This is a genomic window from uncultured Dubosiella sp. (assembly GCF_964018005.1).
GTDB classification, from domain to species: domain Bacteria; phylum Bacillota_I; class Bacilli_A; order Erysipelotrichales; family Erysipelotrichaceae; genus Dubosiella; species Dubosiella muris.
In genome coordinates this window covers 1-167,168 of the sequence record NZ_CAXHOA010000004.1, presented here as the reverse complement: position 1 = coordinate 167,168, position 167,168 = coordinate 1, and the positions used below count along the sequence as shown (strand labels likewise).

Genomic DNA, 167,168 nt, shown 5'->3' with positions numbered 1-167,168 from the left:
GTCTCAACCCTCTTGGGTTGAGTGGATTGAAATATATTTCCCATTTGTAGGGTTTTTTATTAATGCATTGTCTCAACCCTCTTGGGTTGAGTGGATTGAAATCGGTCGTAGCGCGTCCAAGGATGCGCGCCGTGAGTCTCAACCCTCTTGGGTTGAGTGGATTGAAATCTGTTGGGGTAACGCATCCTCAGCAAAACATGGGGCGTCTCAACCCTCTTGGGTTGAGTGGATTGAAATCTGGGTAGTCATGAGGCTATACGATCCAAGCGAGGTCTCAACCCTCTTGGGTTGAGTGGATTGAAATATATCCTTCGCCGAGTTTTCGTCGCCGGCGTTGGTCTCAACCCTCTTGGGTTGAGTGGATTGAAATCATTTGGCCGCACGTGGATTTCCAAGCATTTCGGTCTCAACCCTCTTGGGTTGAGTGGATTGAAATATTTCACCCCATTCCTTTTTCTTTTTGTCGATATGTCTCAACCCTCTTGGGTTGAGTGGATTGAAATATCGGAGAACGAATAAACTTGTTTGAATCTTCTGTCTCAACCCTCTTGGGTTGAGTGGATTGAAATTTTGGTGTACCTGTACTTTTCCAGATAAATACACCCCGTCTCAACCCTCTTGGGTTGAGTGGATTGAAATAAAACGCAAAAGTATGAGCCTTACACGCTGCCATGTCTCAACCCTCTTGGGTTGAGTGGATTGAAATGGAGCACGACGACGGTCATCCCAAGACGCTGGGCGAGTCTCAACCCTCTTGGGTTGAGTGGATTGAAATAGAGTCGATTTGGATTTGGAGTACGAGTCCGGAGGTCTCAACCCTCTTGGGTTGAGTGGATTAATGATAATGAATCAGATAGTTTTTGAAGAAAGGGTAATTGAATCCATACGGCAGATATTCTTTTTTCTTTTGGGAAGAATAAAATTTTGCAAAGAACTATATAGTTGTTAATTATTCTTTAATGAGCGGAAGGAAATGGTATCTTTCTGCTTTTTGCTTCAAATAAATTTACTACAGCGCTCTTATGGCGTTTTATTCCAAGTCAAAATATAAATTTCCAAAAATGATAGCGCATTCATAACTTTTGGGGCTATAATTATATTATATAGAATTATAATGTTGAAAAAATGCAAACAAAGAAGGTGGGAATATGGATTGGATTGGACATACAAATGAAGATGGAGATCAACAAAAATTGATTGATCATCTAAATAATGTTTCTAAATTGGCGGGAGAGTTTAGCGCAAAATTTGGAATGAGGAATATCGGAGAAATCAATGGAAATTTCCATGATGTGGGGAAATACTCTCCTGAATTTCAGGAACGTGTGCGTGGTGGAACGAATCGTGTGGATCATTCTACAGCAGGAGCTCAGTTGACAAAGGCGTTATATGATTTTGGAAATATAACAGATTTATTGATTTCCTTGCCGATTATGTCTCATCATAGCGGGTTGTGTGATTTAGGGAGTAGCGGCGACACACCAGATTCACCGACATTTAGAGCGAGAATGAAGAGAAAAAATCTTTCGAATTATGGTGCATATCAAAGTGAAGTGAAAAAAATTTCTCTGGATACGAATCAAATTAAAGAAGTTTTAGATAAACTGGATCAATCAAGTTCGGAAACAGAACGATACCTTTATATGGCAACTTTGACAAGATTATTATATTCAAGTCTTGTTGATGCGGATTTCCTTGATACAGAAGCATTTATGAGTAGAGGAAAGATAAAACGAAAGAATGGAGATGCGATAGTTGAAATTTATGAAGCTGTGAAAGAGAAGCTTGATAAAAAAGGATGGTTGAAAGAGGCTTCTTTAGCAACTTTGAATGGGCGGAGGAGCCATATATTAAGAACGGCAATGGAGAAGGGAAAAAATACGGATCCGGGTTATTTTAGGTTGACTGTCCCTACGGGAGGAGGAAAAACAATCTCTTCATTGATGTTTGCGTTGGAACATGCAAAAAGGAATCGTATGGATCATATTATTTATGTTGTTCCATACACAACGATTATTGAACAAAATGCAGACGTATTTCGTGAATTTGCCGGAGAACGAAATGTTTTGGAACATCACTCGAATTATGAATTTCAAGAGGATGAATATGGTTTGATGATGAGGCTCGCCTCTGAAAACTGGGATATACCCATAATAGTGACGACAAGTGTACAATTCTTTGAATCTTTTTATTCAAATCGGTCTTCTTCTTGTAGAAAAAATCATAATTTAGTTAATAGTGTTTTCGTGTTTGATGAAGCACAAAAATTTCCAGTAAATTATTTAAGTCCGTGCTTGAATATGATTCATGAGTTGGTTGATTATTTTGGATGTTCGGCTGTTTTTTGTACAGCGACGCAGCCCGCTTTGGATAATTATTTAAATAATTTTAAAGTTGTAGAGGAGATATGTCCATCTGTTCAAAATCAATTCGATTTTTTCCAGAGGACGACTTATGAAAATCTAGGTATATTTTCAAGCGACGCTCTGGTGGATCGTTTAGAGAAAGAACATTGTGCGATGTGTATTGTGAATACAAGGAAAATTGCACAAGATTTGTATAAATCTTTGAAAGACAAGGTGCCGGAAGAAATATTGTTTCATTTATCGACAACAATGCATAAGGCGGATCGAGAAAAAACGCTGGAAATGATCCGGTCGCGTCTGAAAAATGGACAGAAAGTTATATTGATTGCGACAAGTTTGGTAGAGGCAGGTGTAGATCTAGATTTTGATACAGTTTTTCGACAAATGGCTGGTCTGGATTCAATCATTCAAGCCGGAGGTCGTTCAAATCGAGAAGGAAAACGGAACAAAGAGGATTCTAAGACTTATATATTTGAATTGGAAGGGGCTAAGAGTGCTTCAAGTCAAAAAATGGAAATTGAAATAACAAAATCTTTATTTAAAAAGGGGATAGATTGCAATGATCCAGATGCAGCAACAGTTTATTTCCATGAATTATATGATTTGAAGAGATCGCTGGATTGTAAGGATATTTTGAAAAAAGAGGAAAATTATCAGCTAAAAACGATTGGTAAAGAATTTAAATTGATTGAGGAGGATTCTTCCTTAATTGTGATTCCAAATGAAGAAAATAAGGATGCAATCGCTAGAATGCAATCTAAATATGGAACAAAGGATGATTTAAAAATGATTCAAAGGTATTCGGTTTCTATGCCGCATCAGAGAATCAAACAGTTTTACAATTTAGGGAAAATTAAACCGATGGAGGCCATTACGAATTTATTTATCTTAATGGATCAAGAAGCTTATGACGAAAATATAGGCCTGCTTTTAGAGAATGACGAAGGAGGGAATGCGATATTTTGGTAAAAGGCGCAGCAAACAAAAGTTGCCACGCCTTACCTTTACGCCATAAAATCTTTTATAATTTCAATCCACTTCTTTTCAGAAGACGTCATAACAATAGCATATTTTTTTTTAAAATCAAATAAAGAGAGAAAACAGGTTGATTTTCATATCCATAAAAAATATTATAGAAGTATAGAAAGGAGAGGGAAAGAGTATGGGATATAAAATTCGAGTATTTGGAGATAGAGCGTTATTTTCAAGACCGGAGCTTAAAGTGGAAAGATATTCTTATGACATTCCCACCCCATCCTCGTTAGTGGGGATCGCTGAAAGTATTTACTGGCATCCAGGTTTGAAATATGTGATTGACCGTGTGAAAGTGATCAATCCAATCGAACGGATTTCTGTTAAGCGAAATGAATTGAAAAGTAAAGTTTCAGCGGATAAAGTTCGTAAGGTTTTGGAAGGGAAAAAAGAGCTCCTTTATCTTGATCGCAATCAGGATATCGCCATGAGAAACTCCTCGATTTTAACAAATGTGGAATACATTATTGAATATCATTTTGAACTGATTCCAGAAAAGATGAATGAGACGGATTCAGAAGCTAAATTTGCCTCGATTATTAATCGACGAATTGAAAAAGGTCAATGTTATAAACAACCATATTTTGGATGTCGAGAATTTCCTGCTTATTTTGAGAGAGCGACTGGAAAAGAAGTGTCCTGCTATGAGGGTGAGGGAACGAGAGAGTTTGGATTAATGTTATATGGAATGGATTATTCTGATCCACAGCATTACACGCCAATGTTCTTTAACGCGGTGATGGAGAACGGGGTTGTTGAAATGGGGAATGTCGAGGTGTTTCGATGATTATCAAAAGTTTAGTTGATTTGTATGATGAGATGGCCAAAAAAGGTACGGTTCCGAAAGAAAACTGGGCATATTGGGAGGTTAGTGGAGTTTTGGATCTTGATGAAGAAGGCAATTTGCTTAGTTTGATTCCAGTGGCTGAATCAGATAAAGGAAAACTGATAAAGAAATCCATGTTAGTTCCTCAGGCATTTTTAAAAAGAACAAGCGGCATCTTACCAAATTTTCTTTGTGATAACTTATCTTATTTTTTAGGAATAGAATATAAAAAGGATAGTTTAAAAGCGACTGTTAAGAAATTTGAGGCGGCCAGGAAGCTTCATCATCAAGTTTTAGATGGCGTACCTTCTAAGATAGCTCAGGCTATTTTGAAGTATTTTGATACTTTTCAAACTGATATAGATCATCCGAGTAATTTGATTACGGCGCATTTAAAAATATTAGCAACTGGTAATTTAGTTTTTAGGTTAGATGGAGAATATGCGCAAGATGATGTTTTGGTTCAAAATGCTTGGAAAAGCTATATGAATCAAACGCTGGAGGGCGAAACAAGAAGGTGTATTATTACTGGAAAAGAAGATTATATTCCTGAAATTCATTTAGGTATTAAATTGCCTGGTGCCAAACCAAGAGCAGCATTGATTTCTTTTAATGATGAGTCTTATACTTCATATGGGCTTGACAGGAATGGCAACTCGGCAGTTGGAGAGGAAGCGGCTTTTAAATATGTCACAACTTTAAATTATTTGTTGTCAAACAGAGAATCGCATACAGGGATTGGAGACGTTCAATTCATTTATTGGGCAAAAAGCGCAGATAAGCAATATCAGGATATATTTGGATCGTTTTTAACTAAAAGTGAAAAGAGCGATGAGATCATTCATAATGTTTTTAAAAGGTTGAGCCGCGGTCAGATGATCGACGCCAATATTAACGCGAATGAACCTTTCTTTATTTTGGGATTAACGCCAAATGCCGCGCGTATTTCCGCTCGCTTTTTTCTAGAGAACAGCTTTGGATCTATTTTAAGCAATCTTCAAAAGCATAATGAACGGATGAAAATGGCGAAGCCGGCTTATGTTGATTTTGACTTTATTCATTTTTATCGTTTGGTTCAGGAGACGGTGGATAAGAAATCAAAAGATAAGGCACCTAAATCTGCGTTAGTCGGTGACTTGCTCGTGTCGGTACTAAATAACGCTCCTTATCCGGAAACACTTTTTTCTAGCATTATGCAACGAATTCAAGCAGAAAGAGGAAATGTGAGCTGGGAAAGAGCATCTATAATTAAAGCATTTCTTTTAAAGAACAGGAACTATAAAGTGGAGAATTTAACGGAGACGTTAAATGAAAAATCATCAAGTGTACCATATAATTTAGGTCGGTTATTTGGTGCTTTGGAAAAACTACAACAAGATTCCACAGAAGGAGAATTGAATACGACAATCAAGGAACAATATTTTAATTCTGCCGCCGCATCACCAGCTCAGGTTTTTCCTAATTTAATCGTGTCTTCCAGTAATCATCTGCGCAAGTTACGATCTAAAAATTTTGGTGCCTATGTTAATGCGGATAAGCTTATTGGCAATATTATTAGTTCCTTAAATGATGAATTCTTTCCTAGAACGATGAATCCAGATGAACAAGGGGAATTTGTGATTGGTTATTACCAGCAACGACAAAAATTCTTTGAAAAAAAGAATGGAAATGAAGAAGCCGCTGAGATTCCAGAAGTTTTCTTAAATGAACATTCATTAAACGAGTCATATAATTTGGGGCGGTTATTTAGCGTTTTGGAAAAATTACAGCAGGATTCTGAAGATGATTTTTTAGACTCAACAGTGGTGGAACGATCCTCATCCCCAAAAAAATCAAATCGGCTAGTGGGGACAACAATCAAAGACCAGTTTTTCAAATCAGCATCTGTTTCGCCATCGCGGGTTTTCCCGAATTTGTTGATGTTGTCCAGTAATCATTTGCGTAAATTGCGCATTAAAAATACAGGATTATACATTGTGGATGATAAACGCATTGGAGAAATCATCAATCTATTAAATGGAACTTTTCCACAAATGATGAATTTTGAACAACAAGGAAGCTTTGTGATTGGTTATTATCAGCAGAGGCGCAAACTATTTGCAAAGAAAGCTGAAAATGAAGACAAAGCTTCACTGCTGGCACGATTGAATGAAAGCGCAATAAGCAAACCATATGTTTTAGGACGCCTGTTCAGTATTTTAGAGGTGGTGCAGCAAGACTCTGCGGACGAAGAACTGAATACGACAATTAAAGATCGGTATTTTAGTGCTGCCGCTATGTCTCCTGGAAAAGTTTATTCACAATTACTCATGCTGTCAAAATATCATTTAAGAAAGTTGAATCGTAAGAATTATGGTGCGTCCATTTATTGGTCAGAACTTATTGAACAGTTGACTAAAAGGTTAGCTGGATTTTATCCAAAAATCATGAATACAACAGAGCAAGGTGAGTTCATGATTGGTTATTATCAGCAAAGACAAAAAATCTTTGAAAAGAAAAAAGATTCAGAAATAGAAGGAGGAACTGAAGAATGAGTGAAGTAATCAAGAATCGGTATGATTTTGTGGTTTTGTTTGATTGTGAAAATGGAAATCCAAACGGAGATCCGGATGCGGGAAACCTCCCACGAATTGATCCGGAGACCCAGTTGGGATATGTGACCGATGTATGTTTGAAAAGAAAGATTCGAAACTACGTGGCAATGACTCGTGAGAATGTGGAAGGGTACAAGATTTATATCTCTGAGGGAACTCCATTAAACTTGAAGGATGAAGAAGCAATCAATTATGTTGGACTTGAATTAAGCGATGATCCAAAAAGTAAAAATGAAAAGAAGAGAGTAAAAAAAGATGCGGCTGGTGATTTGATGGCTCGAGACTTTATGTGTAAAAATTATTATGATATTCGAACATTTGGCGCTGTCATGACAACTTTTGTAAAAGGTGGAATGAACTGCGGACAGGTGACTGGACCAGTTCAATTTACGTTTGCACAAAGTATTGATCCAATTTTTCCTCAGGAAATTTCGATTACGCGTATGGCTGTCACAACCGAAAAAGATGCTGAGACCAAGAAAAATACAATAGGTAAAAAAACGTTTATTCCTTACGGATTGTATCGTGCAGAAGGTTTTATTTCCGCTAATCTAGCCCAAAAAGTTACTGGTTTTTCCGAAGATGATTTAAATTTATTGTGGGAAGCTATCACAAATATGTTTGAAAATGACCATTCTGCTTCTCGTGGAAAAATGGCGGTAAGAGAATTGATTGTATTCAAACATTCTTCAGAGTTTGGTGACTGCCCTTCTCATAAGCTGTTTGATCAGGTAGAAGTTGTGAAAAAACCAGATGTTGGTACACCGAGAAAATATGATGATTATGAAGTAATTATTCATGAAAACAAGATTCCGCAATCGGTCGAAATCCAAAGAAAAGATGTATGAATAAGTACAATGAAGTTGAATACCTGATGATTTCGGGTATTCAACATTTTGCATTTTGTAGGCGTCAATGGGGATTGATCCATATTGACAAGAAATGGGCGGAGAATTACCATACCACGCTTGGGGAGCAGATCCATGAAAGAGTTCACGATCCTTTTTTGAATGAAAAGAGGAAAGATGTGATTATTGCAAGAGGAATGAAAGTCGTATCGCATGAACTTGGCATAACAGGAGAGTGTGATGTAGTTGAACTGCGTCAAGATAAAGATGGAGTTCCGGTTTTTGGGCATCGGGGGCTCTTCTCTGTTTATCCAATCGAATATAAAAAGGGAAAACCGAAAGTGAGCGACGAAGATGTTTTGCAGCTTGTGGCACAGACGATTTGCTTAGAGGAAATGTTTTGCTTTCCTATTCATTATGGGGCGATTTACTATGCCACTACTAAGAGAAGAGAGGAAATTAAGATAACGGCAGAACTTAAACAAAAAGTAAAAGACTATTTTATAGAGATGCATAGTTATTTTCAAAACCAGCACATTCCTCAAGTAAAGAAAAGTAAAAAATGTCAACAATGCTCATTAAAAGAACTTTGTATACCCGAGGATAACGGGAAATCTGTCTTGGAATATATTCATTTAGCGATGAAAGAGGAGTGATGAATGAGAAAATTAAAAAATACGTTATACATTTTGACTCCGGATTATTATTTAGGGTGCAAATTAGATACAATCATTATGTATGATAAAGAGAGTAAGGAAGTCGGAAGGATTCCCATTCATAATCTTGAAGGCATCGTATCATTTGGATATCGAGGCGTAAGTCCCTCACTGATGAAATTATGTGCTACGATGAATATTTCGATTGTTTTTCTGGATCCCAATGGATCCTATTTATCGAGAATCCAACCACCAATCACCGGAAATGTATATTTAAGAGAACTTCAATATCAGAAAATGTGTTCTATGGTATCATTTGATATTGCGAAGAACTGTGTTTTAGGTAAAATTTATAATTCGCGATGGCTTATTGAACGATATATTCGTGATCATCCAATGCAAATTGATATGGAAAAGATGAAACGAGTATCAAATGATTTATTAATCTGTATGAAGAAAATTTCATCATGTACCGATAAAGATTTTTTGCGAGCAATCGAAGGAGAGGCAGCTAGAAAATATTTTTCAGTGTTTTCTGAAATGATTCTTCAAAAAAATGGTTTTGAATTTAAAGGTCGATCAAGGAGGCCACCACTAGATCGAGTGAACGCTTTGTTATCGTTAGCGTATACTTTAGAAGTGTCAATGATTACTTCTTCCCTAGAATCTGTAGGGTTGGATCCTTATATTGGAGCATTTCATGTGGAACGTTCTGGAAGACCAGCGTTAAGCTTAGATCTTGTAGAGGAATTTAGGCCGCTTGTTTGTGATCGATTTGTGCTAAGTATGATTAACAAACGTGTAATTAATAAAAATGATTTTAAAATCCTTGAAAACGGCGCAGTGCTGTTAACGGAAAATGGCAAGAAAAAATTTTTTTCAGAATGGCAGAAGAAGAAATTAGAAGTTTTTACTCACCCATATTTAAAAGAAAAGATGGAGTGGGGACTCGCACCGTATGTACAAGCGTCGTTGCTGGCAAAATATTTACGAGATGAACTGGATGCTTATCCTGTAATATTATGGAAGTAAGAAGGATAAAATGATGCTAGTACTAGTAGTGTATGACATCAATACAAAATTTAAACATGGAGAAAAAAGACTTTTAAAGATTGGTCAAAAATGTCATTCTTATGGAAGAAGAGTGCAAAATTCGACGTATGAATGTATTGTTGATCAAAGTGAGTATTTAAAATTAAAAAAAGCAATATTAGATATTATTGAAATGGAAGTAGATAGTGTACGCTTCTATAATTTAGGTAAAAATTATCGTACAAAAATTGAAGTCTATGGATTGGATAATGGTATTGATGTCGATGATAATTTAATTTTCTGAAGGTGCGAATATGAAGTGCTCATGCAAAAGCGGAGGGACTCGCACCTAGAAATGTAATGTTAATTTGCTCAAAAAGAATATACGTGAACTATAAAATATTTTTTGTTTATTCTATTGAGGATAAATGAAGCAATGGTGAATTTGCTTCAAACTTTTATGGTCTCATCCCGTTTGGGATGAGTGGATTGAAATTTTTTAGCAACGGGCGGAAACGCCCACTACTTAAGTCTCATCCCGTTTGGGATGAGTGGATTGAAATAACGCGTACGGAAACATAGACAGTTTTGACGATGTCTCATCCCGTTTGGGATGAGTGGATTGAAATGTTGCGGTATATACAGCACAATCATCTTGCATTTGTCTCATCCCGTTTGGGATGAGTGGATTGAAATCTATGACCGTTGCGGTTTTAGAGATTTTACCTTGACGTCTCATCCCGTTTGGGATGAGTGGATTGAAATATTTTCTGCTTGGTACCAAGGCGGGAAAAACCGAGTCTCATCCCGTTTGGGATGAGTGGATTGAAATCATGCATATATAAAAAAAAGAAGCCTTTTCGGCTTGTCTCATCCCGTTTGGGATGAGTGGATTGAAATAATTTATTCGCATTCAGGTCGTCGACGATCTTCAGTCTCATCCCGTTTGGGATGAGTGGATTGAAATTTCCGATACGCCGCCGACCTTCTTTTTTACTTTGCGTCTCATCCCGTTTGGGATGAGTGGATTGAAATATCGCGTTTTCAAATGAATTTGACGCGATCATGAAAGTCTCATCCCGTTTGGGATGAGTGGATTGAAATTTATTAAATGTAACGAGCTTCCTTGCTGTTACTGTCTCATCCCGTTTGGGATGAGTGGATTGAAATTAGAATTGGAATTTGAAATCAGCGAAAAAAGCATAGTCTCATCCCGTTTGGGATGAGTGGATTGAAATTGGAAGCGCACGGCCTAAGCAGTCCTGCGCCAAAAGGTCTCATCCCGTTTGGGATGAGTGGATTGAAATTGTCACGGTGTCTGCCGTATCATCGGTTGTGATGTCTCATCCCGTTTGGGATGAGTGGATTGAAATCTCCTATACAAATTGCTCCATTGATTTACAAATCGTCTCATCCCGTTTGGGATGAGTGGATTGAAATATCCCATTCGATAGATAACTTTCTTTGACTTTTGCCGTCTCATCCCGTTTGGGATGAGTGGATTGAAATTTCGAATTGGTCGATTTCATGGTCGCAGGCGAAGTCTCATCCCGTTTGGGATGAGTGGATTGAAATCCGTCGAAAGGCGGGGGCTTACTTAAAGTCCCACGGTCTCATCCCGTTTGGGATGAGTGGATTGAAATCAATTATATAAAAAATTTTTATCTTAACCCTTATCGTCTCATCCCGTTTGGGATGAGTGGATTGAAATTCTATCTATTTCATCAACCAACAAATCATACCGCGCGTCTCATCCCGTTTGGGATGAGTGGATTGAAATAAGTGGTTGTAGTTCAACGGCGCAAATATCCGCGGTCTCATCCCGTTTGGGATGAGTGGATTGAAATTCTAAAGCGCCCGCGCTCAAACGCCAAAACTCTAGTCTCATCCCGTTTGGGATGAGTGGATTGAAATATCTTTTTACCTCCACAATGTAATCTTCCTCCTTTGGTCTCATCCCGTTTGGGATGAGTGGATTGAAATACGGCAAAGCCGATTACAACCAATGGAACAATCGGTCTCATCCCGTTTGGGATGAGTGGATTGAAATATCGTTAAGTAGTCTAAAAACTCAGTCGCTTTGGTTGTCTCATCCCGTTTGGGATGAGTGGATTGAAATCAGTGTTGATGGAAAATCCGAGATCATGTTTCAGGTCTCATCCCGTTTGGGATGAGTGGATTGAAATTGTCCCCGCCGTCGTCAATCTCACGGCAAACATCCGTCTCATCCCGTTTGGGATGAGTGGATTGAAATAGCGCGGCGGCCACGATATAGATCGTGGATCCGGGTCTCATCCCGTTTGGGATGAGTGGATTGAAATTCATTCATACCAAAAGCAGTCAGTGAAGGACTACGTCTCATCCCGTTTGGGATGAGTGGATTGAAATTACCGTTACTGTGCTATTAGCTAAAAGGTTGAAAGTCTCATCCCGTTTGGGATGAGTGGATTGAAATACCTAGGCAGTGAACTACATCATCATTCTTTAAAATGGTCTCATCCCGTTTGGGATGAGTGGATTGAAATACCATTGGTCGTACGTTTGGGGATTGTTTGACGCGGTCTCATCCCGTTTGGGATGAGTGGATTGAAATTCGTAAACATTTTACCAGAGGAGGGGGAGAAAAAAGTCTCATCCCGTTTGGGATGAGTGGATTGAAATACAAGGCTGACCGCAATTAATCCGTACCCAATAGGTCTCATCCCGTTTGGGATGAGTGGATTGAAATGATGCTTGCATAAGAAAGGGAAAGTGTCGAATGAGTCTCATCCCGTTTGGGATGAGTGGATTGAAATTTTTGTAAGGGCTACGACACTCAATTTGATCGTGTCGTCTCATCCCGTTTGGGATGAGTGGATTGAAATTGAGTCAAAGTTCGATAGAGAGAAGCTCTTGGAAGTCTCATCCCGTTTGGGATGAGTGGATTGAAATCTCTCATGATGAATCATGTATATCCGCTCCGAAAAGTCTCATCCCGTTTGGGATGAGTGGATTGAAATACAATGAAGATGATGAACGTGTTGCTTATCATGTGTCTCATCCCGTTTGGGATGAGTGGATTGAAATTGATCCCGAATATATTGAGTGCGAACGATGAAACCATCGTCTCATCCCGTTTGGGATGAGTGGATTGAAATGATGTGGAGCTTGCATGTCAATCAGCAAATGAAGTCTCATCCCGTTTGGGATGAGTGGATTGAAATACGTTAAAAGAAGCAACAGAGCTTGTGAAGGTCAGTCTCATCCCGTTTGGGATGAGTGGATTGAAATTTTTAAGGATGATGAATTTGATAAATGCGTTATAGTCTCATCCCGTTTGGGATGAGTGGATTGAAATAATGCGCATATAGTCAACCGCATGGCTTCCCGATCGGTCTCATCCCGTTTGGGATGAGTGGATTGAAATAGCCGGGAAAGGTATACGACTTTTTGTCGGACGGTCTCATCCCGTTTGGGATGAGTGGATTGAAATTTTGTATGTTTTTGCGATATAGTCAGAGTACGCGTCTCATCCCGTTTGGGATGAGTGGATTGAAATCCCGACGGCACAAAGATAGGCATTAAATAGAGCGTCGTCTCATCCCGTTTGGGATGAGTGGATTGAAATCATAGAGTTTTAAGTCTCGTTCTGTCCGCCTCACGTCTCATCCCGTTTGGGATGAGTGGATTGAAATTTCATGCCCATCGTCTCATGCAATGCGTTTACCAGTCTCATCCCGTTTGGGATGAGTGGATTGAAATCATAGTATCACCGCCTATATATAGTAAGGCAAAGGTCTCATCCCGTTTGGGATGAGTGGATTGAAATCTATATACTTATTCTATCAGATACAACGATAAAAGTCTCATCCCGTTTGGGATGAGTGGATTGAAATTCATTTTTTCGCCTCCTGAACGGCGACCACGTGGGGTCTCATCCCGTTTGGGATGAGTGGATTGAAATAAAAAATGGTTCCTTTTCAACCTTTTAGCTAAGTCTCATCCCGTTTGGGATGAGTGGATTGAAATTTCGAAAATGGCAGTCTTAATCGCCGCCACGATGGGTCTCATCCCGTTTGGGATGAGTGGATTGAAATTATAAAGACGCTGGAAGGATTGAATAGGGTTTGCATGTCTCATCCCGTTTGGGATGAGTGGATTGAAATCCTGTCGCCGTTTCCGCTTGTATATGACCCGTCGCGGTCTCATCCCGTTTGGGATGAGTGGATTGAAATATCAAAAGTTCGATCGCTTTTTCGTTCGCCGATTGTCTCATCCCGTTTGGGATGAGTGGATTGAAATCCCTTGGTACACTCTTATAGTACACCTAAAAAGGTCTCATCCCGTTTGGGATGAGTGGATTGAAATACAATATCTCAAGCACAGCAAGTAAACTGGTACGTCTCATCCCGTTTGGGATGAGTGGATTGAAATGCTTAACCGCTTCACGGTTCAAGACCTCATTAAAGTCTCATCCCGTTTGGGATGAGTGGATTGAAATATGGCATTGATCGCCAGCGTCCGGAATTGTACCGTCTCATCCCGTTTGGGATGAGTGGATTGAAATATATGACTACAAAATACAAAATACGATTCCCAATTGTCTCATCCCGTTTGGGATGAGTGGATTGAAATGCCCATGCACAGAAGATATTTGGTCGTTTCCATATGTCTCATCCCGTTTGGGATGAGTGGATTGAAATAAACGGGCTATTGTCAATGATGATTACATCGTAAGTCTCATCCCGTTTGGGATGAGTGGATTGAAATTCATACCGCGCGAACCAAAGGACTCTACAAAGTCGTCTCATCCCGTTTGGGATGAGTGGATTGAAATATAATAGCAGTTGCGAAATATATTGATCTTGAACTGTCTCATCCCGTTTGGGATGAGTGGATTGAAATCAATATTTTGCATCGCCTTCAATTCGATTTGACAGTCTCATCCCGTTTGGGATGAGTGGATTGAAATACAAAGAAAGGATATAAAATTGAAATTCGTGACGTCTCATCCCGTTTGGGATGAGTGGATTGAAATTAACACATCCGTATAACTATTTTTCTTTAAAAAGTCTCATCCCGTTTGGGATGAGTGGATTGAAATATCGTATAAAGTACAATCACACGGAGCATATAATGTCTCATCCCGTTTGGGATGAGTGGATTGAAATGATATGGTACAGATGCAAGGCATCAATACACAACAGGTCTCATCCCGTTTGGGATGAGTGGATTGAAATTTCCATATTTACGATGAAGAAGTCCAAGCGTTAGCAGTCTCATCCCGTTTGGGATGAGTGGATTGAAATATTGGATGTGTTTATCCACGTGGGGAAGAGTCGGTCTCATCCCGTTTGGGATGAGTGGATTGAAATCAATAGAAGATCCAAGCGAGAGTATCGAACAACTGTCTCATCCCGTTTGGGATGAGTGGATTGAAATTGAGTATGGTACGGGAACAGTGCAGGTACTGCGTCAGTCTCATCCCGTTTGGGATGAGTGGATTGAAATAGGTACCGGGCAGACCTCAAATACAAGATAATCGGTCTCATCCCGTTTGGGATGAGTGGATTGAAATATGGAGCAGGCGACATCCTTTTTGGCCGGCTTGAGTCTCATCCCGTTTGGAACTTAAGTGAGTCAGAAATGGAACCATTTAAAAAGGAGAATGAAACATATTTATAAATTTTCAGAAAACCTCTTGACTTTGTTACATTCCTTTTCTATGATAAATATACTTGTTGGATTGAAAGAAATAGGAAAAGTACATCCACACAAACGCGAAGAAAAGGAAAAGAGTCGAGGCCGGTTTCATAGAGAGCTGTTGTTTTGGTGAAAGACAGAAAACCCAAGTCGATTCCACTCACCTTGGAGCGGATGAAGCGAAACCAGTAGTTTCATACGGAGCCCCGCCGTTAAAAGGGAAGCAGTTGTTGGACTGTAAAGAGGTCATGGATATGGCAAAGAGAGTGGTACCGCGGGTAGTAAATCAACTCGTCTCTCAAGGTGAAAACCTTGAAGACGGGCTTTTTTTATATCCCGGTCTTTAAGGGAAAGATTAGGAGGAAAAACGAAATGATGGATGCAAACAAGTACAAGCCAGGTTATTTTCCGCCACAGGAAAATGAATATCGCTGGGTGAAAAAGGACCACATTGAACACGCCCCGATGTGGTGTTCCGTCGATTTGCGCGACGGCAACCAGGCCCTCGTCGTTCCAATGGATCTGGAAGAAAAACTCGAATTTTATCAAATGCTGCTGGAAATCGGCTTCAAGGAAATCGAAGTCGGGTTCCCCGCCGCTTCCGAAACCGAATATGAATTTTTACGCACATTGATCGACCACGACCTCATCCCCGACGACGTGACGATCCAGGTGCTCACCCAGTGCCGCGACCACATCATTCGCAAAACGTTCGAAGCCGTCAAAGGCGCGCCCCGCGCGGTGATCCACTTTTACAATTCCACCTCGCTGGCCCAGCGCGAGCAGGTGTTTAAAAAATCAAAAGAGGAAATCAAGCAAATCGCCATCGAAGGCGCCAGACTCGTTAAAAAATTGTCGCAGGAATACGAAGGCAATTTCCTGTTCGAATACTCGCCCGAAAGCTTCACCGGCACCGAAACCGACTACGCACTGGAAGTGTGCAACGCCGTACTCGACGTCATGCAGCCAACCCCGGACCGGCCGATGATCATCAATCTGCCCGTCACCGTCGAAATGTCGCTGCCACACGTCTACGCCAACCAAATCGAATACTGCTCGGACCGCTTAAAATACCGGGACGCCGTCATCCTCTCCACGCATCCGCATAACGACCGGGGAACCGGCGTCGCCGACACCGAGCTCGCCCTGCTCGCCGGCGCCCAGCGCGTCGAATGCTGCCTGTTTGGCAACGGAGAGCGCACCGGCAACGTCGACGCGATCACGCTGGCGATGAACATGTACACCCACGGCGTCGATCCAAAACTCGACTTCTCGAACATGCCATCCATTGTCGAACGCTACGAGCGCCTGACCCGGATGCACGTCTCGCCAAGACAGCCCTACGCCGGCCAGCTCGTGTTCGCCGCCTTCTCCGGCTCCCATCAGGACGCCATCGCCAAAGGCATGAAATGGCGGGAAGACAAAGAGCTGCTCGAATGGAGCGTGCCATACATCCCGCTCGATCCGCACGACGTGTCCAGAACGTACGACAGCGATGTCATCCGCATTAATTCCCAATCCGGAAAAGGCGGCATCGGTTACATCCTCGAAACGTCTTACGGCTACACGCTGCCGCCAAAAATGCGTGAACATTTCGGCTATACCGTCAAAAGCGTCAGCGACCACGCCCACAAGGAACTCAGTCCCGAGGAAGTGCTCGAAATCTTTGAAAAGACGTACGTCAACAAAGACCATCCGGTATATGTCCGTGAAGCGCACTTCAAACAAGGACGCATGACCGAAGCGACCGTGACCGCGCTCATCGGCGGCCGCAAAATCGAACTCGTCGCCGTCGGAAACGGACGTCTGGACGCCGTGTGCAACGCCCTGAAAGAAGGACTTGGCGTTTCCTTTACGCTTCAAAGCTACAACGAGCACTCGCTCGATCAAGGCTCGCACTCCCGCGCCGCCGGCTACGTCGGCATCGCCTGGGAAGACGGCCACTACACATGGGGCGCCGGAACCGACACCGACATCATCCGCGCCAGCATCAAGGCGCTCGTGAGCGCCATCAACAACGGTTTGAAAGAGGAGGAATAGGATTATGCCAATGACAATGACCCAAAAAATACTGGCCGCGCACGCCGGACTGGACGAAGTCAAAGCCGGCCAGCTCATCGAAGTCAAGCTCGACAGCGTGCTTGGCAACGACATCACGACACCCGTCGCCATCCGCGAATTTGACAAAGCCGGATTCGACAAAGTGTACGACAACGAGAAAATCAACATCGTACTCGACCACTTTGTTCCAAACAAAGACATCAAAGCCGCCCAGCAGTCCGCCGCCTGCCGCCAGTTCGCCAACCGCTTCGACATCAAAAATTTCTTCGATGTCGGAAAAATGGGCATCGAACACGCCCTTCTCCCCGAGCAGGGCCTCGTGACCGCCGGCGACTGTATCATCGGCGCCGACTCCCACACATGCACGTACGGAGCGCTTGGCGCGTTTTCCACCGGCGTCGGCTCCACCGACATGGCCTACGGCATGGCGACCGGCGAGGCGTGGTTCAAAGTGCCCGCCGCGATCCGCGTCGTGCTCACCGGCAAGCTGCCAAAATATGTGAACGGCAAAGACGTGATCCTGCATTTGATTGGTGAAATCGGCGTCGACGGCGCGTTGTATGAATCGCTCGAATTTACCGGCGAAGGCGTCGCGTCGCTCTCCATGGACGACCGTCTTTCCATCTGCAACATGGCGATCGAAGCCGGCGCCAAAAACGGTATTTTCCCCGTCGACGACGTGACCATCGCGTATTTGACCGGCCGCTCGAAACGGCCGTGGACCGTGTACGAAGCCGATCCGGACGCCGAATATGCGCGAACAATCGAAATCGACTTGTCCACGCTCGAGCCAACCGTCGCCTATCCGCACTTGCCGGAAAATACCCATACCGCAAAGGAAGGCAGCGCGATCGCCATCGACCAGGTCGTCATTGGCAGCTGCACGAACGGCCGCCTCGAAGATATGGAAGCCGCGTACCAGATTTTGAACGGAAAACAAGTCGCCGATGGCGTGCGCGTCATCATCATTCCGGCTACGATGCAAATTTACAAAGAATGCATCCGGCGCGGGTACACCGAAGCGTTCATCGACGCCGGCTGCGTCGTGTCGACGCCGACATGCGGGCCGTGCCTTGGTGGCTACATGGGCATTTTGGCCGAAAACGAACGCTGCATCTCCACGACGAACCGCAACTTTGTCGGCCGCATGGGCCACACAAGCTCCGAAGTGTACTTGGCCAGCCCGTACACGGCTGCGGCCAGCGCGCTCACCGGGTACATTACCGATCCAAGAGAGGAATGAGAATTATGGAAAACGTACAAGGAAAAGCATTTCAATTCAAAGACAACGTCGACACCGACGTCATCATTCCGGCCCGCTATTTAAACACGCCGGACGCCAAAGAACTCGCGCTTCACTGCATGGAGGACATCGACCCGGATTTTGTCAAGCAGGTGCGCTCCAACGACGTGATCGTCGCCGGATGGAACTTTGGCTGCGGCTCATCCAGAGAGCACGCGCCCCTCGCCATCAAGACAGCCGGGGTGGGCTGCGTCATCGCCAAAAGCTTCGCCCGCATCTTTTACCGCAACGCCATCAACATCGGCCTGCCGATTCTTGAATGCGAGGAGGCGGCCGACGCGATCGCGCCCGGCGACGAAGTGCACGTCGATTTCAAGACCGGCTTGATTACCGATTTGACCCAAAACAAAACGTGGCAGGCCGAACCGTTTCCGCCATTTATTCAACGCATTATCGACGCGGGCGGCCTCATGATGTCGTTGCGGGAGGAAAACGCATGAAAAAGAAAATTGGTGTGATCTGGGGCGATGGCTCCTCGCCCGAAATCGTCCGGGAGGCAATCGCGGTTCTCGATACGATCGCGAACAAGTACGGACACGAATTCGAATACACAAAGATCCTGATGGGCGGGGAAGCCATCGACGTCATGGGCGAGCCATTGCCGCAAAGCCAGCTCGACTTATGCCGCGCGCAGGATTCCGTGCTGCTTGGCGCCATCGGCGGTCCGAAATGGGAAGGCCTTCCCGGCGAGAAGCGACCGGAAAAAGGGCTGCTTGCCTTACGGGCCGGCATGGGCTTGTATGCCAACAACCGGCCGGCCAAAATCTGGCCTCAGCTCGCCGACGCCTCGCCGTTAAAAAAGGAAATCGTCGATCAGGGTATCGACTTTCTGATCGTGCGCGAGCTTATTGGCGGCGCGTATTTTGGCGAACACAAGCAGTTTGAGCAAAACGGGGAGCTTTGCGCCATCGACACGATGCCGTACTCGGAACATGAAATCGAGCGCATCGGCCGCATCGGATTCGAAACCGCGCGCAAACGCCGGAAAAAACTGTGCATGGTCGACAAACACAACGTGCTCGAAACGTCGCGTCTGTGGGTGAAGGTGTTCGACCGGTTGAAGGAAGACTATCCCGATGTCGAATACTCGACGATGTTTGTCGACAACTGCGCGATGCAAATCTGCAAAAATCCGGCCCAGTTCGACGTCATCGTGACGGAAAACCTGTTTGGCGACATCCTGAGCGACGAAGCGAGCGAAATTACCGGCAGCATTGGCATGATTCCAAGCTCCTCGCTTGGAAAGACGACCAACGGCTTGTACGAGCCGATCCATGGCTCGGCGCCCGATATTGCCGGAAAAAACATCGTCAATCCGATCGCGTGCATTTTGTCCGCCGCGATGATGCTTCGCTATTCGTTTGACATGGCCAGGGAAGCGGACGACATTGAGAAAGCCGTTGGCGCGGTGCTGGATCAGGGCCTGCGCACAGCCGACATGATGAGCGAGGGCATGATTCCGGTTGGAACGAAGGAAATGGGCGCGGCGATTCGCGCGAACATCGAAGTATAGGGAAATTCTCTATACTTTTTTCTTGCAAATAATATTATATGAAATATAATATAGTTAAAGGAGATAATATTATGGGATTTCAATATGGAGGAACCATTCTCGACTTGTGCGTCCTCGCTCTTGTATCCAAGGAAGACACGTACGGCTACAAGCTGACGCACGAAGTGAAAGAAACGTTGAATGTTTCCGAGTCGACGCTCTATCCGGTTTTGCGTCGTCTAACCAAGGAACAGTGCCTGTCCACGTACGACAAACCGTTTGATGGCCGCAATCGCCGGTATTACACGATTACCCCGCAAGGACGGGACCGGCTGAAAGCGTACGAACGCGACTGGAAAGCGTACATTCGGAAAGTGGAGGACATTTTGGAAAGGAGCCATGTATGACAAAACAACAATATATCCAAATCGTGCAGTACCAGCTCAATGGACTGGACGTCAAGGACGTCTCGGACGCGCTCGTGTACTTAAACGAATATTTCGAGGAAGCCGGTCCCGAGCATGAGCAGGACGTCATCGCCGAGCTGGGGGCGCCGGAAAAATACGCCGCCATCATCCGCGCGGATCTGGCCGCCAACGTGCCGCCTCGCATTCCCAACGCCGCAAGACAGCCGCAGCCGCAGTCAGCCCATTCGGCATGGAAGACGATTGGCGTCATCGTGCTGGGCATCTTCGCCCTCCCCATCGCGCTTCCGCTCGCGATCGCCGCGCTAGCACTCGTATTCGCCGCCATCGTCACGGTGCTCGCGCTGTTGTTTTCGCTGGGCATGGTGCTTCTGGCGCTCATCCTCGCGTTTTTCCTGTGCGTCTATCAGTTCGTGATGACGCTAGGAACCGACTTCATGGTTTCCATCTTCCTGCTGGGAATCATTTTGACAAGTGTCGGCGCGGTCATTCTCGTGTTTCTGGCTATCGGCTGGATCGTCAAAGTCGGTTTTCCGGCTTTGTCGCGCGGCATCGCCCGCCTGTATCGCAAATTGAGAAATCGAGGTGAATGAGATGAAACATAAAAAACTATGCATTGCCGGCATCGTCTGCGTGTTGAGCGGACTGCTGTTGTGCGCCATCGCCTACCGCAGCCGCGGGCCGGAACTGTTCGCGTACACGACGATTCGAAGCGACGGCAAACTGGGAAATGAAAACCATGGCGAACACCATACGTACGACATCGAAGGCGACTTTACGACATACAAGCTCGACGCGAACATTGGCGAAGTGGAAATCGTACGCGGCGACCGGTTCTCCATTGAAACGTGGAATTTGCCGGGTCTGGACGAAAAAGGCGGCACGCTGGAGTGGAGCGCCACGACCAAGGGAACGACGTATACGAACACCCTGACATCAAAAAAGGATGTCGTGTTCCATGATCTCGACCCGCGAATCCGGATCACCTTGCCAAAAACGGTGCGGACGGTCGATGTTAAAAACAACCTCGGCTCCGTTCAGCTGGAAAACCTGACGCTGGCGCATTGTGTTGTCGACGCCAACATGGGCAACGTGGAAGTGAAAAACAGCCAGTTCGACGAAGCGACGCTCGATTTGGATATGGGCTCGCTTGATTTCGACGGCATCGTGAAAAAGACGATGACTGTGGACTGCGGCATGGGCGACGTGGATCTCGCTCTGCTCGACAAACCGGAAAACTACACGATCGAGGCGGATTGCGACATGGGCGAAGTCGACATGGACGGCGATGAACACCATCCTCATCACGGGCCGGCGCTTGTGCAAATCGACGTCAACATGGGCAATGTGGACGTGTCGTTTGGAGGCTAGCATGATCCGGATTGCCAATCCAACCGATGTGTGCGCCTTAGCCGCCATCGAAGCCGCGTGCTTTCCGGTGGCGGAAGCCGCGACACCGGAACAAATCGCCCGGCGCGTCGAACAGTTTGGTCCTTACTTTCTCGTCCAGCAAATGGAAGGACAGATCGTCGGCTTCGTGAATGGAATGTGCACCAACGAACCCGACTTGCGCGACGCGATGTACGAGGACGCCGGTCTTCATGATCCGGATGGAAACCATGTGATGATTTTCGGCTTGGACACCCTGCCGGGGTGGCAGCATCAAGGTGTGGCCAAAACGCTGATGCGTTCCTTGATCGAACAGGCAAAACGCGACCGCAAAACATCCATCGTGCTGACGTGTAAAAAGCGGCTCGTTTCCTTTTACGAGCAGTTTGGCTACCGTAACGAAGGCCTGTCGGCGTCCACTCATGGCGATGTTGAATGGTTTCAAATGCGGCTGCCATTGCGGCCGGTTAACAAATAAGAAGAGGCAGACAGACGATTTTCTGTCTGTTTTCTTTTGAAAACGCTTTCGTTTTTTCGTGCAATGCACAAAAAATTGAAGTATCATACAATTAATGAAAACAACAGGAGGAAAAACGATGAACAGATTACAAAACAAAGTCGCGATCATTACCGGAGGAAATTCCGGGGTTGGCGCGGCGACGGCCAAACTTTTCGCGCAAGAAGGCGCCAACGTCGTCATCACCGCCCGCCGGGCCGACAAATTAAAGGAGGTGGCGCAAGCCATCGAGGCGAATGGCGGGAACGTCCTGACGGTCACAACCGATATTTCCAAGCTGGAAGACTGCGAGCGTTTAGTCGATGTCGTCAACGAATCGTTTGGATCGGTCGACATTCTTGTCAACAACGCGGGCGTGCTGGAAGAGGGTTTGAAGCCAATCGACAAATTCGAGGACGAGGATCTCGCCCGGCTGCTGCAAACGAATACAATCGGCACGATGGATTTGATGCGCGCCGTGCTTCGCAACGAAAACGGGGAGCGTCCCATCAGCATCGTGAACGTCGACTCGATTGCCGGCCTTCTTGGCTGCGGCGGCGCGGCGTACGTCGCGTCCAAGGCGGCGGTTTTAGGCATTACCAAACACACGGCGCTTCGTTACGCGGGAACCAACATCCGCTGCAACGCCGTATGCCCGGGAACGATCGTAACGCCGATGGTGGCGGGTATGCGGCCGGACAATATGAACATGGATATGTTTTCCCAGATGGCCAAGCACGCGGATTTGAAGGTGCGGCCGTGCCAGCCGGAAGACGTGGCCAATCTCGTCTTGTTTTTGGCAAGCGACGAATCCAAGGCTCTGACCGGCAACGTGCTGACAAGCGATTTTGGCAGTTCGCTTTAGAAAGGAGTTGGGAATATGGCATTTGTGGAAGTGAATTTTTTCTCGCAGGCGCTGCTGCGCCAGACGACGTTCCGGGCGATCATTCCGTGCGACAAGATGTATTTTGACGGCCGGATCCGGCAGGAGAAACCGTTCAAGACGCTGTACTTGCTGCACGGAGTCTTTGGCGACTGCACCGACTGGATTAACGGCACGCGCATCCAGCGCTGGGCGCAGGACCGCAACCTGGCGGTCATCATGCCGTCGGGTGAAAACAAGTTTTACGTCGACCATGAAAAATCAACCGACAAATTTTCGCAGTACATCAAGGAGCTCGTCCTTGTATCCAGAAACATGTTCCATCTTTCACACAAGCGGGAGGACACGTTTATCGCGGGATTGAGCATGGGCGGCTACGGGGCGGTGACCAACGGGTTGAAGTACAGCGACTTGTTTTCGCACATCGCCGGCCTGAGCGCCGCGCTCCAAATCGAGGACTTCGTGCACGCCACGGAAGACGCGCCGATGCCAATCGCGCGCCGTTCGTATTTGGAAAGCGTGTTTGGCGACCTTGACAAGCTGCCTGGCTCCGACAAGGATTTTCGTACGCTGGCCAAAACGCTGGCGAAAAGCGGCAAGCCGCTGCCGAAAATGTATTTGACGTGCGGAACCGAGGACGCGCTCATGACGTGTAACCGCGCGTTCCGGGACGAGCTGGAAGCACTCGGCTACGACGTGACGTGGAGGGAAGGCCCGGGCGGCCATGACTGGGATTTCTGGGACCGCTGGATCCTCGACGTGTTGTCCTGGCTGCCGCTGGACGCGCCGGAGGAAGCGGTGTCGAGCGGCAACGTGCAGGAGAAAGAACAATGAGCAAGGCGATCCTGCTCGATATCGACGGGACGCTGCTCAATTCGAAAAAGGAGCTGACGCCACGCACGAAGGACGCGCTGCTGAAAGCCCAGGCGCAAGGCTGCCGGCTCGTTCTCGCGTCGGGTAGGCCGGTCAACGGGCTGGCGGGCCTGGCAAAAGATTTGAAAATGGATGAATATGGCGGACTGCTTGTCGCCTTCAATGGCGGCATGGTGCTCGACGCCAAAACCGGCGAAGTGCTTTTTGAGCGGGCGATGCGCGTGGAAGAGAGCCAAGCCGTGCTCGAGCATATGAAAAAGTTCGACGTCGTCGTGCTCGTCGACCATGGCGAATACATGTTTACCAACGATGTGTTCAAAACGATTGAGCGGGATGGAAAACCGTTCAACGTCGTCGAATACGAGGCGCGAAGCAACCGGTACCGGTTATGCGAAATAAAGGATCTCGTCGCGTTTGTCGATTTTCCGACCCACAAGATCCTGGTCGCGGGCACGCCTTCGTATTTGCGCGCGCACGCCCAAGAAATGGCCAAACCGTTTGACGGGGTGCTTAACAGTATGTTCACCGCCGATTTTTACTACGAGTTTACCGCCCAAGGCATCGACAAAGCCGAAGCGCTGCGGCAGTCGCTGGACAAGGCGGGGTTTGCCCCAAAGGAGGCGATCGCGTTTGGCGACGCCCAAAACGACGCCTCCATGCTGGCGTGGGCGGGAACCGGCGTGGCCATGGGCAACGCGGTGCCTTCGCTGAAAGCCGCGGCCGATTTTGTGACGGCAAGCAACGACGAGGATGGAATCGCCCGCTATTTGGAAGCCCGGGTGCTGAAAGCCGGTGGAAGCAAAATCGTTGAAAAGCCGACCAATCCTGCTATGATGGAGGCATAAGGAAGATATCGTCGGATATCTCGGACCCGCTTTCCCTGGAATGATTCAGGTATGTTTTCGCTTTCGACCGATCTGGCCCGCGAATCCTTAGGAACGATCCAATCTTATAGCGGAAGCAAAACAATGGTGATGCGTGGCGTCTCGAAATTCGTTCAGAGCACAAGAGGCAACCCGAACTGGCGGACACCGTTTGGCGCAAAAGTCAAACGACAAGGATCGTCAAAATGGGCGCAAAGGCGCCCGGTTGGATTGGACGTTCGAGAAGCAATCATCGGCTCGAAGACAGCAAAATAGTGAGTTGCTGTCTTTTTTTGTTGCGCATTATATCGCTATGCGATATAATGGAGTCAGATATAACGTTAGGCGATATATTGAGCCGCGATAGAAGGAGGAAAGCCAATGAATCCGGATTTGCCATTGACGGAAACGATTTACTATATCCTGCTCGTCCTGCACCGGCCGCTGCATGGATATGGCATCGCCAAAGAGGTGGAGGAACTAACGGCGGGCCGCGTGACACTTGGTGCAGGCACCTTGTATGGAGCGATCAAAAACCTGTCGAAAAAAGGATGGATCCGCGTATACAAGGATGAGGAGGACGCGCGCCGGAAGAAGGAATACATTTTGACGGACGAAGGACGCCGCGTATTTGACGAAGAGCAAAAGCGATTGAAAAAAATGCTGGAAGACGCGAAGAAAGTGAGGGAATCGTATGAGAAAGTTTAAACTGATGTTCGACAAGGACAAGGAAATCGAATGGCTGAACGCCATGTGTCAAAACGGGTGGGCGCTCAAGCGCTTCAAGTACGGCCTCTACACGTTTGAACCGTGCGTGCCGGGCGAATACGTCTTCGATACCGACTTGAACGACAACGTGCTGACGCTCTCCTCCGGGTATCGGGAGCTGCTCAAGGAAATGGACATCGAGTTTCTTTGCTGCTCGGGCTTTTGGTTTCTGGTGCGCCGCAAGGCGTCGTACGGACCGCTCGAACTGTATACCGATTACGAATCGAAGATCGGCCAGTACCGCAAGATCCGCAACATGTTCAAGGCCGTCGCCATCCTGGAGCTTCTTGTCATGTATATGCAGTTGTACGCGTACTGGATGGATCGGGACTGGATCTTTCTGGCGGCGGCGGTTGTGCTGTTTTTGATGTTCTTCACTTTGCTGCGGGGCGCGATCGCGATGAACGAGCGGGTGGAGCAGCTGAAAGCCGCTTCGCAAGGCGGGACGTGGCGCAAAACAAAAAAAGACCGCTGCCTGCTTGTGATCGTGCTCGGCATGCTCATCACATCGGTCGGCGTTCTGGACATTTTCCCGTATCCATTCAACGAGCTGCTGTCGGGCGCCGGTTTCGGAATCGAGCTGGGCGCGCTGTTCGTGCTGCTTCGAACAAAAAATAAATTTTCCGCTTCCGAGTAGATGGTATAATAAACAAAAAGAAAGAGGAGTACGAGGATGAAAATTACGGTGAATTTGTACTACACAGGCCAAAACGGAAGCGCCAGGGCGTTTGTGAAGGAAATGGTTGAATCCGGTGTCGTGGACGCGATTCGAAACGAGGACGGCAACGAGCGCTACGAGTATTTTTTCAGCGCCGACGATCCGGAAACCGTCATGCTGATCGACCAGTGGCGCGATCAGGCTGCCATCGACGCCCACCACGCGTCGTGGATGATGGAAAAGCTAACCGCGCTGCGCGAAAAATACGACTTGCACATGCGCGTCGAGCGCTTTACGCCCATCGAAAACGAAGCGAAGGACGAGCGCTTTATCCGGTCATGAAGGACACGACGAAAGCGCGTATCCGCCGTTTTAGCGAGGAACGGGACTGGGAACAATACCATTCGCCCGCCAATCTGGCCAAGTCGATCGTGATCGAGGCGGCCGAGCTGCTCGAGTGCTTCCAATGGAGCGACACAGATTTCAACGAGGCGCATGTGAAAGAGGAGCTTGCGGATGTGATGGTGTACTGTCAAAACATGCTGGATGCCTTTGGCTGGGACGAGGATGAGATCGTCAACGCGAAAATGACGCAAAACGAGCGCAAGTATCCGGTTGAGAAGGCGCGGGGAAACGCGAAAAAGTATACGGAATTGTAGATGGAGCGAAACAGCGTTCCATCTTTTTTCTAAGCGTTTTCAGGAAGAAGCGATTTTGTTACAATGAGGGTGAAAGTCAAGGAAAAAGGAGGAGAATATGAGCAAAATCGTTTTTTTGGATGTGGATGGCACGCTAATCGACTACTCGGCGCATTGCCCGGCATCCGCGAAGGAAGCCGTGGACAAGGCGCGGGCCAACGGACACAAGGTGTACATTTGCACCGGCTGCTCGAAGGCGGAAATCGAACAGCGCGAGCTGCCGGAACTCGACGGCATGATTGGTGGCAACGGGGCGTATGTGGAGGACGCCGGCGAAGTCGTCATGCATCAAGGCTTGTCAAGAGAGGACGTCAAGCGCATCGTGGACTGGTGCAACGAGCGTCAGCTTGGTTTTTACTTGGAAGCCAACTCGGGCATGTACGCCAACCACTACATGAAAGAGCAGGGGCCGGCGGTCATGTTCCGGTATGGAACGGGCAAGGGCGCCGACGAAATGACCGCCAAGGAAGCGGCGGCTAATTTTGTGAACAGCTTCATTTACGCCGAGGGCGAGGATTTGTATCGCGACGACGTGAACAAGATTAGCTTTATTTTGTCCGACTATCAGGACCATCTCGATTCGAAGACGGAGTTCCCGGATTTGATCGCGAACACGTGGGGCGGCAAAGGAGAACTGGCGCTCTTTGGCGATCTTGGACCGGCCGGCATCACGAAAAAGAAGGCGATCGAAGTGCTGCTCGATCATTTGAACGCGGACCAGAAAGACACCATTTCGTTTGGCGACGCCAAAATCGACTTGTCGATGTTCGAGCTTTGCGCCTACAACGTCGCGATGGGCAACGGTGGTGTGGAAATCAAGGAGGCAGCCGACTACATCACGGACGACGTGAACGAAAACGGGTTGTACAACGCGTTTGAATACTTGAACTTGTTTTAGAAAGAAGGCTTGAAATGGCAGTGTATGTGATTGGTTCGATGAATATCGACATGTTTTTTGACGTGGACCATTTTGTGCGCCCAAAGGAGACGCTGATGCCAGTCCACAGCGAGGTGCTGCCCGGCGGGAAAGGACTCAACCAGGCGTGCGCCTGCGCCAGGGCGGGCGCGAAAACACGGATGGCGGGAAAAGCCGGAAGCGATGGGCAGCTATTGACGGACACGTTGAAGGCGGCGGGCGTCGACACGTCGTTTGTGGACATCCAAAGCGGGGGATTGAGCGGGCGCGCCATCATCCAAAGAGATCCGGACGCGGAAAACTGCATCCTGCTCGTGCCGGGAACCAACCACGATTTTAAGAAAGCCGATTTTGAGCGAATATTGCGTTTTGTGGACAAAGACGACATCGTCCTGATCCAAAACGAGATTTCCAATTTGAAAGATTTGGCGGCCTGCCTGCAAGAAAAAGACTGTTTCGTGGTGTTCAATCCCGCGCCTGTGACCAAAGATATCCCGGACGATCTTTCCTTTGTGTCGTGTCTTGTAGCCAACGAGGTGGAAATCGAGCAGCTGCTGAAAACCACCGGCGATCCGCAAACGTTGTGCGCGCAATGGCAAAACCGGTACCCCGGCTCGTCCATCGTTTTGACGCTGTCGTCGAAAGGATCCTTGTACATGGACGGAAAACGGACGTTGTTCATGCCCGCCTATCGAGTCGAGGCCAAGGACACGACCGGCGCCGGAGACACATACACCGGCTATTATTGCGCCATGCTTGACCAGGGCCGTTCGATCGAGGACGCGCTCCAATACGCTTCAGCCGCGTCGGCGCTGGCGGTGACGCGATCAGGCGCCGCCTCGTCGATTCCGGATCTTGAAGACGTCAAACATATGATCGGGGAAAACGAAAAAATTTCGCCGGTCGCGCTGTAAAAAAGCAGACACACTCGCAGGTCTGCTTTTTCTTTTACCGTATCGAAAGCTGCTGCAACGTCCACACGATGCCTTTGGCAAGCCGCAAGTCCGCATCCACAAAGTGGTTGCCCGGATTCCATTCTAGCACGCACGGGATATGGAGCGCCTTATAAAATCGGGCGAGCTTTTCCATGATCGTGCCGGTTTGGCGCAAATATGGATTGCTCGTACGCGATTCCTTGTCGCCCAGCGACAAATAAATCGCCTTCGGCTGGCCTTTCATGCTGTGGGTTGTGGCGAACTCGTAAAAGCCGGGATACCATACCGACCCGGACGCGCAGACGACGCCTTCGCACATCGTCGACATGTACGCCGCGTACAAAGCGAACAAGCCGCCCATGGAATACCCGGCCACGATGACCGGCGTGTCTGCCTGCAAGGTGCGCTTCGCCCAGGAAACCGCGTTTTGGACAATTTGCAAAAAACGAGGCGCGTCGCCGGTAAAATGGTCGTCGCGCTGCACGACCGGCTCGTGGGGCCACGGCGAAAGATCTTTGTCCCAGTGCAAATCGTCGAACACGAGCAAGTGAAAGGCGATCGGATCCAGACGGGCGCACACTTTCAAAACGGCGGGCGCGATTTGCGACGACGCGATCAGGACGATAAGAGGAGATGCGGGCTGTTCGCAGTCGTACAAGACGACTTGCCGCCCGTCGATTGTTGTGGGAATAGTTTTCATAAAGACTCCTTTCAAGGAAGGTGGAAAAAGTCGACCATCGGCTCGAATCCCATGCTTTCATACAATGGAATCGCGGGCTTGGACGCTTCGAGATAAATTTTTTGGACATCTCTTTTTTTCGCTTGTTCGACAAGCCACGACACGATTTGGCGGCCGGTTCCTTTTTTGCGTCGCGACGGGAGGACGTAGATGTTCATCAAATACGCGCAGCGGCCGTTCGGGTTGTCGGGACTTGGCATTTCGTCATACAGGCATACCCCGCCGCAGCCAACGATTTCGCCCTCGTCCACCGCGAAACAGGCGATATGGGAGCCATCGGCCAAATGGCGCGCGTAGTAGGCCTCGTTTTGGGCTTTCAAAGCCGTCATCGGGTCGTTCGCGGGTACATCGAACACTTCGCGCAACACGATCATGCGCCAGGTCATGAGCGTGCCCAGCTCGCTGACGTCAACCAGCCGGATTTCCATCATGCCAGACTCCTTTCCAGTGCCTTGTAGTCCACTTTGCCGTTGGCTGTCATCGGCAGCCGGTCGCGAATCTCGAATTGTTCCGGAATCATGAACGGCGTCAGGTAGCGGGCCAGAAACGGTTTCAGCCCCGCAAGTCCGCTTTGTCCGTTTCGAAACACGATAAACGCTTTCATGTGGGAGCGATCCATCTGGTCGCGCCACACGACCACGGCGGCTTGCTTCACGTCCGGGTATTGATGGAGGACGCTTTCCACCTCGTCGGGTTCGACTCGTTTGCCCTCGATCATGATTTGACGATCCTTTCGGTGCAAAAACGCGAGGTTGTGGTCGGGCAGCACGTAGCCCAGATCCCCGCTGCGGTACAGGCGGCTTCCATCGGCCCGCGTGACAAACGCCTCGTTTTCCTTGGCGTGGTCGCCAATGTAGCCAAGGCTCACGCCGCCCCCTTCGATGCAAATCTCACCCACACATCCTTCCGGTACTTCGTTGCCGGCTTTATCCAAAATGCGAATCGTCGTGTCCAGCACCGGATGGCCGATTGGAAACGTGCCATCCGCCAGCGCCTCGCCCTGGCTGGCGTTGTAGTATGAGCAGCAAACGGTTGTCTCGGAAGGACCGTACGTGTCGTAGACAACGACTTTGTCCCGGATGCGGTCGATTTGGCTGGCGCGCAAAACGTCGCCGCCGGAAATGAGAAGCTTCAGCCCGCAAGGAACGACGCCTTCCTCGTTCATGCGTTCCACCATAACCGGAAACACGCTCATGCTTGTGCAGCGATGCCGCGCGCAAAAATCCATCAGCGCGTGAAAGTCGCGGCGTGTGTCGCCCTCGGGCATGACGAGCGTGCCGCCCGACAGCAGTGTGGTAAACACTTCCTCGACGAAAATATCGAATGTGCACACGCTGGATTGCAGCATGCGGGTGCGCGGGTCGGGATAAAACTCGTGTTGGAACGCGCGAACGTAATGGCAGACGTTGCCATGCGTGACGCACACCCCTTTGGGACGACCGGTCGTTCCGGACGTGTACAAAATGTAGGCGGGCGTTTCGCTCGCGATCGGACGTGGCGTAAACGGCTTGGGTAGGCGGGCGAGCAAGACGTCGATAGGGGCAACCGAAGAAAGCCCGGCGAGGTCGTCGGCATGGGACGCGTCGGTGACGATTTGGTCGACGCCCGCCTCGGCCAGCATGATTTCGATGCGCCGGCTCGGAAAGCCGGGTTCGATGGGCACGTAGGCCGCGCCCGCCTTTAAAACGCCAAGCATGGCCGCGATCATTTCGAAGCTATGCTCCATGAGGATGGCGACGTGGCGGCAGTCTTGAAGCCGGACGGCGATTTGGTCGCTCAAGGCGTCCAGCTCGCGATAGGATAAGAAATGGTGGTCGTCCTGGAGCGCCGCATGGTTTGGAAACGTGGCGACGACGTTTTGAAACCAGTCGACAAGGTTGTATTTAGAAGATTTCATATGAAAAGTATAGCGCGGTTTGTTTTTGAAAGGCGAGCGAAGCGCAACGGCGCCCTGTTTTTCGGCATTCGGGCGTGGTAAAATAAGTCCATGAACAACAAGGAAAAATTTATTCAAATTTACAAGGAAAACATTCAGCGTCCGGGCGCGGACAAGTTTTTGGAGTATTTGTGCTCGAAGCATTCGGACTTTTTCGACGCGCCGGCTTCGACGCGCTTTCATGGCAACTACAAAGGCGGGCTGGTCGAACATTCCCTGCACGTCTACGAGTGCCTGAAAGACTATTTGGCGCGGCCGCGCTGCCACGACGAATACAAAATGGAGTATTCGCAAGAAACGATCGCGATTGTCGCGCTGCTGCACGACATCTGCAAAATCAACGTGTACAAGGAGTCGACCCGCAACAAAAAGGTGAACGGTCAGTGGGTGCAGGTGCCGTATTACGAGTTCGATGACAAGATCCCGTTCGGGCATGGCGAAAAGTCGGTTTACATCCTGCAAAGCTATTTTCATTTGACACGAGAGGAGGCGTTCGCCATCCGCTACCATATGGGCTTTTCGAACGAGGATCCGGCGCGCAATGTCGGATACAGCTTCGAGCATTATCCGCTGTCGTTCGCATTGAGCACGGCGGATATGGAGGCGACGTATTTTCTCGACCGGACCGAGGAATCGTAAAAAAAAGCATCCGGCAGGCCGGAGCTGTCTTGTTCTTTTATAATGATGGGGATGAGAAACGGCTCATCCGGAGGTAGGATATGAGTGTAATCAAACTGGCACCGTATGCCAAATGCTATGAATGGGGCGGCCAGGCGCTACGCGCGTTCGGCGTGACGCAAGAAGGCCCGATTGCCCAGCAGTGGGAGCTTCGCGTCAACAGCGAGAATCCGTCCGTTGTCGTGACAGGATGTTGGGCGGGGCAAACGCTTAAGCGCTATATCGAGGAAAATCCGGACAAGGCGGGCACGCTCGCGAAAGCGTATCCGTATTTTCCGATTTCAATCGTGCTGGTCGACAATCAAAAACCGTCGATGATCCAGGTGGATCCGGATCCGGAAAAGATCCAGGCGTTGTATATTTTGAGCGCGAAGAAGGACGGGTGCGTGTATTGCGGCTTCGACGCGGCCATGACGCGCGACGAGCTTGTTTCGCACGTCGAGCAAGGTACGCTGGGCTCTTTGATCCGGCCGGTTCCCGTGCAGGCGGGCGACGCGCTCGTGATCGAGCCGGGAACCGTCTACGCGATTGGCGCGGATGTGCAGTATTTGGCCGTTCAGCAAGACGCGCCGCTTCGTTCCTTTTCTTTCGCGCAAGTGCTTGACGCGGTTCGGCTGCAAGGGGCTGCTCTTCAAAAGGAGGCGGACCGGCAAATCGTCGGGGACGGACAGGCGAATACGACGCTGCTGGCCGACACGGACGTTTTCGCGATGTTTCGCACCGTTTGCGATGGCGAGGTGACGATTCATCAGGACGCGGACTCGTTTGGCTCCATCGTTGTTTTGGAAGGAAGCGCGGTCATCACGCACGAGGATTCGATCGTGCACGCGCAAAAGGGCGACTCGATTTGGATCGACGCCGGCACCCGCGATGTGCGGCTTGTTGGCAACTGCGTGTATGTGTACACGGTTTTGACGCAATAAAGGAAAGAAAGAGCAACGCCCGGGACGGTTTGGTTCCGGGCGTTGTACTGGTTTATAGCTTTCGCTGGAGGGCGATGGCAAGACCTAAAAACTCGACGTCGTCGGCGTGGACGGCAAGTTCCTGCTCGTAGTCGGTTTGGACCCGGAAGACGAGCAAGTCGCCATAGCGATGGTACCGGCGTATGAGAATGTCGCCATGATGGCGAATGGCGACGATGGAGCCGGACGGATACCGGGGACGCGTCACGAAAAACACGAGGTCGTTTTTTTCGATATGGGCCCAGCGCATGGCGTCGTCGGTGGCGTACAAACAAAAGTCTGCGACAATGGCGGTGTCGACGCGCTGGGTCGTGCCCAGCAGCGGGACGTCGTTGGCGCGAACAGGTTGCGCTTGCGCCTCAATGCCCATCAAGTCGGCGAACGACATGTCGAGCGCTTCGGCGAGGCTACGCACGATTTTCTGGCTGACGGGACGCCCTTTTTCGATTTTGTTAATGGAGGAACGCGAAGTGTAGCCCATTTTCTTGGCGAGCTCGTCCTGGGAGAGCCCGAGCTCGATTCGTCTTTTTTTTACTTTTTCGGCAAGGTTCATGCCTTTATTATACACAAAATACGGAATTGAATTTTCACTTTGCGATCATTTACTTTTCTTTTGTTCGGTGAGAAAATGAGAGCGACTAAAGGAGAAAAGGATAGTATGAAACAAAATCTGCATACCCACACTGTTTATTGTGACGGCAAGGATACTGTGGAGGAAATGGTTCTGGAAGCCATCGACCGCGGCTTTGACTCGATTGGATTTTCCGGACACGGATACAACCATCCATACGACGTGATGTCGATGGACGAGGCGCGCGAGGAACAATACATGCGCGACATTTACCACGCCAACGCGCTTTACGACGGACGCATTCGCATTTACTTAGGCATCGAGGAGGACTCGATTGGCAAGCGGTTCAGCCACGACGACTACGAATACATCATTGGCAGCGTCCATTTTGTCGTCAAAGACAACGACGTGGCGCCAGTCGACTACTCCCAGGCCCGCTTCGAGCAGGTTTTGACGGACTGGTACGAGGGCGATATCTTGAAAATGGCCCACGATTACTACGAAGGCGTCAAAGAAGTGGCGCGGCGCGAGGAAGTCGACATCATCGGCCATGTGGATTTGATTGCCAAATACAACGAGGACGGCCGCTATTTCCGGTTTGAGGATCCAGCGTATTTGGCGATGGCGTTTGACGCGATCGACGTCGGCATCGCCAACGGAAAGATTTTTGAAATGAACACGGGCGCGATCGCCAGAGGCTATCGTCGTCTGCCGTATCCGCATTTGACGCTGTTGAAGCACATTCACGATCATGGCGGAATGATTTGCATAAGCAGCGACTGCCACAACCGGGCGAATCTCGATTTGGGATTCGACCAGTGTCTGGCGCTGGCGAAGGCGGCTGGATTCCGGTCGATCATGATTCTTACGGATGAAGGGTTCCGGCCCTTCGCGATCGAGGATATCGAAAGCTAAAGTAAAAAAAGACCTTGGATGCAATGTCATTTAGTTAAGAAATGGCTTAACCATCTGGAGATTAATTTCCAGATGGTTTTTTTTGAAATGTGCACGACAAAAAACTGAAGTGTTGTCACTCCATTTTTTTAAGTTTATAATTTAACTGTTAGTCATAGCGATAGTTGAATCCTATCGCATTTTTGGGTTTTATCTTCCGCTCATTTTGGCGATTGTGGCGGACTGGTAGTATTTCTTTGGCTAACAATTCTTCGATATTGGGCAGATCCGTTCTGCCCTTTTTCTTTAGATAATCTCGAATCATATGATAGGCGCGGACATAATTCAATTGGTATTCATATTCCCGTTTTCTTTCTTTGATTCGCACCTCGTTGGTAATCCTTCTACAGAAGTTATATAGGATCAACCTTGCATAGATCTCCTGTTCGATCAGATTTCGCTTTTTTGAATGCAGGGTATTCAAGTCAAGATCATATTTCAAATCCCGATAGGATGTTTCGATTTCCCAGCGTCTATGATACAGTTCCTTTATTTCCGTTATTGTGAATTCGTCTTTATCCAGATTGGTAACGATACTCTCATATGTACCGTCACTGATTTCAAAACGGACAACTCGGAAACTCATATCATAGAATTCACTTTCGCCAAAATAATCGAATCGTTGATTTTTCGGTACGAATTTATAGATCTCAGGATGTGCCTTTATCTCCTTTGTCTGTCTCCTCGTCAATGTTCGTTTGACTGTCCTATCGAATTCGGTATCCGGAAAAGGACCAAAGCTTCGAAGCACACTCGTTCTTGAACCGATATCTTTGACCCGAATCAAGAATTTGTTTCCGGAATGATTGATTTGGGCGAACGAATTGAGTGATTCATAGCCTCGATCGGCAATGAATATGGCTTTTCTTCCTTGATATCGTTCAACGATCTGACGGAAAGCGCCATTTTCATCCATTACAGCCTGACCTTGGATAATGACATCTTCGTAGGTATGTTCCAACAGATCGTAGCTCGTATTGATATGGAAAGCAGAAAATGGAATGTTTGATTGATTGCCATTCATTATCGTCGTTTTTTCATCTTTGAATTCGTTACGGATAGGAAGAACGGTTCCATCCACAGCGATCAAGCGAAACCCCTTGAGTAGAGGAACGATATGGGTGTTTCGATTGAAAGAATCGAAAAGAGAGCGAAAAGCGTCGGGACGGATCTTGTCTCTAGCCTGTATAAAAGAAGAAGCTGTTGGTGTATCGAGATGATATCCGAAGAGTTTATAAATTTCATCTTTCAAGGAACCAGCTTCAAGAAGAATGACATTGAGTAAAGTATTACCAAAAAGATGTTTCCGTTTCCGGGTAAAATGTTTCATGGGATCAACGACAAAAAGAGAGCGGGAGCGATCCATAGTTTTGATACAGGAATTGAGATGTTTTTTCAAGGATTTAAAATTGTTCATAAGTAACCTCCAGACGAATGCCTATAAACAATTGGCCAAGTATCATGAATGATACTTGGCCACACGTTTTTGGATGGAAGTCAACAAAAATAAGAAAATTATCTAAAAAAAAAGAGGGTACACTTTAAAATGTATCCTCTAAGACTGCCATTTCTTAACTAAATGACATTGACCTTGGATGGTCTTTTTTTACGGTTAGGACAACCAGTACCACGCGACCATCGCGAGCAGGGGGATCCAAATTGCCATATCCAGATACAGCGGCCGGAACAGGAGCACGATAAAAATCCCGTCGAAAAACAAAGCGATCCAAAGCATCGTTTGGGTTGGCAGGAAAAACAAGCCGATGTTCGGGCAAAGACAAAGAGCCATGCACAGCGCCTGCACGTAGGGCAGGACGGTGAAGGTGAGCGGAAGAGGGCGAAGTGATTTGAAAAACCATTTCTGCCATCGAAAAGAGGCGTAGGAAGCCGAAACCGGATCTTTGAATGTGCCCATCCATTCCCGGTTGTCAAAGACGATCAAGTCGCGGGATTTCATGGCGGATCGTGGCGGTTCCTCGTCCCAGAGCGAAACAGGAATGTGTCGTTTTTGCAGCGCGCTGGTCAAAGCGCCAAAATCGGAAAACGTGCTTAAAGAGCGCTGGATAAACCACGTTGGCCGATTTAAAAACATAAAATACTCCTTTTTTTGTATTGTATAGAGAAAAAGGCGCAACCACAAAGCGGTGGAAAATCTGGCTGAAAAACCGGCGCGCTTGACGAAAAGGGGAAAAGGAGTATACTTTAGTTAGATATGACTAACTAAAAGAAAGGAGATCACCATGCGCTCAACGATTCAAAAACGCCAGGAGAGAATTGCCAAAATTATGCGCATTCTCCAAAAAATTGGAACTGTATAAATTAAAAAAGTCCGTCATCGGACTTTTTGTTTACGATTTTTTCTGGATTGGAATCCAAATCTGGCTGTGGTAGTTTGGCGAAGCGGGATCCCCCATGGAGTACCATTCCACGCTCAAATCGCCAATGAGCGACAATTCAGGGTGCCGGGGCAGCCATTCGGTGAAGATTTGCTCGTTCACTGCTTGCAGCGCGCCGGGCAGCGGCCCGTAGCAGTCAAAGATCGCCCAGGTGTAGGCGGGAATCGTCTTGCGCGACAGTTCCTGGGTGTCGCCTCCTTCGCGATATTTGCCGGCAATCATGTATTCGATTGTTTCGCCTTTGTCAAAACAGAGGCCGAATTCGCCGATGTTGTTGGTCCAAACCGCTTTTTCAAAGTCGGTTTGCGGCCCGTTTTCCATCAAACGGGCGCAACGCTGCGAAAAGCGGCTCCACATCGCGGGAATTTCCGTGTACGATTGCTTCGCGTCCGCGACCGGCTCGCAAAGGCCGATGACGGTAAACGATGGAATGGTTTTCGTTGTGTAGTTCATTGTGTCTCCTCCTTGGACGCTGATTCGGATTTGAAGGCGAAGAAACAGACGCGGGCGCGCTTTATGCTGGCGGACTTCCAGCGCGGTGGCGTTGTGAAACCGTTTGAACGCGCGGCTGAAGCTTTCTGCCGAGTCGTAGCCCGCTTCCAGCGCGACATCCAGGATTTTCTGGTCGGGCTCGTTCCACAAGGTTTGCCCGGCGCAAGCCAGACGGCGGCTGCGAAGATATTCGATGGGCGAGTAGCCGGCCACGATGGAAAACCCTTTGCGCAGATGGGCCGCGGAGTAGGGCAGGCCCGCGTAGATTTGGCTTTCCTCCAGCGGCGTTTGCAGATGGTTTTCCATCACGTCGATCATAGACTGTAAACATTCGATCCAATTCATACGATTCAGCTCCTTACGCTTGTATCATACGGGACGGAACATTGTTTTTCTTGATCGTTTTGCGCCGAATCAATCAAGCGGACTTCGTACAAATCGGCGCGGCGCTGCTTCCATAGCGGCATGCGGGCGCGAATGGCGTCGATCCGGCTTTCCTCCAGCTCGGCGCAGACGACTGGCCGGCTTTTTTCGCAGCGCGCCACGACTTGTCCAAACGGGTCGACAATCATGGAATGGCCGTAGCTTTGAAAGCCGCGGTACGCGTAGTCGGGCGCGCAGGCAATAACAAAGATCTCGTTTTCAATAGCGCGCGCTTTGAGAAGGGCGTCCCAGTGCCGGCGCCCCACTTTGTCGTTGAAGGCGGCGGGCACGAAAAGGAAGCGCACCCCTTGCAACGCGAGCAGCCGGGTGAGTTCGGGAAAGCGGATGTCGTAGCAGACGACAAGACCGCAAGGGACGCCGTCGATCTCGAAGCGAACGAGCTTGTTTCCGGGCGCGAAGACGTCTTGCTCGAAATAGTCGTGACGCGCGTGGACTTCCAGCAGATGGATTTTGTCGCCCTGGGCGATTTCGTTTCCGTCGCGGTCGTAGACGAAGCACGTGTTGTAAAAGCGGCCTGCTTGTTCGTGGCAAATCGTGCCGCCTACAACATACGCGTGGTGGGTGCGGGCCAGCGCGCTAAGCGCTTTTCGGGCCTTTTGCTCGTATGGGCGGGCCTCGATGATTTTCTCGTTGTCAAACGGAGTCAGCCACAGCTCGGGTAGGATGAGGACGTCGGCCGGCTCGATGGCGAGCGTTGACAGCCGGTCGATGTTGTCCTGGATCGTGGCGCTTGTTTGAAACTGGATCAAGGAGACTTTCATAGCCAGCCTCGCTCGGATAGAAACGTGTAAATGCCGGCTTCTTTCACGGAAGGGCAGTGGTTTTCGACGCGGGCCAGAACGCGGGGGTCGCCATCGGCCATCGCACCGGCCAAAGCGGCGTGTTCGAGCATTTCCAAGTCGTTGAGGGCGTCGCCAAACGCCATATAGGCGCCGGGTTCGAATCCGAAGTGGCGCATGAGCACTTTGATGCCTTCGTATTTGCTTAGATCGTCCCGCATGATGTCGACGGAGAGCGTGTTGTACAGCACTTGCACGTGGGGCACCGCCTCGTAGGCGGGTCTTCGGGTCTGGGTGTCGGCAATCGCGAGCGAAACGATGCAAAACTCGTCTTCGGGCTGCAAGTCCCGTTTTGGAATGTCGACAAGGGACACGGCGTCAAGAAGCGCGCGGGTGTCGGGGTCGTCGCGGGTCGTGAAGACGCAGTTGCCGGCGACCAGCAAGCCAAAGCCGTCTTGGGCGGCGAGCTGGAAAAGCTGTCTGGCGCTGTCGGCGGGAATGACGTTTTGGTACAAAGGTTGGCGATCCCGGTCGTAGACGTAAGATCCGTTGCCGCAAACGTAGCCGTCCCACGCGATGGCGTCGTCGATGCCCAGATTGCGCAGCAGGGGCATCGCGCGTCCGGAGCAGAGGCAGATTTTGATTCCCTGGCGCTGCAACGCGCGCAGCATTTCCATGTGGAGGGCGGGAATTTGTTTTGTTTCATGGTCGTAGAGCGTTCCGTCAATGTCGAAGAACGCCGCTTGAATGGTTGTTTTTTTCATACTTCTATCATACGCGATGCGGTGGAAATTGCGAATCTTTTTTTGTAATGGTATAACATCATGTTCTTTAAACGGATTTGTCTAGATACCGTATTGGAACGTCTATATTAATGTCTAGATTTATCTTATAATTGCCTAGACAAATTGGAAATCGTTTTCTATAATAAAGACGATCAACAAAAGACAAACGAGGCAAGTTTGAGAAAAGAGGAGCAGTATGGCAATGATTCAATTACAGCCCGCGTTCAAGGACTACTTGTGGGGTGGGACGAAGCTGAAGGAAAACTACAACAAGCAGACGGATCTGGATATCGTGGCGGAAAGCTGGGAGCTTTCGGTTCACAAGGATGGAGCGAGCGTCGTGGCGGATGGTCCGTACAAAGGATTGACGTTTCCGGAGTACTTGGAGAAAAAAGGAAAAAGCGTGTTGGGAACGGATTGTGAAAAGTTCGACCGGTTTCCGATTTTGATTAAATTTATCGACGCGTTGCAGCCGCTTTCGATCCAGGTGCACCCGGACAACGAGTACGCCTTGCGGGTGGAAGGCGAGTATGGCAAAACGGAAATGTGGTATATTTTGGATTGCGAACCGGATTCGTTTTTGTATTTTGGCGTCAACAAGGCGATTTCGAAAGAAGAGTTCCGCGAGCGTATTGAAAACAACACGCTGCTGGAGGTGTTGAAAGTCGTTCCGGTGCACAAAGGCGACGTGTTCTTTATCAAGGCGGGCACGATTCACGCGATTGGCGCAGGCATTCAAATTTGTGAGATCCAGCAAAACTCGAACACGACGTACCGCGTGTATGACTTTGGCCGGGTAGGAAAAGACGGCAAGCCGCGCGAGCTGCATATCGACAAGGCGATCGACGTTTCCAATTTGACACCGATCGAATCCGATTTCAAACCGTGCGGACCGCGAATCGAAGATGGTGAAGCGGAAACGGTCATGCTAGCGACATGTGAGTATTTCACGACGTTTGAAACGACCGTTCACGGCAAGGTGACGATCGACGTGGATGAAAGTTCCTTTGGCTCGATCATCGTGGTGGAAGGCGAATGCGTCATTCGAAACGAGGGCGACACGATCCACGCGAAAAAAGGCGACTCGATTTTTGTGGACGCCGGAAGCGGCGCTGTCGAAATCGAGGGAAACTGCCAGTATATTTACACGTGCGAATAGAGAAGAGCGATCTTCTCTTTTTTTCTTGGTGAAAAGCCAAAAGTGAGAATAAAATCCAAATAAAGATATTATTTATCGGGTGTGGAAAATCAAAGGAAGTTATGGTATAACATTATTAGATACATAGGAGATCAAGTTTATGAAGACAAAACCTTTGACGAAAAAAGAAGAAGAAATTATGCGTGTGTTCTGGGAGCAGCCTGGGCCGCTAGGTCTAGTCAGCTTGTCGAGGGTCCTTCCAGAATATAATCTGAACACGATGCAGGTCGTATTGCGCAAGCTGAAAAACACAGGCTTTATCAAACCGGTTGGCGTGGAAGACAATGGAAAGACCGGTACGCGCACGTACGCGGTTTGTATGGGAGAAACCGACTACATGGCTTTGCTGGTGGATGACAACCAAATTATTCCGCTGGCCGCGAAACTGATCCAGTCCATTCCTTCCAAAAGGGATCTGGACGAGTTGATGGAGCTGATTTTGGAAAAAGAGCGCGAGCTTGAAAACTAGGGAAAGAGGAAAGAACGATGAAGAAATGGATGACGAGTGTGATGGTGGCGATGGTCCTGGCGGGCGCGCCCATGACGAGCATGCCGGTTTTGGCAAACGACGCGCAGGTCGAGCCGCAAGCCGATGTGATGGAGTGGCGTTATAAATTCGAAAACGGAGTATACTACAAGCGCCTTTACAATTTGTCAAGACAAAGATGGGAAGGGCCTTGGATCCCGATGAACTAAGAAGAGAGCCGGAATGGCTTTCTTTTTTTGCGACGCCGGTTTCATCATTGGCTTTCCTTTCTGTATCTTTATGACCCGTTGTACTTTTCTTTATTGTACAAATTAAAGGTTTGAATGCCAATAATTAAAATATTATAAACAACGGACAAATTATTCGATTGTGTCGAATGATAAAATCAGTTATTCTGATAACAGGTGAAACTATGCTAACAAAGAAAGAGAAAGAAATGATGAAAGTGTTTTGGGCGCACAAAGAGCCATTGAATAAAGATCGTCTGGCCGCCTTGCTTCCGGAGTACAATCGCAACACGATGCAATCCGTCATCCGGCGGTTGTGCGATAAGAAGTATTTGGAAGTAGCCGGATTTGAAATCAATGACAATTTGATCTCGCGCACATTTATCGCTTGCCAGGACGAGTCGGATTGCCTGGCTGACAGCGTTCCGGAAAATAAAAGAGTGTCGCTCGTTAAGAAACTCATCGACACCGGTCTTTCGAAGGAAGAATTGAACGTGTTAAAAGAAGCGATTGAGAAGGCGAAAGCGGCGTTGGGAGAAAACGTATGAGCTTTTCCTTGTCAACGGTTTTATACGCTTCGGTATGGGGAGGCATCTTCTCACTATGTCTTCTGGCTTTGCTCAACCAGAAAAAAGCGTACGCCCTGATGCGGCCGGGTTTGCTCGTCGCGTTTCTGGCGGTCATCGTTTTACGGTTTTTGCTGCCGGTGGAGTTTTTCTTTACCCAAACGATTCCCCTGACTTTTTTCCTGCCGGATTTATACACGTTTTTAAGAGCGGATCTTCTTCTGGAACAAAGCGTGCTGGAATGGCTTGTCGTTTTCTGGATCGCGGGCGTGGCGGTCATCGGCTGGATCAAAATGTGCCGGTACCGAAGAGGGGCGCGCTGTCTGGAACAAATACGAAACCGGAGCGAAGAGGAAACGTTGTCCAAAGACGACAGGCGCAACTTCGCGGGGCAGGATCTTCAAATCGTGCGGTCGCCATGGATCCAGTCGCCATTTACGGCGGGGCTGAAAGAAGCGCGGATTTATTTGCCGGCCCGGACGTACGAGGACGAGGATCTGGACTGGATCCTTCGGCATGAAAGCGCGCATATCCGGCACCGGGATTTGTGGAAAAACATCGGACTGATGGGATTGACGACGCTGTTTTGGTGGTATGTGCCGGTGTATGTGCTGCCCAAAGTGCTGACGCTGCTGGAGGAAATGGGAGCGGACCACGCGGTCCTGGAGCAATGCGGAGCGGTGGAAAAGATTCGATACGCGAAGTTTTTAGTGAAGGAATCGGAAAAGCCGCAGCAGCGGATGATGAAAACGATGCCGGTGTCGTCGTTTTCGACGCAGTCGGGATGGATGATGGGAAAACGGCTGAGCTACATGCTGCATGAAAAGAAGAACATGGGACTGGACATGGTACTGATCGGGTTCTTCTCAATGCTTATTTTCTTCGGCTTTTTCTTCGTGCTGGAGCCGGATTATTCGAATAGCGAGCAAACGCAGGAAATGATGGAAGGAACGTTTGGCGCGGACGATTTGCAGGAAGCGAAAACGATCACGGTACAACCCGACGGGACAGTCGAATTCGTTTTGAAAGATGGAAGCCAGCTCGTGATGCCGTCTTTGGCGTTCGCCCGGCAGATTTGTCCGGATTTGAAAATCGAATAAACGAAAAGAATGCGAATCGGAAGGTTCGTATTTTTTTTTGCGTCGAAAATGTGAAATTATTTATATTATTCATTCGATGAAAATGTTATTATGTAAATAAGCAGGAAATAGGATAGAAGTAAAAATGTATGAAAGGAGGAAGGGATGAAAACGCGAAAGCTCAATGTGGAAAACCTTTGTAAAGAGTTTGGCGGCAAAGCGGTTTTATCCGATTTGGCATTTGATTTATACAGTCATGAAATCGTCGGCCTCGTGGCGCCGAAAGGAGCCGGAAAAACGACTTTGCTGAAGTGCGTCGGTTTAATGATGAAACCCGACGCGGCACTCATCGACATTTGCGGAATCAACGCGTTGCAGGAACCGGATCGGGCGGTTGGTAAAATCGCGCTGCTGGCAGAAGACCCTGAAGTGTTCGAAACGATGACGGGCAAGGAAAATCTGGAAGTGTTTGGCATGCTCATGCAAGCCGACCGCCAGCAAATGAAGGAAGCCAGAGCGTACACCCGGTTAGGCTACCATTTGTGGAAAAAAGTCAAGACATACTCGACAGGAATGAAGCAGCGGCTGGGCCTGGGAATCGCCTTGATGAAAAACCCCGAAGTGATTTTACTGGACGAGCCGACGAACGGGTTGGAACCGGCCGAGGCGGCGGCGCTTTGGCAGGAACTGGAAGCGCTGAGGCAGGAAGGCGTGTCGATTTTGGTCGCCTCGCAAGATGTCGATGAATTACAAGGCTTCGCCAACCGGATCTTCTTCTTAATAGACGGAAAAATCGTGGAAAGTCTGGCGGAAGGCGCGCAAACGGAAAGCAACCCCCGGCTTATAAAAAATCCGACATGAAGTCGGTTTTTTTATAGCCTTCTTAATTTCCAAATCCCCACGCGGTCATCATTTCATCCAGTACGATTTGCTTGTCCCATCCAGTCGAGCGCTCGTTTGAGTTGGGATCCAAAACGCTGTACTGGCCGTCTTGCTCGCCAGTCAACACGATAAAGTGCCCCGTTTGGGTGAAGTGGCCGGGCACCATCGAAGCGATCACGGGTTTTCCGGACTGAAGCGCCTCGTCAATCGACGGTTCGACCGGAAACAAGCCTTCCATCGAAACATGGAAGTGGCTGGCCGCGTCTTCAAAAAGCGAATGCGACGTGCCGACACCATCGACATAGTGTCCGTTCGATTCGGAAAAACGGGCGACGGAAACCGGCGTAATGGCAGGATCCTGTTTTAAAAAGGAAAAAACCATCGCCAGACAAGTCGGGGCGCATCCCGCCGTTTTTATGTCCGAAGTGCCGTAGCGCTCGTGTTTCCAGCGCTCGTCGAACTGGAGCAAATGGGGAATTGTACGCAAGTCCTCTTCCAGCAAAACGGTTTGGGATCCTCGCACCAGCAAGCCGATGCCAAGTCCGGCCAAAAGAAACAACAGGGCAAACGGGGCGAAAGGAAGCGAGCGCTTTTTGACTTTTTTTACCATAGGGAACCTCCTGTGGACAGTGTATCTAAACGAGGTGAACTTTCCGAAAATAAATCCGGAATAAATTCTTAAGATTCAATAAAAAAGATGGATTTCTCCATCTTGACGGGCTATTTCCAATATCCCCACGCCGCGGCCGCCTCGCTGAGCACGATCGACTTATCCCAAAGCTTCGTATTTTTGTTGGAGTTGGGGTCGAGAACGTTATACTGCCCGTTTTCCATCCCTTGAATCACGATGAAATGCCCGACGCGTGTAAAGTGGCCCGGATTGACGGATACGAGCAATATCTTTCCTTCCGCCAGCGCCTGGTCGAAGGCGGCTTCGTCGACCGGCACCCCTTGGACTTGAACGCCATAGTTTTGGGCGGCCGCGTCCATCAGGGAGTGGGCGGTGCCGACGCCATCGACATAGTGTCCGTTGGTTTCGGAAAACTGCGCGATCGCGTAAGGCGTCAAAGACGGGTCCTGATTCAAATACGATAAAATCATCGACAGGCTCGTCGGGGCGCAGCCGGCAATGACTAAATTCGACGTTCCGTAAGGCATGTAGCCCCAGCGTTCGTCCCATTGCAGCAAATGGGGAATTTTATCGAGCGACTCGGTCAAAGCCGCCGGCGGGGTCGTGTGGCCGTTGAGGACATGATACTGGTTCACAAACTGGAACCGGTCGTTGTCCCGGCTTAAAAAGACGAGATAGTCGTCGGGAAGGCCCGGGTCGTTGTACAAGTTTAAATACCGCAAGCCGTCGTTTTCCAGGTCAAGCGCCTCGGCCTCGTCGACGACTTCTTTTGTCAGGCGATCCTTTTGTTTTTCGGAAAGCCGGGTGTAGGCTGCCGCGTTGTCCGCGAGCGCCTCGGCTTTCAGGGCGTCAAACGCCTCCGTGTCCAGAGCGCGCGTGTTTTCCCAGGCGTTGAGTTGCTCAAGCGCCTCTTTGCGGCTTTCGAGAATGGCAGCCACGGTTTCGTGGCGGACTTGCTGGGTGTGCTTGTCCCACCAAAACCAGCCGCCCCATATTCCACCTAAAATGAGCAGGAGGATCACGACGACGATCGTCAAGTTTCTTGGATTGACTTTCCGTTTTCTTTGCATACAATTTCCTCCGATCCAATGCATTTCATGCGCTAATCGCGCATTTTGTTCCGGAATCCATTATAACGGCGAAACAATAAAAAAGAAACATCACCTAAAGAAAAGAATAGTGGCAAAAGAAAAACCACCTTGCGGTGGTTAGTCGGAAACGAGCACTTTTACGATTTCGCCAATGTACATGTCGTGAAAATCGTTGTTTGGGTAGTTGTCCTCGATGAGCCGTTTGTCCTTGAATCCTTCAGCGACGATAGGTGCCTGGTAAAGCGTTTTGCATACGAGCACGAGCTTCGCCTCCTGGAAATACGGGCCTTCTTTGAAAAACAGGGGATGGAGGCTCGTCTTTTTCACTTTGTCCTCGTCTTTGCCGGAATGGGTGCCAAGATAGGCCAAGTCGCGTTTGTGTTCGGGACCAAACGCGCACAAGGTAAAGTACTCGTTGGAGTCCATAAAGAGCTTGGTGTAGCGCTGCGGCCGCACATAGACGATGGCGGTCGGCATCCCGCCGCCATGGCCCCACAGCGAGCCAAGCTGTCCCCAGGAAACGGTCATCGTGTTCCAGCTTGTTTTTTCCGTGCCCGCGCCAAGCAGCATCCAGTCGTCGGCGAACAGCATGGAAGGGGACAAAGTCAGTTGTTTCGGGTCAATTTCATGCATAATCGTTTTCTCTTCCTTTCAAATGTTGTTATTTATATAGTAAAACATGTAAGTGCTTTCTGAAAAACTTTCTTTTTTTTGCTCGTTCGCTATAATAAACATACTGATTTTTGGAGGTAATGACGATGTTGAATATACAATCTGAAGCGAATCGCTGTTTACAATGCAAGATTCCTCGCTGCCGGACGGGATGTCCGATTTCGACGCCGATCCCGCAAGCGATCGCCTTGTTCAAACTAGGAAAGCTGCAAGAAGCGGCGCAAATGCTGTTTGACAACAATCCGCTCTCGCTCGTTTGCGCCATCGTGTGCGATCATGACAAGCAGTGCGAGGGCCACTGCGTCAAGGGCATTAAAGAAAGTCCTGTCGAATGGGGATCCATCGAGCGGTTTATTTCCGACACGTATTTGGAGCGGGTCCAAATCGAAAAGGCGCCATCTACCGGAAAAAGCGTGGCGGTCATTGGATCGGGACCGGCGGGCATGAGCGCCGCCATCGAGCTCATCCGGCGCGGCCATGAGGTGACGGTTTTTGAGGCTCAAAGCGAAATTGGCGGCATGCTGCGCTATGGCATTCCGGAATTCCGCCTGCCTAAAAGCATTTTGGACCGCTACGCGAAAAAAATGAAAGCGGCCGGAATCCGTTTCCGGCTCCATACGGCGGTCGGCAGCTCGATCACGATCGAGGACATGCTGCGCGACGGGTATCAGGCGGTATTGATTTCCAGCGGCTTATGGCGGGCGCAAGCGCTTCGCGTTCCTGGCGAAACGCTGCCAAACGTATGTTATGGAATCCATTATTTGGCTAGTCCCAAATCGTTTGAAATCGGCAACCGGCTGGCGGTTATCGGAACGGGCAACACGGCAATCGACGTGGCGCGCACCGCGCTCCATCAAGGCGTAAGCTATGTAACCTTGTACGCGCGACGGGCCCAAAGCAATGCGGACCCCAAAGAAAGGGAACTGGCTTTGCTGGAAGGCGCCGAGTTTAAAAGTCAAATGCAAATTTCACGCATTACAAAGGACGGCCCGATGTTTAAGGCGGTCCGGCTTGACGAACAAGGACAAATTGTGGAAATCGAGGAAACGGAACAACTGGAACCGGCAGATTTCACGATTATCGCGGCCAGTCAGGGACCAAAATCCAAATTGATCCATACGACGCCTGGTCTGGAAGGCAACGCGCGCGGCTTGTTGAAAGTCGATGAAAACAGCCGCACGACTGTTGAAGGGGTATTTGGCGCCGGCGATGTCGTCTATGGCGGCAAAACGGTCGTGGAAGCGGTCGCGGACGCGAAAAAAGCGGTTCAGGCGATCGACGAGTACTTAAAAACAAAAGAGTAGGCAAAAGGGAAGATCGCGGACGAAAGATCTTCCTTTTTTTATGTAACTTATTCTTTAATTTTTGTAAAAAAAAGCGCATAAAAACCCTATTTTGAAAAACAGTGTTAATTTGTATCTCTTCCATCAAGACATTTGAAGTGCCTGATTCCTATACTCCTCTGGAATCTCTATGCCCAGGTTTTCTAGTTTTGTCAAATAACTTTTGATCTTACTTTCCTTTGTCTTTGTTTGATAATAATTGCTTCCCAATTCCTTGTATGATTCTCCGTTTTTCAGCATATGATATGCAATCTTCAAAATTGAATGTCCCACTGCCACGATCGCTCTCTTTTTTCCGCGATGTGCCGCGATCCGGTTGTATAGAGAGGAAAAATAGCTTTCTTTTTTCATTACGGCAGAATGCGCGCAAACCACCAGAGTACTCCTTAGCAGTTTGTTTCCTTTTGTCGTTCGAGCGCTCAGTTTTTTCTTTGCCGATTCTTTGTTTCCCGGGCTGATTCCCGCCCATGAACAAATGTGGCGATCCGTGGGAAACCGACTCATATCGACACCAATCACAGATATGATGATTTTCGCGCTGTCTTCTCCGATTCCCGGAATCTGCGTTAATCGTTTGGCCGCTTCTTTCTCCGGATCGCTCATGGCGTCGTTGATATCCTGATCCAGTTCTCGAATATGCTTTTCCAATTCATCAATATGCTTGCGCAGTTCCCGGATCATTTTGATTTGAACCGGACTCAGCACGCCATTCATATCCTCGATCAACTTTGTTTTGCTCGCTTTTAATCTTCTTGAAATCTTTCTGTCTTTGATCATCTGGTCATAAACAGCTTCATCGAATTTTTCGCCTTCCAGAATGAGATCCAAAAGATTTCTCGCGCTTTTTCCATTGATATTGGATACTGTACCGGACAACTTGATATTTCCGCCTTCCAGCATTTTTTGGAGCCGGTTCAATTCGGCGGATTGGGTTTTTACCAGACTTTTCCTGTAGCTGACAAGCTCGCGAAGTTCGCGTTGGGAGCGATTGGGAATAAAGCTGGGAATCAATAAGCCATGACAAAGAAGATCGGAAATCCATTCCGCGTCTTTGATATCCGTCTTTCGACCGGGAACATTGCGCATATGCTGAGCATTGACAACAATCGGGTTCAAGTCGAAAGATTCAAGGACATTGTATAAAGGTTTCCAGTAAGAACCGGTGCTTTCCATAGCGACGGCTTGACAATGATTTTCCAAGAGCCAATCCGCCAAAGAGAGAAGTTCACGAGTGGAAGCACCGAATTCCTTGATCTGGGTGTTCTGCTCCTGACGAAGACAGGCGACGATCAATTTCTTGTGAACATCAATACCACAACAAACCGCATAAAGATTTTCCATAAACAAAACTCCTTTTCAAATAAAGCGGTCGGAACGGCTGCGTAGATCATTTTTTTATACGTTTTTTCGACGAAGCGATCAACAGATGGTGGTGCGTTCAACCGTCCCTCAATCAATTTTTTTTACGAGTTCGGAGCTCAAAAAAGAGACGACCTCTTCCGCTAATTCCAGTATAAAGAAAAAAGGAATGAAACAATAGATTTTTGTCTAAAGTTACATTCCGTGTGGTACACCCCGGAGTATGGAGATTTTTTTTCGAAAGCGGCGAAGTGGATTGAGAACGACTCGAAAAAGAAATATAGTGTGGTTAAACACAAAAGCAGAAAGAGGAAAAGGTGAAGAATATGTTTCAACTACAACAACTTGTCACGGAAAGCGCCAATCCGGCTTCTTCCGGGTTGAGCGCGATGTCCATCGCCGAACAAATCGACTTGATGAACGCGGAGAATCAAAAAGCTGTGCTTTGTTTGGAATCCCAGACGCGCCAAATCGAACGCGTGATTGAAAAAACGAGCGAGGCGCTCCAAGGCGGGGGACGCCTTGTGTACATGGGCGCGGGAACAAGCGGAATGATCGGATTGATGGACGCGCTGGAATGTCCGCCCACCTTTGGCGTTCCGGAAGGTGTCGTCATCGGTTTGCTGGCGGGCAAAGACCACGCTTTTTCCAACGCGGACGTGGAAGATTCCCGGGAGCTTGGAAAACAAGATCTCGAAGCCATCGGACTGAATGCCGGCGACATCGTCATTGGACTTGCCGCCAGCGGAAGGACGCCATACGTGCTTGGTGGGCTGGCCTTTGCGCAGGAAATTGGCGCTTCGACAGCGGCGGTCGTCTGCAATCCCGACACGCCCATCGCCTGTTTATGCCCGGATACGATCGAAGCCGTTGCCGGTCCCGAAGTGCTCACCGGCTCCACCCGGCTCAAGGCGGGAACCGCGACCAAGCTTGTTGTCAACATGATTAGCACGTTGAGCATGGTGCGGTTAGGAAAAGTGTATAAAAACTACATGGTGGATGTGCAGCTCGCCAATGAAAAGCTGATCGAGCGAGGCGTCCATATCGTTTGCGAAACGACCGGTTTCTCCAAGGAAAAAGCGAAAGAAACGCTTGTCGCCGCGCACGGGCACGTGAAATCAGCCGTCGTGATGGGAATGGCTTCGTGCACGCTGCCGGAAGCCGAGCGGTATCTCGCGCAGGCTGGCGGGTCGATCGACGCGCTGTTGCGACAAAAGGACATGCGATGAAAAAAGGATTGTACCGCCTGGAGGAATACGAAAACGCTTGTTTGCTAGCCAGCCGATTTTTAGCTGGCTTTTTTTTCTTTGGTATAATAAAACCAAACCAATGCAGGAGAGGAACGATATGACAATGCAAACCAAACTGCTTGCGTGGTACGAGGCCAACGCCCGCAAGCTCGCTTTTCGACAAAACCGGAATCCGTATTTTATTTGGATCAGCGAGATCATGGCCCAGCAGACGCGCATCGAGGCGATGCTGCCCTATTTTGAAAACTTCATCCGGCTCTATCCCGATTTGCCTTCGCTTGCCCAAGCCGACGACGAGTCGCTCCACAAGGCGTGGGAGGGACTTGGCTATTATTCGCGGTGCCGCAATTTGAAAAAGTGCGCCATCGAGTGCGTGGAGCGCTTTGACGGCCGGCTGCCTTCCACGAAAGCCGAGCTCAAAACGCTTCCGGGCATCGGCGACTACACGGCCGGCGCGATCGCCAGCATCGCGTTCGGGGAAAAAGTCAGCGCCATCGACGGCAATGTGGTCCGCGTATTTTCCCGCTTGTACGATGTGCGGGCGGATGTGACGAAAGCGGCGACCAAAAAACAAATCGCCCGGCTTGTGGACGACTCCCTTTGCGAGCCAATCGAGGCGTACAATCAGGCGCTCATGGAGCTGGGCGCGATGGTGTGCACGCCGAAAAATCCCAAATGCGACCAATGTCCGGTCGCGGCGTGGTGCCAGACCGATGAACCCGAAACGTTGCCGGTCAAGCCGGAAAAAAAGGCGCGCCGAGTCGAGCGCAAGCACGTGTACGTGTGGACCGACGGCAAGGGGTTCCACATGAACCGGCGTCCGAAAACTGGCCTGCTGGCCAATTTATACGAGTTTGACGAAACGATGCCTGACGAAGTCGTGCGAACCGAGCCGCTCGCGCCCTACACCCACATCTTTTCGCATGTGGAGTGGCAGATGGACGCCACGCTCGTCTTTGTGAAAGAGGATGCGGGATTTTATTCGGTGGATCAAATCGAGAACGAGCTCGCGCTTCCGTCGGCCTTCGCGCCGTTTTTCGAGGAAGCGCGGGAGAAAATCGACGAAGATGTTGAAAACGAAAAGGAATAGATGTATCATTGTGTTAGGTCAGTGATACAGTGAAAGGAGCTTGAAAGCATGGATCACCCATTTACCAACGACCGTCCGATTTACGTTCAGCTTGTCGAGCGTGTCGAACAGGCGATTTTGACCGGTCAGTACCGGCCTGACGAGAAGCTGCCTTCCGTTCGGGAGTTCGCTTCGATGTATCAAGTCAATCCGAACACGATGCAAAAAGCGCTTCAGGAGCTGGAAAGGAAAAAGCTCATTTACACGGAACGGACGAATGGAAAATTCGTGTCGGACAACTGTTCTCTGATCGAAAAAGCGCGGGATCAACACGCGGCCGAAATCGTGCGGCGCTGCCTAGGCGAACTGGACGCGCTCGGCTATGGCGTGGAAGAGGCAATCGCGCTGCTGAAAAAAGGAGAGTAGAAACAATGACATCCATCGTGGAAGTGCGCCACGTTTCCAAATCGTATGGAAACAAGCAGGCGCTAAAGGACGTGTCGCTGTCGATTCCGGCCGGACGCATTGTCGGATTGATCGGAAAAAACGGTATGGGCAAAACGACGTTGATCAAACTCATCAACGATTTGCTCACGATCGACGAGGGCGAGATTCGAATCGACGGCCAGACGCCGGGAACGGCGACAAAGCAAATCGTGTCGTATTTGCCGGAACGAACGTATTTGGATCGGGGAATGAAGGTGAAAGACGTCGTGCGTTATTTCGCGGATTTTTATTCGGATTTCGACACGGAAAAGGCGAATCGGCTCATCAAGGAGCTTGGGCTGGACGACAAGATGAAAATAGGCACCATGAGCAAGGGCATGCAGGAAAAGCTTCAGCTCATTCTTGTTATGGCGCGCAAGGCGAAGCTGTACATTTTGGACGAGCCGCTTGGCGGCGTCGATCCGGCGACCCGGGACTATATTTTGGATACGATTTTATCGAATTTCGCACAAGGAGCGACCGTGGTGCTGTCCACGCATTTGATTGCCGACATCGAGCGGATCCTGGACGAAGTCATTATTATAGAAGATGGCGAGATCAAGCAGCATGTGGACGCCGACACGCTGCGCGGCGAGCAAAACTGCTCGATTGACGAATACTTCCGGAGGACATACAAATGGTAGGAAAACTGTTGAAATACGATTTGAAAAACCAGGCGCGGCGGCTTGTCCCCTATTGCCTGATCGCTTTGGCGACCGCTTTGATCGTCCGGCTGCTCTCGCTGGGGCACGGCCCGGTTTTCTCGACTTTGCAGACGATCGCGATTTCGGTCGACATCGTGCTTTTGATTGGCTGCGTCCTGATGCCGCTCATTAGCGGCTGGACATACATGATTCGCTCGATGTACAAGGACGAAGGTTATTTGACGAACACGCTGCCGGTTTCGCGCTCGAGTGTTTATATCGCCCAGTGGCTGTCGGGCATGCTCGGCCTGCTTCTTTGTCTGGCGACTGCGGCTCTTGGCTTGTGGATCGCCTTTTATAGCCAAGACTACCAGATGGTTATAAATGGCATCGTCATGACAGGCAAGGAGGCACTCGGGTACTCGTCGACGTCTGCGTTGCTCGCCTTTGTCTTTTTCGTGTATTATTTCGAGATGGGCTTCGCGATGACAGCCGGCTACGCGGGCATCGTGCTCGGGTACCGGTGCTGGAAAGACAAGCCGGCCAAGGCGGTGTTGTTTGGACTTGGTTTGTATTTTCTTGGATCCGTGCTGTCGGTGGCGATCCTGTTCGTGTACGGCTTGTTCGATCCATCCGTTATGGAGCTGTTTAGAGAAAGCGCCGAACCAGGCGTCACGATGATCAAGTCGATTTTCATGCTGGGAACGATGTACTACATTGTCGTTTCGCTGGCGCTGGACGCCATCGCGCTCAAGACGCTGAGCAAAGGTGTCAATCTGGAATAGTTGAAAACAAAGAAAATTTAAAGAGCCGGCCCGTTTGAATGGGTCGGCTTTTATTTTATCACTTGCCACGAGCCGGATTTGTTGGAGCCGGTGCGCTTGATCGTTCCATCTTTTTTCAGCTTGGCAAGCACGCGCTCCACCTGTCTTTGGGAGAGCCCGAGTTGTTCGCCAAGCGACCGCGCGGAATGGGACGGATTGTCTTTGAGCAAAGAGACGACCTGATCTTCCAGAGAATTTATTCCGACATTTGTTCCGACATTTATTCCGACATCGGGGGTGAATTGATTGAGTGCCTGCCGAATCATTCGAAGCATAAATTCAACGAAAATCGTAGATTCGCCCTTGGTGTTCGAAGCGTTTATAGCCCAATAGTATTCCTGCTGGTTTTTATGGATCAACGTCTCGATCGGGATCCAGGCAAAAAACGGTTTCCATGTTTGTAAAATCAGGGAATGCCATAAACGTCCTGTGCGTCCGTTTCCATCCGCAAAAGGATGAATAAATTCAAATTCATAATGAAAAACGCAGGATTTGATCAAAGGATGCGTATTAGAATATCGAAGCCAGTTAAATAATTGTTTCATGACTTCCGGAATATAATGGGCTGGGGTTCCGGCATGGATCAACGTCGTGCCACTATAAACACCAGCATTTTTACTTCGAAATCTTCCCGCATCTTTTATTAAACCATTCATCATGAAAGCATGGGCTTTAAGAAGATCATTTAAAGAATAAGGATCGAGCGTTTGCAGAATCTCATAGGCTTCGTAAGCGTTTTTTGCTTCCCGAATATCGCTTGGAGGAGCCAGTACGCGTTTGCCGTTGATAATGTCCGTGACTTGATCAACGGTCAAAGAATTGTTTTCGATCGCAAGGGAAGACTGGATCGTTTTGATTTGATTTTCCCGGCGTAAAACAAGATTGGCCGCCTGTGCTTCGCTTACTGTGATTTTTCCAACCAGTTCACCAATCTCAATCACAAGACTTGTGATTTTGTCTGTCATGGTGAATGGCGGCGTATAAGAATTGTTTGTTTTCATAATCTAATTTTACCATATCGGGAGGGGACGAGAAGGAAAATAGAAAGGATAAAGTATTTTGGAAAGGAAACGAAGAGAAATCGCATTTTGAAAAATAGATCAAAAGAACGGGTGTCGAATTTTGCGTTTTTGCATAAGGCAGCCGATACCGGAAAATAAAATAAATTCTTTTCTATCGTTCTTAAACTTGTTAAGATATAAAATAATCATTTGTTTTAAACAGCAGTTTTAATTTTATGGAAGGGGAACGTATGAAAAGAACAAAAAAAGGAATTTTGATTGTCGGAATCCTGGCATTGGCTGCCGGGCTCGTCGTCGTTTTGAGTCAAAAGGGGAAAGAAGACGGAACCGACGCCTACGATTTCTGGAAGGAAACGTACGAAGCCGTCGCCCGCAAGACAAAGGGCGCTTCGAGGTACGAGGAAACGCCTTGGAAAGTGGGCGCGCAAGATAGAAAACAGGCGGTGGAGGCGGACTATCCGGACTTTTTCATCGGTTATATGGAGGATGAAAACGGACGCCAAACGGAAACGACTTTGTCAATGCAGCACGACGGTTCTTCGCAAGAAAAAAAGATTGAGCTGATTTATGAAGTAAAGGAGTTTGCTGAAGAAAATCTGAAAGCCGAGAAAGAGTTCAAGATTGAATCCAGCGATTATTTGGCCAAACAATTTGATACATCATATTCCGTGTACGAATATTTAAACGGGGTGTTTGACCGTTCCGAAACGCAGGAAGGCTATTTGCATTTCAACGGAAACGACGTGGACTATATCGAGCTTCCTTTGATGAAAGAAGCGATGGAGCATTTTGACAAGTTGACTGGAAAGATCGAAGAAGAGTTTGGCGTCGCATACGATCAAACCCATTTCATTGATTTACCGGCTCTTTGCGAAGACATCGCGTTTTCGGAAGAGATACCAGAGGAAATTCAAACGCTTGATTATTTTAGCGATGTTCACTACAACGCGAGAGGGTATGGCATTGTCACCTTTTTAAAGGTGGAAGATGACTTCCAAACCGCGACGTACGGGACGTATGATGTGACCCGTCAAGGATACGGTTTCAACTACACGATGAATCTGATCCCCAGAGCGATGGAAAACGGCTTTGATTTGGATACAGTTTCCGATATCGAAAAAGAAATGGTTTATTTTGACGGCGGTACCGCGTATATTTACCCGGCGGATTGGAAAGACGAGGAAATCCTGGCGGATGTAAGGACTGGAGCGGAAAACGCGGTTTCTGTTTTAAGCACGCAAAATAAAAATTACGAGGATTATGAAACGATGGTAAACGGTTGATCTTCTCCGAAGGGAAAGGATTCTGAAAGAAAGAAGAAAATCGCAGTCAAATCAGCAGGAAAGGAAACTTTTGCGATGAAAAGGCAAAAAAGTATTGAAAAAGGTTAGAATCTCCTGTTTAATGGCATTTGTATTAAAGGGTTTTTGACTAATATTTTTTTACCAATGCAATATGATATGGTATGATAAAAAGAACCACAAAGGAGGTACTGAATGGCCGGATTTTTAAATGGCCTTTTTTCGGAAGAAAAAAGGGAACTCAATAAATTAGAAAAAATGGCTGATAAAGTGCTGGCGCTCGAGCCGGCAATATCAAAATTATCCGATGAAGATCTAAAACATAAAACGATCGAATTCCGCGAGCGGCTGGCGAACGGCGAAACGATCGACGATATCTTGTACGAGGCGTTCGCGACCGCCCGGGAAGCGGCGTACCGCGTCATCAACGAGAAACCGTACAAAGTGCAGATCATGGGCTCTTTGGCGATGAACCTGGGCGACATCGCCGAGATGAAAACAGGTGAAGGAAAAACCTTGACGGCGACGATGGCCGTGTACTTGAACGCGCTGGTCGGACAAGGCGTGCACGTCATTACCGTCAACGAATACCTGGCCGGCCGTGACGCGGCGTGGATGGGTGAAATCTACCGTTTTCTTGGATTGACGGTTGGTGTCAACAAGCGCGAGCTTTCGCCACGGGAAAAACGCGAAGCGTACGCGTGCGACATCACGTACACGACGAACTCCGAGCTAGGATTCGACTACTTGCGCGACAACATGGTGACCGACGTGAAGGATCGCGTCATGCGCGGCTTGCACATGGCGATCATCGACGAGGTCGACTCCGTATTGATCGACGAGTCGAGAACGCCGCTCATCATTTCGGGCGGTAAAAAACAAACCGCCAACTTGTATATCGGCGCGGACCGCTTCGTCAAGACGCTGACGGCGCCGGAATACGAAACGGACAAGCACACGCACGAAAAGACGCTGATTTCGGGCGACTATGACATCGACGAGAAGACGCGTCAGGTCATGCTTTCGGAAGAAGGCGTGAAGAAAGCCGAGAAGTTTTTCAATATTGAAAACTTGTACGATATCGAGCACACGCAGCTCGTCCACCACATCAACCAGGCGCTGCGTGCCAACTATATTATGATGAAAGGCGTGGAGTACGTCGTCAACGACGAGCAGGAAATCGTCATCGTCGACCAGTTCACCGGTCGTATGATGCCGGGCCGCGCCTACAGCGACGGACTGCATCAAGCCATCGAAGCCAAGGAAGGCGTGCCAATCAAAGAGGAAACGTCGACGCTGGCCACGATCACGTACCAGAACTTTTTCCGCCTGTACGAGAAGCTGGCCGGCATGACCGGTACGGCGAAAACGGAAGAGGAGGAGTTCCTTTCCACGTACAACATGAAGGTCGTTGTCATCCCGACGAACCGTCCGGTCGTGCGCGACGACATGGCCGACGAGATTTACGCCCGCAAGGAAGACAAGTACCGGGCGCTTGTGAACCGCGTCAAGGAGCTGCACGCCAAAGGCCAGCCGGTTCTGGTCGGCACGATCGCCGTCGAGACGTCCGAGCTCATTTCGAAAATGCTGAAAAAAGAAAAGATCCCGCACGAAGTGCTGAACGCGAAAAACCACGCCCGCGAGGCGGAAATCGTCGCCAAAGCCGGCCAGGTCGGCGCCGTGACGATCGCCACGAACATGGCTGGTCGTGGTACCGATATCAAGCTGTCGCCGCAATCGCGCGAGCTGGGCGGTCTGGCCGTCCTCGGTTCGGAACGCCACGAAAGCCGCCGTATCGACAACCAGCTGCGCGGCCGTTCAGGACGCCAGGGCGATCCGGGCTTCTCCAGATTTTACGTGTCGCTCGAGGATTCGCTCATGGTTCGTTTTGGCGGGGACAAGCTGCAAGGTTTGTTCTCGAAAATGGGCGACGAGCAAATCGAGTCCAAGACGGTGACGAAGTCGATCACGATGGCGCAAAAGCGCGTCGAAGGCTTCAACTTCGATTCGCGGAAGCAGCTGCTCGACTATGACGACGTGTTGCGCCGCCAGCGCGAAATCATTTACGCGCAGCGCAACAAGATTTTGGAAAGCGAAAACGTGCACGACATGGTGAAGGTGATTTTCGAAAAAGTCATCGACCAGACGCTGCAAGCCAATATCGCCGATTCCCGCAAGGGCACGGTGGACATTCCGGGCTTTGTCAAGTCGCTGGAAATGATGGGACTGCAAGACGACCGCGCCATCCATGTCGAGGATTTGGAAGGCAAGAGCTACGAGCAAATCCAGCAGTACGCGATGGACAAGATCTGGGCCGACTACGAAAACGAGATCGCGGACGTGAAAGGCCAGTTCCTTCCGTTTGAGAAAACGGTTGTGCTGCGCAATATGGACCGCAACTGGATCGAGCACATCGACCGGATGGACAAATTGAGAAGCGGCATCTACTTGCGTTCGTACGCGCAAAACAACCCGCTCCAGCAATATGTGCAGGAAGGCTTCGACATGTTCGAGGAAATGAACCAGCGCATCGACCGCGAAATCGCGTTCTTCCTGTTGAAAGTGCGCATTCGCCGCGTCACGACGAAAAAAGAAGACATTGTCCAAAAGGCGAAACAAGCCCAGCAGGCAAAAAGAGGAGCCAGTGTATAATGGAACTATATGAATTGAAACAAGAAGTTTTTACTCACCTAGAAAAGTTGGACCTTCTAGGTGAGTCGCTTTGACCTCGCTCAAAAAGAGGAAGAAGTAAAAGCGCTTGACCAGCAAATGCTGGGCGCCGATTTCTGGAGCGACCAGAGGGCGGCGCAAAGCGTCATTCGCAAACGCAACGGATTGAAAGACATCATCGACTCGTATGCTTCGCTTCACGACGAGCTCGCCTCGCTTAACGAAACGGCCGACGAGCTGAAGGGCGCCTTCGACGAGGAGTTGATGATGCTTGCCGAGGAAGAGTACGCCGACGTGAAAAAGGCGTTCGAGGACTTTGAAATGAAAGTGCTGCTCTCCCACGAGTACGACAACTCCAACGCCATCCTGGAAATCCATCCAGGCGCGGGCGGTACGGAAAGCTGCGACTGGGCGGGCATGCTGTATCGAATGTACACACGCTATGCTGAAAAGCACGGCTACAAAGTGAGCGTGCTCGACTATTTACCGGGCGAGGAAGCCGGTATCAAGAGCGTGACGTTTCTGGTGGAAGGCGAAAAGGCGTACGGCTATTTGAAGTCGGAAAAAGGCGTGCACCGTCTGGTGCGCATCTCGCCATTCGACTCGGGAGCAAGACGCCACACATCGTTCGCTTCGCTCGATGTCATGCCGCAATTCAACGAGGAAATCGAGATCGAAATCAAGCCGGAAGACTTGATTGTCGAGACGAAACGGGCTTCGGGCGCGGGCGGTCAGCACATCAACAAGACCGACTCGGCCATTCGCATGGTGCACAAGCCAACCGGCATCGTCGCCACGTGCCAGTCCGGGCGCAGCCAGATCCAAAACCGCGAGGAGGCGCTGCGCATCTTGAAATCCAGATTGTACCAGCGAGAAATCGAGGAGCAGGAAAAGAAGATCGCCGCGCTCAAAGGCGAGCAGGCGGCCAACGAGTGGGGATCGCAGATCCGCAACTACGTGCTCCATCCGTACAGTCTGATCAAGGACGTGCGTACCGGCTGTGAAACGAGCCAGGTTCAAAACGTGCTGGATGGCGATTTGGATGCGTTTATTTTCGCGTACTTGAAGTCGCAGATCCGCTAAAATGAGTACAAAATGCAAGTCATCGCAGGATGGCTTGTTTTTTTTTGGAAGAAACGCGGGAACGGGGATTCGCGTATTCTCTTTGATTTTGTTCGAAAATGAACGGGTTATTTTCAGGCAGCTTTTTGGCATGCGTGGTATGATACTTTCATGAACAGGAAAATACCATTTCAAAAAATATTCTGGATCGGCCTCATGTTGTTTTCGATGTTTTTCGGGGCCGGGAATTTGATCTTCGCGCCGTTTCTTGGCGTGCAGGCGGCAGGCAATACGCCGCTGGCGCTCTTTGGGTTTTTGTGCACGTCGGTCGTCGTGCCGATTTTGGCCATCGTGATCTTGGCCAAGTTTAAAGACGGCCGTTCGATGCTGGAAACGATTTCGAAGCCGCTGGCCATCGTGTTCATGTCGCTTGTGTACTTGCTGATCGGGCCTTGCATCGCCATTCCGCGAACCGCGACGACAAGCTTCGAAATGTTCGAGTGGCTCATCGCGCCGACCGCGTTGAACCGGATGTTGTTCGCGCTCGTTTTTTTCGCGGCCTCTTTTTTCGTCGCGCTGCATCCCAACAAGCTCAAGGACGTGCTCGGAAAGGTGATGTCGCCGATCTTGCTTGTCCTTGTAGGCGTCGTGTGCGTCGGATCGCTTGTGCAGCCGGATGCGGTCAGCCAGATCGTCGTGCACTACGATCAAAATCCATTTGGCACCGGCTTTGTCGAGGGCTATCAGACGATGGACATTTTGGCGGCGTTTTGTTTTGGAAGCATCATGGTCATGAACATCAAAAACGAAGGCGTCGAGCACAAAAAGGCGATCCACGCGGTGCTGGTGCGCGCGGCAATCATCGCCGGCGTCCTTCTGGCGGGCGTGTACAGCTTGCTGGCGTTTAGCGGCATGCTTCGCTCGGAAACGCTGCTGGCGGCTACAAACGGGGCGCAGGTGCTTTCCATGCTGGCCGAACAGCTGTTTGGCGGCTTCGGGCAAGTCATCAACGCGTTGATTTTCCTGATCGCCTGCTTTAACGTGTGCACGGGTTTGCTTAGCTGTGTGTCGGAATACTTTCACGAGCTGGTGCCGCGCTGGTCGTACCGGACGTGGCTAATCGTTTTCACGGTGGCGGGAATTGTCGTTTCGTGCTTTGGTCTGGACGTGATTTTGAGCTTGTCGGCTCCGATTCTCAATTTTCTTTGTCCGGTCGCGATTTTGTTTCTCGTGTACGGGATTTTCAAAAAGAGCGACTCGCAGGCTTAGCTTTCTTTTTGTGTCGAACGCGGTTCGGCACTTTTTTTCTTTTTCGTTTCAGCGTACAATGAACAGTATGAAAAGAAGAGAATGGATGAGGTGGTGCTTGTTTTTGGGAGCGCTGACGGGCTGCGCGGCCAACGAGGCCGAAGTCGTGCCGGCACCCCAGGAGGAAAGAACGGCGGTTGTCGAGCAGTCGACCCGGCCGGACAACGAAGAAAAGAAGGAAGAAAGAGAAGCGGACGAGCCGGTTGTGGAAACGGATGGCAACGTCACGCGAATCAACGGAATCGTGCTCGTCAACAAAGACTATGGCGTCGCGGCCGACTACGCGCCAGGCGAGGATCCCGAGGCGCTGGCGGCGCTCATGGATATGATTGGCGACATGCAAAGCGCCGGGCTGGACGTGTCCGGGGAGTACAGCGGCTTTCGCTCGTACCAGACGCAGGCGGATTTGTACGCGGGGTACGTGGCGGCGTACGGCCAGCAGGAGGCGGATACGTTTTCGGCGCGTCCGGGTTTTTCGGAACATCAGACCGGGCTGGCGTTTGATTTGAAGCATGGCAGCGGCCAGCTGCTGGAAGGCGAAACGGAAGCCGGATGGCTTCTGGATCATGCTGGCGAGTATGGATTTATCGTTCGATATCAGGAAGGGAAAGAAGAGGTGACCGGCTATATCGCGGAGCCTTGGCATGTGCGCTATATTGGCGAACAGGCGCCGGCCATTCAACAGTCGGGACTGGCCCTGGAGCAGTATTTGGGAATCAAGTAATCATTTGAAGTCAATGGGGGAATGAAAAATGGCTGAAATGGAAAAGACATACGAGAAAGTCGTGGAATCCATCAAAAATCAGGTGATGGATGGAACGCTGGTTCCGGGCAGCAAGCTGCCGACCGAGCGGACGCTGGCCAAAGAGCTGGACGTCAGCCGCAATTCGGTTCGGGAAGGGCTGCGGGTGCTTCAAAATATTGGAATCATTTCGTCGCAGCAAGGATCGGGAAACTATATTTCGCTGAACTTCGACCAGAAGATGACCGAAGTGCTTTCGTTTATGTATTTTTTGAAAGGAATCGACGAGACGCAAGTGACGGAGTTTCGATGGATCATCGAGGAGGCGGCGCTGCGTTACGCGGTGATCCGGGCCACGGCGGAAGAAAAAAAAGGACTTCTCGAAAGTCTGGCGGGGCTGGAGAGCGCGACCAGCGAGGCGGAGCGCATTCAATGGGACCAGCAAATCCACGCCCGCATCGTGCAGGCGAGTCACAACGATTTTTTGATTGCCAACTACAACGCGTTTACGAGTTTTATGGACGAGTATATCAAGTCGATGCGGCAGCGAATCATTCGGGGGCTTGAAAGCAACAACATGCTGGAAGTCGCGCATCACGAAATGGTGTATGGCATTCTTAACGAGGACATTCAGCTGAGCATGCATGGTCTTCGGGACCATTTCGGGTATATCGAGAAATACCGCGCCTGAAGTTAGTAACCGCTTACAAAAAATCGTGAATATCCCTTGCTTCTTTTGGAGGCAAGGGATATTCTATAGCTGTAAATTGGTAGTACCAATTAAACGAAAGCCCGAGCCGCGAGGCTCTTTCTTTAGAACGTCGATGTAAGCGCTAACATCATCTTTTGAACGATCATCACCGGAATAAAAGGAGTAGTATATGAAAATTCTAGTATGTATCAAACAAGTTCCTGAAAGCAACAAGGTCGAAGTCGACCCTGTCACGGGTGTCATCAAGCGGGACGGCGCCGCGTCCAAGATGAACCCTTACGATTTGTACGCGTTGGAAACCGCGTTTCGGCTGCGTGAGCACATAGGCGGCGAAGTTGACGTCATTTCCATGGGGCCTCCGCAAGCGGGCGAAGTCATTCGCGAAGCGTTCGCGATGGGCGCCGACGCGGGAACGCTCATTTCGGATCGCGCGTTTGGCGGAGCGGATGTGCTGGCGACAAGCTACACGCTGGCGCAAGGCATTCGCTCAAGCGGCGAGTACGACTTGATTTTGTGCGGCAAGCAGACGATTGATGGCGACACGGCGCAGGTTGGCGCCGAAATCGCGGAATGGCTTGGCGTTCCAAGCGTGAATAACGTGTGCGAGATTCACGATTTGAGCGAGGATTCGATTACCGTTTCAATGGATTTGCCGGAGGAAGTGGAAATCGCCAAAGTTTCCCTGCCTTGCTTGTTGTCGGTAGACAAAGACATTTTCATGCCGCGTCTGCCTTCGTATGTGCGGAAGATGGCGACAAAAGATCGTCCGATCACGGTTCTTTCGCTCAAAGACATGCGCGATACCGACGCGTCGCATTATGGCTTGAACGGATCGCCGACGCAAGTGCAGCGGATTTTCCCGCCCGATGTCAACCATGAAAAAGAAGTGTGGAACGGAACGAGCGAGGTTTTGGCGGATAAGATGTACGACAAGATCGTCGAGTTGAAATTTATTTGAGGGAGGAAACAGTATGCCGAAATTAGTATTGCATCCAGAGCACATTGAAGATCCTCAGGTGCTTGTCGACATTTGTCCGTTTGGCGCGATGCAGATGACGCCGGACGGCTTGGAAATCAACGCGGCCTGCAAGATGTGCAAGCTTTGCGTGCGCAAAGGTCCAAAGGGCGCGGTCGAGTTTGTCGAAGACACTGTGCAGCCTAGCGTCGACAAAGACGAGTGGAAAGGCATCGCCGTGTATGTCGACCACGTCGATGGAAAGATCCATCCGGTGACGTACGAGCTGCTTGGCAAGGCGCGCGAAATGGCGGACAAGATCCATCAGCCGGTGCAGGCGATCTTTATTGGCAGCCATATCGTCGAGGAGGCGCGCGAGCTGCTTCACTATGGCGCCGACCAGGTGTTCGTGTACGACGAGCCGGAACTGGCGCGTTTTGAAATCGAACCGTACACCAACGTGTTTGAAGATTATATTTTGGCGGAGAAGCCTTCGTCGATTTTGGTTGGCGCGACGACAGTCGGACGCCAGCTCGCTCCGCGGGTGGCGGCGCGCATGCATACCGGGCTGACCGCGGACTGCACGATTTTGGAAATGGACGAGAACACCGACTTGAACCAGATCCGGCCGGCGTTTGGCGGCAACATCATGGCGCATATCAAAACGCCGAACCATCGGCCGCAAATGGCGACGGTTCGCTACAAGATCATGACCGCGCCTTGCCGTCAGGACGAGGAAAGCGGCGAAATCGTCGAGCGCTGCATCGCGAAAGAAAAACTGTCCAGCCATGTCGAGGTGCTGGACATCGTGAAAAAGCCAGCCGAGGAATCCATTGAAAACGCGGATGTCCTTGTCGTGGCGGGTCGTGGCGTGAAGAGCCAGCAGGATTTGGCGATGCTTCAGGAGCTGGCCGGCTTGCTTCATGGCCAGGTGGCTTGTACCAGACCGCTAGTCGAGGCGGGTTTGATGCCGGCCAAAAAACAAATCGGCTTGTCCGGCCGGACGGTTCGACCGAAGCTGATTATCACGTGCGGCGTGTCGGGCGCGGTCCAGTTTACGGCCGGCATGGATCATTCGGATCAGATCATCGCGATCAACACCGATCCGGAAGCGCCGATTTTTAAAACCGCGAACTATTGTCTGGTGGGCGACTTGTATGAAGTCGTACCGGATTTGATTGCGAAGATCGAATCGCAGAAAGGAGCTTGTCATGCCTGAATACGTATACCATTCCATCGAAGAAACCGATGTGGAAAATTTAAGAAAACTCATTGGCGACGACCAGCGGGTGTTGTTTGGCGACGCCATTTCGGAAGACTACAGCCATGACGAGCTGGGCGGCACCGAGTCGTGGCCGGATGTCGTGATCAAGGCGACGAGCACGAACGATGTTTCGAACGTGATGAAATACGCGTGGGAACACGCGATTCCGGTGACGCCGCGCGGCGCGGGAACGGGGCTTGTTGGCTCGTGTGTGCCGATGGAGCATGGCATCGTTTTGGACTTGAGCTTGATGAATCACATTTTGGAGCTTGACGAGGACAATTTGACGCTGACGGTGGAGCCGGGCGTTCTCCTGATGGAGCTGGCGGCGTTCGTGGAAGAGCACGATTTGTTTTATCCTCCAGATCCAGGGGAAAAATCGGCGACGATTGGCGGCAACATTTCCACCAACGCCGGTGGCATGCGAGCGGTCAAATACGGCGTGACGCGCGACTTTGTTCGCGGTCTGGAAGTCGTATTGCCTAATGGCGACGTTGTCGAGTTTGGCGGTAAAGTCGTAAAGAACTCGTCCGGCTATGATTTGAAAGACTTGATCATTGGCTCGGAAGGAACGCTTGGTTTGGTGACGAAAGCCATTTTGAAGCTGCTGCCGCTGCCGAAAAAAGCGATCAGCCTGCTCATTCCGTTCCCGTCGCTGGAAGCGGCGATTGGCACGGTTCCGCTCATTATCAAATCGAAGACGATTCCAACGGCGATCGAGTTCATGCAGCGCGAAGTCATCGAGGACGCCGAGGAATATTTGGGCAAAGCGTTCCCGGACAAACAGTCCGACGCGTACTTGCTGTTGAAATTCGACGGCAACTCGGTAGAGGAAATTGAGGCGGCATACGCCAACGTGGCGAAGCTTTGCCTGGAGCAGGGCGCTTTGGATGTGCTCATTTCCGATACGGAAGAGCGCGAGGAAAGTATCTGGAAGGCGAGAGGCGCGTTCCTGGAAGCGATCAAAGGCTCGACAACGTACATGGACGAGGTCGACATGGTCGTTCCGCGCAACTGCGTCAACGAGATGGTCGAATATTTGCACGACCTCCAAAAAGAGGCCGGCTTGCGGATCAAGAGCTTTGGTCACGCGGGCGACGGCAACCTCCATGCCTACATGCTCAAAGACGATTTGAGCGACGAGGAATGGGAAGCCAGAGTGAAAAACGCGATGGAGCTTGTTTATAAAAAAGCAAGAGAGCTCAAAGGACAAGTGTCGGGCGAGCATGGTATCGGATTCGCGAAGAAGCCGTACTTGCAGGAAAGCCTGGCAACCGACAACATCGAACTGATGAATGGCATCAAGCGCGTGTTCGATTCGAAAAACATTTTAAATCCTCATAAAATCGCGCAGCCTTAAACAAAATCGAATAACGCATAACTCTCCTTTTAAAACCACCGGGGCCGTTGTTTTCAGGCGTTCGTTATCCCCAACGTCCGCCTGGCAAATGCCGGCTTCCACTTGAACGAAAGCGAAAAGACCGGGTGTCCGCCACACAATGAAATACACATCACCACATAGCAGCTTATTCAGTTCCCGAAAACCTGTTATCCCAAACCAGTTTTTGGAAACACTGGGCACCGCGGACAAAACGCAGCCGTTCAAAAAACAAGCAAAAATAATGATAATAATAAAACCGATTTTCGTATGTGAATCGTATAAAACCTGAATCCTTGTAAAAGATCTCCGTCGTCCAGCGGGGATCTTTTTGAGTGGAAAGAAAACAAAAAAACCTCGAATGGAACGAGGCATGGTCAACGCATCAAAAAGTCAATGAGCTTCGCTTGAATGACGCACAGGGAATGCTCGTCCTCCATCCCGGTATAATGGTCAATGAGCATTTGATACACAAAGAGATCCACTTCCAGATCCCTCCATTTTTCCAACTGGAGAAGCAGCTGACTGGCTAGGCGCTCAAACGTTTTCTTTCGTCCAAGCAAAAAGTTTTCAAGCACTTCCAGAAACTTGAGCACCATTTTGGAACGGGGATCTTTTCGGTTTTGACGGCGAAACGCGGCAATGGCGTCCAGCGCGTCTTCGGGCTGTCCGAGCTGGTAGTTGCTGTAGGCCAGGGTGATGTAGAGGTCAGGAAATTTGGAATTGTACGCGAGAGCTTTATTCACGAGGTCGATCGCGAAAGAGTAATTCTTTTGAATGAGCTGATTCCAGGAATAATTTCCATAAATAGATTTTAAAAAGTCCTCCTCCTCTACCTGATTGTAGGTTTGAAGCATAGTCTGAAATAAACTGTCCGCTTCTTCTCTTAGTCCTAGTTTCATATAGCATTGGGCCTGATTTAAATGTAAATCTAAAATACGACGATGAGAACCAGAATTTTGTAAATCTTTTCCACATTCCTCGAAAAATGGAAATGATTTTTCTGGTTGCATAAATCGCAAATAAGTAATAATCAAATGGTAATCAATCAATCCTAACCAACCGGGGATATTTAAAAGCACGCTCAATGATTTGGCGGTTTGAAAGCATTCGATCGCCGTTTCATCGTACGTTCGAAGCTTGCTGAGTCCGTATAGGTCATAAATCATCGACTGCGCCGTCGTATTGAACAAATCCATATGTTCCAAAAGAAACGGCAGTCGTTCTTGAAATGGAAGGTCGGCAAAGTATTCATAAATCATTTCTAAAAGTTTCGTTTCGAAAAAGGCAAGGGAATGCAGGTTGGTGGGATCGGAAAGGTAGTTTTCCAATTCAGGAAGCATTTCTTTTTGGCTGCGATACACAAACGAGACGATACATTGGCGAATGAGCGCATTCGCTTTCTCTTCCTTTTCCTCGTCAAAACAAAACGAGTAACTTTCTTTTCTCCCTTCATAAAAATGAATGATGGCTTCAAAGTCCTCGTCCTGAATCGTTTTTTTCCCTTGTTCCATTTTGGAGTACGCGCTGACGGACATGTAAAGGGTATCGGCAATTTCGGACTGGCCGATATAGAAAAAATCCCGAAGCCATTTTATGTAATGCTGATAAAATGTATTTTTCATACTTGTACAATAAATGAAATATGGGCTTAATACAATTTATTTTTTGAAATCAACCCCTTATATTTTCGAAAATATACTCTATATTGAAAAACGAGGGCGAGGGTTATTATGGAGATAGGAGTTTATTTCTTTTAAGGAGAAAAAAATGTGGAAGAAAATAGTAAAAGATTTTAAGAAACCGTTCTTCGTCGTGTTTCTTGTGATTGCCTTTTCGGCCGGGGTTGAACTGGTCAAAGCGTCTGTCCTGGGAGTTTTGACCGAGAATCTCGCGACGATTTTGGAGTGGAAATGGATCATGGTCTTTATCGGTTTTTTGATTCTTCAATTCGCCTTGTCCGTTTCCAAAGACTTCGCGTTCAATCGACTGAAGCGAGAGATCCAGCGTTTCTTTTTGCGCAAAGGGGTTGGTCAATATATGGTGGAAAACGAGTACGCGTTTTCCAAGCATGACATGAACGAGATCATGAACAAATTGACGAGCGAAGTGGAAGTCATCAACAACCAGTATATTCAATCGTTGCTGACGGTCGTGAGCTGTATCGTCAATTTTGTGTTTGCCACGATTTACATTGGTCTCTTGAATGTGTGGTTTTTGATTTTTTTATATGTCTGCTCGGCTTTGATGATTGTTTGGAACCAGTCGTTTAAAGGAAAACTTTCTCAAAAGCAGGAACAAATCATGGCTTCCAAACGGAACTGGATTTCCGCTCTACAGCAGTTTTACCAAAACTTTCCTGTGATCAAGGAATACAGGCTGGAAAAACTGGAACAAAAACAACTCGATCTTGCGTCAAAAAACTGGGTTGATTGTGATTACCAATCGAATCTGATGGTCGATCTTTTAGGGTCGGTCAATTTGGAAGTCGGGCTCATCATGTTTTTTGGCGTTTATTTTATTTGCGGATTGACCGCCCGGTATACGAATGTCAGCATTGGCATTTTGATGGCCATTTCCCAGGCCAGCAACATGATCACGTCGCCGATTATTGATTTCGCCACCTTGAAAAACCGAATGAACGCGTCCGAGCCAATCGTTCGCTCCTTTTACCGAAATGCGGAAGAACCACATCATGAAAAAACCGTTGTGCCGGCCATTGATCAAATTGAAATCAATCTGGATGAATTGAAAGAAAACGATAAAGTCCTGCTTCAAAATATCCACCTTGTATTTGAACGGGGGAAAAAGTATTTGATTACCGGTTCTTCGGGTTGTGGCAAGACGACCTTGCTCAAAACGCTCAGAGGCGTTTATGAAACCGATGCGGTTCGGGTCAATGGACACAACCATGTGGACTATTTTGACGACGCCAGCTTTGTCGCGCAAAAAGGCGCCCTCTTTCCGTGGACGATTGAAAAGAATATCGCGCTCGATAAAGAGGTGGTGCAGGAAGAGATCCAATCCGCGCTTTCCCAAGTGAATTTAAACCAAATGGATCCCCAACATGTGATGCGACAGGACAACGAGACGCTAAGTGGCGGGGAAACGCAAAGAATCCATTTGGCACGCGTGCTCTACCAGCACAAATCCTGGATTTTTTTGGACGAGGCGTTTTCCGCTCTCGACGCGCAAACGACGAAAAAAATCGAGCGCGTCTTCCTTGAAGATCCCGACATGACTTTGATCCATGTTTGCCACAAACCAGTAAAAGAAAACATCGGCTTGTACGATGAAATCATTCAAATGGAGCGTGGAAAGGTGGTGGAGATCCAAAAGAACACGGAAAAGTCGATGCGTGAGCGAAACACCCGTTTTTGCGCGGCATGAAAATAAGGAATCCATGAAGAACGAAAAGTTTTTGCGTTTTACTGCATAAATTTCTTGTTTTTAAAGGTTTTTGCATTTTACTGCAAAAACTTTTTCTTTTTTGTGGTGTATGCTATGTGGATTCATTGATCTTCGATATAAGCGCTTATCGGAAACAGTTGCTATGAAGTAGCTCTGGCTCTGGAAATAAGGTGTTCGCTCTTCTAAAACGAGGAATCTTACACGCTTCGTATGACGGAATCCAGTCTTTGAATTTGGTCGACTGGCTTCTGATGAAATAAATTAGCCGCAAAAAAAATGGATTTCCGTAAATAAATGTGTTATTGTGTTGAGGAAGAATAAAAAGGAAACAGGAGAAAACTATGGATATTGTATTCAATCGGGTCGGGAAAAAATACGACAAGGACATCGTGCTCGACCATCTGGATTTGCGCTTTCCCGTTCAGGGTGGCATCGTCTCGTTTTTAGGGCCCAACGGCATTGGCAAGACGACGATCATGAAGCTGCTTTCGGGCATTTTGCTGCCGACCAGCGGAACGATCGCAACGACGGAAGGAAACGGAAAGGACTACGACGCGTGGGCGCGCCAAAACGTGGCGTATTGCTCCAGCGACGACCGCTACTTGTCGTACAAGCTCACCGGCATTGAAAATATCGTGCGCTATGGCGTGCTCAAAGGTGTCGACAAGGCGCAAGTGCTTACCCGGCTGGAAAGTTTCGCTTCGTGTCTGGATTCCACGACGTTTTTAAACAAGCGAGTCGAGCAAATGTCAACCGGCCAAAAGAAGATGACGAAAGTGCTGTCCTGTTTTGCCAGCGGCTATCCGGTATTGATTTTGGACGAGCCAACCAACGGACTGGATGAGGAATCGCGCAGCCGCCTCATTGAAACGATAGGGCATATGAAGGAAAAAGCGGCGTGCAGCTTGTTCGTGTCCAGCCATGATCTTGGCTTTATCCATCAAATTACCGACACCCACTTGTTTTTGTTTGGCAACGACAAAGCGGAACTGAAAACGATGCCCAACGCCACGCTCGACGCACTGCAAGCCGCCTACCATACGATCAAAGGAGGAAATTCGTTATGAAGTCTCATGTGTTTGAACTCGTGGCTCAGGAAATCCGGTTCGCGCTCAAAACCCGGTGGGGATACAAGATCGGCATCGTCAGCGATCTTGTCGTCATCACCGCGACGTTCGTGTTGATGTTTTACTTCCAGTCGTCCTATGGATTGCAGGATTTTTACGGCGTTAGCGAGCAAACCGCGAAAGTGCTCTATTTTCTCGGCTTCCTGTTTTGGCAGTTTGGCACGCTCGCGCTCGGCTTTTGTTCCTCGATGATTTCCAACGACGCCCGCTCCGGCATTTTGGAACTCGAAGTCCAAAGCGGCTATCCGGTGCCGCTGCTCGTCCTGGTGCGCATGGCCGCCAATTTGCTGTTGAACCTCGTCATCGTCGTCGCGCTCGTCGTCGTGTTTTACTTCCTCTCCTCGATTTCAATGAAGGAGATCGGCTTCGTACTGCTGGCTTGTTTGTTGAGCGTTCCCGCCATTCTCGGCATGTTTGGCATCGGATTGCTCGTTGGCTGCGTGAGCTTGAAAGAAAAGGGCACCAACTCCATTACCCTCATTTTGCAAGCCGTGCTGCTGTTTTTAGGAAACGTGTCCACACCCATCTACTTTTCCGTCCAGCACGCGATTCCATTTGCCGACGGCATCGAAATTGTCCGGTCTTTGTATGTGGGCATGCCGGTCGCGGCATGGCTCCCTTGGGCTTATGTATTGGTCAACGCGTTGTGGCTTGGCGCCGGTTTGTTCCTGTTTGGACGCGCCTTGCACCATGAGCGTGTATACGGGACGTTCGACACGTATTGAGTAACATTTGAAGGATCCGTTTTTAGAAGTTTTTGCGTTTTGGTGCAAAAACTTCTTTTTTTTACGAGTTTTTGCGATTGAGTGCAAAAACTTTTAGGCAATCATGAAAAAAGCCCGCATTTGCGGACTTATAGGTTTATTTTGTCGAATCTGAGCGAATGTAATGAGAGGAGCGTCCTTTTCCTTTGCGATGAAGCGTGCCATCGTCGACTAATTTCTTTAGCGCGGCTTCGATAGAAGAACGAGCTACACTTGGGCAATTTTCCACCACGTCTTTTTTTGTAAAGGTTCCCAAAGTACTTATAGCATAATTTTTGACAATATCATAGACGGTGCTTCGTTTACCGCTTTTCTCACTGATTGTCAGTCTTTCTTCAAATTCGCGATAGCACTTTAGAAGAATGCCTAACATATATTTAATGAAAGGGGTAGGATCATTCGCCCCTTCGTGCCATCCTGCATCCGCTTGCTCTAAAGCTTGATAATACGCCTCTTTCGTATCCGCGATTTCCTTTTCGATACTAATATACTTCCCGACCATATATCCGTTCCGATAAAGCAATAATAACGTCAACAGATGGCTCATTCGACCGTTTCCATCATGAAATGGATGGACACACAAAAAGTCGAAAATGACACAGGGAATCAAAATGAGAGGATCGACAATTTCAAGATCCAGCGCCTTCTGGTAATTGTCACAAATTTGTTCAATCTCGTTGGGCGCGGTTTTGTATTTTCCCCCATAAGAAAACGGGGTATATTGAAGTAAGTCGCGATGCAGCTGCAAAATATAATTGGAACGAAGCGGGATATATTCATAGCTGGAATGAATGATGTTCAAAACATTTCGATAGCCCAAAATTTCTTTTTCATCGTGATTTCTAGGCGTTGTTTTGTTTTCGACGAGTTGCAGTAAACGGGAACGAGTCGTGACAATGCCTTCGATTCGGTTGGAACTTTCTGTACTTTGAATCATCGCCACTTCAATGAGGCGTTGGAGTTCTACAGGTTCCTGTTGAAGGAATAACGCCTGTCTTCCTTTGTATTCATGGATTTTCGCGACATAAGATAAGATCTCATGATCCCAGGTTTTATTTTTTAAATCGCTATAATCAAAATCTCGCATAGTTTCTCCTTTTTTTCTCCCAAGTCCTTATTGTTTCTCCTAATTATACATTTAATTTAGGAGAAAAAAGAAAAAGCCCGCGATTGCGGACTTTGAGTAACCGGAAATTTTCCATTCACACTGTGATCTCGATTTGATTGTTCTCGAAACCGAGGACGCAGCTCTCATAGTAGCCGTCGCCCGTCGTGCGCGGCCCGCTGATGATCTCGTAGCCGTCGTTTTTTAGCCTGTCCGTCAGCTCGTCCACCGCTTCTTTGGAACCAAGCGCGAACGTCACATGCGCCAGACCCGTGCGGTTGAGCGGCTTAGGCAAATCGTCCAGGACCTCCTTGTTCATGATTTCCAGCCGGGCGCCTTCGTCAAAGCTTAAAAAGTAGGAACGAAAGCCCGTTTTCTCGTTGTGGTAGAGGTCGTTGGCCGTGGCGTTGAAGTACGTTTCAAAAAACTGTTTCGCGCCTTCCAGGTCTTGAAAGTAAATGGCCGTGTGTTCAATTTTCATATTCATTCTCCTTTTTCTTTCTTCTCGTTTACAATTCGTGGGCGATTGGCTTCATCGCCTCGAACGTGTGAAAATGGGTGAAGCCCATCGACTTGAGCTCTTGTTTGACGTCCTCGATCTGGTTGCCCACGTATTGTTTCGTGTGCGCGTCGCTGCCAATCGTGATAATCGTGCCGCCCAGGTCATGGTACAAACGCAAAATATCCCGCGACGGCATCAAGTCGTCCAAACCATACTGGAACGAGGATGTGTTCACCTCGATGCCTTTGCCATCCGCGATCACCTTTTTTAAAATTTTCTCAAGCAGCGGCTTCACTTGCTCGAACGGGTAGCGCCCCTGCTTGTCGTAGCGCACGATCAAATCGAGATGGGACAACACGCTGTAATGGGAAAACCGGGACATCACGTCGTACAAATACGAATAATAATGCTCGTTGTACTCTTTTTGCGAACGCCCTTTTTGAAAGTCCTGCGTCCAAAACTCCAAGTCGTCGATTTGATGGATCGACAATAAGACGAAATCAAGCGGATACGTTTCGAACAAGCGCTCGAACGCGTCCACCGTATGGAGCTGGACGCCAAACTCCAGCCCTTTTTTGATCGTAATCTGGGATCCGTACACTTGTTGCAGTTTCTCCAGCTCGTCAAAATACGCCGGATAGTCGACATTCAAAACGGCATCCTTAGGACGATTTGGATCGTCCCGGTCGTACTTTACGCCATAGTCGACGTGGTCGGTTACGCAAATCTCCTTTAGACCAAGCTGGATGGCGTCTTTCACAAGATCTTCCAGCGGGTAAATCGAATCGTCGCTGTACGCGGTATGCAAATGGTAGTCTGTCTTCATAAGTCTTCCTTTCTTTCCATCGTTCTTTTTTTCAAAGCGTCGATCGCGATCGTGAACAGCCCGTCCCAAACAAACGGTGCCATGTCCGGCACCCAATCCAAACAAGGCCGGTAGGAAAGCGGGACGGTTCGCCAATGGATCGCCGCCCGGACGCCTGTTTCATCGAAAATCGCGATGACGGCCGGCGCGACCACGCAAGCCAGCGTTTCAACGAACCGGTCGATCGAGCGCGGCTCGAAAGGCAAATAGCGCAATTCGCCCGCGAAGTGCCGATGCCCGTTGTAAAGCCGCCCGTTTAAAACAAGACCGCATCCAACCGGCGCGTTTTCCGGCAGGAAAAGAAACGCCACATTGGCACAGCGCCGCGCTCTTGCATACCCGATACAAGCGCAGTTGACATCGTTTTCAATCCGGCATTCGACAGAAAACCGCGCCTCGATCGCAGCCTTCAAGTCGACGCCCAAAAGCTGTTTCAAGTCGCCAACCTCCAAAACGCCATGCGAGCAAACACCCGGAAAACTCAAGACGACCAAATCGACGAGCGGATCGCGCAAACACGCCCGCCCGATGCATTCCAGCAGGAAATCCAGCGTGATTTGCCCGCTTTCGACGCGCTCTTCCTCCACGACGTTTCCATCCAGCGCCAAAATCCGGTAAGAGAGGCATTCCAGTGCCTGCTTTTGGAGCATGACGCAAAGAATGTGGCTTCGATCGGGATTTAAAACGTAACGCTTGGAAGGGCGTCCGCCCGTGGAACCGGCCACGCCCGGACAGATGATATCGCCATGTTCGAGCAGTTTGGCCAAATGCTTGGTCAGTCCCGCCAGCGAAAGGGCGCTTTCACGCGCGAGTTCGGTTTTCGTCCACGTGTTTTTGTCGTAAAACAAATTGCGGGTTTCGATCCATTGATTCATTGTTTCGCCTACTTTCGATACTTTGTGTTAAAAGCTAGTTTCATTATAGCACCTCATGCTTTCATTTCAATATCGAACGCGGCAAGTAAATTTCTTTCCATCCCTGTGTTGATTTTGTATACTGAAACCATGAACAAAGAAGAGAAGAAGAAAAAAATCAAGACGTTGTTCGATCAAGTCAACGATTATTTCATCAAGGAGTACTTTGACGTGGACAGCGACAACGATCTGGACGTCAAAATCGAGGTGCTGGAAGATTTGCTCGCGGGAAAGAAGCCGTATGAAATCGCCAGATACGATGACGTTTTGGAAAAATACCCGGAACACGAACAATTTGTGCACGGGGACATTCAAGACTTGCTGAACAAACTGTAGAAAGAGAGGAAGGAACCGAAATGACGATTCATCAAAACATTTTAGAGCTGGTTGGCGGTACGCCGCTTGTCGAGCTCTCAAAAATCGAAAAAGAGGAAAACCTGGGGGCGCGGGTCGTCGCCAAAGTCGAGGCGTTCAACCCGGCAGGCAGCGCGAAAGACCGCATCGCGCTCAACATGGTGGAAACGGCCGAAAAAGAAGGCTTGCTCAAACCCGGTGCGACCATCATCGAACCAACTTCCGGCAATACCGGGATCGGTTTGGCGCTCGTATGCGCCCAGCGCGGGTACCATCTGATTTTGACGATGCCGGACACCATGAGCGTGGAGCGGCGCAACCTCATTAAAGCGTATGGCGCGCAAGTCGTACTCACGCCAGGGGCCGAAGGCATGAAAGGCGCCATCGCGAAAGCGGAACAGCTCGCCAAGGAAATTCCGGGATCGTTTATTCCAAGCCAGTTCGCCAATATGGCCAACCCGCAAAAGCACTATGAAACGACCGGGCCGGAAATCTGGAACGACACGGATGGACACGTGGACATTTTCGTCGCCGGCGTCGGCACCGGCGGCACGCTGAGCGGCACCGGAAAGTATTTAAAGGAGCAAAATCCAAATGTGAAAATCGTCGCGGTCGAACCGGAAGGCTCCCCGCTGCTGTCCAAAGGCTACGCTGGCCCGCATAAGATCCAGGGCATCGCGGCCGGATTCGTTCCAAAGACGCTCGACACATCCGTGTACGATGAAGTCATCACGGTCAGCGACGAACAGGCGTTCGACACCGGACGCCGGCTCGCCCAAAAGGAAGGGCTGCTTGTCGGCATTTCCTCCGGCGCGGCCGCCCAGGCCGCCATCGAGCTGGCGAAGCGCCCGGAAAACAAAGGCAAGATGATTGTCGTGCTGCTTCCTGACACGGGCGAACGCTATTTGTCGACGCAAATGTTCGCCGAGCAAAAATAAAGAAAGGAAAACCGTCCATTCCGAGAGAATGGACTTTTCTTTGACACGAAACAATAAAAAACAATAAAAACTATCTTGAAATCAATAATAAATAGGATATAATAAAAGTACAAACAAAGGAGGCCGCCTATGCCAGAAAACCATCCACTCGATTCCCGCATCGAAGTCTTGAAAGAAAAAATGCTTTCCGCGCCCCGTTTCGCGTCCATCGAACAGGCGCGCATCATTACGCGAATTTATCAGGAAAACGAGGAACTTTCCGTTCCGAAAAAACGGGCCCTTTCCTTAAAGGCCGCGCTCGAAGAGCTGGAAATCGGCGTCGAACCCGAAGAGCTTATCGTAGGAAACCGGACAAAAGGCGTCCGCTACGGCGTCGTGTTTCCCGAATCGGGCTGCTCCTGGATCGACCGGGAATTTGAAACGCTGCCCACCCGGCCCCAGGACCGCTTTCTTGTGAAAGAAGAGGAAATCAAGGAGTTTCGGGAAACGATTTATCCGTACTGGAAAGGCAAAAGCATGGAGGATGTCATTCGCCAGCGCGATGGACAGCACATTGACGCGATCGCTAAAGTCGTGAAAATCAACCAGAAAGACCACGCCCAGGGCCACATTTGCCCGGATGTGAAACGCTGGCTCGAAAAAGGACCGGCCGGCCTGAAAGCCGAGGCGCTCCAAAAGCTGGAAACGTGCGCCGAAGACGAACGCGAGTTTTACGAATGCGTCGTCCTCGTTATGGAAGGCGCGATCCATTTCATGAACCGCTACCACGATTTGATCTTGTCGATGGACCGGGAACAGGAATTGACCGAAGTCGCGGCGATTTGCAAAAACCTGAGCGAGCGCGGGGCGCGCACGTTCCACGAGGCCGTGCAGTCGATTTGGTTTTTGTTCGTGATTCTTCACATGGAATCCAACGCTTCCTCGTTCTCGCCCGGGCGCATGGATCAGTATTTGTATCCGTTTTACGAACGGGACGTGGCCCAGGGACGAATCGACAAGGATCGGGCGCTCGTCCTGCTGGAGTGCTTGTGGCTGAAATTCAATCAAATCGTCTATTTGCGCAATCAAAATTCGGCAAAGTATTTTGCCGGGTTCCCGATCGGGTTCAATATCGCGCTTGGCGGCGTGGACGCGCAAGGAAAGGACACGTACAACGAGGTGTCCCTGCTTTGCTTGCAGGCGCAATACGATCTTGGACTGCCGCAGCCAAACCTGAGCGTCCGGCTTCATAAACACACTTCCTCCGAGCTGATGCAGGCGGCCATTCAAGTCGTGGCCAAAGGATCGGGCATGCCGCAGTTTTTCAACGACGAGGCCATCATCCAGACGATGCACGACGACTTAGGCATCGCCATCGAGGACGCCCGCGACTACGCGATTGTCGGCTGCGTCGAGCTGACGACGCACGGCAACAATCTCGGATGGTCGGACGCGGCGATGTTCAACTTGAACAAGGCGCTGGAGCTGACGCTCAATCATGGCGTGTGTTTGCTGACGGGTGAGAAAATCGGGCTGGATCTTGGCGGTCTGGACACGTATGGCTCGTTTGCCGAGCTGGAACAGGCGTTTCAGACGCAAGTCGACTATTTTATTGACGAAATGATGAAGGCCGAGGAAGTCGTGGAGCAGGCGCATCAGGATTGTTTGCCGACCGCGTTTTTATCGAGCGTGATCGACGATTGCCTGGAAGTTGGAAAAGACGTGACGCGCGGCGGTGCCAAGTACAACTTGTCCGGCATCCAGATGATTCAAATCGCCAATCTGGCGGATTCGCTTGCCGCGCTCCAAAAGCTCGTATACGACGAGCGTCGCATTGAAGCGGTTGATTTGCTCGAGGCGCTGCGCACCGATTTCAAAAACGACCGCGTCATGCAGACGATGCTCCAAAACAAAGTGCCAAAATACGGCAACGACGTGGACTGGGTCGACGCCCACGGCGCGAAATGGGCGGCCTATTTCCGCGAAAAGATGAAACAATACACAAACTACCGCGGCGGGCCGTACCATACGGGCATGTATACCGTATCCGCCCACGTGCCGATGGGCGAAAACGTGGGAGCCAGCCCCGACGGCCGCAACGCGAAAACGCCACTCGCCGATGGAGGCATGTCGCCGGTATACGGCCGCGACTTGTCCGGGCCGACCGCCGTGCTCAAATCGGTATCGAAAATGCAGGATTCGTGCACGACCAACGGCGGTCTGCTCAATATGAAGTTTTTGCCGTCGTTTTTCCAAACCCAGACAGGAAGAAACAAGTTTGAAAACTTCCTGCGGGCGTTTGTCGATTTGGAAATTCCGCACATTCAATTCAACGTCGTCAACCGGGCCGACTTGCTGGATGCCAAAGCGCACCCCGAACGGCACCAGTCGCTGACGATCCGCGTGGCGGGGTACACGGCGTACTTTGTGGAGCTGGCCGGAAAGCTGCAAGACGAGATCATCGAGAGAACAAGCTATGCCGACATCTAAAGGACTTGTGTTCGACATTAAGCGGTTCGCCGTCCACGATGGCGACGGGCTGCGCACGACGGTTTTTTTGAAAGGGTGCCCGCTGCGTTGCCAATGGTGTCAAAATCCGGAAGGACTCGACGCCTGCCGCCATCCGGTTTTTCTGGCATCCAAATGCATTGGCTGCCAACGGTGCGCCGCGTGTCCGGGCGTCGAACACGATGGAAAGCGGCCGCGGTTTTTGAAGACCGGTGTGGATGAAGCGGTCGACGTTTGCCCGTCGTCAGCCATCGTGTACGATTCGAACTGGTACGATGTCGACGCGTTGATGGCGCAAATCCAAAAGGACGCGGTATTTTTCCGGCATGGCGGCGGGGTGACGTTTTCAGGCGGCGAGCCGTTTTTCCAGGCGCCGTTCGTCCTGGAAATGTTGAAGGCGTGCCGGCAGGCGGGCATCCACACCGCGATCGAGTCGAGCTTTTATACGAGTCCGGAAGTCGTGGAGCGGGCGCTGCCGCTCCTGGACAGGATCTTTTGCGACTTGAAGCTGCTGGATGACGAGGCCCACCAAAAGGCGACGGGCGTCAGCAACGCGGTGATCAAAAAAAATATCGAGACTTTGTTGCGAAGCGAAAAGCGAAGCCAGGTCGTGATTCGGACGCCGCTCATTCCCGGAATCACGGGGACGGTCGAAAACGTGCGGGCCATCGCGCGATTCATTAGCGCCATCGACCCGGAAGTCCGGTACGAGTTGCTCAACTACAATCCGCTGGCGCCAAGCAAGTACGCGTTGTATGAAAATCTGGAGTATTCGCTGACAAATGCCAAGCCGTTTTCCAAAGCGGAAATGGAACGGCTGATGCAGGCCGCCAGGGAAGGCGGCGTCAAACATATCATAATGGAATAGGAGGAGCACAACATGGAATTCATTATTGATACAGTAAATATCGAGGAGATCAAGGACGCGATCGACCATATGCCGATCGTGGGCGTGACAAGCAATCCGAGTATCGTGAAAAAGACGCACCCGGCCGACTTTTACGACCATATGCGTCAAATTCGCTCGATTATCGGGAAGGAGCGCTCGCTTCACATCCAGGTCATTTCAAAAACGGCCGACGAGATGGTGAAGGAGGCGCACCGCATCCACGAGGAAATCGACCCGGACGTGTTCATTAAAGTGCCTGTTTCCTACGAAGGGCTCAAAGCGATCCAAATGTTGAAAAAAGAAGGCGTGAAAGTGACGGCGACGGCCGTGTACGACGAGATGCAGGCTCTTATGGCGTTGGCGGCGGGCGCCGACTACATCGCGCCATACGTCAACCGGATTGGCAATTTGGGCAACGATCCATACGAGCTGATCGCCAACGTGAGCGACCGGATCGACCATGACGGCTACGACTGCAAGATCGTGGCGGCCAGCTTCAAAGGCGTGCGCCAAATTCGCGAGGCGCTCGACGCGGGGGCGCAAGCCATCACGGCGCCGGTCGAGATTTTGAAGCAGGTGTTCAAAAATCCGAGCATCGACAAGGCGGTGGACGACTTCAACGCGGACTGGTATTCGATGTATGGCGAAGGCGTTGGTCTTTGCGATTTGAAATAGAGTGAAAAGCCCCGGGAAAACGCGGGCTTTTTTTGCGCCTCGAAAAAAAAAACCATTTCGCGGCGGCGCTGGAAAATGGCAAGGGAAAATCTAGCGGGTTTGTTTGCTTGGTGTGGTGTGGTCGACCAAATCCTGCAGGGAAATCGACTTGAGGTAGTCTTGCGTGACTTCGCTCAAGCCTTCCCACATCCATTTGATCATGCACTGGTTTTCGCGGTCGCAAAGGTGGTTTCCGGTTTCCAGGCAGGAAACGGGAAGCATGCATTCCTCGGTGGCGGAAAGAATATCGTAGACGGAAATCGTGCGCGGGTTTTCGATTAGACGATACCCGCCCTGGGATCCGCGGTTGGAACTGAGCATATGCGCCTGGTTGAGTGGAATGACGATTTGCTCCAAATATTTTTTTGAAATTCCCTGTCGATTGGCGATTTCTTTTAAGGACACAAACCCCTCGTCCTGATGCTGCGCCAGATCAATGATCAAGAGCAGCGCGTATCTTCCTTTCGTTGAGATTTTCATGGCGGCTCCTTTTATTGTATGTATTTGTTGACTTCGTGTTCGTTAATGAGCATGATGACGCCTTCGATGATGAGGCATACGCCGACGAGCTGAAGAATAAACGCCAGCGTCTGGATCGGCCGCAGCAGGATGATGACGCCGACAACGAGCGTCACGAGGCTGACGATGAACGTCCAGATCCAGTTTTCAAAGCCGTGGTCTTTCAGCAAGAACGCTTTTTGCATTTGCATGACCGAATTCAAAACCAAAATGATGCCGGCCAAAACGGGAAGGATGGCGACAAGCGACTCGGGCGAGAAAATCATGAACCCGCCAATCAGGGCGCAGGGAACGCCGGTAAAGAGCGGCACGGAGCTGACGGTTTGGCGCTTCATGAAATAGACGTAAAGCTCGTACACGCCATACGCGAGCAGAACCCCGCCAATGACGCGCGCCGACATCGTCAGGATGCTTTTGTTAAAAAAACAAAGAATAAGACCAAAAACCATATATATAATGGCGAATAAACGCAGTTGTGAATTTGCCTGCTTAAAAAAATTGTACATGAGAATCCTCCTGACTTGATTATAAAGGCATCTTTGAAAAATCACCTTTGAAATGCTTTAGGGCCTAAACCGATTTCGATTTGGGGTATACTAGGAGCAAGAGGTGAGGAAAAATGAAATGTGCAATTTTAATGGATAATGGATTTGAGGAACTGGAAGCGATGGGGCCGATCGCCTTGCTGCGGCGCGGCGGTGTCGATGTTGACGTGGTTAGCGTCGAGGGCAACGAGGTGACCGGCCGTTTTGGCGTGACGTACTCGCCAGCCGTGCCAATGGACGACTACGATTTCGATTCGATCGACTGCCTGATCGTTCCGGGTGGCCCGCACTATAAAAAGCTGGAAACGAACGACAAAGTGAAAAAAGTGATTCGCAAAGTGTTTGAGGATGATTCCAAGGTGCTGGCGGCGATTTGCGCGGCGCCGACGGTTTTAGGCAAGATGGGCTTGCTGGAAGGAAAAAACTACACGTGCTTCGAAGAGATGAACAAGGATTTTGGCGGACAGTACCACTATGACTACACCGTGACGGATGGTAATTTGGTGACAGGCATCTCGGCGGCCGCGGCGGAGGAGTTCGCTTTCGCGATTATGGAAAAGCTTTGCGGCAAAGAGCATACCGACCACGTCAAAGCCTCGATTTATTATGACGCCGCTCATTGAGTATTTTCAAAAAGGGGCTTCGAAAGACTCGCGGGCGCTCGGTGTCGAGATCGAGCATTTCGTGTTGAATGAGACGACCGGAAAGCCGATGCCGTACGACGAGATCGCGCAGCTGCTCGAGTTTCTTGAGCCAATTTACGACAAGGCGTATTACGAAGAGGGGCGTCTGATCGCGCTGGAATCCAAAACGACGCTCATTACGCTGGAGCCCGGCTGCCAGCTGGAGCTTTCGTTTCGCTACACGCCATCGCTCGATCAAATCCGCGACTGGTACGAGGAGGCGATGGAGCCGATTTTCGCGTTTGTCAACGAGCGAGGCTATCGAATCGCGTATTCGGGTGGTTTGCCGACGATTCCGGTTGCCGACGTGCCGCGCATTTTGAAAAAGCGGTACGAGTTGATGGAAAAATGGTTTGAAACGACGGGCACGCGGGGACGCGAAATGATGAAGGGAACCGCGGCGGTTCACGTTTCCATCGACTATGGCGACGAGGCGGATTTCGTGAAGAAGTATGCGATGGCCAACTATTTGCATTTGATGCTGTCGTTTTTAACGAGCAACACGCCGATGTACGAAGGAAAGCCGAACGCGGATGTGTTTTTGCGGGATTCGATTTGGGAGCATACGGATTCGCGGCGGTCGGGCTATATGCCAAAGGCGCTGGACGCCGATTTTGGCTTCGCGGCGTACGCAAACTGGGTCGAGCAAATGCCGCTTGTCGTGATGAACGACGGGGTGCGCATTACCGACGCCGGGCAGAGGACTTGTATGCAGGTGGCCGAAACGTATGGATGGAATGAAACGGTGATCGCGCATTACTTGTCGATGGTTTTCCCGTTTGTGCGTCTGAAGCGGTTTATCGAGATTCGCTCGGCGGACTGCATGCCGCTGGCGTGGACGCTGTCGTATTGCGCGCTGATCAAAGGGCTGTTTTACGACAAGGACAACGTGGTGTTTTATAGCGGGAAGGCCAGCGCCTGCACGATAGATACGCTGCATGCGTACAAGCGGTGTATCGAGCGCGATCAATGGGACGCGAAAGTGTATGGCGACACGCTGGCTGGCGCGCTTGGCACACTGCTGGAGCGGGCGGCGCGTGGACTGGACGCGAAGGAGCGGGCGTATTTGACGCGCTTTGAGCGACTCGTGGCCGAACGCCGGCATATTTTTGAAGAAAGCGGAGAAAACGATGGATGAATTAAGAAAATTTAAAAAATACATTGACAAGCATTGGATCGAAAGCAAGGAGAGCGCTTTGAAAATCACGATGGCGATTCAAAACAGCGAGTTGAACGCGGGCAATGGCAACTACACGCGCACGCTTCATGTGCCGAAGTTTTTTGACCGGGACGACAAGGCACGGTTCGAGCATATCGTGGAGCAGACGTACGCCATCTTTCGAAAGGTGATTGTCGCGTATCGAAGCGACGCGCGGATCCGGGCGCTTTTTCCGTTTTCCAAAGAGCTAGAGGAGCTGATTTTGCTGGAGCCGCAATATCCGGTCCCGATTCCGATTTGCCGTATCGACATTTTCTTTGACGAGAATATGAAGGATTTTTACTTTTGCGAGTTCAATACGGATGGAACGAGCGCGATGAATGAGAACTGGCGGCTCAACGCGCTGCTGGAACTCAACAACGCGTATACCGCGCTGAAACCGCATGTGGAGGTTTTGGAGCTGATGGAAACGTGGATCGACGCGTTTTTAAAGACGTATCATGAAACGGCAAACGCGAAGGAGAACCCGAACGTCGCGATTGTCGACTTTTTGGAAAAGGCGTACTTGAGCGAGCTTTACCAGTTCGAGGACCGGTTTCGCAAGCGGGGGCTCGTGTGCGAGGTGGTCGATATCCGGGATTTGAAATACGATGGAACGCGTCTTGTCAGCCAAAAGACGGGAACGCCGTTCGATGTCGTATACCGGCGGGCGGTCACGAAGGATGTCATGGAGCACTACGACGAATTGAAAGACGATTTCATTGCGTGCGTCAAGGACGCCAATGTCGTGTTGATTGGGGCGTTCCAAACGCAGCTTGTGCATCACAAATGCATCAACCAGGTGCTGTTTGACGAAACGATGCGCGGCTATTTGACGAAAGAGGAGTGCGCGTTTCTCGACAACCACATGCCAAAGACGCGCGACTTGACGCTGGCGGTCGCCAACGAGATCGTTTTGCAGAAGGACAACTGGATCATCAAGCCGAAGGACTCGTATGCCGCCAAAGGCGTGTGGGCGGGCTGCGACTTGGATCAGCATCGCTGGGCGAAAGTGCTTTTTGACTTTGTCGACAAGGACTATATCGCGCAAGAGTACATTCCGCCGTTCAAATCGGAAAATATCGACCTGGTCAATCACGACCATTGGATGATGTATTCGAACCTGACGGGTTTATACACGTACAATGGCGTGTTCGCGGGTGTGTACTCGCGGATGAGCGATTCGGGGATCATTTCCACGCAGTACAACGAGAAGACGGTGGCGACGCTGTTTTTGCGAGGAAACCAGGATTGAAGCGGGATAGAAAAAAGTTGAAATGAGCCGGAGCGAATGCCTTTCTCCGGCTTTTTTGAGCGCGAAAAAAAAACGCCGTCCGGCGGATGGCGTGATTGTTCAAATGGCGCGCTCGATAGGGCTCGAACCTACGACCCTCAGAATCGGAATCTGATACTCTATCCAACTGAGCTACGAGCGCGTTTACTCATCTATTATAATCCAAAGTTTGAATTTTGCCAAACGTTTTCTTCTTATCTTGTATTTGACATGGAGAAAATGGTATAAAAGAGGATGGAAATAAGAAAGTGAGGTTCTATAATGGCAAAGAAAATCATTCAGGTTGAAGAAAAAGTGCCATTTAAAATGCTGATTCCTCTCAGTATTCAGCATTTGTTCGCCATGTTTGGAGCAACGGTGCTCGTGCCGTTCTTGTTTGGGATCAATCCAGCCATCGTTTTATTGATGAATGGAATCGGAACGTTGTTGTTTATTTTCATCACAAAAGGAAAGGCGCCCGCTTATCTCGGCTCGAGTTTCGCGTTTTTGGCGCCGGCCAATGTGGTTATCGCGCAGTTTGGCTATCCGTACGCGCTCGGTGGATTCATCGCGGTTGGATTTGTTGGCTGTGTTTTGTCTTTTGTTATAAAAAAATTTGGTGTGAAGTGGATCGACATCGTCCTGCCGCCCGCGGCGATGGGACCGGTTGTCGCGTTGATTGGCTTGGAACTGTCCAGCTCGGCGGCCAGCACGGCTGGCTTGCTTGATGAAGTCGTCAACATGAACAACGTCATCGTGTTCCTGGTGACATTGCTTGTGGCGGTCATCGGCAGCGTCTGCTTTAAAAAGTTTTTCTCGGTCATTCCGATTTTGATCGCGGTCGTCGTAGGCTATTTGACGGCGGTATGCGTTGGGATCGTCGACTTTTCGCCGGTTATGGAAGCGCCGTTGTTCGCGATGCCGGACTTCACGATGCCACAGTTCAATTTGGATGCGATTTTGATGATTTTGCCTGTCGTGCTCGTTATTATTTCAGAGCATGTGGGGCATCAAGTCGTGACGAGTCAAATCGTCGGACGGGATTTGATCAAAGATCCGGGGTTGGATAAAACGTTGTTTGGGGATAACTTCTCCACGATGATTTCCGGTTTCCTCGGTTCCGTGCCGACGACGACGTATGGGGAAAACATTGGCGTCATGGCGCTGACGGGTGTCTACAGCGTGCAGGTTATCGCAGGGGCGGCGATCATGTCGATCATTTGCTCCTTTATCGGACCGCTGGCCGCTTTGATTCAAACGATTCCCAATCCGGTTATTGGCGGAATCTCCTTTTTGTTGTATGGAATGATTGGCGTTAGCGGATTGCGGATTCTTGTGGACGAGCATGTGGATTACGCCAACAGCGTCAACATGATGCTGACGTCGGTCGTTTTCGTGGTCGGACTTTCCGGCGTGACGATCCAGTTTGGCAATATCGCGTTGACGGGAATGGTTTTGGCCGCGCTGGTCGCGATGATCATGTCGTTGGCGTTTTACTTGTTCGCCAAGTTCAAGTGGCTGAACGAGGCGAGCGAAGAACCGAAAGATATGCTTTAAAAAATTGGAAAGATAAGAATGTAGCTGGAAAGACCGGCTGCATTTTTTTTGTGCGCGAGAAGCACATCACAAGAAGTTCCGGATGGACTTTCTTATAATCTATGTATGTAAGGAGAGGTCGTATGAATACAGTAACGAAAGAACAAAGCCATAAAATCATGCTCGGCTGCTACTTTGTGATGTTCACAATCGCCGCTTATGGCTTGTCGCTGGCAACCATCCAGCAGCCTATGCTGAACGCGATGGGCGGGGGATCGTATTTTTCCTTGATTACGTTGATTGCCGCGATTTGTATGACAATCATGACACCGATCGGTGGCCGTTTGATCGACGGCTTGGGAAATAGGAAAGTCACGTTGTATGGTGGCGTCATTTCCTTGGTGACCGGATTGATCATGGCGTTTATTCCGAACTTATGGATCTTTTTAATTGCCCGAATCCTTTTTTCCATGGCGCAGGGCGCCATTTCCTCGGTGCCGTACATTTTGGCGCGGGAAGTGAATCCGGTGGAAGACCAAAACAAAATCTTTGGTATGCTGGCGACGATTTTGGCCGTTGGCAGCTTCGTGGGTTCGTGGCTGGCTGGAAATTTGATGCAGTACGGTTTTATGTGGGCGGCGGTCGCCTTCCCGTGTCTGACGTTGATTCCGGGAATCTGGCTTATCGTGAAGAACATGTACAACGACGCGCACGAAGGCGGATTGAAGATGGATTGGCTTGGCGTGGTGCTGCTTGTCGTTTGCTTGAGCACTTTGCTGCTGTCCATGAACTTTGGCACGAAGATGGGCTGGTACAACGGATGGATCCTGGCTGGCTTCCTGGTTGGCTTTAGCAGCTTGCTTGCTTTGATCGCCTGGGAAAACAAAGCGGGAACGCCGCTGATTCCGATGACGTTGTTCCGTTCGAAAGAATATGTCTTGCTGCTTGGAATCACGTTTGCGGGCGTGTTTTACATGATCGCGATCAACAGCTATTTGCCGATGGCTGTGCAGACGATTTTGGAGGCGGGTTCTTCCACGTCGGGCGTGCTTCAGCTTCCAAAAACGATTGTTATGGTTCTCGTGCCAACCGTCCTTGGTGTCTGGGTTGGAAAGAAGAAATCCCATACGTGGATGGCGCTCGCGCTTTCCTGCGTGTTTGTCATCATTCCGTGCGGGCTTCTCGTTTTCATGGGCGTTCGAATGCCGGTATGGTTTATTATGCTGATGGTTGGTCTGACGGGTCTTTCCGACGCGTTGCGCTCGGTTAGCGCCACGCCGGCTGCGCAGGAGATTTTGAATCCGGCGGATCTGGGAATCGGAACGTCCATGATTGGGTTCACGATCACGCTGGCGAACTCCATTGCCGCGACGGTGGATGGAATCGCGTACGATTCCTTGTCGGCTTCCATTCCGGGTATCGTGGGAATGAGTCATGGAATCGACACGACGTTTTTGATTTCGGCGGGAGTCGGCGTCATTGGCTTGCTGCTGACGGTTTTGTTCTTCCGGCCGATGTTGAGAAAACGGGCGCAGAAAACCGGCGATACGACGAAATAGAAAAAGATAGTCTGGAGCGAAAGCTTCAGGCTTTTTTCGTGGCAAAGAAAAAGCCGGATCCAGCCGGCTTAAACCAATTCTTTTTTGAGAGGACTGGAGGAATTGGGTTCCAGTTTTTCGATTTTTTGGTGGAGCCGGGCGAGCGTGCGGACGTTTTCCTCGGCGAGCACGGGATCGGTTTGTGTCTCGGGTTCGTATTCGAGCAAGTCGCCGGGCTGGCAGCGGAGCACTTCGCAAATTTTGTTTAAGGTGGAAAACCGGATGGCGTTCACCTTGTTGTTTTTGATTTTCGACAAGTTGGCCTGGGTGATGCCGACTTGTTCGGCGAGCTCCTGCAGCGATATTTTTCGTTCCACCATGATTCGGTCCAATCGAAGAATGATCATTGTTTTCCTCCTTTAAATGAGTCCATCGACGTCTTGTTGCAGATGGATGCCGGACTGAAAGTAGGTGGACAAGGCGATGAGCAGCAGGCCTAAGACAAGGCTTTCAAAAGACCAGGCAATGTCATAAGACGGTGTGGATAAGTTGGGCAGGTTGAGCAGAAAACTAAAACCAAATTGCAGGAAAGGAATGCTTAGAAGCAAAATGCCGGCTTTTTTGATTCGTTCCGCCTGTCCGGTTTGGAAAGCGGAAGCGAGGTTTGTCGCTTCCAGCTCCTTTTTCGTTTGATGAAGCAGTCGGTACAAAAAGTGGAAGCAAAGCGCGTTCAGGGTGCTGGTGAGCAATCCGCAAAGAAGGACAGTTTGTAGTGTCGGAATAGTAATTTCATGGGAACTGAAAAAGCGAAAGACCGGAATGTTCAGTTTCCAAATCTTGACTATGCCATTATACACGTTGGATTGTGATAGATTCCAATTCGCGAAGTCCAGTGTTTCGGCCGCTAATGGTGAATCGAAAAAGGTAGAGGCTAGAACACATACGAGGACAGCGGTACTAAACCAGTAGACGAGCTCAATCACGAGGCAAAGCCACGAGGTGAAGGTGATAAAACGTTTTCTTTTCATAGCGGTTTCTCCTTTGTTGATTTCATTATAACTGAAATTGATTGAAAATCAATTATTTTTTATCGAAAAACGATAAATATTTGTTGATAAGTATATATTAATCGAGCTTTAATATAGAGATGATAGAAAGGAGGGATGGATAATAAATAGAATAAAGTACGGAAAAAGGTGCAAATCAAATCTTAAAAAGCTAGAAAAAGGTACAAGCTATGCTGAAAAGAAAAATATACGATGAACTGGTGCAATGGAAAGAAGAGGATCGACGGGTCGCTCTTTGCTTGATTGGGGCCAGGCAAATTGGAAAAACGGCAATCGTAAAGGAGTTTGCGAAAAACCACTATGAGGAAGTCATTGAATTGAACTTTCTGGAAAATCCGGACGCGAAGAAATTATTTGACGGGTCTTTGCGGGCGGAAGATATTTTATTCAAGCTATCGACGTTTACCCGTCAGGAATTGATTGAGGGGAAAACGTTGATTCTTTTCGACGAGATCCAGGAATGTTCCAGCGCAAGGACAGCCATTAAATTTTTTGTTGAAGATGGTCGATACGATTATATTGAAACGAGTTCGATGCTTGGAGTAAAAATAAAGGAAATCAAATCGTATCCGGTTGGTTTTGAACGGATCGTCAACATGTATCCGTTGGATTTTGAAGAGTTCTTATGGGCGAATGGAATTGGCGCCAAGGTAATTGACTACTTAAAACAGTGCTTTGAGGAAAAAACCATGGTTTCCGAATCCATTCATGATACTTTGAAGGATTTGTTTCACCGGTATTTGATCGTTGGCGGGATGCCAGAAGCAGTCAATACGTATTTGAAAACCAAAAACATGCAGCAAGTGATCAAGGTGCAAGAAGAGCTGATTGATTTGTATTCGAACGATATTCGAAAATATGCTGAAGAATCGCAACGACATGCGATTTTAGAAATTTTTAAGGCAATTCCGTCGCAGCTCGATAATCAAAATCGGCGTTTTAAATTGTCTCAGGTGATGCCGAAAGAAAAAATCAGCCGGCATGAAAATGATTTTTTATGGTTTACACTGGCCGGTATCGCGCTGCCGTCTTACACGTTGCAGGAGCCGCAATATCCGTTCCAGTTGAATGAAAAGCATAACTTGTTCCGGCTGTTTCTTTTTGACACCGATTTGTTGTGCGCGATGAGTTTAGACGATATTCAGTTTATGATTCTCAATGGCGATTTGAGTATCAACGAGGGAAGCATTCTTGAAAATTATTTTGCGACGTAGTTGACGGCCAACGGTTTTCCTTTGTATTACTATAATTCAAAGAAATTTGGTGAACTGGATTTTCTGATTCAAAATGGAAAAGCGCCAACAATCATTGAAGTCAAGTCAGGAAAAGACTATCGAAAGCACGCGGCGATGAATCGAGTGCTCGCCGTAGAAAACTGGCAGTTTCAGGATAAGATCGTATTTTGCGAAGGCAATGTCGAGCAGGATGGAGACATCTTGTATTTGCCATGGTATATGGCGATATTCATTTTGCCACACAAAACGGAATATATCTTTCCGGAGCTCAATCTGGATTTTGATTTGGAGTAAAGGGAGAATACGGAATATTCCCATTGTCTGGCAAGCGGTTTCTCTAGGACCTTATCTTTTTCGACATTTTCTTGTGACGAATTTCAGATGTTGGTCCAGGCTGTTCTTAAACTCGATTTTGGTAAAACCCTTCTTATAGGATAGTGCAGCGATCTTCTGTTTATATTTATACGCGAACCATATAAACAGGTAACGACAATTCCAATCATCCGACATAAAATGAAAAATGCCAAAAATCACTTCATAAGTGTTTTGGCATTTTTTAATTAAAAGTCAGTCCAAGTTATATCTTTTTCCGATTTCCAAAATGTTTTTCCTTGAAAGAAGGGAAACCCTTCGAGAAAATATTTTGTCTCTTTCTGATTCTTGATATGTATGAGACGTGCAAATGAAATTTAGTATCAAACTTATTAAGTATATCAGTTCGATGTTGTGAGGAATGATGGTTTATGATGTAAATATTCATCATAGTTCCATAATGATTTTGATAGATGGAATACGGGTAATGAAATTAGAGAAAGACAACTTATTGGGGCAAGAAGGCTGGGCCATGCCAGTATGACGACAACACAAAAAACGTATTTACATATAATTCAGGAACTTGAGAATAAAGATATTGATCTCGTGATGAGAGCTTTATCAACTCTGGGCTAAATAGAAAAATTGCGACTTATGCTGATGAAGATATGTAAATCGCAAAAAAAAAACAACCTACGAAAAGTGATTTTTGGCGGATAAACGTTTCGTAGGTTGCCTATGGAATAAGTAAATCCGAGCCGTGCTCTTCTTTACGGTTTCATTATAACTTGTCGTTGTGTTTTCGACAATGGCAGACTATTTAACAAGTGTGTAATAGACATTTCTCGCTTTTCCATGCTGTAAAAGCAGGCCGGACTGAACCATCTTTCGAATCAGCCGGGAGGCAGTGGAGGGGCTCGTTCCAAGCAGTTGTTCCGCTTTGGGTCTTGTAATAGAACCGTGTTTTTTTATATAGTCTAGAACTTGTTCTTCGTCTCGGCCAAGTTCTGAAATGAACGAAACCGTTATATTGTCAGATATTTTGGAAGCAAAGTTGGTTTCATCTTTCGCGTTGATATTGGGAAGCGTAATTTTAAAGCTGTTCTTTGTGGTAGATAGGATAGGCTTTTTTAAAGAGCTGTCATATGCCTCCATGATTTTGGTCAATCCGGTACCGTACGCTTCAATTAAATGGAGTCGATAAAACAGATTGGCAAGATTTTGGTTTCTGCAAATCGAAATGCCAGCCATGATGTCTTCCAGTTCAATTCCGGTCAGCAGACCGCCAATGGACACAAGCTCGATTCGATCGTCGTAAATGCTGATCAACGAGCTCGCGCTGAAGGAATAATCCCGATGAACGAGAAGGTTCAGCAAGGCTTCCCGGATGGCGATGATTGGATAATCGCGAACATCGACACGAGAGAGCTTTTCAATCGTCGCGTGAATTTGGTTCCGGAAGTCAATGTAGTCATAAACTTCGTTCATTTGTTTGAGCAGGGAACCGCGAAACTCGCGCCGGTCTTTGAAAACCATTTGGTTGTTTCCTTGAAACACGGCTATTTTAATGGTGTAGGGATTTTGGTCTGACAGAAGTAAAGCGAGATTGCTATAAAGACCATCTGGATCCATGAGCTTCAACGTGCGCATTTGTTGTGGGCCAAACTCCACGTTATGAAATTGAAATTCTTTTTCAGTGGCATTGAATGTGAGCTCCTGGTCCAAACAGCGCATCGTCTCAAAGTGATCTCCATCGGTTTCCTTGATCATCCGGCGAATCGCGGCATCGCTTGCCGGGACTGAAGAATAGCCTTGCCGAACATATACACCTTCTGGCCGCATTCCTTTTTTGGCAATGTAATAGGGACGATCTGTGCCGCGCTGGACGCTGATTTCAATGATTTGTTTGCCCGCTTCTTCGATTGTCTTGTAATGAAGGAACATCGTCACATCTGGTTTGATCGTATCTTGAACCATATTGCTGATTTGCAAAGCCGTCCCATCCGGCTCATCCAATCCTAATACTTCGCCATCATCCCGAACGCCGATATACATTTTTCCTCCGTTACTGTTCGCAAAGGCGATGATTTCTTTTTTGATATCATCCACAACGATGGATTTCAATTCGACGGTTTCGCTTTCCTGATAAGTCATACATCCAACTCCTTTCTAAATTCATGTCTTGTCACCATTATATAGAATCTTATCAAATCTCGTCAATCTATTTGACGAGATTTGACGATATTGACAAGATTTCTGGATTCCGAACTATTAGGAAATGAATATTCTAAATTCGTGACAAGCAAGAAGAAGCAAGTGTTGGATATTTTAAGAGATATATCGAAAGGAAATCCACCGGCTCATTGAATTTCTCTTCCATCTCGGCTATAATCAATTCAGATTGTCGCCATAGCTCAGCTGGATAGAGCAACCGCCTCCTAAGCGGTAGGTCGGAGGTTCAAATCCTCTTGGCGACGCCAGAAAGTGCCGCCGCAAGCCATGTTTGGTTTGCGGCGTTTTTAGATAGATTTACTTATATAAGTTGTTAAAGTTCGTGCTGTGTATTGGTTTTTTCGTGCAAACTATAATATAGTATAATTACCAATATGAAAGGAGAGGAGAACATGGCACACTCTACTACGAATATCAGTATCCGTATGGATTCGGACCTCAAAGCGCAGGCAGATGCGCTATTTAACGAACTAGGTATGAATATTTCTACAGCATTTAATATCTTTGTCCGTCAGTCACTTCGGGAAGGCGGGATACCTTTTGATATTACTCTCAACCAGCCTAACAAGGAGACGATTGCCGCCATGTTGGAGGCAGAAAGGATTGCGAAAGATCCATCCGTGAAAGGCTATACCAATTTGGATGAACTGTTTGCCGATCTTGAAAAATGACAGAGACAAAGTATGTTGTCAAGATCGCCACGCGATTTAACCTTTGTAGCAAGAAGTCCCACACTTCTAAAGTGGGGATGAATTGCGTCCCATTCTATTTGCCAAGAAATAGAAAATAATAGGTTACAATAAAATCAGTCGAAAACAGGAAAGGCCGATAGACTTATGAAGTTCGATAGTAATGCACATTTCGGTGTTTTTGTTATACGATTATCTTGTGCTTGTTGTGAAATATCGAAGAAAAGTATTTGATGATAAAATTTCCAAGAGGACTAAAGAAATATTTGAGTATATTGCTCCCCATTACAATTTAACCTTACAGGAATGGAATCATGATAAAGACCATGCGCATATTCTGTTCAAGGCTCACCCGAAAAGTGAAATAAGCAAATCCATAAACGCATACAAAAGTGCCAGTAGTCGGCTTTTGAAGAAAGAATTTCCGTAAATAAGACAAAAGTTATGGAAACACAGGGGCAGGAAGACAAGCGAAAAAAGAGGTGAAAAACATGGCAAACAAAGCATATAAATTCAGAATATATCCGAATGCTGAGCAAAAGATCTTGTTTGCCAAGACATTCGGCTGTGTCCGATTTATCTACAATAAAATGCTGTCCGATAAAATCAAGTATTATGAAGAAACCAAACAAAAACTAAAGAATACCCCTGCACAATATAAGGCAGAGTTTGAGTGGCTCAAAGAAGTTGACAGTTTAGCGCTTGCCAACGCACAGATGAATCTGCAGAAAGCGTATAACAACTTTTTCAGAAGCCCGAAAACAGGATTTCCGAAATTCAAATCAAAACACAGAAACAGAAATTCTTACACTACAAATAACCAAAAGGGTTCTGTCTCTATTGAAAATGGCTGTATCAAATTGCCTAAAATAGGCTTTGTCAAATTGAAACAGCATAGAAACATCCCGTCCGATTATAAACTGAAATCCGTAACAGTCAGTCAAACTCCGAGCGGAAAATACTATGCAAGCATTTTGTTCGAGTATGAAAACCAAGTACAGGAAACAAAGCCGCACAAATTTTTGGGAATGGATTTTTCTATGCGCGAGCTGTACAAGGACAGTAACGGCAATGAGCCGCAATATCCGAGGTACTACCGTCAAGCGGAAAGAAAGCTGAAACGTGAACAGCGTAAACTTTCAAAAATGGAAAAAGGCTCAAAAAACCGTGATAAACAGCGTATCCGGGTTGCCAAACTGCATGAAAAAGTCGCAAATCAGCGCAAGGACTTCCTTCACAAACAGTCAAGGCAGATAACCAATGCCTATGATTGTGTTTGTATAGAAGACCTTGATATGAAAGCGATGTCCAGGTGTCTAAACTTCGGCAAATCGGTAAGTGATAACGGCTGGGGAATGTTTGTGACATTCTTACAGTACAAACTGGAAGTATCAGGCAAAAAACTTGTAAAAGTGGATAAGTTTTTCGCAAGCAGTCAGACTTGCAATGTCTGCGGCTACAAAAATACGGCAACAAAAAATCTTAGTACTCGTGCGTGGGATTGTCCTGAGTGCGGTACTCATCACGACAGGGATATAAATGCCGCAATAAATATCAGAAACGAGGGTATGCGTATCATAAACGCATAGCCATATACATAAAAACCGTGGGACACACGGGGTTAGCTCGCTTATGCTTAGTACAGTAGTATTATCGAACGAGAACCGACTGTTCGCTTTATGCGAAAGGAAGCCCCCGCCTCTTCAGGCGGGGGAGGATGTCACAAAGGACTACAAACTCGCAATCAAGCGTGGTTTGAGAATCGGTTTGCTAAAGGATATTGTTGCTGTTCTCGCTATGGGGGAGAAACTACCTGAAAAAAATAAGGATCATGAGTTGACCGGAAGCTGGACAGGGCATCGTGAATGTCATATCCAGCCGGATTGGTTGCTGATTTACCGTATTGAAGAGGATGTATTGGTTCTGACTTTATCGAGGACAGGCAGTCACAGTGATTTATTCAGAAAATGATTTTTCTTTGGCTTCTTTTGTTCCCGGGCGTTTTTTTTGTTTTGAGCATTCCGTTTTGAGAATCCGACAGTTTTGGTATAATGTTGCCAAAAACAAAGAAAGAGGTTAAAGAAACAAAACACATATGGACAGTAGTATATTGTGGATGCTTTTGCTTCAAGTCGTGCTCATCGCCTTGAATGCCGTATTTGCTTGCGCAGAGATCGCCGTGATCTCGGTCAATGAAAACAAAATCGAAAAAATGGCGGACGAAGGAAACCGCAAAGCGAAAAAGCTTTTGAATTTAGTTTGCGATCCTTCCCGGTTTCTCGCGACGATTCAAGTCGCCATCACGCTATCCGGATTTCTAGGAAGCGCCTTCGCCGCCGACAACTTTTCCGAGTACATTGTCGACTGGCTCGTCAACATGGGCGTCGGCATCTCCCCGGCCATTCTCGACACGATCGCCGTCATTGTGATCACGATCATTTTGTCGTATTTCACGCTCGTGTTTGGAGAACTCGTACCAAAACAAGTCGCCATGCGCAAAAAAGACCAGCTGGCTTTATCGGTCGCCGGTTTGATTACCGTCATTTCCAAGATTTTCAAGCCCCTTGTCTCCTTGCTGACAATCTCCACCAACGCGGTGTTGCGGTTGATTGGCATCGACCCCGACGAAGGCAGCGAGGAAGTAAGCGAGGAAGAGATCCGGCTCATGGTGGAAGCGGGAAGCGAGAAAGGAACGATCGACCACGAGGAAAACGAATGGATCCAAAATGTGTTTGAATTTGACGATTTGCCAATCAAAGACGTGATGACGCACCGCAAAGACGTCACAATGCTCAATATGATGGACACCGAGCAAGTATGGGACGAGCAAATCATGCGCAGCTCCCATTCGCTGTTTCCGTTGTACCACGAAACAAAAGACACGATTGTCGGCGTCTTGAACGCGAAAAAGTTTTTCCGCCTCAAAGACCACAGCCGCGAAGCCGTCATGACGCACGCCGTATCCGAGCCGTATTTTGTACCCGAAAACTTAAAAGCTGACGTATTGTTCCGCAATATGAAAAAGGACAAAGAAAAAATGGCGATTGTGCTCGATGAGTACGGCGGCGTTTGCGGCATCATCACCATGAACGATTTGATCGAGGAACTCATCGGCGATCTCAACGACGACGAGCAAACCGAATGGATCGAACCGGCCGGCAAAGACCGCTGGAAGCTGATCGGCAACGTGCCGCTCGATGAAATCATGGAAGCCACAGGCGTCGAAATCGAACCCGAGGATACCGGGACGCTTAACGGGCTCATTTACGAAACGCTCTGTCGCGTACCCGACGATGGCGAACGATTTGGCTTTGAAAAAGACGGGCTGCGCTTCGAAATCGTTCAAATCAAAAACCATCAAGTCCGGTACGCCACCGTCGCGAAAATCCAGACGGACGAAAAAAGTAACAGGCAAGAGTAGAAATCAAGTCGCGAAACGCGGCTTTTTTTGTGCGCGAAAACAAGCGACTTGGCCGACGATTCGAACCACTTGGAAAAACCAGGTATCCCTTTTTTCAAGAGTGTGATATAAAAGGAACATGAAAATACACTTGGATATCGACGAATCGTACGAGGATATCGAGATTACGATTAAATGTCCGCAAATCAACGAGAAAGTTTTAGCGATCGAGAGCCTGCTTCAGCGCAAACAGACGACCTTCCCCATGTTTAAGGAAACCACGGAGTACTATATCGACTTGCACGACGTCTTGTTTTTCGAAACGGACGCCAAAGAAGTCGTGGCGCATACGGCCGGCGACATCTACCACACGGATTATCGGTTGTATGAGCTGGAAACGATTTTGCCGGGCATGTTTTTGCGCATCTCGAAATCGGCCATCGTCAACGTCGAAAAAATTTTCGCCCTGACGCGAAACATGTCAACCTGTCTGATCGAGTTTCAAAACACGTTCAAGCACGTGTACGCGTCCAGACAGTACTACAAACCGCTCAAAGAGAAACTGGAGGAAATGAGAAAGTATTATGAATAACAACGGAAATAAAAACTGGGTATGGGGTGCGTTCTTTATCGTTTGCGCGATTCTCGTGATCTTGAATGGTTTCGGCATTTTCCATCTGGCCGGCTTTTTGTGGAAAGTCGCCGTTTCGATCTTCTTCGTGCTGCTGTTTATGGAAAGCCGCCGGAAAAAGGACCGGAGCGGCATGATCATCGCGGGCGTCGTCTTGTTTTTGATTTGGAAAAACACGCTGGGATTTTGGTTCCTCTCGTTTGGAACGATCGCGTTCGCCACGGTGCTCGTGCTCATCGGCGTCCATTTTTTCAGCAAGCCAGGCGTCCCTTCGGCAAGCGCCGACACGAGCGATGTGTATTTTAACGACGCGGAAAACGAAATCATCGAAGTCAAAAGCGCGTTCAATTCCTCGTCCCATTACTTGCGGGGAAACGCCATTGAAAAAGTGTACCTGACGCCTTCGTTTTGCGCCATGAGCGTCTATTTGGATCAGGTCGGATTCAAAGACGAGAACCTCGAAGTCATCGTCGACGCCGGCTTTTGCGATCTCAAGATCTTTATTCCCAAAAACTGGGTTGTGCACAACGAACTGCACGCGATGTTTGGCAGCATTCAAGAGGAAGGAGTGCCGCTGCCCGAAGGCACGCAGTACGTGTATTTGAAAGGCGACGCCAACTTTTCCACCGTCCATATCATTCGTATTTAGCGAGCGAATCTCCCGAATCGGGAGATTTTTTTTGTTAACGCTTTCAAAGATTTATGATACATTTTTGGTAATGGAGGAACTTGGATTATGAATAAACTAGTGATTGATGTAGGGGGTACGTTTATCAAGTACGCCGTGATGGACAACGAGGCGAATATTTTGTCCAAAGGTTCGGTGCCAACGCCGCTTGACACGAGAGAACATTTCATCGCGGCGCTCGTCGACTTGTTCGAGGCGCACGCTGATCAGGTGGATGGCATCGCGATGTCGGTGCCTGGAAACATTGATTCCGCGACCGGATTTGTATACACGCCTGGCGCGTTGTCCTTCAACTACAACACGCCGCTGGCCGACGACGTGCGAAACGCCGTGTTCGAGCGAACCGGAAAAACGATCCGCGTTTCGATTGAAAACGATGGAAAAGCGGCCGCGCTGGCCGAAGTGTGGAAAGGCAACCTGGCCGACTGCAACGATGGCGTCGTCATCATTTTGGGCACAGGCATCGGTGGCGGCATCATTTTGAACCGCCGCGTCGTCAAAGGAAAAGATTTCTTCGCGGGCGAATTGTCGTTTTTGATGAACGACGTCAACGTGAAAGGATTTGCCAACTGCTTTGCCAACGCGTGCAGCACGGCGTCGCTGACCAAAAAGGTGGCGGACCAGAAAGGCCTGCCAGCCGAAGAGGTGGATGGATTCAAAGTGTTCGAGCTGCTGGACGCCCAGGACGAGCAGACCCACGCCGTGTTCGACGAAGTGGTCAATGGAATCGCCGGCCATATTTACAATTTGACGTGCATTTTGAATCCGGAGCGCATCTTGATTGGCGGCGGGATCTCGAAGCAGCCGCGCGTCGTGGAAGCCATCCGCGAAAAGACGAACGCCTACTATGACGCGGTGCCGGTTCCGATGCCTCGCACCGAAGTGGGTGTATGCAAGCATTTTAACGATTCCAATTTGATTGGTGCTTTATATAACTATCAGATTCTTTTTGAGAACGCGAAATAGAAACAAAAGGATACCATTGTTTTTCACGGTTGGGTGAAAGCGGAGCGTATTTTTTCAACCACATTGCCTTGCCAAGTCAAAATTCCCGACAGGTAAGGCATTTTTCGTGCGTTTTAGTACCGTAAAAAAACATTTTATGTTATATATATTTCTGGCAAACTCTGAAACGTTGTGACTGTTTCATTTTCAGAGGTGAAAACGCTTTACACCAAAGGTTTCCCTGAGTAAAATAAAAGTACAAAGTTTACTTGAGTAAGAGGAAAAGAGGAAAATTATGGACACAAAACTCGATATGATGTCTTTCTCAATTCTGAGAAACGCAAGAAAAGCCAAAAATTTGGCGTACAAAGCTCTGAAGCAAATGAAGGCCGGGAACCTTGATGAAGCACGAGAGCTGATCGCGCAAAGCGATGGAGCGACGACTTTGGCGCAGGAGGCGGAAAGCGATCTGCTTCATTTCGTACAGGGAAGCGAAAAAGAAGTAGAAACTTGGCTGGAGCACTCGCAGGACCACCTGATGAGCAGTCTGCTGGCGACGGAAACGATCAAAGAGATGATCGAGATGTACGCCGGTAATCGAGCGTAACAAAGAAAGCGAAAGGGAGAAAAAATGGGAGAGAAAACTTACGCGTTCCCCGCTGGTTTTTTGTGGGGAGGCGCAACGGCGGCCAATCAGTACGAAGGCGGCTGGCTTGATGGGGGAAAAGGAGCCAGCGTGCCGGACCACATAACGGGAGGTACGGTCAGCACGCCGCGGCGGTGGACACGGGAAATCGAAGAGGGAACGTATTACCCGAGCCACGAAGCGGTGGACTTTTATCATCGTTACAAGGAGGACATCGCGCTGATGGCGGAAATGGGATTCAACGTGTTCCGGCTGTCGATCAACTGGGGGCGGATCTATCCCAACGGGGACGATAAAACGCCAAACGAGGAAGGTCTTGCGTTTTATCATGACGTTTTTAAGGAATGCCGGAAATACGGAATCGAACCGCTCGTCACGCTCTCGCACTATGAAACGCCATGGGCGCTGACCGAGAAGTACAATGGCTGGGCGAGCCGGGAAGTCATCGACCATTTCGTCCGCTACGCCACGACGTGCTTCCAGGAGTACAAGGACGAGGTCAAATACTGGCTGACGTTTAACGAGATCAACTGCGCGATGATGCCGTTTGGAACGATTATGGGACTGGGCATGGTGCCCGAATCGGATGTGATGGACTTTGGCGCGAGCGAAACGCACGAACAAGTCCAAAAGCGGTTCCAGGCGCTGCACCATCAGTTTGTCGCCAGCGCGAAAGCCGTGCAAATCGGTCATGCGATCAATCCGAATTTCATGATTGGCTGCATGATCGCGGGCGGGCTGGCGTATCCGTACACGTGCAATCCAAAAGACGCGCTTGCCGCGCAAAACAAAAACAACATGTCGAATTATTTTTGCGGCGATGTGCAGGTGCGCGGTGTGTATCCGTATTTTGCGAAACGCTTTTTCAAAGAGAACGATATCCATTTGGATATCACGACGGACGATGAAATCGAGCTGCTCAATGGAACGGTCGATTTCTACTCGTTCTCCTACTATATGTCGTCGACGGAAACGGTGGACGAGGAATTGAAGGCGGCTAAAGGCAATGTGTTCGCCGGCGTTCCGAATCCGTATTTGGAAACGAGCGAATGGGGCTGGCAAATCGACCCGGAAGGGCTGCGCTGGTATTTGAATGACGTCTATGGCCGGTACGAGATTCCGCTCATGATCGTGGAAAACGGCTTGGGCGCGGTCGATGTGCGTGGCGAGGACGGCAAGTTCCACGACGTGTATCGAATCGACTATTTGCGCAAGCACATCGAGCAAATGGGCGAGGCGATCGAGGATGGCGTGGATTTGCTTGGCTATACGATGTGGGGCTGCGTCGATCTGGTTTCGGCGTCCACGGGGGAGATGAAGAAGCGGTACGGCTTCATTTACGTGGATAAGGACAACGACGGCAACGGCGACTTGCATCGGGAAAAGAAGGATTCCTTCGACTGGTACAAAAAAGTGATCGCGTCCAACGGAAAAGAGTTGGATTAGAAAAGGTTCTTCGGAACCTTTTTTTTGAAAGGAGAGACTATGAAAATTTTACTGATTTGCGTGGGTGGCATGTCGAGTTCGGTGCTGATGGAAAGAATGCGTCAATACGCCGCGGAACACGACGAGCCGCTTACGATCGAGGCGGTTGGGGAAATGGGCCATGCCTATGAAAAGGTGGCGGGCGAATACGACGTCATCCTGATGGCGCCGCAAGCCGGATACCGCAAGAAAGACGTCATGAAGCGGGTGTCGATTCCGGTGGATGTTATCGACATGGCCGCGTATGGTCGGGCGGATTGCGCGAAAGTGTTCGAGCAAGCGCGGCGCCTGCTGGATAAATAACCTCGAAAAATGACTAGAAATCGTTTTCATTTCATTAAAAATCGGATAAAATGGGTTTGAATAGGCGATACGATTAACAACAGAAAGGGGATTTCAATGAGTCATTTTCCAAATGGATTTTTATGGGGCGGCGCCACAGCCGCCAACCAGTATGAAGGGGGCTGGAACGAAGGCGGCCGCGGACCGGCGCTGACGGATGTGACGACGGGTGGAACCGTCGACTCGCCGCGGATGGTTACGTGGATCGACAAGTGCGGCAGTCCGCACGCGAGTCCAAGCCACGGATTTACGCTACCCGAGGGGGCGTCCTACGCAGTGCTGGAGGATTATTACTATCCAAACCACAAAGGAACGGACTTTTATCATCATTGGAAAGAAGATATCGGTTTGTTTGCCGAAATGGGATTCAAGGTGTTTCGCATGTCGATTTCCTGGAGCCGGTTGTTTCCAAACGGCATCGAGGAAACGCCCAATCCGGAAGGCGTCGAGTTTTACCGCAACGTGTTCAAGGAATTGAAAGCCCATGGTATCGAGCCGCTCGTGACGATTTGGCATTTTGACACGCCGCTGTATTTGGAAGAGAAAATGAAGGGGTGGAACAACCGGGATTTGATCGACTTGTATGTCCGTTTCGCGCAGACGTGCTTCGAGGAGTACAAGGGACTTGTCAAATACTGGCTGACGTTCAATGAAATCAACAACACGATTATGTTCCTCGATATGTGGGGACACGAGGCGGACAACGAGGAGTTCCGGGCCGCGTACCAGCAGCTGCACTACCAGTTTGTCGCCAGCGCCAAGGCCGTGCAGGTCGGGCATGCGATTGACCCGGAAAACCGGATCGGCTGCATGATTTGCGGCATTACGTTTTATCCCGCCACGTGCGATCCAAAGGACATTATGCTGAACCGCCACCAATGGGAGAAAAATATTTTTTATTGCGGCGACGTCCAATGCAAGGGCGAGTATCCGGTTTTTTCCAAGCGGCTGTGGCAGGAACACGATGTCGAGCTGGACATCACGGATGAGGACCGGAAAATTTTAAAAGAGGGAACGGTGGACTACTACACGTTCTCCTACTATATGTCCAATACGATTACGACGCATGACGTGGAGGAGAAAGCGGGCGGCAACAACGTGGAAGGCGCGCGCAATCCATACTTGCGGTATTCGGATTGGGGCTGGGGCTTCGATCCGCTAGGCCTGCGCTATTTTTTGGAAGTGATCAACGACCGCTACCATAAGCCGATCATGATCGTGGAAAACGGGCTGGGCGCCTACGACATCGTCGAGGAGGACGGCTCGATTCACGATCCGTTCCGAATCGACTATTATCGCGAGCACATAAAGGAAATGGATCAGGCGATCGCCGAAGGCGTTGATTTGATTGGGTACACGACGTGGGGCTGCATCGACCTGGTGTCGGCGGGCACAGGCGAGATGCGCAAACGGTACGGCTTTATTTACGTGGATATGGATGATAAAGGCGAAGGCACGATGAAACGGACGCCGAAGGATTCGTTTTACTGGTATAAAAAGGTCATCGCCTCCAATGGAAACGATTTGGATTGACAGCTTTCGGGCTGTTTTTCTTTTTCGGATTGCGGGAACGGGAAAAGTCGTGGTATACTTCCACAAAACATGGAGAGCGAAAGATGAGTGTGAATGAAAATAGATTGATTGAAATCAACGGGGTGTTTCAGTATGTCGCGATTATGGCGCAAAAAAAAGGGCTGCCGCTGCTCGTGTATGTACATGGCGGACCGGGCGAGGCCGCTTTGCCTTTGCTGATGCATTATCAAAAAGAACTGGCCCAGCACTTCACGTTTGTGGTGTGGGAACAGCGTGGAGCCGGGAAATCGTTTTACGAGTTTGGCGTCAACGAGAAAGTCGTCATCGACGACTACGTCGAGGATTTGCGGGCTTTGACGGCGTATTTAACCGGCCGGTTCCATCAGGACAAAGTGTATTTGCTCGCGCACGATTTTGGAACGATCATCGGCTTGCGTTATATTCAAAAGTATCCGGAAACGGTGCGGAAATACATTGGCTGTTCGCAAGTCGTGAACATGGAGAAGGCGATGCGTCTGCGTCTGCGTTACGCGATTGAAAACTCCCCGCGCAACGTCGCGAACCGGCTGTTGAAAATCGACCCGACATTTTCCGGCGAGCGCTGGATGAAGGATCTCGAACGGCTGGATAAGCAAATCACCCGTCTGAAAGGCTGCTTGTACGATCAAAAAAACAAGTTCAGCTTGCAGCATATTTATTTGCGCTGTCCGGCGTACACGATGTTCGACTACCAGCGCTATCGAAAGGGAATCGAGCAAAGCGTCCGCAAGCTGTGGCCGGAAATCATGCAAGTCGACTTTGAGTCGACGACGCGGTTCGACGTGCCGGTCGTATTCGTGGAAGGACGCCACGACAAACGCCTGTCCTCGGCGCTGGCGAAGACATATTATGACAAGATCACGTCGGCGAAACAGTGGTTTTGGTTCGAGGAATCGAGCCACTATCCGCAATGGTGCGAGCCGCAGGCGTTCAACGAATTGATGATTCGATTACTTGAGCAGGAATAAAACCTGCTTTTTTTGTCTTTTAAGGCATTCTGGTTTTTTCGGAAGGAAAAACATGGTTTTATTAAGGTAGGAAATCAGCTCATAGGCAAGGAGGTGCTGATATATGAATCGCATTTCAATCGCGTTAAGGGAATTTTTGAAAGAAGAAACCTTGGAGATCTTTAATAATCAACAGCATCAGTTCGCCAGTTTAAGCGATGACGAGGAAATCATCGTCGTCATTAACGAGTGCGGAGAAGAAAACTTATATTTGCAGACAGGGACGGAACAGGCGATTCTCGCGTTTGGGGAATGGCGAAAAATTTACGATGACACGCTGGAGGAAATCGACGCGTTGAAATACGACATCGAGCAAATCCTCACCAATCAATCGTATGTTTGGACTATTATCGACGCGCCCAACTGCATTGTCGGCTACGTCAGCGACCAGGGCATTCAGTATTTGACCGACACCAACGAGTTTGGATGGAATTACCAATCCTCCAACGAGTTTTTTAAAACTATCGCCAAAGACGAAGGGTCGCAAAATTTCCTGTTCTGGCATCCGGGCCATCAGGTAATCGAGCCTTCCCAGTTTCTCATGTAAGCCGAAGTCATTCGGCTTTTTTTTGTGGCATAGGAAAAACCGGACGATAAATAAGAAAAATAAGCATCGAGATTGAAAAAGGAATAATATTAAAACTATAATAAATTTGAAAATGGTACCATTCTTATAAAAAAACGCACAAAGAAACGACAGTCTTCAGGAGAAAAAAGATGAAACACAAAACAATCAAAATCATAGGAATCGTCGCGGCATGTGTGGTTGCGCTAGGATTGATCTGGGCGCTGACAAAAAACGTGCACGGTCCGCAGGAAACGCGAAGCTGGCAGGAGCAGGATGAAAGCATCCGCGACACCATGACAAAAAGCCTGCCGGATTTAAGCGATCCGGAAGCAATGGGCCAATTCAAGTCCACGGCCAACATGATCGAGGGAACGGTTGGGTATTGAGAGAAGAAAAAGTTGCTAAAAAGGCAACTTTTTTTTAATGAAAAATTACTCTTCAAAGAATTCGGTTCCTAAAGCGTTTGGGTCAGTTTCGGCTTTTTGATGATTGCGCTTAATTTACGATAAATCATTGGATTGGTGGCTTGGGAACTGCATATTAGGAAAATGTGCTGTACGGGTTTTCTTTTCCAAAGAATTGATTTTCATGTCTGGCGATCGCGATAAATCCGGGAAGATCAGCCGTTGACAACGGATGAGCAATGGTAATTTTTCCTTCGAATTCGGTACTTGTTTTTGCTTCGCAATCCATCACTTGTTCGTAAAAGTCGGATGGCAAGGGGAAATATTGTTTTATTTTTGAAATCATTTCTCCAATCGTTTCTTCTTTTGTTTTCGAAGTAAGATTGAAAAACAAATATTCTCTCAGCATGATCGTATCCAGAATCACGAACTGGACCTTTTTGAATAATGCTTTGATAGTTTCGATATCCTTGGCGTTCATAAAACGAGAGATCATGACCACTCTTTCTAAAGGGGATTCAAAGGATTTCCTTTTCTCCATAGCGAGCTGTATGTTTTCCATCATTTGTGTAAGTAGAGACGGGAATACATGTTAAAGATAGGAAGATCTACAAAAAAAGGAAGGATTTAAATTTTCCTTCCATTTAAGGGATTCCAAAACAAACTTCTGCTAGAACCATCGTTCATAAGCAACGTCTTTATTCAAATGCTTCTACATTTTGGAATTCCCAGAATTGTCCGTCTGGTTTGTAGTAATCCAGAACATCCTGACGGGAAGATAAATTTTCTTCTTCCATATCATTTGCTGTAACTGTGATTCGATCAACGCTTTCTGTACCCATATGTCCCATAACTCTTTCAAAAACTCCAGAGTTTTCGGTTGAATAGAAGCCGGCATGAGAAGCAGAAGTTTCACCGATTTTTTTAATTGAGTCATCCTTGTATACGTACAATTTCAGTATATAATCTGCTTCGCATATACCGGTTTTTACTGCCAGCACCGGTACATCGAATCCGCTATCTTGCCACAAGTACCATAACGGGGCATATTCTAAGATATTCGCATACTTTTCTTTATTGGCTTCATTATCCAGGATTTCTTTATAAGCTGTTTTCCAGTCTTTGGCGTTGCTTGACATTGGATCTGCATAATCGTATTGAATATCTTTTAAACATACCCAACCGCCAGTAGTCAAATTTCCCCAGGATTCGCTGTCATCTTCGACGATATCGGATATTTTGATTTTTTCACCCTTTGATAAATTTCCAATTTTTTTAGAATTACGGTCTGGCTCTTCACGAATTGTCATATCATAGTTTAGCAGCCATTCTTTTTTCAAAGAAGGATTGACATATCCATGATTCTCAAAATCAAAATCCGGATATAAATTTCCAGCTATATATTGCTTAAGCGAATCTAAACCTGACGGGTCATAAACATTGGTAAACTGAATCTCTTTTAAATTGTCAAAATCCAGTTTGGCAATTTTGTCCTGAGTTAGCGCTGTTTCTTTCAGCTCGCTATTCTGGGATGAAATTTTTGTTACCGTTTTCTGGCCGTTTACGTTTTGAAACCGTAGCAGTGTATGATCTTTATTTTGATAAAGAATACTGTCTTCCATTGAAAATGATCCGATTGATTGACTAGTTATCACATTAGAAGAATCGCCATAGACTTCTATTTTTAAGTCTTTATTGTATGCACCTGAAACAATAAGCAAAGCAGGACATTCACTGTCTGATAAATTTGCTAAAGCATATCCCCAGCTAAAAGTGCCCTTATAGACATCGAACTGTTTCATCATCACGATTCGATCATATACCTCTTTCATTGTTGTGCTACGGGCAAAATTACCGACCACAATACCATTAATGACCGAAAAAAATGTCGGACCCTTCTCGTCGTATAACGGCATCCATCCTTCGTTTGTTTTGAGCCATGGCATGTTTTGCTCTCCTGAATCAAAATTCTTAAAAATCTGCTGTTCTGAATTCGCAGAAATATTCTTTCCGTCGATCTGATCATATAATTTTATATTCTGCTTTCGCTGGATTAGTGATTTGCCATCCCATTCCGCACCGTTGATCAAGGACGCCTTAAGATTTTGATCATAAATCAGAACATATTTTTGTTTGTCAGGTAAATATCCATAAACTTTTTCACTATCAGCATCTTGAAGTGGAAATGTAGCAGGAAAAAGGATCCTGAACTCTTCTCCTTCGTTGATTTTTTCATTGGCAGAAACTACATCCCGCCCGCCTTCATCCCGAGTAAATAAAGGCAAATCTTTTTCCGCTTTCCATAAGCTCGTACTTTTGATCATTCCTTCAGAATATGCATCTAAATCCAGTTCTGAAGGAAATAGCGTTTCAATTTCTTGGTCTGATTCGGCTTTTTCTGCCGGCTGTGTTGATTCAGGCACACTGCCTGAACATCCGATCAAACCGATACTCCATATCATAATAAAAAGTATTTTCTCTATTTTGTTCATCTTGTTGCTTTCCTTTTCTTATTTACAATATCATAAATTGATTTACGATTATTGCTTATTTTTTGTCTATACAGAAGTATAACATTTTTCAGACAGTCGGGATTGATTGGCTTGCCAAGATAAAAGTTGATGCCCGCGTTTCTGGACTCCTTGATGTCCGAATCGAGCGAATTAGCTGAAAGTGATATGATCGACATAGAAGCAAGTTTGGAATGCAAACGAATCGTCCTATTCAGGATGAAGGAACGATTGTTTGCAGAGTGTTGCCTAGCGATATGGAATTCGAAAGTGAAATGGATTAAAAATGCGAATCGTAACGAGCATAGGAAAAAAGACATGGGAGCACAGATACCGGGTATGTGAATAGAATGGAGGAACAGTCATGAGTATATGAAATCAGATCTTGGCTGATGATAATCTGGAAAAGGCCAAAAACGATTTACAAGAATCTGATAAAACAGAACACAGAGAACCGGAGTAGAATGAGCGGGGAGGAACTCTTCAAGGCACAGACAGGGGCCTACTCTATTAAAAAAATGAGCTTTCGCTCATTGGTTTAGTGAATGTCTTTTTTGATGTCTTCTTCGATTTTCTCGATTTTTTCTTTCACTTTTTCAGCGCTGGCGTCCAGCTCGGCGTGGTCGCGGGCAAGATCCTTTTCGAATTCCTGATCTTTTTCGTTTTTAAATTTTTCAAATTCTTTCCATTTTTTCTCGGCGTCCGCTTTTTCGCGCTCGATTAAATTTTCAGCGTATTGGCCGTCGACACGGTTGTTGTTGTTTTTCATGGCACATGACCTCCTGTATTTCTTATGATAAAAGAGTGGTTTTTGAAATTCAATCGTAAAGCTTGTGTTTCGAAAGCGGATGGGGTTTGCTATAATGAGGAATAGAAAGCGGGACCGGGTAAAAAAAACGTACCCTCATGGGTTCTCATAAATCCGCTTTAAAAAGTGAAAAGACAGAAATGGGTATGTGAAAGCATACCCGTCTGTGTGATTGAGGAAAGCAAGGGATACGAAACCGAAAGGAGAGATTGGAGTTTCCTCCCACGAAACGATCGCGTGTATCCACTCCAAAAATATTTGATGAAACAAAAAAGTAAATCTGTCGATCTGGGAACCGGATCTGTCGTCAAGCTACTGTTTTCGCTTGCGCTGCCAAGCATTATCGCCCAGGTCATCAACGTTTTGTACAACGTCGTGGACCGGATGTACATCGGCCACATTGCCGATCATGGCGCGCTTGCGCTGACAGGGGTCGGCGTCACGATGCCGGTCATCATGGCGATTTCCGCCTTTTCGAGTCTGGTCTGCATGGGCGGGGCTCCGCGCGCTGCGATCGAGCTTGGCAAAAACAAAAAAGAAAACGCGGAGCACATCATGTCGAACTGCTTTGTTCTCCTGATTGTGTTTGGCGTCCTGCTGACGATTCTCGTCGAGATATTCGCTGTTCCAATGCTGAATCTTTTTGGAGCCAGCCCAAGCACGCTGCCATTCGCGCTAGACTACTTGCGCATTTACGCGCTGGGAACGATTTTTGTTCAAACGGCGCTGGGGATGAACGCTTTTATCAACACCCAGGGCTACACGACGTACGGCATGACGAGTGTCCTGATCGGAGCGATTGCCAACATCGTGCTCGACCCGATTTTGATTTTTGGTTTTCATTTAGGCGTGAAAGGGGCGGCCATCGCCACGATTACTTCGCAATGCTTGTCCGCGGTGTTCGTGCTTTGGTTTTTGCGCTCGAACCGCAGCTACCTGAACATCCGCAAGCGGTTTTTCAAACTGTCGATCGCGGTCATCGCGCCATGCCTCATGCTCGGCCTGTCGCCATTCGTCATGCAAATTACGGAAAGTCTGCTTAGCGTTTGCTTCAACTCGTCGCTGCTCAAGTACGGAGGCGACACGGCGGTGGGCGCCATGGCGATTCTTGCCTCCGTCATGCAGTTTTCCATGCTCCCGCTCCAAGGCTTGACCCAAGGCTCGCAGCCGATTATTTCGTTCAACTTTGGCGCCGGCAAGTACGACCGCATCAAATCCACGTTCCGGATCTTGCTGCTCGTATCGCTCATTTACTCGACGACAGTGTGGGCGATCTCGATGTTCGCGCCGCAAGTGCTCGCCGGCTTGTTCACCAACGACGCCAACTTAATGAACTACACGTGCTGGGCGTTGCGCATTTACATGGCGATGTCGCTCATCTTTGGCGCGCAAATCGCCTGCCAGCAAACGTTTATCGCCCTAGGCAACGCGAAGACGTCGTTGTTTTTGGCGTTGCTACGCAAAGTGTTCCTGCTGATTCCGCTCATTTACCTTTTGCCGGCCCTGCTAAGCGACCAGACGTTCGCCGTCTTTTTGGCCGAGCCGGTCGCGGACACCCTGGCCGTCTTGACGACATGCATCTTGTTCGCCCGGTATTATAAAAAAGTGCTGTCCAGTCCAAAGGAGGAAAACGCCCGATGATCCGTCTTTTTGCCAGCGATTTGGATGGAACGCTGCTCAACGCCCATCATCAATTCGACGAGCGAATCGTCGACGGGATCCGCCGCTTGCTGGCCGAAGGCGCCGCCTTCGCCATCGCGACCGGACGCGGAAACAAGCAATGCGCGATCCCGGAAATCGAATCCGACGTGTACAAGATTTGCATGAATGGCGCGCTTATTCTTGACAAAAACGACGCGGTTCTCGCCATGTCCTGCGTGCCGAAACCGGTTCTTGCCCGCCTTCTTGACGAGCTGCCCGAGTACGCGTTCGATTTTGTGACACCGGACAAAACGTACACCCGCTACTCGAAAGAAACGTATTTTACCCGCAAAGTCGATACGAGCGCCGACGCGTTGTGGAAAGAGCGCTTTATGCGCGACTTTTTGCCGCGCATCCAGTTCGCTGCCACAAAACAGCAAATTTTGGACGCCGACGTCTGCAAAATCAATTTGCGGGTCGATCCGGGCATGGACACCAGACATCTGGACGCCTTTCTTGCCGTCCACGAAAAGGAAATCGCCAACGCACCAAGCGGAAGCGGCCTGTACGAGCTGACCGCGCACGGCGTCAACAAAGGACAGGCGGTGTTGCGGCTTGGAAACAGGCTTGGAATCGACCCGGACGAGATTGCCGTGTATGGCGACGGCGGCAACGATTTGGAAATGCTTGGCTTGTTCGAGCACGCCTATGCGCCTGCCAACGCCAGCGAAACGGCGAAGCAAAAAGCCAAAGACGTGATTGGCCCATCCGACCAATACAGCGTTATCACGCATATGCAAAAGACACTAGGCATCGAGTCCTAGTGTCTTTTTTCAATAAATTCGACAAGTTTTCGCGCGGCCAGCGGGTCGATCACGCGCTTGTCTGCCTCGATCATCCGCTGCCGTTCGCGTGGATCGAGTGCCTTCATCAAATCGACGAGCAAGTCGTTTTGCACGTCTTTGACCCAAATCGCCATCCCGTTGTCCTGAAAGAACTGCGCGTTTTTGTCCTCGCATCCCGGAATTGGCGTGATGATCAAAAACGGGATTTGCGACACGGCGGCTTCGGTCGAGGACAAACCGCCCGGCTTGGCGATCAAAACTTCGCAAGCCGACAAGTAGTCGTACACCTTGTCGGTGGGGTCGATCAAATGCAATGGGCGCACGCCCTTGTAGGCGATTTCCAGGTTTTCCTTCAAATGCAAGTTGTTGCCCACCAGCACGAGAATCTCGTAGTCCTTGTGCGAGAGAATGAACGTCAGCAGTTCGTCGATCGTGTCGTTGATATCGCCCACGCCAATGCTGCCGCCCGAAAGAAGAAAGTATTTTTTCTTTGGATCCAAACCAAGTTCCTGCTTGGCTTCTTCCGGCGTCCGGCTCTCGTGAAACGGCTTGGACGTCGGAATGCCGAATGGAAGCAGCTTTTCTTTTGGAATGCCCGCCTTGACGAATACGTCTTCCAGCTTGGGGCTCGGGATGACGAAATAGTCCGCGTCCACTTCCGCGACAAACGGGGAACACGTGTAGTCGGTGGCGACAAAGTAAACCGGCGGCAGCGGAATGTGCCGGTTTTTGAGCTGGGTCAAAATTTCGCCGCCAAACAAATGCGTCGTGATGATCACATCGCACGGATGCTCACGCAAATACGCCTCGAGGAGCCGGGACGTCTTTTTTTGCTTCCAGTACACCGGAGAGTGGATGGGAATCTTTTTTTGCATGCGGGAGTACGCGTCGCCGATTCGATACACCCAGCCAAACAAATCCGGCGTATGCTGCACAAACGTCATGTACGTCGTGCCCACAACGTGGGCGAGATGGTCGCTTTGGAGCGAGTAGGGATCAAAAAAAGTGACGGTATGGCCACTTTCCTTAAGCTGCGAGACGATGGCTTTCGCCGCCGCGTTGTGTCCTCCTCCGGTGGAGCAGGACAACACTAGCGCTTCCATATCGGCTCCATGCTGAATTCTTCTTTATGCTCCTTGCTTGTCAGCAGCCGGACGATGATGGCGGACGCGATCAGCAGGGCGCCGGTTCCAACCGAAACGTTGATATTCAGCGTCAAAATGCAAGGCAGGAACACGATATACGTGACAAGCGTGCGGTAGTAGTTGGGCTTAATGACCAAAATGCACGAAAAGAACAAGAATAAAATTGCCAGAAACGCGATGGGCTGCCAAATCGGCAGGATGGCCGCCAGACTTCCGAAGGAGGATGTGATGCCTTTTCCGCCCTTAAAATCGTGGAAGAGCGGGTAAATGTGGCCGATGACCGGCGCGACCATGACGAGGGCGGCGCCAATCGACGAAAGCGAGTGGCTTGTCAAATGCAAATAGAGGTAGACCGGAAGGAACGCTTTGAAAAAGTCGCCGACCAGCGTGAACGTTCCGCATGCGAATCCGCCGTTTTTAAACGCGTTCGCCACGCCTGGATTGTGGTCGCGGGAGTTGATCCGAATATCGGAAAGTTTGAACATTTTCACATAAAGCAAAGAGTATAGCACACTGCCGGACAAGTAGCCGATCAATGTATAAAGGACGACATCTGTTAACATGGGAAAGCTCCTTTCTATGGATTTTCTACTTAAAATATACTAAATCGTACAAGATCGAACCAAGTAAGATGCCTTATTTGCGAATATTTATTGAAAAAGCGCTTACAAGTGGATACGATAGTACATATCGGAAAGTTTATAAGGAGAATACATTATGAATATTGTGATTATCGGCGACGGGAAGGTGGGTTTCGCCCTGGCGACCCAGCTGGATCACGAAGGCCACAACGTGACGGTGATCGACAACAAGGCGTCCGTTCTGGAAAAGACGATCAACTCGCTGGATGTCGTCGGCGTGCTTGGCAACGGGGCCACGCCGGAAACGCTGAAAGAGGCGGGCGCCCAGCACGCCGATGTCGTGATCGCCGCGACATCCAAAGATGAAATCAATATTATCAGCTGCCTGCTGGCCCGCAAGCTGGGCGCGCGGCACACGATCGCGCGCATCCGCTCCCCCGAGTATGTCGGCTCGCTGAACATGGTCAAGGAAGAGCTGGGGCTTTCGCTGGAAATCAATCCCGAGCTTGTCGCGGCCCGGGAGATCCGCCGGTCGCTGCGGTTCACTTCCTCGATCCGGACGCAGTCGTTCGCCAAGACGAGGCTGGAAATCGCGGAAATCAAGATTTTTGAAAATTTGCCGCTGGCTGGCCGGAAAGTCATAGACATCGCGAACATGTACCGCCAAAGTGTGTTGTTTTGCATCGTCGAGCGGGAAGGGGAGCTGCTCATTCCCAACGGAACGACCGTTATTCGTAAGGGGGACAAGGTGGCGCTGACCGGGCGCACGAAGGAGCTGCAATCCTTCTTTAACGAGTTGCGGATCTTGAAAAACGACAAGATCAAAGACGTGATGATCGTCGGAGGCGGCCGGATCACGTATTATTTGACGTCCATGCTGCTGGATTTAGGCATTGACGTCACAATCATTGAAAAGGACGGGGAGAAGTGTCTGGCGCTTGTGGAGAAATTTCCGCGCGTGACCATCATTCATGGCGATGGAACCGACCACGAGCTGCTTTTGTCGGAAAACCTCGAAAACATGGACGCGTTCATCGCCCTGACCGACAACGACGAGGAAAACGTCATGATTTCCATGTTCGCCAACTCAAAGGGTATCGAGCACGTCATTCCCAAAGTGAACCGCGTCGAGCTGGGATTCATTTTGGAAAAGCTTGGGCTTGAAAACGCGATCACCCCGAAAAACATTACCGCCGACCACATCGTTTCCTACGTGCGGGCGATGCAAAACTCGCTAGGCAGCAACGTGGAGTCGCTCGTCAAGCTCAAAGACGAGCGGATCGAGCTGCTCGAGTTCCGGGTGCGCGACAACTGCCGGTTTCTCAACCGCCCCATCAAAGACGTGGCGTTCAAGCCGGGGATCTTGATCGCGTTCGTGACGCACAAAGGCGAGCCGCGCATCGCGACGGGCGCAACGCGGGTCGTTTGCGGGGACACGGTCGTCGTGATTTCGAAACGGAAAGGGTTGAGTGATATCAATGACGTTTTGGCTCAATCGTAACATCAACAAGCTGAACTGGCGGGTCATTCTGAATATGATTGGCTTCGCCTTGATCGCCTTGTCGGGACTGCTGATGCTGCCCGTCATTGTCGCCTTGCGTTACCGGGAGTTTCATTTGCTTTCGCCGTTTTTGATCACGATTGGCGTGTGCGCGCTGTGCGGGCTCTTTTTGTCGCGGTTGAAAGTGAAGCGAAACGCTTACTTCGCCCGCGACGGGATGATCGCGGTCGGCCTGGTGTGGATTTGCGTCTCGTTTTTTGGCTGCCTGCCGTTTTACTTCTCCGGGCAGATCCCGGCGCTGGTGGATTGCTTTTTTGAAACAGTGTCGGGCTTTACGACGACGGGGGCGACGATTTTGACGGACATCGAGTCGCTGTCCAAATCGCTGCTGTTTTGGCGCAGCTTCACGCACTGGATCGGGGGCATGGGCGTGCTGGTGTTCGTTTTGGCTTTTTTGCCGAAAAACAACGAGCATACGATGCACATCATGCGGGCTGAAGTGCCCGGACCGACGATTTCCAAGCTCGTTTCGCGGCTAAAGACGACGGCGATGATTTTGTACGCGTTGTATATGGCGCTCTCGGTCATCGAGCTTTTGTTTTTGCTGGCAGGCGGCATGCCGCTCTTCGACGCGTTGTGCAATACGTTTGGTACCGCCGGGACGGGTGGTTTCGCTATTTACGGCGCGAGTATCGGCGCGTACGGCAGCGTGTATTTCGAAGTCGTGATCACGGTGTTCATGTTTTTGTTCGGCATAAATTTCAACTTGTATTTTTTTCTCATTCTTCGGGACTTTAAGCCGATTTTGAAAAACGAGGAGCTCCGATGGTATATTGGCATCGTGGCGTTGTCGATCGTGGCGATTACGATCAATATCTTGCCGTTATACCATACGCTGGCCGAATCGCTACGGTACTCGTCGTTTCAAGTCGTGTCGATCATCACGACGACAGGCTACGCGACGGCGGACTTCAATTTGTGGCCGACGCTGTCGAAAATGATTTTGTTTTTTTTGATGGTCGTTGGCGCGTGCGCGGGAAGCACGGGCGGCGGCTTGAAAGTGACGCGGCTGATGATCGTTCTCAAGAAAATCAAGCTGAACGTGCAAAAGCTGTGGCATCCGCACAAAGTGGAGGCGATCATGGTGGATGGAAAGATCGTGGACAAGGAAACGGTCGACCAGGTCATGGCGTTTTTTGGCGCGTGGATGATTTTGATCGCGGCCGCGACGCTCGTGGTCGCGCTTGACGATTTTGATTTTGAAACGACGCTGACGGCGGTGTACACGTGTCTTGGCAATGTCGGACCGGGGTTGGGGCTTTGCGGGCCGACCGGATCGTTCGCGCTGTTTTCGGCGCTGTCGAAAATCGTCTTGTCCCTTTGCATGCTTTTGGGACGGCTGGAAATTTACCCGATTCTCATTTTCCTGTTTCCTTTGCTGGAAATCGACAAAAGAAAACCCGTCTTGCGCAGAAGACGGGAGGATTGAGCTGTTTGCGTTGTCAAACGGCTTTTTTTAACGCCACACGATATAAATGGCGTAGATGATATAGGCGCACAGCATGAGCAGGCCGCGGGCGCGCGACATTTTCTCGCTGCGCATCGTCATGAAATAAAGGAACACGGCGATCACGCACAAGATGACGATGTCGATCAAGTTGAGCGCGGTGACCTGGATCGTCGAAGAGAGCGAGGCGACGCCGAGAATGAACGTGATGTTCATGATGTTGCTGCCGATGGCGTTGCCAAGCGACAAGCCGCTTTCGCCTTTTTTCGCGGCGACCATACTCGTGACCAGCTCAGGCAGCGAAGTGCCGACCGAAACGATCGTCAGCCCGACAAGCGTTTCGGACATGCCCCACGTCTGGGCGATCCATGTCGCGTTGTCGACGACAAGATTGCCACCCAGAATGATGCCGGCCACGCCGACGCAAATCAGGGCGACGCTTTTGGGAACCGGCATGATTTTCGCCTCGTCGTCTTCGTTGTTTTCCTTTGGCTCGTGCGCTTTGGTGTCGCGCACGAGCGAAACGATGTACACCGTCAGCAAGACGAGGAAGCAGACGCCGTTGATCCAGTTGAGCCGGTGGTTGAAGACGGCCAGCAAAAGGACAAACGTAATGAGGATGTTCCAAAGCAAGTCGCGTTTGACGATTTGCCGGTCGATCAGAAACGGGCGCATGAGCGCGGAGCAGCCCACCACGACAAGGGTGTTGAAAATGTTGCTGCCGATGACGTTGGAGAGGGCGAGCTCGTTGCTTCCTGCCAGCGAGGCGGTGACGGAAACGCTCAGTTCGGGCAGCGAAGTGCCCAGCGCCACGATCGTCAAGCCGACGATAAAGGTGGGAATGTGAAATTGATAGGCGATGGACGCGCTGCCATCGACGAAGAGATCGGCTCCTTTGATGAGCAGAGCCATCCCGATGAGTAAAACGATATAAGCCATGTCAAAACCTTTCTTTTAGTATCCCAATGTTTTGAGGGCGTGGACGATTCCATCCTCGTGATTGGAACGGGTGACATGCGCGGCTTTTTCTTTCACAAAGTCTTTGGCGTTTTCCATCGCGAACGAGTCCTTGACGACTTCGAACATGGAAATGTCGTTTTCGCCGTCGCCAAACGCGACGACTTCGTCGGCTTCCCAGCCGTTCAGATTCATTAAATACAGCAAAGTCTTTCCTTTGGAGAAGCCGTAGGGCAGCACTTCGAGCTGTCTGGGCGTCGTTCGAAAAATCTCGAACTTGTTGCCGTATTTTTGCTTCAAATCGTCGTAAATCGCGAGCAGCGGCTCCTCTTCCTGCATGATTTGCAGTTTGTTGATGGGAGCCGTGATCTCCTCGACGGCTTGAATGTATTTGATGTTGGGATAACCGTCGCGCATGTCGGCAAGCCAGCTCCACGGACCGGCGGTCCAGGGATAGTCGATTGGAAGATGCTGGTCTTGCCGAATGGCTTCCTTGACGGTTTTTAAACTTTGCGGGAAGAAGTCGAACAACCCGTCGTCGAAGCAGGCCATCGTTTCGCATTCCATATTCATTAAATACTGGAAGATGGACGCGATTTCTTCGGGCTTCATTTTTTTGAGCACATGGCGCTTTCCGGTCGACAAGTCGTACCACGCGATGCCATCCACTTCAATGAGCAAGCCGTTGTACTTTTCCATTTCCAGCTCTCTGGCGTAAGGAAGAAGCCGCGTATAAGAGCGCCCGCTTGCTAAAATGAGCCGCACGCCTTTTTTTTGCAGTTCGAAAAGCTTTTGCTTTGTGGCGGGCGGAATCGTGTTGGTAGAATCCAGCAGGGTTCCATCCATATCCATAATGATTGCTTTGACCATGGGTATCACCTCGCAAACGATTTTAGCACAAATCCGAAAAAAGAGGGACGATAAGAGCCTGCGCGGCGAAAGAAAATTTATGAAAAAAAGATTTGCGTTTTGAAAAGGGGAATGCTATTATAAATAGGCATTGAGGAGATGCCTGAATAGCTCAGTCGGTAGAGCATCCGGCTGTTAACCGGCAGGTCACAAGTTCGAGTCTTGTTTCAGGCGCCATCATGTAAGAACAGCTGACTTCGGTCGGCTTTTTTTTGCTTGTATCGAAGGAAGCGGTTTGATACAATTTCAAAAACACAAGCATTGCAGCCACCGGGTTGCCGGCATTCGCCTCTGTTCGTTAGGTCTTGGAAGAGCGGGGAAACGAATGCCGTTTTTTGTTGACAGGAGGAAAAACGATGTTTCGAACCATGCGAAGAAAAAGGCAGGCACTAGATGAAAAGACGTGCCGGAAGATTTTGGAAAACGGAAGCGCAGGCGTGCTGGCGCTTTATGGGGACGACGGGTACCCGTACGCGGTGCCGATCAGCTACGCGCTGGAAGGGGACACACTGTTTTTCCATAGCGCGAAAAGCGGACATAAAATCGACGCGATCAAACGCGGCGACAAGGCGTCGTTTTGTGTCATCGACCAGGACGAAATCGTGCCGGCGCGATTGACCACGTATTTTCGAAGCGTCATCGCGTTTGGGCGCGTTCGAATCGTGGAACCGGCATCCGAAAAGCGGCGCGGCATCGAGGCTCTGGCGAAAAAATACGCGCCGGATATCCCGCAAGAGGAAATGGATCGGGAAATCGACCGGACATGGAAGGCGCTGACGGTGCTCGCGCTGGATGTCGAGCATTGCACCGGCAAGGAGGCCATCGAGCTGGTGGAAAAGAAGGAAGGCGTCAAATGATCGTGGATCCATTTGTTCTTGTCTTTGACGCACGCAAAAAGGTATCCTGGAAAAGGAAAAGAAAGAGAGGGAGAAGATGAACTATTTAAAATTGCCGAACACGGATCTGGAAGTTTCGCAAATCGCGCTTGGATGCATGCGGATCGCCGATAAAACCGTCGACGAGGTGGAGCGTCTGGTGCAATGCGCGCTGGATCTTGGCGTCAATTTTTTCGACCATGCCGATATTTATGGCGGCGGGCGCTCGGAGCGGCTGTTTGGAGAAGCGCTGGCGCGCCATCCGGAATGGCGCGAGCGGATGGTGATCCAGACGAAATGCGCGATCGTGCCGGGACAGCGCTATGATTTTTCTTACGACCACATCGTGGACAGCGTGAATCAGTCGCTTGAACGCCTGCACACCGATCACGTGGAGATTTTGCTGCTGCACCGTCCGGACGCCTTGTGCGATCCGCAAGAAGTGGCGCGCGCATTTGACGACTTGTACGAGGCGGGAAAGGTGAAATACTTTGGCGTCAGCAATCATACGCCGCTGCAAATCCTGCTGCTGGAAAAATATTTGAAACACAAAATCGTGATCAATCAGCTTCAGTTGTCCATCGTGCACTCCGTCATCATTGATTCGGGATTGAACATGAACATGACGGACGCTTTCGCGCAGGACAAAGATGGCGGCGTTCTCGACTGGTGCCGCTTAAACGACGTGCAAATCCAGGCGTGGAGCATCGTCCAGGCGTCGTGGGCGGACGGAACGTTTTTGAACAATCCGAAATACGGCCGGCTGAACGAAACGCTGGAACGAATCGCCGCGCGGTACGGCGTCAGCAAAGCGACGATCGCGACCGCTTGGATCTTACGGCATCCGGCGCGTATCCAGGCGATTGCCGGCACGACTTCCTGCGACCATCTCAAGGAAAACATCGACGCGTGCCGTATTGAACTGACTCGTCAGGAATGGTACGACTTGTACATGGCGGCGGAGAAACCGCTGCCTTGACGCGCTAAATTGTAAAATAGGACTTGAATTGAATGACCTTGTGTGCTATTATGGTTAGGCATTGAGGAGATGCCTGAATAGCTCAGTCGGTAGAGCATCCGGCTGTTAACCGGCAGGTCACAAGTTCGAGTCTTGTTTCAGGCGCCATCATGTAAGATCAGCTGACTTCGGTCAGCTTTTTTTTCGTCTTGAAAAACCGGCTCCTGCCGGTTTCTTTTGGTTTAGCGCATTTGCCCGGAACGCAACGCGGCCAGCTCTTTTTGGTATTGCAGCGCCAAGGCGAAGTCCTTTTGGGCCTGCGCCAGTTCGACGAGCCATTCCAGCACGCAAACGCGCAGCGGGTCCATCGAGAACGCCTGCTTCGCCTGCTCCAGCAAGGAAATCGCGGCCGGGAAATTTTCGTCTTTCCACGCGACGATTCCATCCAGCAGCGCGTTCCACGGCATGAAGGTATCGAAAGGATCGCTGTCCTGCGTCAAACAAAGGGCGTCTTTGGCGGTATGGACACGCACCGCAAAACAAGGATCGTCGAGCCGGAAGGCGGCGAAAACGAGGATAAAGTGAAGCACCGGCTTCGTGGCGCCGATTCGGAGGGCGTCTTTCGCGGTTTGTAAGGCGGCATGGATATCGTTTTTCCGAAAATAGGCGAATGCCAGGATCGACAGACAGCCTTGATACAAAACCGGATCGAGCGATTGCCCTTCGTTGATCAAGTTTTTCAAGCATGTGATTGCCGTTTCATAGTCGCCCAGATCCATATGGATTTGCGCTTCCAGCGAAGCCACCTGCACAAAGCGGAAAAGCGAGCCGACTTGAAAGGAAAGCGTCTTGCATACGGCCACGTGGCGATCGGCTTCGAGCAGACGCTGGCGAAAATACGCGTTCATCGCCATGTGCAAGCGGATCAAAAACGATTCCGGGTCGTAGCGCAGCGCTTGTTTAAAATACCGGGTTTCGTCGTGAAGGTCGAGCGCGACCACGCCAAGCAAGTCGTAGTAAACGGCTAGCTCTTTGGAGTCGAAAAACTCGAGCGCCGGTTCGAGTTCGCTTCGCAACGCCTCGATTTCCGCTGCCGGGGCGTCGGCGCATACGCGGTCGTACAACCCCAAAAACAAGAACTGCGGAAACAAAAACGAAGCCATCCACGTCCTGTCCTTCAACAGGGCGCCGGTCAGTTTTTTTCTTTCTTCGCTGCGCAGGGAGGCGCGCGCGTTTTCGAGCTCGTCAAGCCGGGCCAGCCACGCGGTTTTTCCTTTCGAGTCGTTTGAAAAGCGCGCAAAGCCAAACACCCGGGCGAACCGGTTTCGCCCTTCCTCGTCGATGTTGCTCGTTCCTTTTTCAATGGAGCGGATCATGGAGTAGGAATAGTGGGTGGCGTGCGCGAGCGCCTCCAGCGTCCATTCCTGCTGCTTTCGCATCGTGGCGACAAAAAAGCCAAAGATCCGCGCTTCGGTTTGATTCATACGTTTATCCTCTTTTTCCAAAATTATAGCATTTTCATGAAAAATAGCGGCTAAAAAAGGCGAAAGGATCCGTCTTTCCTTGAAAGAATTATTCGTTTATCCAAATAAAAGGATTTTTTTCTATGTTCTTTCTTTTGATTCACAAGATTTCTGGATGGATTGTCTGCCACGAACCTTGTGGCGCTGGCGTGATTTGTCCCGTATCGTAAAAGCAGGGAGGCGGTACGATGAAAATTCTTATGACACAAAACCGCAAAGGGTTTCTTTTGGCGATTCTCGCCATTGTTTTCCATTCCATGCTGATGCTGTTTCAAGCGACGCTGCTCGGCCTCGTATTCGACCATTTAGACAACGTCACGCAGCCTTGGCTGCTCGCGTTGATTGGCGCGTACATCGCGCTGACGCTAGGCTGCTCGCTGTATATCGACTTTGCCAAAGAGTCGCTCAAGCGCGATATTCGCCGTTTTTTGCTTGAAAAAGGCGTTCACGCGTATATGCATATGGACGAGCTCGCATTTGAAAAGCAGGATATGAGCGCGTGCGTCAACACGATGACGACGGAAGTGGATCTTGTGATCGAGCAATACGTGACGCCGCTGCTCAACACGTTTGGTCTGGCCGCGTCGTTTGTGCTCTCGAGCGTGTATTTCCTGTTTCTGGACTGGCGGATGCTCGCGTTTTTATATGCCGGCAGCGCGCTGACGTTTGCCATCAACCGCCTATGCCAGCCCCGGCTGGCGAAAAATCAGAAACAAATCCTGCGCGCGAAAAGCGACTGGATCGCCACGCTGCAAGGATTTTACCGCAATTTTTCCACAATCAAGGATTATGGCTTGGAGGAAAGGGAAAGCGAGGCGCTTGCCCGGTCCAGTGATGGTAGCGTGCAGGCACATTTTCGCGGCGGACTCGAGCTCGCCAACCTCGACTCCGTCGACCTGGATATTGGCATGGCGATGTTTTTTGGCTTGTTGATTTTGTGCGGGACGCTTTTTTCCGGCACGATATCGCCCGGCCTTGCGATCACGGCCATTCAGCTGAGCAACTCCATCGTGGATCCGATCATCAATTTCACGACGATTTGGAACCGGCTCAACGCGTCCAGGCCGGTGCTGGAACGTTTCCTGGCGATGGAAACGACAGCTTCTGCGCCGGAGCCTTTGGCCATCGACGGGCCGGTCGAAACGATTGAAATCGACACGCCCGTCGTCAAAGTCGGGGACAAGGCGCTGCTCCACGACATTCATTTGCGGTTTGAAAAAGGGAAGAAATACATGATCGTCGGGCCGTCGGGGTGCGGGAAAACGACGCTGCTGCGCACTCTCAAAGGCGCGATTCCATCCTCTGACGTACGTCTGAATGGAAAGGCGGGCTTGTCGATGAAGGCGCAGCTTTGCGTTGTCGGCCAGCATATGGCGCTTTTTCCATGGACGCTGGCGCAAAACATCGCGCTCAACGAGCCAGCCGCGCCTTCGACGATCGACGCGCTGCTCGCCCAGGTGCATTTGTCCCATCTCGATCCCGGTCGTCTGATGCGGCTGGACAACGACACGCTCAGCGGCGGGGAGCTACAGCGCGTCCAGCTTGCCCGGGTACTTGCCCAGCATCGGCCTTGGCTCTTTCTGGACGAGGCGTTTTCCGCGCTCGACCACGAAACGACTTGTCGTTTGGAAGCGATGTACGTAGCCGATCCGGACAGATCCGTCATTTCCATTTGCCACAAGCCGGTGATGAAAAACCTCAAGTATTACGACAAAATCATCACGATGGAAAGCGGAACGGTTCAAAGCGTGCTTGATCCAGCCGCGTGGAAACAGAAAAACGGCGCGCTTGCGTCCAGCGCGGCGTAACGTCGTTTCTTTTGGCGGCGGCGGCTTTCTTCTTTGGAAACGGTTTCGTATAATAAACACGAAACAGACGTTAAGAAGGAGGAATGGACGATGTATGATTTTGACAAGGTCATTGACCGGAAGGGAACAGGGTGCGCCAAGTACGACGCGGCGCATACAAACGATCCCGAACTCGTTTCGATGTGGGTGGCCGATATGGATTTTGAAGTGCTTCCCGAAATCCGCGAGGCGATCGTGAAGCGCGCCAGCCACCCGGTGTATGGCTATCCGATTTTGACCGACGGCTATTTGCGGGCGGTCGTGGACTGGATGAAGACCCGGCACGGTTTTCAAGTGGAAAAGGAATGGATCGTGTGCACGGGCGGGGTGGTGCCGGCTTTGAAGCTCGCCGTGCAGGCGTACACGAAGCCAGACGACGCCGTGCTCGTTTTGAAGCCGGTGTACTACCCGTTCGACCGGGCGGTTTTGGAAAACGGCCGGACGCTGGTCGAATGTCCGCTTGATTTGAAAGAAGGCCGATACGCTCTTGATTTCGACTTGTTTGAAAAACAAATCGTGGAAAACGACGTGAGGATGTTTATTTTGTGCAATCCGCACAATCCGCTTGGCATTGTGTGGTCGAAAGACGATTTGCTGAAAATGGGGAAGATCTGCCAAAAGCACGGAGTGCTCGTCGTCAGCGACGAGATCCATATGGATTTTGTATATCCGGGCTATACGCATGTCCCGTTTTTTGAAGTGGATCCGTCGTTCAAGGATTTTTCCATCGTGTGCACGGCGCCGTCCAAAACGTTTAATTTGGCCGGCTTGTGGACGTCGAACATCCTCATCGCCGACCCGGCGCTGCGCAAGGCGTTTGAAGAAGCCAAGTCGCGCTGCGGCGTGACCGATCCGAACATTTTCGGCATGGCAGCTTGCGAGGCGGCGTACACCTATGGCGCAAACTGGGTCGACGAGCTGCTCGTCTACTTGCGTGGCAACATCGAATACATGAAGGCCTTTTTCGCCGAGCACATGCCGATGGTGCGCGTGATCGAGCCCCAGGGGCTGTATTTGGTGTGGGTCGATTTCCGCGGCCTGGGACTGGACGCCAAACAGCTCGAGGAGTTCATGCTGAAGAAGGCGCACGTCTGGCTGGACGAAGGCTATATTTTCGGCCGGGGCGGCGAAGGGTTCGAACGCTTTAACGTGGCATGTCCGCGTTCGGTTTTGAAAAAAGGACTGGAGCAGATCCGGGCGGCGTACAACGAGTTAGTTTAAACTAATTTTAGTTGACTTTCCTAGTCTTTGCCGATATATTTATTAAGGAAAAGCGAAGCGGAAGCGCGCTTTTGAATCGAGAGGGAGGAGTCACATGAAAGAACAATGGCGAGGATTTCGCGGGACAAAATGGCAGGATGAAGTCGATGTCCGCGATTTTATCCAAAACAACTACACTCCATACGATGGAGACGAATCGTTTTTAGCCGACGCGACCGACGCGACGGACCAGCTATGGGGCGAATTGCAGCGGCTGCAAAAAGAGGAGCGGGCCAAAAACGGCGTGCTGGATATGGAGACGGAAGTTGTTTCGAGCCTGACTTCCTATGGACCAGGATACATTAGCGAAGCGTTGAAAGATTTGGAGCAGGTGGTTGGTTTGCAGACGGACAAACCGCTGAAACGCGCGTTTATGCCGTATGGCGGCATTCGTATGAGCGAGGAGGCGTGCACGACGTACGGCTACCAGCCTAGCGAGAAGCTGCATGAGATTTTTACGAAATACCACAAAACGCACAACGACGCGGTGTTTAGCGCGTACACGCCGGAAATGCGTCTGGCGCGCCGCAACAAAATCGTGACCGGACTGCCGGATACGTATGGACGCGGCCGGATCGTCGGCGACTACCGCCGGGTGGCGCTTTATGGAATCGACTTTTTGATTCGGGAAAAAGAGAAGGATCTGGCGTATTGCGGCGATGGCACGATGACCGACGACATCATCCGCCAGCGCGAGGAAATTGCGGATCAAATCAAGGCGCTGAAAGGCATGAAGGAAATGGCCGCTTCGTATGGCTACGACATTTCCGGACCGGCAACCAACGCCAAGGAAGCGGTGCAGTGGCTGTATTTTGGCTATTTGGCCGCGATCAAGACGCAAAACGGCGCCGCCATGTCGGTGGGCCGGATCTCGACGTTCCTGGATATTTATTTTGAGCGCGATTTGCGCGAAGGCGTTTTGACCGAAGCCGAGGCGCAGGAAATCATCGACCATATGACGATGAAGTTCCGCATGGTGAAATTCGCCCGGATTCCAAGCTACAACCAGCTGTTCTCCGGCGACCCGGTTTGGGCGACGCTTGATGTCGGCGGCCTGGGCATGGATGGCCGTTCGATGGTGACGAAAACGTGTTTCCGTTTCCTGCACACGCTGGAAAACATGGGGCCGAGCCCGGAACCGAACTTGACGGTGCTGTACTCGTCCAGACTGCCGGAAACGTTTAAGAAGTACGCCGCGAAAGTGTCGATCGACACGAGCTCTGTGCAGTACGAAAACGACGACGTGATGCGTGTGGAATGGGGTGATGACTACGCGGTGTGCTGCTGTGTGAGCGCGACCCAGACCGGCAAGGAAATGCAGTTCTTTGGCGCCCGCGCCAATTTGGCGAAGTGCCTGCTTTACGCGATCAACGGCGGCGTGGATGAAAAATCCAAAGTGCAGGTGGGCCCGGAATACAAGCCGATTACCAGCGAGATTCTCGACTATGACGAGGTCATGCACAAATACGACATCATGATGGACTGGCTGGCCGGATTGTATGTGAACATTTTGAATCTGATTCAGTATTTCCACGACAAATACTATTACGAGGCGAGCCAGATGGCGCTGATCGACACGGATGTGCGCCGCACGTTCGCGACCGGCATCGCGGGATTCTCGCACGTCGTGGATTCGCTTTGCGCGATCAAATACGCGACGGTCAAGACGATTCGCGACGAGGACGGCATCGTGGTGGATTACGAGGTGGAAGGCGACTTCCCTCGCTATGGCAACGACGACGACCGGGCCGATGAAATCGCGGTGTGGCTGTTGAAGGAGTTCATGAACAAGATCCGCAAGCACCACACGTACCGCGATTCGGAGCCGACGACGTCGATTTTGACGATCACGTCCAATGTCGTGTATGGCAAGGCAACCGGCGCGCTGCCGGATGGACGCAAGGCGGGCGAGCCGTTGGCTCCGGGCGCGAATCCTTCCTATGGCGCGGAACAAAACGGATTGCTGGCTTCGCTCAACAGCGTGGCTAAACTGCCTTACGAGTACGCGCTGGATGGTATTTCGAACACGCAGACGATGAATCCAAGCGCCCTTGGCCATGACGCGCAAGAGCGGATGGACAATCTCGTGCACGTGCTCGATGGCTATTTTGATCAGGGCGCGCATCACTTGAACGTCAACGTGTTTGGCATTGAAAAGCTGATGGACGCCATGGAGCATCCGGAAAAAGAAGAGTACGCGAATTTCACGATCCGGGTATCCGGCTACGCGGTGAAATTTATCGACTTGACGCGTGAGCAGCAGCTGGATGTCATTTCCAGAACTTGCCACGATCGGTTATAAAAAAATAAAAGTCCGGCGCGACCGGGCTTTTTGTATGAAAGGAAGCTATGAACAACAATTTAGGTGCGATTCATTCAATCGAAACGTTTGGCTCGGTCGATGGACCGGGTGTCCGGTTTGTCGTCTTTTTGCAAGGGTGCCGGATGCGGTGCCAGTTTTGCCACAACGCCGACACGTGGCAGACAAAAGAGGGCGACGTAAAGCCGGCCGCTCTGCTGGCGAAGGCGAAGCGCTATCAAACGTATTGGCGCGACCAGGGCGGAATCACGGTAAGCGGGGGAGAGCCGCTGCTGCAAATTGATTTTGTGACGGAGCTGTTTCGGCTCGCGAAAGCCGAAGGCATCCACACGACGCTGGACACGTGCGGGCAGCCGTTTACGCGCGAGGGGGCCATGTTCGCGAAAATCGAGGCGCTGATGGCGGTGACAGACTTGGTGCTGCTCGACATCAAGCATATCGACGAGAAAGCCCACACGCGGCTAACGCGCTGGTCCAATCGAAACATTCTTGATTTTGCCAAGTATTTAGACGAGATTGGCAAGCCGGTTTGGATCCGTCATGTGCTGGTGCCGACCATCAACGACGAGGACCGGTATTTGATCGCGCTCGACCGCTTCGTTTCCTCGTTGTCGAATGTGGAGCGTGTGGAAGTTCTACCGTATCATACGATGGGGGCTTACAAATGGAAGGCGCTCGGTATGGACTATCCTCTGGAAGGCGTCGAGCCACCCACGCCGGCGCGCATCGCGAACGCCAACCGGCTGCTGCATACAGGCAAAGAAACGGATTGATGGCGATACGGCCGTTCCCGCTGCGGGGGCGGCTTTTTTTATGAGCTACAAAAAAGGCTCTTTTCAGAGCCTTGGAAAAGTTTGTTTATAGCCAGCTAAAGAGGTTGAAGAACCCTTTGAAGCGAGGGAAGACCAAACCGGCCGGAACGTCCGGATTACCGTTGTTTCCGCCATTTCCATTCGCGTTGCCGTTTCCGTTGCCGCCCTGGTTGTCGCCACCCTGGTTAACATCCCCGCCGGGATTGCCGCCCTGGTTGTCGCCGCCCTGGCTTGGATCGTCGACTGTATCGTAAATGCAGACGCCGTTGGCGTAGGTGCCGCCGTTGTTGACGCATTCGTCGATCGCGGCTTGCTCGTTGTCTTTGTCTTCATCCGGCTTTTCCTCTTCGGCTGCCACGCAGGCGTTGCCGTTGAGCTCATAGCCTTCCGGACAGCTGCATGCGCCGCCATCCCATGTACCGCCGCTGCCAACACATGCGTTTTCGTCGGTGTTTTCCTCTTGCTTCGTGATACACAAGCCCGCTTCATCGTCCCAGGTGCCGCCATTGGCCGCGCACGCGGTGGACGGGTCGTATACTGGCGCCGAGGAAGTGTCGCCGCGGTTGACATATTCGGTCTTGATGTAGCCCCCTCGATAGTCGGATACGCCGTCCGGCCGCTCGATGGCGTGGTAGTTGCCGTACTGCTGGCAATAATCCAGCAAGTAATGGGAAATATGGAATGCGGTCGCCATGTTCAGCTGCGCGATATCAATATAGTAGCCTTGCTGCTGATATTTTGACGTATAGCCTGACCACACCGATACCGAGAACTGGCTCGTGTAGGCGCAGGACCACTCGTCCTTGACGACGCCAAGCGGAATGCCATACTGCAAACCGTCGTCCGCCCAGTCGGATGTACCGGACTTGGCGTAAACCGGATAGCTCGAGGCGAGAATCTGGTTGTAGTTGTTGTAGCCGCCCGTGACGACTTTTTCAAGCAAGGTCGACATCATGAACGCCGCCTGCTCGGAAATGAGCTCGTTGGTTTGGGCGTTGGACGCGAATTCCGCCTGATCCGAGCGCCGTACGACTTTGCGGATGCGGTGGGCGTCCACGTGCTGTCCCTTGTTGCCAAAGATCGTGTAGGCGCTTGCCTGCTCGATTGGCGAGGCGAACATGTTGGCGCCGCCAATCGCGTATTGTTCGACGAAGTCGTTCGCGACATCCTCTTTGTAGCCTAGTTTTCGACAGTACTCTTTCCAGTAATCCAAACCGGTATCCTTGACGAGGTCGATCATGGCCGCGGCCGCAGTCGTGTTTTTCGATACGCCCAGCGCGTCCTGCAACGACATGTTGCCCTGGTAGCGGCGGTCGGAGTTTTGCAAGTTGGAACCGGTCGTGAAGTAGTCTTTTGGAACGTCCTGCACGGTGTGGGTCGTCGCCCAGCCGAGAATGTCGAACGTTGGCGCGTAGGCGAGCAGCGGCTTCATCGAGGAGCCAGGCTGTCTGGCGTCTTTCGAGTTGTCGCGCTCAGAGTTGGTGTGGTAGTTTCGTCCCGGCCCGACGGCGATGATTTCGCCGCTGGCGTTGTCGATGACGGCGAATCCGACATCGAAGGCTTCATTTGGGAACGGCACGATGTTGCCGTTGCAAATTTCATCGGCCTGCTTTTGCACATCCTGATTGAGGGATGTGTAAATGTCCATCGGGATGATGCTTGGATCCTGTCCGGTCAGCGTTTTGCATTCTTCGATCGTTTGCTGGATGAAAGCCGCGTTTGGATCGACTTTGACGGTCAGGTTCGTCTGGAGCGCGAACTCGAGCCGTGCGTTTTTGGCGAGTTCGTATTCTTCCTCCGTGATGTAGCCGTGCTGGAGCATGAGCCGCAGCGTCGTGTTCCGCCGCTCGGTGGCCGCTTTCAGGAAGTCGACTTCCGAGCCGTTGTCGATGTTGTTGAGCGGGTTGTTGTTGTAGGGAGCGTTGATGGCGCCGGCCAGGAACGCCGCCTCGCCAAGGTTCAGCTCGCTGACGTCTTTGTTAAAGAAATACTTCGCCGCTTTTTGCACGCCGCGCGTGTTCTGTCCCGATCCGAACCAGATCCGGTTTACATAAAAGTCGAAGATGTCTTCTTTGTTGATGCTTTGCTCGGCGATCAGAGCCAAATAAATTTCCTGGATCTTGAGCTTGAGCTGGGTGAGCTTGTTGTATTTGCCCTCGTTTGTGAGTTTTTCCTCCTGGTTTTTCGTGAAGGCGTTGTCGATCATCTGCATGGTCAAGGTCGAACCGCCTTGCGCGAAGCCCCCGCTGCGCAAGTTGGCGATTCCGGCCGCCATGAATCGAGGCAAATCGAATCCGTTATGATCGAAGAAGCGCGAATCCTCGATGGATAAAAACGCGTCGACGAGCGATTGCGGAATTTGCTCGTACGTCACGTCTTCGCGAATTTCGTCGCCAAATTCGAAAATGAGATTTCCCGCTCCGTCAAAGATGCGGGAGTTGGACAAGGTCGACAGGCCGTCCTGCGAAAACCGCATGCCTTCGGGATCGTTGATGATGTTGACTAAAATAAAGAATACGGATATGCAGCCGACCAGAAACAAGGTCAGAATGCAGACGGCGATCTTGTTCCAAATATCGAGTTTTCGCCGTTTCGGCTTCGGAGCGGCCGCGTTGTTTGGTTTCGGGTTATCCGGCATTAATTTTCCTCCTTAAAATACAGTGCTTCGACGACTTTCAAATAGTCAAGCCGTGGATACAGGCCTTCTTTAATAAGATGGCCGTTTTGTTCGAACCAGTCGTACGGAATCGCATAACCGGTCGTCTTCTTGATTGTTCGAATGAGCAGGGGGGCGTCGACAAGATACGTCTTTCCGTAATAGGAAAAACGGATGATGAAGAAGCCGATTCCGCCGTGCCGTTCCACGAGTTCCAAATGCTTGATCTGGTGGGCGTGGATCATTTGCAGCGGCAGCCGCGACTTGTTTTTGGTTTCTTTCGCCTCGAAATCGACATATTTGCCTTTATAAAGACCGTTGTAGTCCGTCGTCGACGGGGTCCGGTAGTACGCCTCGATGATCTTCGCGCGATCGCGGCGCGGGTAGTCGACGCGGACCACCTGGATCGGGGTCGGTTTTTTATAAATCAGCGCGATGTTCAAATCCTTGTAGTACGTGTTGGACGCGTTGATGTCTTTTTCGAGGGTCGCGCCGCGCTTGGAATGATTGTCGATGTTTTTCGCAATCTGGTAAGGCGGGCTTCCGTTTGGGTAGTTGATCATGCTCACTTACTTATTATACCTTAAATGATAATAAAGTTTCTCCATAAAAATGAAAAAGTCATAAATTGGATTCGCGCGCAAGCAAGGATGGCGGATTCATCGTATCATGTTTGGAAAGAACTCTCTATTCTTCCACTTTTCCGGCTGGAAAAATGGAGGAAGATAAAAATCCGAAATCGGACTTGCGTTTTTGTCATAAAAAAGGCATAATGATTAAGTTGATTTTTTCTGGCTTTAAAGGCATAATATTTAAGTTGATTTTTTAAGAGTTCAAAGGCATAATATAATAGTTAATACCGGGGAGGGTCACGATGTCTAAAGATATGAATTTAACAGCTCAAGTGATTTACGAAAAAGAATTTCACGTGGACTTAAAAGGGTATGCGCCTGGAGAGGTGGATGAATTTCTCGATCAGGTCATTGAAGATTATCAAAATTACGATGAGAAGATTGAAGAGCTTGGAAGTGCATTGACTCGTTACGAAGCGAAGATCAAGGAGCTTCAGCAGCAAGTTTTTGCGCTTCAAACGGAAAATCAAAACCTTCAGGAGCAGAAGGATCAGGATTTCGTGAACGCGAATACCGATCAGGTTGATATTTTAAAACGAATCGCCCGTTTGGAAAAAGCGGTTTTTAATCAAAACTAAGGGATCATTGGATCCGTTACTCCAATTCGGCAGTTGCTGGTCGAAAGGCTAGAGGAAAGTCCATGCTCGCACGATCTGCGATGATCGTAGTGTTTGTGCTGGATGAATCAATAAGTCCAGGCACGCGCAAGCGTGACGGCCGGCTTGAATCCTAACCCGTATGGTATGGATGAGAGCCTTTAAAAGTGCCACAGAGACGAGTCTTTATGGAAACATAAAGAGTGGAACGGGTAAACCCCGCAAGCGAGAAACCCAAATTTGGTAGGGGAACCGGCCAAAGCGAATCGGAAGCCGAGGCTGGATGCATTTTGCATAGATAAATAGCTGCCGCCGGGAAACCGGAACAGAACATGGCTTATGAATTGGAGGAGAAAGTGAAACGAATAGTTTCGCTTTTTTTTTTTCGGTGATACAATACAAAACAGAAAGAAGGTGCACGTATGTCTCCAGACCCGCATGAGCGAATTGAACAAAACAGCAACCAGACGGAGGCATGTGCATGACCTCCGAAAGCAAGGAGGTACAAAGTGTTAGAATTTTACAAGACGAATGAACAAGGCGTGACGGCCAGAATCGAATCCCCGGAACCGGGATGCTGGGTCAACGCGATCGCGCCAACGTATGAGGAACGAAACTATTTGATTGAGAAAATCGGTGTTTTGCCCGAGTTTGTCAAGTCCTCGCTGGATGAGGAGGAAAGCGCCCATATCGACTACGACGACGATGTCGACCAGACGCTTGTGATTTTTGACTACCCGAACATGAACGAGGAGGAAGATCCGATCAACCGCCCTCAAAAGGAAAAAGAGCTGACGCTCCAGTATATGACGCTGCCGCTGGGTGTCGTTATTTTAAAGGGCTATATTGTCACGATTAGCTTGTATGAAAACAACAATGTCAACGACTTGGCTTCAGGACGGGTCAAAGGTCTGGATACGAAGCTGAAAACGCGGTTTTTACTGCTGCTTTTGCTCCGGATTTCCCAGCGCTATTTGATTTATTTGCGCCAAATCGACCGGCTGTCGTCGCGGACGGAAAAAAAGCTGTATCAGACGCCCGACAACAAGGAGCTGATCGACATGCTTGGGCTGGAAAAGTCGCTCGTCTACTTTTCGACTTCGCTGAAGTCGGATGAGCTGACGCTTTCCAAGATCATGCGCGGACGGCAAATCAAGCTGTACGAGGACGACGAGGACTTGCTTGAGGACGTCATGATCGAGATCAAGCAGGCGGTGGAGATGTGTAGCATTTACTCGGGCATTTTGTCGAGCACGATGGACACGTTCGCCAACGTCATTTCGAACAACTTGAACTTTATCATGCAAATTTTGACGGTAATTACCATCGTTATGGCGATTCCGAACATGATTTTTGGCTTTTACGGCATGAACGTGAAAGACTTGCTGTTTCCGTTCGCCTGGTTCCCGCTGCTGCTGGCGGTGATCGCCTGCGTCTGCGCGATTTTTATCTTTAAGAAAAAAGACATGTTCCATTGATGAATCTTTGGCGGCTGCTCCTTGAGCATTCGCTTTTTTTATTATGGACAAAAACGATATATAGATATATCATTTAAGAAAAGGGAGAGGTGGAAGTATGAGATATTCGATCATTACCGATCAGGTGGACGAGGATTTGGAACGGGCGCTGGCGAAAATCCAAAGCGAAGGCTTGCGCGAGGTAGAACTGCACAACGTGTTTGGCAAAACGATCGAGCAGTGTGACGACGAGGAAGTGGAGCGGATCCGGACGCTGCTCAAACAGTACGGGATGCGTGTCAGCTCGATCGCGTCGACGATTTTCTTTTTGTGCCCGCTGTACGAGGGCGATCAGGTGAGTTTGTTCAATCCTTCTTTTTATATGATCGAGGGCGATGCCGACGCGCATTTGGAGTACGCTCGCCGCGCGTGCCGCATCGCGAAGGCGCTCGGGGCGCCGGTTGTGCGGGCGTTTCCGTTTCGGGCACCCGACAACCGGAAGGGGCCGTATGGAACCGACGAGGATTTTGAACGGATCGTAGCGCAAATGCGGCGGCTGGCGGCGATCGCGGAAGAGGAGAGAGTCGTGATCGCGATTGAAAACTGCCCGTATTCTCATTTGCCAAAGGGGGAAATGACGCTTAAATTGTGGAAGGCGGTTCAAAGTGACTGGATTCGTCTGCTTTGGGATCCGGCCAACTCGTTCCGGGCCGAAATCAAGCAGGTGCCCGGACAATACCAGTCCTGGACGCTGGAAGAGGAGGCGAAACGACTGCTTCCGATGATCGCCCACATTCACATCAAAGACTACTCGATCGACGTTTCCCAGGCGAAGCCGTTTGTCCATGAGGTGCTTGGACAAGGGGACATCGACTTTCCGGCTGTGCTTCGTGTTTTAAAGGAGGGCGGATACACGGGGGCGCTTTCGCTGGAGCCGGAAGTCGACGCAGAAGGCGCGATCGAGTGCATTCGTCAATTAAAAGCGATGACTTAATTGTGAAAAAAATAACAAATAACTTGCTTCTTATACCGGAATCCGTATACTAAGGGTATGAGGAGCGAGACATATGGTGATTTCTAGAGAAGACTTGATTCGTGATTTTGAAAAGATCCTGCCAAGGCTGGACGAGGAGGAAGTGTTTATTCTTCAGGGCGGCCACATCGTGGCGAAGCTGTGTGTCCCGTGCGGACCGGGATCGCAGGATGAAAAAGTGGAAATGCGTTCCATGCGGACGATGAATCTTTGAGGTTGACAGGCGTTACATTTCACGCCTGTTTTTTTTCAGTGTAAGATATTTACGAAAGGATTGGTAAATGTCTATGGAAGCGAAAGGAAGTACCTTGCTGAAGGTCGTTGGCTATATTTTTGTGATTTTAGGTATTTTGTCGCTGTGCATTCAAATTGGCGGCTTGATTTCGGACGATATCATCGCCACGGTGCAGGGAAGCGTCATTGGCGAGCTGTTTATTTTGGATTCGGGCACGCTGGCTGTCGGCATGCTCGTTTCGGTTGCTGAACTGGCAGCTGGCTATATGGCGGTGAAAATGGCGTCGAACCTTTTGTACGCGAGAACGTTGCGTTACTACGGAATCGGCCTGCTTGTGTTGTTTGTCGTGGAGGCTTTGTTTTACTTTGGCGCCAATGGCAACGTGAGCTGGATCGCGTACGGGATCTTGTTCGTGCTGTCGGCGTTGTATGTGATTGGCGCCTGGATGAACGAGAAAGCGGCGAAGTAAAAGGACAACGATGAGGCGGTGAAACGAAGGCGGATCCGCTTTTTTTGTGTCGAAACGAAAAAAAAACTTCACGAATTTCGTGAAGTGAATTGATAAAATGGCAGCGCGTACGGGGTTCGAACCCGTGATACAGCCTTGAGAGGGCTGTGGCTTAACCGCTTGCCGAACGCGCCATGTGCATAAACGATTTTAGCACAGGAAGAAAAAAAAAGATACCTCTTTTGGCATCTTTTTTTACTTTTTTTTGATTAAATAGCGCCAAGCACTTTGCCGACGCAGCGGATATCCATGCCCGGCGTGAATTCGATGTCCGGATATTCCGGATTTAAAGAGTGCAGGGAATTGGCGCGGTACTCTTTGATGAACGAGTTGCCGTCAATGATGAAGATCCCGATCTCGCCGATGTTGACCGAAGGCTGGGACGCGATCTTGACGAGATCGCCATCCATGTATTTTGGTTCCATACTGTGCCCGTCGACCCGCAGCACGTAGTCGATCTTCCGGTTGAGCGCGGTATCCGGCAGCTCGATCGTTTCCTGTTCGACGTCGTCGCCCAGATAGTTTCCGGCGCCAGCCGCCGGAGAAACCTGGAAAAACGGAATCGAAAGCGATTGCGGCAGATCCAGATTTTCCGGATTGGAGTGGTCGAGGATCTTGTTGATCATCTCGTCCACGAGGTTTTGCTGCCAGGGCTCCAGCGCCCGGAACTTTTCGATGTGGTAGCGCTCGACTTCCGAAAGCGACTTGCCGTCGTCCTCCCAGTCCATGATGCTGTTCGGCGTCGTGTCCAGGATCCGGCACAAGCTTAAAATCGTGTCGGCGTCCGGCTTGTTGTCGCCCCGCTCCCAGTTGGAGATCACGTTTTTCGTCTTTCCAAGCATTTTCGCGAGTTCGCCCTGCGTGATCTTTTTCTTTTTACGTGATTTTTTGATTTGTTGTGGTAATGCCATGATGCACATTGCCGTATTCATTCGCAAGGCGTCGGCGAACGAATGCGGCGCCTCCTTTCTATTTTTGTCGATCGTTTCGTTGCCAGGAGTCGCATTTTCGGTTCCGGATCCGAAAAATATAGACTTTTCCTGTTTTAATACTATCAAAACAGGGCACAGAAGTCTATAAAAAATCAGAAAAAATGAGACGTTCCATATTGCACCGCCACAAAAACTGTGTTAATATCCATTTGCACAGAAAAAATGGTAAAAAGCCATTGGAAAGGAAGCGTAATTATGAGTTATGAGTTTATGGATATGATCAATGATCATGTGGAAACCCGTCTTCAAGATGAGCAGGAGCGGCTTGTGAAGCAGGAGCGCGCCAAAGAGCTTCGCACCCACCAGATCGTTTTCGCCATTTGTTCCTCGGTGTTTTTTCTGCTGACTTTTCTTTTGGAAACGCCGCATTAGCGAGGAAAAAAGCATGGGGTTTGCCTGCGGTTCTGGTTTTGGGTATGATGAAACCATGAAAAAGGAGGCGTTTCCCATGTCATTAAAAACCCATTTGGATGCGATTCGCGAATACGGACACAAGATTGGTCCGGCGGAAGTCAACACCAACACCGCGCCGGTGGAATACTATGTCGAGGACGAGAAAGGGCGCCGCACCCCGATCACCAACAACGAGGCGCTGCAATTTATCGCCAACGCGAAGATGGACGATCCGGCCGGGGGCATCAACACGTACGATAATTATACGAAACTCTTTACTATTTTAGGTATTCGTCCAAAATGGTAATCAAAGCCGATTTCTTTGGAAATCGGTTTTTTTGTGGGAAAATAGCGGAAAAACCATTCTTGAAACCGTTTACAGTTTTATGAAAAGGGTATACAATACTAAATATCTTTGAGTAGAGAAAGGAAGAGGAAAAGGTTATGGAGTTTGATTCTTCAAAAATGGTCACGTTTTTATTGATCGTGATCGCAGTCGCGCTGTTGGCGCTTGTGTACGCCGCTAACTTGTTTGTGACCGTCAAACGCGAAAGCTCGGGCAACAAACGAATGAAAGCGCTCAGCTCGTACATTCATGAAGGGGCGATGGCCTTCCTGAAAAGAGAGTACAAAATCATTATCATTTTCATCGTAATCGTCGCGCTGCTGCTGACAGGACTTGGATTCATTCCGTCGCTGCAAGGCATCGACGGCGTGGGAATCAACGGCGCGATCTGTTTCGTGATCGGCGCGTTGAGCAGCGGTCTGGCCGGCTTTATCGGCATGCAGGCGGCGACGATGGCCAACGCGAAGGTGGCGCAGGCGGCCCGCGAAAACGGCATGTCCAAAGCGCTGAATGTCGCCTTTAACGGCGGTTCCGTTCTTGGAATCAGCGTGGTTGGCTTTGGCTTGTTTGGATTGGCCTTGCTGTATGTGGTCTTCACCTACGTTCTGGGCGATCCGATCCAGGCGGTTCCGGTCGTGGCCGGCTACAGTCTTGGCTGCTCGTTTATCGCTTTGTTCGCCCGTGTCGGCGGTGGAATTTACACGAAGGCGGCCGATGTCGGCGCGGATCTTGTTGGAAAAGTGGAAGCGGGAATTCCGGAAGACGATCCAAGAAACCCGGCGGTTATCGCGGACAATGTCGGCGACAACGTCGGCGATATCGCGGGCATGGGCTCCGATTTGACGGAATCGTACGTTGGCGCGATCGTGTCGGCCATCTCGCTGGGACTGACCGTCACGATTCTTGGCGAGAACTACACGCTCCAGGCGGCTTTGTTCCCGTTTGTGGTGGCGGCTGTCGGCATTATCGCCTCGATTTTGGCGCAGCTGTTCGTGCGGATGAAATCGTGGGACAACCCGCAAAAGGCGCTGTCGATCGCGACATACGTGGCGACGGGCATCGTCATTATCGCGGCGTTCATGGCAAGCACATGGCTGTTTGGAACGATGAATCCGTTTTTCTCGGTTATGACAGGCTTGATCGTCGGGATCCTGCTTGGAAAAATCGCCGAGTACTACACGTCGGATGAATACCGGAAAGTGAAGGAAATCGCGGCGGAATCCCAGACGGGTCACGCCACGAATATTATTTCCGGGTTCTCGGTTGGAATGGAATCGACGATGCTGACCGTCGTCGTTCTCGTGCTTGGAATCATCTTGTCGTTCATGTTCTTCGACATGTACGGCATCGCGCTGGGCGCTGTCGGCATGTTGTCGACGTGCGGCATCACGGTTTCTGTCGACGCGTACGGGCCAATCGCGGACAACGCGGGTGGCATCGCCGAAATGGCGGAGCTGGATCCGGGTGTGCGCAAGATCACGGACCGTCTGGATTCGGTTGGAAACACGACCGCGGCGATGGGAAAAGGCTTCTGTATCGGCTCGGCGGCGTTTACGGCGCTGGCGATGATTGTCGCGTTCGCCGAGGCGGCCAACTTGTCCGTTATCTCGCTTTTGCAGCCGGGCGTTTTGGTCGGTTTGCTGTTTGGGGCGATGCTTCCATACTTCTTCACGTCCTTGACGATTCGCTCGGTTGGAAAAGCGGCCAACCATATGATCAACGAGGTGCGCCGCCAGTTCAAGGCGGATGCCGGCATTATTAAAGGAACGTCCAAACCGGATTACGCGCGCTGCGTCGACATTTCCACGCAGGCGGCGCTCAAGGAAATGGTCGTGCCGGGCTGCATCGCCATCGTTTCGCCGGTGCTGGTGGGCGTGCTGCTTGGATGCGAAGGCCTTGGCGGCATGCTGCTGGGGGCGCTTATCTCGGCCATCATGCTGGCTGTGTTTATGGCCAATTCCGGCGGCGCGTGGGACAACGCGAAGAAATTTATCGAGAGCGGCCAGTTTGGCGGCAAAGGCTCGGATACCCACAAGGCGGCGGTTACGGGCGATACGGTCGGCGATCCATTCAAGGATACGGCGGGACCGGCGATGGATATTTTGATCAAATTGATGTCTGTCATTTCCTTGATGCTCGCGCCGGTTCTCGTGCAAATGGAACCGTTGCTCAGCTTCCTGTTCAAGTAATGAAAAAGATAGAAAGACCGATCTGTCGGTCTTTTTTTCAATTCTATTTTTTGATACGATAATGACAACGGAACAGAAAGAGAGGAGAGGTCATGATGATGGGGGTGCGGTTGCAGGAGTTGTTCAATTTGATGAGTCAAAATGAATACCGGTCAGCCACATATTTTGCGCAACGTTTGAATGTCAGCTTGAAAACCGTGCGAAACGATATAAAAAAGCTGGATTGTATTTTGAATCACCATGGCGCGTCGATCGAATCGAAGGCGCACAATGGGTATCGGATGGTGGTGGAAGAGCCGGAAGCGTTTGAGGAATGGTTCAACAAAAATGTGGAGGAACGGCCGGTGGAAGGACAAAACCGGAACGTGGTCGTGCTTGAAAAGCTGTTGAACGCCCATGGCTTTGTGAAAATCGACGATTTATGCGAAATGCTGTACATTTCCAGAACGAGCATATCCGCCTCGCTGCGACAAATCGAGGACATGCTCAAAGAGTACCGGCTGAAAATCATTCGCAAGCCGGCGTGCGGGATCCGAATCGAGGGCGAGGAGTTCGACATCCGGCGTCTTCTTTGCTATTGCCAGCTCAAATACCATTTTTTTGACAATGAACGCGTCGACGCCAATTCCGATTCGGTGTGGCTTGGCCAGACAATCGTTTCTTTGCTGAACAAATACGACTTGCATTTGTCGGAAGTCGCGCTTGATAATTTCGCGAACTATGTATACGTGGGGATGAAACGGATTTTGAGCGGTTATATCGTCAATTTGAATTTGAACGTGGAAAGCTTTAGTGCGATTGGCATTAAGGAATCGTCTTTTTGCAACGAGCTGGTCGAGCTGCTGGAATCGCAGTTTGGCGTGACGTATACGGCCGACGAGAAAAACTATATTTTGCTGTATTTGGGCGGCAAGCAAATGACCGCGGGCGGCAACTATCCAATCGAAAGCGACGACAACTTTATTTTCAATCGCGAAATCGACCAGCTTTCCTACGACATGATCGAGCTCATACGGCGGGAGTTCCAAATTTCGTTTTCCAACAATTTCGAGCTACGGATGACATTGAACCGCCATCTTGTCCCGTTCGACATTCGAATGAAGTACGGCTTGCCGCTGACGAATCCGATGATTGACGAAATCAAGAAAAACTACTCGCTGGCGTACGACATGGCTATTCGCGCGTCGAGCATTTTGAAGAAGCATTATAAAACCGACCTTTCCGAGGACGAGATCGGCTATTTGGCGCTGATTTTCGCGCTGCAAATCGACAAGGATTCAAACGATCCAATTAAGAAGTCGAACGTTTTGATCGTATCGAACGCCAATTCGTCGACGATGAACGTGTTCAAGCAAAAATACGAGCAGGCGTTTTTCTCGTCCATCAACCATTTGTATGTGTCGGATTCGCTCGGCTTGCGCAATTTCGATTTTTCGCTTGTCGACTACGTGTTCACGACCGTGCCGATCTTGATCGAGATTCCGAAACCGATTTTCGAAATCAACTCGTTTATGGAAGGAAACGACATGCAAAGCATCGAGGAGGCGCTTTGGCGCGCCGAGTCCAACGAGCTCCGTCGCTTTTACACGCCGAAGCGGTTTTTGACGAACTTGAAAGGGCGCGATAAAAACGCGATCCTGAAGGAAATGTGCGAAATCGTGGAAAGTCAGGAAACTGTGTCGAGCGACTTTTATGAACTGGTCATGGCGCGTGAGGAATATCCGCATATGATGTACAAAAATCAAATCGCGCTGCCGCATCCAAACCGGATTTGCTCGACATACACGTTCGCGTACATCGCCGTTCTGGACGAGCCGATTGAATGGAACGACGAAATGATCCGTGTCGTTTTGCTGTCGTCGCCCGGATCCCAGGACAGCAAGAACCGGCAGAAGTTTTACGAGCTAACAGCCCGCTTCGCCCTGGACCATGAAGCGGTCGCCTCCTTGATAGAGGATCCGCAATTTACCAAATTTATCGAACTGCTGGGGATATAATAAAAGCCGCTTTGCACGAGCAGGGCGGTTTTTTTTGTGGTAAGCCGCAAAAAGATAGTGTATTTTTATAACGTTTTATTGCCACATATGGCAGGCAGTTTCAGGGAAAAATAGAAAACGGAAGAAAAAGGAAACTTTCAGGAGAACGAAATGTGGTAATTTGTAACGTGGTCGAAACATTGTGTGAAAAATCGTGATAAAAATCGAAAAAAAATGTAGAATTTATCAGATTTCATAGGTATAATTGCATTGTAAACGGTTGCTTACCATATTGAATGTGGCAAATGTTTCTATGGTGATTTTGCATCCATTGCATATAATAAATGGTGTGAGGCAAGGTAAAGCGCTCACATTTCTGGAGGTAGTGACCATATAGTATCTATGTGGTACAAATAAAAAGTAGAAAGGAGAGAAGAAATATGTTAACTGTAAGATTGTTCTGTGCTGCTGGAATGTCAACAAGCTTGCTGGTGAACAAGATGATCGAGGAAGCCAAAAAAGAAGGCAAGGAAGTGGATATCGTCGCATATCCTGTCAACGAACTTGACCGCCGTCTGGATGGCGTGGATGTCGCTCTGCTTGGACCGCAAGTTGGTTACATGAAGAAAAAAGCACAAAAGATCGCCGGTGACGCGGGAGTTCCTCTCGATGTGATCCCAATGGCTGACTATGGACGCTGCAACGGAAAAGCGGTTCTTGGGCTCGCTGAAAAACTGGCTAAAAAATAAGTAAAAGAAAAAAAGGAAAATAGGAGAGAAAAAGATGAGTGAATTTATTAATGATAAAGTCATACCTCCAGTGATGGGCTTTATCAACACGAAACCTATGCAGGCGTTGAAAGACGGTTTGCTGTATTCGATGCCATTGATGATCGTAGGTTCTGTATTCTTGCTTTTGCAACAGTTCCCAATTTCTGCAGTTGGTGACTTTCTGACCAGTGTTGGTTTGTACGACATCTTCACGACGACGTACGCGAACACATTCAACATTATGTCTTTGATCGCTGCTATGGGTATCGCCTACACCTACGCGAAAAACGAAGGATTCGAAGGTATGCCGGCCGCGGTTATCTCGCTGTCTGTTTGGCTGATGTCCCAGCCTCAGTCGGTTATGTTCAACGACGAAGCCGTTGGAAGCGTCATCGACCGTACTTGGCTTGCCGGTCAAGGTATGGTTGGCGCCCTGATCTTCGGTGTCATCGTTGGTATGATTTACTGCTGGTTCCTGAAAAAGGACATCACGATCAAAATGCCTGCCGGCGTGCCTCAAGGTGTTGCCAACGCGTTTACGGCGTTGATTCCAGCCGCGGTTATCATCGTTGGATGGACGGCTATCGTTTACGTCGTTGAATTGGCCGCTGGTACGACGGTCATGGAATTGGTTTACAGCGCGATCCAGGCTCCGCTGCAAGGCTTGACGGACAACCTGGGTGGTGTTATCGCTCACCAGTTCCTCGTTACGTTCCTGTGGTGGTTTGGTATCCACGGTGCGACGGTTGTCGGCGGTGTCATGGGTGGTATCCTGACAGCCAACGTTTCGGACAACCAGGCGATTCTCGACTCCGGTCGCGAACTGACGGTTGCCAACGGTGGACATATCTTCACTTCGCAGCTGATTGACCAGTTCTGTACAGTAACCGGTTCCGGTTTGACTCTTGGTCTTGTTGTTTACTTGTGCTTCTTCGCCAAATCCGAGCAGTTGAAGTCCATTGGTAAACTCGGTTTGGGCCCAGGCGTCTTCAATATCAACGAGCCGATCCTGTTCGGTACGCCAATCGTATTGAACCCGATGCTCGCGGTTCCGTTTATCTTGACTCCGGTACTGTCCGGTGCCTTGACTTATCTGCTCATCCAATGGGGCATCCTGCCGATGTTTACCGGTGTCGTTGTTCCTTGGACAACCCCTCCAATCATTTCCGGTCTGTTGGTTAACGGATGGAAAACGATGGTATGGCAGGCAATCGTCATTGTGGGATCGTTCTTCACGTACTTCCCATTCATCAAGATGTACGACAACCAGCTGTATAAAGAAGAGCAGGAAGCCGCTGAATAAAAACACAAATTACATTATTATAAGGAGAAATAAAGATGGAAGGTTTAGAATTAATCTGTTTCCAAATCATCTCTGCATCCGGTGGAGCGAAATCCGCGTACATGGCTGCTTTGGAAGCTGCGAAAGAAGGCAACTACGAAGAAGCTGAAAACATGATCAAGGAAGGCGACGAAATGTTGAACCAGGGTCATGCACCGCACGCGACACTCGTTCAGCAGGAAGCAGCCGGCAATTCTCCGGAAGTTTCTTTGATCCTGATCCACGCGGAAGACCAGATGATGGGTGCTGAAACGTTCAAAGCGATGGTTGAGCAGATGATCGACGTGTACAAAGAAATTGATGCTTTGAAAGCGAAGCTTGCTTAATAAAATGAAAGAGATCCAATACGAGGATCTCTTTTTTTTATGGTTATATGATTCGATAAACGGAAATGGAAAGAATAATATAGAAGCAGAAGGAGAAATGTATGCTCAGACGATTTTATTATTCGGATTTATTTATCGACGGACAGGAAATCACGCCGTATTATATGCCGCAGTTTATTTTATCCCTTGGAAAGTCAAAGCCATCTCCCGGTTTTCCGTTTATTTACAGCTGTAACGTGACTGACCGGGGCATTGAGCTCCACAGTTTGCCGTATCCAAAAATCGGCCACGACATCGCGTACAAAGACATCAAATACATTGACTTGTATGTCGTAAAACGCGTATGGGGTATAGCATGGACAATGCTGATCGCGCCTGAGTTCAATCTGGATTTGATCGTCCACACATACGATCATGATGAGGAAATCGAAATTCCCGCCTGTTTTGAGGGAAAAAGGATGTGCGAAAAGATTCGGGAAAACGGTGTGCCCGTTTACGACCGGTTTCATATTTACGAACAGTTCCCGGACGCCCAGTCATTTCGGGCTGGTTTTGCACAACATTTCCTTGAGTGCTATCCGGCTTTGGCCGAAAAATACAATTTAGATGATCCAAGGATGGGCTTTAAAAAGTCGGTTTCTTTAAAGGAAATTTGGAAGAAACGCTAAAGGCGCTGTCTTGCGGTAAAGCCGATGCGCGGGTCGTCGAGCCCGTATTCGGCTGCCAGCGCGTGGTAATGCTCGTCGAAATAGCTGGCGAAGTCTTTCTTGAACGACTCTTCATTTGTAAAGCGCTCGAACACGCCAAACGCGTCATGGACATAAATATGGTTTTCTTTCAAACGCTGTATCGCTTCCACAAAGGAATATGTGGCGGGAAACTCGATTTCCAGTTTTGGATCGTCCCGTCCGTTGTCTTTTAAATGCACGACAAGATCGAAATTGTAGTAGGGAACGAGCATTGAAAGGAAAGTTCCACCTTCCCATTTTCGTCGAATCACGAACAGTTCTATGCTTCCGATTTCGGTATAGGGGATGTTTTTTCTCTGATTTGGCTTCGTCAGTCGTGTCAGTTCCAAGCTGTCCAGTGTGAAATGACAAACGGTTTGCATACCGAAAACGGCAGGCAGAAAATAAAAAGGGACAACGAGAATCAAGCTGGCATTGCTTGTTTTGCGCTTGGTGTCGATCCAGAGGTTGCCATAGTAAAATTCGTTAAGCATAAAAAGAACCTTCTTTCTTTTTTTCCACCATAGCACGTTTGAAAGCGGTTGACAAACGTTTTCATCTTTTTCTTCTTTCTCTTATTTTTTCTGATTATTTGATTGTTTGCTAGGATGAATCGCGATATAATAAAAATGGAATTAATATAATCGGAATTTTCTAAATGCAGAGAGGAGAACAAAGTGTTAAAAAACTTTTATTATGTGGACGCGTTTGTAGACGGACAGGAAAAGACGCCCTACTACATTCCGCAATTCATTCTTTCGAATCGAAACGCGCCGCTTGGTTACCCGTTCATTTACGGCTGCGACTTTCGGTATGACGGTTTGTATTTGCATCGGCTGACCAATCCCAACGACCGGTTTTCGATTCCGTATTCCGAAATCAAATGGATCGACTTGTACGTCGTGCGTCGGCGCTGGGGAACGACGATCCTGACGATGATGATTCCGTGCTTCGATTTCGACTTGATCGTCCACACGGAGCATGACGAGTACGAAATCGAGTTTCCGGCCTTCTTTGGATTTCTGGAAGTGATGGAACGTTTGAGAGCGGAAAATATTTATGTGATGGATGTGCTCGACGTGTTTAAACGGTTTCCGGATCAGGAAGCTTTCAAATCATATTTTGGATCGTATTTTGAGAAAAATTATCATACCATCGCCCAAGAACATGGACTAGACGATCCGCGTATTGGCTTTAAGAAAACATCTTGGTAGAAAGGGACAACATGAAACAACGCTATTACTACGCCCAGTTGATGACGGGCAAAAAGAAACGTTCGTACGCGAGCAAGGCGAAAAATTTCACAAAAAAGATTTTCGCGATGTCGGGATTCGCCGTCGACGCGTCGATGAGTATTTCGCATCCGTTCATTCGTGGCTGCGATTTCAAATACAACGAAATCGAGTTGTACCGCATACAGGATCCAAACGATACGATTTCGATTCCGTATTCCGGAATCAAATGGATCGACTTGTACGTCGTGGCCAGACGATGGGCTGGCGGCGGCATGCTCATAGCGCTCAACGTCATGTACAACTTCGATTTGGTCATCCATCTTGAACATGGCGGGGAAATCGAAGTGGAGTTTCCAGCCGACTTCGCGTTTAAGAAAATCATGGAAGAGCTGCGACCCGCCAGCGTGCCGGTCATCGATGTCTTCGACGTGTTTGTCCATTTCCCGGACGAAAAGACATTCAAGAAGGAGTTTCCGACTTATTTTGGTGAGCATTACCACGATTTGGCGATGCAGTACGGCCTCGAAGATCCGCGCGTGACATTCAATCCAATGTAAAGCCAATCATTATAGCATTCCTTTTGCGATTAAGGTTGTGTTTTGCCATAGTTTGAGGTAAAATTCTCATAGAAAGCGATTACATTTTGGAAAAATGAAATCAAAAGGAGGATATTATGTTAACTATTAGATTGTTCTGCGCCGCAGGCATGTCGACGAGCCTTCTCGTGAATAAAATGATCGAAGAGGCGAAAAAAGAAGGAAAAGAAGTGGATATCGTGGCATATCCGGTCAACGAGCTGGATCGTCGTCTGGCGGGTGTTGACGCCGCTTTGCTGGGACCACAAGTTGGGTATATGAAGAAAAAAGCGCAAAAGATCGCCGGAGACGCGGGTGTGCCTCTTGATGTAATTCCAATGGCTGACTATGGACGCTGCAACGGAAAAGCCGTATTGGAACTGGCGGAAAAACTGGCCGCAAAATAAACAAACGAAGGAAGAAAAAATGCTCAAATGTCGAATCTGAGCATTTTTTAAAAGAAAGGAAATTTTATGTTAGATTTAGGCATTGATATTGGAGGAACCTTTATTAAATACGCCGTCGTGGACGACGAAAACAACATCGTGCGGCGCTGGAAACGCGAAACGATCCCGTGCGACACGGCCGCGGCGTTTTACGACTACTTGTGCGCGGATTTGCCGGTCGAAAACATTCGCTACGTCGGTGTGAGCGTGCCTGGCGTCATCGCGCCCGATTCGACGATTTTGTCGCAGGCGGCCGCCAATGTGCGCATTACCTACAAAACGAATGTGATCGAGGAAGTGGAAAAACGTCTGCACCGGCCGACGCACGCCTTGAACGACGCCAAGAGCGCCGGTCTTTGCGAGATGCGCATCGGCAACGGCAAAGGCACGTCGTCCAGCGCGTATTTCGTCATTGGAACCGGAATCGGCGGGTGCGTTTGCGATGACCGGCACGTTTGGGAAGGCGTGGATCGAATCGCGGGCGAGTTTTCCAATTTGGCGTGCGGCTTCCACGAAGACGGATCCATCGCGCATTTGTGGGAAATCGCGTCGATGAACGCGCTGATCGACATTTACAATCGCGACGCCAAGGAAGAGGCGAAAAAACGCTACGGGACGGAAATTACCGAGCTTTACCACCAGGGCGATCCTGTCGCCATCCGGGCGCTCGACGAGTGGTGCAAAAACATCTGCCTCGGCTTTGAAACGATTATTTGTTTTTATAACCCCGAAGTGATTTGCGTCGGTGGCGGCATCTCGAAAGAAGACTGGTTCATCGAAAAACTGCGCGACACGATGCGGCAGGAAGCGCTGGGCCGTGCGTTTTCGGACATTTGCACGACGCGCATCGAACGGTGCCTGTATGACAACGACGCCAATTTGCTTGGCGCGATTTTGTTTGCCAGACAAAAACAATCAGAAGCCTAGCCGCTTCTGATTGTTTCTTTTGCTTGCGATTTCGTTCAACTGAAAAAACAGCGCAGCGGCTGTTTTTTATGCTTCGACTCTCTTTTTGAGAAGAAACCAAAGACGATTGTGGGGCTCGTTCTTTTTTTGTATTTTCACTATAAAATGAGCGCCAAGGGAAAACAATCGAATTCACTCTCAACTGGGGAAAAGCAGGATGAAAAAATTGAAAGCCAAAAAAATAAACATTGAAATCAAACGATAGGGTACGATTATGACAAGAAAAAGCGAACAAAGAAGAAAGATAATTTATGAACGAATTCAACGGGAAGGTTCCGTCAAAGTGACGGAATTATCCAACGATTACAATGTTTCCTCCGAAACGATTCGAAAAGATCTCGATGTCTTATGCGAACAAGGCAAGATTGAGAAAAAGCACGGATCGGCCAACCGAATCGACAAGTATTCCCACATTCCGCTGCGCGTCAAACGCGAAGACCACCGCGAGGAAAAAATCCGGATGGCCGCCTGCGCCAGCAAGCTGATCGAGGACTACCAGACGATTTGGCTGGACGCGGGATCCAGCGTGTATACGATGCTGCGGTTTTTAAGTCCCCGAAAAAACCTGACGATCGCCACCAATTCCATCGAAATCGCGACCGCCCTGGCCGGCAGCCACCACCGGCTCATCGTGGTTGGCGGCTTGCTCGAACCCATCGGCCAGTCTCTTGTCGGCCCTTTCGCGAACGAGCAAATCGCCGCGCTCCATTTCGATCTCGCGTTTTTAGGCAGCGATGGATTTAAAAACAGCGAAGGCCCGACGACCTTCGCGTATGAGGAAATTCAAATTAAACGCACCGCGCTCATGCACGCCGCGCGAAGCGTGCTGCTTGTGGACGATTCGAAAACCGAGGTTTGCGCCCCTTATCAATACGCCCGGTTTCGGGAATTCGACACAATCGTCACGACTGCCGATCCGTCGAATTTTCCGGAGCCGGAGAAGGTGATTGTGGCTTAATGTCGACCACGACATATTCGCTCGTTCCCATCGTGCGAGCCGGAAAGCCCCAGGCGTTGACACCCGATGAGGTGATCGCGGTCATCCGCCCCTCGTCGTTGATGCCGTAGCGCAAATCGCAGTTCCAGTACACATCCAGCAAATAGCCAAACGGATACAGCTGGCCGTTGTGGGTATGGCCCGACAACATCAAATCCACTTTTCCGCTGTCCAAAAGCGCTTTTGTATCCACCGGCTGGTGGTCGACAAGCACAGTGAACCGCGCCGGATCGAGGGAGTCGAGCAAATCGGCGGCTTCGAGCCGGGTTTTCAAAGCCGCGTCCTGGCGACCAACGATAGTGATCGAGCCGCACACAGCGGACTCGTCGTTCAAAATCTCAATGCCGGCCTGCCGCAAGGCACGCTCGAAATCGGCCTGGGTGTAGGTTTTCACGCGGCGCTTTGGCTGCAAGTCGTGGTTGCCATAAATGTAAAACACGCGGGCGCGCTCCCGTAGCGGGCGCAAGGACGCCACGCCTTGTTCCATGTCCGCTTTGGATGTTTGCTCATCAAACAAGTCGCCCCCAATCAGGACGATATCCGGATCGGTGCGCGCCATCGAATCGACAAGCTGCGCCAGCGAGGCGCCATCCATACCGTTTGGATAATGCAAGTCCGAAAAAAACAAAAGCCGGGTCGGCGCGATCTTTTTATCGGTTTCCAGCGCGTAGTCCATTTCGACGCGGCGCTGAAAATGCGTGTAGCCATACGCCGTATAGGAAAACGCGGCCGCCACGCAAAGCGCCACCATCCAGAGCCGGAATGGCTTTTTAAGCACCCGGGTCAAAAGCTGGACGAGCAAGGTAAAGACGAGAATGTAGACGACAAACGGAAAATACAGGGAATATTTATACATGCCAGGCACAAGAAAGAGCGTTAAAGCGAGAGCGACGGCTTTCCGGTTCCAGGCTGGACGCGCCCTGGTCACGATTTGAAACAAGTCCCAAATCAAAAACACGACGTACGCGCAAATGAGAATTTGAAAAAATAGCATAGAAACACGCCTCCAGTGGAAGTGTAGCATTTTGGCAGGCGGGGAAAAAGCGTCGTGATTAAAAACGCGTAAGGAAAGGAGGCCCTATGGCGACAGTCGTAACGGATCTGGACGGCACATTGCTCGTCCATGGAAAACTGGATGAACACTCGATCGCCGTCTTCAAGGCGCTGCAGACGAAGCATCGTCTCGTGCTCGCCACCGGCCGGGATCTAGAAAGCGTCAAGCCGTTTGTGCAAGCGCTCGAAATGGAACGGTTTCAAAATGGCGCCGTCATCCTGCTGAATGGCGGAGAGCTCATCGACTTTCAGGACGGGGAGCATGTAAAAGAGCCAGCCATGACGAAAGACCAGGCCAAAGACGTGCTCAAACGGCTCGCTCATCACGCGTGGCAGCTGTATGTCGTCGCCAACGGCGCGCACGAACGAACGCCTTCGCCGCTCGAACCCCTCATGCGGTGCATTCCGCTTCGCAAAGTGCGAAATGTGCTGCGTCATCCCCGCATGCAGACGCTGCCCGAAACGATCGACAAGATCGCGGTGCTTGGCTACTGGGGAACGGGACGCCGCGTCGCCGCCATGGAACGCGCCACCCATACCCGCTACATTCGAATCGGCCGGTTTTGGGACGAGATCGTGCCCGAAGCGTGGGACAAGAAGAACATGGTCGCGCGCTATTTAAAAAAACACGGCGAATCCGCAAAGGATTTGTTCGTGTTCGGGGACGGGGAAAACGATGTCCGGATGCTTGGGCTGACGGCGCATTCGTTCGCGCCGCGAAACGCGCTGCCCGCCGCGAAAAAAGCCGCCCGGCATTTATTTGAGCCGGGCGACGTGGCCAAAATCGTCGAATCAAAGATCCTTCGTTTGTAAGATGTGAATCGAAAGGGCGTACGAGCCCGCAATCAAGCCAAGCGAGACGAGCACGAGCAGCGCGACGATCCCGGGCGAAAAAACAAACGGAACGACGGGATTGGCCGGCTGGATCAGCTTGAGCCCGAACACGCAGGCGAGCCCCAATATGAAGACGGCTTTGTCGGCGCCGCTGGAGGACCACCGAAACAAGACGGGAATGAGAACGCTTGTCAGCAACGCGGAAAGCGCAAAGACTTCCGCGAACACGATTTGGCTTTGGGCGGCGTCCAAATGCCAAATTAGACACGATCCAAGTCCGGCCAGCATGCCAAACCCGTTGGCTCCAAATAGGGCGAGGATGTATTTTTCGCGTACGTACTGCTTGCGGGAAACCGGAAAGACGAACAAGGCGGGCCAGCCGTTGTCCAGCTGGTCGGTCGTGATCGTGCTCGTCGTCCAGCCGGTCACGATCGCCGCCAGCATCAGGGAAAACCACGGCAGGATGGAAAAGAAGCCGGTGATCGTCAGCAGGGCGAGAATGAGCGGGATGTGGAGGAGGTTTAAAATAGAAAAGTCTTTCGCAAACAGTCCTTTCATACATTTTCTTTCCTTTCTTATTGAAATGCCTTCTTGATTTTTTCAATACCACCGGGATCGTCGATCCAGTTTTCCACATACCCGCATTGTCCGCATACGTAGCGGATCGCCGGGATCTTCTCGATCAATGTCCAGCGCGACGTGTAAATATTGTTGCCGCTCGCGTAGCGGCGCGGATCGTTCGGCACGCGAATCATCGGGGCCGCGCCGCATTTCGGACAAACGCGGAACGGGTTCATTACAGCTCCTTGCGTTCCATGATTTTGACCGAGATCAAAAAGGAAACGCTCAATATCAGCGCCATGGCCACGCAGGCGATCCATGGCACGAGCGGATTTTGAAGCCAGGCGCTTTGCGACAGGGACACGGCGGAATCGGAAAGCGTGACGATTAAAAACGTGGTCGCCATGATGATGGCGATGTTGACGACGCGTCCTTTTTCGATGCCGAATTTCAAATAGCAGGGAAGCGCGAAGCCGCCCATGCACACGACAAGAAGTAGCAGGACAAGCGCGATAAACACCAGGGCGCCTGCTTTCAGCGCGCCCAGGGCGACGGCGATCAAAGCGATGGCGAACGGAACGAGCGCGCCCAGACCGAGGATAAGCAGATATTTTTCACACACGTACTGCTTGCGGGTGATGGGAAGAGTGAACAGCGCCTTGTAGCCGTTGTCGAACTCGTCGTAGCTGATCGTGCTCAGCGCGTCGGTTACGAGCATGAACGCCAGGTAGGGGATCATGAACTCCACCGAGCCACCCGGCATGAACACCATCGCCACAACGATGGCGCCTGTCAAATACAGAAAGATGCGGTTTTGCATCGCGATATAAAAATCTTTGATCAATAAGCCTTTCATATAGTTTCTCCCTGGACAACCATCGTGAACACGTCGTCCATCGAGGCGGGCTCGACGACGATTTGCGGAAAGTTGTCGATATAATATTGTTTCTGGTTGGTCAGCACCGCCCAGCCATATGGCGTTTTCGTCTTGCGCAAAGCGTAGGCGTCATCCAGCGCCTGGCCGTCCTTGATTTTCAGGATGGCGTACTGGTCGAGGGCGTCCATCGTTTCGTGCAGGACGATCTTGCCCTCGTGCAAAATGTAAAACTCGTCGCACAAATGTTCCAGATCCGAGGAAATGTGCGAGCTGATGACGATGGAGCGGCCCGGTTTTTCCATGAAGACGCGTAGCATGTCGAGCAGCTCCTCGCGCACGATGACGTCCAGGCCGCTTGTCGGCTCATCCAAGATGAGCAGATTCGCGTCGTGCGTCAAGGCGCAAATCAGCTTGAATTTCGCCTTCTCGCCGGTCGAGAAGCTTTTGATTTTCGATTGTTTCGGCAGGTGGAAGCGGTCCACGAGCTCGTCGAACATCGCCGCGTCGAAGCGGGTGTAGGATGCCTTTAAAATCTGGCGGACGTCCTTGATCGGCAAATACGCGTTGACGATCGAGTCGGGAAACACGACGCCGATGTTCTCCTTGTCACGCGGGCTGAGCGAATCGACCGGCACACCATCGATGGAAATCGAGCCTTCGTCGATGTGGATCAAACCGAGCACGCTTTTGAAAAACGTCGTTTTGCCCGCGCCGTTGGTGCCCAGGATCGCGGTGATGGTGTCGTCCTTGATTTCCAGGTCGAGATCGAGCTCGAACTCCGGATACTTCTTTTTGATTTTATTTGCTTTTATCATATTTTTCCTCCATCAGCAAATGAAACATCGTCACGAGATCGGTTTTGGAAAAGCCGAGGCGTTGCGCTTTCGAGATCCACTCCTCCAGTTCGTCTTCCAGCACTTTTTGCTGTTCCTCCAACACGACGTTGAGAGAAATCGCGGCCACGTAGCTGCCTTTGCCGTGCACGGTGTGAATAAACCCTTCGTCGTCCAATACGTCGTACGCTTTTTTTACCGTCAGCGCGGAAATTTTATAATCTTTCGCCAGCGCCCGCACCGAGGGGAGCGGGTCGTTCTCCTTGAGATCGCCGGATTTGATCAGCTGTTTGATCTGGTCGGCGATTTGTTCGTAAATCGGGGTCATGGACGATGTATTGATTAATAATTGCATGGTTTCACCTTATAAACACTATATAACAGTGATAAACACATGTCAACAGTGGAGTCGCTTCAACTCGAAATAAGCGGAAGGATACGATATAATGAAACCATGAACAAGGAGGAAGATTATGAAAAAACTAGGGTTTGGATGCATGCGGTTTCCGCTGCTGGATGAAAACGACGTGAAATCCATCGACAAGCCGCAAGTCGAGGCGATGTTCGACCGGTTTCTGGAACAAGGCTTCACGTATGTCGACACCGCGTATCCATATCACGAAGGGGAAAGTGAACGCGTCGTGAAGGCGGCGCTCGTGGACCGGTATCCGCGCGAGGCGTACAAGCTGGCCACCAAGCTGCCCACGTTTCTTTTGAAGGAAAAGGAAGACTGCGCCCGGTATTTTAACGAGCAGCTGGAAAAAACAGGCGCCGGTTATTTTGACTACTACTTGATTCACTGCCTGACGACCGACTTGTATGAAACGGCGAAAAAATGCGACGCGTTCGCGTTTGCCGCCGCGATGAAAGCAGAAGGAAAAGTCAAAGAGTTCGGCTTCTCGTTCCACGACACGCCCGAAAAACTCGACGAGATTTTGACGGCGCATCCGGAAGTCGATTTCGTTCAGCTGCAAATCAATTATCTGGATTGGGAGGCGCTCAACGTGCAGTCGCGCGGCTGCTACGAAGTGGCTCGAAAACACAAAAAGGAAATCGTCGTCATGGAGCCGGTCAAAGGCGGCAGTCTGATCCGGGTACCGGACGAGGTGGCGGCGACATTCAAAGAAGCCGATCCGAACCGGTCCATCGCGTCGTGGGCGATTCGTTTCGCCGCGTCGCTCGATGGCGTGCGGATGGTGCTTTCGGGCATGTCGAACACGGAACAAATGGAAGACAACTTGTCGTACATGGACGCGTTTGAACCACTGAGCGAGGCGGAAATGGACATGGTGCTGCGCGCCGGAGAACAAATTCGAAAAACGATCGCCATTCCTTGCACCGCGTGCGAATACTGCGTGGCGGGCTGTCCGATGCACATTTGCATTCCGGACTATTTCAAGTTGTACAACGAGCGCAAACAAACGCTTTCCGCCGGAAAGTCCAAAGCGTATGACGAATTGCACGCCACGCACGGCAAGGCGAGCGCGTGCGTCGCGTGTGGGCAGTGCGAAAGCATATGTCCGCAACATTTGCCGATTATTGAAAACCTGCGGCTGGTGGCGGAAACGTTCGAAGGATGATGGAAAAGAAAAAAAGCGAGTCGGCTCGCTTTTTTTAATGGTTGTTTGTTTCGTTTTCGACTTCGATTTTGGCTTCAATCGTTTCCGGGTGCAGTTTTTCATGCACGCGTTCCGAAAGGGATTTTACCTTTCGGGTGTGTCCGTTTTTCGATTCCTGTTCCTGCTCGATTCCGCTCAGCTCCCAGTGAATTAGCCACGTCATGGCGGCTTTGATGACGATGAGCATCGCGATTTGTAAAATCTCGTCCATGTTGCGGACGGTGACGGTGCGTAAAATCTCGCTGCCAAGCTTGAACGTCAGTCCGATGGACTGCCCGTGCAGCAAATAAATGCGCGCGTTGGGATCCTTTTTCAAAAGCTTGTAAAACGCGAAAAATGTCGTGTATACGATAATGCCGATCGAGAGCAGTTCCATGAAGTCGATGGAAAGCCCCGCGATGACCGCGACGAGATGGGTAATCAATTCATGCATGATGTGCAGAGGTCCTTTCTTTTATTTTCCAAGGCAAAATTTTGAAAACAGCGTGTCGATTAAATCGTCGCGCGAAACGTCGCCAAGAATTTCTTTCAGATGGTCGTGGGCGGCCATAATGTCGATCTCGATCAGATCCGGCTCGATTTCCATTTCCATCGCCTGCTTCGCTTTTATCATATCCGCGCGCGCGGATTTGAGCAAACCAATTTGCCTTTCGTTGGAAAGAAGCGGTTCCTCGTTTAAAATGTTTTGCTCGTACAGCTCGTTCAACGCGTGCAGCAGCGGTTCGATATCCTGGTTTTTCGCGCTGACGCGCAAACCTTCGCCCGGTTTCGAGATATCGGCCTTGTTCCAGACGACAAGGCGGAGCCGGCCGCTTGTTTGCTCGAGCAGCTGTTTGTCCTCATCGGTCAGCGGCGCGCTGGCGTCCAAAACGACGAGAATCAAATCGGCTTCGTCAAGCTTTTGCTTCGATTTTTGGATGCCGATTTTTTCGATTTCGTCATCGGCTTGCCGCAGCCCGGCCGTGTCGATCAAATTGAGCTGGACGCCCCCGACATGGATGCGCCCCTCGACGATGTCCCGCGTCGTGCCCGGAATGCTGGTGACAATGGCTTTGTCTTCTTCCAGCAGCGCGTTCAGCAAAGAGCTTTTGCCGACGTTGGGCCGGCCGACAAGGACGGTGTCGATGCCGCGCTTGACGATTTGCCCGTTTTGCGCCCGTTCCAGGATGCGGTCGATTTTTTTGAGCCACGCTTCGGTTTTGGGCAGCAGGTTTTCGAACGTCAGCGTTTCCACGTCGTCGTATTCGGGATAGTCGATGTTCACTTCGATGTTGGCGATAATGTCCATGATGTCATCAATCAAAGGCTCGATTAGCCGGCGCACGCTGCCCCGTATGCCTTGAAGCGCCATATCCGCGCTCGTGTCGCTCGCGGCCTCGATCATGTCTTCCACCGCTTCGGCTTGCGACAGGTCGATGCGGCCGTGATAAAACGCGCGCATCGTGAACTCGCCGGGCTTGGCGAGCCGGGCCCCGTTGGCAAGAGCCAGCGTCAAGATCTTGCGGGTGATGAACACGCCGCCATGGCAGTTGATTTCGACGACATCCTCGCGCGTGTACGTTTTGGGCGCGCGGAAGACGGAAACGAGCGCCTCGTCGACAGGCTTGTTTTGGTCGTGCACAAACCCATACGTAATCGTATGCGACGGCTTGCGCGTCAAGTCGACGGAAAATATTTTATTCGCGATCGCGATGGCTTGGTCACCACTCAGGCGGACGATGGAAATCGCCCCTTCCTGAAGCGGTGTCGAGATCGCGGCAATCGTATCAGAAAACATAGGAGAACTCCTTTCACTTGTCCATTGTAGCATGATTTCGCTATACTGAAAGTATTTAGCGGGACAACCCGCGAAAAGAGGAACGAAGGGATACCGTTGGAAGGAGAGAGAGGAGCTTCCTCGCGCAAGCAGGCGGGTATCCGCTCCTGGATTGAGATGAAAACTTATGCGTGGACGGACACGGACGCCATCGTCCAAAGACTCGACGAGGGGGGCATCGTCGCGTTCCCAACCGATACGGTGTATGGGGTCGGCGTGCCGTACGGAAACCTGGACGATTTGGAGCGTCTGAAGCAGGCGAAACGACGCCCGGAAGAAAAGCCGATTCCGATGATGATTTCCGACTTGCGGCAAATCGAGCAAGTCGCGTACGTGAGCCCGAAAACCCGCCGGCTGATCGACGCCTTCATGCCCGGCGCCCTTACGATCGTCGTACGGCGCAAAGACAGCGTCGATCCGGCATATACGAATGGAAAAGACACGATCGCGCTGCGGATGCCCGACCTGGAACCGCTTTTGGCGGTGATCCGTCAAATCGGCCGTCCGCTCATGGTGACGTCCGCCAACATGTCAGGCGAGCCCACCGCCCTGACGTACGAGGACGCTCTTTCCCAGCTGGGCCACATTGACGCGATCGTCCAGGGAACGTGCCGCGACTTGCAGGCGAGCACGATCGTGGACTGCACGAACGACGCGTTCGTGATTTTGCGCGAAGGCGCGATTCCGGAAGAAAAAATCCGCGAAGTATTGTAACCCTCTTTTTTCGAGGTTTTCGCTATAATAGAGAAAATAGAGAAATGAAAGGAAAGGATACAATGTTTCAACTTATCACAGATTCCACAAGTGATTTGACAAAGGAGGAATGGACGCGCGATGGCGTCGAGGTCGTTCCTTTGAATGTTGAATTTGCCGGAAAGCATTTTCAGGACCGGCTGACGCTGACACCAGACGACTTTTACGGCTTGCTTGCCGAAAGCGAGGAACTTCCGAAAACCTCACAGCCGGCTCCGGGACAGTTTTTGGAGGCGTACGAGCGCTATCCGGATCAGGAAATCGTCGTGCTGCCGATGTCAAGAGAGCTGTCAGGCACGTACCAGTCCGCCTTGCTGGCGAAACAAATGAGCGGACGTGACGATATTTACGTCGTGGATACGTTGCAGACGGCGCAAGGATTGCGCTTTCTTGTGGATGAGGCCATTCGGCTGCGTGACGAAGGCAAAACCGCTCAGGAGGCGGCGCGCGCCATCGAGGATTTGAAAGAGCACATCCAGCTGATCGCCGTCGTCGACACGCTGGAGTATTTATACAAAGGCGGCCGGCTTTCCAAATCGGTCATGATGGCAGGCAATTTTTTGCACATCCACCCCATCATTGGACTGGAAGACGGAAAAATCGTGATGTTTTCCAAGGCGCGCGGCAAAAAGTCGATTCTTCGTGAAGTGGAGAAACTGATCGACGCCCACGACATCGACCCGGAACGCGCCTACTTTGGCTATTCGGGCGCGAAAGGTAGCGTCGACCTGGTTTCGTTTCGCGATCCGCTCGCGAACAAGTATGGCTTCGCCACGCATACGACTTCGCAAATCGGCTCCCTCATTGGCACGCATACGGGCCCGGGCCTGCGGTTGATTGTGTATCGGTTTCGTTAGAGAAGATCCATCCGGATCTTTTTTTTGTTTTGGAAGCGAGATGACGATGGGAAAAAAATGTTGACAAATCAACTAATCCAAGTACAATCAAGAAAAACGAAAGGGAGAAAAATCATGGTAAAAATCATTGTGGATTCCGGAAGCGACTTGACCTTGGAGCAAGCCGGACAACTTGGAGTCGAAATCGTACCATTGCATATTGAACACGAAGGAAAGACGGCGCTTGACCGGGTGGAAATGGATCCCGACACGCTGTACGAGAAGCTTGCCAACAGCGACCAGCTGCCGAAAACGTCGCAGCCTTCGCCAGCTGCTTTTATGACGATGTATGAAAAATTTCCAAACGACGAGCTGCTCGTTTTGCCCATCGCCAAAGAACTGTCCGGCACGTTTCAATCCGCGAACCTGGCGAAGTCGATGAGCGAGCGTGACAACATCTTTGTGGTGGACAGCCAGCAAGTGACTTTGCCGTTGATGGTGCTTATTTTGGAAGCGGTCGCGATGCGGGAAAAAGGCTGGAACGCCCGGCAAATCAAAGAGGCGCTTGAAGCGATGCGCGGCCAGGTGAAGGTAATCGCGGTCGTCGACACGCTCGATTACTTGCAGAAGGGCGGCCGGTTGTCCAAAGCGGCGGCCATCGCGGGCAACTTTTTGAAAATCAAGCCGTTGATTGGTGTCCAGGAAGGGCAAGTCGTCGTGCTCTCCAAAGCGCGAGGCAAGAAATCGGCGATTCAGGAAGTCCGGCGGCTGATGGCGCAAGACGAGGTCGACTTGAATACGGCGATCTTTGGCTATACGGGGCAGGAAGGCACGGAAGATTTGACGTCGTGGACGGAGGAAATTTTGGATGTTTATCCGTTTGCGAACGTGTATACCCAGCAAATCGGCGCGGCGATTGGCACGCATGTGGGTCCGGGCGCCAAAGCGATCGCTTATCGAACGAAGTAAATTGACAAATGGACCGACATTTTGTAGGATAACCTTGTTAAGGCGTTGAACGGGATAGGCACAAAGTCGGTATCTTTTAGAGAGCTTTCGGGTGGTGCAAGAAAGCAGAAAAAGGCTTTGGAAGAAAGACCCGGGAGCTGTCTGTATTCCTGCATTAAAGGATTCCCACAAGGGAACAAGGCCGTCCGGGCAACCGGAAGGCGAATCAGGGTGGTAACGCGAGCACTTCGTCCCTGGAGTGCTCTTTTTTATTGGAAAAGGAGATCATATGGCAGAAAAAAACAAAGCGGTTCAAAATAAGCTGTCGGAACAGGAAAAAGTCCGCCGGCAGAAGATGGAAGACCTGCGCGCGATGGGCGTGGATCCGTTTGGATCGGCGTTTAAACGGACGCATCGTTCAGGGGATATCATTCCGGTGTATCAGGAAAAAACCAAAGAAGAGCTGGAGGCGCTGCAAATCCCTGTCACCATCGCCGGCCGGATCATGACGAAGCGCCGGATGGGAAAAGCCGGTTTCATGCACATTCAGGATTTGGACGGGCAAATCCAGATTTATGTGCGAAAAGACACGATTGGCGACGACGCCTACGAGATTTTCAAGAAAAACGATTTGGGCGATATCGTCGGCATCGCGGGCACGCTCATGAAAACCGACCACGGTGATTTGGCGGTTCGGGCGAAAGAGTACACGCATCTTTCCAAAGCGCTGCGGCCGCTGCCGGAAAAATTCCACGGTTTGACCGATACGGAAGAACGGTTCCGCCGCCGGTATGTGGATTTGATCATGAATCCGGAAGCGAAGAAGATCGCCATCACCAGACCGCGCATCATCCGCGCCATTCAGGAATATTTGGATGGCCAGGGCTTGATGGAGGTGGAAACACCGGTTCTCCAGCCGATTTTAGGCGGAGCGGCCGCCAGACCGTTTGTGACCCATCACAACACGCTGGACATGCCGTTCTACTTGCGCATCGCGACCGAGCTGCCGTTGAAGCGACTCATTGTCGGCGGATTGGAAGGCGTGTACGAGATTGGCCGTCTGTTCCGCAACGAAGGCATGGACGCGACCCACAATCCGGAGTTTACGACGGTGGAAGCGTACGTGGCGTATTCGGATTTGCACGGCATGATGGACTTGATCGAAGGCTTGTTCCGGTTCGTATCGCAAAAAGTGCTCGGCACGACCGATGTGGAGTACCAGGGCACGATGTTGCATTTTGGCGAGCCGTTCAAGCGCGTCACGATGTGCGAGGCGATCCGGGAGAAAACAGGCATCGACTTTAAGCAGGAAATGAGCTTTGAAGAGGCTAAAGCTCTGGCGGCCGAGCATGGCATTGAATTGGAGAAAAAGCACAATTCCGTCGGCCATATCATTTCGCTTTTCTTCGAGAAGTATGTCGAGGAAACGATCGAGCAGCCGACATTCGTGTACGAGTATCCGATCGAGATCTCGCCACTGGCGAAAAAGAACGCCGAGGATCCGCGCTTTACGGATCGCTATGAGCTCTTTATTTGCGGTCACGAGTACGCGAACGCCTTCTCGGAACTAAACGATCCGATCGACCAGAGAGAACGGTTCGAAAAACAGCTCGAGCTGCGCGATCTGGGCGACGACGAAGCCAACGAAATGGATGTCGACTACGTTGAGGCGCTCGAATACGGCATGCCGCCAACGGGAGGTGTCGGCTTGGGAATCGACCGCCTGGTGATGCTTTTGACGGACCAGCGAACGATTCGCGAAGTCCTGCTGTTCCCGCACATGAAAAACAAATAGGAAAATCGAAGTCCGCGAACGCGGGCTTTTTTTTGCCTGTGGTGAAATCGTGTGATTTTTGGATTTGAAAGTGTGAGAAATCAAAAGGGAAAGTCGGTACAATAAAGCCATCAAACAACGAGAAAGAGAAGATGGAGGAAAAGAAAAGATGAAACCGATGGAAACCTGGTGGAAAGAAAGTGTGATTTATCAAATTTATCCACGGAGCTTTAACGATTCCAACGACGACGGGATCGGTGATTTGAATGGAATCCGGGAAAGGCTTGACTATTTGGCGGATTTAGGCGTCGATGTGCTTTGGCTTTCGCCTGTATACCAGTCGCCCAACGCGGACAACGGCTATGACATTTCCGACTACCAAGCGATCATGGATGAATTTGGGACGATGGAGGACTTTGATCTTTTGCTGAAAGAGGCCCATGAAAAAGGGTTGAAAATCGTGATGGATCTGGTTGTCAACCACACCTCGGACGAGCACGAATGGTTCGTTGAAAGCCGAAAATCCAAAGACAACCCGTATCGCGACTACTATATTTGGAAAGATGGAAAGGCGGATCAGGCGCCCAACAACTGGGGTTCGGCGTTTTCCGGCCCGGCGTGGAAATACGACGAGCAAACGGGACAATGGTATTTGCACATTTTCGCGGAAAAGCAGCCCGATTTGAACTGGGAAAACGAGCGGGTCCGCCAATCGGTTTATAAAATGATGACCTGGTGGCTGGATAAGGGAATCGACGGATTCCGCATGGATGTCATCAATCTCATTTCGAAAGACCAGGCGTTTCCGGATGGCGAAACCCATGGTGGAGCGTATGGCAATTCGATGGAGTTTTGCTGCAACGGGCCGCGCGTGCACGCGTACTTGAAAGAGATGAACAAGGAAGTGCTGTCCAAATACGATATCGTGACAGTTGGCGAAGCGCCCGGAGCGACGATCGAAGAGGCGCAGCGCTACGCGGGCAGTGAGGAAAACGAGCTGAATATGGTGTTCCAGTTCGAAATGATGGACATCGACCATGGAAAATATGGAAAGTGGTCACCGATGCCTTTTGATTTAAAAAAGATGAAAGCCAACTTCAAAAAGTGGCAGGAAGGACTCGACGGTCGGGGATGGAACTCGTTGTACTGGGACAACCACGACCAGCCGCGCATCGTTTCCCGCTGGGGCAGCGACAAGAAGGCGTGGCGCAAAAAGTCCGCGAAAATGCTGGCGCTCTGCTTGCATATGCATCAAGGCACGCCGTACATTTACCAGGGCGAGGAGCTGGGGATGACAAACGTCCGCTTTCCTTCGATCGACGCGTACCACGATATCGAGATTTTGAACGCCTATCGGGAACTCGTAAAGGAAACCGGCGCGATGCGCGAGGAAGAGTTTATGGAGGGCGTTTACAAATTGTCGCGCGACAATGCCAGAACGCCGATGCAGTGGAGCGACGAAGCGTATGCGGGATTTTCTTCGGTTGAGCCATGGATCGGCGTCAACCCGAATTATACCGAGATCAACGCGAAACAAGAAATCGCCGATCCAGATTCGGTGTTCCATTTTTATCAGCGTCTAATCGCTTTGCGGCACACGAACAAAGTCGTTCCGTATGGAACGTATCGTCAATACATGGAGGAGGACGATAACGTCTACGTGTTTACACGGGAATACGAGGGACAAAAGCTGCTTGTGGCGTGCAATTTCAGCGAGCAGCCGCAAACCGTCGAATGGCCGGACGCACTGCTGGAGGAAGGATACACGCCATGGATCGGCAACGATTCGCTTAAACCTTTTGAAAAAGCGGTGACGCTGACACCTTACGAGGGAATTGTGTGGATCAAAGAAGAGACAAAAAAAGCGTAGTGTATCTTATGCGATGTTTGTAAAATGATTTGATTTCTCTAGAACAATATGTTTAAATAGTAAAAGGGGCTGTAACGAATCAGTGATTTTTAGAAATCACTAGAGCGTTGCAGCTCTTTTTTTCTTTGCTTCTTTCGAAAATGACAGAATCTATGCCAAAAAGAAAAGCGCGCCTCATTTTTTGGCGCACTTAAAAAGAAATATCACTTTTTCTGCTTTTTTCGATTGATTTTATGGTTTCAGGCTTCGCACTGTTTCTTCTTTGGAAACTTGCTCCTGTGATATCGGCGCAGATTATGACCGATTGATACAAGTAGAAGCTCCAATTTGACGCCGGTTTCTCCTCGACGGCGGAATCGGTCGTATTGATAATCCTGCTTGATCTCTCCGAAGATCCCCTCCGCCTGGACACTTCGTTGCGTCATCAGCTCTTTTCCTTCGTCCTTAGCCAGGTTCGCTTTGACTTCTTCCTGATACTCGATCAGTTTTTCAGTGATTTTCAAAGTACGCCCTTTTTTGGCTTTCGTACATTTCGCTTTTAACGGACAATCCGGACAATGCGCATTTTGATAGTGTTTGGTCTTTCGTTCATATCGTCCTCTTTTATCCGTGGTTTCCTTGATGAATGTAAAGGTGTGGCCGGCTGGACAAAGGACTTCTCCTTGTTCATCCGGTTTCATCTGATAGCTTTTGAACCGGTTTTTATCTGTGACCTTTTCCTGCTCTTTTCGATATGTGTTGTACTTCATGAAAAGCTCGATATGGTGTTCTTTACAATACGAATAATTGTCGTAGCTTCCATAGCCGGCATCGGCCGGTGTTTTCGTTGGATAGTCGCCATAGGCTATATTGTATCCTTCCATGAACGGGATATAGGTGTTCAGGTCATTGGCGTCGCTAGACACATAGATATGGCGGATATAGCGGTTGCTGCTTCCCATCTGGACATTGTATCCGGGCTTGAACACATTGGTGTGATTGTAGTAATCGTATTTCATGTGCATGAACGTAGCGCCTGGATCCGTTTTGGAAAAACTGTTTCTTCCATCGGCCAGCCGATAGTAGATCGAGTATTTCAGAATCTTATCCGCGTCTTCTTCAAAGCCTTCCTTAAAACGCTGGAAAGGATGTTTTCTTTGTCCTTTGCCATGTTTTGACTCGATTTTCCTCTGATTCATGAGTCCCTTGATCGTGTCGACGATCTCGACAAGATATTCGAAAGAAAATTCCTTCAATACCGAAAGTTTGACGGGGACTGCTTCTTTCTGGCAGTATGCATTGAAAGCTTTGATGCGTTCCATAATCTTCACCCAGCGCTTTTGACGATACTTCTTCGTTGAGCGCATCCATACGAAAGTCATCTTGTTGGCGTTGGCCTCAAATTTGGTGCCGTCGATATAAAGGATGTCGGTATGGATGTCGTCATGGGCTTCAAAATAACGATTGAACTCGACAAAAAGATCTTCTAAAGACATCCGAAGATTGTTGGCGATGAAGCGTTGAAAAGCCATAAAAGAAGGGGTGAGGCCATCCATGATGAATTGAAAACGAATATCGAATTTACACAGATCCTCAAGATCGCGAAGAGAAGCGTAGCCTTTGAGGGTATAAGCTAGAAGGATACATTGGAGCAATTTCAAACCATCGTAACCGCAGTCATGACGGGAAGAGAAGTCGATATATTTAAACACGTTGACTCCCTCTACGACTTCCTTCACGGTTCTGGAGATATCATCCCGAGGGATGGAATCATCATAAACAAATGACAAAGGGAATTGAAAAGATGGCTGAAGTGCGTTACTATGGACTAGGTATTTTGGCACACATAAATAATACCAAAAAAGGCCGGGTTGATGATCATTTTGATATCAACTCGGTCCTTTTTTTATTTCGGGAGCCGGATATTTTTTTACTTACCCGTTACAGCCCCTTACAGCCAACGAAGATCCTTGTCCCATCAACGAGGGTCTTCAACTCTCCCGAAAGCTACCAGGTTTTATCCTCCTTTGGTAGCTTTTCTTTTGAGAGAAAAAAGTTTGAAATTTTTTTCGAAAATTCGTTGACATTTCCGAAAGTTCGGGATATTATAAATGAGCGTTACGGAGGTTTAGCTCAGTTGGGAGAGCGTCTGCCTTACAAGCAGAGGGTCAGCGGTTCGAGCCCGTTAACCTCCACCATTTATGCCGACTTAGCTCAATTGGTAGAGCAACTGACTTGTAATCAGTAGGTTGTGGGTTCAATTCCTATAGTCGGCACCATGTGACCCGTTAGCTCAGCTGGTAGAGCATTTGACTTTTAATCAAAGGGTCGGGCGTTCGAATCGCCCACGGGTCACCATTTTTATTTGCAGGTGTAGTTCAATGGTAGAACTTCAGCCTTCCAAGCTGACTACGTGAGTTCGATTCTCATCACCTGCTCCATTGTTCGTAAAGCAAAGCGTCTTAGGACGCTTTTTTTTTGTTTCTGGTTGTTCTTTTTATTTTTTTTTAAGTTCCGTTTAAGGATGCCGAGGTACGATGCCTCCAGAAAGACGGAAGGAGCGAATGAAATGAAACCAACCAAGAAACCACCAGTATATACGATGCATCGCGTACGAAAGGGGTGGCTCGCGGCAGGCGTGTGCGCGGGCATGGTGTGCGCAAGCTTGTCGGGGGCGGCGGGCGGCTACGCGTATGCGACGCTACACGGAAATCAAGACGAATCGACGGCCACGCCGGCGCAAAGCGTGATGGCTTCGCCGGAAACCGATTTGAGCGCGGTCGTGGAATCGTGCCGGCAAAGCGTTGTGGAAATCACAACCGAAACAAGAGAGGACAATCCGGTTTTTTCCGGCTACGCCATTGAGCAAGGAGCGGGAAGCGGCGTGATCGTAAGCGAGGATGGATACATCATCACAAATCATCACGTGATTTCCGGCGCGTCTTCCATTGCGGTCAAAACGACCACCGGGCAAACCTATGAAGCAAGCGTCGTGGGGAGCGACGAAGTCAGCGACGTGGCGGTGTTGAAAGTGGACGCGCAAGGACTGCCGGCCGCGCGAATCGGCACTTCCTCCAATCTTCAAGTCGGGCAGACGACGATCGCAATCGGCAATCCGCTCGGTTCGCTGGGCGGAACGGTAACGACTGGTATTTTGTCGGCGCTGGATCGGGAAATTGAAGTCGACGGGGAACCGATGACGCTGCTGCAAACGGATGCGGCCGTGAATCCGGGAAATTCCGGCGGCGGCTTGTTTGACGCGTCCGGCTCCTTGATTGGCATCGTGAACGCGAAGACGAGTTCGGAAGGCATCGAGGGGCTTGGATTCGCGATTCCGGTCGACGAGGCGATGGCGGTAGCGCAACAGCTGATGAACGATGGCGCCGTAACGAACCGGGCCGCGATGCATGTAAGTTTAGTCGACGATTCCCGACAGGGGGCGGCTGGCGTTTATATCGCGCAAATCGTGGAAAACGGGGCGGCGGATCAAGCGGGGCTGCGCGTCATGGACCGAATCGTTTCGATTGATAAAGAAGCGGTTGATTCGGCGGCGGATGTGAAGAAAATCGTTCGAAGCCACCAAGCGGGCGATACGCTGACGATGGAAATTGAGCGGGATGGTTCGCGGCAGACGGTGGAGCTTGTTCTTGGCTCGTCACAAAATTAAATCTGGGGTAGATTTTCGAAATATAAACATGTATACTTATATCTGCTTACAGTCATCCCAAATAATGTAAGCACGCCGGAGACATGGAACATGAGCTGTGTCTCGGGTATATTTTCCTTTCTGAGCGGACGATGTCCGCTCGTTTTTTTTAAATATCTTATTTTCCGGGAAGAATGGAAGAAAACGGGGGAAACGCTGGAAAACATTGCGATTTTTGAGCATTGTATGCATGATTTTGGATAGGGCTTACTATAATGAAAGTGGCTCAAGAAAAGCCTCAAAGGGACGGACAATGGAGAGAAACGGAGGCAAAACATGGAGAATAAAAAGACATGGATCACCGTGCTGATCGTGGTGATCATCGTGATTGCGCTAGTTGCGGCAATCTGGGCCGGCAACAAAGGCGAGACGACGGAAGAAGAGCAGATCCAGGAGGATCAAGTGACGGAAACGCAAACAAATCCGGAGCAGGAAGCCCCGAAAAACGACGCGCAAGTCAATGAGGAAGGCGACGCCGCCCAGCAGGCGGAAAACCAGGTGGATGCTGAAACCGAAATGGTGGAAGGCACGGAACAATCGTAAAAGAAAAATGCAGCGAGTGATCTTGCTGCATTTTCATTTCTTTTTCTTGTCAGTCCATCTGGTCTAAAACGATTTCAAGGCCGCTTGTGATGGTGTACAGCGGATGATCAGTCAAATAAACCGGACATCCAATCAATTCCTGCAGCTTTTTCGGCAGCCCAGTCAATGTCATGGAGCCGCCGGAACACACGATGCCGCGAAGCAGGATGTCTTTTTGGGTTTCGATGGGAACAGAGGCGAGAAAGCCGAGGATCCATTGCGCCAAATCGTTAACGAGCGGCGCGAGCAAAAAGGCGATCTCGTTTCCGCTTAGAGTCATTGTCGTTAAGGTGTGGGTTTGGGTGTTGGAGCCCTGGATCGTGACGTGAAGAGGATCGGTTTCCTGAATAACGGTTCCAAGCGTTCGCACGATGTCTTCCAGTGTCGCTTCGGTCACGGTTATATTATGGGACTTTTTCAGCCAGTTGCGAATGAGCTGTCCGATTTGAATGCCTGCGAAAGGCCCACGGCTGTACTGTTTGATATCGCCTTCCTGAAAGATGGCGATATCACAGTTGCTGTAGCCGATATTCATGACGCAGCTGGCTACGGGCAGCGAAAGATCGAGGCGGGAGCCAATGGCGGCAAACCAGATTTCGCGATCATAATACACTTTGCTGGCGCCCAAATCGAGCAGTGCGTTTTTGATTTGCTCGCAGCCTTCGTTGGAGAGGCTGGTCGGATACGAAAACAGCACGGTCGTTTTTGTGAAAAAACGAAAAATCTTAAACTGGTCGCACAGCTGTTCGAGAAGCAGCGTCAAAGCGGCGATATCGACTCGGGTATTGGAAATAGGGGAAACGACCCGGACGGAATTGGATTCCAGTCCTTTCATTTCAAACGCCTCGCGTCCAATGGCGAGAACGTGGTTGTGCTCGTCGAGCGCGATCATACAAGGCTCGTCGAAGATGATTCCATCGTTTAAAGAAATCAGGCGGATCGAGTTGGCGCCAAGATCAATTCCAATTTGGATCAAAAAGATCACTTCCTTTCTATAGACGGGCTAAAACGCGGTCTTGTTCAAAACCTATGATACAATAAAAAGGCGGAGGACAGAAAATGGAACCGATCAAACTGGATCCAATGGATCTAATCGTCACCCTTTCGGATTTGACAAGCCACAAATCATTTAAATATTTTACACTACTCGTCGGATTTAAGGAAGTGTTTGCCTGGTTGGATGTGCACGTGATCGTATATTCTTTGGAAGACGAGGCGCCGGCGTGGTATGCGAACGTGTTTGACTGCGAACGCTCTGAAAAGAAAATCGAAGCGCTGAAAGCGTTGAAAACGAAAGTGGTTTTTGGCGAACCAAGACAAATCGCGTATTCTTATTTGTTTTTGTATCAGGGAGAGCGGCGGCTGTTGTGGATGAAACGAATCAATTACGAAAACCTGGTTAAGGTGTGCAAAACTGTCATTCAAGCACGGAGTGAAGAAATTTCAAAAAAATTTGAAAAACTCGTTGACATACCGAAGAGCCTCTGGTAATATTTCCAATGTAATCACGAACAAGACATGGAGGTTTAGCTCAGTTGGGAGAGCGTCTGCCTTACAAGCAGAGGGTCAGCGGTTCGAGCCCGTTAACCTCCACCATTTGTTCATTGTGGAGGAATAGCGAAGTGGCTAAACGCGGCTGACTGTAACTCAGTTCCTTCGGGTTCGGCAGTTCGAATCTGTCTTCCTCCACCATTTTTTATTGGGGTATAGCCAAGCGGTAAGGCACAGGACTTTGACTCCTGCATTTCTCTGGTTCGAATCCAGATACCCCAGCCATTCTATTGCAGGTGTAGTTCAATGGTAGAACTTCAGCCTTCCAAGCTGACTACGTGAGTTCGATTCTCATCACCTGCTCCATTTATAAAGAACCGATCCTGTAAAGGATCTTTTTTTTCGTGAAAAAGTGTGGGAAAAGAATTGGGCTTTTTCGTTTGACAAAGCGTTTTTTGCGTGTTAATATTCACTACGCAGTCAACGGAACCGCCTTGGGCTGGACCTATGACGCGATTGATATTGTGACCCGTTAGCTCAGCTGGTAGAGCATTTGACTTTTAATCAAAGGGTCGGGCGTTCGAATCGCCCACGGGTCACCATTTTTATTTGCAGGTGTAGTTCAATGGTAGAACTTCAGCCTTCCAAGCTGACTACGTGAGTTCGATTCTCATCACCTGCTCCAGTTTGAATGCATAAGCGTCGATGGACGCTTTTTTTCCGCTCACAAAACTGTCATTAAAAAATATTTAAAAATATTTATAAAAATGATTGACAGCCAAGAAGCGCCATGATATATTATGTGAGCGCTGATGAGGCGCGGAAGTTCGATCTTTGAAAACCGGAGACACAAATTTGAAGAAAAGACACAACAAATAGAGAAGAGGTCTTGAAGCAAGT

General features: G+C 49.7%; 161 protein-coding genes, 15 tRNA genes, 1 other RNA gene, 2 pseudogenes, 2 CRISPR repeat arrays and 2 other annotated features. Of the genes and pseudogenes, 131 read left to right on the top strand and 48 right to left on the bottom strand.

The window, feature by feature from the left end; genetic code table 11:
* Position 1: 1 nt before the first annotated feature.
* Positions 2–842: a CRISPR direct-repeat array (repeat unit 32 nt; unit sequence TCTCAACCCTCTTGGGTTGAGTGGATTGAAAT).
* Positions 843–1,148: 306 nt separating this feature from the next.
* The 25 genes from cas3 to ABNS49_RS04435 all read left to right on the top strand — a co-directional run bounded on the left by cas3 (position 1,149) and on the right by ABNS49_RS04435 (position 28,775).
* Positions 1,149–3,335, top strand: a complete 2,187-nt coding sequence (gene cas3 / locus ABNS49_RS04555) for a CRISPR-associated helicase Cas3' (RefSeq protein WP_289116165.1) — start codon at positions 1,149–1,151, stop codon at positions 3,333–3,335.
* A gap of 193 nt (positions 3,336–3,528) precedes the next feature.
* Positions 3,529–4,185 (top strand): type I-C CRISPR-associated protein Cas5c, encoded by a 657-nt coding sequence (gene cas5c, locus ABNS49_RS04550; RefSeq protein ID WP_135981300.1) that lies wholly within the window; start codon positions 3,529–3,531, stop codon positions 4,183–4,185.
* Positions 4,182–6,758: a type I-C CRISPR-associated protein Cas8c/Csd1 gene (gene cas8c, locus ABNS49_RS04545; protein ID WP_348687965.1), complete on the top strand. Its 2,577-nt coding sequence runs from the start codon at positions 4,182–4,184 to the stop codon at positions 6,756–6,758. The genes cas5c and cas8c overlap by 4 nt, the downstream gene beginning before the upstream one ends.
* Positions 6,755–7,666 (top strand): type I-C CRISPR-associated protein Cas7/Csd2, encoded by a 912-nt coding sequence (gene cas7c / locus ABNS49_RS04540; RefSeq protein ID WP_135981298.1) that lies wholly within the window; start codon positions 6,755–6,757, stop codon positions 7,664–7,666. Before cas8c ends, cas7c begins: the two co-directional genes overlap by 4 nt.
* A complete protein-coding gene (gene cas4 / locus ABNS49_RS04535; protein WP_135981297.1) occupies positions 7,663–8,322 on the top strand; it encodes a CRISPR-associated protein Cas4 in 660 nt (219 codons plus the stop codon). Before cas7c ends, cas4 begins: the two co-directional genes overlap by 4 nt.
* Before the next feature lie 3 nt (positions 8,323–8,325).
* Entirely contained in the window at positions 8,326–9,354 is a 1,029-nt protein-coding gene (cas1c, locus tag ABNS49_RS04530) for a type I-C CRISPR-associated endonuclease Cas1c (protein WP_135981296.1), read from the top strand.
* A 10-nt stretch (positions 9,355–9,364) separates the two neighbouring features.
* The gene (cas2, locus tag ABNS49_RS04525; protein ID WP_277820868.1) at positions 9,365–9,658 is read left to right on the top strand and encodes a CRISPR-associated endonuclease Cas2; all 294 of its coding nucleotides are present in this window, start codon (positions 9,365–9,367) and stop codon (positions 9,656–9,658) included.
* Between the two features lie 159 nt (positions 9,659–9,817).
* A CRISPR array of direct repeats spans positions 9,818–14,978; the repeat unit is 33 nt; unit sequence GTCTCATCCCGTTTGGGATGAGTGGATTGAAAT.
* A gap of 129 nt (positions 14,979–15,107) precedes the next feature.
* Positions 15,108–15,338: a binding site (T-box leader), on the top strand.
* A gap of 70 nt (positions 15,339–15,408) precedes the next feature.
* Entirely contained in the window at positions 15,409–17,076 is a 1,668-nt protein-coding gene (locus ABNS49_RS04520; protein ID WP_135981229.1) for a 2-isopropylmalate synthase, read from the top strand.
* A gap of 4 nt (positions 17,077–17,080) precedes the next feature.
* Positions 17,081–18,340 carry a 3-isopropylmalate dehydratase large subunit gene (gene leuC / locus ABNS49_RS04515; RefSeq protein ID WP_135981228.1) on the top strand — a complete coding sequence of 420 codons (1,260 nt, stop codon included), beginning with the start codon at positions 17,081–17,083 and terminating at the stop codon, positions 18,338–18,340.
* Between the two features lie 5 nt (positions 18,341–18,345).
* Complete coding sequence (leuD, locus tag ABNS49_RS04510) at positions 18,346–18,840, top strand: 3-isopropylmalate dehydratase small subunit (protein WP_135981227.1); 495 nt, start codon at positions 18,346–18,348, stop codon at positions 18,838–18,840.
* Positions 18,837–19,913 (top strand): 3-isopropylmalate dehydrogenase, encoded by a 1,077-nt coding sequence (gene leuB, locus ABNS49_RS04505; RefSeq protein ID WP_135981226.1) that lies wholly within the window; start codon positions 18,837–18,839, stop codon positions 19,911–19,913. Before leuD ends, leuB begins: the two co-directional genes overlap by 4 nt.
* 71 nt (positions 19,914–19,984) lie before the next feature.
* Complete coding sequence (locus ABNS49_RS04500) at positions 19,985–20,299, top strand: PadR family transcriptional regulator (RefSeq protein ID WP_135981225.1); 315 nt, start codon at positions 19,985–19,987, stop codon at positions 20,297–20,299.
* Positions 20,296–20,910 carry a DUF1700 domain-containing protein gene (locus ABNS49_RS04495; protein ID WP_135981224.1) on the top strand — a complete coding sequence of 205 codons (615 nt, stop codon included), beginning with the start codon at positions 20,296–20,298 and terminating at the stop codon, positions 20,908–20,910. Before ABNS49_RS04500 ends, ABNS49_RS04495 begins: the two co-directional genes overlap by 4 nt.
* Position 20,911: 1 nt before the next feature.
* Positions 20,912–21,688: a DUF4097 family beta strand repeat-containing protein gene (locus ABNS49_RS04490; RefSeq protein WP_135981223.1), complete on the top strand. Its 777-nt coding sequence runs from the start codon at positions 20,912–20,914 to the stop codon at positions 21,686–21,688.
* Position 21,689: 1 nt separating this feature from the next.
* Positions 21,690–22,184, top strand: a complete 495-nt coding sequence (locus tag ABNS49_RS04485) for a GNAT family N-acetyltransferase (protein ID WP_135981222.1) — start codon at positions 21,690–21,692, stop codon at positions 22,182–22,184.
* A gap of 118 nt (positions 22,185–22,302) precedes the next feature.
* On the top strand, positions 22,303–23,067 hold the full coding sequence (locus ABNS49_RS04480) for an SDR family oxidoreductase (protein WP_135981221.1): 765 nt from the start codon (positions 22,303–22,305) through the stop codon (positions 23,065–23,067).
* A 15-nt stretch (positions 23,068–23,082) separates the two neighbouring features.
* A complete protein-coding gene (locus ABNS49_RS04475) occupies positions 23,083–23,919 on the top strand; it encodes an alpha/beta hydrolase-fold protein (RefSeq protein WP_135981220.1) in 837 nt (278 codons plus the stop codon).
* Entirely contained in the window at positions 23,916–24,803 is an 888-nt protein-coding gene (locus tag ABNS49_RS04470) for a Cof-type HAD-IIB family hydrolase (protein WP_135981219.1), read from the top strand. Before ABNS49_RS04475 ends, ABNS49_RS04470 begins: the two co-directional genes overlap by 4 nt.
* A gap of 51 nt (positions 24,804–24,854) precedes the next feature.
* Positions 24,855–25,097: a hypothetical protein gene (locus ABNS49_RS04465; protein ID WP_135981218.1), complete on the top strand. Its 243-nt coding sequence runs from the start codon at positions 24,855–24,857 to the stop codon at positions 25,095–25,097.
* Positions 25,098–25,202: 105 nt separating this feature from the next.
* Entirely contained in the window at positions 25,203–25,529 is a 327-nt protein-coding gene (locus ABNS49_RS04460; protein WP_135981217.1) for a helix-turn-helix transcriptional regulator, read from the top strand.
* A complete protein-coding gene (locus ABNS49_RS04455; RefSeq protein WP_135981216.1) occupies positions 25,516–26,226 on the top strand; it encodes a DUF2812 domain-containing protein in 711 nt (236 codons plus the stop codon). Before ABNS49_RS04460 ends, ABNS49_RS04455 begins: the two co-directional genes overlap by 14 nt.
* Before the next feature lie 36 nt (positions 26,227–26,262).
* Entirely contained in the window at positions 26,263–26,589 is a 327-nt protein-coding gene (locus ABNS49_RS04450) for an antibiotic biosynthesis monooxygenase (RefSeq protein ID WP_135981215.1), read from the top strand.
* Positions 26,586–26,906: a nucleotide pyrophosphohydrolase gene (locus tag ABNS49_RS04445; RefSeq protein WP_135981214.1), complete on the top strand. Its 321-nt coding sequence runs from the start codon at positions 26,586–26,588 to the stop codon at positions 26,904–26,906. The genes ABNS49_RS04450 and ABNS49_RS04445 overlap by 4 nt, the downstream gene beginning before the upstream one ends.
* Positions 26,907–27,003: 97 nt before the next feature.
* Complete coding sequence (locus tag ABNS49_RS04440; protein ID WP_135981213.1) at positions 27,004–27,843, top strand: HAD family hydrolase; 840 nt, start codon at positions 27,004–27,006, stop codon at positions 27,841–27,843.
* 14 nt (positions 27,844–27,857) lie between these two features.
* Positions 27,858–28,775, top strand: coding sequence for a ribokinase (locus tag ABNS49_RS04435; protein WP_135981212.1), 918 nt, complete (start codon positions 27,858–27,860; stop codon positions 28,773–28,775).
* A 34-nt stretch (positions 28,776–28,809) separates the two neighbouring features.
* On the opposite strand, the gene ABNS49_RS04430 is transcribed toward ABNS49_RS04435, so the two are convergent.
* From ABNS49_RS04430 to ABNS49_RS04420, 3 genes are read right to left on the bottom strand one after another with little or no spacing between them, the layout of a single operon-like run.
* Entirely contained in the window at positions 28,810–29,496 is a 687-nt protein-coding gene (locus ABNS49_RS04430; RefSeq protein ID WP_289197284.1) for a hypothetical protein, read from the bottom strand.
* An 11-nt stretch (positions 29,497–29,507) separates the two neighbouring features.
* Positions 29,508–29,966: a GNAT family N-acetyltransferase gene (locus tag ABNS49_RS04425; protein ID WP_277820860.1), complete on the bottom strand. Its 459-nt coding sequence runs from the start codon at positions 29,964–29,966 to the stop codon at positions 29,508–29,510.
* Positions 29,963–31,432, bottom strand: a complete 1,470-nt coding sequence (locus ABNS49_RS04420; protein ID WP_168353660.1) for an amino acid adenylation domain-containing protein — start codon at positions 31,430–31,432, stop codon at positions 29,963–29,965. Before ABNS49_RS04420 ends, ABNS49_RS04425 begins: the two co-directional genes overlap by 4 nt.
* A gap of 90 nt (positions 31,433–31,522) precedes the next feature.
* Here ABNS49_RS04420 and ABNS49_RS04415 point away from each other — a divergent pair, with 90 nt between their 5' ends.
* Both ABNS49_RS04415 and ABNS49_RS04410 read left to right on the top strand, forming a co-directional pair.
* The gene (locus ABNS49_RS04415) at positions 31,523–32,110 is read left to right on the top strand and encodes an HD domain-containing protein (RefSeq protein WP_135981209.1); all 588 of its coding nucleotides are present in this window, start codon (positions 31,523–31,525) and stop codon (positions 32,108–32,110) included.
* Between the two features lie 80 nt (positions 32,111–32,190).
* Entirely contained in the window at positions 32,191–33,072 is an 882-nt protein-coding gene (locus tag ABNS49_RS04410) for a hypothetical protein (RefSeq protein ID WP_135981208.1), read from the top strand.
* A 52-nt stretch (positions 33,073–33,124) separates the two neighbouring features.
* Here the strand turns inward: ABNS49_RS04410 and ABNS49_RS04405 are convergent, their stop codons facing one another.
* Positions 33,125–33,664: a helix-turn-helix domain-containing protein gene (locus ABNS49_RS04405; RefSeq protein ID WP_135981207.1), complete on the bottom strand. Its 540-nt coding sequence runs from the start codon at positions 33,662–33,664 to the stop codon at positions 33,125–33,127.
* Between the two features lie 105 nt (positions 33,665–33,769).
* On the opposite strand from ABNS49_RS04405, the gene ABNS49_RS04400 reads away from it, so the two are divergent.
* Positions 33,770–34,597, top strand: coding sequence for a histidinol-phosphatase HisJ family protein (locus ABNS49_RS04400; protein ID WP_168353659.1), 828 nt, complete (start codon positions 33,770–33,772; stop codon positions 34,595–34,597).
* A 148-nt stretch (positions 34,598–34,745) separates the two neighbouring features.
* On the opposite strand, the gene ABNS49_RS04395 is transcribed toward ABNS49_RS04400, so the two are convergent.
* The 5 genes from ABNS49_RS04395 to ABNS49_RS04375 form a co-directional block, all read right to left on the bottom strand.
* The gene (locus tag ABNS49_RS04395) at positions 34,746–36,053 is read right to left on the bottom strand and encodes an IS4 family transposase (RefSeq protein WP_348687746.1); all 1,308 of its coding nucleotides are present in this window, start codon (positions 36,051–36,053) and stop codon (positions 34,746–34,748) included.
* Between the two features lie 195 nt (positions 36,054–36,248).
* Entirely contained in the window at positions 36,249–36,728 is a 480-nt protein-coding gene (locus tag ABNS49_RS04390; RefSeq protein WP_135981326.1) for a hypothetical protein, read from the bottom strand.
* Positions 36,729–36,984: 256 nt separating this feature from the next.
* A complete protein-coding gene (locus tag ABNS49_RS04385; RefSeq protein WP_135981327.1) occupies positions 36,985–37,869 on the bottom strand; it encodes a helix-turn-helix domain-containing protein in 885 nt (294 codons plus the stop codon).
* Between the two features lie 5 nt (positions 37,870–37,874).
* On the bottom strand, positions 37,875–38,729 hold the full coding sequence (locus ABNS49_RS04380; RefSeq protein ID WP_135981328.1) for a nitrilase-related carbon-nitrogen hydrolase: 855 nt from the start codon (positions 38,727–38,729) through the stop codon (positions 37,875–37,877).
* On the bottom strand, positions 38,726–39,511 hold the full coding sequence (locus ABNS49_RS04375; protein ID WP_288343008.1) for an HAD family hydrolase: 786 nt from the start codon (positions 39,509–39,511) through the stop codon (positions 38,726–38,728). The genes ABNS49_RS04380 and ABNS49_RS04375 overlap by 4 nt, the downstream gene beginning before the upstream one ends.
* Positions 39,512–39,728: 217 nt before the next feature.
* On the opposite strand from ABNS49_RS04375, the gene ABNS49_RS04370 reads away from it, so the two are divergent.
* The 6 genes from ABNS49_RS04370 to ABNS49_RS04345 all read left to right on the top strand — a co-directional run bounded on the left by ABNS49_RS04370 (position 39,729) and on the right by ABNS49_RS04345 (position 43,950).
* The gene (locus ABNS49_RS04370; protein ID WP_135981330.1) at positions 39,729–40,691 is read left to right on the top strand and encodes a type I phosphomannose isomerase catalytic subunit; all 963 of its coding nucleotides are present in this window, start codon (positions 39,729–39,731) and stop codon (positions 40,689–40,691) included.
* Positions 40,692–40,830: 139 nt separating this feature from the next.
* On the top strand, positions 40,831–41,199 hold the full coding sequence (locus ABNS49_RS04365) for a BlaI/MecI/CopY family transcriptional regulator (RefSeq protein ID WP_135981331.1): 369 nt from the start codon (positions 40,831–40,833) through the stop codon (positions 41,197–41,199).
* A 17-nt stretch (positions 41,200–41,216) separates the two neighbouring features.
* Complete coding sequence (locus ABNS49_RS04360; protein WP_135981332.1) at positions 41,217–41,426, top strand: hypothetical protein; 210 nt, start codon at positions 41,217–41,219, stop codon at positions 41,424–41,426.
* A 203-nt stretch (positions 41,427–41,629) separates the two neighbouring features.
* Entirely contained in the window at positions 41,630–41,992 is a 363-nt protein-coding gene (locus tag ABNS49_RS04355; RefSeq protein ID WP_168353666.1) for a BlaI/MecI/CopY family transcriptional regulator, read from the top strand.
* Positions 41,989–43,110, top strand: coding sequence for a M56 family metallopeptidase (locus tag ABNS49_RS04350; RefSeq protein WP_135981334.1), 1,122 nt, complete (start codon positions 41,989–41,991; stop codon positions 43,108–43,110). The genes ABNS49_RS04355 and ABNS49_RS04350 overlap by 4 nt, the downstream gene beginning before the upstream one ends.
* A 144-nt stretch (positions 43,111–43,254) precedes the next feature.
* A complete protein-coding gene (locus tag ABNS49_RS04345) occupies positions 43,255–43,950 on the top strand; it encodes an ATP-binding cassette domain-containing protein (RefSeq protein ID WP_135981335.1) in 696 nt (231 codons plus the stop codon).
* Between the two features lie 22 nt (positions 43,951–43,972).
* On the opposite strand, the gene ABNS49_RS04340 is transcribed toward ABNS49_RS04345, so the two are convergent.
* From ABNS49_RS04340 to ABNS49_RS04330, 3 genes are all read right to left on the bottom strand, one after another.
* A complete protein-coding gene (locus tag ABNS49_RS04340; RefSeq protein WP_348687956.1) occupies positions 43,973–44,581 on the bottom strand; it encodes a C39 family peptidase in 609 nt (202 codons plus the stop codon).
* A gap of 110 nt (positions 44,582–44,691) precedes the next feature.
* Positions 44,692–45,672: a C39 family peptidase gene (locus tag ABNS49_RS04335; RefSeq protein WP_288343002.1), complete on the bottom strand. Its 981-nt coding sequence runs from the start codon at positions 45,670–45,672 to the stop codon at positions 44,692–44,694.
* A gap of 138 nt (positions 45,673–45,810) precedes the next feature.
* Entirely contained in the window at positions 45,811–46,326 is a 516-nt protein-coding gene (locus tag ABNS49_RS04330) for a flavin reductase family protein (protein ID WP_135981338.1), read from the bottom strand.
* A gap of 125 nt (positions 46,327–46,451) precedes the next feature.
* On the opposite strand from ABNS49_RS04330, the gene ABNS49_RS04325 reads away from it, so the two are divergent.
* The gene (locus ABNS49_RS04325) at positions 46,452–47,669 is read left to right on the top strand and encodes an NAD(P)-dependent oxidoreductase (protein WP_135981339.1); all 1,218 of its coding nucleotides are present in this window, start codon (positions 46,452–46,454) and stop codon (positions 47,667–47,669) included.
* Positions 47,670–47,792: 123 nt separating this feature from the next.
* Here the strand turns inward: ABNS49_RS04325 and ABNS49_RS04320 are convergent, their stop codons facing one another.
* Entirely contained in the window at positions 47,793–49,049 is a 1,257-nt protein-coding gene (locus ABNS49_RS04320; protein WP_290155724.1) for an IS110 family transposase, read from the bottom strand.
* A gap of 344 nt (positions 49,050–49,393) precedes the next feature.
* Between ABNS49_RS04320 and murQ the strand changes: the two genes are divergently transcribed.
* The 5 genes from murQ (at position 49,394) to ABNS49_RS04295 (ending at position 53,301) form a co-directional block, all read left to right on the top strand.
* Positions 49,394–50,296 (top strand): N-acetylmuramic acid 6-phosphate etherase, encoded by a 903-nt coding sequence (murQ, locus tag ABNS49_RS04315; protein WP_348687953.1) that lies wholly within the window; start codon positions 49,394–49,396, stop codon positions 50,294–50,296.
* A 118-nt stretch (positions 50,297–50,414) separates the two neighbouring features.
* Positions 50,415–51,407: an A/G-specific adenine glycosylase gene (locus tag ABNS49_RS04310; protein WP_168353543.1), complete on the top strand. Its 993-nt coding sequence runs from the start codon at positions 50,415–50,417 to the stop codon at positions 51,405–51,407.
* 48 nt (positions 51,408–51,455) lie between these two features.
* Positions 51,456–51,812 (top strand): GntR family transcriptional regulator, encoded by a 357-nt coding sequence (locus tag ABNS49_RS04305; RefSeq protein ID WP_135979745.1) that lies wholly within the window; start codon positions 51,456–51,458, stop codon positions 51,810–51,812.
* A 5-nt stretch (positions 51,813–51,817) separates the two neighbouring features.
* Positions 51,818–52,516 (top strand): ABC transporter ATP-binding protein, encoded by a 699-nt coding sequence (locus ABNS49_RS04300; RefSeq protein ID WP_135979744.1) that lies wholly within the window; start codon positions 51,818–51,820, stop codon positions 52,514–52,516.
* The gene (locus tag ABNS49_RS04295; RefSeq protein WP_348687951.1) at positions 52,510–53,301 is read left to right on the top strand and encodes a hypothetical protein; all 792 of its coding nucleotides are present in this window, start codon (positions 52,510–52,512) and stop codon (positions 53,299–53,301) included. The genes ABNS49_RS04300 and ABNS49_RS04295 overlap by 7 nt, the downstream gene beginning before the upstream one ends.
* Positions 53,302–53,351: 50 nt before the next feature.
* Here the strand turns inward: ABNS49_RS04295 and ABNS49_RS04290 are convergent, their stop codons facing one another.
* The gene (locus tag ABNS49_RS04290) at positions 53,352–54,341 is read right to left on the bottom strand and encodes a Fic family protein (RefSeq protein ID WP_135979742.1); all 990 of its coding nucleotides are present in this window, start codon (positions 54,339–54,341) and stop codon (positions 53,352–53,354) included.
* 251 nt (positions 54,342–54,592) lie between these two features.
* Between ABNS49_RS04290 and ABNS49_RS04285 the strand changes: the two genes are divergently transcribed.
* The 9 genes from ABNS49_RS04285 to ABNS49_RS04245 all read left to right on the top strand — a co-directional run bounded on the left by ABNS49_RS04285 (position 54,593) and on the right by ABNS49_RS04245 (position 65,736).
* Positions 54,593–55,645, top strand: coding sequence for a hypothetical protein (locus ABNS49_RS04285; RefSeq protein WP_135979741.1), 1,053 nt, complete (start codon positions 54,593–54,595; stop codon positions 55,643–55,645).
* Between the two features lie 213 nt (positions 55,646–55,858).
* The gene (secA, locus tag ABNS49_RS04280) at positions 55,859–58,315 is read left to right on the top strand and encodes a preprotein translocase subunit SecA (protein WP_135979740.1); all 2,457 of its coding nucleotides are present in this window, start codon (positions 55,859–55,861) and stop codon (positions 58,313–58,315) included.
* Positions 58,315–59,416, top strand: a protein-coding gene (gene prfB / locus ABNS49_RS04275; RefSeq protein WP_135979739.1) for a peptide chain release factor 2 whose coding sequence is annotated in 2 segments (ribosomal slippage) — positions 58,315–58,386 and positions 58,388–59,416 — 1,101 coding nt in all. Because the reading frame shifts where the segments join, the coding sequence is not laid out codon by codon here. The genes secA and prfB overlap by 1 nt, the downstream gene beginning before the upstream one ends.
* Positions 59,417–59,566: 150 nt before the next feature.
* Positions 59,567–60,664, top strand: coding sequence for a branched-chain amino acid transport system II carrier protein (gene brnQ, locus ABNS49_RS04270; protein WP_135979738.1), 1,098 nt, complete (start codon positions 59,567–59,569; stop codon positions 60,662–60,664).
* Between the two features lie 67 nt (positions 60,665–60,731).
* Positions 60,732–61,427, top strand: a complete 696-nt coding sequence (locus tag ABNS49_RS04265) for a M15 family metallopeptidase (protein ID WP_277820773.1) — start codon at positions 60,732–60,734, stop codon at positions 61,425–61,427.
* Positions 61,428–61,455: 28 nt separating this feature from the next.
* Positions 61,456–62,136: a GntR family transcriptional regulator gene (locus ABNS49_RS04260; protein WP_135979736.1), complete on the top strand. Its 681-nt coding sequence runs from the start codon at positions 61,456–61,458 to the stop codon at positions 62,134–62,136.
* Positions 62,137–62,326: 190 nt separating this feature from the next.
* Complete coding sequence (locus ABNS49_RS04255; protein WP_135979735.1) at positions 62,327–63,115, top strand: electron transfer flavoprotein subunit beta/FixA family protein; 789 nt, start codon at positions 62,327–62,329, stop codon at positions 63,113–63,115.
* Between the two features lie 13 nt (positions 63,116–63,128).
* On the top strand, positions 63,129–64,331 hold the full coding sequence (locus ABNS49_RS04250) for an electron transfer flavoprotein subunit alpha (RefSeq protein ID WP_135979734.1): 1,203 nt from the start codon (positions 63,129–63,131) through the stop codon (positions 64,329–64,331).
* Positions 64,324–65,736: an FAD-binding oxidoreductase gene (locus ABNS49_RS04245; protein ID WP_135979733.1), complete on the top strand. Its 1,413-nt coding sequence runs from the start codon at positions 64,324–64,326 to the stop codon at positions 65,734–65,736. The genes ABNS49_RS04250 and ABNS49_RS04245 overlap by 8 nt, the downstream gene beginning before the upstream one ends.
* 395 nt (positions 65,737–66,131) lie before the next feature.
* On the opposite strand, the gene ABNS49_RS04240 is transcribed toward ABNS49_RS04245, so the two are convergent.
* Complete coding sequence (locus ABNS49_RS04240; RefSeq protein WP_135979732.1) at positions 66,132–67,379, bottom strand: tetratricopeptide repeat protein; 1,248 nt, start codon at positions 67,377–67,379, stop codon at positions 66,132–66,134.
* A gap of 145 nt (positions 67,380–67,524) precedes the next feature.
* On the opposite strand from ABNS49_RS04240, the gene ABNS49_RS04235 reads away from it, so the two are divergent.
* The 3 genes from ABNS49_RS04235 (at position 67,525) to ABNS49_RS04225 (ending at position 71,017) form a co-directional block, all read left to right on the top strand.
* A complete protein-coding gene (locus tag ABNS49_RS04235; RefSeq protein ID WP_135979731.1) occupies positions 67,525–69,144 on the top strand; it encodes an ABC transporter ATP-binding protein in 1,620 nt (539 codons plus the stop codon).
* 362 nt (positions 69,145–69,506) lie between these two features.
* Positions 69,507–70,232 (top strand): ABC transporter ATP-binding protein, encoded by a 726-nt coding sequence (locus ABNS49_RS04230; protein ID WP_135979730.1) that lies wholly within the window; start codon positions 69,507–69,509, stop codon positions 70,230–70,232.
* A complete protein-coding gene (locus ABNS49_RS04225; RefSeq protein ID WP_135979729.1) occupies positions 70,229–71,017 on the top strand; it encodes an ABC transporter permease in 789 nt (262 codons plus the stop codon). The genes ABNS49_RS04230 and ABNS49_RS04225 overlap by 4 nt, the downstream gene beginning before the upstream one ends.
* Before the next feature lie 136 nt (positions 71,018–71,153).
* Here ABNS49_RS04225 and ABNS49_RS04220 read toward each other — a convergent pair whose 3' ends face one another.
* From ABNS49_RS04220 to ABNS49_RS04205, 4 genes are all read right to left on the bottom strand, one after another.
* Positions 71,154–72,143, bottom strand: coding sequence for a Fic family protein (locus ABNS49_RS04220; protein ID WP_288341895.1), 990 nt, complete (start codon positions 72,141–72,143; stop codon positions 71,154–71,156).
* A 115-nt stretch (positions 72,144–72,258) separates the two neighbouring features.
* Positions 72,259–72,642, bottom strand: coding sequence for a VOC family protein (locus ABNS49_RS04215; RefSeq protein WP_135979727.1), 384 nt, complete (start codon positions 72,640–72,642; stop codon positions 72,259–72,261).
* A 28-nt stretch (positions 72,643–72,670) separates the two neighbouring features.
* Entirely contained in the window at positions 72,671–73,489 is an 819-nt protein-coding gene (locus tag ABNS49_RS04210; RefSeq protein ID WP_135979726.1) for a histidinol-phosphatase HisJ family protein, read from the bottom strand.
* The gene (locus ABNS49_RS04205; protein ID WP_135979725.1) at positions 73,486–74,403 is read right to left on the bottom strand and encodes an ROK family protein; all 918 of its coding nucleotides are present in this window, start codon (positions 74,401–74,403) and stop codon (positions 73,486–73,488) included. Before ABNS49_RS04205 ends, ABNS49_RS04210 begins: the two co-directional genes overlap by 4 nt.
* Positions 74,404–74,532: 129 nt before the next feature.
* Between ABNS49_RS04205 and ABNS49_RS04200 the strand changes: the two genes are divergently transcribed.
* The 5 genes from ABNS49_RS04200 to ABNS49_RS04180 all read left to right on the top strand — a co-directional run bounded on the left by ABNS49_RS04200 (position 74,533) and on the right by ABNS49_RS04180 (position 79,785).
* Complete coding sequence (locus ABNS49_RS04200) at positions 74,533–74,778, top strand: hypothetical protein (RefSeq protein WP_135979724.1); 246 nt, start codon at positions 74,533–74,535, stop codon at positions 74,776–74,778.
* Positions 74,779–74,798: 20 nt separating this feature from the next.
* On the top strand, positions 74,799–75,734 hold the full coding sequence (gene cysK, locus ABNS49_RS04195) for a cysteine synthase A (protein WP_135979723.1): 936 nt from the start codon (positions 74,799–74,801) through the stop codon (positions 75,732–75,734).
* A 129-nt stretch (positions 75,735–75,863) separates the two neighbouring features.
* Positions 75,864–78,203 (top strand): formate C-acetyltransferase/glycerol dehydratase family glycyl radical enzyme, encoded by a 2,340-nt coding sequence (locus tag ABNS49_RS04190; protein ID WP_135979722.1) that lies wholly within the window; start codon positions 75,864–75,866, stop codon positions 78,201–78,203.
* On the top strand, positions 78,190–79,089 hold the full coding sequence (locus ABNS49_RS04185) for a glycyl-radical enzyme activating protein (RefSeq protein ID WP_135979721.1): 900 nt from the start codon (positions 78,190–78,192) through the stop codon (positions 79,087–79,089). Before ABNS49_RS04190 ends, ABNS49_RS04185 begins: the two co-directional genes overlap by 14 nt.
* Positions 79,090–79,101: 12 nt before the next feature.
* Positions 79,102–79,785 carry a fructose-6-phosphate aldolase gene (locus tag ABNS49_RS04180; RefSeq protein ID WP_135979720.1) on the top strand — a complete coding sequence of 228 codons (684 nt, stop codon included), beginning with the start codon at positions 79,102–79,104 and terminating at the stop codon, positions 79,783–79,785.
* Positions 79,786–79,875: 90 nt separating this feature from the next.
* Here the strand turns inward: ABNS49_RS04180 and ABNS49_RS04175 are convergent, their stop codons facing one another.
* Together ABNS49_RS04175 and ABNS49_RS04170 are read right to left on the bottom strand one after the other, a co-directional pair.
* Entirely contained in the window at positions 79,876–80,304 is a 429-nt protein-coding gene (locus tag ABNS49_RS04175; RefSeq protein WP_135979719.1) for an Rrf2 family transcriptional regulator, read from the bottom strand.
* A gap of 11 nt (positions 80,305–80,315) precedes the next feature.
* Positions 80,316–80,849, bottom strand: a complete 534-nt coding sequence (locus tag ABNS49_RS04170; RefSeq protein WP_135979718.1) for a DUF308 domain-containing protein — start codon at positions 80,847–80,849, stop codon at positions 80,316–80,318.
* A 113-nt stretch (positions 80,850–80,962) separates the two neighbouring features.
* Here ABNS49_RS04170 and ABNS49_RS04165 point away from each other — a divergent pair, with 113 nt between their 5' ends.
* Genes ABNS49_RS04165 through ABNS49_RS04155 form a run of 3 tightly spaced genes read left to right on the top strand, consistent with a single transcriptional unit; the run spans position 80,963 to position 84,024 of the window.
* The gene (locus ABNS49_RS04165; protein ID WP_135979717.1) at positions 80,963–81,511 is read left to right on the top strand and encodes a DJ-1/PfpI family protein; all 549 of its coding nucleotides are present in this window, start codon (positions 80,963–80,965) and stop codon (positions 81,509–81,511) included.
* A complete protein-coding gene (locus tag ABNS49_RS04160; protein ID WP_135979716.1) occupies positions 81,495–82,709 on the top strand; it encodes a glutamate-cysteine ligase family protein in 1,215 nt (404 codons plus the stop codon). The genes ABNS49_RS04165 and ABNS49_RS04160 overlap by 17 nt, the downstream gene beginning before the upstream one ends.
* The gene (locus tag ABNS49_RS04155; RefSeq protein ID WP_135979715.1) at positions 82,702–84,024 is read left to right on the top strand and encodes a hypothetical protein; all 1,323 of its coding nucleotides are present in this window, start codon (positions 82,702–82,704) and stop codon (positions 84,022–84,024) included. The genes ABNS49_RS04160 and ABNS49_RS04155 overlap by 8 nt, the downstream gene beginning before the upstream one ends.
* Positions 84,025–84,128: 104 nt before the next feature.
* Here the strand turns inward: ABNS49_RS04155 and ABNS49_RS04150 are convergent.
* A tRNA-Arg gene (locus tag ABNS49_RS04150) sits at positions 84,129–84,205 on the bottom strand.
* A 116-nt stretch (positions 84,206–84,321) separates the two neighbouring features.
* On the opposite strand from ABNS49_RS04150, the gene uraA reads away from it, so the two are divergent.
* Positions 84,322–85,599 carry a uracil permease gene (gene uraA / locus ABNS49_RS04145; protein ID WP_135979714.1) on the top strand — a complete coding sequence of 426 codons (1,278 nt, stop codon included), beginning with the start codon at positions 84,322–84,324 and terminating at the stop codon, positions 85,597–85,599.
* 122 nt (positions 85,600–85,721) lie between these two features.
* The gene (locus ABNS49_RS04140) at positions 85,722–87,137 is read left to right on the top strand and encodes an MFS transporter (protein WP_168353542.1); all 1,416 of its coding nucleotides are present in this window, start codon (positions 85,722–85,724) and stop codon (positions 87,135–87,137) included.
* Between the two features lie 191 nt (positions 87,138–87,328).
* On the opposite strand, the pseudogene ABNS49_RS04135 reads toward ABNS49_RS04140, so the two are convergent.
* Together ABNS49_RS04135 and ABNS49_RS04130 are read right to left on the bottom strand one after the other, a co-directional pair.
* A pseudogene (locus ABNS49_RS04135) lies at positions 87,329–87,523 on the bottom strand (helix-turn-helix transcriptional regulator); the annotation flags it as partial.
* A 12-nt stretch (positions 87,524–87,535) separates the two neighbouring features.
* Positions 87,536–88,144: a hypothetical protein gene (locus ABNS49_RS04130; RefSeq protein WP_135979711.1), complete on the bottom strand. Its 609-nt coding sequence runs from the start codon at positions 88,142–88,144 to the stop codon at positions 87,536–87,538.
* Between the two features lie 209 nt (positions 88,145–88,353).
* On the opposite strand from ABNS49_RS04130, the gene ABNS49_RS04125 reads away from it, so the two are divergent.
* Both ABNS49_RS04125 and ABNS49_RS04120 read left to right on the top strand, forming a co-directional pair.
* A complete protein-coding gene (locus ABNS49_RS04125; RefSeq protein ID WP_348687943.1) occupies positions 88,354–89,397 on the top strand; it encodes an AAA family ATPase in 1,044 nt (347 codons plus the stop codon).
* 21 nt (positions 89,398–89,418) lie between these two features.
* A complete protein-coding gene (locus ABNS49_RS04120) occupies positions 89,419–89,712 on the top strand; it encodes a hypothetical protein (protein ID WP_277820770.1) in 294 nt (97 codons plus the stop codon).
* 834 nt (positions 89,713–90,546) lie between these two features.
* On the opposite strand, the gene ABNS49_RS04115 is transcribed toward ABNS49_RS04120, so the two are convergent.
* Positions 90,547–91,884: an RNA-binding domain-containing protein gene (locus ABNS49_RS04115; RefSeq protein WP_135979710.1), complete on the bottom strand. Its 1,338-nt coding sequence runs from the start codon at positions 91,882–91,884 to the stop codon at positions 90,547–90,549.
* A 249-nt stretch (positions 91,885–92,133) separates the two neighbouring features.
* Between ABNS49_RS04115 and ABNS49_RS04110 the strand changes: the two genes are divergently transcribed.
* The 16 genes and pseudogenes from ABNS49_RS04110 (at position 92,134) to ABNS49_RS04035 (ending at position 104,321) form a co-directional block, all read left to right on the top strand.
* Positions 92,134–92,210, top strand: a tRNA-Arg gene (locus ABNS49_RS04110).
* Positions 92,211–92,354: 144 nt separating this feature from the next.
* Positions 92,355–92,633: a type II toxin-antitoxin system RelB/DinJ family antitoxin gene (locus tag ABNS49_RS04105; RefSeq protein WP_135979709.1), complete on the top strand. Its 279-nt coding sequence runs from the start codon at positions 92,355–92,357 to the stop codon at positions 92,631–92,633.
* 165 nt (positions 92,634–92,798) lie between these two features.
* Positions 92,799–93,078: pseudogene (tnpA, locus tag ABNS49_RS04100) on the top strand (IS200/IS605 family transposase); the annotation flags it as partial.
* Positions 93,079–93,142: 64 nt separating this feature from the next.
* The gene (tnpB, locus tag ABNS49_RS04095) at positions 93,143–94,240 is read left to right on the top strand and encodes an IS200/IS605 family element RNA-guided endonuclease TnpB (protein ID WP_135979708.1); all 1,098 of its coding nucleotides are present in this window, start codon (positions 93,143–93,145) and stop codon (positions 94,238–94,240) included.
* A gap of 43 nt (positions 94,241–94,283) precedes the next feature.
* Positions 94,284–94,622, top strand: coding sequence for a type II toxin-antitoxin system YafQ family toxin (locus ABNS49_RS04090; protein ID WP_135979707.1), 339 nt, complete (start codon positions 94,284–94,286; stop codon positions 94,620–94,622).
* Between the two features lie 124 nt (positions 94,623–94,746).
* Positions 94,747–96,072 (top strand): hemolysin family protein, encoded by a 1,326-nt coding sequence (locus ABNS49_RS04085; protein WP_277820769.1) that lies wholly within the window; start codon positions 94,747–94,749, stop codon positions 96,070–96,072.
* A 118-nt stretch (positions 96,073–96,190) separates the two neighbouring features.
* Positions 96,191–96,643, top strand: a complete 453-nt coding sequence (locus ABNS49_RS04080; protein WP_135979706.1) for a LytTR family DNA-binding domain-containing protein — start codon at positions 96,191–96,193, stop codon at positions 96,641–96,643.
* A complete protein-coding gene (locus ABNS49_RS04075; RefSeq protein WP_135979705.1) occupies positions 96,636–97,331 on the top strand; it encodes a hypothetical protein in 696 nt (231 codons plus the stop codon). Before ABNS49_RS04080 ends, ABNS49_RS04075 begins: the two co-directional genes overlap by 8 nt.
* Positions 97,332–97,418: 87 nt before the next feature.
* Complete coding sequence (locus tag ABNS49_RS04070) at positions 97,419–98,336, top strand: ROK family protein (RefSeq protein WP_135979704.1); 918 nt, start codon at positions 97,419–97,421, stop codon at positions 98,334–98,336.
* Positions 98,337–98,610: 274 nt separating this feature from the next.
* Entirely contained in the window at positions 98,611–98,922 is a 312-nt protein-coding gene (locus tag ABNS49_RS04065; protein ID WP_135979703.1) for a PTS lactose/cellobiose transporter subunit IIA, read from the top strand.
* Between the two features lie 24 nt (positions 98,923–98,946).
* A complete protein-coding gene (locus ABNS49_RS04060) occupies positions 98,947–100,407 on the top strand; it encodes a family 1 glycosylhydrolase (RefSeq protein WP_135979702.1) in 1,461 nt (486 codons plus the stop codon).
* A 39-nt stretch (positions 100,408–100,446) separates the two neighbouring features.
* Positions 100,447–100,749: a PTS sugar transporter subunit IIB gene (locus tag ABNS49_RS04055; protein WP_135979701.1), complete on the top strand. Its 303-nt coding sequence runs from the start codon at positions 100,447–100,449 to the stop codon at positions 100,747–100,749.
* Positions 100,750–100,845: 96 nt separating this feature from the next.
* Complete coding sequence (locus ABNS49_RS04050) at positions 100,846–102,321, top strand: family 1 glycosylhydrolase (RefSeq protein WP_305084771.1); 1,476 nt, start codon at positions 100,846–100,848, stop codon at positions 102,319–102,321.
* 83 nt (positions 102,322–102,404) lie between these two features.
* Positions 102,405–103,328, top strand: a complete 924-nt coding sequence (locus ABNS49_RS04045; RefSeq protein ID WP_135979699.1) for an alpha/beta hydrolase — start codon at positions 102,405–102,407, stop codon at positions 103,326–103,328.
* Positions 103,329–103,431: 103 nt separating this feature from the next.
* Positions 103,432–103,914, top strand: a complete 483-nt coding sequence (locus tag ABNS49_RS04040; protein WP_135979698.1) for a hypothetical protein — start codon at positions 103,432–103,434, stop codon at positions 103,912–103,914.
* Between the two features lie 170 nt (positions 103,915–104,084).
* Entirely contained in the window at positions 104,085–104,321 is a 237-nt protein-coding gene (locus tag ABNS49_RS04035) for a hypothetical protein (RefSeq protein ID WP_135979697.1), read from the top strand.
* Between the two features lie 154 nt (positions 104,322–104,475).
* On the opposite strand, the gene ABNS49_RS04030 is transcribed toward ABNS49_RS04035, so the two are convergent.
* From ABNS49_RS04030 to ABNS49_RS04020, 3 genes are all read right to left on the bottom strand, one after another.
* On the bottom strand, positions 104,476–104,904 hold the full coding sequence (locus ABNS49_RS04030) for a PTS sugar transporter subunit IIA (protein WP_135979696.1): 429 nt from the start codon (positions 104,902–104,904) through the stop codon (positions 104,476–104,478).
* A gap of 133 nt (positions 104,905–105,037) precedes the next feature.
* Complete coding sequence (locus ABNS49_RS04025; RefSeq protein WP_135979695.1) at positions 105,038–106,831, bottom strand: SH3 domain-containing protein; 1,794 nt, start codon at positions 106,829–106,831, stop codon at positions 105,038–105,040.
* A 556-nt stretch (positions 106,832–107,387) separates the two neighbouring features.
* Positions 107,388–107,618, bottom strand: coding sequence for a hypothetical protein (locus ABNS49_RS04020; protein ID WP_135979694.1), 231 nt, complete (start codon positions 107,616–107,618; stop codon positions 107,388–107,390).
* A gap of 300 nt (positions 107,619–107,918) precedes the next feature.
* On the opposite strand from ABNS49_RS04020, the gene ABNS49_RS04015 reads away from it, so the two are divergent.
* Positions 107,919–109,298 carry an MATE family efflux transporter gene (locus tag ABNS49_RS04015; protein WP_277820768.1) on the top strand — a complete coding sequence of 460 codons (1,380 nt, stop codon included), beginning with the start codon at positions 107,919–107,921 and terminating at the stop codon, positions 109,296–109,298.
* The gene (locus ABNS49_RS04010; RefSeq protein ID WP_135979692.1) at positions 109,295–110,122 is read left to right on the top strand and encodes an HAD-IIB family hydrolase; all 828 of its coding nucleotides are present in this window, start codon (positions 109,295–109,297) and stop codon (positions 110,120–110,122) included. Before ABNS49_RS04015 ends, ABNS49_RS04010 begins: the two co-directional genes overlap by 4 nt.
* On the opposite strand, the gene ABNS49_RS04005 is transcribed toward ABNS49_RS04010, so the two are convergent.
* Both ABNS49_RS04005 and ABNS49_RS04000 read right to left on the bottom strand, forming a co-directional pair.
* Positions 110,119–111,246, bottom strand: a complete 1,128-nt coding sequence (locus tag ABNS49_RS04005; RefSeq protein WP_135979691.1) for a glycosyltransferase — start codon at positions 111,244–111,246, stop codon at positions 110,119–110,121. The two genes, ABNS49_RS04010 and ABNS49_RS04005, sit on opposite strands and share 4 nt — an antisense overlap.
* Positions 111,234–111,851 carry a glycerol-3-phosphate acyltransferase gene (locus ABNS49_RS04000; protein WP_135979690.1) on the bottom strand — a complete coding sequence of 206 codons (618 nt, stop codon included), beginning with the start codon at positions 111,849–111,851 and terminating at the stop codon, positions 111,234–111,236. The genes ABNS49_RS04005 and ABNS49_RS04000 overlap by 13 nt, the downstream gene beginning before the upstream one ends.
* A 154-nt stretch (positions 111,852–112,005) precedes the next feature.
* Between ABNS49_RS04000 and trkA the strand changes: the two genes are divergently transcribed.
* Both trkA and ABNS49_RS03990 read left to right on the top strand, forming a co-directional pair.
* Positions 112,006–113,370, top strand: coding sequence for a Trk system potassium transporter TrkA (trkA, locus tag ABNS49_RS03995; protein ID WP_348687936.1), 1,365 nt, complete (start codon positions 112,006–112,008; stop codon positions 113,368–113,370).
* The gene (locus ABNS49_RS03990; RefSeq protein WP_135979688.1) at positions 113,348–114,859 is read left to right on the top strand and encodes a TrkH family potassium uptake protein; all 1,512 of its coding nucleotides are present in this window, start codon (positions 113,348–113,350) and stop codon (positions 114,857–114,859) included. The genes trkA and ABNS49_RS03990 overlap by 23 nt, the downstream gene beginning before the upstream one ends.
* A gap of 27 nt (positions 114,860–114,886) precedes the next feature.
* Here ABNS49_RS03990 and ABNS49_RS03985 read toward each other — a convergent pair whose 3' ends face one another.
* Positions 114,887–115,816 carry a calcium/sodium antiporter gene (locus tag ABNS49_RS03985; RefSeq protein WP_135979687.1) on the bottom strand — a complete coding sequence of 310 codons (930 nt, stop codon included), beginning with the start codon at positions 115,814–115,816 and terminating at the stop codon, positions 114,887–114,889.
* 15 nt (positions 115,817–115,831) lie between these two features.
* A complete protein-coding gene (locus tag ABNS49_RS03980) occupies positions 115,832–116,704 on the bottom strand; it encodes an HAD family hydrolase (protein ID WP_135979686.1) in 873 nt (290 codons plus the stop codon).
* A 140-nt stretch (positions 116,705–116,844) separates the two neighbouring features.
* Here ABNS49_RS03980 and ABNS49_RS03975 point away from each other — a divergent pair.
* The 4 genes from ABNS49_RS03975 to ABNS49_RS03960 all read left to right on the top strand — a co-directional run bounded on the left by ABNS49_RS03975 (position 116,845) and on the right by ABNS49_RS03960 (position 118,744).
* A tRNA-Asn gene (locus ABNS49_RS03975) sits at positions 116,845–116,920 on the top strand.
* 179 nt (positions 116,921–117,099) lie between these two features.
* On the top strand, positions 117,100–117,600 hold the full coding sequence (locus ABNS49_RS03970; protein WP_135979685.1) for a pyridoxamine 5'-phosphate oxidase family protein: 501 nt from the start codon (positions 117,100–117,102) through the stop codon (positions 117,598–117,600).
* A 76-nt stretch (positions 117,601–117,676) separates the two neighbouring features.
* On the top strand, positions 117,677–118,597 hold the full coding sequence (locus ABNS49_RS03965; protein WP_135979684.1) for an aldo/keto reductase: 921 nt from the start codon (positions 117,677–117,679) through the stop codon (positions 118,595–118,597).
* A gap of 71 nt (positions 118,598–118,668) precedes the next feature.
* Positions 118,669–118,744, top strand: a tRNA-Asn gene (locus ABNS49_RS03960).
* Between the two features lie 74 nt (positions 118,745–118,818).
* Here the strand turns inward: ABNS49_RS03960 and ABNS49_RS03955 are convergent.
* On the bottom strand, positions 118,819–120,060 hold the full coding sequence (locus tag ABNS49_RS03955) for a helix-turn-helix transcriptional regulator (protein ID WP_135979683.1): 1,242 nt from the start codon (positions 120,058–120,060) through the stop codon (positions 118,819–118,821).
* A gap of 227 nt (positions 120,061–120,287) precedes the next feature.
* Between ABNS49_RS03955 and ABNS49_RS03950 the strand changes: the two genes are divergently transcribed.
* The 4 genes from ABNS49_RS03950 (at position 120,288) to pflA (ending at position 126,299) form a co-directional block, all read left to right on the top strand.
* Positions 120,288–121,907, top strand: coding sequence for an ABC transporter ATP-binding protein (locus tag ABNS49_RS03950; protein ID WP_135979682.1), 1,620 nt, complete (start codon positions 120,288–120,290; stop codon positions 121,905–121,907).
* A gap of 90 nt (positions 121,908–121,997) precedes the next feature.
* A complete protein-coding gene (locus tag ABNS49_RS03945) occupies positions 121,998–123,167 on the top strand; it encodes a MalY/PatB family protein (RefSeq protein WP_135979681.1) in 1,170 nt (389 codons plus the stop codon).
* 94 nt (positions 123,168–123,261) lie between these two features.
* Entirely contained in the window at positions 123,262–125,508 is a 2,247-nt protein-coding gene (gene pflB / locus ABNS49_RS03940) for a formate C-acetyltransferase (RefSeq protein ID WP_135979680.1), read from the top strand.
* Between the two features lie 47 nt (positions 125,509–125,555).
* The gene (pflA, locus tag ABNS49_RS03935) at positions 125,556–126,299 is read left to right on the top strand and encodes a pyruvate formate-lyase-activating protein (protein WP_135979679.1); all 744 of its coding nucleotides are present in this window, start codon (positions 125,556–125,558) and stop codon (positions 126,297–126,299) included.
* An 85-nt stretch (positions 126,300–126,384) separates the two neighbouring features.
* On the opposite strand, the gene ABNS49_RS03930 is transcribed toward pflA, so the two are convergent.
* Together ABNS49_RS03930 and recU are read right to left on the bottom strand one after the other, a co-directional pair.
* Complete coding sequence (locus ABNS49_RS03930; RefSeq protein WP_135979678.1) at positions 126,385–128,976, bottom strand: transglycosylase domain-containing protein; 2,592 nt, start codon at positions 128,974–128,976, stop codon at positions 126,385–126,387.
* A complete protein-coding gene (gene recU / locus ABNS49_RS03925; RefSeq protein WP_135979677.1) occupies positions 128,976–129,557 on the bottom strand; it encodes a Holliday junction resolvase RecU in 582 nt (193 codons plus the stop codon). The genes ABNS49_RS03930 and recU overlap by 1 nt, the downstream gene beginning before the upstream one ends.
* A 311-nt stretch (positions 129,558–129,868) precedes the next feature.
* Here recU and ABNS49_RS03920 point away from each other — a divergent pair, with 311 nt between their 5' ends.
* The 6 genes from ABNS49_RS03920 (at position 129,869) to ABNS49_RS03895 (ending at position 133,416) form a co-directional block, all read left to right on the top strand.
* Positions 129,869–130,204 (top strand): DivIVA domain-containing protein, encoded by a 336-nt coding sequence (locus tag ABNS49_RS03920; RefSeq protein WP_135979676.1) that lies wholly within the window; start codon positions 129,869–129,871, stop codon positions 130,202–130,204.
* Positions 130,205–130,225: 21 nt separating this feature from the next.
* Positions 130,226–130,567: RNase P RNA component class B (rnpB, locus tag ABNS49_RS03915), an RNA gene on the top strand.
* A 164-nt stretch (positions 130,568–130,731) separates the two neighbouring features.
* A complete protein-coding gene (locus tag ABNS49_RS03910) occupies positions 130,732–131,700 on the top strand; it encodes a magnesium transporter CorA family protein (protein WP_135979675.1) in 969 nt (322 codons plus the stop codon).
* Between the two features lie 97 nt (positions 131,701–131,797).
* Positions 131,798–132,673, top strand: coding sequence for a sugar phosphate isomerase/epimerase family protein (locus ABNS49_RS03905; protein WP_348687933.1), 876 nt, complete (start codon positions 131,798–131,800; stop codon positions 132,671–132,673).
* Positions 132,674–132,746: 73 nt separating this feature from the next.
* Entirely contained in the window at positions 132,747–132,926 is a 180-nt protein-coding gene (locus ABNS49_RS03900) for a hypothetical protein (RefSeq protein ID WP_135979673.1), read from the top strand.
* Positions 132,927–132,993: 67 nt separating this feature from the next.
* Positions 132,994–133,416 carry a hypothetical protein gene (locus tag ABNS49_RS03895; RefSeq protein ID WP_135979672.1) on the top strand — a complete coding sequence of 141 codons (423 nt, stop codon included), beginning with the start codon at positions 132,994–132,996 and terminating at the stop codon, positions 133,414–133,416.
* A 98-nt stretch (positions 133,417–133,514) separates the two neighbouring features.
* Here the strand turns inward: ABNS49_RS03895 and ABNS49_RS03890 are convergent.
* Positions 133,515–133,589, bottom strand: a tRNA-Glu gene (locus tag ABNS49_RS03890).
* A 75-nt stretch (positions 133,590–133,664) separates the two neighbouring features.
* Complete coding sequence (locus ABNS49_RS03885; RefSeq protein WP_168353541.1) at positions 133,665–134,366, bottom strand: S24 family peptidase; 702 nt, start codon at positions 134,364–134,366, stop codon at positions 133,665–133,667.
* A 276-nt stretch (positions 134,367–134,642) separates the two neighbouring features.
* Here ABNS49_RS03885 and ABNS49_RS03880 point away from each other — a divergent pair, with 276 nt between their 5' ends.
* The 8 genes from ABNS49_RS03880 to ABNS49_RS03845 all read left to right on the top strand — a co-directional run bounded on the left by ABNS49_RS03880 (position 134,643) and on the right by ABNS49_RS03845 (position 142,457).
* Complete coding sequence (locus ABNS49_RS03880) at positions 134,643–134,819, top strand: hypothetical protein (RefSeq protein ID WP_168353540.1); 177 nt, start codon at positions 134,643–134,645, stop codon at positions 134,817–134,819.
* A gap of 76 nt (positions 134,820–134,895) precedes the next feature.
* On the top strand, positions 134,896–135,147 hold the full coding sequence (locus ABNS49_RS03875) for a hypothetical protein (RefSeq protein WP_135979670.1): 252 nt from the start codon (positions 134,896–134,898) through the stop codon (positions 135,145–135,147).
* Positions 135,148–135,284: 137 nt separating this feature from the next.
* Complete coding sequence (locus tag ABNS49_RS03870) at positions 135,285–137,375, top strand: sodium-translocating pyrophosphatase (protein ID WP_277820767.1); 2,091 nt, start codon at positions 135,285–135,287, stop codon at positions 137,373–137,375.
* A 92-nt stretch (positions 137,376–137,467) separates the two neighbouring features.
* Positions 137,468–139,372: a PRD domain-containing protein gene (locus ABNS49_RS03865; protein ID WP_288341545.1), complete on the top strand. Its 1,905-nt coding sequence runs from the start codon at positions 137,468–137,470 to the stop codon at positions 139,370–139,372.
* 419 nt (positions 139,373–139,791) lie between these two features.
* The gene (locus ABNS49_RS03860; RefSeq protein ID WP_135979668.1) at positions 139,792–140,100 is read left to right on the top strand and encodes a PTS sugar transporter subunit IIB; all 309 of its coding nucleotides are present in this window, start codon (positions 139,792–139,794) and stop codon (positions 140,098–140,100) included.
* A gap of 73 nt (positions 140,101–140,173) precedes the next feature.
* Complete coding sequence (locus ABNS49_RS03855; protein ID WP_277820766.1) at positions 140,174–141,424, top strand: PTS sugar transporter subunit IIC; 1,251 nt, start codon at positions 140,174–140,176, stop codon at positions 141,422–141,424.
* 35 nt (positions 141,425–141,459) lie between these two features.
* The gene (locus ABNS49_RS03850; protein ID WP_135979666.1) at positions 141,460–141,789 is read left to right on the top strand and encodes a PTS lactose/cellobiose transporter subunit IIA; all 330 of its coding nucleotides are present in this window, start codon (positions 141,460–141,462) and stop codon (positions 141,787–141,789) included.
* A 101-nt stretch (positions 141,790–141,890) separates the two neighbouring features.
* Positions 141,891–142,457 (top strand): hypothetical protein, encoded by a 567-nt coding sequence (locus ABNS49_RS03845; protein WP_135979665.1) that lies wholly within the window; start codon positions 141,891–141,893, stop codon positions 142,455–142,457.
* Here ABNS49_RS03845 and ABNS49_RS03840 read toward each other — a convergent pair.
* Positions 142,454–143,011 carry a hypothetical protein gene (locus tag ABNS49_RS03840; RefSeq protein ID WP_135979664.1) on the bottom strand — a complete coding sequence of 186 codons (558 nt, stop codon included), beginning with the start codon at positions 143,009–143,011 and terminating at the stop codon, positions 142,454–142,456. The genes ABNS49_RS03845 and ABNS49_RS03840 overlap by 4 nt on opposite strands.
* A 183-nt stretch (positions 143,012–143,194) precedes the next feature.
* Between ABNS49_RS03840 and ABNS49_RS03835 the strand changes: the two genes are divergently transcribed.
* The 5 genes from ABNS49_RS03835 to ABNS49_RS03815 all read left to right on the top strand — a co-directional run bounded on the left by ABNS49_RS03835 (position 143,195) and on the right by ABNS49_RS03815 (position 146,697).
* On the top strand, positions 143,195–143,731 hold the full coding sequence (locus tag ABNS49_RS03835; protein ID WP_135979663.1) for a hypothetical protein: 537 nt from the start codon (positions 143,195–143,197) through the stop codon (positions 143,729–143,731).
* 11 nt (positions 143,732–143,742) lie between these two features.
* The gene (locus ABNS49_RS03830; protein ID WP_135979662.1) at positions 143,743–144,309 is read left to right on the top strand and encodes a hypothetical protein; all 567 of its coding nucleotides are present in this window, start codon (positions 143,743–143,745) and stop codon (positions 144,307–144,309) included.
* Between the two features lie 116 nt (positions 144,310–144,425).
* Positions 144,426–144,734 (top strand): PTS sugar transporter subunit IIB, encoded by a 309-nt coding sequence (locus tag ABNS49_RS03825; protein WP_135979661.1) that lies wholly within the window; start codon positions 144,426–144,428, stop codon positions 144,732–144,734.
* Between the two features lie 66 nt (positions 144,735–144,800).
* Positions 144,801–145,700 (top strand): ROK family protein, encoded by a 900-nt coding sequence (locus tag ABNS49_RS03820; RefSeq protein WP_135979660.1) that lies wholly within the window; start codon positions 144,801–144,803, stop codon positions 145,698–145,700.
* A gap of 253 nt (positions 145,701–145,953) precedes the next feature.
* Positions 145,954–146,697 carry a DeoR/GlpR family DNA-binding transcription regulator gene (locus ABNS49_RS03815; protein WP_135979659.1) on the top strand — a complete coding sequence of 248 codons (744 nt, stop codon included), beginning with the start codon at positions 145,954–145,956 and terminating at the stop codon, positions 146,695–146,697.
* Here ABNS49_RS03815 and ABNS49_RS03810 read toward each other — a convergent pair.
* A complete protein-coding gene (locus ABNS49_RS03810; protein WP_168353539.1) occupies positions 146,642–147,730 on the bottom strand; it encodes a metallophosphoesterase in 1,089 nt (362 codons plus the stop codon). The genes ABNS49_RS03815 and ABNS49_RS03810 overlap by 56 nt on opposite strands.
* Before the next feature lie 86 nt (positions 147,731–147,816).
* Here ABNS49_RS03810 and ABNS49_RS03805 point away from each other — a divergent pair, with 86 nt between their 5' ends.
* Positions 147,817–148,602, top strand: a complete 786-nt coding sequence (locus tag ABNS49_RS03805) for an HAD family hydrolase (RefSeq protein WP_135979657.1) — start codon at positions 147,817–147,819, stop codon at positions 148,600–148,602.
* Here ABNS49_RS03805 and ABNS49_RS03800 read toward each other — a convergent pair.
* From ABNS49_RS03800 to ABNS49_RS03780, 5 genes are read right to left on the bottom strand one after another with little or no spacing between them, the layout of a single operon-like run.
* Positions 148,582–149,181 (bottom strand): ABC-2 transporter permease, encoded by a 600-nt coding sequence (locus ABNS49_RS03800; RefSeq protein WP_135979656.1) that lies wholly within the window; start codon positions 149,179–149,181, stop codon positions 148,582–148,584. The two genes, ABNS49_RS03805 and ABNS49_RS03800, sit on opposite strands and share 21 nt — an antisense overlap.
* 17 nt (positions 149,182–149,198) lie before the next feature.
* Entirely contained in the window at positions 149,199–149,420 is a 222-nt protein-coding gene (locus ABNS49_RS03795) for a hypothetical protein (RefSeq protein WP_135979655.1), read from the bottom strand.
* Positions 149,420–150,040, bottom strand: coding sequence for an ABC-2 transporter permease (locus ABNS49_RS03790; RefSeq protein WP_135979654.1), 621 nt, complete (start codon positions 150,038–150,040; stop codon positions 149,420–149,422). The genes ABNS49_RS03795 and ABNS49_RS03790 overlap by 1 nt, the downstream gene beginning before the upstream one ends.
* Positions 150,037–150,876 (bottom strand): ABC transporter ATP-binding protein, encoded by an 840-nt coding sequence (locus tag ABNS49_RS03785; protein ID WP_135979653.1) that lies wholly within the window; start codon positions 150,874–150,876, stop codon positions 150,037–150,039. The genes ABNS49_RS03790 and ABNS49_RS03785 overlap by 4 nt, the downstream gene beginning before the upstream one ends.
* Complete coding sequence (locus ABNS49_RS03780) at positions 150,860–151,249, bottom strand: GntR family transcriptional regulator (protein ID WP_135979652.1); 390 nt, start codon at positions 151,247–151,249, stop codon at positions 150,860–150,862. Before ABNS49_RS03780 ends, ABNS49_RS03785 begins: the two co-directional genes overlap by 17 nt.
* A 118-nt stretch (positions 151,250–151,367) precedes the next feature.
* Between ABNS49_RS03780 and ABNS49_RS03775 the strand changes: the two genes are divergently transcribed.
* Positions 151,368–152,474 (top strand): aldo/keto reductase, encoded by a 1,107-nt coding sequence (locus tag ABNS49_RS03775; protein ID WP_135979651.1) that lies wholly within the window; start codon positions 151,368–151,370, stop codon positions 152,472–152,474.
* A 34-nt stretch (positions 152,475–152,508) separates the two neighbouring features.
* Here ABNS49_RS03775 and ABNS49_RS03770 read toward each other — a convergent pair whose 3' ends face one another.
* Together ABNS49_RS03770 and mnmE are read right to left on the bottom strand one after the other, a co-directional pair.
* Positions 152,509–152,946 (bottom strand): DUF1622 domain-containing protein, encoded by a 438-nt coding sequence (locus tag ABNS49_RS03770; RefSeq protein WP_135979650.1) that lies wholly within the window; start codon positions 152,944–152,946, stop codon positions 152,509–152,511.
* 21 nt (positions 152,947–152,967) lie between these two features.
* Positions 152,968–154,290: a tRNA uridine-5-carboxymethylaminomethyl(34) synthesis GTPase MnmE gene (gene mnmE / locus ABNS49_RS03765; RefSeq protein ID WP_135979649.1), complete on the bottom strand. Its 1,323-nt coding sequence runs from the start codon at positions 154,288–154,290 to the stop codon at positions 152,968–152,970.
* 156 nt (positions 154,291–154,446) lie between these two features.
* Between mnmE and ABNS49_RS03760 the strand changes: the two genes are divergently transcribed.
* From ABNS49_RS03760 to ABNS49_RS03740, 5 genes are all read left to right on the top strand, one after another.
* Positions 154,447–155,043: an L-threonylcarbamoyladenylate synthase gene (locus ABNS49_RS03760; protein WP_135979648.1), complete on the top strand. Its 597-nt coding sequence runs from the start codon at positions 154,447–154,449 to the stop codon at positions 155,041–155,043.
* Positions 155,044–155,105: 62 nt separating this feature from the next.
* The gene (locus ABNS49_RS03755) at positions 155,106–155,939 is read left to right on the top strand and encodes a DegV family protein (protein WP_288343486.1); all 834 of its coding nucleotides are present in this window, start codon (positions 155,106–155,108) and stop codon (positions 155,937–155,939) included.
* A 114-nt stretch (positions 155,940–156,053) separates the two neighbouring features.
* Complete coding sequence (locus ABNS49_RS03750) at positions 156,054–156,887, top strand: DegV family protein (RefSeq protein WP_168353537.1); 834 nt, start codon at positions 156,054–156,056, stop codon at positions 156,885–156,887.
* A gap of 36 nt (positions 156,888–156,923) precedes the next feature.
* Positions 156,924–157,125: a binding site (T-box leader), on the top strand.
* 30 nt (positions 157,126–157,155) lie between these two features.
* Positions 157,156–158,661, top strand: a complete 1,506-nt coding sequence (gene lysS / locus ABNS49_RS03745) for a lysine--tRNA ligase (protein WP_135979645.1) — start codon at positions 157,156–157,158, stop codon at positions 158,659–158,661.
* A 148-nt stretch (positions 158,662–158,809) separates the two neighbouring features.
* Positions 158,810–160,510 carry an alpha-glucosidase gene (locus ABNS49_RS03740; protein ID WP_277820765.1) on the top strand — a complete coding sequence of 567 codons (1,701 nt, stop codon included), beginning with the start codon at positions 158,810–158,812 and terminating at the stop codon, positions 160,508–160,510.
* A 239-nt stretch (positions 160,511–160,749) separates the two neighbouring features.
* On the opposite strand, the gene ABNS49_RS03735 is transcribed toward ABNS49_RS03740, so the two are convergent.
* Entirely contained in the window at positions 160,750–162,333 is a 1,584-nt protein-coding gene (locus ABNS49_RS03735) for an IS1182 family transposase (RefSeq protein ID WP_135981386.1), read from the bottom strand.
* 278 nt (positions 162,334–162,611) lie between these two features.
* On the opposite strand from ABNS49_RS03735, the gene ABNS49_RS03730 reads away from it, so the two are divergent.
* The 6 genes from ABNS49_RS03730 (at position 162,612) to ABNS49_RS03705 (ending at position 164,738) form a co-directional block, all read left to right on the top strand.
* Positions 162,612–162,687 (top strand) — tRNA-Val (locus ABNS49_RS03730).
* Between the two features lie 5 nt (positions 162,688–162,692).
* A tRNA-Thr gene (locus ABNS49_RS03725) sits at positions 162,693–162,768 on the top strand.
* A gap of 3 nt (positions 162,769–162,771) precedes the next feature.
* A tRNA-Lys gene (locus tag ABNS49_RS03720) sits at positions 162,772–162,847 on the top strand.
* A 9-nt stretch (positions 162,848–162,856) separates the two neighbouring features.
* Positions 162,857–162,930 (top strand) — tRNA-Gly (locus tag ABNS49_RS03715).
* A 128-nt stretch (positions 162,931–163,058) separates the two neighbouring features.
* Positions 163,059–164,156, top strand: coding sequence for a trypsin-like peptidase domain-containing protein (locus tag ABNS49_RS03710; RefSeq protein ID WP_135979644.1), 1,098 nt, complete (start codon positions 163,059–163,061; stop codon positions 164,154–164,156).
* 315 nt (positions 164,157–164,471) lie between these two features.
* The gene (locus ABNS49_RS03705; RefSeq protein WP_135979643.1) at positions 164,472–164,738 is read left to right on the top strand and encodes a hypothetical protein; all 267 of its coding nucleotides are present in this window, start codon (positions 164,472–164,474) and stop codon (positions 164,736–164,738) included.
* A 49-nt stretch (positions 164,739–164,787) separates the two neighbouring features.
* Here ABNS49_RS03705 and ABNS49_RS03700 read toward each other — a convergent pair whose 3' ends face one another.
* A complete protein-coding gene (locus ABNS49_RS03700) occupies positions 164,788–165,753 on the bottom strand; it encodes a rod shape-determining protein (protein WP_168353536.1) in 966 nt (321 codons plus the stop codon).
* Between the two features lie 83 nt (positions 165,754–165,836).
* Between ABNS49_RS03700 and ABNS49_RS03695 the strand changes: the two genes are divergently transcribed.
* The 7 genes from ABNS49_RS03695 (at position 165,837) to ABNS49_RS03665 (ending at position 166,953) form a co-directional block, all read left to right on the top strand.
* Entirely contained in the window at positions 165,837–166,268 is a 432-nt protein-coding gene (locus ABNS49_RS03695; protein ID WP_135979641.1) for a hypothetical protein, read from the top strand.
* A 29-nt stretch (positions 166,269–166,297) separates the two neighbouring features.
* Positions 166,298–166,373, top strand: a tRNA-Val gene (locus ABNS49_RS03690).
* Positions 166,374–166,385: 12 nt separating this feature from the next.
* A tRNA-Tyr gene (locus ABNS49_RS03685) sits at positions 166,386–166,469 on the top strand.
* 8 nt (positions 166,470–166,477) lie between these two features.
* Positions 166,478–166,553, top strand: a tRNA-Gln gene (locus ABNS49_RS03680).
* 7 nt (positions 166,554–166,560) lie between these two features.
* Positions 166,561–166,634, top strand: a tRNA-Gly gene (locus ABNS49_RS03675).
* Between the two features lie 160 nt (positions 166,635–166,794).
* Positions 166,795–166,870: transfer RNA gene (locus ABNS49_RS03670), tRNA-Lys, on the top strand.
* A gap of 9 nt (positions 166,871–166,879) precedes the next feature.
* Positions 166,880–166,953: transfer RNA gene (locus ABNS49_RS03665), tRNA-Gly, on the top strand.
* Positions 166,954–167,168 lie beyond the last annotated feature (215 nt).

Excerpts from the sequence above, each read along its gene's own strand:
- ABNS49_RS04365 (WP_135981331.1), top strand. The coding sequence starts at position 40,831 with ATGAAGACAAAACCTTTGACGAAAAAAGAAGAAGAAATTATGCGTGTG.
- ABNS49_RS04245 (WP_135979733.1), top strand. The coding sequence starts at position 64,324 with ATGCCTGAATACGTATACCATTCCATCGAAGAAACCGATGTGGAAAAT.
- ABNS49_RS03920 (WP_135979676.1), top strand. The coding sequence starts at position 129,869 with ATGTCTAAAGATATGAATTTAACAGCTCAAGTGATTTACGAAAAAGAA.
- ABNS49_RS04430 (WP_289197284.1), bottom strand. The coding sequence starts at position 29,496 with ATGAAAACTATTCCCACAACAATCGACGGGCGGCAAGTCGTCTTGTAC.
- ABNS49_RS03865 (WP_288341545.1), top strand. The coding sequence starts at position 137,468 with ATGATGATGGGGGTGCGGTTGCAGGAGTTGTTCAATTTGATGAGTCAA.
- ABNS49_RS03710 (WP_135979644.1), top strand. The coding sequence starts at position 163,059 with ATGAAACCAACCAAGAAACCACCAGTATATACGATGCATCGCGTACGA.
- ABNS49_RS04020 (WP_135979694.1), bottom strand. The coding sequence starts at position 107,618 with ATGAAAAACAACAACAACCGTGTCGACGGCCAATACGCTGAAAATTTA.
- ABNS49_RS03855 (WP_277820766.1), top strand. The coding sequence starts at position 140,174 with ATGGGCTTTATCAACACGAAACCTATGCAGGCGTTGAAAGACGGTTTG.
- ABNS49_RS04425 (WP_277820860.1), bottom strand. The coding sequence starts at position 29,966 with ATGATGGAAATCCGGCTGGTTGACGTCAGCGAGCTGGGCACGCTCATG.
- ABNS49_RS04310 (WP_168353543.1), top strand. The coding sequence starts at position 50,415 with ATGACAATGCAAACCAAACTGCTTGCGTGGTACGAGGCCAACGCCCGC.
- ABNS49_RS04465 (WP_135981218.1), top strand. The coding sequence starts at position 24,855 with ATGTTTTCGCTTTCGACCGATCTGGCCCGCGAATCCTTAGGAACGATC.
- ABNS49_RS04215 (WP_135979727.1), bottom strand. The coding sequence starts at position 72,642 with ATGAAAATTGAACACACGGCCATTTACTTTCAAGACCTGGAAGGCGCG.
- ABNS49_RS03955 (WP_135979683.1), bottom strand. The coding sequence starts at position 120,060 with ATGAATCAAACCGAAGCGCGGATCTTTGGCTTTTTTGTCGCCACGATG.
- ABNS49_RS04040 (WP_135979698.1), top strand. The coding sequence starts at position 103,432 with ATGAATCGCATTTCAATCGCGTTAAGGGAATTTTTGAAAGAAGAAACC.
- tnpB (WP_135979708.1), top strand. The coding sequence starts at position 93,143 with ATGGCAAACAAAGCATATAAATTCAGAATATATCCGAATGCTGAGCAA.
- ABNS49_RS04490 (WP_135981223.1), top strand. The coding sequence starts at position 20,912 with ATGAAACATAAAAAACTATGCATTGCCGGCATCGTCTGCGTGTTGAGC.
- cas3 (WP_289116165.1), top strand. The coding sequence starts at position 1,149 with ATGGATTGGATTGGACATACAAATGAAGATGGAGATCAACAAAAATTG.
- ABNS49_RS04240 (WP_135979732.1), bottom strand. The coding sequence starts at position 67,379 with ATGAAAAATACATTTTATCAGCATTACATAAAATGGCTTCGGGATTTT.
- ABNS49_RS04075 (WP_135979705.1), top strand. The coding sequence starts at position 96,636 with ATGAATAACAACGGAAATAAAAACTGGGTATGGGGTGCGTTCTTTATC.
- ABNS49_RS04225 (WP_135979729.1), top strand. The coding sequence starts at position 70,229 with ATGAAGTCTCATGTGTTTGAACTCGTGGCTCAGGAAATCCGGTTCGCG.
- ABNS49_RS04155 (WP_135979715.1), top strand. The coding sequence starts at position 82,702 with ATGGATGAATTAAGAAAATTTAAAAAATACATTGACAAGCATTGGATC.
- ABNS49_RS03885 (WP_168353541.1), bottom strand. The coding sequence starts at position 134,366 with ATGGCATTACCACAACAAATCAAAAAATCACGTAAAAAGAAAAAGATC.
- ABNS49_RS04200 (WP_135979724.1), top strand. The coding sequence starts at position 74,533 with ATGAACAAAGAAGAGAAGAAGAAAAAAATCAAGACGTTGTTCGATCAA.
- cas4 (WP_135981297.1), top strand. The coding sequence starts at position 7,663 with ATGAATAAGTACAATGAAGTTGAATACCTGATGATTTCGGGTATTCAA.
- ABNS49_RS04105 (WP_135979709.1), top strand. The coding sequence starts at position 92,355 with ATGGCACACTCTACTACGAATATCAGTATCCGTATGGATTCGGACCTC.
- ABNS49_RS04060 (WP_135979702.1), top strand. The coding sequence starts at position 98,947 with ATGGGAGAGAAAACTTACGCGTTCCCCGCTGGTTTTTTGTGGGGAGGC.
- ABNS49_RS03965 (WP_135979684.1), top strand. The coding sequence starts at position 117,677 with ATGAACTATTTAAAATTGCCGAACACGGATCTGGAAGTTTCGCAAATC.
- cysK (WP_135979723.1), top strand. The coding sequence starts at position 74,799 with ATGACGATTCATCAAAACATTTTAGAGCTGGTTGGCGGTACGCCGCTT.
- ABNS49_RS04165 (WP_135979717.1), top strand. The coding sequence starts at position 80,963 with ATGAAATGTGCAATTTTAATGGATAATGGATTTGAGGAACTGGAAGCG.
- ABNS49_RS04480 (WP_135981221.1), top strand. The coding sequence starts at position 22,303 with ATGAACAGATTACAAAACAAAGTCGCGATCATTACCGGAGGAAATTCC.
- ABNS49_RS03990 (WP_135979688.1), top strand. The coding sequence starts at position 113,348 with ATGACGTTTTGGCTCAATCGTAACATCAACAAGCTGAACTGGCGGGTC.
- ABNS49_RS04470 (WP_135981219.1), top strand. The coding sequence starts at position 23,916 with ATGAGCAAGGCGATCCTGCTCGATATCGACGGGACGCTGCTCAATTCG.
- ABNS49_RS04190 (WP_135979722.1), top strand. The coding sequence starts at position 75,864 with ATGCCAGAAAACCATCCACTCGATTCCCGCATCGAAGTCTTGAAAGAA.
- ABNS49_RS03830 (WP_135979662.1), top strand. The coding sequence starts at position 143,743 with ATGAAACAACGCTATTACTACGCCCAGTTGATGACGGGCAAAAAGAAA.
- ABNS49_RS04080 (WP_135979706.1), top strand. The coding sequence starts at position 96,191 with ATGAAAATACACTTGGATATCGACGAATCGTACGAGGATATCGAGATT.
- ABNS49_RS03780 (WP_135979652.1), bottom strand. The coding sequence starts at position 151,249 with ATGCAATTATTAATCAATACATCGTCCATGACCCCGATTTACGAACAA.
- ABNS49_RS03695 (WP_135979641.1), top strand. The coding sequence starts at position 165,837 with ATGGAACCGATCAAACTGGATCCAATGGATCTAATCGTCACCCTTTCG.
- ABNS49_RS04385 (WP_135981327.1), bottom strand. The coding sequence starts at position 37,869 with ATGAATTGGATCGAATGTTTACAGTCTATGATCGACGTGATGGAAAAC.
- ABNS49_RS04345 (WP_135981335.1), top strand. The coding sequence starts at position 43,255 with ATGAAAACGCGAAAGCTCAATGTGGAAAACCTTTGTAAAGAGTTTGGC.
- ABNS49_RS03860 (WP_135979668.1), top strand. The coding sequence starts at position 139,792 with ATGTTAACTGTAAGATTGTTCTGTGCTGCTGGAATGTCAACAAGCTTG.
- ABNS49_RS03985 (WP_135979687.1), bottom strand. The coding sequence starts at position 115,816 with ATGGCTTATATCGTTTTACTCATCGGGATGGCTCTGCTCATCAAAGGA.
- ABNS49_RS04375 (WP_288343008.1), bottom strand. The coding sequence starts at position 39,511 with ATGAAAAAAACAACCATTCAAGCGGCGTTCTTCGACATTGACGGAACG.
- ABNS49_RS04400 (WP_168353659.1), top strand. The coding sequence starts at position 33,770 with ATGAAACAAAATCTGCATACCCACACTGTTTATTGTGACGGCAAGGAT.
- ABNS49_RS04475 (WP_135981220.1), top strand. The coding sequence starts at position 23,083 with ATGGCATTTGTGGAAGTGAATTTTTTCTCGCAGGCGCTGCTGCGCCAG.
- ABNS49_RS04035 (WP_135979697.1), top strand. The coding sequence starts at position 104,085 with ATGAAACACAAAACAATCAAAATCATAGGAATCGTCGCGGCATGTGTG.
- cas8c (WP_348687965.1), top strand. The coding sequence starts at position 4,182 with ATGATTATCAAAAGTTTAGTTGATTTGTATGATGAGATGGCCAAAAAA.
- ABNS49_RS04360 (WP_135981332.1), top strand. The coding sequence starts at position 41,217 with ATGAAGAAATGGATGACGAGTGTGATGGTGGCGATGGTCCTGGCGGGC.
- ABNS49_RS04495 (WP_135981224.1), top strand. The coding sequence starts at position 20,296 with ATGACAAAACAACAATATATCCAAATCGTGCAGTACCAGCTCAATGGA.
- ABNS49_RS04380 (WP_135981328.1), bottom strand. The coding sequence starts at position 38,729 with ATGAAAGTCTCCTTGATCCAGTTTCAAACAAGCGCCACGATCCAGGAC.
- ABNS49_RS04485 (WP_135981222.1), top strand. The coding sequence starts at position 21,690 with ATGATCCGGATTGCCAATCCAACCGATGTGTGCGCCTTAGCCGCCATC.
- ABNS49_RS03760 (WP_135979648.1), top strand. The coding sequence starts at position 154,447 with ATGAAAACTTATGCGTGGACGGACACGGACGCCATCGTCCAAAGACTC.
- cas7c (WP_135981298.1), top strand. The coding sequence starts at position 6,755 with ATGAGTGAAGTAATCAAGAATCGGTATGATTTTGTGGTTTTGTTTGAT.
- ABNS49_RS04500 (WP_135981225.1), top strand. The coding sequence starts at position 19,985 with ATGGGATTTCAATATGGAGGAACCATTCTCGACTTGTGCGTCCTCGCT.
- ABNS49_RS04455 (WP_135981216.1), top strand. The coding sequence starts at position 25,516 with ATGAGAAAGTTTAAACTGATGTTCGACAAGGACAAGGAAATCGAATGG.
- ABNS49_RS04330 (WP_135981338.1), bottom strand. The coding sequence starts at position 46,326 with ATGCATGAAATTGACCCGAAACAACTGACTTTGTCCCCTTCCATGCTG.
- ABNS49_RS04370 (WP_135981330.1), top strand. The coding sequence starts at position 39,729 with ATGGCAATGATTCAATTACAGCCCGCGTTCAAGGACTACTTGTGGGGT.
- trkA (WP_348687936.1), top strand. The coding sequence starts at position 112,006 with ATGAATATTGTGATTATCGGCGACGGGAAGGTGGGTTTCGCCCTGGCG.
- ABNS49_RS03805 (WP_135979657.1), top strand. The coding sequence starts at position 147,817 with ATGGCGACAGTCGTAACGGATCTGGACGGCACATTGCTCGTCCATGGA.
- ABNS49_RS04045 (WP_135979699.1), top strand. The coding sequence starts at position 102,405 with ATGAGTGTGAATGAAAATAGATTGATTGAAATCAACGGGGTGTTTCAG.
- ABNS49_RS03845 (WP_135979665.1), top strand. The coding sequence starts at position 141,891 with ATGCTCAGACGATTTTATTATTCGGATTTATTTATCGACGGACAGGAA.
- ABNS49_RS04180 (WP_135979720.1), top strand. The coding sequence starts at position 79,102 with ATGGAATTCATTATTGATACAGTAAATATCGAGGAGATCAAGGACGCG.
- ABNS49_RS03970 (WP_135979685.1), top strand. The coding sequence starts at position 117,100 with ATGTTTCGAACCATGCGAAGAAAAAGGCAGGCACTAGATGAAAAGACG.
- pflB (WP_135979680.1), top strand. The coding sequence starts at position 123,262 with ATGAAAGAACAATGGCGAGGATTTCGCGGGACAAAATGGCAGGATGAA.
- ABNS49_RS03705 (WP_135979643.1), top strand. The coding sequence starts at position 164,472 with ATGGAGAATAAAAAGACATGGATCACCGTGCTGATCGTGGTGATCATC.
- ABNS49_RS04410 (WP_135981208.1), top strand. The coding sequence starts at position 32,191 with ATGAGTGTAATCAAACTGGCACCGTATGCCAAATGCTATGAATGGGGC.
- ABNS49_RS03945 (WP_135979681.1), top strand. The coding sequence starts at position 121,998 with ATGTATGATTTTGACAAGGTCATTGACCGGAAGGGAACAGGGTGCGCC.
- ABNS49_RS04435 (WP_135981212.1), top strand. The coding sequence starts at position 27,858 with ATGGCAGTGTATGTGATTGGTTCGATGAATATCGACATGTTTTTTGAC.
- ABNS49_RS04185 (WP_135979721.1), top strand. The coding sequence starts at position 78,190 with ATGCCGACATCTAAAGGACTTGTGTTCGACATTAAGCGGTTCGCCGTC.
- ABNS49_RS03755 (WP_288343486.1), top strand. The coding sequence starts at position 155,106 with ATGTTTCAACTTATCACAGATTCCACAAGTGATTTGACAAAGGAGGAA.
- ABNS49_RS04440 (WP_135981213.1), top strand. The coding sequence starts at position 27,004 with ATGAGCAAAATCGTTTTTTTGGATGTGGATGGCACGCTAATCGACTAC.
- ABNS49_RS04340 (WP_348687956.1), bottom strand. The coding sequence starts at position 44,581 with ATGGTAAAAAAAGTCAAAAAGCGCTCGCTTCCTTTCGCCCCGTTTGCC.
- ABNS49_RS03980 (WP_135979686.1), bottom strand. The coding sequence starts at position 116,704 with ATGGTCAAAGCAATCATTATGGATATGGATGGAACCCTGCTGGATTCT.
- ABNS49_RS03800 (WP_135979656.1), bottom strand. The coding sequence starts at position 149,181 with ATGAAAGGACTGTTTGCGAAAGACTTTTCTATTTTAAACCTCCTCCAC.
- ABNS49_RS04065 (WP_135979703.1), top strand. The coding sequence starts at position 98,611 with ATGGACACAAAACTCGATATGATGTCTTTCTCAATTCTGAGAAACGCA.
- ABNS49_RS03880 (WP_168353540.1), top strand. The coding sequence starts at position 134,643 with ATGAGTTATGAGTTTATGGATATGATCAATGATCATGTGGAAACCCGT.
- ABNS49_RS04010 (WP_135979692.1), top strand. The coding sequence starts at position 109,295 with ATGATCCGTCTTTTTGCCAGCGATTTGGATGGAACGCTGCTCAACGCC.
- pflA (WP_135979679.1), top strand. The coding sequence starts at position 125,556 with ATGAACAACAATTTAGGTGCGATTCATTCAATCGAAACGTTTGGCTCG.
- ABNS49_RS04235 (WP_135979731.1), top strand. The coding sequence starts at position 67,525 with ATGTGGAAGAAAATAGTAAAAGATTTTAAGAAACCGTTCTTCGTCGTG.
- ABNS49_RS03785 (WP_135979653.1), bottom strand. The coding sequence starts at position 150,876 with ATGATAAAAGCAAATAAAATCAAAAAGAAGTATCCGGAGTTCGAGCTC.
- recU (WP_135979677.1), bottom strand. The coding sequence starts at position 129,557 with ATGATCAACTACCCAAACGGAAGCCCGCCTTACCAGATTGCGAAAAAC.
- ABNS49_RS03775 (WP_135979651.1), top strand. The coding sequence starts at position 151,368 with ATGAAAAAACTAGGGTTTGGATGCATGCGGTTTCCGCTGCTGGATGAA.
- ABNS49_RS03905 (WP_348687933.1), top strand. The coding sequence starts at position 131,798 with ATGAGATATTCGATCATTACCGATCAGGTGGACGAGGATTTGGAACGG.
- ABNS49_RS04115 (WP_135979710.1), bottom strand. The coding sequence starts at position 91,884 with ATGACTTATCAGGAAAGCGAAACCGTCGAATTGAAATCCATCGTTGTG.
- ABNS49_RS04445 (WP_135981214.1), top strand. The coding sequence starts at position 26,586 with ATGAAGGACACGACGAAAGCGCGTATCCGCCGTTTTAGCGAGGAACGG.
- ABNS49_RS04160 (WP_135979716.1), top strand. The coding sequence starts at position 81,495 with ATGACGCCGCTCATTGAGTATTTTCAAAAAGGGGCTTCGAAAGACTCG.
- leuC (WP_135981228.1), top strand. The coding sequence starts at position 17,081 with ATGCCAATGACAATGACCCAAAAAATACTGGCCGCGCACGCCGGACTG.
- ABNS49_RS04250 (WP_135979734.1), top strand. The coding sequence starts at position 63,129 with ATGCCGAAATTAGTATTGCATCCAGAGCACATTGAAGATCCTCAGGTG.
- cas5c (WP_135981300.1), top strand. The coding sequence starts at position 3,529 with ATGGGATATAAAATTCGAGTATTTGGAGATAGAGCGTTATTTTCAAGA.
- ABNS49_RS04285 (WP_135979741.1), top strand. The coding sequence starts at position 54,593 with ATGAAAAGAACAAAAAAAGGAATTTTGATTGTCGGAATCCTGGCATTG.
- leuB (WP_135981226.1), top strand. The coding sequence starts at position 18,837 with ATGAAAAAGAAAATTGGTGTGATCTGGGGCGATGGCTCCTCGCCCGAA.
- ABNS49_RS04130 (WP_135979711.1), bottom strand. The coding sequence starts at position 88,144 with ATGAAAAGAAAACGTTTTATCACCTTCACCTCGTGGCTTTGCCTCGTG.
- ABNS49_RS04090 (WP_135979707.1), top strand. The coding sequence starts at position 94,284 with ATGCTTAGTACAGTAGTATTATCGAACGAGAACCGACTGTTCGCTTTA.
- ABNS49_RS04520 (WP_135981229.1), top strand. The coding sequence starts at position 15,409 with ATGATGGATGCAAACAAGTACAAGCCAGGTTATTTTCCGCCACAGGAA.
- ABNS49_RS04230 (WP_135979730.1), top strand. The coding sequence starts at position 69,507 with ATGGATATTGTATTCAATCGGGTCGGGAAAAAATACGACAAGGACATC.
- ABNS49_RS04355 (WP_168353666.1), top strand. The coding sequence starts at position 41,630 with ATGCTAACAAAGAAAGAGAAAGAAATGATGAAAGTGTTTTGGGCGCAC.
- ABNS49_RS03795 (WP_135979655.1), bottom strand. The coding sequence starts at position 149,420 with ATGAACCCGTTCCGCGTTTGTCCGAAATGCGGCGCGGCCCCGATGATT.
- ABNS49_RS03900 (WP_135979673.1), top strand. The coding sequence starts at position 132,747 with ATGGTGATTTCTAGAGAAGACTTGATTCGTGATTTTGAAAAGATCCTG.
- ABNS49_RS03895 (WP_135979672.1), top strand. The coding sequence starts at position 132,994 with ATGTCTATGGAAGCGAAAGGAAGTACCTTGCTGAAGGTCGTTGGCTAT.
- ABNS49_RS04395 (WP_348687746.1), bottom strand. The coding sequence starts at position 36,053 with ATGAACAATTTTAAATCCTTGAAAAAACATCTCAATTCCTGTATCAAA.
- ABNS49_RS04050 (WP_305084771.1), top strand. The coding sequence starts at position 100,846 with ATGAGTCATTTTCCAAATGGATTTTTATGGGGCGGCGCCACAGCCGCC.
- ABNS49_RS03770 (WP_135979650.1), bottom strand. The coding sequence starts at position 152,946 with ATGCATGAATTGATTACCCATCTCGTCGCGGTCATCGCGGGGCTTTCC.
- ABNS49_RS04420 (WP_168353660.1), bottom strand. The coding sequence starts at position 31,432 with ATGAAATCTTCTAAATACAACCTTGTCGACTGGTTTCAAAACGTCGTC.
- ABNS49_RS04205 (WP_135979725.1), bottom strand. The coding sequence starts at position 74,403 with ATGAATCAATGGATCGAAACCCGCAATTTGTTTTACGACAAAAACACG.
- ABNS49_RS04175 (WP_135979719.1), bottom strand. The coding sequence starts at position 80,304 with ATGAAAATCTCAACGAAAGGAAGATACGCGCTGCTCTTGATCATTGAT.
- ABNS49_RS04300 (WP_135979744.1), top strand. The coding sequence starts at position 51,818 with ATGACATCCATCGTGGAAGTGCGCCACGTTTCCAAATCGTATGGAAAC.
- ABNS49_RS04055 (WP_135979701.1), top strand. The coding sequence starts at position 100,447 with ATGAAAATTTTACTGATTTGCGTGGGTGGCATGTCGAGTTCGGTGCTG.
- cas2 (WP_277820868.1), top strand. The coding sequence starts at position 9,365 with ATGATGCTAGTACTAGTAGTGTATGACATCAATACAAAATTTAAACAT.
- ABNS49_RS04415 (WP_135981209.1), top strand. The coding sequence starts at position 31,523 with ATGAACAACAAGGAAAAATTTATTCAAATTTACAAGGAAAACATTCAG.
- ABNS49_RS04405 (WP_135981207.1), bottom strand. The coding sequence starts at position 33,664 with ATGAACCTTGCCGAAAAAGTAAAAAAAAGACGAATCGAGCTCGGGCTC.
- ABNS49_RS04390 (WP_135981326.1), bottom strand. The coding sequence starts at position 36,728 with ATGTTTTTAAATCGGCCAACGTGGTTTATCCAGCGCTCTTTAAGCACG.
- ABNS49_RS04335 (WP_288343002.1), bottom strand. The coding sequence starts at position 45,672 with ATGCAAAGAAAACGGAAAGTCAATCCAAGAAACTTGACGATCGTCGTC.
- ABNS49_RS03820 (WP_135979660.1), top strand. The coding sequence starts at position 144,801 with ATGTTAGATTTAGGCATTGATATTGGAGGAACCTTTATTAAATACGCC.
- ABNS49_RS03740 (WP_277820765.1), top strand. The coding sequence starts at position 158,810 with ATGAAACCGATGGAAACCTGGTGGAAAGAAAGTGTGATTTATCAAATT.
- ABNS49_RS04125 (WP_348687943.1), top strand. The coding sequence starts at position 88,354 with ATGCTGAAAAGAAAAATATACGATGAACTGGTGCAATGGAAAGAAGAG.
- ABNS49_RS04000 (WP_135979690.1), bottom strand. The coding sequence starts at position 111,851 with ATGTTAACAGATGTCGTCCTTTATACATTGATCGGCTACTTGTCCGGC.
- ABNS49_RS04460 (WP_135981217.1), top strand. The coding sequence starts at position 25,203 with ATGAATCCGGATTTGCCATTGACGGAAACGATTTACTATATCCTGCTC.
- ABNS49_RS03810 (WP_168353539.1), bottom strand. The coding sequence starts at position 147,730 with ATGCTATTTTTTCAAATTCTCATTTGCGCGTACGTCGTGTTTTTGATT.
- ABNS49_RS03850 (WP_135979666.1), top strand. The coding sequence starts at position 141,460 with ATGGAAGGTTTAGAATTAATCTGTTTCCAAATCATCTCTGCATCCGGT.
- ABNS49_RS04295 (WP_348687951.1), top strand. The coding sequence starts at position 52,510 with ATGGTAGGAAAACTGTTGAAATACGATTTGAAAAACCAGGCGCGGCGG.
- brnQ (WP_135979738.1), top strand. The coding sequence starts at position 59,567 with ATGAACAGGAAAATACCATTTCAAAAAATATTCTGGATCGGCCTCATG.
- ABNS49_RS04260 (WP_135979736.1), top strand. The coding sequence starts at position 61,456 with ATGGCTGAAATGGAAAAGACATACGAGAAAGTCGTGGAATCCATCAAA.
- ABNS49_RS03930 (WP_135979678.1), bottom strand. The coding sequence starts at position 128,976 with ATGCCGGATAACCCGAAACCAAACAACGCGGCCGCTCCGAAGCCGAAA.
- ABNS49_RS04170 (WP_135979718.1), bottom strand. The coding sequence starts at position 80,849 with ATGTACAATTTTTTTAAGCAGGCAAATTCACAACTGCGTTTATTCGCC.
- ABNS49_RS04305 (WP_135979745.1), top strand. The coding sequence starts at position 51,456 with ATGGATCACCCATTTACCAACGACCGTCCGATTTACGTTCAGCTTGTC.
- ABNS49_RS03815 (WP_135979659.1), top strand. The coding sequence starts at position 145,954 with ATGACAAGAAAAAGCGAACAAAGAAGAAAGATAATTTATGAACGAATT.
- ABNS49_RS04210 (WP_135979726.1), bottom strand. The coding sequence starts at position 73,489 with ATGAAGACAGACTACCATTTGCATACCGCGTACAGCGACGATTCGATT.
- ABNS49_RS04265 (WP_277820773.1), top strand. The coding sequence starts at position 60,732 with ATGAAAAGAAGAGAATGGATGAGGTGGTGCTTGTTTTTGGGAGCGCTG.
- ABNS49_RS04015 (WP_277820768.1), top strand. The coding sequence starts at position 107,919 with ATGAAACAAAAAAGTAAATCTGTCGATCTGGGAACCGGATCTGTCGTC.
- ABNS49_RS04220 (WP_288341895.1), bottom strand. The coding sequence starts at position 72,143 with ATGCGAGATTTTGATTATAGCGATTTAAAAAATAAAACCTGGGATCAT.
- ABNS49_RS04450 (WP_135981215.1), top strand. The coding sequence starts at position 26,263 with ATGAAAATTACGGTGAATTTGTACTACACAGGCCAAAACGGAAGCGCC.
- ABNS49_RS04290 (WP_135979742.1), bottom strand. The coding sequence starts at position 54,341 with ATGAAAACAAACAATTCTTATACGCCGCCATTCACCATGACAGACAAA.
- ABNS49_RS04025 (WP_135979695.1), bottom strand. The coding sequence starts at position 106,831 with ATGAACAAAATAGAGAAAATACTTTTTATTATGATATGGAGTATCGGT.
- ABNS49_RS03950 (WP_135979682.1), top strand. The coding sequence starts at position 120,288 with ATGAAAATTCTTATGACACAAAACCGCAAAGGGTTTCTTTTGGCGATT.
- ABNS49_RS03790 (WP_135979654.1), bottom strand. The coding sequence starts at position 150,040 with ATGAAAGGCTTATTGATCAAAGATTTTTATATCGCGATGCAAAACCGC.
- ABNS49_RS04070 (WP_135979704.1), top strand. The coding sequence starts at position 97,419 with ATGAATAAACTAGTGATTGATGTAGGGGGTACGTTTATCAAGTACGCC.
- ABNS49_RS03825 (WP_135979661.1), top strand. The coding sequence starts at position 144,426 with ATGTTAACTATTAGATTGTTCTGCGCCGCAGGCATGTCGACGAGCCTT.
- ABNS49_RS04030 (WP_135979696.1), bottom strand. The coding sequence starts at position 104,904 with ATGATGGAAAACATACAGCTCGCTATGGAGAAAAGGAAATCCTTTGAA.
- murQ (WP_348687953.1), top strand. The coding sequence starts at position 49,394 with ATGTTTCAACTACAACAACTTGTCACGGAAAGCGCCAATCCGGCTTCT.
- cas1c (WP_135981296.1), top strand. The coding sequence starts at position 8,326 with ATGAGAAAATTAAAAAATACGTTATACATTTTGACTCCGGATTATTAT.
- ABNS49_RS03875 (WP_135979670.1), top strand. The coding sequence starts at position 134,896 with ATGTCATTAAAAACCCATTTGGATGCGATTCGCGAATACGGACACAAG.
- secA (WP_135979740.1), top strand. The coding sequence starts at position 55,859 with ATGGCCGGATTTTTAAATGGCCTTTTTTCGGAAGAAAAAAGGGAACTC.
- mnmE (WP_135979649.1), bottom strand. The coding sequence starts at position 154,290 with ATGTTTTCTGATACGATTGCCGCGATCTCGACACCGCTTCAGGAAGGG.
- ABNS49_RS04325 (WP_135981339.1), top strand. The coding sequence starts at position 46,452 with ATGTTGAATATACAATCTGAAGCGAATCGCTGTTTACAATGCAAGATT.
- ABNS49_RS04140 (WP_168353542.1), top strand. The coding sequence starts at position 85,722 with ATGAATACAGTAACGAAAGAACAAAGCCATAAAATCATGCTCGGCTGC.
- ABNS49_RS04005 (WP_135979691.1), bottom strand. The coding sequence starts at position 111,246 with ATGGAAGCGCTAGTGTTGTCCTGCTCCACCGGAGGAGGACACAACGCG.
- ABNS49_RS04320 (WP_290155724.1), bottom strand. The coding sequence starts at position 49,049 with ATGGAAAATCTTTATGCGGTTTGTTGTGGTATTGATGTTCACAAGAAA.
- ABNS49_RS03870 (WP_277820767.1), top strand. The coding sequence starts at position 135,285 with ATGGAGTTTGATTCTTCAAAAATGGTCACGTTTTTATTGATCGTGATC.
- ABNS49_RS04255 (WP_135979735.1), top strand. The coding sequence starts at position 62,327 with ATGAAAATTCTAGTATGTATCAAACAAGTTCCTGAAAGCAACAAGGTC.
- ABNS49_RS03750 (WP_168353537.1), top strand. The coding sequence starts at position 156,054 with ATGGTAAAAATCATTGTGGATTCCGGAAGCGACTTGACCTTGGAGCAA.
- lysS (WP_135979645.1), top strand. The coding sequence starts at position 157,156 with ATGGCAGAAAAAAACAAAGCGGTTCAAAATAAGCTGTCGGAACAGGAA.
- ABNS49_RS04085 (WP_277820769.1), top strand. The coding sequence starts at position 94,747 with ATGGACAGTAGTATATTGTGGATGCTTTTGCTTCAAGTCGTGCTCATC.
- ABNS49_RS04350 (WP_135981334.1), top strand. The coding sequence starts at position 41,989 with ATGAGCTTTTCCTTGTCAACGGTTTTATACGCTTCGGTATGGGGAGGC.
- ABNS49_RS03840 (WP_135979664.1), bottom strand. The coding sequence starts at position 143,011 with ATGCTTAACGAATTTTACTATGGCAACCTCTGGATCGACACCAAGCGC.
- leuD (WP_135981227.1), top strand. The coding sequence starts at position 18,346 with ATGGAAAACGTACAAGGAAAAGCATTTCAATTCAAAGACAACGTCGAC.